196 protein-coding genes, 5 tRNA genes, 3 pseudogenes and 1 riboswitch (1 of these 205 cut by a window edge) are annotated in these 230,686 nt (G+C 51.8%); of the genes and pseudogenes, 74 read left to right on the top strand and 130 right to left on the bottom strand.

What is annotated here, in order from left to right:
- From eno to B5G10_RS03165, 37 genes are all read right to left on the bottom strand, one after another.
- Positions 1–426, bottom strand: the beginning of a protein-coding gene (eno, locus tag B5G10_RS03345) for a phosphopyruvate hydratase (RefSeq protein ID WP_087423336.1). Its footprint begins 858 nt before the window's first position; the window shows 426 of its 1,284 coding nt (coding positions 1–426); the start codon lies at positions 424–426; its stop codon lies off the left edge, out of view.
- Between the two features lie 258 nt (positions 427–684).
- A complete protein-coding gene (rplQ, locus tag B5G10_RS03340; protein ID WP_087423335.1) occupies positions 685–1,209 on the bottom strand; it encodes a 50S ribosomal protein L17 in 525 nt (174 codons plus the stop codon).
- Positions 1,210–1,213: 4 nt separating this feature from the next.
- Positions 1,214–2,206 (bottom strand): DNA-directed RNA polymerase subunit alpha, encoded by a 993-nt coding sequence (locus B5G10_RS03335; protein WP_087423334.1) that lies wholly within the window; start codon positions 2,204–2,206, stop codon positions 1,214–1,216.
- An 8-nt stretch (positions 2,207–2,214) separates the two neighbouring features.
- A complete protein-coding gene (gene rpsD, locus B5G10_RS03330) occupies positions 2,215–2,823 on the bottom strand; it encodes a 30S ribosomal protein S4 (protein WP_025278759.1) in 609 nt (202 codons plus the stop codon).
- Between the two features lie 120 nt (positions 2,824–2,943).
- Positions 2,944–3,333, bottom strand: coding sequence for a 30S ribosomal protein S11 (gene rpsK / locus B5G10_RS03325; RefSeq protein WP_025278758.1), 390 nt, complete (start codon positions 3,331–3,333; stop codon positions 2,944–2,946).
- A gap of 9 nt (positions 3,334–3,342) precedes the next feature.
- Positions 3,343–3,723 (bottom strand): 30S ribosomal protein S13, encoded by a 381-nt coding sequence (gene rpsM, locus B5G10_RS03320; RefSeq protein ID WP_087408032.1) that lies wholly within the window; start codon positions 3,721–3,723, stop codon positions 3,343–3,345.
- Between the two features lie 38 nt (positions 3,724–3,761).
- On the bottom strand, positions 3,762–3,878 hold the full coding sequence (gene ykgO / locus B5G10_RS03315) for a type B 50S ribosomal protein L36 (RefSeq protein ID WP_008862836.1): 117 nt from the start codon (positions 3,876–3,878) through the stop codon (positions 3,762–3,764).
- Between the two features lie 11 nt (positions 3,879–3,889).
- On the bottom strand, positions 3,890–4,108 hold the full coding sequence (gene infA / locus B5G10_RS03310; RefSeq protein WP_025278756.1) for a translation initiation factor IF-1: 219 nt from the start codon (positions 4,106–4,108) through the stop codon (positions 3,890–3,892).
- A gap of 9 nt (positions 4,109–4,117) precedes the next feature.
- Positions 4,118–4,900, bottom strand: a complete 783-nt coding sequence (map, locus tag B5G10_RS03305; protein WP_087423333.1) for a type I methionyl aminopeptidase — start codon at positions 4,898–4,900, stop codon at positions 4,118–4,120.
- A gap of 17 nt (positions 4,901–4,917) precedes the next feature.
- Positions 4,918–6,237, bottom strand: a complete 1,320-nt coding sequence (gene secY / locus B5G10_RS03300) for a preprotein translocase subunit SecY (RefSeq protein ID WP_087423332.1) — start codon at positions 6,235–6,237, stop codon at positions 4,918–4,920.
- A 4-nt stretch (positions 6,238–6,241) separates the two neighbouring features.
- A complete protein-coding gene (gene rplO, locus B5G10_RS03295) occupies positions 6,242–6,688 on the bottom strand; it encodes a 50S ribosomal protein L15 (RefSeq protein WP_087423331.1) in 447 nt (148 codons plus the stop codon).
- 31 nt (positions 6,689–6,719) lie between these two features.
- Complete coding sequence (rpmD, locus tag B5G10_RS03290; RefSeq protein WP_025278752.1) at positions 6,720–6,896, bottom strand: 50S ribosomal protein L30; 177 nt, start codon at positions 6,894–6,896, stop codon at positions 6,720–6,722.
- Between the two features lie 15 nt (positions 6,897–6,911).
- Positions 6,912–7,430 (bottom strand): 30S ribosomal protein S5, encoded by a 519-nt coding sequence (gene rpsE / locus B5G10_RS03285; RefSeq protein WP_087423330.1) that lies wholly within the window; start codon positions 7,428–7,430, stop codon positions 6,912–6,914.
- Between the two features lie 5 nt (positions 7,431–7,435).
- The gene (gene rplR / locus B5G10_RS03280) at positions 7,436–7,777 is read right to left on the bottom strand and encodes a 50S ribosomal protein L18 (protein WP_087408028.1); all 342 of its coding nucleotides are present in this window, start codon (positions 7,775–7,777) and stop codon (positions 7,436–7,438) included.
- Positions 7,778–7,796: 19 nt separating this feature from the next.
- Positions 7,797–8,351 (bottom strand): 50S ribosomal protein L6, encoded by a 555-nt coding sequence (rplF, locus tag B5G10_RS03275; protein WP_025278749.1) that lies wholly within the window; start codon positions 8,349–8,351, stop codon positions 7,797–7,799.
- Positions 8,352–8,370: 19 nt separating this feature from the next.
- A complete protein-coding gene (gene rpsH, locus B5G10_RS03270; RefSeq protein WP_087423329.1) occupies positions 8,371–8,766 on the bottom strand; it encodes a 30S ribosomal protein S8 in 396 nt (131 codons plus the stop codon).
- A gap of 58 nt (positions 8,767–8,824) precedes the next feature.
- On the bottom strand, positions 8,825–9,094 hold the full coding sequence (gene rpsN / locus B5G10_RS03265) for a 30S ribosomal protein S14 (protein ID WP_008862846.1): 270 nt from the start codon (positions 9,092–9,094) through the stop codon (positions 8,825–8,827).
- Positions 9,095–9,097: 3 nt separating this feature from the next.
- Positions 9,098–9,655 (bottom strand): 50S ribosomal protein L5, encoded by a 558-nt coding sequence (gene rplE, locus B5G10_RS03260; RefSeq protein WP_087423328.1) that lies wholly within the window; start codon positions 9,653–9,655, stop codon positions 9,098–9,100.
- A complete protein-coding gene (gene rplX / locus B5G10_RS03255) occupies positions 9,655–9,975 on the bottom strand; it encodes a 50S ribosomal protein L24 (protein WP_087423327.1) in 321 nt (106 codons plus the stop codon). The genes rplE and rplX overlap by 1 nt, the downstream gene beginning before the upstream one ends.
- 21 nt (positions 9,976–9,996) lie before the next feature.
- Positions 9,997–10,362, bottom strand: coding sequence for a 50S ribosomal protein L14 (rplN, locus tag B5G10_RS03250; protein ID WP_008862849.1), 366 nt, complete (start codon positions 10,360–10,362; stop codon positions 9,997–9,999).
- A gap of 2 nt (positions 10,363–10,364) precedes the next feature.
- Positions 10,365–10,622 carry a 30S ribosomal protein S17 gene (gene rpsQ / locus B5G10_RS03245; RefSeq protein WP_087423326.1) on the bottom strand — a complete coding sequence of 86 codons (258 nt, stop codon included), beginning with the start codon at positions 10,620–10,622 and terminating at the stop codon, positions 10,365–10,367.
- 17 nt (positions 10,623–10,639) lie between these two features.
- Positions 10,640–10,837, bottom strand: coding sequence for a 50S ribosomal protein L29 (rpmC, locus tag B5G10_RS03240; protein WP_087408025.1), 198 nt, complete (start codon positions 10,835–10,837; stop codon positions 10,640–10,642).
- A 3-nt stretch (positions 10,838–10,840) separates the two neighbouring features.
- On the bottom strand, positions 10,841–11,272 hold the full coding sequence (rplP, locus tag B5G10_RS03235; protein WP_087408024.1) for a 50S ribosomal protein L16: 432 nt from the start codon (positions 11,270–11,272) through the stop codon (positions 10,841–10,843).
- A 14-nt stretch (positions 11,273–11,286) separates the two neighbouring features.
- Positions 11,287–12,009, bottom strand: a complete 723-nt coding sequence (rpsC, locus tag B5G10_RS03230; protein ID WP_087423325.1) for a 30S ribosomal protein S3 — start codon at positions 12,007–12,009, stop codon at positions 11,287–11,289.
- 7 nt (positions 12,010–12,016) lie between these two features.
- Positions 12,017–12,427, bottom strand: a complete 411-nt coding sequence (gene rplV / locus B5G10_RS03225; protein WP_087423324.1) for a 50S ribosomal protein L22 — start codon at positions 12,425–12,427, stop codon at positions 12,017–12,019.
- 44 nt (positions 12,428–12,471) lie between these two features.
- Positions 12,472–12,741: a 30S ribosomal protein S19 gene (rpsS, locus tag B5G10_RS03220; RefSeq protein WP_025278741.1), complete on the bottom strand. Its 270-nt coding sequence runs from the start codon at positions 12,739–12,741 to the stop codon at positions 12,472–12,474.
- A 20-nt stretch (positions 12,742–12,761) separates the two neighbouring features.
- Complete coding sequence (gene rplB / locus B5G10_RS03215) at positions 12,762–13,586, bottom strand: 50S ribosomal protein L2 (RefSeq protein WP_087423323.1); 825 nt, start codon at positions 13,584–13,586, stop codon at positions 12,762–12,764.
- 7 nt (positions 13,587–13,593) lie between these two features.
- Positions 13,594–13,884: a 50S ribosomal protein L23 gene (rplW, locus tag B5G10_RS03210; RefSeq protein WP_087423322.1), complete on the bottom strand. Its 291-nt coding sequence runs from the start codon at positions 13,882–13,884 to the stop codon at positions 13,594–13,596.
- Positions 13,885–13,902: 18 nt separating this feature from the next.
- Entirely contained in the window at positions 13,903–14,523 is a 621-nt protein-coding gene (gene rplD / locus B5G10_RS03205; RefSeq protein WP_087423321.1) for a 50S ribosomal protein L4, read from the bottom strand.
- Entirely contained in the window at positions 14,523–15,137 is a 615-nt protein-coding gene (gene rplC / locus B5G10_RS03200) for a 50S ribosomal protein L3 (protein WP_025278737.1), read from the bottom strand. Before rplC ends, rplD begins: the two co-directional genes overlap by 1 nt.
- A gap of 21 nt (positions 15,138–15,158) precedes the next feature.
- Entirely contained in the window at positions 15,159–15,464 is a 306-nt protein-coding gene (rpsJ, locus tag B5G10_RS03195) for a 30S ribosomal protein S10 (RefSeq protein WP_008862860.1), read from the bottom strand.
- 20 nt (positions 15,465–15,484) lie between these two features.
- The gene (gene fusA, locus B5G10_RS03190; protein WP_087423320.1) at positions 15,485–17,605 is read right to left on the bottom strand and encodes an elongation factor G; all 2,121 of its coding nucleotides are present in this window, start codon (positions 17,603–17,605) and stop codon (positions 15,485–15,487) included.
- Positions 17,606–17,630: 25 nt separating this feature from the next.
- On the bottom strand, positions 17,631–18,107 hold the full coding sequence (gene rpsG / locus B5G10_RS03185; protein ID WP_025278735.1) for a 30S ribosomal protein S7: 477 nt from the start codon (positions 18,105–18,107) through the stop codon (positions 17,631–17,633).
- Positions 18,108–18,276: 169 nt separating this feature from the next.
- Positions 18,277–18,681 (bottom strand): 30S ribosomal protein S12, encoded by a 405-nt coding sequence (gene rpsL / locus B5G10_RS03180; RefSeq protein ID WP_008862863.1) that lies wholly within the window; start codon positions 18,679–18,681, stop codon positions 18,277–18,279.
- A 253-nt stretch (positions 18,682–18,934) separates the two neighbouring features.
- Positions 18,935–19,483, bottom strand: coding sequence for a dTDP-4-dehydrorhamnose 3,5-epimerase (gene rfbC / locus B5G10_RS03175; protein ID WP_087423319.1), 549 nt, complete (start codon positions 19,481–19,483; stop codon positions 18,935–18,937).
- A 120-nt stretch (positions 19,484–19,603) separates the two neighbouring features.
- The gene (locus B5G10_RS03170) at positions 19,604–21,292 is read right to left on the bottom strand and encodes an asparagine synthetase B (RefSeq protein ID WP_087423318.1); all 1,689 of its coding nucleotides are present in this window, start codon (positions 21,290–21,292) and stop codon (positions 19,604–19,606) included.
- Positions 21,293–21,320: 28 nt separating this feature from the next.
- Positions 21,321–21,566, bottom strand: coding sequence for an acyl carrier protein (locus B5G10_RS03165; protein ID WP_087423317.1), 246 nt, complete (start codon positions 21,564–21,566; stop codon positions 21,321–21,323).
- A 135-nt stretch (positions 21,567–21,701) separates the two neighbouring features.
- Here B5G10_RS03165 and B5G10_RS03160 point away from each other — a divergent pair, with 135 nt between their 5' ends.
- The 3 genes from B5G10_RS03160 to B5G10_RS12930 all read left to right on the top strand — a co-directional run bounded on the left by B5G10_RS03160 (position 21,702) and on the right by B5G10_RS12930 (position 25,740).
- The gene (locus B5G10_RS03160) at positions 21,702–22,895 is read left to right on the top strand and encodes a putative sugar nucleotidyl transferase (protein WP_087423316.1); all 1,194 of its coding nucleotides are present in this window, start codon (positions 21,702–21,704) and stop codon (positions 22,893–22,895) included.
- A gap of 101 nt (positions 22,896–22,996) precedes the next feature.
- A complete protein-coding gene (locus B5G10_RS03155) occupies positions 22,997–25,426 on the top strand; it encodes a M6 family metalloprotease domain-containing protein (protein WP_087423315.1) in 2,430 nt (809 codons plus the stop codon).
- The gene (locus B5G10_RS12930) at positions 25,348–25,740 is read left to right on the top strand and encodes a T9SS type A sorting domain-containing protein (protein ID WP_343285882.1); all 393 of its coding nucleotides are present in this window, start codon (positions 25,348–25,350) and stop codon (positions 25,738–25,740) included. The genes B5G10_RS03155 and B5G10_RS12930 overlap by 79 nt, the downstream gene beginning before the upstream one ends.
- A 139-nt stretch (positions 25,741–25,879) precedes the next feature.
- On the opposite strand, the gene B5G10_RS03145 is transcribed toward B5G10_RS12930, so the two are convergent.
- From B5G10_RS03145 to B5G10_RS03130, 4 genes are all read right to left on the bottom strand, one after another.
- Complete coding sequence (locus B5G10_RS03145; RefSeq protein WP_087423313.1) at positions 25,880–26,899, bottom strand: acyltransferase family protein; 1,020 nt, start codon at positions 26,897–26,899, stop codon at positions 25,880–25,882.
- Positions 26,900–26,908: 9 nt separating this feature from the next.
- On the bottom strand, positions 26,909–27,682 hold the full coding sequence (gene argB, locus B5G10_RS03140) for an acetylglutamate kinase (RefSeq protein WP_087423312.1): 774 nt from the start codon (positions 27,680–27,682) through the stop codon (positions 26,909–26,911).
- Between the two features lie 6 nt (positions 27,683–27,688).
- A protein-coding gene (prfB, locus tag B5G10_RS03135) for a peptide chain release factor 2 (RefSeq protein ID WP_143241040.1) occupies positions 27,689–28,811 on the bottom strand; the annotation gives its coding sequence in 2 pieces (ribosomal slippage) (positions 27,689–28,747 and positions 28,749–28,811; 1,122 coding nt in all).
- 87 nt (positions 28,812–28,898) lie between these two features.
- A complete protein-coding gene (locus B5G10_RS03130) occupies positions 28,899–30,707 on the bottom strand; it encodes a long-chain fatty acid--CoA ligase (protein WP_087423311.1) in 1,809 nt (602 codons plus the stop codon).
- A gap of 285 nt (positions 30,708–30,992) precedes the next feature.
- Here B5G10_RS03130 and B5G10_RS03125 point away from each other — a divergent pair, with 285 nt between their 5' ends.
- Positions 30,993–32,075, top strand: a complete 1,083-nt coding sequence (locus B5G10_RS03125; protein WP_087423310.1) for a M20 family metallo-hydrolase — start codon at positions 30,993–30,995, stop codon at positions 32,073–32,075.
- Here B5G10_RS03125 and B5G10_RS03120 read toward each other — a convergent pair.
- Positions 32,067–33,011 carry a glycosyltransferase family A protein gene (locus B5G10_RS03120; protein ID WP_087423309.1) on the bottom strand — a complete coding sequence of 315 codons (945 nt, stop codon included), beginning with the start codon at positions 33,009–33,011 and terminating at the stop codon, positions 32,067–32,069. The two genes, B5G10_RS03125 and B5G10_RS03120, sit on opposite strands and share 9 nt — an antisense overlap.
- Positions 33,012–33,303: 292 nt before the next feature.
- Between B5G10_RS03120 and B5G10_RS03115 the strand changes: the two genes are divergently transcribed.
- Together B5G10_RS03115 and B5G10_RS03110 are read left to right on the top strand one after the other, a co-directional pair.
- A complete protein-coding gene (locus tag B5G10_RS03115; RefSeq protein WP_087423308.1) occupies positions 33,304–34,569 on the top strand; it encodes a putative DNA modification/repair radical SAM protein in 1,266 nt (421 codons plus the stop codon).
- A gap of 12 nt (positions 34,570–34,581) precedes the next feature.
- On the top strand, positions 34,582–35,355 hold the full coding sequence (locus tag B5G10_RS03110; protein WP_255375255.1) for a TIGR03915 family putative DNA repair protein: 774 nt from the start codon (positions 34,582–34,584) through the stop codon (positions 35,353–35,355).
- A gap of 178 nt (positions 35,356–35,533) precedes the next feature.
- Here the strand turns inward: B5G10_RS03110 and B5G10_RS03105 are convergent, their stop codons facing one another.
- From B5G10_RS03105 to B5G10_RS03095, 3 genes and pseudogenes are all read right to left on the bottom strand, one after another.
- On the bottom strand, positions 35,534–36,904 hold the full coding sequence (locus B5G10_RS03105; RefSeq protein WP_087423307.1) for an efflux transporter outer membrane subunit: 1,371 nt from the start codon (positions 36,902–36,904) through the stop codon (positions 35,534–35,536).
- Positions 36,901–39,896, bottom strand: a pseudogene (locus B5G10_RS03100) (efflux RND transporter permease subunit). Before B5G10_RS03100 ends, B5G10_RS03105 begins: the two are co-directional and overlap by 4 nt.
- Positions 39,897–39,898: 2 nt before the next feature.
- A complete protein-coding gene (locus B5G10_RS03095; RefSeq protein WP_241147708.1) occupies positions 39,899–40,984 on the bottom strand; it encodes an efflux RND transporter periplasmic adaptor subunit in 1,086 nt (361 codons plus the stop codon).
- 250 nt (positions 40,985–41,234) lie between these two features.
- On the opposite strand from B5G10_RS03095, the gene B5G10_RS03090 reads away from it, so the two are divergent.
- The 3 genes from B5G10_RS03090 to B5G10_RS03080 all read left to right on the top strand — a co-directional run bounded on the left by B5G10_RS03090 (position 41,235) and on the right by B5G10_RS03080 (position 44,212).
- Positions 41,235–42,119, top strand: a complete 885-nt coding sequence (locus B5G10_RS03090; RefSeq protein ID WP_087423305.1) for a helix-turn-helix domain-containing protein — start codon at positions 41,235–41,237, stop codon at positions 42,117–42,119.
- Between the two features lie 65 nt (positions 42,120–42,184).
- Positions 42,185–43,180, top strand: coding sequence for a glycosyltransferase family 10 (locus B5G10_RS03085; RefSeq protein WP_087423304.1), 996 nt, complete (start codon positions 42,185–42,187; stop codon positions 43,178–43,180).
- Positions 43,181–43,189: 9 nt separating this feature from the next.
- Positions 43,190–44,212, top strand: coding sequence for a glycosyltransferase (locus B5G10_RS03080; protein WP_087423303.1), 1,023 nt, complete (start codon positions 43,190–43,192; stop codon positions 44,210–44,212).
- Positions 44,213–44,221: 9 nt separating this feature from the next.
- On the opposite strand, the gene B5G10_RS03075 is transcribed toward B5G10_RS03080, so the two are convergent.
- Genes B5G10_RS03075 through dut form a run of 7 tightly spaced genes read right to left on the bottom strand, consistent with a single transcriptional unit; the run spans position 44,222 to position 52,061 of the window.
- A complete protein-coding gene (locus B5G10_RS03075; protein ID WP_087423302.1) occupies positions 44,222–45,331 on the bottom strand; it encodes a hypothetical protein in 1,110 nt (369 codons plus the stop codon).
- A gap of 57 nt (positions 45,332–45,388) precedes the next feature.
- Positions 45,389–46,828: an oligosaccharide flippase family protein gene (locus B5G10_RS03070; RefSeq protein ID WP_087423301.1), complete on the bottom strand. Its 1,440-nt coding sequence runs from the start codon at positions 46,826–46,828 to the stop codon at positions 45,389–45,391.
- Positions 46,829–46,832: 4 nt separating this feature from the next.
- On the bottom strand, positions 46,833–47,765 hold the full coding sequence (locus tag B5G10_RS03065; protein ID WP_087423300.1) for a GNAT family N-acetyltransferase: 933 nt from the start codon (positions 47,763–47,765) through the stop codon (positions 46,833–46,835).
- 19 nt (positions 47,766–47,784) lie between these two features.
- Positions 47,785–49,029, bottom strand: coding sequence for a peptidoglycan DD-metalloendopeptidase family protein (locus B5G10_RS03060; RefSeq protein ID WP_087423299.1), 1,245 nt, complete (start codon positions 49,027–49,029; stop codon positions 47,785–47,787).
- Positions 49,026–49,856, bottom strand: a complete 831-nt coding sequence (locus tag B5G10_RS03055; RefSeq protein ID WP_087423298.1) for a DUF4292 domain-containing protein — start codon at positions 49,854–49,856, stop codon at positions 49,026–49,028. The genes B5G10_RS03060 and B5G10_RS03055 overlap by 4 nt, the downstream gene beginning before the upstream one ends.
- Positions 49,853–51,586, bottom strand: coding sequence for a tetratricopeptide repeat protein (locus B5G10_RS03050; protein ID WP_158098762.1), 1,734 nt, complete (start codon positions 51,584–51,586; stop codon positions 49,853–49,855). Before B5G10_RS03050 ends, B5G10_RS03055 begins: the two co-directional genes overlap by 4 nt.
- Before the next feature lie 34 nt (positions 51,587–51,620).
- Entirely contained in the window at positions 51,621–52,061 is a 441-nt protein-coding gene (gene dut, locus B5G10_RS03045; protein ID WP_087407997.1) for a dUTP diphosphatase, read from the bottom strand.
- Positions 52,062–52,288: 227 nt separating this feature from the next.
- On the opposite strand from dut, the gene dgt reads away from it, so the two are divergent.
- The 3 genes from dgt to B5G10_RS03030 all read left to right on the top strand — a co-directional run bounded on the left by dgt (position 52,289) and on the right by B5G10_RS03030 (position 57,432).
- Positions 52,289–53,620: a dGTP triphosphohydrolase gene (gene dgt / locus B5G10_RS03040; protein ID WP_087423342.1), complete on the top strand. Its 1,332-nt coding sequence runs from the start codon at positions 52,289–52,291 to the stop codon at positions 53,618–53,620.
- 14 nt (positions 53,621–53,634) lie between these two features.
- Complete coding sequence (locus B5G10_RS03035) at positions 53,635–54,870, top strand: TPM domain-containing protein (RefSeq protein ID WP_087423296.1); 1,236 nt, start codon at positions 53,635–53,637, stop codon at positions 54,868–54,870.
- A gap of 63 nt (positions 54,871–54,933) precedes the next feature.
- Complete coding sequence (locus tag B5G10_RS03030; protein ID WP_343285880.1) at positions 54,934–57,432, top strand: family 20 glycosylhydrolase; 2,499 nt, start codon at positions 54,934–54,936, stop codon at positions 57,430–57,432.
- Positions 57,433–57,548: 116 nt separating this feature from the next.
- Here the strand turns inward: B5G10_RS03030 and B5G10_RS03025 are convergent, their stop codons facing one another.
- The gene (locus B5G10_RS03025; RefSeq protein ID WP_087423294.1) at positions 57,549–58,553 is read right to left on the bottom strand and encodes an aspartate-semialdehyde dehydrogenase; all 1,005 of its coding nucleotides are present in this window, start codon (positions 58,551–58,553) and stop codon (positions 57,549–57,551) included.
- Positions 58,554–58,800: 247 nt separating this feature from the next.
- Between B5G10_RS03025 and B5G10_RS03020 the strand changes: the two genes are divergently transcribed.
- Positions 58,801–60,954 carry a cation:proton antiporter gene (locus B5G10_RS03020; RefSeq protein WP_087423293.1) on the top strand — a complete coding sequence of 718 codons (2,154 nt, stop codon included), beginning with the start codon at positions 58,801–58,803 and terminating at the stop codon, positions 60,952–60,954.
- A 194-nt stretch (positions 60,955–61,148) separates the two neighbouring features.
- On the opposite strand, the gene B5G10_RS03015 is transcribed toward B5G10_RS03020, so the two are convergent.
- Positions 61,149–61,421, bottom strand: coding sequence for an HU family DNA-binding protein (locus B5G10_RS03015; RefSeq protein WP_087423292.1), 273 nt, complete (start codon positions 61,419–61,421; stop codon positions 61,149–61,151).
- Positions 61,422–61,673: 252 nt separating this feature from the next.
- Between B5G10_RS03015 and B5G10_RS03010 the strand changes: the two genes are divergently transcribed.
- The 4 genes from B5G10_RS03010 to B5G10_RS02995 are packed head-to-tail and all read left to right on the top strand — an operon-like array spanning position 61,674 to position 66,458.
- Positions 61,674–62,375 (top strand): rhomboid family intramembrane serine protease, encoded by a 702-nt coding sequence (locus B5G10_RS03010; protein ID WP_087423291.1) that lies wholly within the window; start codon positions 61,674–61,676, stop codon positions 62,373–62,375.
- Entirely contained in the window at positions 62,356–63,261 is a 906-nt protein-coding gene (locus tag B5G10_RS03005; protein WP_087423290.1) for a rhomboid family intramembrane serine protease, read from the top strand. The genes B5G10_RS03010 and B5G10_RS03005 overlap by 20 nt, the downstream gene beginning before the upstream one ends.
- Before the next feature lie 7 nt (positions 63,262–63,268).
- Complete coding sequence (locus B5G10_RS03000; protein ID WP_087423289.1) at positions 63,269–64,348, top strand: endonuclease/exonuclease/phosphatase family protein; 1,080 nt, start codon at positions 63,269–63,271, stop codon at positions 64,346–64,348.
- A 19-nt stretch (positions 64,349–64,367) separates the two neighbouring features.
- The gene (locus B5G10_RS02995) at positions 64,368–66,458 is read left to right on the top strand and encodes a M3 family metallopeptidase (protein WP_087423288.1); all 2,091 of its coding nucleotides are present in this window, start codon (positions 64,368–64,370) and stop codon (positions 66,456–66,458) included.
- A gap of 197 nt (positions 66,459–66,655) precedes the next feature.
- Here B5G10_RS02995 and B5G10_RS02990 read toward each other — a convergent pair whose 3' ends face one another.
- The 12 genes and pseudogenes from B5G10_RS02990 to B5G10_RS02930 form a co-directional block, all read right to left on the bottom strand.
- Positions 66,656–68,248, bottom strand: coding sequence for a S41 family peptidase (locus B5G10_RS02990; protein ID WP_087423287.1), 1,593 nt, complete (start codon positions 68,246–68,248; stop codon positions 66,656–66,658).
- Between the two features lie 16 nt (positions 68,249–68,264).
- A complete protein-coding gene (gene coaD, locus B5G10_RS02985; RefSeq protein ID WP_087423286.1) occupies positions 68,265–68,738 on the bottom strand; it encodes a pantetheine-phosphate adenylyltransferase in 474 nt (157 codons plus the stop codon).
- A complete protein-coding gene (locus B5G10_RS02980) occupies positions 68,719–70,584 on the bottom strand; it encodes a DNA topoisomerase IV subunit B (RefSeq protein WP_087423285.1) in 1,866 nt (621 codons plus the stop codon). The genes coaD and B5G10_RS02980 overlap by 20 nt, the downstream gene beginning before the upstream one ends.
- A gap of 173 nt (positions 70,585–70,757) precedes the next feature.
- On the bottom strand, positions 70,758–72,899 hold the full coding sequence (gene rnr / locus B5G10_RS02975) for a ribonuclease R (RefSeq protein ID WP_087423284.1): 2,142 nt from the start codon (positions 72,897–72,899) through the stop codon (positions 70,758–70,760).
- A 256-nt stretch (positions 72,900–73,155) separates the two neighbouring features.
- A complete protein-coding gene (locus B5G10_RS02970) occupies positions 73,156–73,425 on the bottom strand; it encodes a hypothetical protein (RefSeq protein ID WP_087423283.1) in 270 nt (89 codons plus the stop codon).
- A gap of 140 nt (positions 73,426–73,565) precedes the next feature.
- The gene (gyrB, locus tag B5G10_RS02965) at positions 73,566–75,521 is read right to left on the bottom strand and encodes a DNA topoisomerase (ATP-hydrolyzing) subunit B (RefSeq protein WP_087423282.1); all 1,956 of its coding nucleotides are present in this window, start codon (positions 75,519–75,521) and stop codon (positions 73,566–73,568) included.
- A gap of 1,096 nt (positions 75,522–76,617) precedes the next feature.
- Positions 76,618–76,689: transfer RNA gene (locus tag B5G10_RS02955), tRNA-Glu, on the bottom strand.
- Between the two features lie 59 nt (positions 76,690–76,748).
- Positions 76,749–77,000 carry a 30S ribosomal protein S20 gene (gene rpsT, locus B5G10_RS02950; protein WP_008862907.1) on the bottom strand — a complete coding sequence of 84 codons (252 nt, stop codon included), beginning with the start codon at positions 76,998–77,000 and terminating at the stop codon, positions 76,749–76,751.
- 36 nt (positions 77,001–77,036) lie between these two features.
- Positions 77,037–77,108 (bottom strand) — tRNA-Glu (locus B5G10_RS02945).
- A gap of 229 nt (positions 77,109–77,337) precedes the next feature.
- Positions 77,338–77,751: pseudogene (locus B5G10_RS02940) on the bottom strand (aldo/keto reductase); the annotation flags it as partial.
- Positions 77,752–77,951: 200 nt separating this feature from the next.
- Positions 77,952–78,704 carry an SDR family oxidoreductase gene (locus B5G10_RS02935; protein WP_087423280.1) on the bottom strand — a complete coding sequence of 251 codons (753 nt, stop codon included), beginning with the start codon at positions 78,702–78,704 and terminating at the stop codon, positions 77,952–77,954.
- 87 nt (positions 78,705–78,791) lie between these two features.
- Positions 78,792–79,613 carry an AraC family transcriptional regulator gene (locus tag B5G10_RS02930; RefSeq protein WP_087423279.1) on the bottom strand — a complete coding sequence of 274 codons (822 nt, stop codon included), beginning with the start codon at positions 79,611–79,613 and terminating at the stop codon, positions 78,792–78,794.
- A gap of 166 nt (positions 79,614–79,779) precedes the next feature.
- On the opposite strand from B5G10_RS02930, the gene B5G10_RS02925 reads away from it, so the two are divergent.
- Positions 79,780–80,505, top strand: a complete 726-nt coding sequence (locus B5G10_RS02925; RefSeq protein ID WP_087423278.1) for a DNA repair protein RecO C-terminal domain-containing protein — start codon at positions 79,780–79,782, stop codon at positions 80,503–80,505.
- Positions 80,506–80,560: 55 nt separating this feature from the next.
- A tRNA-Arg gene (locus B5G10_RS02920) sits at positions 80,561–80,632 on the top strand.
- 184 nt (positions 80,633–80,816) lie between these two features.
- Here the strand turns inward: B5G10_RS02920 and secDF are convergent.
- A complete protein-coding gene (secDF, locus tag B5G10_RS02915; RefSeq protein ID WP_087423277.1) occupies positions 80,817–83,825 on the bottom strand; it encodes a protein translocase subunit SecDF in 3,009 nt (1,002 codons plus the stop codon).
- 151 nt (positions 83,826–83,976) lie between these two features.
- Between secDF and B5G10_RS12890 the strand changes: the two genes are divergently transcribed.
- The 3 genes from B5G10_RS12890 to B5G10_RS02905 all read left to right on the top strand — a co-directional run bounded on the left by B5G10_RS12890 (position 83,977) and on the right by B5G10_RS02905 (position 86,877).
- Positions 83,977–84,111: a hypothetical protein gene (locus tag B5G10_RS12890; RefSeq protein ID WP_255375254.1), complete on the top strand. Its 135-nt coding sequence runs from the start codon at positions 83,977–83,979 to the stop codon at positions 84,109–84,111.
- A 64-nt stretch (positions 84,112–84,175) separates the two neighbouring features.
- Positions 84,176–86,053 carry an Ig-like domain-containing domain gene (locus B5G10_RS02910; RefSeq protein ID WP_087423276.1) on the top strand — a complete coding sequence of 626 codons (1,878 nt, stop codon included), beginning with the start codon at positions 84,176–84,178 and terminating at the stop codon, positions 86,051–86,053.
- A 20-nt stretch (positions 86,054–86,073) separates the two neighbouring features.
- Positions 86,074–86,877 carry a DUF3108 domain-containing protein gene (locus B5G10_RS02905; protein WP_087423275.1) on the top strand — a complete coding sequence of 268 codons (804 nt, stop codon included), beginning with the start codon at positions 86,074–86,076 and terminating at the stop codon, positions 86,875–86,877.
- A gap of 20 nt (positions 86,878–86,897) precedes the next feature.
- On the opposite strand, the gene B5G10_RS02900 is transcribed toward B5G10_RS02905, so the two are convergent.
- The 7 genes from B5G10_RS02900 to B5G10_RS02870 form a co-directional block, all read right to left on the bottom strand.
- Entirely contained in the window at positions 86,898–87,803 is a 906-nt protein-coding gene (locus B5G10_RS02900) for a WYL domain-containing protein (protein ID WP_087423274.1), read from the bottom strand.
- Between the two features lie 98 nt (positions 87,804–87,901).
- Positions 87,902–89,122: an ROK family transcriptional regulator gene (locus tag B5G10_RS02895; protein ID WP_087423273.1), complete on the bottom strand. Its 1,221-nt coding sequence runs from the start codon at positions 89,120–89,122 to the stop codon at positions 87,902–87,904.
- A gap of 380 nt (positions 89,123–89,502) precedes the next feature.
- Positions 89,503–90,336 (bottom strand): endonuclease/exonuclease/phosphatase family protein, encoded by an 834-nt coding sequence (locus B5G10_RS02890; RefSeq protein ID WP_087423272.1) that lies wholly within the window; start codon positions 90,334–90,336, stop codon positions 89,503–89,505.
- A gap of 2 nt (positions 90,337–90,338) precedes the next feature.
- Positions 90,339–91,469, bottom strand: coding sequence for an SGNH/GDSL hydrolase family protein (locus tag B5G10_RS02885; RefSeq protein ID WP_087423271.1), 1,131 nt, complete (start codon positions 91,467–91,469; stop codon positions 90,339–90,341).
- 21 nt (positions 91,470–91,490) lie between these two features.
- Positions 91,491–92,828, bottom strand: a complete 1,338-nt coding sequence (locus tag B5G10_RS02880; RefSeq protein ID WP_158098761.1) for a RagB/SusD family nutrient uptake outer membrane protein — start codon at positions 92,826–92,828, stop codon at positions 91,491–91,493.
- Positions 92,829–92,839: 11 nt separating this feature from the next.
- Positions 92,840–95,821: a TonB-dependent receptor gene (locus B5G10_RS02875; RefSeq protein WP_158098760.1), complete on the bottom strand. Its 2,982-nt coding sequence runs from the start codon at positions 95,819–95,821 to the stop codon at positions 92,840–92,842.
- A gap of 114 nt (positions 95,822–95,935) precedes the next feature.
- On the bottom strand, positions 95,936–98,116 hold the full coding sequence (locus B5G10_RS02870) for a T9SS type A sorting domain-containing protein (protein WP_087423268.1): 2,181 nt from the start codon (positions 98,114–98,116) through the stop codon (positions 95,936–95,938).
- A gap of 389 nt (positions 98,117–98,505) precedes the next feature.
- On the opposite strand from B5G10_RS02870, the gene B5G10_RS02865 reads away from it, so the two are divergent.
- From B5G10_RS02865 to B5G10_RS02855, 3 genes are read left to right on the top strand one after another with little or no spacing between them, the layout of a single operon-like run.
- Complete coding sequence (locus tag B5G10_RS02865) at positions 98,506–99,753, top strand: MFS transporter (RefSeq protein ID WP_241147707.1); 1,248 nt, start codon at positions 98,506–98,508, stop codon at positions 99,751–99,753.
- Positions 99,750–100,460 (top strand): N-acetylmannosamine-6-phosphate 2-epimerase, encoded by a 711-nt coding sequence (locus B5G10_RS02860; protein ID WP_087423266.1) that lies wholly within the window; start codon positions 99,750–99,752, stop codon positions 100,458–100,460. Before B5G10_RS02865 ends, B5G10_RS02860 begins: the two co-directional genes overlap by 4 nt.
- A gap of 2 nt (positions 100,461–100,462) precedes the next feature.
- A complete protein-coding gene (locus B5G10_RS02855; protein WP_087423265.1) occupies positions 100,463–101,869 on the top strand; it encodes a phosphoglucomutase in 1,407 nt (468 codons plus the stop codon).
- A 118-nt stretch (positions 101,870–101,987) separates the two neighbouring features.
- Here the strand turns inward: B5G10_RS02855 and topA are convergent, their stop codons facing one another.
- From topA to B5G10_RS02810, 9 genes are all read right to left on the bottom strand, one after another.
- On the bottom strand, positions 101,988–104,318 hold the full coding sequence (topA, locus tag B5G10_RS02850) for a type I DNA topoisomerase (protein WP_087423264.1): 2,331 nt from the start codon (positions 104,316–104,318) through the stop codon (positions 101,988–101,990).
- 129 nt (positions 104,319–104,447) lie between these two features.
- On the bottom strand, positions 104,448–106,115 hold the full coding sequence (locus B5G10_RS02845) for a TonB-dependent receptor (RefSeq protein ID WP_143241039.1): 1,668 nt from the start codon (positions 106,113–106,115) through the stop codon (positions 104,448–104,450).
- Positions 106,116–106,137: 22 nt separating this feature from the next.
- The gene (locus B5G10_RS02840; RefSeq protein ID WP_087423262.1) at positions 106,138–109,152 is read right to left on the bottom strand and encodes a tetratricopeptide repeat protein; all 3,015 of its coding nucleotides are present in this window, start codon (positions 109,150–109,152) and stop codon (positions 106,138–106,140) included.
- Between the two features lie 2 nt (positions 109,153–109,154).
- Entirely contained in the window at positions 109,155–110,411 is a 1,257-nt protein-coding gene (locus tag B5G10_RS02835; protein WP_162612474.1) for a peptidase U32 family protein, read from the bottom strand.
- 12 nt (positions 110,412–110,423) lie between these two features.
- Positions 110,424–113,039, bottom strand: coding sequence for a DNA mismatch repair protein MutS (gene mutS / locus B5G10_RS02830; protein ID WP_087423260.1), 2,616 nt, complete (start codon positions 113,037–113,039; stop codon positions 110,424–110,426).
- 185 nt (positions 113,040–113,224) lie between these two features.
- On the bottom strand, positions 113,225–114,631 hold the full coding sequence (locus B5G10_RS02825; RefSeq protein ID WP_087423259.1) for a CotH kinase family protein: 1,407 nt from the start codon (positions 114,629–114,631) through the stop codon (positions 113,225–113,227).
- Between the two features lie 58 nt (positions 114,632–114,689).
- Positions 114,690–115,115, bottom strand: a complete 426-nt coding sequence (locus B5G10_RS02820; protein ID WP_143241038.1) for a hypothetical protein — start codon at positions 115,113–115,115, stop codon at positions 114,690–114,692.
- A gap of 319 nt (positions 115,116–115,434) precedes the next feature.
- The gene (locus B5G10_RS02815; RefSeq protein WP_087423257.1) at positions 115,435–116,976 is read right to left on the bottom strand and encodes a YifB family Mg chelatase-like AAA ATPase; all 1,542 of its coding nucleotides are present in this window, start codon (positions 116,974–116,976) and stop codon (positions 115,435–115,437) included.
- Positions 116,977–117,011: 35 nt separating this feature from the next.
- Positions 117,012–118,082, bottom strand: a complete 1,071-nt coding sequence (locus B5G10_RS02810; protein ID WP_087423256.1) for a DUF4369 domain-containing protein — start codon at positions 118,080–118,082, stop codon at positions 117,012–117,014.
- Positions 118,083–118,334: 252 nt separating this feature from the next.
- On the opposite strand from B5G10_RS02810, the gene B5G10_RS02800 reads away from it, so the two are divergent.
- Positions 118,335–119,165 carry a phospholipase A gene (locus B5G10_RS02800; protein ID WP_087423254.1) on the top strand — a complete coding sequence of 277 codons (831 nt, stop codon included), beginning with the start codon at positions 118,335–118,337 and terminating at the stop codon, positions 119,163–119,165.
- Positions 119,166–119,280: 115 nt separating this feature from the next.
- On the opposite strand, the gene metK is transcribed toward B5G10_RS02800, so the two are convergent.
- Entirely contained in the window at positions 119,281–120,603 is a 1,323-nt protein-coding gene (gene metK, locus B5G10_RS02795) for a methionine adenosyltransferase (RefSeq protein WP_087423253.1), read from the bottom strand.
- 287 nt (positions 120,604–120,890) lie between these two features.
- Positions 120,891–121,367, bottom strand: coding sequence for a 2-amino-4-hydroxy-6-hydroxymethyldihydropteridine diphosphokinase (gene folK / locus B5G10_RS02790; RefSeq protein WP_087423252.1), 477 nt, complete (start codon positions 121,365–121,367; stop codon positions 120,891–120,893).
- A gap of 429 nt (positions 121,368–121,796) precedes the next feature.
- On the opposite strand from folK, the gene B5G10_RS02785 reads away from it, so the two are divergent.
- Positions 121,797–123,674, top strand: a complete 1,878-nt coding sequence (locus B5G10_RS02785; protein ID WP_087423251.1) for an AAA family ATPase — start codon at positions 121,797–121,799, stop codon at positions 123,672–123,674.
- A gap of 98 nt (positions 123,675–123,772) precedes the next feature.
- Here the strand turns inward: B5G10_RS02785 and B5G10_RS02780 are convergent, their stop codons facing one another.
- The 3 genes from B5G10_RS02780 to B5G10_RS12535 form a co-directional block, all read right to left on the bottom strand.
- On the bottom strand, positions 123,773–125,269 hold the full coding sequence (locus B5G10_RS02780; RefSeq protein WP_087423250.1) for a family 10 glycosylhydrolase: 1,497 nt from the start codon (positions 125,267–125,269) through the stop codon (positions 123,773–123,775).
- Between the two features lie 108 nt (positions 125,270–125,377).
- Positions 125,378–126,382, bottom strand: a complete 1,005-nt coding sequence (locus tag B5G10_RS02775; protein WP_158098759.1) for an acyltransferase family protein — start codon at positions 126,380–126,382, stop codon at positions 125,378–125,380.
- Between the two features lie 333 nt (positions 126,383–126,715).
- Positions 126,716–127,108: a hypothetical protein gene (locus B5G10_RS12535; RefSeq protein WP_143241037.1), complete on the bottom strand. Its 393-nt coding sequence runs from the start codon at positions 127,106–127,108 to the stop codon at positions 126,716–126,718.
- 472 nt (positions 127,109–127,580) lie between these two features.
- Between B5G10_RS12535 and B5G10_RS02765 the strand changes: the two genes are divergently transcribed.
- The 5 genes from B5G10_RS02765 (at position 127,581) to cysS (ending at position 132,698) form a co-directional block, all read left to right on the top strand.
- Positions 127,581–127,859 carry a LysO family transporter gene (locus tag B5G10_RS02765; RefSeq protein WP_087423247.1) on the top strand — a complete coding sequence of 93 codons (279 nt, stop codon included), beginning with the start codon at positions 127,581–127,583 and terminating at the stop codon, positions 127,857–127,859.
- Complete coding sequence (locus B5G10_RS02760; protein WP_087423246.1) at positions 127,856–128,482, top strand: lysine exporter LysO family protein; 627 nt, start codon at positions 127,856–127,858, stop codon at positions 128,480–128,482. The genes B5G10_RS02765 and B5G10_RS02760 overlap by 4 nt, the downstream gene beginning before the upstream one ends.
- A gap of 185 nt (positions 128,483–128,667) precedes the next feature.
- Positions 128,668–130,461 (top strand): arginine--tRNA ligase, encoded by a 1,794-nt coding sequence (gene argS / locus B5G10_RS02755; protein ID WP_087423245.1) that lies wholly within the window; start codon positions 128,668–128,670, stop codon positions 130,459–130,461.
- A 27-nt stretch (positions 130,462–130,488) separates the two neighbouring features.
- On the top strand, positions 130,489–131,190 hold the full coding sequence (locus B5G10_RS02750) for a Bax inhibitor-1/YccA family protein (RefSeq protein WP_087423244.1): 702 nt from the start codon (positions 130,489–130,491) through the stop codon (positions 131,188–131,190).
- 35 nt (positions 131,191–131,225) lie between these two features.
- Entirely contained in the window at positions 131,226–132,698 is a 1,473-nt protein-coding gene (gene cysS / locus B5G10_RS02745; RefSeq protein WP_087423243.1) for a cysteine--tRNA ligase, read from the top strand.
- Between the two features lie 128 nt (positions 132,699–132,826).
- Here the strand turns inward: cysS and sulP are convergent, their stop codons facing one another.
- The 3 genes from sulP to upp all read right to left on the bottom strand — a co-directional run bounded on the left by sulP (position 132,827) and on the right by upp (position 136,704).
- Positions 132,827–134,512 carry a sulfate permease gene (gene sulP / locus B5G10_RS02740; protein ID WP_087423242.1) on the bottom strand — a complete coding sequence of 562 codons (1,686 nt, stop codon included), beginning with the start codon at positions 134,510–134,512 and terminating at the stop codon, positions 132,827–132,829.
- Between the two features lie 365 nt (positions 134,513–134,877).
- Positions 134,878–136,008 (bottom strand): N-acetyltransferase, encoded by a 1,131-nt coding sequence (locus tag B5G10_RS02735; RefSeq protein WP_087423241.1) that lies wholly within the window; start codon positions 136,006–136,008, stop codon positions 134,878–134,880.
- A gap of 45 nt (positions 136,009–136,053) precedes the next feature.
- Positions 136,054–136,704 carry a uracil phosphoribosyltransferase gene (gene upp, locus B5G10_RS02730; protein ID WP_087423240.1) on the bottom strand — a complete coding sequence of 217 codons (651 nt, stop codon included), beginning with the start codon at positions 136,702–136,704 and terminating at the stop codon, positions 136,054–136,056.
- 271 nt (positions 136,705–136,975) lie between these two features.
- Between upp and pckA the strand changes: the two genes are divergently transcribed.
- Positions 136,976–138,583 (top strand): phosphoenolpyruvate carboxykinase (ATP), encoded by a 1,608-nt coding sequence (gene pckA / locus B5G10_RS02725; protein ID WP_087423239.1) that lies wholly within the window; start codon positions 136,976–136,978, stop codon positions 138,581–138,583.
- A gap of 110 nt (positions 138,584–138,693) precedes the next feature.
- On the opposite strand, the gene B5G10_RS02720 is transcribed toward pckA, so the two are convergent.
- The gene (locus B5G10_RS02720; RefSeq protein ID WP_087423341.1) at positions 138,694–139,170 is read right to left on the bottom strand and encodes a DUF456 domain-containing protein; all 477 of its coding nucleotides are present in this window, start codon (positions 139,168–139,170) and stop codon (positions 138,694–138,696) included.
- A gap of 291 nt (positions 139,171–139,461) precedes the next feature.
- Between B5G10_RS02720 and B5G10_RS02715 the strand changes: the two genes are divergently transcribed.
- The 5 genes from B5G10_RS02715 to B5G10_RS02695 all read left to right on the top strand — a co-directional run bounded on the left by B5G10_RS02715 (position 139,462) and on the right by B5G10_RS02695 (position 143,118).
- Entirely contained in the window at positions 139,462–140,181 is a 720-nt protein-coding gene (locus tag B5G10_RS02715) for a tRNA threonylcarbamoyladenosine dehydratase (RefSeq protein ID WP_087423238.1), read from the top strand.
- Positions 140,178–140,882 (top strand): ABC transporter ATP-binding protein, encoded by a 705-nt coding sequence (locus tag B5G10_RS02710; protein ID WP_087423237.1) that lies wholly within the window; start codon positions 140,178–140,180, stop codon positions 140,880–140,882. The genes B5G10_RS02715 and B5G10_RS02710 overlap by 4 nt, the downstream gene beginning before the upstream one ends.
- A complete protein-coding gene (locus B5G10_RS02705; RefSeq protein ID WP_087423236.1) occupies positions 140,879–141,544 on the top strand; it encodes a NigD-like protein in 666 nt (221 codons plus the stop codon). The genes B5G10_RS02710 and B5G10_RS02705 overlap by 4 nt, the downstream gene beginning before the upstream one ends.
- A 2-nt stretch (positions 141,545–141,546) precedes the next feature.
- Positions 141,547–141,855 carry a DUF3467 domain-containing protein gene (locus tag B5G10_RS02700; RefSeq protein ID WP_087423235.1) on the top strand — a complete coding sequence of 103 codons (309 nt, stop codon included), beginning with the start codon at positions 141,547–141,549 and terminating at the stop codon, positions 141,853–141,855.
- 63 nt (positions 141,856–141,918) lie between these two features.
- Entirely contained in the window at positions 141,919–143,118 is a 1,200-nt protein-coding gene (locus B5G10_RS02695; RefSeq protein ID WP_087423234.1) for a DUF3843 family protein, read from the top strand.
- Positions 143,119–143,151: 33 nt separating this feature from the next.
- Here B5G10_RS02695 and nrdG read toward each other — a convergent pair whose 3' ends face one another.
- The 14 genes from nrdG to miaB all read right to left on the bottom strand — a co-directional run bounded on the left by nrdG (position 143,152) and on the right by miaB (position 160,752).
- A complete protein-coding gene (gene nrdG, locus B5G10_RS02690; protein WP_087423233.1) occupies positions 143,152–143,631 on the bottom strand; it encodes an anaerobic ribonucleoside-triphosphate reductase activating protein in 480 nt (159 codons plus the stop codon).
- Positions 143,632–146,013: an anaerobic ribonucleoside triphosphate reductase gene (locus B5G10_RS02685; protein ID WP_087423232.1), complete on the bottom strand. Its 2,382-nt coding sequence runs from the start codon at positions 146,011–146,013 to the stop codon at positions 143,632–143,634.
- Positions 146,014–146,066: 53 nt separating this feature from the next.
- A riboswitch (cobalamin riboswitch) is annotated at positions 146,067–146,275 on the bottom strand.
- Positions 146,276–146,564: 289 nt separating this feature from the next.
- Positions 146,565–147,794 carry a DUF4595 domain-containing protein gene (locus B5G10_RS02680; RefSeq protein WP_087423231.1) on the bottom strand — a complete coding sequence of 410 codons (1,230 nt, stop codon included), beginning with the start codon at positions 147,792–147,794 and terminating at the stop codon, positions 146,565–146,567.
- Positions 147,795–148,070: 276 nt separating this feature from the next.
- Positions 148,071–149,537 (bottom strand): hypothetical protein, encoded by a 1,467-nt coding sequence (locus B5G10_RS02675; RefSeq protein ID WP_143241036.1) that lies wholly within the window; start codon positions 149,535–149,537, stop codon positions 148,071–148,073.
- A gap of 17 nt (positions 149,538–149,554) precedes the next feature.
- Positions 149,555–151,288 carry a hypothetical protein gene (locus tag B5G10_RS02670; RefSeq protein WP_087423229.1) on the bottom strand — a complete coding sequence of 578 codons (1,734 nt, stop codon included), beginning with the start codon at positions 151,286–151,288 and terminating at the stop codon, positions 149,555–149,557.
- 21 nt (positions 151,289–151,309) lie between these two features.
- A complete protein-coding gene (locus B5G10_RS02665) occupies positions 151,310–153,154 on the bottom strand; it encodes a hypothetical protein (protein WP_143241035.1) in 1,845 nt (614 codons plus the stop codon).
- Between the two features lie 88 nt (positions 153,155–153,242).
- Positions 153,243–153,884 carry a hypothetical protein gene (locus B5G10_RS02660; protein ID WP_143241034.1) on the bottom strand — a complete coding sequence of 214 codons (642 nt, stop codon included), beginning with the start codon at positions 153,882–153,884 and terminating at the stop codon, positions 153,243–153,245.
- A 240-nt stretch (positions 153,885–154,124) separates the two neighbouring features.
- Positions 154,125–155,174: a tRNA preQ1(34) S-adenosylmethionine ribosyltransferase-isomerase QueA gene (queA, locus tag B5G10_RS02655; RefSeq protein WP_087423226.1), complete on the bottom strand. Its 1,050-nt coding sequence runs from the start codon at positions 155,172–155,174 to the stop codon at positions 154,125–154,127.
- Between the two features lie 2 nt (positions 155,175–155,176).
- The gene (truB, locus tag B5G10_RS02650; RefSeq protein ID WP_087423225.1) at positions 155,177–155,908 is read right to left on the bottom strand and encodes a tRNA pseudouridine(55) synthase TruB; all 732 of its coding nucleotides are present in this window, start codon (positions 155,906–155,908) and stop codon (positions 155,177–155,179) included.
- Positions 155,908–156,756 (bottom strand): undecaprenyl-diphosphate phosphatase, encoded by an 849-nt coding sequence (locus tag B5G10_RS02645; RefSeq protein WP_087423224.1) that lies wholly within the window; start codon positions 156,754–156,756, stop codon positions 155,908–155,910. The genes truB and B5G10_RS02645 overlap by 1 nt, the downstream gene beginning before the upstream one ends.
- A 27-nt stretch (positions 156,757–156,783) precedes the next feature.
- Positions 156,784–157,080 carry a DUF3098 domain-containing protein gene (locus B5G10_RS02640; protein ID WP_087423223.1) on the bottom strand — a complete coding sequence of 99 codons (297 nt, stop codon included), beginning with the start codon at positions 157,078–157,080 and terminating at the stop codon, positions 156,784–156,786.
- A 20-nt stretch (positions 157,081–157,100) separates the two neighbouring features.
- Positions 157,101–157,982: a permease-like cell division protein FtsX gene (locus B5G10_RS02635; RefSeq protein WP_087423222.1), complete on the bottom strand. Its 882-nt coding sequence runs from the start codon at positions 157,980–157,982 to the stop codon at positions 157,101–157,103.
- A 193-nt stretch (positions 157,983–158,175) separates the two neighbouring features.
- The gene (locus tag B5G10_RS02625; RefSeq protein ID WP_087423220.1) at positions 158,176–159,366 is read right to left on the bottom strand and encodes an MFS transporter; all 1,191 of its coding nucleotides are present in this window, start codon (positions 159,364–159,366) and stop codon (positions 158,176–158,178) included.
- A gap of 15 nt (positions 159,367–159,381) precedes the next feature.
- Complete coding sequence (miaB, locus tag B5G10_RS02620) at positions 159,382–160,752, bottom strand: tRNA (N6-isopentenyl adenosine(37)-C2)-methylthiotransferase MiaB (protein ID WP_087423219.1); 1,371 nt, start codon at positions 160,750–160,752, stop codon at positions 159,382–159,384.
- 259 nt (positions 160,753–161,011) lie between these two features.
- Here miaB and B5G10_RS02615 point away from each other — a divergent pair, with 259 nt between their 5' ends.
- Together B5G10_RS02615 and B5G10_RS02610 are read left to right on the top strand one after the other, a co-directional pair.
- Entirely contained in the window at positions 161,012–161,638 is a 627-nt protein-coding gene (locus B5G10_RS02615) for a hypothetical protein (protein WP_087423218.1), read from the top strand.
- Positions 161,639–161,696: 58 nt separating this feature from the next.
- On the top strand, positions 161,697–163,187 hold the full coding sequence (locus B5G10_RS02610) for an acetyl-CoA hydrolase/transferase family protein (protein ID WP_087423340.1): 1,491 nt from the start codon (positions 161,697–161,699) through the stop codon (positions 163,185–163,187).
- 189 nt (positions 163,188–163,376) lie between these two features.
- On the opposite strand, the gene B5G10_RS02605 is transcribed toward B5G10_RS02610, so the two are convergent.
- Complete coding sequence (locus B5G10_RS02605) at positions 163,377–165,359, bottom strand: glucosamine-6-phosphate deaminase (RefSeq protein ID WP_087423217.1); 1,983 nt, start codon at positions 165,357–165,359, stop codon at positions 163,377–163,379.
- Positions 165,360–165,546: 187 nt separating this feature from the next.
- Here B5G10_RS02605 and nagB point away from each other — a divergent pair, with 187 nt between their 5' ends.
- Positions 165,547–166,359, top strand: coding sequence for a glucosamine-6-phosphate deaminase (gene nagB, locus B5G10_RS02600; protein ID WP_087423216.1), 813 nt, complete (start codon positions 165,547–165,549; stop codon positions 166,357–166,359).
- 164 nt (positions 166,360–166,523) lie between these two features.
- On the opposite strand, the gene queG is transcribed toward nagB, so the two are convergent.
- The 3 genes from queG to B5G10_RS02585 all read right to left on the bottom strand — a co-directional run bounded on the left by queG (position 166,524) and on the right by B5G10_RS02585 (position 171,392).
- A complete protein-coding gene (gene queG / locus B5G10_RS02595; protein ID WP_087423215.1) occupies positions 166,524–167,468 on the bottom strand; it encodes a tRNA epoxyqueuosine(34) reductase QueG in 945 nt (314 codons plus the stop codon).
- Positions 167,443–168,051, bottom strand: coding sequence for a polysaccharide deacetylase family protein (locus tag B5G10_RS02590; RefSeq protein WP_087423214.1), 609 nt, complete (start codon positions 168,049–168,051; stop codon positions 167,443–167,445). The genes queG and B5G10_RS02590 overlap by 26 nt, the downstream gene beginning before the upstream one ends.
- Before the next feature lie 83 nt (positions 168,052–168,134).
- Positions 168,135–171,392 carry a DUF2723 domain-containing protein gene (locus tag B5G10_RS02585; protein ID WP_087423213.1) on the bottom strand — a complete coding sequence of 1,086 codons (3,258 nt, stop codon included), beginning with the start codon at positions 171,390–171,392 and terminating at the stop codon, positions 168,135–168,137.
- Positions 171,393–171,662: 270 nt separating this feature from the next.
- Here B5G10_RS02585 and B5G10_RS02580 point away from each other — a divergent pair, with 270 nt between their 5' ends.
- The 7 genes and pseudogenes from B5G10_RS02580 (at position 171,663) to B5G10_RS02555 (ending at position 176,348) form a co-directional block, all read left to right on the top strand.
- Positions 171,663–172,673, top strand: a complete 1,011-nt coding sequence (locus tag B5G10_RS02580; protein ID WP_087423212.1) for an NAD(P)-dependent oxidoreductase — start codon at positions 171,663–171,665, stop codon at positions 172,671–172,673.
- Positions 172,674–172,745: 72 nt separating this feature from the next.
- Complete coding sequence (locus B5G10_RS02575) at positions 172,746–173,333, top strand: TIGR00730 family Rossman fold protein (protein WP_087423211.1); 588 nt, start codon at positions 172,746–172,748, stop codon at positions 173,331–173,333.
- A 14-nt stretch (positions 173,334–173,347) separates the two neighbouring features.
- A complete protein-coding gene (locus B5G10_RS02570; protein WP_087423210.1) occupies positions 173,348–174,247 on the top strand; it encodes a DUF4271 domain-containing protein in 900 nt (299 codons plus the stop codon).
- Positions 174,244–174,993, top strand: a complete 750-nt coding sequence (locus B5G10_RS02565) for a uroporphyrinogen-III synthase (protein ID WP_087423209.1) — start codon at positions 174,244–174,246, stop codon at positions 174,991–174,993. Before B5G10_RS02570 ends, B5G10_RS02565 begins: the two co-directional genes overlap by 4 nt.
- 82 nt (positions 174,994–175,075) lie before the next feature.
- Complete coding sequence (locus B5G10_RS02560; protein ID WP_087423208.1) at positions 175,076–175,477, top strand: ribonuclease P protein component; 402 nt, start codon at positions 175,076–175,078, stop codon at positions 175,475–175,477.
- A gap of 4 nt (positions 175,478–175,481) precedes the next feature.
- Positions 175,482–175,700 (top strand): annotated as a pseudogene (gene yidD, locus B5G10_RS12925) (membrane protein insertion efficiency factor YidD); the annotation flags it as partial.
- A 12-nt stretch (positions 175,701–175,712) separates the two neighbouring features.
- On the top strand, positions 175,713–176,348 hold the full coding sequence (locus B5G10_RS02555) for a TatD family hydrolase (protein WP_343285881.1): 636 nt from the start codon (positions 175,713–175,715) through the stop codon (positions 176,346–176,348).
- Between the two features lie 23 nt (positions 176,349–176,371).
- On the opposite strand, the gene B5G10_RS02550 is transcribed toward B5G10_RS02555, so the two are convergent.
- Positions 176,372–176,911 carry a UpxY family transcription antiterminator gene (locus B5G10_RS02550; protein WP_087423206.1) on the bottom strand — a complete coding sequence of 180 codons (540 nt, stop codon included), beginning with the start codon at positions 176,909–176,911 and terminating at the stop codon, positions 176,372–176,374.
- A gap of 239 nt (positions 176,912–177,150) precedes the next feature.
- On the opposite strand from B5G10_RS02550, the gene tyrS reads away from it, so the two are divergent.
- Both tyrS and B5G10_RS02540 read left to right on the top strand, forming a co-directional pair.
- The gene (tyrS, locus tag B5G10_RS02545; protein WP_087423205.1) at positions 177,151–178,443 is read left to right on the top strand and encodes a tyrosine--tRNA ligase; all 1,293 of its coding nucleotides are present in this window, start codon (positions 177,151–177,153) and stop codon (positions 178,441–178,443) included.
- Positions 178,444–178,525: 82 nt separating this feature from the next.
- Positions 178,526–178,596, top strand: a tRNA-Gln gene (locus tag B5G10_RS02540).
- A 224-nt stretch (positions 178,597–178,820) separates the two neighbouring features.
- Here B5G10_RS02540 and B5G10_RS02535 read toward each other — a convergent pair.
- The gene (locus B5G10_RS02535) at positions 178,821–179,909 is read right to left on the bottom strand and encodes a TlpA disulfide reductase family protein (RefSeq protein ID WP_158098758.1); all 1,089 of its coding nucleotides are present in this window, start codon (positions 179,907–179,909) and stop codon (positions 178,821–178,823) included.
- Positions 179,910–180,206: 297 nt separating this feature from the next.
- Here B5G10_RS02535 and B5G10_RS02530 point away from each other — a divergent pair, with 297 nt between their 5' ends.
- The 5 genes from B5G10_RS02530 (at position 180,207) to B5G10_RS02510 (ending at position 188,481) form a co-directional block, all read left to right on the top strand.
- Positions 180,207–180,896 (top strand): succinate dehydrogenase/fumarate reductase cytochrome b subunit, encoded by a 690-nt coding sequence (locus B5G10_RS02530; RefSeq protein ID WP_087423203.1) that lies wholly within the window; start codon positions 180,207–180,209, stop codon positions 180,894–180,896.
- A gap of 37 nt (positions 180,897–180,933) precedes the next feature.
- Complete coding sequence (locus B5G10_RS02525) at positions 180,934–182,955, top strand: fumarate reductase/succinate dehydrogenase flavoprotein subunit (protein WP_087423202.1); 2,022 nt, start codon at positions 180,934–180,936, stop codon at positions 182,953–182,955.
- A gap of 43 nt (positions 182,956–182,998) precedes the next feature.
- Positions 182,999–183,754, top strand: a complete 756-nt coding sequence (locus tag B5G10_RS02520; RefSeq protein ID WP_087423201.1) for a succinate dehydrogenase/fumarate reductase iron-sulfur subunit — start codon at positions 182,999–183,001, stop codon at positions 183,752–183,754.
- Between the two features lie 296 nt (positions 183,755–184,050).
- Entirely contained in the window at positions 184,051–185,367 is a 1,317-nt protein-coding gene (locus B5G10_RS02515; RefSeq protein WP_087423200.1) for a hypothetical protein, read from the top strand.
- A gap of 165 nt (positions 185,368–185,532) precedes the next feature.
- Positions 185,533–188,481, top strand: coding sequence for a T9SS type A sorting domain-containing protein (locus B5G10_RS02510; protein ID WP_087423199.1), 2,949 nt, complete (start codon positions 185,533–185,535; stop codon positions 188,479–188,481).
- Between the two features lie 89 nt (positions 188,482–188,570).
- Here the strand turns inward: B5G10_RS02510 and B5G10_RS02505 are convergent, their stop codons facing one another.
- Positions 188,571–189,350 carry a radical SAM protein gene (locus tag B5G10_RS02505; protein ID WP_087423198.1) on the bottom strand — a complete coding sequence of 260 codons (780 nt, stop codon included), beginning with the start codon at positions 189,348–189,350 and terminating at the stop codon, positions 188,571–188,573.
- 437 nt (positions 189,351–189,787) lie between these two features.
- On the opposite strand from B5G10_RS02505, the gene B5G10_RS02500 reads away from it, so the two are divergent.
- The gene (locus tag B5G10_RS02500; RefSeq protein WP_087423197.1) at positions 189,788–190,390 is read left to right on the top strand and encodes a DUF4294 domain-containing protein; all 603 of its coding nucleotides are present in this window, start codon (positions 189,788–189,790) and stop codon (positions 190,388–190,390) included.
- On the opposite strand, the gene B5G10_RS02495 is transcribed toward B5G10_RS02500, so the two are convergent.
- Positions 190,385–190,915 (bottom strand): RNA methyltransferase, encoded by a 531-nt coding sequence (locus B5G10_RS02495; protein ID WP_087423196.1) that lies wholly within the window; start codon positions 190,913–190,915, stop codon positions 190,385–190,387. The two genes, B5G10_RS02500 and B5G10_RS02495, sit on opposite strands and share 6 nt — an antisense overlap.
- Before the next feature lie 499 nt (positions 190,916–191,414).
- Between B5G10_RS02495 and nadA the strand changes: the two genes are divergently transcribed.
- From nadA to B5G10_RS02465, 6 genes are all read left to right on the top strand, one after another.
- Positions 191,415–192,407 (top strand): quinolinate synthase NadA, encoded by a 993-nt coding sequence (gene nadA / locus B5G10_RS02490; RefSeq protein WP_087423195.1) that lies wholly within the window; start codon positions 191,415–191,417, stop codon positions 192,405–192,407.
- A gap of 43 nt (positions 192,408–192,450) precedes the next feature.
- A complete protein-coding gene (gene leuS / locus B5G10_RS02485) occupies positions 192,451–195,222 on the top strand; it encodes a leucine--tRNA ligase (protein WP_087423339.1) in 2,772 nt (923 codons plus the stop codon).
- Positions 195,223–195,332: 110 nt separating this feature from the next.
- Positions 195,333–196,202, top strand: coding sequence for a YitT family protein (locus tag B5G10_RS02480; RefSeq protein WP_087423194.1), 870 nt, complete (start codon positions 195,333–195,335; stop codon positions 196,200–196,202).
- A gap of 178 nt (positions 196,203–196,380) precedes the next feature.
- Complete coding sequence (locus B5G10_RS02475; protein ID WP_087423338.1) at positions 196,381–196,956, top strand: non-canonical purine NTP diphosphatase; 576 nt, start codon at positions 196,381–196,383, stop codon at positions 196,954–196,956.
- 10 nt (positions 196,957–196,966) lie between these two features.
- Positions 196,967–199,345, top strand: a complete 2,379-nt coding sequence (locus B5G10_RS02470; protein WP_087423193.1) for a two-component regulator propeller domain-containing protein — start codon at positions 196,967–196,969, stop codon at positions 199,343–199,345.
- 19 nt (positions 199,346–199,364) lie between these two features.
- Complete coding sequence (locus tag B5G10_RS02465; RefSeq protein WP_087423192.1) at positions 199,365–199,907, top strand: NUDIX domain-containing protein; 543 nt, start codon at positions 199,365–199,367, stop codon at positions 199,905–199,907.
- Here B5G10_RS02465 and B5G10_RS02460 read toward each other — a convergent pair.
- The 9 genes from B5G10_RS02460 to B5G10_RS02420 all read right to left on the bottom strand — a co-directional run bounded on the left by B5G10_RS02460 (position 199,904) and on the right by B5G10_RS02420 (position 208,914).
- A complete protein-coding gene (locus B5G10_RS02460; protein ID WP_087423191.1) occupies positions 199,904–200,374 on the bottom strand; it encodes a DedA family protein in 471 nt (156 codons plus the stop codon). The two genes, B5G10_RS02465 and B5G10_RS02460, sit on opposite strands and share 4 nt — an antisense overlap.
- Positions 200,353–201,327, bottom strand: coding sequence for a hypothetical protein (locus B5G10_RS02455; RefSeq protein WP_087423190.1), 975 nt, complete (start codon positions 201,325–201,327; stop codon positions 200,353–200,355). The genes B5G10_RS02460 and B5G10_RS02455 overlap by 22 nt, the downstream gene beginning before the upstream one ends.
- A gap of 4 nt (positions 201,328–201,331) precedes the next feature.
- Complete coding sequence (gene purD / locus B5G10_RS02450) at positions 201,332–202,600, bottom strand: phosphoribosylamine--glycine ligase (protein WP_087423189.1); 1,269 nt, start codon at positions 202,598–202,600, stop codon at positions 201,332–201,334.
- A gap of 18 nt (positions 202,601–202,618) precedes the next feature.
- The gene (locus B5G10_RS02445; RefSeq protein ID WP_087423188.1) at positions 202,619–204,139 is read right to left on the bottom strand and encodes a THUMP domain-containing protein; all 1,521 of its coding nucleotides are present in this window, start codon (positions 204,137–204,139) and stop codon (positions 202,619–202,621) included.
- Between the two features lie 23 nt (positions 204,140–204,162).
- Positions 204,163–205,065 (bottom strand): serine O-acetyltransferase EpsC, encoded by a 903-nt coding sequence (epsC, locus tag B5G10_RS02440; RefSeq protein ID WP_087423187.1) that lies wholly within the window; start codon positions 205,063–205,065, stop codon positions 204,163–204,165.
- 151 nt (positions 205,066–205,216) lie between these two features.
- Complete coding sequence (locus tag B5G10_RS02435; RefSeq protein ID WP_087423186.1) at positions 205,217–205,843, bottom strand: WbqC family protein; 627 nt, start codon at positions 205,841–205,843, stop codon at positions 205,217–205,219.
- The gene (lepB, locus tag B5G10_RS02430; RefSeq protein ID WP_087423185.1) at positions 205,840–206,733 is read right to left on the bottom strand and encodes a signal peptidase I; all 894 of its coding nucleotides are present in this window, start codon (positions 206,731–206,733) and stop codon (positions 205,840–205,842) included. The genes B5G10_RS02435 and lepB overlap by 4 nt, the downstream gene beginning before the upstream one ends.
- Before the next feature lie 3 nt (positions 206,734–206,736).
- Positions 206,737–208,185, bottom strand: coding sequence for a S26 family signal peptidase (locus B5G10_RS02425; RefSeq protein WP_087423184.1), 1,449 nt, complete (start codon positions 208,183–208,185; stop codon positions 206,737–206,739).
- Between the two features lie 9 nt (positions 208,186–208,194).
- The gene (locus B5G10_RS02420; protein WP_087423183.1) at positions 208,195–208,914 is read right to left on the bottom strand and encodes a dihydrodipicolinate reductase C-terminal domain-containing protein; all 720 of its coding nucleotides are present in this window, start codon (positions 208,912–208,914) and stop codon (positions 208,195–208,197) included.
- 213 nt (positions 208,915–209,127) lie between these two features.
- Between B5G10_RS02420 and B5G10_RS02415 the strand changes: the two genes are divergently transcribed.
- Positions 209,128–210,411 carry a DUF2851 family protein gene (locus B5G10_RS02415; protein WP_087423182.1) on the top strand — a complete coding sequence of 428 codons (1,284 nt, stop codon included), beginning with the start codon at positions 209,128–209,130 and terminating at the stop codon, positions 210,409–210,411.
- Between the two features lie 119 nt (positions 210,412–210,530).
- On the opposite strand, the gene rbr is transcribed toward B5G10_RS02415, so the two are convergent.
- The 3 genes from rbr to nadB all read right to left on the bottom strand — a co-directional run bounded on the left by rbr (position 210,531) and on the right by nadB (position 215,124).
- Positions 210,531–211,106: a rubrerythrin gene (gene rbr, locus B5G10_RS02410; RefSeq protein WP_087423181.1), complete on the bottom strand. Its 576-nt coding sequence runs from the start codon at positions 211,104–211,106 to the stop codon at positions 210,531–210,533.
- A 165-nt stretch (positions 211,107–211,271) separates the two neighbouring features.
- Positions 211,272–213,344, bottom strand: coding sequence for a prolyl oligopeptidase family serine peptidase (locus B5G10_RS02405; RefSeq protein ID WP_241147706.1), 2,073 nt, complete (start codon positions 213,342–213,344; stop codon positions 211,272–211,274).
- Between the two features lie 196 nt (positions 213,345–213,540).
- Complete coding sequence (nadB, locus tag B5G10_RS02400) at positions 213,541–215,124, bottom strand: L-aspartate oxidase (RefSeq protein ID WP_087423180.1); 1,584 nt, start codon at positions 215,122–215,124, stop codon at positions 213,541–213,543.
- Positions 215,125–215,442: 318 nt separating this feature from the next.
- On the opposite strand from nadB, the gene B5G10_RS02395 reads away from it, so the two are divergent.
- Complete coding sequence (locus B5G10_RS02395) at positions 215,443–216,651, top strand: glycosyltransferase family 1 protein (protein WP_087423179.1); 1,209 nt, start codon at positions 215,443–215,445, stop codon at positions 216,649–216,651.
- 30 nt (positions 216,652–216,681) lie between these two features.
- Here the strand turns inward: B5G10_RS02395 and B5G10_RS02390 are convergent, their stop codons facing one another.
- Positions 216,682–217,482: a DUF5672 family protein gene (locus B5G10_RS02390; protein WP_087423178.1), complete on the bottom strand. Its 801-nt coding sequence runs from the start codon at positions 217,480–217,482 to the stop codon at positions 216,682–216,684.
- Positions 217,479–218,612 (bottom strand): glycosyltransferase family 4 protein, encoded by a 1,134-nt coding sequence (locus B5G10_RS02385; protein ID WP_087423177.1) that lies wholly within the window; start codon positions 218,610–218,612, stop codon positions 217,479–217,481. The genes B5G10_RS02390 and B5G10_RS02385 overlap by 4 nt, the downstream gene beginning before the upstream one ends.
- A gap of 315 nt (positions 218,613–218,927) precedes the next feature.
- On the opposite strand from B5G10_RS02385, the gene B5G10_RS02380 reads away from it, so the two are divergent.
- The gene (locus B5G10_RS02380) at positions 218,928–219,812 is read left to right on the top strand and encodes a glycosyltransferase (protein ID WP_087423176.1); all 885 of its coding nucleotides are present in this window, start codon (positions 218,928–218,930) and stop codon (positions 219,810–219,812) included.
- A gap of 3 nt (positions 219,813–219,815) precedes the next feature.
- Here B5G10_RS02380 and B5G10_RS02375 read toward each other — a convergent pair whose 3' ends face one another.
- On the bottom strand, positions 219,816–220,529 hold the full coding sequence (locus B5G10_RS02375) for a DNA alkylation repair protein (protein ID WP_087423175.1): 714 nt from the start codon (positions 220,527–220,529) through the stop codon (positions 219,816–219,818).
- A 521-nt stretch (positions 220,530–221,050) separates the two neighbouring features.
- Between B5G10_RS02375 and B5G10_RS02370 the strand changes: the two genes are divergently transcribed.
- The 8 genes from B5G10_RS02370 to deoC all read left to right on the top strand — a co-directional run bounded on the left by B5G10_RS02370 (position 221,051) and on the right by deoC (position 229,104).
- Positions 221,051–222,283: a spore maturation protein gene (locus B5G10_RS02370; RefSeq protein WP_087423174.1), complete on the top strand. Its 1,233-nt coding sequence runs from the start codon at positions 221,051–221,053 to the stop codon at positions 222,281–222,283.
- 162 nt (positions 222,284–222,445) lie between these two features.
- The gene (ybeY, locus tag B5G10_RS02365; RefSeq protein ID WP_087423173.1) at positions 222,446–222,859 is read left to right on the top strand and encodes an rRNA maturation RNase YbeY; all 414 of its coding nucleotides are present in this window, start codon (positions 222,446–222,448) and stop codon (positions 222,857–222,859) included.
- Positions 222,860–222,934: 75 nt separating this feature from the next.
- Positions 222,935–224,809, top strand: a complete 1,875-nt coding sequence (gene mnmG, locus B5G10_RS02360; protein ID WP_087423172.1) for a tRNA uridine-5-carboxymethylaminomethyl(34) synthesis enzyme MnmG — start codon at positions 222,935–222,937, stop codon at positions 224,807–224,809.
- 71 nt (positions 224,810–224,880) lie between these two features.
- A complete protein-coding gene (locus tag B5G10_RS02355; protein WP_087423171.1) occupies positions 224,881–225,405 on the top strand; it encodes an adenine phosphoribosyltransferase in 525 nt (174 codons plus the stop codon).
- Between the two features lie 6 nt (positions 225,406–225,411).
- A complete protein-coding gene (uvrC, locus tag B5G10_RS02350) occupies positions 225,412–227,208 on the top strand; it encodes an excinuclease ABC subunit UvrC (RefSeq protein ID WP_087423170.1) in 1,797 nt (598 codons plus the stop codon).
- A gap of 225 nt (positions 227,209–227,433) precedes the next feature.
- Positions 227,434–227,886 carry a D-aminoacyl-tRNA deacylase gene (dtd, locus tag B5G10_RS02345; protein ID WP_087423169.1) on the top strand — a complete coding sequence of 151 codons (453 nt, stop codon included), beginning with the start codon at positions 227,434–227,436 and terminating at the stop codon, positions 227,884–227,886.
- A gap of 5 nt (positions 227,887–227,891) precedes the next feature.
- Positions 227,892–228,230, top strand: coding sequence for a nucleotide pyrophosphohydrolase (locus B5G10_RS02340; protein ID WP_087423168.1), 339 nt, complete (start codon positions 227,892–227,894; stop codon positions 228,228–228,230).
- On the top strand, positions 228,223–229,104 hold the full coding sequence (deoC, locus tag B5G10_RS02335) for a deoxyribose-phosphate aldolase (RefSeq protein WP_087423167.1): 882 nt from the start codon (positions 228,223–228,225) through the stop codon (positions 229,102–229,104). Before B5G10_RS02340 ends, deoC begins: the two co-directional genes overlap by 8 nt.
- A 92-nt stretch (positions 229,105–229,196) precedes the next feature.
- Here deoC and B5G10_RS02330 read toward each other — a convergent pair whose 3' ends face one another.
- Entirely contained in the window at positions 229,197–230,273 is a 1,077-nt protein-coding gene (locus B5G10_RS02330) for a mannose-1-phosphate guanylyltransferase (protein WP_087423166.1), read from the bottom strand.
- A gap of 144 nt (positions 230,274–230,417) precedes the next feature.
- Here B5G10_RS02330 and B5G10_RS02325 point away from each other — a divergent pair.
- A tRNA-Leu gene (locus B5G10_RS02325) sits at positions 230,418–230,501 on the top strand.
- The last annotated feature ends 185 nt before the right edge of the window (positions 230,502–230,686 follow it).

The raw sequence follows: 230,686 nt of genomic DNA, 5'->3' as shown, positions 1-230,686 counted from the left end.
CATGACATAGGTGTCGGCACCGCCTATGTAGCGATAGAGGGGTATGCCCAGTTGTGCCGCAGCGGCTTTGGCTACCGCCAGGGAGACGCCCAGGATGGCATTGGCTCCCAGTTTCGACTTCGTGGGGGTACCGTCGAGATCGATCAGTTGCCGGTCTATGCGGCTCTGCTCGAAGGGGTCGGCCCCAACAAGGGCCTTAGCAATGACTTCGTTGACATGGCGAACGGCCTTCTCGACCCCTTTCCCGCCGTAGCGCGACTTATCGCCATCGCGCAATTCGAGGGCTTCGTGCGCTCCGGTGGAGGCTCCCGAGGGAACGGCTGCGCGCCCCATGATACCCGAGTCGAGTACAACATCGACTTCGACCGTGGGATTTCCCCGTGAGTCGAGTATCTCGCGGGCTTGAATTTTTGCTATTTTCTCCATACTCATAAAAATTTAATGGGTGATTCATTCAAAACAGATTCTGCCGTATTTTTCCCTATCGGAGATTTGGCTTTAATTATTTTTAACCTGCTCTCGGACATATAGCTTACCTCCTCTTGAGCGGTCCATAGGCGACTCTCCTGCCTTGAAGGGTAATAGCCGTGAGTTGTATTCAAGAGGAGTGCAAACGGTATGGAAAAATAAAAAGCCCTCTGATTACTCAGAGAGCTTTTTACTATATAGCAATAAATCAATCTATTATTCTGCGGCTTTCTCTTCGGCAGCGGGAGCCTCGGGAGTTGCAGGAGCTTCAGCAGCGGGAGCCTCGGCGGCAGGAGCAGCAGCTTCGGCAACAGGAGCGGCGCTCTTTCTCGAACGACGGGTACGAGTTGCTTTCTTAGCGGCTTTTTCCTTCAGCATGTTCTCGTTGTAGTCAACGAGTTCGATGAAGCAGGTTGCTGCATTGTCGCCCAGACGGTTGCCCGTTTTCAAGATACGGGTGTATCCTCCGGGACGATCGGCGATTTTCACCGAAATCTCTTTGAACAATTCGGTAACGGCCTCTTTGCTCTGCAAATAGCGGAATACTACACGACGCGAAGCGGTAGTATCTTCTTTGGCGCGATTGATCAGGGGCTCAACATACATTCTCAGCGCTTTGGCTTTGGCCAACGTGGTGAAGATTCTCTTGTGCAGAATCAAAGATGTAGCCATATTGGACAACATAGCGTCGCGGTGAGCTTTGGTACGACCCAGGTGGTTGAATTTTTTATTATGTCTCATCGTTTTACTCTTTATCTAATTTATATTTCGAGATATCCATTCCAAACGAAAGGCCCAGGTTGGCCAAAAGCTCATCGAGCTCGGTGAGCGATTTCTTACCGAAGTTGCGGAACTTCAACAAATCGGTTTTGTTGAATACCACGAGTTCGCCAAGGGTCTCGACATCGGCCGATTTCAAGCAGTTGAGGGCGCGTACCGACAAGTCCATATCGACCAGTTTGGTTTTGAGCAACTGGCGCATGTGCAATACTTCTTCGTCGAACTCTTCGTTACCATCGGCATCGTTGGTCTCGAGCGTAATCTTCTCGTCGGAGAACAACATGAAGTGGTAAATCAAGATTTTGGCGGCCTCTTTCAACGCCTCTTTGGGGTGAATGGAACCATCGGTTGTAATCTCAAGAATCAGTTTTTCGTAGTCCGTTTTCTGTTCTACGCGGAAATTTTCAACAGAATATTTCACATTCCGAATCGGGGTATAAATCGAATCGATAGGAATTACATTCACATCGTCGGCGGGGTTGCGGTTCTCATCGGCGGGAACGTAGCCACGGCCTTTGTTGATGGTGATATCTATTTGAAAACTTGCGCTTGAATCCAAATGGCAAATAACCAAGTCGGGGTTCAACACTTCGAAACCGGTAAGCGATTTACCGATATCTCCTGCCTTGAACACTTCCGTACCCGAAACAGTAATGGTTACTTTTTCATTCTCGATTTCTTCAACGACTTGTTTGAAACGTACCTTCTTGAGGTTCAGAATCACGTTTGTCACGTCCTCGATAACACCGGGAATCGTAGAAAACTCATGCTTTACGCCATCGATACGAATCGACGTAATCGCAAAACCTTCGAGCGAGGAGAGGAGGATACGGCGCAGGGCGTTACCCACGGTAACACCGTAGCCGGGCTCCAACGGACGGAATTCGAATTTACCGAAAAAATTGTCCGCCTCCAGCATTAATACTTTATCGGGTTTTTGAAATGCTAATATCGCCATGGAATCAATTATTGTTTAGAATACAACTCAACGATCAACTGTTCTTTAATGTTTTCAGGGATATCGGCTCTTTCGGGCAAATGCAACAATTTACCGCTCTTCAAGCTCTCGTCCCACTCTAACCAAGGATATTTGCTGTGATTGAATCCAGCAAGTGCATCGGCTATTACCTCGAGCGATTTGGCTTTCTCACGAACGCCAACTACCTGGCCGGGTTTAACCGAATACGACGGGATATTCACCACCTTGCCATCGACAACGATGTGACGGTGCAGCACGAGCTGACGGGCTGCGGCACGCGTGGGAGCGATACCCAAACGGAATACGACATTGTCGAGACGGGCTTCGAGCAGTTGAAGGAGCACTTCACCTTTCACACCTTTGGTGCGCGAAGCTTTCTCAAACAGGTTTCTAAATTGTCTTTCCAATACACCGTAAGTGTATTTGGCTTTTTGCTTTTCACGAAGCTGAACGCCATACTCGGAAGTTTTTCTTCTCTTGTTGATGCCGTGTTGTCCCGGGGGATAGTTCTTCTTCGTAAGAACTTTATCGGGGCCAAAAATAGCTTCGCCAAATTTACGAGCGATTTTGGTTCTAGGTCCGGTATATCTTGCCATTTCTAAAGTTTTTTAATAATTAATATTGCGAACCGAGAAGAGTGCAGCCGCGATTGCAGAGAGGATTAATATGCAATCTTATTCACTGTTCGGGATTCTCTGTTTACAAATAAAGAAAATTTAAACTCTTCTTCTCTTAGGAGGACGACAACCATTGTGCGGCAGCGGAGTTACGTCGATAATCTCGGTTACCTCGATACCGGCACCATGAATAGTTCTCACAGCCGATTCACGGCCGTTTCCGGGGCCTTTTACATAGGCTTTAACTTTCCTCAAGCCCAGGTCATAAGCCACTTTTGCACAATCTTGTGCGGCCATTTGAGCGGCATAAGGAGTATTTTTCTTAGAGCCTCTGAAGCCCATTTTACCTGCCGACGACCACGAGATCACCTGACCCTCGCTGTTGGCAAGCGTTACAATGATGTTGTTGAACGAAGAATGGATATGGGCCTGGCCAACGGCATCAACCTTTACAATCCTCTTCTTTGCTGCGACTGTTTTTTTTGCCATACTTACTTATTATTTAGTAGCTTTTTTCTTATTTGCAACGGTTTTCTTTTTACCTTTACGTGTACGAGCGTTGTTCTTGGTGCTCTGGCCTCTCACAGGCAAACCGATACGGTGACGGATACCACGGTAGCAACCGATATCCATAAGACGTTTGATGTTCAGCTGTATTTCGGTACGAAGGTCACCCTCCACCTTATACTCGGTACTGATGATTTCACGTACTTTTGCCGACTGGTCGTCGGTCCAATCTTTCACTTTGATGTCTTTGTCAATGCCGGCTTTACTCAAAATGGAATTAGCCGCGCTACGACCGATACCATAGATATAGGTCAAGGCGATTTCTCCTCTTTTATTTTGCGGCAGGTCTACACCAACAATTCTTATTGCCATATATTAGAATCTTTTAATTTGCAAAATTAATAATAAAATTATCCTTGACGTTGTTTATACTTAGGATTTTTCTTGTTAATTACGTACAAACGGCCGTGTCTTCTCACGATCTTGCTATCGGGCGTACGTTTTTTCAATGATGCTCTTACTTTCATATTGTCGTTTTTTATTTATATCTAAAAGCAATTCTTCCTTTGGTCAAATCGTAGGGTGACATTTCGATGCGCACTTTATCGCCGGGAAGGATCTTGATGAAATGCATACGCATCTTTCCCGAAATATGGGCGGTTATCTCATGCCCGTTTTCCAACTCTACGCGGAACATGGCATTCGACAATGCCTCCACGATTACACCATCTTGTTCTATTGCAGCTTGCTTCGCCATAAATTATAGTTAAATTGATTTGTCTCCTAAAACTTGCTCTATGTACTCAAATGAGGAAAGTATATCGGCTTTCCCTCCCTTAATGGCAACCGTGTGCTCGAAGTGCGCAGACGGTTTACGATCTCTCGTGCGGGTGGTCCATCCGTCGCGCTCGATGACGATATTGCGTGCGCCCAGGTTGATCATGGGCTCGATGGCAATACACATCCCGTTTTTCAGCAGCGGACCCGTTCCCGGGCGGCCATAATTGGGGACATTGGGCTCTTCGTGAAGGTTCTTCCCTACGCCGTGTCCGCACAATTCCCGTACTACAGAATAACCACGAGCCTCGCAATAGGTTTGAATGGCATGGCCAATATCGCCTATGCGTTTCCCTTCGACAGCATGTTCAATGCCCAGATAGAGCGACTCTTTGGTGGTCTTGAGCAGCTGTTTCACTTCGGGAGCGACCTCTCCTACACAGAAGGTATAGGCCGAATCGCCATTGAAGCCGTTTTTCACTACACCGCAGTCGATCGATACGATATCGCCTTCGCGCAGGGCATAGCTGTTGGGAATGCCGTGTACAATCACCTCGTTGACCGAGATGCAAAGAGAGTTGGGATAGCCGGCATATCCCAGGAAACCGGGTTCGGCCCCGTGGTCCCGGATAAACTCTTCGGCTATCTTGTCGAGTTTGAGGGTGGTAATCCCCGGAGCTACCCACTTGGCCATTTCGCCCAGCGTCATGCCCACCAAGAGATTACTCTCCCGCATCAACTCTATCTCTTCGTCTGTTTTAAGATAAATCATTATCTATACTCCTTGTTTTAATAAGCCCCGCTACGACCTTTTATTCTGCCCGATTTCATCAGACCGTCGTAGTGACGCATCATTAAATGGCTTTCAATCTGTTGCAAAGTATCCAGTACTACACCTACCAAGATGAGCAGCGAGGTTCCGCCAAAGAACTGAGCGAACTCGGCGCTTACACCGCAAATCTGGGCAAAGGCCGGCAGGATGGCCACGATAGCCAGGAAAATAGATCCGGGCAAGGTGATTCTCGACATGATCGAGTCGAGATAGTCGGCCGTCTTCTTACCGGGTTTCACACCGGGGATAAAACCGTTGTTGCGTTTCATATCCTCGGCCATTTGCGTGGGTTGCACGGTGATTGCCGTATAGAAGTAGGTAAATACTATGATAAGGAATGCGAACACAAAGTTGTACCAGAATCCCGTCATCGACATGAACGATTGCCAGAACGAGCTTGCGTTGGTAACGCTGAACCCGGCAATGGTGATGGGGATAAACATGATGGCCTGTGCAAAGATGATAGGCATTACACCGGCCGTGTTTACCTTCAAGGGGATATACTGGCGAGCGCCGCCATACTGTTTGTTACCTACAATACGCTTGGCATATTGTACGGGGACTTTCCGGGTGCCTTGTACGAGCAGAATTGCTGCGGCGATAACGGCCAGCAGGAAGACAATCTCGATCAGGAACATCACCAAACCACCTTGTTTCGAAGCCAGACGGCTGGTAAACTCGGCGGCGAAAGCCAGCGGCAAACGAGCGATGATACCGACCAGGATGATAAACGAGATACCGTTACCGATACCTTTGTCGGTGATACGTTCGCCCAGCCACATGATAAACATACTGCCGGCAGCAAGCACGATTGTAGAAGAAACTATAAACAACCAACCGGAAGGAAATACTGGCCCCATTTGCACGCGCAGGTTCACCAGGTAGGCAGGACCTTGCATGAGCAGAATGATAACGGTCAAATAGCGGGTGTATTGGTTAAGTTTCGTACGACCGCTCTCGCCTTCGCGTTGCAGCTTCTGGAACGAGGGCATCACCATACCCAACAATTGTATCACAATCGAGGCGGTGATATAAGGCATGATTCCCAATGCAAAAATCGAGGCGTTGGAGAATGCACCTCCCGAAAACATATCGAGCAACTGCATCAGACCCTTGCTCGTCTGGTTGCGCAAGGCGTCCAGATTGGCAGGATCGATACCCGGAAGCACGACGTATGACCCCACGCGATATACCAGCACCAACAGAATGGTGGTGATGATACGCTTGCGGAGGTCTTCGATTTTCCAAATGTTTTTTATAGTTTCTATTGCTCTCATTGTATTAGAGTTTGACTACTGTTCCACCTGCGGCAACGATGGCAGCTTCGGCAGTTTTGGAGAATGCGTGAGCAGATACCTCCAATTTGGCCGTAAGAGCACCTTTACCAAGAATTTTCACTAACTGATTTGAAGAGATATACCCGGCAGCCACAAGTGTTTCAATGTCGATTTTCTCCAATTTCTGGCTATCGGCCAGAGCTTGCAAAGCCTCGAGGTTGATGCCTTTGTACTCTACACGGTTGATATTCTTGAAGCCAAATTTAGGAACACGGCGTTGGAGAGGCATCTGACCACCCTCGAAACCGATTTTGCGTTTGTAACCCGAACGCGACTTTGCTCCTTTATGACCTCTGGTAGAAGTTCCACCCAAACCCGAACCCGGTCCGCGACCGATTCTCTTTCTTGTTTTGGTTGACCCTTCGGCGGGTTTTAAATTACTCAAGTCCATATTTGTTACTTTTTTTAATCGATGGATAAAATTACTCAACTACTTTCACCAGGTGTTTTACCTTCTCTACCATGCCCAGGATTTGGGGGGTAGCGTCGTGTTCTACGACATGGTTGAGTTTTCTCAGGCCCAGTGCATCAAGTGTCTTCTTTTGTACAGCAGGGCAATTGATGCGGCTCTTTACTTGTTTGATTTTTATCTTTTCCATTGCTTGTCCTCCGTATTAACCTTTAAAGACTTTTTCTACAGAGATGCCTCTGTTTTTGGCGACGGTAGCCGCATCTCTCAGTTCGCACAAAGCAGCAATCGTGGCTTTCACCAGGTTGTGGGGGTTGGACGAACCTTTCGATTTGGCGAGCACGTCGGTGATACCTACGCTCTCGAGAACGGCACGCATGGCACCACCGGCCTTTACTCCGGTACCCGGAGAAGCAGGTTTGATATACACGAGGGCACCGCCGAATTTGGCCAACTGATCGTGGGGAATTGTGCCTTTAAGCACCGGTACTTTTACCAGGTTCTTCTTGGCGGCTTCCACGCCTTTGGCGATAGCGGTGGTTACTTCGCTCGCTTTTCCCAGGCCCCAGCCTACGATACCGGCTTCGTTGCCTACTACAACAATTGCCGAAAAGCTGAACGTACGACCACCTTTGGTTACTTTCGTTACACGGTTGATGGCAACCAGACGGTCTTTCAACTCGATGTCGTTTGTTGATTTTACTCTATTTATTTTTCCTGTCATGACGATTAAAATTTAAGGCCACCATTGCGGGCAGCATCAGCTAATTCTTTTACTCTCCCATGATACAGGTAACCGTTGCGGTCAAATACAACCGTGGTAATTCCGGCTTCCTGTGCTTTCTTGGCGATTGCTTCACCTACTTTGGCTGCCATCTCTTTTTTGGGAGCGGCTTCCATTCCTCTGGAGGAGGCGGCGGCAAGAGTTCTGCCGGTGAGGTCATCGACCAATTGCACATATATTTGCTTATTGCTTCTAAACACCGTCATACGGGGACGCTCGGCCGTACCGGAAACTTTGCCGCGTATGCGGGTTTTGATTTTGAGTCTTCTTTCTATCTTCGTTGTCATGATAATACCTGTTTAATGATTATTTGGCACCTGCCGATTTACCCGATTTTCTGCGGATTACCTCACCAACGAACTTGATACCTTTACCCTTGTAAGGCTCGGGCTTGCGCAGCGAACGGATTTTGGCGCATACCTGGCCAATCAGTTGCTTGTCGCACGATTCGAGAATAATCAACGGGTTTTTGTTTCTCTCCGATTTGGCTTCTACCTTGATTTCGGCAGGAAGTCTCAAGAAGATGGCGTGTGAGTAGCCGAGCGAAAGCTCGAGTACCTGGCCTTGGCTTTGGGCACGATAACCTACGCCCACCAGTTCCATCTCTTTCTTGTAACCCTCCGAAACACCTACCACCATGTTGTGGATCAAGGCACGGTAGAGACCGTGAAGGGCACGTGTCTGTTTCTCATCATTAGGCCGGGTCACATGAATTGCCCCGTCAACCATTTCAACTTTAATTTCGGGCGATACGGTCTGTGACAGCTCCCCTTTGGGTCCTTTTACCTTTACCTCATTTCCGGAGATAGTAACGGTAACTCCGGCGGGTACTACTATGGGCAATTTTCCTATTCTTGACATAATATATACCTCCTTTTAATTAGTAAATGTAACATAATACCTCACCGCCAATCTTCAGGTCGCTGGCCTCTTTGTTGGTCATCACGCCTTTCGAGGTGGAGAGAATTGCAATACCCAAACCATTCAATACACGCGGCATGTCTTTATAGCCGGTATAACGGCGCAAACCCGGGCTCGATATACGGATCAGCTTTTGGATTGCGCTCACTTTGTTTACGGGGTCGTACTTCAAGGCAATCTTGATGGTGCCTCGGGGACCGTCTTCTACAAACTTGTAATTGAGAATGTAGCCTTTTTCAAAAAGGATTTTCGTGATTTCTTTTTTCAATCTCGAGGAAGGCACTTCAACAACTCTGTGGTGAGCTTTGATGGCGTTTCTCAATCTTGTCAGATAATCTGCTATTGGATCTGTCATATAAAAATTTGTTTAAATTGATCCGGAGTCTCCGGACAATATTTAACACTAAAAATAATTACCAGCTTGCTTTCTTTACGCCCGGGATAAGTCCTGCCGAAGCCATTTCGCGGAACTGAATACGAGAAATCCCAAACTGACGGATGTATCCTTTGGGACGACCGGTGATTTTGCAACGGTTGTGTAAACGTACACGCGAGGCGTTTTTCGGCAACAGTTGAAGGGCTTCGTAATTGCCTTCTGCCTTGAGTTGTTTTTTCTTTTCGGCATATTTGGCAACCAGTTTGGCTCTCTTCACTTCACGAGCTTTCATCGATTCTTTTGCCATATCTTAGTCTTTTTTTGCGTTTTTAAAAGGTAAGCCAAATGCTTTGAGAAGAGCATACCCTTCCTCGTCGGTTTTGGCTGAGGTTACAAAGGTAATATTCATTCCCATAATTTTGGTAATACTATCGATATTTATTTCAGGGAAAATGATTTGTTCCTGAATTCCGAGGGTGTAGTTGCCTCGTCCATCGAGTTTGCTTTCGATACCTTTGAAGTCGCGGATACGGGGAAGAGATACGCGTACCAGACGCTCCAGGAACTCGTACATGCGCTCGTGACGGAGGGTTACCATTACACCGATGGGCATTTTCTTACGCAGCTTGAAATTCGAGATATCTTTGCGCGAGAGGGTTGCCACTGCTTTCTGACCGGTGATGGCCGTCAACTCGTTGATGGCGGTTTCGATGATTTTCTTGTCGGCCGTTGCTTCTCCAAGACCTTGGTTGATGACGATCTTTTTCAAAACGGGCACCTGCATGATCGACGAGTAGTTGAACTCTTTTTGCAGGGCGGGCACGATTTTTTCAAGATATTCTTTCTTCAGATTTGCGGTGTTGTTCATTACTTAATCTCCTCTCCTGATTTTTTGGAATAACGTATTGAAACGCCTGCTTCATTTTTCTTCCGGCCGATGCGGGTAGGTTTCCCGGTTTTCGGATCGAGAAGATTCAAGTTGGAAATATGAATAGGAGCTTCTTTCTTCACTATACCTCCCTGGGGGTTTTTGGCATTGGGTTTGGTACTCTTGGATACCATGTTGATACCTTCTACGAGGGCGCGTTGCTCTTTTACCAACACGCTCAGCACACGACCGGTCTTGCCTTTGTCTTCGCCGGCGTTTACATAGACTGTATCTCCCTTTTTGATATGTAACTTGCTCATTTAATCTTTCACTTTATTCGATTAAAGTACTTCGGGTGCCAACGACACGATTTTCATGTTTACGGCACGCAACTCTCTGGCTACCGGGCCGAAGATACGGCTACCGCGCAACTCACCCGCATTGTTCAACAATACACAGGCATTGTCGTCGAAGCGAATGTAGGAACCGTCCTGACGACGGATTTCTTTTTTCGTGCGCACGATAATGGCTTTCGATACGGCGCCTTTTTTCACATCGCTCGAGGGGATAGCGCTTTTGATCGCTACGACGATTACATCGCCTACCGATGCATAACGGCGACCGGTACCGCCCAACACGCGAATACAAAGAGCTTCCTTAGCTCCGCTGTTATCAGCTACTGTAAGTCTTGATTCTTGTTGTATCATAATTACTTAGCTCTTTCGATGATTTCTACTACTCTCCATCTCTTTGTTTTGCTCAAAGGACGAGTTTCCATCAGCCGCACGGTATCACCGATGTTGCATTCGTTCTTCTCGTCATGAGCATGGTATTTCTTCGTCTTGTTCACGAATTTACCATAGATCGGGTGTTTCTCTTTCCATTTCACGGTTACCGTGATGGTCTTCTCCATTTTGTTGCTGGAAACCACGCCGACTCTCTCTTTTCTTAAATTTCTACTTTCCATCTTAGATATGTGGCTGATTATTTTTTATTAAGTTCACGTTTGCGCAACTCGGTTTTCATGCGCGCAATCATCCTGCGTTCGTGAGTTATTTTAGCAGGACTGTCCAACGGCGAGATGCTGTGATTGATCTCCATTTGGTTGAGGGCAGCTACGGCTGCGTCCAATCTCTCTTGCAACTCTTTGGAGCCTAATTCTTTTACTTCTGCTTTTTTCATAACTTACACATTTTGACTGGCGTCGTAGTCACGACGTACAACGAACTTAGTAGTAATGGGAAGTTTCTGTGCTCCCAGGCGCAGGGCTTCCTTGGCGATCTCATAGGGTACACCTTCTACCTCGATAATAACACGACCCGGTGTGATGGGGAATACGAATCCTTCGGGATTACCTTTACCTTTACCCATACGTACATCGGCCGGTTTCTTAGTAATAGGTTTATCGGGAAATATACGGATCCAAATCTGACCCTGACGTTGCATATAACGTGTTACAGCAACACGAGCGGCCTCGATTTGACGACCTGTAATCCATTTCGTATCTAACGACTTAATGCCGAAAGAGCCGAAAGCCAGCTGGTTGCCTCGTTGGGCATTGCCCTTTTGGCGACCTTTTTGCTGTCTTCTGAATTTAGTTTTTTTCGGTTGTAACATAGTTCAATTTTCGTTTAGCGGTTAGTTTTGGGTTTTCTGAAGCCCTTTTTCGGTCCTCCGTTACCACGGCCTTCTTTGGCGTTGTTGGTGTAGGCAGGAGCCAGGTCTTTCTTTCCGTAGATTTCGCCACGGCAGATCCAAACCTTGATACCGATGATTCCTACTTTCGTAAGAGCTTCTACCAAGGCATAGTCAATATCGGCACGCAATGTATGCAGGGGGGTTCTGCCCTCTTTGTACATTTCGGAACGAGCCATTTCGGCGCCGTTCAAACGGCCCGATACTTGTACTTTGATACCTTCGGCACCCATGCGCATCGTCGAGGCGATGGCCATTTTTACGGCGCGACGGTAGGCGATTTTGCCTTCGATTTGGCGAGCGATGTTGCTGGCCACGATTTCGGCGTCAAGTTCGGGGCGTTTTACCTCGTAGATATTGATTTGTACGTCCTTGTCGGTAATTTTCTTCAACTCTTCCTTGAGCTTGTCAACCTCTTGACCGCCTTTACCGATGATCAGGCCCGGACGAGCCGTGCACACGGTAATGGTTATCAACTTCAACGTACGTTCTATAACTATGCGCGAAACGCTGGCTTTTGCAAGACGGGCATTCAAATACTTCCGGATCTTGCTGTCTTCCAACAACCTGTCACCATAGTTTTTACCGCCATACCAATTGGAATCCCAACCTCTGATGATTCCCAAACGGTTACTTATCGGATTTACTTTCTGTCCCATCCAGCAATTAGTTTTTGTTATCGTTTTTATTTATTGTATCAACAAACAGTGTTACGTGATTCGAGCGTTTACGAATACGGTAACCTCTTCCTTGCGGAGCCGGACGAAGACGTTTCAACATCGCAGCGCAATCTACATAGATTGTCGAGATGTACAATTCTCCGCTTTCGGCCTTGCGCTCGTTCTTTTGCTCCCAGTTGGCAATGGCCGAACGCAACAGTTTTTCCAGTCTTTGCGAAGCTTCTTTGTTCGAGAACTTCAATACGCCCAGGGCTTTGAATACTTCCATGCCTCTTACCATGTCTGCGGCCAAGCGCATCTTACGGGGTGAGGTGGGAACGTTGTTCAACTTGGCGAAATATTGAGTTTTCAGAGCTTCCTTCCTTCTATTGGCTGATTCTCTTTTTCTTGCACCCATTTTTCAATTCTTTAATTGTATTAAAACTCGCATTCCCTCAGGCCTTATTTTTTCTTGTTACCTGCATGGCCGCGGAATGTACGCGTAGGAGCAAACTCGCCGAGCTTGTGGCCTACCATGTTTTCGGTAACATATACGGGAATAAATTTATTACCATTGTGTACTGCAAAAGTATGCCCTACGAATTCAGGCGAAATCATAGATGCGCGCGACCAGGTTTTGATCACCGACTTCTTGCCAGATGCCTCCATCGCGGCTACTTTTTTGTCCAGCTTCACACTGATATATGGGCCTTTTTTTAATGAACGACTCATGTTGTTGTCAATTTATCAGATTACTTTTTCCTTCTTTCAATAATATACTTCGAAGAGTGTTTCTTCGGAGCTCTGGTCTTCAAACCTTTTGCATACAAGCCTTTTCTCGATCTGGGGTGTCCACCTGATGCACGTCCTTCACCACCACCCATCGGGTGATCTACAGGGTTCATCACAACACCACGGTTGCGAGGACGACGGCCCAACCAGCGCGAGCGTCCGGCTTTACCCGAGCGTTCGAGGGCGTGATCCGAGTTTCCTACGCTGCCGATCGTGGCTTTACAGGTTGCGAGGATTTTTCTGGTTTCTCCAGAAGGTAATTTGATAATTGCATAATCGCCTTCTCTCGAAGTCAACTGAGCAAACGTTCCGGCCGAGCGTACCAAGAAGGCGCCTTGACCCGGACGCAACTCGATGTTGTGAATAACAGTACCGATAGGTATGTTTTTCAGAGGCAATGCATTTCCTACCTCAGGAGCTGCATTTTCGCCAGACATCAAGGTTGCTCCAACTTCCAAGCCGTTGGGTGCAATAATGTAACGTTTTTCACCGTCTGCATAGAACAACAGAGCGATACGGGCCGAACGGTTCGGGTCGTATTCGATCGTCTTTACAGTAGCGGGTACACCGTCTTTGTTTCTCTTGAAGTCGATCAATCTGTATTTTCTCTTGTGACCGCCGCCAATGTAGCGCATCGTCAAATGCCCTTCATTGTTACGACCACCCGATTTTCTGACACCTCTTACAAGAGATTTTTCTGGCGCGCTAGCAGTGATTGTATCAAATGCACCAATAACTTTGTGTCTTTGCCCCGGTGTTGTGGGCTTTAATTTTCTTACTGCCATTGTTTAATTAGATATTGCTATAAAAATCAATAGTTTCTCCTTCTTTCAATGTAACCAAGGCTTTCTTATAAGCGGCCGTCATACCCGAGATGAGACCGGTCTTGGTGTAGCGGCTTTTGTTTTTGCCACGATAGTTCATCGTGTTTACCGATACGACCGTTACGTTGTACATCTCTTCTACGGCTTTCTTGATTTGCGCCTTATCGGCCTTCGGGTCCACGCGGAAACCATAGCGATTGTATTTCTCGCCCATGGCCGTCATTTTCTCTGTTACGATAGGTTTAATTATTATTCCCATATTTCAAGCCTCCTTACATCAAAAGTTATTGATAGCAGCTACCGTTCCCTCTGTCAAAACCAAGGCGTTGTTGTTCAACACTTTGTAGGTATTGAGTTCCGATACTGTTATCACATTTGTTCCCGTAAGATTACGGGCCGACAAATATACGTTTTTATTTTGTTCCGGTAAAACCAAAAGTGACTTTTTATCAGCAACTTGCAAATTTTTCAGCAAGTTTACGAATTCCTTGGTTTTGGGGGCCTCGAAAGAGAAGTCTTCTACGACCACGATGGCATTGTCCTGAGCCTTGTAAGTCAATGCCGATTTGCGGGCGAGTTCTTTCACTTTCTTGTTCAGTTTGAAACGGTAGTCGCGGGGTTTGGGACCGAATACACGGCCACCACCGATCATTACCGGCGAATTGATATCACCGCTACGAGCGCCGCCCGTTCCTTTTTGTCTTTTCAGTTTGCGGGTACTACCCGATACTTCGCTTCTTTCTTTGGATTTGTGAGTACCTTGACGCAAGTTTGCCAAGTATTGTTTCACATCGAGATATACGGCGTGGTCATTGGGCTCGATTCCAAATACAGAATCGGCTAAAACAACCTTCTTACCGGTGTCCTCACCTTTAATGTTATATACGCTCAGTTCCATTATTTCTCAATTATTACGATTGAACCTTTACTTCCGGGCACCGATCCTTTGATGAGCAAAAGATTGTGTTCGGGTATTACTTTTAACACTTGAAGGTTTTGCACGGTTACACGGCTGTTACCCATCTGGCCGGCCATACGTGTGCCCTTGAATACGCGGGCAGGATATGAACATGCACCGATAGAACCGGGGGCACGCAAGCGGTTGTGCTGACCGTGAGTGGTCTGGCCTACACCGCCGAAACCATGACGCTTAACTACACCTTGGAAACCTTTACCTTTTGATACGCCGATTACATCTACGTAATCCGCACCTTCAAACAAATCGACGGCGATGGTGTCGCCCAATTTGTATTCGGTATCGAATTTGAACTCGGCCAAGTGTCTCTTGGGCGTTACGCCTGCTTTCTTGAAATGTCCGGCTTCGGGCTTCGTGGTGTGTTTATCTTTCTTGTCGATAAAGCCTACCTGTACAGCCTCGTAACCATCTTTTTCAACGGTTTTGATTTGCGTAACCACACAAGGACCAACTTCGATAACAGTGCATGGTACGTTTTTACCCTCGGCACTGAAAACGGATGTCATTCCGATTTTTTTTCCTAATAATCCTGGCATTTCTACTTAATTTTTGTTGAATCACACTTTAATTTCTACATCTACGCCGCTGGGCAATTCCAATTTCATCAAGGCATCTACCGTCTTAGCCGTTGAGCTGTAAATGTCGATGAGACGCTTGAACGAAGACAACTCGAATTGCTCTCTCGATTTTTTGTTTACGAAAGTCGAGCGGTTTACCGTGAAGATACGTTTGTGAGTAGGCAGAGGAATAGGACCGCTCACTACTGCGCCCGTAGCTTTCACCGTCTTTACGATTTTCTCGGCCGACTTGTCAACCAAGTTGTGGTCGTAAGACTTCAATTTAATTCTGATTTTTTGGCTCATATTGATATTTGATGGTTTAATTACAATAAATCTACTCTACCGTTTACTTCGGTCAACACATTCTTGGCAATCGACGGGCTTACCTCGGCATAGTGCGAGAACGACATCGTCGAGGTGGCACGACCCGATGTGATGGTACGCAGGGCAGTTACATAACCGAACATTTCGGCCAGAGGTGCCGTTGCTTTCACAATGCGGGCGCCCGAGCGGCTCGACTCCATACCTTCGATTTGGCCACGACGTTTGTTCAAGTCGGAGATTACATCACCCATGCTCTCTTCGGGGGTTACTACCTCGATCTTCATGATGGGCTCCAGCAATACGGGACCTGCTTTCTCGCAAGCTTTCTTGAAGGCTTGGATGGCACAGAGTTCGAACGACAACTGGTCAGAGTCAACGGGGTGGAACGAACCATCGAGTACGGTAACCTTGAGGCTGTCAACCGGGAAGCCGGCCAATACACCGTTCTTCATTGCGGTAGTGAAACCTTTCTGGATCGAGGGGATAAACTCTTTAGGAATGTTACCACCTTTTACTTCATCGACGAATTCCAGACCGGCCTCTTCGCGGGTCGAGGGTTCTACACGCACGATGATATCGGCGAACTTACCACGACCACCCGTCTGTTTCTTGAATACCTCGCGGAGCTCAACCGGTTTGGTGATAGCCTCTTTGTAGGTAACTTGGGGACGACCTTGGTTACATTCTACCTTGAACTCACGTTTCAGACGGTCGATGATGATTTCCAGGTGGAGCTCACCCATACCGCTGATAACGGTTTGTCCGGTCTCTTCGTTAGTAGCTACGGTGAAGGTAGGATCCTCTTCGGCCAGTTTCTGCAGACCGATACCCAGCTTGTCGAGGTCTTTCTGAGTCTTGGGCTCTACGGCGATACCGATCACAGGTGCGGGGAAGTCCATAGCCTCGAGTACGATGGGAGCGTCTTCGGCACACAAGGTATCACCGGTGCGGATATCTTTGAATCCTACGCCAGCACCTATATCGCCACAGTCGATCGACTCTTTGGGATTTTGTTTGTTGGAGTGCATCTGGAACAGACGCGATACACGCTCTTTCTTACCCGAACGGGAGTTGAGCACGTAAGAACCGGCTACGATTTCGCCCGAATATACACGGAAGAAGCAGAGACGGCCTACATAGGGGTCGGTTGCAATCTTGAAGGCCAGGGCACACATGGGCTCTGAGAAGGAGGGGTGACGTACCACTTCTTTCTCGGGGTCGTTCATGTCGTGACCTACTACAGCCGGCGTATCAACGGGGCTGGGCAAGAATGCGCACACGGCATCGAGCAGCGGTTGTACACCTTTGTTCTTGAACGAAGAACCACAAATCATAGGAACGATTTGCATGGCCAGGGTACCTTTGCGGATGGCGCGAACGATCTCTTCTTCGGTAATCGTCGAGGGATCGGCGAAGTATTTTTCCATCAGCTCGTCGTCGCACTCGGCAATCTTCTCGAGCATTTTGTCTCTCCACTCGTCGCACTCGGCTTTCATATTGTCGGGGATCTCCTCCATGTTATAGTCGGCACCCATTGTTTCGTCGTGCCAGTAGATAGCTTTCATACGAATGAGGTCAACTACGCCTTTGAAGGTCTCCTCAGCACCGATAGGTACTTGGATGGGGCAAGGATTTGCGCCCAGCACGTCTTTCAACTGACGAACCACTTCAAAGAAGTTGGCACCCGAGCGGTCCATTTTGTTTACATAACCGATACGGGGTACATTGTATTTGTCGGCCTGGCGCCATACTGTTTCAGATTGGGGCTCAACACCACCTACTGCACAGAATGTAGCCACAGCACCATCGAGTACACGCAACGAGCGCTCTACCTCTACCGTAAAGTCAACGTGCCCCGGAGTATCGATCAGGTTGATTTTATATTTTTCGCCTTTGTAATTCCAGAAAGCGGTTGTAGCGGCCGACGTAATCGTGATACCGCGCTCTTGCTCCTGTTCCATCCAGTCCATGGTAGCGGCACCGTCGTGTACCTCGCCGATTTTGTGAGTCAACCCGGTGTAGTACAGAATACGTTCCGAAGTCGTTGTCTTACCGGCATCGATGTGTGCCATAATACCAATGTTTCTGGTATATTTCAAATGAGCGTCAGATTTTGCCATTTTCTTTATTCCTTATTTTATTCAATTAAAATCTAAAATGAGCGAATGCACGGTTGGCTTCGGCCATCTTGTGCATATCTTCTTTACGTTTGAATGCACCACCCTGCTCGTTGAAAGCATCGACAATCTCGGCAGCCAATTTGTCGGCCATCGTTTTGCCACCTCTCTTACGAGAATAGATAATAAGATTTTTCATTGAAATAGATTCCTTACGATCGGGGCGGATTTCCGTAGGTACTTGGAAAGTAGCACCACCCACACGGCGAGACTTAACCTCTACTTGAGGTGTAATATTTTCCAGGGCTTTCTTCCAGATCTCGAGGGCCGATTTCTCCTCGTTGGGCAATTTCGATTTCGCAATCTCCAGTGCACTGTAGAAAATAGAGTAGGCAATACTTTTCTTGCCATCATACATCAAGTGGTTTACAAATTTCGAAACCCTTACATCATTGAACACGGGATCGGGTAATACGACCCGTTTCTTTGGTTTTGCTTTTCTCATTTTTTACAATAAATTGTCGTTCTTGTTTTTGGTTGCTGTTCTTTACATCTTCAACGAAATCCGCCGATTTCATTTACTCAACCCAATCAGCCTATCCAATAAACGCGAACCAGTGTTTGACACTAATTCTTTTTAATTCTCTGTGCTGGCTTTTTATAAAAGGTGTCGATTATTTCTTACCTTTTGCGGCAGGTGCAGCTCCTGCTTTAGGTCTCTTGGCGCCATATTTCGAGCGACGTTGTGTGCGGCCACCTACACCGGCAGTATCCAACGTACCACGTACAATGTGATAACGTACACCAGGGAGGTCTTTCACACGACCGCCACGTACAAGCACGATCGAGTGCTCTTGCAGGTTGTGACCTTCACCGGGGATGTAAGAGTTCACCTCTTTTCCGTTGGTTAAACGTACACGAGCAACTTTACGCATGGCAGAGTTAGGTTTCTTAGGAGTCGTCGTGTAAACTCTCACGCATACACCACGTCTTTGGGGACATGAATCCAATGCGGGAGATTTACTCTTGTCTTCCAATACAACCCGTCCTTTTCTTACTAATTGTTGAATCGTAGGCATTTCTTAGAACTTTTTTTAATAAATCTTTTTACTTATAATTTTCCTTCTTATTCTCTCTGTCCAAGACACCAAAACCGGCCATTACTTTCACATAATCAGTCGATTATATAAAGGCATTGACCTTTTAAGGCATCAAAAGTGGTGCAAAGATAATTACTAAATCATTAAAAACCAAACGAATTGGAATTATTTTTCGCCTTTTTATCTTTATGTCACGGGCTTTTGACCATTGCGATTTATCTTCTCTCCCTTTTTACTCAAAGGTCTCGATTTCGTCGAAGCCGAGGCCTTTCATATCTTTGGGCGAAAGCAGCATCTCCTCGGGCTTTATCGGCCACTCGACACCTACCTGCGGATCGTTGTACATGAGCGTGGCCTCGTGTTGCGGGGCATACACGTTATCGACCTTGTAGCAGAACTGGGCGGTCTCGCTCAACACGGCAAAGCCATGGGCAAAACCGCGCGGCACGAAGAGCTGACGTTTGTTCTCGTCCGACAACTCTACTCCTATATACTGACCAAACGTGGGTGAGGAGCGACGCAAATCGACAATTACATCATACACACGGCCTTGGGTCACACGCACCAGCTTGGCTTGTGAGTACTCCCCCTTTTGGAAGTGAAGACCGCGCAACACGCCAAAACTCGACCGTGACTCGTTGTCTTGAATAAAATCGACCGGCCCTACATACTTATCGAACAACTCTTTTTTGTAGCTCTCCATAAAATAGCCCCGACTGTCGCCAAACACTTGCGGCTCAATAACAAAGGCTCCTTTTAACTTTTGCTCTATAAAATTCATCCTGTTTGTTTTTTGTGCCTGCAAAGGTAGTGAAAACCAAGGGAAAAAGTATTACAGAGTTCTACTTATTTTCATCGAGAATCGTTTATTCTCTGTCTCTTACCAACGGCTCAAACCCCATCAAGAGAGTGCTTTCAATTGCAGGCACAGGGAGAGTAGCTTCCACATCTTGGCCGGGTGGGTAAAGGGCTCTTCGTCGCCATGCCGCCAAGCCCGTTCCAAGCGGGTGTGATCGAACCATTCGGCCACTCGGCCATATCGCAGGTCGAGCACCACCTCATCGGCCCAATGTTTCAACTCGTCGGGCAACGACGGCTCTTCGGCCTCATCGTCCGGAGCCAATCTCACCCTTGCCGGCAGCACAGGGGCAACGACCTTTTGGTCAAACCACTGTTTACGGGCCTTGCCCGACGGAACCCCCTCGGCAAAGGCAAAGGCAATCTCTATCAAATTATGGTTCAAGAAGGCGTTGCGTATCTGCACCCCGTAATACATACTCATTTTATCGATACTCCGCAGCAGATGGGGAATACGCTCGTAGCACAAATCGCAGAACTTCAAGTGGGCGTTCTCCGACTCGAACAGACGCCGATACCGGGGCTTCTGTGCCAGTCGTCGAAAATCGGCCGACAGCACCTCCGAAGGAACCAACGACGAATAACTATCGCCCGGCAGCCAAGAGCCTCCCAGAAAATGAACCAGCCCCCACCCACCACTAATCACGGCCAGACCTCGCTTGCGCATGACCCGAAAGAAGGCCGAGTCGGCAACCATTCCCAGCCCATCAATAGGCTCTTCTTGCCAACGGGCCAGGTAATCGAGTTCCTTGAGCATCATCGTTGGGGTAATGGGAACCTGCTCAAGAGGCAAGGCCGTCTCTGAAAGTTGCTCGGCACCCCACAGCACACCGCTACGATGCAGTTTGCCGTGGTAGTGCATGTAGCTTTTCAAATAGCGGGGCGACTCCACTCCCTTCATCAGCGCGATATAGAGGGCCGACTCCAACCCGCCGTCGAGCGAGAGCCCCTTCGACATCTCGCCCATGAGACTATACCCCACACTACGGTGCAATTGGGCGACAAAGGCCTCGGCCATTGCCTCGGGCGACTCGCTTCGCCAGCCTTCGACCCGCTTCTCAAACTCATACCACCGCTTCTCGACCAGCGAATAACCATTGTAGCGCAACAGAAAACCGGCCGGCAACTGATGCACCCCCTCCCAAAATGTTTCGTAGGGGCTGCCATAGGTCGAATAGGCCAGATACCCGGCCCACCGCTCGGCCGACAGCAGCGGGCGGATGCCTGCGGCAAAGAGGGCGCGCACCTCTGAAGCAAAATAGAGATTACCCCGATGGGTCGCATAATAGAGCGGTTTGATGCCGAATCGGTCGCGGCACAACAGCAACTCTTCGGAGAATCGATTATAAATCACAATGGAAAAATAACCTTCGAAACGCTCGAAGCAACCATCGCCCCAACGGTCATAGGCCTTGGCAATTACCTCGCACATGCATCCGCAGGAAAACGTATAATAATTGGCAAGCCTGTCGCGCACCTCGCCATAGTTGAAAATCTCGCCATCGAGCATCACCACCAGCCCCGTATCCCGGTCTTCAAAAGGTTGACTCGAAACCCGAACAGGATCGATCGTACTCCTGCGATTGTGCATCAGCCCCACCCGGGCATCGACAAACGACGAGACCCACTCCACGGGAGTCTCCCTACCTCGATGATTCTGGGCCTCGGCCATGTGCCGCAATACCCGTTCCAGCTGTTCTACCTCACCTACGATTCCCGACAAACCGCTCATAATCTATCGCCTCCTCTCTCGCGTGCAATTAATGTTCACACTTCAAACCAGGAGCGCACACCCGTTGAAACAGTTCGCCCAGCGTTCCCGTGGCCGAAAAATCCTCGGGAGTCACCTCGACATGATACTCCTCCTCGAGCATCATCGCCAGCGATACCTCAAATAAAAAATTCCACTCTTTCAACCCCTTGTATCGAGTCTCCAAAGTCAGCGAATCCCGATTGGTCCGGTACAGCATACCGGCAACCAGTTGCACAAAACGATTTTTCTCCATATACTCTTTTTCCCCATAAACGACCACACCGCTTCATTTGTTCAATAGGCGCCATCGGGGGAATAGATACCCCCAGATTTTGATTTTCCATAAGATTTACATTACCTTTGGTCTATCAATCAATTATACACGATTATGAAAAATATCATTCTCTTCGACATCGACCAGCAGCATTTCGAATTGCTGCCCCTGGCGTTTACCCGGCCCATCGCCGACATACGCATAGGTATCCTCACCATACGCGAGAAGTGGGAGCGCCTGCTGCCCGGCACCTACTCCTACCTCACCCCCGAATATATGGCCGCGAAATACCCGGCAACTTTTGCCCCCGACAACCTGTTTATTGCCAGCCACCTCATCCCCAACGAGTCGCTGGTTCGACAAATCGACGCGCTCCAGCCCGGCGAGGCTCTCACCGATCAAGATACACTCATCGCCTTCCGCGGCAGCGAGGCCGACTTTCGCGAAGGTCGCTACACGACCAGCCTTGCCTGCGACCAGAGCCCCCGCTATGTTCATCATCTCTACGACATCTTCCTGCTCAACGGCGAATGTCTCGAAGCCGACTTCCGCCTCATCACCCACGGGCGCACCAGCCAACCCCTCAGCCCGTCAAACCGCGTTATCGGCGACCCCTGCTACCCCGACGGCACCCCCAAGATATTCCTCGAGCCCGGAGCCAAAGCCGAGTGCGCCATCTTCAACGTGACCAACGGGCCCATCTACCTGGGGGCCGACAGCGAGGTGATGGAAGGCAGCTGCATACGAGCCCCCTTTGCCGCCTGTGAACATGCGTATGTCAACATGGGTGCCAAGATTTATGGTGCCACCACTCTGGGCCCTTACTGCAAAGTGGGTGGCGAGCTGAACAACGTAGTGATGTTTGGCTTCTCCAACAAGGCACACGACGGATTCCTGGGCAATGCCGTCATTGGCGAATGGTGCAACCTGGGTGCCGGAGCCGTAGCCTCGAACCTCAAGAACGATTACAGCGAAATAAAACTGTGGAACTATCCCACCCGCCGATTCCTGCGCACACACCTGCAATTCTGCGGACTCATCATGGGCGACCACTCCAAGGCGGGCATCAACACCATGTTCAACACCGCCACGGTGATAGGCGTGGGTGTCAACATTCACGGTGCCGGATTCCCCCGCAATTTCGTCGCTTCGTTCAGCGAAGGCGGCACCGCCGGATTTACCGACGTGCAACTGCCCAAGTTCTATGCCATTGCCGAGAAGATGATGGCTCGCCGGGGCCGCTCTCTCACCGAGGCCGACAAAACCATATTCGAGGCCATCTACAACCTGGCTGAGCAATTAAAATAGTGCATAAAAAAACAGAATTGGACTAAATTACAAAAAAACAGCGCCCTACTTGTATAATCAATCGCAGGAAATAATATATTTGCAATAGAATCATCACACTCATGCAAAAAATTATTTCCTGTATTATCCTAGGGGTGCTGTTTTTTATATTTCCATTCAGCACAAAAGCCATACCGGCTTATCCTCACACAGTCAACTACACCCAACCCGACGGCACAATACTCTCCATCACACTCACGGGTGACGAACACAGCCACTACTACCAGACTCTCGACCGTATTCCGGTGAGGAAAGGCGACGACGGTTTCTTCAGATACCTCGATACCCCCGAGTCTTCACGCACGCGTACCTGTATAGCCCGTAACCCGCAGGATCGCACGCCCCGCGAAAAAGCCTTCACCGACAGTCTCCGTCTGCACAATTCGTTCAGCCAAGCTGCCCAACAGCGACGGGCCAAAAGCCGCACACCCCAGACCCGGGCTTTCGACTTTCCCAGTCGCGGCGAAGTGCAGGGCCTCATCATCCTGGCCCAATATGCCGACGTGAAATTCTCATCGGTAGGTACCCGCGAAGCCTTCGATGCCCAGATGAACCAAACGGGATATGCCGAATATGGAGCAACCGGCAGCGCTCGCGACTACTTCACCGCCCAGTCGAACGGGGTATTCTTCCCCCACTTCAATGTGGTAGGACCAGTCACCCTCTCGCACGAGATGAAATACTATGGCGAAAACGACTTCTACGGAGCCGACCTCAACCTGGCTACGATGATTGCCGAGGCCTGCAACGAAGCCCACGAAAAATGCGGAGTCAATTTTGCCGACTATGACCTCGACAACGACGGCACGGTGGACCTGGTTTACGTCATCTACGCCGGATATGCCGAGTCGAACGGAGCCGACGACAACACCATCTGGCCGGCCGCCGGTACCCTCGACGAGTTCGGCCAAACCCTCACCCTTGACGGCAAGAAAATATCGGCCTTCGCCTGCTCCTCGGAACTAAGTGGCAAGACGGGCGAGACATTAAGCGGTATCGGCACCTTCTGCCACGAATTCAGCCACTGTCTGGGGCTGCCCGACCTCTACAATACCGAGTATGGCGACACCTTCGGTATGGGCACCTGGAGTCTTATGGATATGGGCAGTTACAACAACAGCCGTACCCCCGTGGGCTACTCGGCCTTCGAGCGATACAGTTGCGGCTGGCTCGACCTGCAAGAGCTTCAGGAGCCGCAGGCCCACGTAACCCTTCCGCCGCTCAACGAGTCGAATCAGGCTTATGTCATTCGCTCGTCGCAAAACGAAAACGAATCTTTCACTCTCGAAAATCGCCAACAGACCGGCTGGGACCGCTACACCGCAGGTCACGGACTGATGATTGTACATATCGACTACGACCTTGACGCGTGGAACAACAACACCGTCAACAATACCGTGGGCCACGAGCGAGTACAGATTGTACCGGCCGACGGCAACTTCACCAGTGCCGAGGGCGACCTCTTCCCCGGTCCAACCTACAACACCTATTTTACCGACGACAGCGACCCGGCTCCCAAGTTGTACAGCGGCGGCCTGCTGGGCAAGCCTGTCATCGAGATAGGCGAATCGAACGATACCGTTCACTTTCACTTCATGATCGACCGCCTGTCCGCACCGACCCAACTGGAGGCGACCGACATCGAAGGCGACCACTTCACGGCCTCCTGGGAGGCGCTCGACCAGGCCGACTCCTACACCCTCACCCTGGCTGAACAGTTCCCCCTGAACACCCAGCTCGTAGGTGAATCATTCGCCCAGTTCAAGTCGGGTACCTACCTGGCTCCCGATACCACCGAAATTTCGCAGAGACTCGACGACTATACCCAGCAACCGGGCTGGACCGGCCAACTCATAGGTCAGTGTGGCGGCCGTTGCTGCCTCAAGGCCAACGGCTACATCGTCTCCCCTAAACTCGACTTTAGCGGCGACGGGACCTTCACCCTCGAGTTCGAAGCCCAAACCACCCGCAGTTTCTATGACGGACTGGTCATCACCCTCTGCTCGCGGGCCGATTTCACCGGGACCAAGGCCATCTTCTCGATGAAGAGCCCCACCCAGAAAGAGCGTATTGTACACACCTTCAACACGCCTCTCGACTCGGGTTATATCAAAATCGAGAGCCTCTCGAACCTGGCCCTGTCGAACCTTGTGCTCTACTCGGGTGAGCCTTCCGACGCACCAAGAGGAGTTCTTCCCGCGCATGGCGAGCCTGTGACCGTCACAGGTGTTACCGACAACCGCTACACCTTCACCGGGCTCGACCCGCAAAAGCACTACCTCTTCAGAGTACAGGCGCAGAATGACTACACCCGCTCCGATGAATCGGTAAAACTCAAGGTAGGCACTGCCTTGGCAATCGACGAACCCTCATCGGCCGATGACCGCTACATCGTCACCGACCAAAATATTCTATATATGTACGGCCAGCCCGGCGACCTCGTTACCGTAGTCGCACCCTCCGGGCAAATCCTCTTCACCCGACAACACTGACCGTCTCGACGCTCTATGCCGACCCGATAACCATCCAGGTTATTCAAGACCAGAATGTTTCGGGCATCACCGGTGCAACCATCCTCGAGGGTCTCTACGTAGCTAAAACGGCTGGTGAGCTGACCTTCTGCCACGCTCAAGACAGAGCCGGTAAACTGGCCATCTACAACATGCAGGGTGTGAATGTGGCTACCGTCGATCTCTCGACCAGCGGAACAACCACGCTCGACCTTGACCTGGAGAGCGGCATCTATATTGCCGTAGCCCAATATGCCGATGGTGGCTGCGAAAGGGCTAAATTCATCAAACAATAACCCTATCAAAAGCCTGGGAAAACGAGAGCTCGACAACGGGTTCTCCCCCCAGGCTTTTTCATATTCACACAGATTCAATTAAAATAAAGCAACAGGGACTATCTCAGAAATTCTATTTTGAGATAGCATTTTTCAATAATCATCTGTTAATCAGATTCTTAATATACTTTAAAAACCAAGCTAAAGCTATAGATAAAATTAAGTCTGAACAGAAAACGACAGCATCATACAGCAGGCCATTACCCCCTACTATATATTTCCCAATAGGGCGAGCGAACTCTAACAATGGAAGATGTATTGCGAATATATATAATGTATTACACCCTAAATAAGATAATACTCCAACTATATATTTTGCCAAGTTCTTAAAGAGTAAAGACTGCATAAATATAACAGATATACCCGCAATAGCTATAAATAATAAAATAAAATCATATAATACATCTATTGTTGGTTTCTGTAAATAAAATAAACTACAAAAAACAATAACACTCAGAAACAACAAACAAACTATATAACTCATATTCAATTCATATAATTGAAAGATATAGTTCTTTCTCTTATACAAAAAATATCCTAAGTGCATATAAATCATTTCTCCTAATCCACGACCCAAGAAAAAAGGTAATACAAATCCTCTACTCCCGACTTCCTTCATAGCAAGATATAATATCATAACTATGGTAAAAATAAGCCATTCTCGATGAACTATTTTTCTTATACCTACATAAATAACAGACATCCAGAATAGAGATAACAAAAACCAAAGCGGTGTATTTATTATTTCATTTTTATACGGGAATAAGCTTTTTATTAAAGATTGTAATTGATCTATTGAAAATCGATGTGTCAAGAATAATAATCCCCAATAAAATAAACAACTTAGGAATACAAAAAATATATACGGGATCAATAATTGATTGGCTTTTCTCTTCACAATATCTTTATAAGGTTTACTTATATTTAGAACACAACCAGATAAAAAGAAAAACAAAGGCATATGAAATGAATAAATTTCATCAAACCAAATCAAACTACAATGCCCCCATACTACTAATAATATACCAATCCCTTTTGCAATATCCAAATTTTGATCTCGAACAAACATTTGAGAGTTCATTACTTTTGAGGCTATTCCAACCTCAATATTTCCACTCATATCTCTATCCTATTTTATAACCCTTGTTCCCTCACCCTTCTGCCCGATGGCATCGGCCCGGGTGATGATTACCTCGCGCACGCCATGGCGAATGGCGTCGAAGGCATTTTCGAGCTTGGGTATCATACCGCCTTGAATCACCCCTTGAGTCCGAAGCTCCTCGAACCGAGGACGGGAAATCTCGGCAATCACGCTGCAATCGTCGTTCTCGTCGCGCAGCACGCCCCGCTTCTCGAAACAATAGACCAGCGACACATCATAACGCGAGGCCAAGGCCTTGGCCGTTTCGCCCGCCATCGTGTCGGCATTGGTATTGAGCATCGTGCCTTTGCCATCGTGCGTGAGGGGTGCTATCACGGGCACAACTCCCATCTCGATAAGGCCCGACAGGGCGGTGCCATCGACTCGACGCACATCGCCCACATAACCGTAGTCGATATCCTGCACCGGCCGTTTGTCCGACAGAAGTATATTCATGTCGGCGCCCGTCATACCCAAGGCATTTACCCCCAAGGCCTGCAGACCGGCTACGATATTCTTGTTCACCAGACCGCCATAGACCATGGTCACCACCTCGAGCATCGGCCGGTCGGTGATGCGACGACCACCCACCATGCGACTCTCTATGCCCAACCGCGACGCCATGGCCGTGGCCGACCGACCGCCCCCGTGCACCAGCACCTTGCGGCCGGGTATCGCGGCAAACGAAGCGAGCAGGCGGCTCAATGCCTCCTGCTCCTCCACAATCTTACCGCCCACTTTTATCAGTGTAAGTTTCTCCATCCCGGTTTATACGTTGCTTTCGTCACCGCCGAACTCCATCAAATAGGCTTTAATAAAGCCATCGATCTTACCATCCATCACGCCTTGTACGTCCGAAGTCTGGTAGTTGGTGCGGTGGTCTTTCACCCGGCGGTCGTCAAATACATAACTGCGTATCTGCGACCCCCACTCGATTTTCTTCTTGCCGGCCTCGATTTTGGCCTGCTCGGCCATACGATGCTGCAACTCCTTGTCGTACAAGATAGAACGCAACTGACGCATGGCATTCTCGCGGTTCTTGGGTTGGTCGCGAGTCTCGGTATTCTCGATCAGAATCTCCTCTTCCTCACCGGTATAGGGATCTTTGAACTGGTAGCGCAACCGCACACCCGACTCCACTTTGTTCACATTCTGTCCACCGGCGCCACTCGAGCGGAAGGTATCCCACGAGATGTTGGCCGGGTTGATGTTGATCTCGATCGTATCATCGACCAGCGGGGTAACAAATACCGAGGCAAACGATGTCATGCGCTTGCCCTGTGCGTTGTAGGGCGATACCCGTACCAGACGGTGTACACCGTTCTCGCTCTTGAGGTAACCATAGGCATAGTCGCCCTCAATCTGTATCGTTACCGACTTGATACCGGCCTCGTCGCCTTCGAGAATATTGGAGATGGCGGTCTTGTAGTTGTGCTGTTCGCACCAGCGCAAGTACATACGCATGAGCATCGAAGCCCAGTCTTGCGCCTCGGTACCCCCGGCACCCGAGTTGATTTTCAGCACGACTCCCAACTTATCTTCTTCGCGGCGCAGCATATTGCGCAACTCGAGATTCTCGATGAGCGTCATTGTGCGGTGATAGATTTCATCGACCTCCTCTTCGGTCACGATGCCCTCTTTCACGAAATCGAAGGCCAGTTTCAGCTCCTCGACCGCTTTCTCAATCTCGGTGTAGCTATCTATCCAAAAGTGTAGAGCCTTGACCTTTTTCATCTGCGCTTCGGCCTTCTTCTGGTCTTCCCAAAAGTCGGGCACATGGGTGCGCAACTCCTCTTCTTCTACCTCGATTTTCTTCGAATCGATGTCAAAGATACCTCCTCAACGCCAACTTGCGTTCTTCTGTCTCTTTTAATTGTTCTTGTGTAATCATATCTTTATCACTTGTTTCTGTTATACGAAAAAAGGGTGTACAAAATTATACACCCTTGTGCTATTTACCAAATTTCGGTTTTCGTTTTTAGGCATACATAGCCTCTATCTCGTCCTTGTAGAGCAGATTGATGACCGAGCGACGTATCTTGAGCGTGTTGGTCAGCTCGCCCTTTTCCATGCTGAAGGCACGAGGCAACAGCGTGAAGCGCTTGATTTGCTCAAAGCGGGCAAAGTTCTTTTGCAAGGCATCGATTCGCTCCGAGATGAGGGCGTGAATCTTTTGGTTCTTCACCAGCTCCTCGAGGTTGCGATACTGGATATGTTTTTGGGCGGCATACTCTTTCAACGCCTCGAAGGCGGGGATGATGATTGCCGTTACATACTTGCGCTGGTCGCCGATGACAGCCACCTGGTCGATGTATTTATCCTCGCCCAGGCGCGTTTCCAAGGCTTGGGGAGCGATATATTTCCCGTTCGACGTCTTGAACAGGTCTTTCAACCGTTCGGTCAAGGCCAAGGCCCCTTCGCCGTTTATCTTGCCGGCATCGCCCGTGCGGAACCAACCATCCTCGGTAAAGACGCGAGCCGTCTCCTCGGGCTTGCGATAATAGCCCTTCATCACGGTCTTACCCTTTACCAGTATCTCGTTATTCTCACCCAACTTCACCTGGATATCGGGCATGAGCGAACCCACAGTACCGAACTCGTAGCCGGTCCTATCGAAACAGCTTACCGTAGCAGTCGTCTCGGAGAGGCCGTACCCATAGACGATGTTGATGCCGCAAATGTGCAAGAACTCGTTAATCGTGTCGGAGAGCGGAGCTCCGGCCGTGGGGAAGATATTGCCATTCTCCACACCTACGGCCCGACGTATCTTCGAGAACACGAACTTGTCGTAGAATCGATATTGCCATTCGAGCCACAGGGGAACTCGCTTCCCTACCCGCAGACACTCTATGTTGCGGCGACGGCTTATCACACAGGCACGCTCGGCCAGGCGACGGGTCACACCCTTCGTTCTCGACAACTTGTCTTGTATGGCCGAATAGACCTTCTCCCAAAAACGGGGCACACTGCACATGATGGTGGGGCGCACCTCGCGAATGGTATTCTGTATATCTTTGGGATCCACGTTGATGGCAACACGCATGCCCACCGTCAAGCAATAATACGACCAGGCCCGTTCAAAGACATGGGTCAACGGCAGGAAACAGAGCGACACATCGCTGTCGGAGCAGGTCACCAGCCGTTGCAGGTGGATGCGCATGGCCTCGTCGTAATTGGAGTGGGCCAGCATCACCCCCTTGGGTTCACCGGTCGTACCCGAGGTATAAATGAGCGTAGCCAAATCGTCGGGGCTGCCAGCATTGCGGCGACGCTCCACCTCGGCAACCACCTCGGCACCAGCTTTACGACCCAGCTCCATAAGCTCCTCGAAATAGAGTGACGTATCGTCATCTTCAACCCGTTCGATGGCCGGGTCGAAAAGAATCAGTCGCTCCAATGTGGGGCACTCCCGCAAAGCAATAATGGCGTTGTCGTATTGTACCTGCCCGCCTACAAACAAGAAGCGAACCTCGGCCTCATTGATAATGTATTTGATTTGGTCGAGCGAGCTGGTGGGATAGAGCGGAACAACTACCGCGCGATTGTCAAACGCAGCAAAGTCCACAATAAACCCTTCGGGTTTGTTTTGAGTATATGTAGAGATGTTTTCCTGTTCGCGAATTCCCAAGAGAACCATAGCCTGAGCTATGTGTGATACCTGTTCAGCAAAGCGGGCCCAAGAGGTGGGGACCCATTGATTGGTTGTGTAGTCCTTGTGGCTGAACGCCTCACGGTTTCCATATTTGGCAGCCTGTTTACGGACCAACGCAGTGAGTTGATTTACCATAAATTCAGTTATAAATCTGCCGCAAAGTTACGCATTATATTGGCCCCAGGGCCATTTTAATAAGTTTTAAGCAGATTTACCGATTTCATTTTGTCAACTCGATATAGCAAAATCGGGGGTCTCCCTCTTTGTTTATCAACGTTTCGAGCCAATTACTCCCCTAAACTCAAACGGTTAATTATTGTTAACATTTTACTCTCATATTTCGACCTTTCCCTACAATTTCGGTATGAAGTGGCTGAAAAAGACAAAAATAAACTACTTTTGCATAAACCCGTAACAACCATGTACTCGAAAGACGAACTCTACTACATAGCTACCGACCTGTTGCGCCACCTCATCCACACTCCCTCGACAAGTCGTGAAGAGGAGCAGGCGGCCCAACTCGTGAGCGACGCGCTCGAAAAGGGAGGGTTCACCCCTCATCGCACCGCCAACAACGTGTGGGCCCTGGCCGAAGGGTATGATCCGGCAAAGCCTACCCTCCTGCTCAACTCGCACATCGACACGGTGAAACCCACCTCGAGCTGGACACGCGACCCCTTCGAGCCCATCGAAGAGGAGGGGCGCCTCTATGGCTTGGGCAGCAACGATGCCGGAGCAAGTGTCGTGTCGCTACTGGCGACTTTCATGCATCTGGCTTCGACCGAACAACCCTACAACCTCATATTCCTTGCCTCGGCCGAAGAAGAGGTGTCGGGAGCCAACGGCATAGCCCGAGTACTCGGCGAACTGCCGCCCATCGACTTTGCCGTCGTGGGCGAACCCACCGCCATGCAACCGGCCATCTGCGAAAAGGGGCTGCTCGTGCTCGACTGTACCACCCACGGACGGTCGGGACACGCCGCCCGCGAAGAGGGCATCAATGCGCTATACCTGGCCACCGAGGCTATCGAACAGTTGCGTCGGTTTGAGTTTCCCCTCGTCTCGGAATGGCTGGGACGGGTGAAGCTCACCGTCACCCAAATTCAGGCTGGCACCCAGCACAACGTCGTGCCCGACCGTTGCGACTTTGTCATCGACCTGCGCACCAACGATTGCTATACCAATGCCCAGGCGGTCGAGATTTTGCGCGAGCACTTCCCCCAGGTAACCATCACGCCCCGTTCGCTACGGCTCAACTCGTCGTCGATATCGCCACGACACCCCTTTGTGCGGCGATGTATCCTCACCGGCCGCGAGCCCTTCGGGTCGCCTACCCTCTCGGATCAGGCACACATGTCCTTCCCTTCGGTCAAGATAGGCCCGGGCGAATCGGCACGTTCGCACACGGCCGACGAGTATATCGTGCTCGACGAGATACGCGAAGCCATCGAGCTCTACATCTGTCTGCTCGACCAACTCGAATTCGAAAAAAAATCAGTGTAACAAACAGGTGGCCAGAATAGCCGACCCCCGGCCTCCCCACGACACATAACGATAGACCAGCGGCAAGAACCACCGCAGGGTGCGGTCGTCCCGAGTCTGGTCGAGGGTCAGGTGGTAAATCTCGGCTCCTCGCGGGCTCCGCTCGCGGTGGCACAAACCAGCCACCACCATCTGCTTATAAAGCAACAGCCTGTGCAGGCGCCTCTTGTTCGGGAAACTGCTGCGCTCCACATCGTCATGGGCATGAACAATGGCCCGCAAAATATCGTCGCTGTTGGGGGCGTAGCGATAACCGGTAATGCTGTCGGCATGCAGATAGACATTGACCAGTGGCGGACGCTCGATCCACACCACCCGATCGGTAGCCAGCAGCAACCGCAACCCCAGTTCCCAGTCCTCCCAACGCATATAATCTTCGTGCCAGCCGCCAACAGAACGCACCAGGGCCGTGCGGACCGCATAGCGAACCGTGCCCAGCGTACTGTGAAACAGATGGGGCTCGACCCGATTGGAAAAGACCGCCCTGGCCACATGAGGACGCCCCGACTCGGGCCACACCCGTATGGTGCAACCCACAATATCGGGCGACACCTCCCGATCAAACGCCTGCATATAGAGCGCCATGGCCTCGGGCACATAGGTGTCGTCGCTATCGAGAAAGGCGACAAACTCCTCCCGCACACACGACAGGCCCTTGTTGCGGGCTGCCGAGGGCCCTCGCTTCACCTCCTGGGCAACCGTCACCTCAAAATCGTCGCTTTCGTACCGGCTCTTCAGCTCCCGGCACAAAGCCAGCGAACCGTCGGTAGAACCGTTATCGACCAGGACGACATGCAAGGGGCGATAGGTTTGCGCGACAATCGAGGCAAACGTCCGCACCAACTCCTTCTCCCGATTATAGACGGGTACTACTATGGCTATGCTTGTCGGTTTCATCGTTTTCAAAAATAGCGAAAGGTGAGCGCAGAGCAAAGAGAAACTGCGTTTTCAACTTTGACCCCTGCCGAACTGCATCCTCTCTTCTACAAAGATAGAAAAAGATATTTTTCCCCATCTCAATTATAAATTCTTTTCTTAAAATTGTCGCCGATACGGCAAAAACGCCGTAACTTTATCCTCGGGTAGCATGGCAACAATCGGGCTCAGTCCAGAAGAAAGACTTCCGAGAGAGAATCTCATTAATACCGATGGGCCAGCCAGATACCTACAAAAGAACTTACACATCGCCATGACCGAAGAGACGCTAAAGAAACTGAAGATATTGACCGAATCGGCGAAATATGATGTATCCTGTTCGTCGAGCGGCACCGTGCGGTCCAACACCCAGAGCGGGTTGGGCAATACGGTGGGCGGTATAGGCATCTGCCACAGTTTTGCCGATGACGGACGATGCATCTCGTTGCTGAAAACGATGCTCACCAATTCGTGTATGTACGACTGTGCCTACTGTATCAACCGGCGGAGCAACGACATTCCGCGGGCTACCTTCTCGGTGAGAGAACTGGTCGAACTGACCATCGAGTTTTACCGGCGCAACTACATCGAGGGGCTCTTTCTCAGCTCGGGTGTGGTGCGTAACCCCGACTATACCATGGAGCGGCTGGTGCGTGTCGTGAAAGACCTGCGCACCATCCATCGGTTCAACGGATACATCCATCTGAAGAGTATCCCCGGAGCCAGCCGCGAACTGGTGAACGAGGCCGGGAAGTATGCCGACCGCATGAGTGTGAACATAGAGATACCCAACGAGAGCTCATTGAAACTGCTTGCTCCCGAAAAAGACTTCAAGAGCGTCTATCAACCCATGTCGTACATTCAGCAACAGACGCTCGCTGCGAAAGAGGAGCGCAAACACTTCAAACACGCCCCGCGTTTTGTCCCGGCCGGACAAAGCACACAGATGATCATAGGTGCCACCCCCGACCACGACCGCGATATCCTGCGGCTGTCGTCGACCCTCTATGCCCGCCCCACCATGCGACGGGTTTACTACTCGGGCTACATTCATGTAAACACCTACGACACACGGCTTCCCATGCTGAAACAACCGCCTTTGGTACGTGAGAACCGGCTTTACCAGGCCGACTGGCTCTTGCGCTTCTACCAGTTCAAGGTCGATGAAATCGTAAACGACGCTTACCCCGACCTCGATCTTGAAATCGACCCCAAACTCTCCTGGGCGCTGCGGCACCCCGAGGTATTCCCGGTCGATATCAACAAGGCTCCCTACGAGCTCATCCTCCGGGTTCCCGGCATCGGGGTGAAGTCGGCCACGCTCATTGTCAACTCCCGACGCTTTGCACGAGTAACCAGCTATCACCTGAAGAAGATGGGGGTGGTGATGAAGAAGGCCAAGTTTTTCATCACCTGCGGCGAACTGTCGTCGCCCACCGTCAACGAACTACGCCCCGAGAACGTGAGACGCCTGCTCACCCCGTCGAGCTCCAGGAAAAAAGACGACCGGCAGATGCAATTACCCTTTTCCAACGAATAACCCTATTGCCCTGTGTCATCGATTATCTTTCAATACGACCGCACGTTCGACGGCATGCTCACTGCCGTCTTCGACGCATATGCCCGCCGGTCGTTCCCGCAGATGATTCAAGGCCTTGACGAACCCCTCCCGCTGTTCTACGACGAGGTGCACACGGTAATCACCGACGAAGAGAAGTCGGGCCGGGTATGGAAGGCTCTCGAAAAGAAATTGTCGAAAGAGGCCCTCTCGTGCCTTACCGTGAGCTACCTGTCGGAACTCCCGGAGCTGGACCTGCACCTCTTCAAGTATATCTGCAAAAACATCGACAGCCCCGTGAGCCTCGAGCGCAACTTTTCCGACGACGATATTCTGTTTGTCACCAACACCTTCCGCAAAGTACTGTACGAGCGCCTGCGCATGATGCAGTTCATCCGCTTCCAGAAGGCGGCCGACGGCACCTACTTCGGCATCATGGAGCCGCAGTACAACGTATTGCCCCTGGCCATAGCCCATTTCAAGGACCGCTTTGCCGACCAGCCCTTCGTCATCTACGACAAGAAACGGCACTACGGCTATTACTACAACCAGAGCGAGGTGACCCAAGTAACCTTCGACGAAAGCCTCCCGCACTTCGTCACCGGCAAGCTGGACGAGTCGCTCATGGCCGACGACGAAAAACTGTTTCAAGAGCTGTGGCGCACCTACTTCAAGGCCGTCTGCATACAGGGCCGCATCAACCCCCGGAAGCAGCGGAAAGACATGCCCGTGCGCTACTGGAAATACCTTACCGAAAAGAACAAGTAACAATTGCCACCCCGGCCGGCGGCACAGTTGACAAGTCTGCACACAAGTGCAGCGACAAACGAGATGTTCACTCCCGTCGGCCGCTGCACCTCCTTTCATAAATCATCACATAAAACAAGTTCTATCAAAAGCAGGGAACCTGACTTGTCGGTTCCCGTCAACGCAAGGCTTGGCCCAATCAGTCGCTACCGCCTCCCAGGGCATTGTAAAGGGTGATAATCGACTGGCAATGGGTGAAACTGTCCGACACCATGTTCAGTCGGGCATTCAGCAACGACTGCTGCGCGGTGAGCAGTTCGAGATAGGTGGCATTGCCCGTCTTGTAAAGGGCGGTAGAGGTCTCGACCGTACGTTCCAATTCGCGGCACTGCTTTTGGTGAATCTCGAGATTGCGCTCGGCCGACTCGACGGCATAGAGTGCATCACTCACCTCCTGCCCGGCATCGAGCAGGGTCTGTTTGTAATTGAGCAAAGCAATCTGCTCCTCGTCTTTCGACACCCGCAGGTTCGATACCAGTTTTCCCCGATTGAAAATCGGTTGAGTCAACGAGGCCACGGCCGAGAGAATCCACCCGCCGGGATTGGTCACCACCTGCCCCAGCGAGTTGGTCCATCCCGCACTGCCCGAGAGGGTAAGATTGGGATAGAAGGCCGACCGCGCCTGGTTGGTCGTGTAGTAGGCACTGGCCAGGGTCATCTCGGCCTCACGCACATCGGGCCGTTTCGAGAGCAACCGCAACGGTACCCCCACGTTGAAGATTTCGGGGAACTGCTGCCCGGCAAGCCGCCCCCGCTCGATGGCCCGGGGCGTCACACCCAGCACGGTGCAGAGCGAATTCTCGGCCTCTCGTTGCTGACGCAACAGATCGTTATGGGTCGCCTCCAGCTCATACAGGTTGGCCCGAGCCTGGGTGACGGCATTCTCGGTCTCTTCGCCCACCTTCAGGAGCGACTCCATGATGCGCACCTGCTCCTGCCAAAGCGAGAGGGTCGATTGGCTCAACTCGACCTGTTCGTCGAGCATCAGCAACGAATAGTAGTTGTTGGCTATGGTGGCAATCACCTCCGACTGGATGGCCTGCCGATAGGCCTCCTGCTGCAACAAGGTGGAGCGGGAGCCCCGTGCGGCATTGAGCAGATTGCCAAAGAGATCGATCTCCCAACTGGCCTGAACCGGTATCTCATAGGTCTTCACCGCCTTGGCCCCATCGGTACTGCTTATCGAGCCCTGCGGCGACAGGGTGAGCGACGGCAGAAAGGCAAGACGGGCTGCCGTGAGCTGGGCCTTCGCCTCATCGACCCGCAACAGAGCCGTCTGCAAATCGGTGTTGTTGTCGAGCCCAAATCGAATGAGACGCTGCAACAAGGTATCCTGGAAAACCTCCTCCCAGGCGAGGTCGCCCCAAGTGAGCGAGTCGTTGGTCGTATATGACTCGGCACCCCTGAAGAGGCTATCGACCGGCAGCTCCTCGGGCCGTTCGTATTGTTTGTAGATGTGGCAACTGCTCAACAGCAGGGCACACATCGCTATACATATTATCTTTTTCATATCTTTCTATCCTCTTTACGTTTACCCATAACCCGCTCCTCGATATACTGGAAGGTGATGAAGAAGACGGGCGTTACAAACAGCAGGGCAATTGTGCCGATGAGCATACCCCCACGGTACCTACACCCAGCGACGTATTACCGTTGGCACCTACCCCCGATGCAAACATAAGCGGGAGCAACCCGAAGATCATCGTCAGGGCCGTCTGCAAATAGATGTTGTTCTCAATACCCCACAAGCGGGCAAACAGGAAGCTGCCCATCAAGCCAAACGGTACCGACAGAATCACAGCCAGGGGAATGAACAGACTCTCATAGAGCGCACAAAGTATGAGATAGATGAAGAGGATACAAACACCATAGATAATCACCGTGTCGTGCGAATCGGCCATCTGCTCCTCCTCGCGGGTCATCCCCGAGAACTCATAGCCGTAACCGGTGGGCAGGGTTTGCGCCGCTACCTCTTTCACGGCATTAATCACATCGCCCGAACTGTAACCGCTGGCCGGCATGCCCTGCACGTTGATCGACGAGAACATGTTGAACCGCGTGAGCGACTCGGCGCCATAGGTCTTGGTGAGTGTTACAAACTGGCTGATGGGTGCCATGCCGTCGGAGGTCTTCACAAAGATATTATCGAGCGACTGGATGCTCTTGCGGCTGTCCGACGGAGCCTGGATGATAACCCGGTACAACTTGGTGAAACGGTTGAAGTTCGAGGCATAGATGCTGCCGAAATAACCCGAGAGTACCGAGAGCACCTTGTCGGTGGTGATGCCGGCCCGCTGGCACTGGGCCTCATCGACATCGACGCGATACTGGGGGAAGTTGGCACTGAACGAAGTATAGGCCATCTCGATTTCGGGACGCTTGTTCAGCTCGACCAGGAAGTTGTTAGTCACCTGGCTCAAGGCATCGATACCCTTGCCCGAGCGGTCCTGCAGATAGAGCTCGAAACTGTTGCCCGTGCCATAACCCGAAATCATGGGCGGCGAGAAGACAAACAGTCGGGCATTCTTGATATGAGCCGTGCGCCGGTAAATCTCGGCCGAGATGGCATCGACACTGTTCTCCTCACCCGGGCGCTCGTCCCACGGTTTCAGTTTGATAATGAACATACCATGCGACGAACCACTACCCGTGCCCATACCGAAACCGGCCACGTTGTTGAAGTTGTCGATTTGCGGGATCTGTTTCAGTTCGGCCTCTACCTTGTCCATGATACTCGCCGTCTCGGCCAGAGTACTGCCGGCCGGGGTATCGAGGCTCACGAAGATAGAGCCGGTATCTTCCGAAGGCACCAGACTGGTCTTGGTCGTGGCCATGAAATAGAGCAACAGCCCCACCGAGGCGGCAAACATAGTCCACACCAGCCATTTGTGCCTGATGAAGAATTTGGCGCCCTCCTTATACTTGCGAACAAGACGCTTGAATATAGAGTCGAAGGCCAGCCTGAAGCGGGTCGAAAACTCAGGCTTCTTCCCATCGACCAGAATCTCGTTGGGCCGCAACAGCAGAGCACAGAGTGCCGGCGAGAGGGTGAGGGCGTTGATGGCCGAGATGCCCACGGCTACCGCCATCGTGATACCAAACTGGGTATAGAACACACCCGATGTGCCCCCCATGAACGACACCGGCACAAATACCGCCATAAACACCAGCGTAGAGGTGACAATGGCCGACGAGATGCCGCTCATCGCATCGATCGAGGCCTTATAGGGCGAGCGATACCCTTCGTCGAACCGCACCTGCACCGCCTCGACCACAATGATGGCATCATCGACAATCGTACCGATGGCCAGTACCAGAGCAAACAGGGTGAGCAGGTTGATGCTGAACCCCGCCAGATAGAGCACGGCAAAGGTACCGATGAGCGACACGAAGATACTGATGGTGGGGATGAGCGTCGAGCGTGGGTTCTGCAGGAAGACATAGACCACCAGCACCACCAGAATGATAGCCTCGAGCAGCGTCTTGATTACCTCGTTAATCGAGGCATCGAGGAAGTTTTTGGTACTCATCAGCTCCACGATCTCCATATCCTCGGGCAGCGTCTCTTGCAACTCGTCGAGATAGTTGTCGATGTTGGTAATAATCTCGTTGGCATTGGTGCCGGCCGTCTGGTTAATCATACAGGTCGAGCCCGGCGCCCCATTCACCCGGCCGGTATAGGAGTAGCTCTGCGAGCCCAGTTCGACGGTAGCGATATCTTTCAACCGCAACACCCGGCCGTCGTCGAAGGCCTTGATGACAATCTCTTCAAACTCCTGCTCCTTCTCGAGACGTCCGCGATACTTGAGCGTATATTGATAGACATTCTTCGAATCCTCACCGATAGCACCCGTCGAGGCCTCGATATTCTGGCTCGAGAGAGCCGCCTCCACATCGCTCGGCTCCAGTTCATACTGGGCCATCACGTCGGGCTTCAGCCAGATGCGCATGGCGTAGTCGCCACCCATCACATTCACCTCGCCTACGCCCGATATACGCTGAATCTGCGGCTTGATATTGATGCTCAGATAGTTGGTAAGGAAAGCCTCGTCGTATGTGCCGTTGGGACTGTAGAGACCGAAAATCTTCAGCATACTGCTCTGCCGCTTCATGGTGGTCACACCCACCTTGGTCACCTCGGCCGGCAACAGCGAGGTGGCGGTAGAGACCTTGTTCTGCACGTTCACGGCCGCCATATCGGGGTCGCTGCCCTGCTTGAAGTAAACTGTAATCTCGGCACTACCCGTGTTACTGGCTGTCGAGGTCATGTAGGTCATGTTCTCCACACCATTGATTGCCTCCTCGAGCGGCACGATGACACTCTTCTGCACCGCCTCAGCATTGGCTCCGCTATAAGTCGTGGATACCCGTATGGTAGGCGGCGCAATATCGGGGTATTGCTCCACCGACAGGGCATAAAGCCCGATCAATCCTGCTACGAGGATAACGACCGAGATCACCATCGACAAGATGGGCCGGTCTATGAAATACTGCAACTTCATGGTCAATCCTCCTCTTTAGCTGCCGATGCTGCCGCCGTGGGATCGACCACGGTACCCTCTTTCAACAGGCCCGCACCCTCCGACACGATTACATCGCCCGGTTGCAGTCCGCTCTCGACAATATACTCGCTACCATCGTTTATCTCAAACACCTCGATGGGGGTCGATACAGCTTTCCCATCGACCACCTTGTAGGCAAACACGCGATCTTGAATCTCATAGGTCCCTCCCTGCGGGATGACCAGACACTGCTTGCGGTCGTAGGGCACAATCACATTGGCCGACCCACCGCTCAACAACCGTTTGTCCTTGTTGTCAAAGACGGCCCGCAGGCTCACCGTGCCCGTGGTCTTGTCGATCATACCGCTGATGACATCGACCCTACCCTTCGTCCCGTAAATCGAACCGTCGTTCAACTCGAGCGAAACTTCGGGGAAAGAGGCGAGAGCCTTGTCGAGTGACCCATAGCGGGCCGTGAGCCCGAGCACCTGTTTCTCGGTGAGGGAGAAATAGACATACATCTGCGAGTTGTCCGATACCCGTATGAGCGGCTCGGTCATCGACGCACTCACCAGCGCCCCGATACGAAACGAGGTCATGCCGGCATACCCATCGACGGGACTCTTCACCTCGGTATAAGAGAGATTGTTCTGCGCATCGGTCAGCTCGGCCCGAGCCTGCTGCAAAGCCGCCTGCGCACTCTTGTACTCGTTTTGAGCCGTGTGCAGCTCAAAGTCCGAAATCACCCGGTCGGCAAAAAGCAACTCCTTTCCCTCGAGAGTCTGTTTGGCCGTGGCCTCGTTGGCCTCGGCCGTTGCCACGGCGGCGACAGCCTTCTGCAAAGCGGCCTTATAGGGCACCTGGTCGATGACAAAGAGTACCTCGCCCTTGCGCACATGGGCACCCTCCTCGACCAGTACCCGGGTGATTGTGCCCGATACCTGCGGGCGCACCTCTACATCCTGTTTACCTTCTATCACGGCCGAGTATTTGACCGACAACTGCCGATCCTCGGGCTTCAACGTCAAAAGCGGATAGGTATCCCCTCCACTCTGCTCCCCGGCCTTTTGTTGACATCCCGCCAACATTCCGGCAAAGCATAAACCCCATACAAAAAATCTTTTTACCTTCATTTTTAGTTAAATTTTTTATTTCCTGTCGTAAAAATAGGAGCCATTATTCATCTCCCGCTTAGACAATTGGCGCAAGGATTTGTCCAAATGGTACCACATTAGAATTTATTAGGAAATCGTATGTCTATTTGACGTATAGAATTGTATTTTAGAGACATTTTGCTCTATTTTTGCACCATTCAACATCACATAAATCAATCGCACCATGACACAGCAAGAGTTATCCTCCCTCTTCCCGGAGAGTTGCCGCATAGGGAACCTCATCCTACTCATTTCGCCCGAACAATTTTACAAACTGGAAGGTATCACCATCGCGGGAAGCCGCATGTTCATGATGGTGTGCAAAGGCAGCCTGAGCCTGACCGTCAACGACCGCCCCTACGAGGTGGCGTCCAACTCCTATTTCGACGTTATGGAGACGACCTCGGTTCGGGTCGAATCGGCCAGTCAAGATTTGCGAGGATGGTGCCTCTTCGTTTCGTTCGAGTTTGCCAGCGAATCGCTCAAGAATCTGCGCCCAGGCCCTCTGCACTACTCGCTCGAACATCCACACATACGCATCTGGCACTTCTCACCGAGCGAAATCGACCGACTCGAGCAACAACTTGTCCTCTTGAAAGAGACGATTGCCAACCCCTCGCACTACTACCGCCGCGAACTGACCAGAGTCTATTTCAAGAGTTTCAGCCTCGAGTTGGGAAACTGCATGCTCTCTCACCAGGAGAACCCCAATGACATGCCGCCCTATGTGAGCAAGCGCGACTTCATCACACTACAATTCATGACGCTTGTGTCGAAACATTTTGCCGAGGAGCACCAGATCGAGTTCTATGCCAACGCCCTCTGCATCTCGACCAAACACCTCACCCGGGTTGTCAAGGAGATGGTGGGGAAGACCCCACACGCCGTTATCTGCGACGAAATTATTCACCAGGCCATGGCTCTGCTCGAGGACGACCGCATTCCTATCGGCCAGATTGCCGAGAGGCTCCACTTTTCGGACCAGGGGGCCTTCTGCAAGTTTTTCAAGAAACAAAAACAGATTTCGCCCATGGCCTACCGCCGACAAAAAAAGACAAGCATTGACTGACCCGCCCCGACAATACTGCACACCAGGCTCATTTCGACTGACAGAGGTCGCATTTTTTCAAAAAAATGATTACTTTTGTTTCGGTCGCAACTATCTTTCGCCCCATGAAAAGACTCACCATACGATATACCGACTTTTGGGACTACTTCGAACCCGAAAACTTTCTCTTCACCGAGTTGCTGTCGCACCATTTCGACGTGACCATCTTGCCCGATGACAGTCCCGAAGCCTCCGACCTGCTCTTCTTTTCGGGGTTCGGCGAGCGACATCTCGACTATTTCGATTCGGTCAAAGTCTTCTATACCGGAGAAAATATCGTCCCCGACTTCAACCTTTGCGACTATGGCATCGGGTTTGCCTATCTCGACTTCGGTGAACGCTACCTGCGATTTCCCCTCTATCCCACCTACGACTGCTACCCACCCATGTTGCAAGGATCGTTTTTCGAGTCGCCCGCCGGAGGCCCACTCGAACGACGGCCATTTTGCAGTCTGGTCATCTCCAATTACCAGAAACGCGACCCGCTCCTCTTCCGGTTCGAGGAAGAGCTTGCCCAATACAAACCCATCGCCTATGGAGGGCAATATCGCAACAACGTGGGAGGGGCTGTCGAAGACAAAATCGACTTCATTGCCCGCTACAAATTCAACATCGCTTTCGAAAACTCCGAAGGCGAAGGCTATACCACCGAGAAAATCATGGAGGCTCTCTATGCCCGCACCGTGCCCATCTACTGGGGAAACCAACTGATTGGCAAAGAGGTAAACCCGGCAACCTTCATCAACGTGCACGACTTCGATACCCTCGACCGCTGCATCGACTATATCAAACGTGTCGATAGCGACGACCGCCTGTACCGCAGCTTCCTGGCCGAGAGTCCCCGGCTCGACGATCGCCTCATTCCCCGGCTCGACGAATACCTCTACCGCATAGCTTCAGCTCCCCGTCGATTCCGCCCAGACTACGGGCGTACACTCGACTACAACCGAATGGCTCAATGCAAAGCCCGCATGTTCCGGAACCGGCTTCTGCGCAAACTCTATACTCCCGGTAAACCCTAACACACATCCATGGAACCACGCATCTCGATTATCATTCCCATCTACAATGCCGAGAAGTTCTTGCCCGAATGTCTCGACAGCGTGCTGTGCCAGGACTTCCCGTCGTTTGAACTGCTCTTGATTGACGACGGATCGACCGATGCCTCGGGGGAAATTGCCGACCGATATGCGACCAAAGATTCACGCATCGCCGTGGTGCACCAGCCGAACGCCGGCGTTTCGGAAGCCCGTAACCGGGGTCTGGCGTTGGCCCGGGGTGAATACATCACCTTTATCGATGCCGACGACCGGGTGTCGCCGACCTACCTCTCCCACTTCCTCCTCTTCGAGAGCGACCTGGCCATCGCGGGCATATTGCTGCTTTACGACAACTCGGGAAAGGAAGAGTCCTATGGGTTCGACCGCACGCGCTCGGCCCGGAGCAAACCCGAGCAAGGAAATCTCTTTGCCGAAGCCGAAATGCACAACACCACCAAAGGCCCCTGCAACAAACTTTTCCGACGAGACATCATACAGGAGAACCTCTTGCACTTCGACCCCCGCTACTCCTACGGTGAAGACCACCTGTTCGTGCTGAACTATGTGAAACAGTGCCGCTCGATAGCGCTAATCGACCACATCGACTATTACTATATCCAGCGCGACACCGACTCGCTCACCCACCGACTGCTCCCCTACAAGGCGCTGTCGGCCTACGCTCGCGAGGCTTATGCCCTGCGACAGGAGCTCATCGGGTTATTTGGCATCGACAACCGGGAATACGAGCGCTGCATTTTGGAAGAACGGGCCCACCTCATCTACCAGTCGATCTATGCCCTGTACTCGGCCGAGGGGCACTTCCCCTCCCGAGAGCGCTGGGAATTTATCGAAGAGGTTTACCGGCAGGACTATGACATGGTTGTGACAGCTACCCGCCTGCCGCTCATCTTCAGGCTCATGAAGATTGCCCTGCGATGGAAAAAGAGACCGTTGACCGACGGCACCCTGCTGCTCCTCTCCCGGGGAAAGGAGTGGATAAAAAAACATATCTGATATAATCGCTTATCGACAACGGGCCCAGAAGTCGAGGAAACGTCGGGCCACCAACTCGTCGCGGTTGTGTTTCACCACAAACTCGCGGCTGCGGCGCGCCTGCTCGGGCAGACGCTCGGGGTGGAGCACAATCTCTTCGAGCTGTGCCTCCAGTTTCTCGTCATCGGGAATGGCATTGACAATAGGCCGATTCTCAGTCTCCCCGATGAAATCGTAATACTCCGGCTCGGCACCGCTCACCACCACCAAACCCTGGGCCATCGCCAGCAGGGCATTGGTAGCAGGGGTATAACTGTAAAGTTGGTCGAGCACCACGTGCGACGACCTCATCAATTGAATATACTCGCTATACAGACGATTCTCGACATAGACCAGTTCGCACGCCCGGGGATGTCGCTCGACCACCCGGCGGGCAGCCGCCAGCATACGGTCGGTTCCCTTCTCGATCATGCGGTCGCGATGCACACCCAGGAAGAGTTTCACCCGCGACGGCACCTCATCGCCGTGTGCCATCGACAGGGAGTCGGTATCGATAGGTATGCCGGCATAGGCCAACCGCGAAGGCTCGACCACCCGACGACACGACTCGTGATATTCATACAGGCAACTCACCACACCCTTCACATGCTCATACACATAGCGGGTGTAATCGGTAAGCACCGGAGCCTGCCAGCGCCGAAGCTCGTCGGGCTGGGCAAGGGCAAGCGGCGAAGGCTGGTCGCCTATTCTCCACTCGTTATACCGCAATGCTCCCGACAGGCAGAAGTCGATATAGTAGGTATCGGTACCCATGGCCGTGAGATAGACGGCGCCGTTTTTCTTGACCAGTCGATCAAAGAGCGGACGCAGCCGGCAGGGCTGCAAGGCGGTAAAGACGGGCGAATTGATCTGTACGATGTCATACCCCTCCAGCCGCGAGCGCAACAGGGTATTCAGTTTGGCCCACAACAGCAGTCCGCCCACCTTGTTCTTGAAAGGGCGTGACATATCGAGGTCGCGGGCCGTATTCATCCAGCGCGAGCCGTCGGAGGCCACCGTCACTTCGTGTCCCAACCGCCGCAACGCCAGCGACAGGGCCCGGTTGTAGTTGCTGTAATCGCCTACAAACAATATCTTCATGAATCTATCTCTCCTTATCTATCTTTCTCATCTATTTTCGCCCCTACTTTAGACCGCCTATGCCAATCGTCTCTTCAGTTGCAGACCGGCCAAAGCAACCACCACGGCTGTCGCTACCCAGGCTCCTGCCACATAGCCCCCGTGAAACAACAGCAACACGACTGCACCCCCCACCGTACCAAGGGTCAACAGTACAAACACCCGCCTCGGTATGACAAGCCCATACTTGACCCGACAGAGCAGATACAGCCCCACCGACGAGAAGAGGAAGCCCAGCAGATAGGCAACGCCCACGCCGGCCAGCCCCCACAACAGATATCCCACGATATTCAGCACAAAGGTGAGCGAGTCGGCCAGGACTTCGGTAATCAGGTAAAGACGGCCCACACCCTTGGCCAGCAGGACGAAACTCACACTCCACGAGAAGGCGCGCAGCAGCATCCCCAAAGCAGCCCACGAGATATACTCGCCTATTACCAGAAAGTCGGCCGTATATAATACATGTATAATCACCGTTTGCAAAACGATAAAGAGCGAGACCAACGGCGCCAGTACCAGCAACGAGGTCTCGATTTGCTGCGACACATGCTCCGAGAGCAATCGCCGGTCTTCGCACACGCCCGACAGTCGGGGATAATACTCCATCATCATGGCCGTGAAAACCAGCCCCACATACTTCATTACCAGCGTATAGCCCGACTGGTAATAACCCACCTCGTCGGTACCGCTGCGATAGTTCAGCCAGGCAACAAACAGATAGGAAAAGAGCGATGTCACAAAACCGCTCGTGGTCATGAAGATACCCAACGCGGCAATTCCCTTGCCCTGTTGAAAGATTTCACCCGCACTCATCGACACCTGCTTGCGCTTGATCTTCTCGCCAAACAACACATACACAAGCCAGATCGAGGACGAGTGCAACATCAGCGAGGGAACAATACCTTCGATTCGGAAAAAATAAAACAGCGGTATCGATACCAGCAGGGCCACCACCGACCCGATGACCGAGCAGCGGGCCATCGATTTGAGTCGGGCCGTTCCCTGCAAGATAGCCCGCTCTCCCTCCGACAAGGCATTGAAGAGCAGCGTGCACGACAGAAATACAAAGCCCCAGATGTGCTGCGAATCGCCAAAGGTGTAGCGACTCAACAGCGGAGCAAACGAGAGCATCAGCACGGCTCCGGCCAGCCCCGTGAACCACACCCACCGCCGCACCACGGTCACCACCCGGGCAAAGCGATCGGCATCGCCCGACTGGTATTCGCGCGAAATGCTGCGCACCGAACTACCCCCAAGCCCCAGTCCCGTCAAGGCCGATATCATGTCGATCGTGTTGCTGTACAACCCGATGATACCCACACCCCCGGCTCCCAGCCAGATGGCTATCAGCTTGGTTTTCACAATCGAGCAGAGAATGGAGAATACCTGTGTCCCCCCGAAAAGGCTGATAGCCTTCACGATGGTGCGGTAATTTTTTTTCTCCTCCCCGCCGTTCATATGCTCATAAGTTTATCTCGTAAATATTGTAGGCGACCGCCCGGCATCCGAAACCCTCTTTCTGGGTGATGAGTCCCTCGTTGAGATAGTGACCCATATCTTCGGTCGATTGTCCAAAATCGAACCACTTGCGATGGGCAAACACCTCGCCGATGATTTTGCCATACAGCAGATCGAGGGCTCCCAAGCTCTTTCCCTCGTGCGAAGCCGAGGTATATTGTGCATGGGCCACGACGCCCGTGTCGTAGATGACACTACCGGCCAGCACCTCGTCGCCGCGCATCGTCACAAAATGGCGTATGCGGTCGGGAAAACGGCCGTGCAACAATTCGATTTCGGCCAGCGAATGGACCGGTTTCACGTGGAACCGCTCCTGCAGATTGGCCTCGAGTATGGCCCAGAATGGCGCAAAGTCGGTCGTCTCGACCACCTGCAAGCCGGCCTGCTCGGCCTTCTTGATGCGGCTGCGGCGGTCGGCCCTGAAACGCAGCGCACCCTCTTGCTGAACGGCCGACGAAATGTTGCACCCCACCCACCGGGCATCGAGGCGGAAAAGGGCATAGCAATCGGCCTCCGAGGGGTAGCGGTGATAGATATGAGGCACACATTTATAGACCCACTTGACAAAACGCTCCTTGCGCAGGAAGTCGGCAATGAGCTGCATGATTTCGAGCACCTGCACCGTCGTGTTCCGGGTAGTCACAACAAGGCCCCCATAGGTGAGGCCGGCGTGCGAATAGAGCACATCGCCCTGCCGGTTGGCCGGCAGCAACGCCAGCAGTTTGTTGCCCTCGTAAACCAGAAGCGAATAGTCGCTAAAGCGGTCGGCATGATACTCCATGTACTCCCGCAAGAAGAGGAACGTGCCGTTTGACGACTCGTTCACGAAATCGTTCCAGTCGCGGTGATAAGCCGTCGTGTATCGATGTATCTCCATGCGCTTCCTCCTTTGTTTCTTAGAGATTGAGCCACAACTCGGGATTCAGTTTCGTGCGCTCCTTCCACAGTTGGAAGGTGAGGATGGTGCGATTGCCGTCTTGCGAATCGGAGTAAATCTTACCCAGACTCTGACCTGTCTTCACCTTCTCGCCCGCCCGCACATAGACCTCGCTCAAGTTGGCATAGATGGTGAGGTAGTTGCCGTGACGCACGATGATGGTGCTGTTGTAGCCCGGCGTCACGAAGATGCGCGAAACCACCCCGTTGAATACCGACCGTGCCTTGGTGCCCGGTGTGGTCTCTATGTCGATACCGCTGTTCTCGGTCTGCACATAGCGCAATTCGGGGTGTTGCTGACGGCCGAAGTGGGCCACAATCTTGTAACTGCCCGAGAGCGGGAAGGGCAGTTTTCCCTTATTCTTCTCGAAGCTACCCGACAAGGCCAACTCCTCTTTGGTCATCTTGTAACCCTTGCTTGAACGCTTGGCCGTCGAGCTTTGCCCGTCGGCCTTGTTGGCCCGTTCCGACGACTTGCGCTCCTCCTCGGCAATCAATTGCTCGAGTTTGCGGTCGAGGGCCTCGGCCTGTTTGCGCTTGCGGTCTATCTCGCGCTTGAGTTGTTTCTCCTGTTTCTTGAGTCCGGCAATCAGGTTGCGCTTGCTGCTCTCCTGCTTTTGCAGCACATCGGCCTCGGCGCTTCGCTCCTTGAGCACGGCATTCTTCTCGGCCATACTCTTTTCCAGTTCCTTCTGCAACTCCTCGAGCTGCTGTTTGCGCTCGGCTATCTCGGCAGCCTGACGCTTGCGCCAGGCCGAATACTCCTTCAGGTAACGGGCCCGCCGGTACGACTGGCTCAACGACGAGGCCGAGAAGATAAACATCAGTTCGTCATACTCCGACCGCCGGTGCCCCATGCGCTTCACGGCATTGGCATAGCTGAGCTTCTTGGCCGTGAGGTCCTTCTGCAACAGATAGATGGTATCTTTCACCGCCCGCTGCTTGCGATTGATTGCGGCAATCTCCTTATTGATTTTGGCAATAAGAGCCCGCTGCTGCTTTATCTCGGCCGTGATACTGTTCAACTCGTTGAGCGAACTCTTGGCACTGCGCAAAGTCTTGTCGAGCTTCTTGTTGGTTTCGTTCAGCTCTTTCAAGGTCTGCTCCCGATTGCGGCGCAGCTTCTCCATCTCGAGGGTTTGGGAGAAGAGAGCCGTCGAAGCTCCCAAACCGATTATACACAATATGACTAACCACCTTTTCATATCGACAACTCCTTTAACAATTGCGCTGCCGTAACGCGCGTATATCTTGACAAATCGGGTTTCTCCAGACTCAGGTTCCCGTTCCAGGCTACCGACGAGGCATCATAGTGCAGATTGAGCGAAAGCGGCATACTCAACCCCTTGAGCGACAACTGCATGCTCGTGGGGAAATTGTTGCTCGTGCCCTGCTTCACAAAGTCGGTATAGTGGCACACGACCGACTTGCTGCCATCGGCCGAACTCACCTTGGTCGAGAGCAACTTCGTGCCGTTCAGGTCGAACCGGTAACCAAACCGGGCATCCTGCCGCCGGGGCAACAACGACCAGCGCGACGACCCCGACTCGACTACTTCGAAATCGGCTATGCCATACTCGGCCGACGGGTTGTTCAAGAGAAAGATACGCCCCAGCAAGGCATCCTGCACCGTGGGCAGTGCAATGGTTTGGGAGAGCCGCTCGCCAATCGACGAGAGCGACTCGGCCATGTAGCGGCGCTGCATCTTATCAATCAAGAAGAGGCTGTCGCGCGTCATGTAGAGACGGGCCACCTCGATACCCAGGAATATGCGTACCGAGATTTGCAACGACTCGCCGCGCACCATGCGCACCTGGGTATTGGCACTCATCGAACCGCCCTTGCCCAAAGCTATATCGGCCGACCCCTTCGACGAGAAGGTCGTCCATTGGGGATACGATGCCACAAGATTTTCGAAATCATTCCGCACCTCCTGCGACACCGGCTGCGTGGTAGCCAGTTCCTTTCCCCCTTTACAACCGGCCAATATCGACAACAGCACGATACCGAGTGCTATATAGATCTGTTTCATTGCTCAATATATTTCTTTTGCTTGATTTTCTCTTTCAACACATCGGCCGACTCGCTCCCCAAATCGAGTGCCTTTTGCCAGTACTCTACCGCCTCATCGACCTCACCCAGCATATAGAGTATGTCGCCATAGTGCTCAAACAGTTCGGCACTGGGCTCGGGACTCTTGTCGATGGCATTCTTCATGTAGAGGCGCGCCAGCGAATAGTCGCCCTTCTTGAAGAAAATCCAGGCATAGGTATCGAGATAGGTAGCGTTGTCGGGCTCGGCCTTCACCGTCTGGGCACTCATGCGCTCGGCCTTGTCGAGGTCGCTCCCGTCGAGCGCCAGGAAGTAACTGTAATTGTTGAGTACCGGTATGTTCGAGGCGTTGTACGACAGCGCCAGGTCATACATTTCATAGGCTTTCTCGCGGTTGCCCGACGAGTGATAGACATCGCCCATCTGCCCATAGAAGAACGACTTCGTGCCGTTGTCGCCCTCATCAACATAAGTAAGCCCCGTCTCGAGCATCTCGAGGGCCTCGGCATAGCTCTTGGTTTGCGCACTGGCCACCGCCACATACATGTAGATATCCTTTTGGTCGGGCACATACTGTATGGCTCGCTTGCCCACCCGTATCACATCGGGGTACTTCTCCTGATAAAGATAGAGCCCTATCAGTTGCAGCCAGTTGTCGGGATTGGTGGGTTCCAGGTCGGTGGCAATGGCATACTGCTCCTCGGCCCGTGAGAACTCCTTGCGGCTCGACAGATACATGCCGTAAAGGCTGTGTACAGGCTCCTCCTGCGGATACTGTTCGAGCATCTCGACAAAGAGCGAATCGACCCGGTTCAGCTCCTTGTTCTTCTTCATGAGATCCACGATATAGGTTCTGAAGATATTCAATTTCGTATCTACATCGACATGACGGTTCAACAGGGCGTTGCGTATTTCGTTGTTGTAGGCGATGGAGTCGCCCTTCTTCTCGTAATAGCCGGCCTTCGAGAGATAGACATACCCGTTTTCGGGCTCCAGCGACAGGGCCCGGTCATACATCGACAAGGCCGCCGAGTCGCGCCCGGCCTCCAAATAGATATCGCCCAGCAGCCGCATGTAGTCGGTATTCTGTGGGAAGGTGTGCTGCAACTTCTCGGCTTCGGAAACCATGGCCTCCTTGTCGCCCATGTACCCGTAGAGCCTCAACTTCTCGATGGTGATGGGCTCCATCATACCCATCGACGATTCCAGACTGTCGTAGCAGGCAATGGCCGACTTCAAGTCGCCCTTGGCCGTATAGGCTTCGGCTAGGGCCGAGTTGATTTCGCCCTTGTCGGGGTTCTTCTTGAGCAGTCGCGACCATATCCTTATCGCCTCGTCGTGCTGCCCGCTCCGTTGCGAGAAGTTGGCATACACCACGTTGTACCAATAGTTGTCGGGATACTCCTCGGCCGCATAGCGCAAATCGTTACGCGCCTGATCATAGAGGCCCAGTTGCAGGTAATAGGGAGCCAGAAAGAAACGGGCGGCAGCACTGGTCGTATCTATTTCGGCAGCCCGACTCATGAGGTCGAAGGCGGCATCGTTGTGGCCAAGAGCCTTTTGCCGCTCGGCTTCCAAATAGAAATATTCAAACTTCTGGCGCTCGCCGGCCGAGAGCTCGTCGGCGACTGTACTCCTGTGCACGGCACATCCGCTCAAGGCGACACACCCTGCCAGGCACAACAGCCCTATGTATCGGTATTTTTTCATGCTTATCCCCATCATATTCGTTTCACGAGGCTTCTCATTTTACACCCGTATGACCAAATCCGCCGGCACCGCGCTCGGTCTCGTCGAGCGACTCGACCTCGTCCCACTCGACCCGACAATACTCCTTGACCACCATCTGGCAGATGCGTTCACCATCTTCAATGGTAAAAGGCTTGTCCGAAACGTTGAGTACGATAATGCCCACCTCGCCCCGATAGTCGGCATCGATGGTTCCCGGCGTGTTGGGTATGGTGATGCCATGCTTCAGGGCCAAACCGCTACGCGGCCGTATCTGTGCCTCATACCCCTCGGGCAGGGCAATATAGAGACCGGTGGGAATGAGTTTGCGCTCGAGAGGAGCCAGTGTTACCGGCTCCGACAGATTGGCGCGGATATCCATACCGGCCGAAAACAGCGTACTATAGGAGGGTAGCGCGTGATGCGACTTGTTGACTATCTTGACAGAAACCTTCATCGGGTTATAGTTTTTATAAAGACTACTTATTTTCACTCTTTTAATCTGCGAAAATAACGAAATCCTATCAAAAAAGCACCCTATTTTTTATATTTTAATGCGATACCCCGGCAAACGGTGCCGAGGTTTTTGTGGCTTGGCAATATTTTATCTCTCTTTTTTACTACATTTGCACAGATTGTTGACAAGAAATCATGAACATGCAAGCCAAGGATATCCCCACCCAGATGCACTGGGACCGACTCATTACCTCCAAGCGCTTCGGCATGGAGAAATACCACGACGACCGGCACCACACCCGCACCGATTTCCAGCGCGACTACGACCGGCTGGTCTTCTCGGCGCCTTTCCGCCGCCTGCAGAACAAGACGCAGGTATTCCCGCTGCCGGGCAGTATATTTGTGCATAACCGGCTCACCCACAGCCTCGAGGTATCGTGTGTAGGTCGTTCGCTGGGCAATAACGTGTCGTCCACGCTCTCCGAGAAATACCGCAACGAACCCTGGTGCCACAAGCTCTATCACCTGGGGGCCATCACCTCGGCGGCCTGTCTGGCTCACGACCTGGGCAATCCGCCCTTCGGTCACTCGGGCGAGCGTGCTATCGCCACCTACTTCTCCGAGGGGAACGGACAGGTGCTGAAGCAGGAGCTGAAAAACGAACACCACTGGCAAGACTTCACCCACTTCGAGGGAAACGCCAACGCCTTCCGCCTGCTCACCCACCAGTTTCACGGGCGACGTCCCGGCGGCTTTGCCCTCACCTACTCGACTCTCGCCTCGATTGTCAAGTATCCCTACTCGTCCATCCAATCGACCAAACGGGGCAAATCGGGATTCTTCACCTCCGAGAAGGAGGATTTCCTGCGCATCGCCAACGACCTGGGCATGCTCCCCGAAGGCGACAGCGGCGAGCGGTATCACCGTCACCCGCTGGTCTATCTGGTCGAAGCAGCCGACGATATCTGCTACCAGATCATGGACATCGAGGATGCCCACAAACTAAAGATTCTCACCACCGAAACGGTCAAAGGTCTCTTCCTCGACTTCTTCGACGAGAAGCGCCAACAGCATATTCTCGACGTACTCAAGGTGGTTACCGACCTCAACGAGCAAATCGTTTACCTGCGCTCCTGCGTCATCGGTACCCTCATCGACGAGTGCTCGGCCCTCTTCTGCCGCGAAGAGCAGGCCTTGCTCGAAGGGCGCTTTACCGGGGCTCTGGTCGATCACATCTCCGACCGCCCCTGCCAGGCCTATCGCAACTGCGCCGCCACCGCCCTGGAGAAGATCTACAAGTCGTCCGACGTACTCGACATCGAGTTGGCCGGTAACCGCATCATCTCGGTACTCCTCGACAAGTTTCTCAACGCCGTGCGTTTCCCCGACAAAGCCTACTCGCGGCTGCTGCTCAACAAGGTTCCCGAGCAATACGAGATGCATGCTCCCACGCTCTACGGGAAAGTACAGGCTGTCATCGACTACATATCGGGCATGACCGACGTCTATGCCCTCGACCTCTATCGCAAAATCAACGGCATGAGCCTTCCTTCGCTCTAAACACGAATATCCTCATGAAAAAAACCTGCACCCTGCTCCTGATTCTGCTCTGCATCCCCCTGCTGTGGGCTGCCGAATACACGGTCGATCAAGTGCCCAACGTACACCAGACCGACGGCCGACGCTTTGTGAGCAACCCCGACGGGATACTCTCGCCCGAAACCGTGAGCCGCATAGACTCAATGCTCCTCGGCCTGCAAGAGGCCAACACCTCGGAGGTCGCCGTCGTGGCCCTGCAATCGATCGGCAACAACGATATAGACCTCTTTGCCACCGACCTCTTCACCCGGTGGGGCATAGGCAAACAAAACGACAACGGCCTGCTCGTGCTGCTCGTGCTCGACCAGCGCCGCATCACCTTCCGCACCGGTTACGGCATAGAGGGACTCCTGCCCGATGCCATCTGCAAACGCATACAGACGCAATACATCCTGCCCCGCTTCAAAGAGGGAAATTACGACCAGGGTATGCTCGACGGCATAGCCACGATTACCCGCATAATCACTACCCCCGAAGCAATCGAGGAGCTCACCGCTCCACCGGTCAAGGGACTGGAAATCGACTGGGGCAAGATATTCAACGGCTACCTTACCATCTCGCTCGTCGTCTCGCACATCCTGCTCTTCGCCATGCTGTGGACAGTGGCCCGCTATGCCCGCAAAGGTCCCTATGAACAATACAAGCGGCTGACGGCCTTCCGCCCCTTCCTGCTTGTCGGCAGCTTTATCTTTCCCTTTTTCGTGTGGCTGCTCTACGGCGGGCTGAGCCGCCGGCTCAAACGACTGCGCAACAAACCCCGCAAGTGCGAATCGTGTGGCAGCCCCATGCGCAAACTGAACGAAGAGGAAGACAACCTCTACCTCACTCCGCAAGAAAATACCGAGGAGAGTCTCAACTCTGTCGATTACGACGTGTGGCTCTGCGACCACTGCGGCAACACCCTCATATACCCCTACGAAAACCAGTTCACCCAATATCAGCGATGCCCCTACTGCCACAGCCGGGCCTATAGCTTCGACGGCGATTACATCTTGCGCAGGGCCACCACCATGAGCACCGGATTGGGCGAAAAGCGCTACAGCTGTGCCCACTGCCACAAGATAGACCACAAAACATACACGATTCCCGTTATCGTGGCTGCCACCCTCATAGGAGGGTCGGGCCGTGGAGGTGGATTCGGCGGAGGTGGATTCAGTGGCGGGTTTGGCGGAGGTGCCACCGGAGGCGGAGGCGCCTCGTCGGGCTGGTAATGTTCTGCCGTCATCGCACACTCCTTTCGACAAACATCACTCACACAAACAGATACCATGAATATGAAGAAATCGCAACTCTTGCTCTTGGCCCCGGTCCTCGTCACACTGGCGGCCTGCCAGACGACAACCCCAAGCCCCGTGTCCTTGCGATGGGAGATGGGCAAGAATCAAGTCGAGGCCGGCTTCTACGGAAGCACGTTTACCCTGGTCAACACCTCGGACAAACCTCTCGAGACCGGGTGGGAAATCTACTATACCCAACTCGCACCCCGCCAGGTAAAGAACTACGCAAACTCACCGGTGACTATCGAGATGGTCAATCCCGGATACTACCGCATGACCCCCTCCGAATCGTGGCAACCGCTGGCCCCCGGCGACTCCATCGCCATACCCTATCTGAACCGGGGTATCCTCACCCAGACCCAATTCACCCCCAAGTCGCCCTTCTTCGTGCAAAACGACAACAAGCCGGTCGATATTCCCTTCGCCATCGCCCCCTTCACCCGCGAAGAGCAGTGGACCGTAGCCGGACTAATAACTCCTCCCTACCCCGACGGCGAGTATTGTTACACCCAGAACGAAGCACTTCAAACCGACTACACTCCACAGTCCTACGACATGCTGCCCTCGCTCAAAAAGGCGACACCCCGACCGGGAGTATCGGTCATCTCCGAGAATATTTCGCTCAGTGTCGAGGAGGGATTTGCCAGTGAAGCCCATCTGCTGATACAGGAACTGGAAAAGATAGGTTACCACGTCACCGACAACGGGCAGACCGTCATCGCCCTTTGCAGTTTCACCAAGAACTCGCCCGTCCAGAACGACGAGCACTACCGGCTGGATATCCGCGACAACTACATCACCATCAGCGGAGCGACTTCACACGCTATCTTCAACGGCACTCAAACGCTGCTTTCGCTGCTGAAACGCCAGCAGATTCCGGCCCGACTCGACAATGTGGCCATCGACGACTACCCCGACCTGCCCTACCGCGGCATGATGCTTGATGTAGCCCGCAACTTCACCCGCAAGGCCGACCTCTTCAAACTGATTGACCTGCTGGCCTCGTACAAAATCAACGTTTTCCACTTCCACTTCAGCGACGACGAAGCCTGGCGTCTCGAGATTCCCGGTCTCGAAGAGCTCACCTCGGTAGGTTCGCGCCGGGGATTCACCCGCGACGAGAGCCAATGCCTCTACCCCAACTACTACGGAGGCTGGAATCCCAACGACACCACCGCCACGGCCAACGGATACTACACCCGACAAGACTTTATCGAGCTTTTGCAATATGCCGCCCAGCGTCATATCACCGTCATCCCCGAGATTGAATCGCCGGGCCATGCCCGGGCTGCTCTCGTAGCCATGAAGGCTCGGTACAACAAATTGAAAGACAGCGATATGGAGAAGGCCTGCGAATACCTGCTCTCCGAGACAAACGATACTTCGAAATATGTTTCGGCCCAAGCCTATACCGACAATATCATGAACGTCTCGCTCCCCTCGGTCTATCGCTTCATGGAGAAGGTGAGCGACGAAATCATTGCCATGTACCGCGAGGCCGATGTGCCGCTGGAGGCCATTCACATCGGTGGCGACGAAGTGCCCCACGGATCGTGGGAAGGGTCGCCCAGCTGCCAACAGTTCATGAAAGAACAGGGCATGACCCACCCGCACCAACTGGCCGAATATTTCCTCGACAAGGTATCGGCCATGCTGGCCCAAAAGGGGGTCAAGGTATCGGGCTGGCAAGAGGTGGCTCTCAACCACTCGCCCGAGTTGAATGCCCGCCTGGCTCCCCGCTTCGACGGCGTCTATTGCTGGCACACCATAGGCCACGACAACGAGGTGCCCTACACGGCAGCCAATGCAGGGTATGGCGTAGTCCTCTGTAACGTAAACAACTTCTACCTCGACCTGGCCTACAATCCCCACAAAGACGAACCGGGCCTCACGTGGGGTGGCTACGTCGATCAATTTGCCTCGTTCAACATGCTCCCCTACAACATCTATGTTTCGAGCCCAACAACCCTGGACGGCCGCCCGAACGACCTCAAGAAAGCCTCACAGGGCAAGACGCAACTCACCGAGCAGGGACGCCCGCGCATCAAGGGCATACAGGCGCAACTCTTCTCCGAGACGCTCGGCAGTTTCGACATGGTGGAGTACTATACCTTCCCCAAGATCTTCGGTCTTGTTGAGCGCGGCTGGAATGCTTTCCCCGAGTGGTCGCCCACACCGGCCGACGACAAACAGGCCCTCTACGAAAAGGCCCGCACAATTTACAACACCAAAATCACAGCCATCGAGATGCCTCGTCTGGCTCGCGAAGGGGTCAACTTCCGCCTGCCTCAGCCCGGCATCCGCATCGTCGAGGGCAAGCTCTATGCCAACTCGCCCATTGCCCAAGCCGAGATACGCTATACCACCGACGGCAGCGAACCTACGGCCCAATCGGCTCTGTGGACAGCGACCATCGATTGCCAGACTCAAGTGGTCAAAGCCCGTCTCTTCTATCTGGGTAAGGAGAGCCTCACCACCGAATATCGCAACGACTGACCCTCGCCGAGTCCCCTAAAAAGACAGCCGCCTGGAATAGTCCAAGCGGCTGTCGGTCTTTTATAAACAATACAAATTTCAATACGGGCAAAGCCCTTTCTTGAAAACTACGGGGCCTATTTCTGATGAGCCAGCAGATACTCGGCAATCTGCACGGCGTTCAGGGCTGCACCCTTCTTAATCTGGTCGCTTACGGTCCAGAAGGTCAGCCCGTTGGGGTTGGAGATATCGCTGCGGATACGACCTACATACACCGGGTCGCACCCAGCCTTGAAGAGCGGCATGGGATATACGCGGTTCTCGGGATCGTCCTCGAGCACAACACCCTTGGCATGGGCAAACGCTTCGCGAGCCTCGGCTACCGATACGGGACGTTCGGTCTCGATCCAGATGGCCTCGGAGTGAGCCCGCATCACCGGTACCCGCACACAAGTGGCGCTCACGGCAATATCGGAGTGCATGATCTTGCGCGTCTCGTTGTACATCTTCATCTCCTCTTTGGTATAGAGGTTATCGGTAAAGACATCGACCTGGGGAATGAGATTGTAGGCCAGCTGGAAGAAGAACTTCTCGACCGTGGGTTTTTCGCCGGCAATAAGTTGCTCATACTGTTTCTTCAGCTCGGCCATGGCCGATGCACCGGCACCGCTGGCCGCCTGATAGGTAGCCACATGCACCCGCTTGATGTGCGAGACAGCCTCGATAGCATTCAGGGCCACCACCATCTGGATGGTGGTGCAGTTGGGGTTGGCAATAATGCCGCGGGGACGCACGAAGGCATCGTCGCCATTCACCTCGGGGACAACCAAAGGCACATCGTCGTCCATGCGGAAAGCACTCGAGTTGTCGATCATGATGGCTCCATAGCGGGTAATCGTCTCGGCAAACTCTTTCGAGGTGCCGGCACCGGCCGACGTAAAGGCAATGTCAACACCCTTGAAGTCGTCATTGTGCTTCAGTTCCTTGACTACAATCGGCTTACCCTTAAAGGTATAAGTACGTCCTGCACTGCGAGAGGAACCGAACAACAGCAATTCGTCGATCGGGAAATTCCGCTCATCCAAAACTCTTAGGAACTCTTGTCCGACAGCGCCACTGGCGCCCACAATAGCGACTTTCATCTTCTTTCTTTTGTAATTTATATTCCGAATTCTCGTTTATTCTTTTTCGCTGAAAAAGAGGTGCAAATATACAACTATTTAAGCAAAAACATAACAAAAAGAAATATTTATATTCTTTCCACTACAATTTAGTCATTTGCGACACATTTCACACAGAAGGGGCCGTATTGCTTGCAAGAGCGAACTTTTATTTGTATTTTTGTTGCATATTTACAGTTTCAGCATCTTAAAAAAAAATAGCAGGGTCATGGGCAGTATCACTTCACTACCGATTGAAAATCCGGTACTGATCTTTTTCATTGTACTGGTTATCATACTGCTTGCGCCCATACTCCTCAACCGCATACGGGTGCCTCACATCATCGGGCTCATCATCGCCGGTGTCGTCATCGGTCCCAACGGGCTCAACCTGCTCGCCCGCGACAGCAGTTTCGAGATATTCGGCAACGTGGGCATCCTCTACCTCATGTTTCTGGCCGGTCTCGAGATCGACATGAACGATTTCAAGAAGAGCAAAAAAGACGGCATCATCTTCGGGCTCTATACGTTCCTCATACCCATGATACTGGGTACAGCCATCAGCTACTACACCCTGCACCTCAACCTCATGACCTCGATACTGCTGGCCAGTATGTATGCCTCGCACACGCTCATAGCCTACCCCATCATCAGCCGGTATGGCATCTCACGCACACGAGCCGTGCCGGTAACCATTGCCGGTACCATCTTCACCGTGTTGGGTGCCCTCATCATTCTGGCGGTCATCTCGGGTATGGTACGGGGCGATCTCACCGAGTTCTTCTGGCTCAGACTAACGATTAACATTCTCATCTACAGCCTGGCCATCCTTTACATCTACCCACGACTCACCCGCTGGTTCTTCAAGAACTACAACGACAACGTCACCCAGTTCATCTTTATCCTGGCACTCGTGTTCCTGGCCTCCTACATGGCACAGGTCATCGGGCTGGAGGCCATCTTAGGAGCCTTCTTCGCCGGCATCGTGCTCAACCGATTCATTCCCAACGTATCGCCTTTGATGAACCGGCTCGAGTTTGTAGGTAATGCCCTGTTCATCCCCTACTTTCTCATCGGGGTGGGTATGCTCATCGACTTGCGGGTGATTGTGAAAGATACCGAAACGATTATCGTGGCGGCCAACATGTCGATTGTAGCCACCTTCTGCAAATGGCTTGCGGCCTGGCTCACCCAAAAGACTTGCCACATGACCAAGATAGACCGCAACCTCATCTTCGGACTGAGCAACGCCCAGGCTGCCGCCACGCTGGCTGCGGTTATCATCGGACACAACATAGGGCTTTTCAACGACGAGATTCTCAACGGAACCATCGTCATGATTCTGGTCACCTGCATCATCAGTACTCTGGTTACCGAGAAGGCGGCCCGCCAAATGGTCGTTGCCATGCAGGACAACGAACCCACTACCCCCAAATCGACGATACAGAGCGAACAGATTCTCATCCCCATTGCCAATCCCAGCACCATCGAGAACCTCATCAATCTGGCGCTGCTGCTCAAGTCGCCCCAAAAACGGTCGCCCCTCTACGCCCTGCACGTCACCGACGACAGCAAGACGAGCAACTACCGCTCGCAGTCGATTCTCGAGTTTGCCGGCAAGGTAGCCTCGTCGGCCGACACCAAGCTGATTCCCATCGCCCGGTACGACATGAACATCACCAGCGGCATCATCCACACCATGAAGGAGCGGAACATCACCGAGGTTGTGCTGGGTCTGCACCACAAGGCCAACATTGTCGATACCTTCTTCGGGGCCAAAATCGAGTCGCTGCTCAAGAACACCAACAAGATGATTCTCATCTCGAAGTGTGTCAACCCCATCAATACCGTCACACGCATCGTCATTGCCGTGCCCCGCAAGGCCGAATACGAAACGGGTTTTGCCCGATGGATCGACCGCGTGGCCAACATGGCCAAGCAGATAGGCTGCCGGGCCATCTTCTATGCCTACCCCGAAACCATCCCTTACTTGAAAGCCCGGTTGAAAGCCGGACGATACAACATTCGCAACGAGTTTGAAGTGCTCGAGAGTTGGGACGATTTCATGCTCCTGGCCAACGTCGTGCTCGACGACGACCTCTTTATCGTGGTGAGCGCACGCCCCACCTCGGTGTCGTTCAACTCCGATGCCGACAACATCCCCTCGTTCCTCTCGAAGTACTTTGCCAACAACAATCTCATCGTGCTCTACCCCGAACAGTTCGGCACCGCCGAGCCGGCTCCTGCCTCGTTTATGGAGCCCATGTCGCACGATATGCTCAGCCACTCCGAGATTCTGGGTATCGAGAAAATCTTCAGACAACTCATCGCCTACAAAAAACGGTGGACTCACCGCAACCGCAAAAAGAAAATCGACCTGTAATTTCGGAGAATAACAGTGCTCCACTCCTGTGAATATCCAGTGGATAGAACACCGAGTGCCAAGATAGACTGCCGGCCCCGTATTCCTACCCCTGCCGATGCCACATCGTCCCAATCCCGGCGACTCATTGTAGTACAAAAAAAGAGAGACTCCCGTGGGAGTCTCTCTTTTTATGCTACCATAAAATAATTTCTTTATTTTACTTTGTCGGCCAACTCAGCACCAGCTTTGAATTTAACCACTTTCTTGGCAGCGATAGTGATTTTTTGCTTAGTTGCGGGGTTGATACCGGTGCGAGCAGCTTTCTCTGCAACGCCAAAAGTTCCAAAACCAATAAGAGCCACTTTGTCCCCTTTTACGAGTGATTCCGAAACTGCATCTACAAAAGCGTCCAATGCCTTCTTAGCGTCAACTTTGCTCAAACCGGCTTTTTCGGCCATAGCATTGATAAGTTCAGTCTTGTTCATAACGTGTATAATTTAAAGTTAAGTAAATAATCTCCTTGAAGAGCAGCACGGCAAATGTAAAGATTAAAATGATATAGTGCAAACAATAAAGTAAAAAAATATAATAAAAGTCGCTATTTTATAATATCCTTACCCCACATTTGACTAAATCCTTAGAAAATCATTACTTTTGCTTGCAAAATCGGGGGATAATTTATGCTATGTCTTGGCATACAAGGCAATTATCCTCACCAAGGAAAAAGAAATTTATCTATGCAAAACAGATCTTTTTTTGGATCGATACCGCCCGTTACGCTCAATATCATTATCATCAATTTCATTGTGTGGCTGGCGGCATTGACTCTACCCAAAATCGCCGGCATCGACCTGAACTATCTGCTGGGACTGCACTACTTCGAGGCCAGCGATTTCAACGTTATCCAGCTGGTCACCTACATGTTCCTCCACGACACGCGCAGTATCGACCACATCTTCTTCAACATGTTCTCGGTATTCATGTTCGGCCGCACTCTCGAAATGGTGTGGGGAGGCAAACGGTTCCTCTTCTACTACCTCACTACTGGTATAGGAGCCGGACTCATACAGGAGGTAGCCTGGTACTTCGAGCTACAATCGGTTATCAACTCCTATGTACCCCAAATAGGCTGGGAACAGGTCTCGATAGGGCTCAACCAGTTCATCACGGTAGGAGCCTCAGGAGCCGCCTTCGGTATCCTGCTCGCCTTTGGCATGCTCTTCCCCAACGCACCGCTCTTCATTATATTTATCCCCATACCTATCAAGGCTAAATATTTTGTCATCTTCTATGGCCTCCTCGAGCTTTTCTTCGGCATCAGCAACTATCCGAGGGACGGTGTAGCCCACTTCGCTCACCTGGGAGGCATGCTGTTCGGATTCTTCCTCATTTGGTATTGGAAAAAGAAAGGAATAGGCGGTGGCGGCTTCTATAATTGACAACCTCAAACGGCAGTTTGGGCAAGGCTCAATATTGCTGAAACTCATCTACGTCAACGTAGGGGTGTTCCTCCTGCTGCGCATCACCGACGTGGTGCTCATGCTGTTCAACATCGACCTATCGGTCATACTCCCCTACATCGAGATGCCCTCCAATCCACACGAGTTTATCACCCACCCGTGGACCCTGCTCACCTACATGTTTGTGCACTACGACGTGTGGCACATCCTGTTCAACATGTTGTGGCTCTACTGGTTTGGCCAGATATTCCTCCTGGCCTTCGGCGAGAAACAGATGATGGGCCTATACCTGTGGGGCGGCGTTGCCGGCGGATTGCTCTACCTGCTCTCCTACAACGTCTTTCCCTACTTCGAAGGGAAGGCCGGACTCATGTGTGGCGCCTCGGCCTCGATAATCGCTATTGTCGTAGCCACAGCATTCCGCATGCCCAACTATAAAATAAACCTGCTCTTCCTGGGAGCCATCTCGTTGAAATACATTGCCATCGTCACCATCCTCATCGATCTGCTCAGTGTCACTTCGGCCAATGGTGGCGGACACATTGCTCACTTGGGCGGTGCTCTGCTGGGCTACTGGTTCATCGTGCGCTGGGAGAAGGGGAAAGACCTCACCGCTCCGCTCAACCGGCTTATCGATCGACTGGTCACCGCCTGCAAACCCCGTCCCCGCATACGGGTGAAACGGCCCTCGAAACGTACAAACTACCGAGCCTCGACACGTCCCGAGACCGATATGGAATACCGCGCCCGCAAAAAACGGGAGAGCGACGAAATAGATGCAATTCTCGACAAGATAAAACAATCGGGATACTCCTCCTTGACTGCCGAAGAGAAAAAACGGCTCTTCGAAGCCGGGAAAAAATGACCGGAACATGAAACATGTAGTCAAAATCATATTACTGTTTTTCAATGCGTTGTGGGGATTGTTCCTCATCATGGGGGCCTACTCGGCCTACTGCCCCACCCGTATTGGCATACTGCTCGAGTTGCTCTTCCCCCTCAACCTCTTTGTATGCGTCGCCTTTCTTTTTGTATGGCTCGCCTACAAACCCCGCTTCATATGGGTCCCGGCAGCAGCTCTCGTCCTGGCTTGGGGAGGCATAGCCCGCTACTGCCCCATACACAAGCCTCACAAGCCCGACAACAGCGAACCAGGTTTCACCCTCATGACCTACAACACCTATTTCATGCTCGACTATCAAGGGAGCGAAACACCACAAAACCGCACCCTCTCGTTCATCCTGACCCAGAATGCCGACGTGGTGTGCCTGCAAGAGAGCCCCGAGTTGAACGACCCCAACCCCGGACTGAAGATTACCCCCGAACAAATAGACAGTATCCACACCCGGTATCCCTATCGCATACCCACGAGCCACGGCATGAATTTCCTCTCGAAGTATCCGGCCCGCCTGCTCTTCGATACCGTCTATTCCGAATCGAGTGCCGTAGCGGCCTACCAGGTACAGATAGACAACCGCGAGGTTACCATCGTCAACCAGCACATGGAGTCGATAGGTCTCACACAAACCGACAAAGAGCTCTATCACGAAATAACCGCACACCCCAATACCGACTATATCGACGAGGTAAAGAAGCATCTGCTCTCCAAACTCATCAATGCAGCCCGGGCCCGAAACCAACAGGCCGACCTCACGGCCGAGAGAATAGACAGTATTGCCGGCAACGTGATCGTGTGCGGCGACTTCAACGACTCACCCCTCTCCTATGCCGTGCGCCGGTTCCGCCGCATGGGTTTCCGCAACGCCTACAACGAACTGGGGTTGGGTCCCGGCATCACCTATCACGCCAACCGATTCTGGTTCCGCATCGACCACATCCTCTACAAGGGAGACCTGGAGGCCCGCTGGCTCGAGCGGCTGCGTTACAAGAGTTCCGACCACTACCCGCTCCTCACCCGGTTTGTGTGGGAGCCCCCAGCCGAGAAACATTAACACAGTAATATTTATACACATGAAAAAACTTTTAGTCACATCGTTAACCGCTCTTATGATGATTTCATGCAGTCAAAAAGAGAACCCGCTTCTGGGCGAGTTTAACACACCGTTTGGCGTACCGCCTTTCGAGCAAATCAAGCCCGAGCACTACATGCCTGCCTTCGAAGAGGCCATCAAACAACACGATGCCGAAATCGAGGCCATTGTCAACAACCCCGAGGCTCCTACCTTCAAAAACACCATCGAGCCTCTTGAGTTCAGCGGCTTGCTGCTCACCCGGGTGAACCTCATCTTCAGCAGCCTCACCGAGGCCAACACCAACGACCAACTCCAGGCCATTGCCAAAGAGATTTCACCTCGCCTCACCGAGCACTACGACAACATCTCGCTCAACGACAAACTGTTCCAACGCATCAAGACCGTCTATGACAACCGAGCCAACGAAGGGCTCGATGCCGAGCAGATGAAGGTACTCGAGAATCACTATAAAGATTTCGTTCGGGCCGGTGCGCTGCTCTCCGAAGCCGACAAAGACACCCTGCGCGAAATCAACAAAGAGCTGGCCATGCTCTCTATCCAATATGGCGATAACGCTTTGGCCGAGTCGAATGCCTTCCAACTCGTCATTGACAACAAGGCCGACCTGGCCGGTCTGCCCGACGCCGTGGTTGCTGCCGCTGCCGACGAAGCCAGCGCCCGCAATATGGCTGGCAAATGGGTATTCACACTCGATGCCCCCAGTCGCATACCCTTCCTCCAGTATGCCGACAACCGTGCCCTGCGCGAGAAAGTCTATAAAGCCTATATCAACAAAGGCGACAACGACAACGAGCACGACAACAAAGCCATCGTGTCGAAAATCGTCAACCTCCGCCTCAAGAAAGCCAATCTGCTGGGATTCAAATCTTATGCCGACTTTGCCCTCGACGACCGCATGGCCAAGACCGACGAGAACGTGAACAACCTGCTCAACCGCGTGTGGGAATATGCCATCCCCCGGGCCAAAGAAGAGGTAGCCGACATGCAAAAGATTATCGACGCCGAAGGCGGCAACTTCAAGCTTGCCCCGTGGGACTGGTGGTACTATGCCGAGAAGGTGCGCAAGGCCAAATATGACCTCAACGAAGATGAACTGAAACCCTACTTCAGCCTCGACAACGTGCGCGAGGGGGCCTTCATGGTGGCCAACAAACTCTATGGCATCACCATCACCGAATTGAAAGATGTGCCCGTATATCACCCCGACGTGCGTGCCTTCGAAGTAAAGGATGCCGACGGCAAACATCTGGCCGTGTTCTACACCGACTACTTCCCCCGCCCCAGCAAACGGGCCGGTGCCTGGATGTACAACTTCCGCGAGGCCTATGTACAGGATGGCAACGAGGTGCGTCCCATCGTCTATAACGTAGCCAACTTTACCAAGCCCACCGGCGACACGCCCGCCCTGCTCACCATCGACGAGGTACAGACTCTCTTCCACGAGTTCGGTCATGCCCTGCACGGCATGCTCACCCGCTGCCACTATCCCTCGGTAAGCGGTACCAACGTAGCCCGCGATTTTGTCGAGCTCCCCTCGCAAATCAACGAACACTGGGCCACTCACCCCGAGGTACTCAAGCTCTATGCCAAGCATTACCAAACGGGCGAGGTAATTCCCGACTCTCTCATCGAAAAGATGCAAGCCGCTTCGAAATTCAACCAGGGCTTCATCACCACCGAGCTGATTGCCGCTTCGATTCTCGACATGCGCTGGCACGAGATTACCGAAGCCAAAGATTACGATGTACGCGAGTTTGAAAAACAGGTAGCTCAATCGATCGGACTCATCGACGAGATTACCTACCGCTACCGCAGCACCTACTTCTCGCACATCTTCACCAACGACTACTGCGCCGGATATTACAGCTACACTTGGGCCGAAGTGCTCGATGCCGACGCTTTCGATGCCTTCATCGAACACGGTATCTTCGACCCGGCTACGGCCAAGGCCTTCCGCGAGAATATCCTCGAGAAGGGCGGCAGTGAAGATCCTATGAAACTCTACCGTCAGTTCCGTGGTGCCGACCCCAACCCCGACGCGCTGCTTCGCAACCGTGGTTTGAAATAATCCCGGGGAGACTCTCTCCCCCCTCATTCATACAGCGAGGGCTGCCCAATAAATTGGGGCAGCCCTCGTCATATATACCTCATTTGTACTGTCCACAAAAAAAAATCAACCCCGCCATACAAGAGACGACAAAAGCCGGAGCAGAAGGGTCGATGACCCTATACTCCGGCTTCGTTATATGTCACTACCAACCGATTCTATTCCCGGGGTTGCAGCAACCGGTTATACTCCTCATCGTTGGCAATAATCGACAATGCTTTCGTAAACGACTTGTTCTCGGGATTCATGATCCTGAAGTAGGCTGCCGTGTCAAACATATCGCGGGCAATAAGCGCCTTGACCTGCAAAGCAATGAGGTTTCGCGATTTCTGGTATTGCTCTTCGTCATACTTCACCTTTTCGGCTTCGCCCATCTTCAGCAGGTCGGCAAGCATCTCGTCGGTCACGGTAAAGGCAGCGGCAAACTGCTCGATGGTCTTATACTGCGAGGTCAGCTCCTTGCGATGTTCGTCGAGGTAGTTGATAGGATACTGATTCAACACCCCTTTGGACAGCAAGTCGCGGTGGAAATCGGTATAGATTGTGGTGTCGAGCGGCACGAATACATCGGGCATGATACCTCCACCGCCATATACGATGCGCTTGCTTGTCAAAGTCTGATACTGCAACGAGTCGGGGAAGTGGATGCTGTCGGTATAGATGAGCTCGCCGTGGTTGAAACGGTCGAGCAATTCCCGTTCATAGGCTTCGTGCCCCTTGTCATAGGGTTTCTGTATGCTGCGGCCGGCAGGTGTATAGTAGCGGGCCACGGTCAGGCGTATCATCGATCCATCGGGGAAGGGTATGGGGCGCTGTACCAAACCTTTGCCAAAGGTGCGGCGACCTACGATTACACCACGGTCCCAGTCCTGCACGGCTCCCGAGAGAATCTCGCTGGCCGAGGCCGAACTTTCATCGACCAGCAACACGAGTTTCCCTTTCTGAAAAAGGCCCTGCTTGGTCGCATAGGCATCGTCACGAGGCGAACGGCGCCCTTCGGTATAGACAATCGACTGGCCATCGCCCAGAAATTCGTCGGCCATGGCAATGGCGCTCACCAAGTATCCGCCCCCGTTGCCCTGAAGATCGACAATCAGGTTTTTCATACCCTTTTTCTTCAGGGATTTAAGCGCGTCGGCAAACTCCTTGTCGGTAGTCGCGGCAAATCGGCTCACCCGTATATAGCCTGTCTCCTTATCGACCATGTACGAGGCATCGATGCTGTAAATGGGTATCTTGTCGCGCACGATTCTAAAGTCGATAGGCTCTTTCACCCCCTTGCGCAGCACACTCACCCGCACCACCGTACCGGCCTCGCCACGCAAGCGTTTCATGATATCGGTATTTTTCATCTTCACACCGGCAATCACCGTATCGTTTACCGTAATCATGCGGTCGCCAGCCAGGATGCCCACCTTCTCGGAGGGACCTCCAGCGATGGTCTGTATCACATACAACGTATCGCGGTTCATGTTGAACTGGATGCCGATGCCGCTGAAGTTCCCTTGCAACGGTTCATTCATCTCCTTGGTCTCCTCGGCAGTCGTATAGGTCGAGTGCGGGTCGAGATTCTCGAGCATACCCCGTATGGCATCCTCGACCAGTTTATTCTCATCGACCTCATCGACATAGAGATTGGTAATGGCAAAGTCGGCCAGGCTCAGTTTTCGCATGCCTTCGCTTTGGCCCTGAGCCCGCACAGCTCCCACAGCCGCAGCCAGCAGGAGCATCGTAAAAAATATCCGTTTCATCGTTTTGTCAAAAAAATTATACCAGTTTCAAACCCTTGGGGACAAATTCATCCACACTGTGACCAAACCGCAGAAGCTCCCGCACGATGGTCGAGCTGATGTGTGTCAACTCGGGTTCGGTAAATAAAATAATAGTCTCTACCCCCGACAGCTTGCGGTTCACGTCGGCAATGGTCTTTTCGTACTCAAAGTCGTTGACCGACCGGATGCCCCGCAGAATAAACCGCGCATTCCACTGCTTGGCCAGGTCGATGGTGAGGCTGTCGTAGGAGACAACCCGCACACGGGGATTGTCGCGAAAGAGATCGCGCAACATATCGAGTCGCTGTTCTACGGTGAAATAGGTACGTTTCGAGTCGTTGATACCGATGGCGATTACCACTTCGTCGAGCAACTCGAGACCTCGGTTCACAATCGACATATGGCCGATGGTAAACGGGTCGAAGGTGCCGGGGAAAACGGCGATTCGTTTAGACGAGATTGGTGTCATCTTCTATAACCAGATTTTGTATGATAAAATTCTGTCTTTCCATGGTGTTCTTGCCCATGTAGAACTCGAGCAGATCTTTCACCAGGTCTTCCTTGCGCAACGACACCCGGTCGAGACGCATGTCGGGCCCGATAAACTGTCTGAACTCGTCGGGCGAAATCTCACCCAAACCTTTGAAGCGCGTCACTTCGGGGTTGGCACCACACTTCTCGATGGCCGCGATGCGCTCCTCATCGGAGTAGCAATAGTAAGTCTCCTTCTTGTTCCGCACCCTGAAGAGCGGCGTTTGCAGAATATAGACGTGGCCCTTCTTGATCAGGTCGGGGAAGAACTGCAGGAGGAACGTAATCATCAGCAGACGGATGTGCATGCCATCGACATCGGCATCGGTAGCGATAATCACTTTGTTGTAGCGCAATCCTTCGATTCCGTCCTCGATGTTGAGAGCGGCCTGCAACAGGTTGAACTCTTCGTTCTCATAGACCACCTTCTGAGTGAGGCCGTAGGTATTCAACGGCTTGCCCCGCAGCGAAAAGACAGCCTGTGTCTCTACGTTGCGAATCTTGGTAATGGAGCCGCTGGCCGAGTCGCCCTCAGTAATGAAGATGCAACTCTCTTCCTGCCGGTCGCCCTTCGTGTCGTTATAGTGTATGCGGCAGTCGCGCAGTTTGCGGTTATTCAGGTTGGCCTTCTTGGCCCGTTCCCGAGCCAGTTTCGTCACCCCGGCAATAGCCTTGCGCTCTTTCTCCGAAGCCAATATCTTTTTCAGCATCACCTCGGCCACATCGCCATGCTTGTGCAGGTAGTTGTCCAACTCCTTCTTCATGAAGTCGCCGATAAACTTGGCAATCGTAGGCCCTTCGGGGCCCATATCCTTCGACCCCAGCTTCGTCTTGGTCTGCGACTCAAACACCGGCTCCTCGACCTTGATGCTGATGGCAGCTACCATACCGTTGCGAATATCGGTATATTCGAAGTTCTTGGCATAAAACTCCTTGATGGTACGCGAGGTTGCCTCTCTGAAAGCAGTCAAATGAGTACCGCCTTGCGTCGTGTGCTGCCCGTTGACAAACGAATAATACTCCTCGCCATACTGGTTACCATGGGTGATAACCACCTCGATATCGGTACCCGACAGGTGGATGATGGGATAGAGCGGCTCGGTGGTCATGTTTTCGTTGAGCAGATCGACCAAACCATTGCGAGAGTGGTACTTGCGGCCGTTCAACAAGATGGTAAGTCCCGTGTTCAGGAACACATAGTTCTTGAGCAGCGGCTCGATCAGTTCCTCGCGGTAGGCATACCCTCTGAAGATGGACTCGTCGGGGGCAAACTGTACCAGGGTACCGTTGGGCTCGTCGGTGGGGGTGAGCCCACTCTCCGACACCAGTTCGCCACAGGCATAGCTCACCGAGTTGCTCATGCCGTCGCGATACGACTCGATGAAGAAGCTCGACGACAACGCATTCACCGCCTTGATACCCACGCCGTTCAACCCCACCGACTTCTTGAAGGCCTTGGAGTCGTACTTACCGCCGGTATTCATCTTGGACGAAACGTCACGCACCTTGTCGAGCGGAATACCCCGCCCGTAGTCCCGCACCGATACCGCCTCGCTCGAAATCTCCACGACAATCTGTTTGCCGAAACCCATCATGTGTTCATCGAGGGCGTTGTCGAGGACCTCTTTCAGCAACACATAGATACCGTCGTCGGCATGCGAACCGTCGCCCAACTTCCCGATATACATACCGGGACGCCGACGGATGTGCTCTTTCCAATCGAGGGTTTTAATGGCATCGGAGCCATATTCAAAATCACTATTTCCAGTTATATTTTCTTCCATAAGATTCTCTTCGGCCGAATCTATATCGGCTTCCTTTACAAAGATAACGCTAAAAAAAGAGTAAAAAAAGAATAACTTCCTTTTTACGACCTTTTTAAGAAATAAAACGGAGCCCGACAGGGGTTCTGCACCCTGCCCGACTCCGTCGAATTTCTTTCGCAATACAATCGGGGCTATGCCTCGGCCAATGCAAAGTCGAGCTGCTTGCGCTCGAGATTGGCCCGGGCCACCTTGATGCGGATGGGATCGCCCAACCGATAGATACGGTGGGTACGGCGGCCCATGAGGCAATAGTTTTTCTCGTCGAACTCGTAGTAGTCGTCCTCGAGATCGCGTATGGGCACGAGGCCCTCGCACTTGTTCTCGTTGATTTCGACATACAAGCCCCACTCGGTGATGCCCGAGATGACGCCATCGTACTCCTGTCCCAACCGCTCGCTCATATACTCGACCTGCTTGTACTTGATCGAGGCACGCTCGGCATTGGCTGCCAGTTGCTCCATATCGGAGGCGTGTTCGCACTCCTCCTCCAGAGCCTGTGCGTTCACGCTGCGGCCGCCGGCCATATAACGCTCGAGCAGACGATGTACCATCAGGTCGGGATAGCGCCGTATGGGTGAGGTAAAGTGTGTATAATAGTCAAAGGCCAGTCCGTAGTGGCCAATGTTTACCGTCGTGTAGATGGCTTTGGCCATGGCTCGTATGGCAATGGTCTCGACCAGATTCTCTTCGGGGCGGCCCTGTACCTTGGCCAAGAGGCTGTTGATGCCTTTCGACAGGTCGCTCTTGCTTCCCTCGGTCTTGATTTTGTAACCAAACCGGGTGATGAAGGCGGCAAACGACGACATCTTGTCGGGGTCGGGCAAGTCGTGTACCCGATAAACAAAGGCTTTGGGTTTGCGCCCATCCTTGGGCTTGCCTATAAACTCGGCTACCGTGCGGTTGGCCAGCAACATGAACTCTTCGATGAGCTTGTTGGCCTCTTTCGATACTTTGAAATAGACCCCTATGGGCTTGCCGTTCTCGTCGATATCGAACTTGACTTCGTGCCGGTCGAAGTTGATGGAGCCATGCTCAAAGCGCCGCTTGCGCAACTTCTGAGCCAGGTCGTTGAGTGTGAGTATCTCGTCCTTGAAATCGCCCTCGCCGGTCTCGATAATCGCTTGAGCCTCTTCATAGGCATAGCGACGGTTCGACCGTATCACGGTGCGGGCAATGTGCGACTTCTGCACCTCGGCCTCGTCGTTCAGTTCAAAGATGCACGAGAAGGTAAGTTTCTCTTCATCGGGGCGCAGCGAGCAGACGTCGTTGCACAACCGCTCGGGCAGCATGGGCACAACCCGATCGACCAGATAGACCGACGTACCGCGATGCTCGGCCTCTTTGTCGATGATACTGCCGGGTTTCACATAGTAGCTCACATCGGCAATGTGCACGCCCACCTCCCAGTTGCCGTTCTTGAGACGTCGTATCGACAGGGCATCGTCGAAGTCCTTGGCATCCTTGGGGTCGATGGTAAAGGTGGTTACATCTCTGAAATCCTCGCGGGCGGCAATCTCCTGAGGCGAAATGGTATCGGGTATCTTGTTGGCCGCTTTCTCGACAGCCTCGGGGTAGTGATAGGGCAACCCGAACTCGGCCAGGATGGCATGAATCTCGGTGTTGTTCTCACCGGCCGGACCCAGAATGTCGATAACCTCGCCATAGGGATTGCGGGCGCGGTCGGGCCACTCGGTAATACGCACCACCGCCTTGTCGCCGGTCTTCCCCCCCTTGAGCGCATTTTTGGGGATGAATATATCGTTGGCCAGTATCTTGTTGTCGGTGAGCAGGAAGGCAAAATGTTTCTGCACCTCGAGCGTACCCACAAAAGTCTGGGGATTCTTCTCGATAATCTCGACCACCTCGCCCTCGGCATCGTGGCCCTTGCGCTTGGCATAGACCAGCACACGCACCCGGTCGCCATCCATGGCATGCATCGAGTTGCGCTCGGCAATGAAAATGGATTCTTCGTCGTCGGTAATCACATGGTTCTTGCCATTCGAGCGACGTTCAAACCGTCCTACCACTTCGGTACCCCGGCTGTTGGCTTTGTATTTGCCGGGCGAGACTTCGATAAGGAAATTCTGCTCCGCCATGCCTTCAAGCAACTGGAACACCATCTGTTTCTGGGGCGTGGTCTTGGCCCCAACCCCATGAGCGACCTGTTTGTAGTTAAAGGCTCGCTTCCTGTCTTGATTGAAGAAATCGACCATCAAGGCCAACATGTCTTCTTTCTTGATTCGCTTGGAATCTTTTTTCTTCGTTTGTTTCATGATCCAGGGGTTTAGTAGATACAGAAAGGCGAGTGCAAAGGAAAAAGGAAACGAAACTTCCCACTTTGACCATGCCGATCCGCATCCTGTCTTCTACTACAAAGATAAAGAAAAGTTCGGCATAAACAAATAAAAAAGCGCGCTCTTTCGGGCCTCCCGGCCGTTATAAGAGAATTTATCGACACGGTCTCACAACCCTCCACCGCCGGTTTGGCGCGAAGCAAGAATGCAGCAAATCGGGTTGACCCGACAACAATCAGAAGAGTACCAGCAGCCCGCAACCCATACCCAGATAGAGGAACAAGGTGATGAGCGACCAGGCAAAACGGGCCTTGACAAACGACTCGCCCGAAGCCTTGCAGCGACCGGGATAGCGCAATATGCCGGCTACGGGAAGTATAAAACATACGGCCGTGAGTATTTGCAACCACTCCTGGTGGAAATAGACTCCAACCAAAAACAGCACGAAGATGAAGAAGGCTATCAGTTCCATGTAGCCGAGACTGTTCAATGCTTTCCGTTCCATAACGATTCTCTTTGCTTGTGGTCCCGGCAGGTGCGATTGTCACGGCACCGCTCCTGCTTCCCGGACCTTCAATTTTCTATCTATATAAACAGAATCAGCCCGATAGAATACCGGGCTGACTTGTATCGTGATTTCTTCGATTAGGCATCGATATTGGCATAGGTGGCGTTGGCCTCGATAAACTCGCGACGAGGGCCTACATCCTCGCCCATCAGCATCGAGAAGATGCGGTCGGCCTCGGCGGCATTGTCGATAGTCACCTGTTTGAGGATACGGTTCTCGGGGTCCATCGTGGTCTCCCACAACTGGTGGGGGTTCATCTCACCCAAACCTTTGTAACGCTGTGTCTCCATCAACTGCTCGTTACCCTCGCAGTACTTCACGCAGAACTGGTCTTTCTGCTGGTCGGTCCAGCAATACTCTTCGGCTTTGCCCCGCTTGCTCTTGCACTTGTACAACGGCGGCGTGGCCAGATAGACGTAGCCTTGCTCCAGCAACGGGCGCATGCGGCGGAAGAAGAAGGTGAGCAACAGGGTGGCAATGTGGGCACCATCGACATCGGCATCGGTCATGATGATGATTTTGTGATAGCGCAACTTATCGATGTTGGCCTGCTTCGAATCCTCTTCGGTACCGATGGTTACGCCCAAAGCCTTGAACATGTTGCTGATTTCCTGACTTTCAAACACCTTATGGTCCATGGCCTTCTCGACATTCAAAATCTTACCCCGCAACGGCAGGATGGCCTGGAACATACGGTCGCGGCCTTGTTTGGCCGAACCACCGGCCGAGTCTCCCTCGACCAGGAATATCTCGCACTCCTCGGGATTACGCGACGAGCAGTCGGCCAGTTTACCGGGAAGTCCACCACCCGAAAGGGGCGACTTGCGCTGTACCAGCTCGCGGGCTTTGCGGGCGGCGTGCCGGGCTGTAGCGGCGATAATCACCTTCTCGACAATCGCCTTGGCTTGGGCAGGATGCTCTTCGAGGTAGTTGGCCAAAACTTCGCTCACGGCGGTATCGACAGCGCCTATCACCTCGCTGTTGCCCAGCTTGGTTTTGGTCTGTCCCTCGAACTGAGGCTCCATCACCTTCACCGAAATAACGGCGGTGAGGCCCTCGCGGAAGTCGTCGCTGCTAATCTCGACCTTCACTTTGTCGAGCATCTTGGAATCCTCGGCATACTTTTTCAGCGTGCGGGTCAAGCCACGACGGAAACCGGTGAGGTGTGTACCACCCTCGATGGTGTTGATATTGTTTACATAGGAATATACGTTTTCGTTGTAGGTCGTGTTGTAGGTCATGGCCACTTCGACGGGCACACCTTGACGTTCGGTCGAGATGTGTATCACGTCGTCGATCAGGTGCTCCTTGTTGGAATCGATGTAGCGCACAAACTCTTTCAATCCCTCTTTCGAGAAGAATACATCTTTGCGGAACTCGCCAGCCTCGTTTTTCACCCGACGGTCGGTAAGGGTAAGCGTGATACCGGCATTCAAGAAAGCCAGGTCGCGCAAGCGGTTGGCCAGAATATCGTAGTCATAAACCGTAGTCGTAAAGATCGAGGGGTCGGGATGGAAGATAATCGTGGTTCCCGTCTCGTTGGTCTCGCCTATCACCTCGACACCGTGCAGCGGTTTTCCACAGGCATATTCCTGCATATACACCTTGCCGTCGCGGCGAATCTCGGCACGCAGATAGGTCGAAAGGGCATTCACACACGAAACACCCACACCGTGCAAACCGCCCGATACTTTATAGGAACCTTTGTCAAATTTACCTCCGGCGTGCAACACCGTGAGCACTACCTCGAGGGCCGACTTGTGCTCTTTCTCATGCATATCTACCGGGATACCACGACCGTTATCGACAACCTTTATCGAATTGTCTTCGTTGATATATACCTCGATATGAGTAGCATAACCGGCCAAAGCTTCGTCGATTGAGTTATCGACTACCTCATACACCAAGTGGTGCAACCCCTTCACACTAATGTCGCCAATATACATGGCGGGACGTTTACGAACGGCTTCGAGCCCTTCGAGTACCTGAATACTATCGGCTGAATAAGTTTTGTTTTCTGTTCCTTCTGACATATTATCCGAATCTTTTTGTTTGTATTGGCGGCCTCTCCCTCCCGGTTTACAGACCCGGAGTTTCTGCGGGAAAAGCACTCAGAGACCGGCCTCAAAAGCCGTTTCTCCATGAACAAACAAAAATACGCAAAAAAGTTGGAACAGCGAAATATCGGGTCAAGAAATCACACCCATAACGGCTTGCTTTCGTCTCAAAAGCTACATTCTCTACTCTCCCCTCATTTTTCTCCAAACATGCCCAACAGATAAAGGCTCCCAACAGTCTTTCATAAAAAGTAAGAGAGCCAAAGAAACATGGGTTTCTTTGGCTCTCTTACTTTTTTCGTTTCAATATTACAAGTTATTCAACTCATTGTAAGTTTGGTTCACGGCATTCTGCAAATACAATTGTTTGCAAAATACTACCAAATGCATAATACCAAAAGTGATCCATCCCAACAGGAATATCGTAAGCAAATAGGTTGACATTTGCAGCCCTTCGGGTTTACCGTGTCTGGCCAAATAACCGTTACAACGGTTTATCCACATACACCACCACACGATTCCATAAATACCGAACGTAATAATTGTCAGTAACAGATAAACGATCAAGCCCGAGGTTTTCTTCCCGTCCTCTTTACATACGATGTTGGTCTCGCGTGCAAAGGCATAAATTAAATACCATTGATAAAATCCCAACGTAACGATCGACAATAATAATGTCAACCAAAATCCACGATTTGTTGTTAATCTTTCCATATTAGATTAATAAAAAAAAGAATTTAAATCCCGCTCTTTCGACTTCGCGAGTGTCTTGTCCCCTTTTAGACAGTTATGGCTCTGCATGTTTTGTGATTAATTATAATGCTAAGAATTCAATCAGTCCCTACTATAACAGATTTTTATTTATACAATGGCAACAGCAACAAGCACTATTACACTGTGCAAAAATAGATAATTTTTTATTAAAACAAAGAAAAAATGCCCCGCTATAAGTAAAAAAAATAAAACAACGTATCTCTCCAGCTATAAAGCCCTGTGCCTCAAAATTTAACGAAGCCTATCCCCATACACACAAAAAAAAGAGTGCGGCAGATACTTCTGTCGCACTCTCGAGTAGCCCATAGGAGAATCGAACTCCTCTTTCAAGAATGAAAATCTTGCGTCCTAGCCGATAGACGAATGGGCCATACCTATGACCGGCGGAAAGGTTTCTCCCTCCCTGCCGATACTTCAATCTCTACAAAATTACAATTTGTTGACGTGGAGAGCCAGTTTCGATTTCAGGTTAGCGGCTTTGTTTTTGTGAATTACATTCTTCTTAGCCAGCTTGTCCAACATCGAGCTCACTTTTACATACAAAGCGGCGGCCTCTTCTTTTACAGTAGTAGCGCGCAATTTACGAACGGCGTTACGAGCAGTTTTTGCGTAGTAACGGTTACGCAAATTTCTCACTTGTGTTTGTCTAATTCTTTTTTCCGACGATTTATGATTTGCCATCTCAATAGTCTCCTAATTATTTTATTTTTATATTCGTAGCCCATAGGAGAATCGAACTCCTCTTTCAAGAATGAAAATCTTGCGTCCTAGCCGATAGACGAATGGGCCCTTGATAAAAATGCGCCTTAGATATAAAAAGTAAGGCGCCCTTTCCAAATGCGAGTGCAAATATAGAGCGGTTTTTTGAATTGGCAAAATTTTTCCCTAAAAATCTTTTATTTACCTCGGTTTGAGCCCCTCTTAACCCTCCAGACTGCTCACCTCAATCACAAGGAAGCCGAAGTCGTTTTTATCAAAAACGAGTCCCCGCTCACTCGCAAGCACCCGTTTCCCGACATTAAAATCCTACCTGTCGCTGTTGCTCGGCATTGTAACGAGCGCCCACAACGGGTATGGCCGCTACGGCTGTCTCGAGGGCTTGCCAATCGGCAGCCGACACCTCAAATGCCAGGGTCCGCAAGTTCTCTTCCAGATGCGACATCTTTGTCGTACCAGGAATAGGAACTATCCACGGAGCTTTTTGCAGCAGCCATCCCAGTGCCACTTGGGCCGAGGTCATTCCCCAAGTGCGGCCAAACTCTTGCAATACATTCACTATGCGCGTATTGGACCTGATGGCACCAGGCTGAAAACGGGGTAACGTAGGTCGGTTGTCATTACTTGCATCAAACCGGGTATATTCATTGATACAACCGCCCAAGAAACCTCGGTTCAGAGGGCTGTATGGCACAAACCCAATGCCCAGCTCGCGACGAGCCAAAACAGAGGTGTGGCTGCATTCGGAAGAACTATTGGTCAACGAATTATCTCCCGACGACTCTCCAGGAAAGGCATGTACTACCCCCGATGGCAATGCCAGCGCCGCACCAACCGCCGCCATTTGTTTAAAAAAATGGCGGCGCCCCATATTCTCTTTTCGATTCTCGCTTTTCATACAACTGCCTCTCTCATTTAATGAATCGAAAATGCACCATCGACCAACAAAGCGTGACCATCGACAAAACTGGCATCGGCCGAGCAAAGCCACAGCACAGCGTGGGCAATCTCGTCGGGGCGACCCATGCGACCGGCCGGGATATCACGCACCAGTTCTTGCTCCAACGCCGGATTCCGCCGCAACAACTCGTCGGCCATGGGGGTTCTGATTACCCCCGGGCACACGGTATTGATGCGTATCCCCTGGGCGGCATAGTCAATAGCAGCCGTACGGGTGAGGCCTATCACCGCGTGCTTGCAGGCAATATAAGCAGCCTGGCCCGGGAAGCCCGTCACCCCGCCCTGCGACGAAGTGTTGACAATGGCACCACCTCCTTGCTTGAGCATCTGGCGTATTTCATAACGCATGCAGTTCCACACGCCCTTCAAATCGACTGCAACCGTGCGATCAAACTCCTCGTCGGTAATTTCGGCCATAGGACGTTGCGGGGTCTGTATGCCCGCATTATTATGTGCGGCGTCCAATCTCCCAAAGGTCGCTACAATCCAATCGATCATCGTCTCTACCGCCTTCGTATCAGAGACATCGCAACAGTAGGGCACTGCAGCATATCCCTCCTGTACCAGTTTGGCTGCTTGTGCCACAGGCTCATGAATATCGGCCATAACCACTGTTGCTCCTGCTTGAGCGAAAGCCTCGGCACAAGCCAACCCTATACCGGCAGCCGCCCCGGTAACCAGTGCTACTTTTCCTTGCATTGTTTCCATAACAAACTTGATTTGGTTTTATGCAAAGATAAAAATCGAGCCCTGTAACCAATTTGCTGCAGGACTCAATCTATTTTGCTCAAAAGCTCATTTCGACGATGGAGGAACACCATACACCTCTTTGTAGGCCCGGGAGAAATGGGCCAGATTTTTGAAGCCCACTTCATAGCAGACGTCGGTAATACGAAGATGTCCGCCACGCTTGATCATCTCATGGGCGGCCTCGAGTCGCCGCCTGATAATCCACTTCTGGGGAGTAAGGTCGCTCACCTTGGCAAAATCGCGCTTGAACGTGGCCAAACTGCGCCCTGTATAGCTGGCAATCTCGCCCAGCGAAAGGTCAAACATATAGTTTTCGTTCAGATAATCGAGGATATCGATTTTCCACGGCTCTACAAAATCGAACAACGTAGCATAAAGACTGCTATCGGTATGTAGCAACACATACACGCCCTCGATCATTTTCAATTTCAGGATCTCCTCGGAGGGTTTCTCCCCCGATTCGAAATAGGGAATTACCGACTCGAACAACGAGCGCACGTCGGCCCGGTCGCGCGGTAATACCCACAAGCCCACTTTTTCTCGGCGACTCTCATCGGGAATCTCCCTCGGGTCGAGCCGTTGCTGGTAAAACTCCCTGAGAAATGCCTTCGAAAATTTCAGGGTGATCGAGTGATAAGGCTCGTCACCTACAATGCGCTTTTGCAAACACATGCGGTTGTCGCGCCGCATAAAAGCACAATCACCGGCATGCAGCACGGTACGCCGGCCCCGCTCCTCGATCTCCAGCTCACCCGAGCACAAATAGATGAGCGTGTGATCCCGGTTTTCATGGGCACAACCCCGGTTATCGGTAAAATAACTCGCAATAAGCACATTCGAGCAATCAAAAACTTCCAACCGTTCCATACCTTACCTTTACATTACAATTACAAATATAAACTCTTATTCCAGAGACCCCTTTGCTGTGAGGCTCTTTTATCGTTTCACTTGTAAAACTGTTGTCAAAACCTGCTATTCGGGTCGTCTATTTTGCTCAAAAAAAGCTACTTTTGCAATAAACCAAAATGCACTTATGCTCGAGAAGACTTTAGGTATCGTTCTGCACATTATTCCCTATAACGACAAGGTAGCGGTGGCCCATCTCTACACCCGTGAACACGGGCGCATGGCCTTTCTCTCGCCTCAGGGAAACGGGCGGAAGGCTCGCATGTACCGCCCCCTGTTCATGCCCTTCTCGATACTGGAACTCGATATCGACTACCGCAACACCCGCGATATTCAAAAGATTGTCGAGGCCCGCACCGCACTCCCCCTGCAAAACATTTATACTGATCCCGTGAAAAATGCCGAGACGCTGTTCCTGGCCGAGATGCTGGGGCAGACCGTCAAGGAGCCCGAGCCCAACCCGCAGCTCTTTGCCTTCATCGCACAGGCTATCCAGGTGCTCAACCTCATCGACGAGGGGAAGGCCAATTTTCACCTCTGTTTCCTGCTGCAGCTGTGCGGCTTCCTCGGCTTCAGTCCCAACATGGAGAGTTACCACGCGGGCTACTTTTTCGACATGCTCAACGGCATATTCACCTCGTCGCGTCCCCTACATGCCTATGTGCTCGCCCCCCGTGAGGCCGAGATTTTTGCCCAGCTCACCCGCATGGACTTCAACAACCTGCGCTACTTCCGCTTCAACCGGGGCGAACGCAATGTCGTGCTCGAGCGCATACTCACCTACTACCGCCTGCACCAGCCCGGTATCGACGAGTTACGCTCGCCCGAAATATTGAAGGCCCTCTTCGACTAATCTCCTGCAAAGGGTTGACGAATACAATTTTTTATACTACTTTTGTCGGCTGAATGCCCTTGTAGTTCAATGGATAGAACGGAAGTTTCCTAAACTTTAAATCCGAGTTCGATTCTCGGCGGGGGTACAAAAAAGAGGCCGACCCAAAAGAGATTTTGGGCGGTCTCTTTATTTTTCTCTCTCCCACACACTCTCACTCACACGCATTCATTCTCTCACTGTGACCATCTGGCGTAATCCATATACAAAAAGAGAGAGGGTGACCCAAAAGTCAGGTCACCCTCTCTCTTTTACTTTTATCTGACAGCCTTTTACTTGGCAGCCTCCTTGGCGGCTTTCTTGGCCAAACCACGACGCTGTATTTCATAAGCGATGGGCGTAGCCACGAACAAGGTCGAGAACGTACCGATGATTACACCGAACAGCATGGCAAATGCAAAGCTACGAACCGACTCAGCACCCAACAAGAGGATACACAGCAGCACGATAATCGTACTTTGTCCCGTATTGATTGTACGAGGCAACGTACTGTTCAAGGCGCTATTAATCGACGTTACCAAATCGCGCTTGGGATAGAGCGTTTTTTCCTCGCGAATACGGTCGAAGATTACCACCGTATCGTTCACCGAGTAACCGATAACCGTCAATACCGCAGCGACAAAGTTCTGATCGATTTCCATCGAGAAGGGCAAAACTCCATAAAGCAGCGAGTACAAGCCCACTACCGAGAAAGTGGTAAAGGCTACCGAAACCAGCGTACCCGCACTGAACGCGATGTTGCGGAATCGGAGCAAGATATACAGAGCCATCGCAATCAACGAGAAAAAGACTGCCCAATAGGCTCCCACCTTAATATCGTCGGCAATAGTCGGGCCTACCTTCTGGCGGCTCTGAATCATATTCTCGGAAAACTCTTCGTAGGTAGTATCGCCCAGCAGGCTCTTCATTCCCTCGTAGAGTTTTGTTTCGATTTCACGGTCAACCTCCTCGCCGTTATCGGCAATACGGTAATTGGTCGAGATACGCACTTGATTGCTGCTCGTGATGGTGATTACCGACAACGAATGCCCTTCGAACGAAGGTTCAAGCATATTTTCGATTTCGAGCGGGCTTACCGGTTGTTCAAATCGAACCACGTAGTTACGGCCTCCCGAGAAATCGATACCTTGATTCATTCCACGAGTGAAGAACGAAACGACAAACACGGCTATTACGGCCAGAATGCAGATATAACCTATCTTGCGCAACCCTACGAAATTGATGTGGGTATCGGTGAGGAAATTACGCGAAATAGCCGTAGTGAAAGTCATATTATTGAATTTCCCGCGGTTCAGACCAGCCTCGAAAATGAGACGGGTGATAAAGATAGCCGTAAAGAACGAAGTAGCGATACCGATAATCAAGGTTGTGGCAAAGCCCAAGATGGGGCCCGTTCCATAAATCAGCAGAATCACACCCGTGATGATAGAGGTCAAGTTCGAGTCGAAGATTGCCGAGAATGCATTCTTGTAACCATCGGCAACCGCCGATTTCATATTCTTACCCGCACGCAATTCTTCTTTGGTACGCTCGAAAATCAGCACGTTGGCATCGACCGCCATAGCCAAAGACAACACGATACCGGCAATACCCGAAAGGGTGAGCACGGCTTGCAGCGAGGCAAGAATACCCACAGTGAAGAAAAGGTTGCATATCACACCGAAGCTGGCAATAAGGCCCGGCGTCCAGCCGTACATGATAATCAAATAGGCCATCAGCAGCACCAAAGCGACCAAGAACGAAATCAATCCGTTTTGAATAGCCTCCTGGCCCAGCGAAGGACCGATGATGTCTTCTTGTACAATCGTTACAGAAGCTGCCATCTTACCCGATTTGAGCACATTGGCCAAGTCTTTGGCCTCTTCGGGCGAGAATCCGCCCGTAATCTCCGAGCTACCACCCGTGATGGCACCATGTACATTGGGGAACGAATATACTTGATTGTCGAGCACGATAGCGATGGCGTTGCCAATGTTGTCGCGGGTCAGTTTTTCCCACGTCTTGGCGCCCTCGGCATTCATGGTCATGCTCACTACCGAGCCTTTAATCTTGTCGAAATCGTCGCGAGCATCGGTAATCACGTCGCCGCCCAGAGGAGCTTTTCCTCCTTTACCGGCTTTAAGGGCAACGAGTTCATACATGGTTTGTTCCTCGTCGATGGGTTTTACCGTCCAGCGCAGGATAAGATCACTGGGCATAATATCGCGTGCGATTTTGCTCGACATCATGCGGTTTACGGCAGCCGTATCGTTTTTATGCACAATACCGATTACGGGCGAGCCGACACGACATTGATTATAGTTCGTCAACGCAAGCAACGGATTCTGTTTGCGGAAACGCTCCATCATCTCGGCATCCGAAGCCGAACCCTCTTGTTGCAGTTTGTCTTTCAGCGACTGGGCCGTGCTATCGCCGGCAACGGCAGCCGCAGTGTCGGCAGCCGCAGTGTCGGCAGCAGGAGCGGGCTCGGTTGCAGGAGTAACAGCTACCGAGTCGGTCGTTTCGCTACCTTGAGCGGCATTAGCCACGGCAAGGGCGTTGTTTACGGCATCGAGTTTCGGAGCCAGTTGCTCGAGCTTGTAGGTTTCCCAGAACTCGAGGTTGGCGCTACCTTGCAACAGTTTTCTTACACGTTCGGGCTCTTTGATACCCGGCAATTCTATCGAGATAAGACCGTCTTTCTCCAACTTTTGGATATTGGGAGCAACCACACCGAAGCGGTCGATACGCGTGCGCAATACATTATACGAGTTGTCCACGGCACTGTTCAACTCTTCACGCAACACAGCGATTACCTCGTCATTGTTCGATTTGGGCGTGATTTTATCTTTTAACTGGAAGGTACTGAAGATTGCCGAGAGGCGCACATTGGGGTCGATCTTCTTGTACTCGTTGTAGAACGAAACAATAAAGTCGTTGTTACCGGCTTGTGAAGCCTGGGCGGCAGCGATAGCCGCATTGAAATTGGGGTCGGGATTATTATTCGACAGCGATTTAAGCACGTCGGCCACCGAGATTTGCAGCGTTACGTTCATACCGCCCTTCAGGTCGAGGCCCAAACCTATTTCCATTTCACGGCATTGCTGATACGTGTAGTACCACCAATACACCTTTTCCGTAGAGATAGAGTCGATATAATGTTTATACTTCGCCTCATCGCCGGCTGCATACTCTTTCGCCTTGTTGTTGTAAATGGCTGTTACAACCGAGAACGAAATGTAAAACAAGCAGATAAGTGTGAGCAAAACCGCAATGACTCTAATAAATCCTTTGTTTTGCATGTGATTAGTACTTTATTTTTTTTGTTTTAATTGAATTTCGTATTTTTATCAAGGTGCAAAGATATATTATTTTTTCACAGATGCCCAAAATTATTCGATTTATTTATGATTAGCGGCATTTTAGATGTAGGAGGCAAAAGACTTATCGAACGTGTTTTTTGTTATATCTTTGCATATCGACGCATCGACGGGCGGCTTTGCCGAGGTGGGGAGCATGCGACCTTGCAACTTCGTGGCGCTTACCCTATCTTTGCATCCCGTATCGAGCGGGCTCGTTGCCGATTGAACAGCCTACTGGTGTTGGCTTCTATCGCTTTTTGTATTATCTTTGATATTCAAAACCGTTGACCATGAATGTGAGACGTCCACTTTCTGCTACAACCGCCTACCGGCTTATGGCGGCCGGGGTACTGGCGCTGTCGATATACTCTTGTGCCAACATGTCGCGCCCGGGTGGTGGCCCGCGCGACGAGACTCCGCCGCTGTTTGTCAAGAGCAAGCCGGCACCGGGAGCCCTGAATGTATCGGAGCAACGAATCGAAATCGAATTCGACGAAATTATCCAGGTCGAAAGCCCCGGCGAGAAGGTAATCGTGTCGCCCCCTCAGAAAGACATGCCCGAGATTCGCGCCTCGGGCCGCAAGGTGACCGTACAGCTCAAAGACTCGCTGCTGCCCAACACGACCTATACCATCGACTTCTCCAACTCCATCGTCGATAACAACGAGAAGAACCCGCTATACAGTTTTGCCTACTCCTTCTCGACCGGCTCCAAAATCGACTCGCTGCAAGTATCGGGCATCCTGCTCAACGCCAGCGACCTGGAACCGGTAACCGGCATGCTGGTGGGGCTGCACAGCAACCTCGACGACTCGGCATTCCAGAAATTGCCGATGGAGCGTATCGCCAGTTCCGACGAACTGGGTCACTTCACCATCCGCAACGTCACCCCCGGCAAGTACCGGCTCTTTGCCCTCAAGGACCTCAATCGCGACTACAAGTTCGACAACCCCTCGGAAGAGATTGCCTTCTTCGACTCCATCGTCGTGCCCACGGCCGATGTCCAACTGCACGTCGATACGCTGTGGAAAGACAGCGTCACCATCGATACCATTATCGAGTACAACCACACTCACTTCTACCCCAACGACATCCTGCTCACCTCGTTCAACGAGGGATTCCAGTCGCAATATCTCGACAAGAGCGAGCGTACCGACCGCCGCAAGATAAGCATCTACTTCAAGGCTCCGGCCGACTCGCTGCCCCGCCTCAAGCCCCTCAACTTCGAGCGCGACGACTGGGCCATTCTCGAGCGGTCGCCCCACAACGACTCGCTGCAATACTGGATCAAAGACTCGACCATCTACAACATGGACACCCTGCTCTTTGCTGCCGAATATCTGCGCACCGACTCGCTCAGGCAACTGTCGCTCTACAACGATACCCTCAAGTTCATCATGAAACAATACAAGGGCTCCAAGAAAAAAGAGGAGAAGAAAAAGAAAGAAGAGGGCGACTCGATCGAGGTCCCCGAAATCCAGTTCCTGCAAATGAACGCCAAGACGAGCGGCAGCCTCGACCTATATAAGCCTCTGCGATACTCCTTTGCCGAACCGCTGCAAAGTTTCGACCGAAGCAAGATTCACCTCGAGCAGAAGCGCGATACCTTGTGGATTCCCATAGCCGACTCGCTCTTTACCTTCGAGCAAGACTCGATGTTCCTGCGCGACTACACCCTCTCCTACAAATGGACACCGGGCGAGTCGTATCGTGTGGTGATGGACTCTATTGCCTTTACCAACATCTACGGGCTATATACCAACACCTATACACAGGAATTCAAGGTCAGGGCGCTCGAAGAGTACTCCAATCTCTATTTTGCCATCACCGGGGTCACCGACTCGGCCATCGTCGAAATTCTCGACTCGGGCGACAAGCCGGTACGAGCGGCTCCCGTCATTGACGGCGGAGCCGAGTTCATGTATCTCAACCCGGGTACCTATTACGCCCGACTCTATATCGACAGCAACGGCAACGGCAAGTACGACACCGGCAACTATGCCGAAAAGCGACAGCCCGAGGAGGTTTCGTATTATCCCCGCGAGCTGGAGCTGAAGGCCAACTGGGATGTCGAGCAGGAGTGGGATATCTATGCTACCCCCGTCGATAAGCAAAAACCCGACAAGATCAAGAAGAACAAGCCACAGGAGAAAAAACGCAATTATTGACCCTCTTAAACCCACGGCCTATGCATTGCCCGATTCACATCCATCTCGGAACAAAAGTGCGCATCTGTGTACTCTCGCTCGTTCTGCTCACCGGGAGCTTTGCTCCGGCCTCGGTCGTTCACGCCCAAAACCCGCCGGGCATCCAGTCGGAATCGCTCTCCTACGACATCATCTATCAATTGGGATTCCTTTGGAAACGAGCTGCCACCGCCACCCTGCAACTCTCCATCCGCCCCAACAGCTACCACTCGGTACTCACGGCGCGCACCCTTCCCTTTGCCGACAACATATTCAAGGTGCGCGACACTCTCGTGGCCGACATGCACCGCAACCAGGCTCTCGCCCCCATCTACTATGCCAAACTCGCCGACGAGGACGGCACCTATCGCAAAGACGAGGTACACTACACCTACAACGGCACAGCGACTACGGGCAAAATACGACTCTATCGACCCAAACGAAACGCCATCGAAAACTATGTGCTCACCGAGCCCGGTATCGTCTATGACATGCTCAGCATCTTCTACGTCATCCGCGGGTTCGATTTCAGGCAGATGAAGATGAACCAACTCTACAAAACCAAAATCTTCTCGGGAAAAAGTCTCGAATACCTCAATATCGAATACCTGGGGCAAGAGATTCTCAAACAGAACAAAAAGGAGTATAATACCTTCAAAGTGCGGTTCCGATTCTACGACACCACGGGGAAAAAGACCAGCGACAACATATCGGCCTGGATCAGCACCGACTCGCGCCGCATCCCCCTGAAGGTCGAAGGCAAACTGGCCTTGGGCTCGATGAAAGCCGTCTATACCGGCAAATAGCAGGGGGATATGATTTACAATCATTTATCATTATAGCACGACAGGCTCTCGGCCAGCCGAGTCGCTATCGCCTCACGCAATGACTGTGGAGCCAACACCTCGGCCTGCCAGAATCCCAGCGCGTAGAGTTCCTGCTCGAGATCGGGCGTAATCTTCAACCGGTATCGGAAAATCGAATAACGGTCGCCCCGCTCACTCTCGACCTGACTCTCGTGCAGCGGCAGCGTGCGCAGGTAGTTGGCCTGCAACGCCGAAACCCGCAACACCACCACCTCGACCGGACGCTCGCCATAGGTAATGCCGAAACAATCCTTGAAATAGTCGGTCGGCTCAAACCCCTCGGGATAGACAAACGTGCGGTCGCTCAGCTCAAGCGAAGTCACCCGATCCAGGGCATAGGTCTTGATTTTATGCTCCTCCACACTCAACCCCACCACATACCACCGCTGCCTGAACAGCCTTACAAAGTAGGGAGCTACCAGCGAGTGCGATGCCGTGACTCGCCGAAACGAACGGTACGACAGTGACATCAATCGATTCTCTCTCATCGCTTCGAAGACGATGCGCAGGAACTTCTGCCCCGAAGGGATATTCTCCAGCACGATGCGCTCGCGCAACTCCTGACTCTCGTCGAGCAGACTGTTCACTGCCAGCGTGTTGAGAGCCCACACTCGGGCCCCACTCCCTTCGAGAGCCTCGGGATCCTCGATGTAATATTCATAGGTCGAAGAATCGCACTCGATATTCACATCGAACATCACCTGTATCGCCTGCCGGTAATTCATAAAGGTGCGCCGCGCCATGGGCCGCCCCCCGGAATACTCGCTGCGCATCCACAGCTCGTCGATTTCGCGCCGGGTGAGCCGACCGTATCGCTGCAACATGTCGATAAGCCACACATAGCGGTTGAAAAGTTCCTTTGCCATACCAAATGCTCATTTATTTAAAAACACGAAAACTCCAAGCTACCGTACAACCCTGTCATACAATAGCCCAAAGTTACGGAGAAAGCCCAATATTTCGGTTATTTATACCCGATTTGTGACAACTTGAGATAGTTGTTGCGCGCCAACATGCAGGCACCAATCACACCGGCCTTATCTTTCAGTTTCGAGAGGGTAATCACCGAATCCTTATTTGCCAGATTGAGTGAGTATTTATTAATGGCACTGATAATGGGCAAGCTTATATAATCGCCCGTCTGGGACAACTCTCCCCCAATGATAACCAGCCCCGGGTTGAAAATATTAATCAGCCCTGCAATATATTTACCCAACTTATTGCCAGCCTCCTCGATGATATCAATCGCCAGGATATCCTCCTTATTAACAGCATCGATAATGTCGCTCAACGTGACATCCTGTCCCTCCTTGATTGCCGCCGAGAGAATAGAGTTTTCACCATTGAGTACACGCTTCACAAAGATACGGTGTATTGCCGACCCCGAAGTCTCGGTCTCCAAACAACCTTTCTTTCCACAATGACACAACTCTTCATTGTCAAACACACTCATGTGTCCAAACTCACCAGCGAATCCCGATTCACCGTAATATAACTGTCCGTTCATCATGATGCTTATACCCAAGCCCCAACTAATGTTAACGAATATAATGTTCTTGGCATTGTTGGTATTATTGCTCATATACTCGCCGTAAAGCATGGCCCGGGTATTATTGTCGATAAAAACCCGATAGCCCAGCTTCTCATAAAAGAGATCGGTAAGCGGACGTTCGCCAAAGTAGAATTTACTGTAGCTGTACCCCGACTCAGCATTGACCCGGCCCGAGAGATTGACATTGATATTCAATATTTTATTGCGAATAGACTTGTGCTTGTTGATAAAGGTCTGTATGATTTCGCACAACGTATCGAACGAGTCTATCGTGTTATCGTTCTTGAAAGGAATATTAGTCTGGAGATCAATTATATCGCCTTTGAAGTTGACAATTCCTATATTCACCCCAAACTTTTTAATATCTACCCCCACGAAATAACCCGATTCTGGATTCAAGCCATATAGATTGGGGCGACGACCACCACTGCAAGTCTTCAACTTACCATAATCTATAATAAAGCCTTCGTCAATCATCTCCGAAATAATCTTTGCCACAGTTGGACCGCTCAGATTAAATTCCTTAGAAAGATCGGCGATAGTCGCATCTTTGTTATAAATATAAAAGTTGATAATACTCTTTTTTATAAGGAGTTTTTTGGTATCTACCCCGTATATCGAACTATTATCCATGCGTTTTACTCCTTTAACCATTTTATATAAAAGGCAAATATACTCACTAAGTTTATGAATATTCCTGTTTTCAAGAATTATAAATTAATAAATTTCATATAAATTATATTTTATGCCGTTTTGTGCATACGTTTTATCTGTAATATCACAAAAAGGTTCGTTATATCAGGTATTAAACAAGTTATTGGAATAGCCTCATCACAGACAATCCTCTATCACTCGACTTCCCTACCTTCATATCTTGATTGGGCACAATGCAATGTTAAAATTTTTATTTAACGTACACAACAAAAGAGAAGCTTATCTTCCAAAATCCTCGAAAAAAAATAGATACGGGGATGCCTCTCACGCCATCGAAAAGCACCCCAGTCTCTAACGTTTCACATTTTGAAGTTTACTAATAGTGGAAAATGGTCTGATATCTCATTATTCTTATCGTCATAAATAAATTCTGCCGAAACGGCATATTTGGCCAATTGCGGATTCAGCCACACATAATCGACCCTGCGCAAATGTTTGGGAAATGCCCGGGTAAAGGCATCGTGAAACATCAAAAATGCATCGACATATCCGGCCTCTTTCACCGTGTTGATAACCGAATAGTCGAGCTTCCCGTTGTTGAGAGCTTTATAACGGGGGTCTTTCTGCTCCCGACGTTTCAGCCGATCGACATAGCCATCCTGGTGCGTCAACGAGTCGGTCTCGCACAACGAATTGAAATCACCGGCAATGACAATCTTCTCGGTTTCAGGAATCAAGGCCGCATGTGCCAAAATGCGCTTTATCTCCTTCTGCCTCAGAAAAACGCTCCACGACGAGAGATGCACGACAAACAAGTTGATATCGTCAATTTTAGCATACATATACCCGTGCTCCATGTGGTCATCGACCTTGATAAGATCACGTATGGGATACTTCGATGTAATGGCAACCGGGTATCCGTTTTCCTTCGAAATGGCCGAATAATAGTGGCCATACCGGGCAGCCAGTTCTTTCAATGACTGTTCGGTAAACTTGTTCATCTCTTGGAAAGCTACAATATCGGGATCCACTGTCTTGACCCAATTGACATACTTATCCATGACCGCAGGATCGCTCTCAAAACCGTGCAATACATTATAGCACAAAATCTTGAAGTTACCCTGCTGTTGCTGTGCCATCAACGGCAACAGAGCCAGCAGCAAAACAACAATCAACAAACTTGCTCTTTTCATAATCACTTTTCGTTTAATATTTCTCGTATTATCTTTTCATAAGCTGTTGCAATGCGCATCATACCCAAGTCGTTGGGGTGAGTGCCATCGACTTTCCCATCGGGCGACTGGTCTATATCGTCGTGGGTGAGATGATAGATCTGCTTGACTCCCTGTTTCTTCAGTTTGGCAAAAGCCTTGTCCATCACCTTGTTTACCCTACTGTAATAATTGTAATACCGCCGCTGCGAGACCGCTCCCTCGAAACCACTGGTATAACCGTCGTGGTCGGTGAGCACAATGGGAGTATCGGGGTGCTTGGCCCGGATATCCTTTACAGCATCCATGATAAGAGCTCCGAGTTTTTCGTTGTCATACAACTTCGCGGAGGTCAAGTTGGCCAAACAATCCAACACATATACGGCAGCATCCAACTCACAAACGAGATTGATAACCTCGGGCTCCAGCCGACCGTTTCCTGAAAATCCCAAATTGATTACTGGCCGATTTAGATGCCGTTGTAATATCGAAGTCCATGTCATACCGGGACGGCTGGCACACCCGCCCTGTGTAATCGAGGTGCCGTAAACCACGATAGGTAGTTCATCACGGGGGACAAGGGGCATAAACATCTTGTCTTTATACACCCCTATCTCCAAAGAGAGAATACTATTGTATGGGGGTAAGAAAAGTTTATATTCCACCCCTTCATCGTAATAGCCGGGTGTGGGTTTCAACCCCGTATATTTATAGACTATTGTATCGCGAAATGTCGTAGCCGGCCGGCACCAATAATACTTGTCGCCCACCACGGCATACAAATCGACCCCACTGGCAGCAACCGCCGGCATGGTGGGCAACGTGAGACGCCCTGCAACTTTATAACGTACCTGGATATGAGGCGAATTGGTCTTGAAACGAATCGTCAGACCCGACGAAAACTTAGACCGCGCCCACACGGCAGGACGCACAACCGACTTAGCTCGCAAGGGCAACCGATCGTAAAAACTCTCATACTCGCCCTGCCAGCCCTGCCCTTCGATGGCATTGATGGCCGAGCCTTGCGGATTCCACCATTTAATCTCCTGCTGGGCGTTGGCCGCAAGACTCAAACAGGCAAATCCAAGAAAAAATGCAACTATCTTATAATTCATATTCAATGTGTTTTTAAGGTATTAAAGATATCCCGGGTTCTGCTTCAACCCCAGATTGACCTGACTCTGCGGAATAGGCAACAGGAACTGATATTCGCTCTTGGTATAAACCAGTCGTTCCAAAGCCTTGCCCAACCGAACCAAATCGTAAAAATACTGATTCTCTCCGTAAAATTCGATTTTCCTCTCATCGAGTATAGCATCGACATACTGACTGGGATTATCGAGAATTTTCTTATCCAGAGGGGGCAAGTTTCTCGCGGCACGCAACTCATTCAGTTTGGCCAGTCCCGACTCATCGGGAGCACACTCGGCAAAAATCAGATACATCTCGGTAAACCGCGATATCGTAAAGGGACATGTGCTCACTGCATTGTAGTTAAACTTGTTGACAGTCGTATATCCATCGGGGCTCAACCCTATACATACCGTATAACGAGCATCATCAGGGTCAACCGAGTCGATAAACGACTGGGTGGGCTTGAACTGATAGGAACCCGACGGAGTCATGGCATAAGTGTTGAAAATGTTTCGGTAAAAATAGGCTCCTGTATTGTTCGAGATACACATGATGAGCTCTTTGGCTCCCACACCTACGGCTGCAGCCCCTAAGCTGTTAGCCGATACCATCTGAAACCGCTGGTCTTCCAGGAATGTGCGGGCAATCGCTTTGGCTTTGTTATACTCTCGGTTATAAAGATAGACCCGAGCCAGCAGGGCCGAAGCCGCCTCGGTCGAAGCGTAGTAATAATAACGCGCTGCCGTAGGATCTTCGGGCGGAGCCTGATCCCAGGCACGGCACTGGTCGGCAGCTATGGCCAAATCGTCCTTAATACGCTGCCACACATCGGCAGCTGGCGAACGCGGCACTACATCTTCGGTCACCTGAGTCACAATAGGCACATCGCCAAACTGGGTCACCAGTTTCAGGTAGCAGTAGGCCCGCAGATAGTGGAGCGAACCTATCATCTGCACGTTACGCTCGTCGGTAAGGTCGGCCTTGGTGTTCAAGAAATTAATTACATAATTGGCCTGATGTATCACACTGTACAAGTAGTAGTAATAGTTCTCTACAAAACTATTGTCGGCCATGAAGTTATTATGTGCGATATTGGCATTGACCAAACTACCGTTGTTGGCATTATTCTCGATAGTCTCACCCAAGCAATCATTCAGGATAAGGCCTGCCGGTGTACAATCGGCCAACGTGTGATAGACACCCCGAACAAGGCTCTGGATATGTTCTGCCGTGAGCTCATCTTCCTGAAGCGTATCAACAGGGGTCTCATCCAGCAGGAAATTGCACGACGAGACAAGCAGAAAAACAGGAAGTGCGATTATAAATTTCAATTTTTTCATACTCATACTGGTTAGAAGTTTAGTGAAAGACCTACCAAATACATTCTAGGATTGGGCGTACCGAAGAAATCCTGACCCATCTCTCTAGGCGAAAGCGTGTAGCTCACCTCGGGATCCATTCCCGAATACTTGGTCCATGTCAGCAGGTTCTGCGCCGTAGCATATATGCGCAAATATTTCAGCTTCAAATGCTTCACCCAATCGACAGGCAGAGTATATCCCAACGTAATCTCTCTCAATTTCAAGAACGACCCGTCTTCGAGGTAACGATCCGATGCCATGTTGTTATACTCCGAGTTGAACAGGGCCCGGGGATAGGTGTTGCTCGTACCTGGGCCGGTCCACCGATTCTCGGCACTCTCTTTCAACATATTGGCATCCATCTGCCCCAAGCGGTCGGAATAACCACTGCGGAAGATATTCAAAATATCATTGCCATATTGGAACGAAAGCGAAACATTCAGGTCAAACCCATAAAACTTAAACGTATTGGTAAAACCTCCATACCAGTCGGGCATAGCTTTGCCCACAATCATGCGCACGGGATTCCCGTTCTCATCCAAGGCATACTTCATATCTCCGGCTCTGACCCCGCTCTTATAGAGATTTTCGGGGACCTCCTCGTCATACTGATAGATACCCTCCTGCTTGTACAGATAGAACGAACCTACGGGCTTGCCAATCTCCAGGATGTGGTAATTACCCACATAAACCGGTTTATTTCCCTCCATCAACTGTTTCACCTCGTTTTTAAGGGTAGTAAACGACAGGTTGGAGGTCCACTCAAAGTTGCGCGACTTCACATTCACGGTCTTCAGGGTCAATTCAAACCCCGAGTTCTGCATACGACCGATATTCACCAGTTTGGTCTTGTAGCCATAGGTGGCCGGCATGGGCTTGTTGAAGAGCAGACCATGAGTGTTTTTTATATAATAATCGAGCGATACATTCAACCGATCATTAAACAAGACGGCATCGGTACCGATGTTTATCTGCTCGGCTTTCTCCCAACTCAACTGATCGTTACCCGGACTCTCGAGCGTAATACCGGCCGAACCGTAATAGGGGGCCTCGGCACCCATATAACGCTGGGCCGTGTAATAGCCTACCCCCGATTGCTCGCCAGTCATACCCCAACTCAATCGGAATTTCCAATCGTTGATGGCATCGAATCCCTTCATAAAATTCTCTTTGCTGATGCGCCACGAAACCGAGGCCGAGGGGAATACACCCCACATTCCCCCTTTGGGAAACTTGGACGAACCGTCGGCTCGCACCGTAGCCGATAGCAGATACTTGTCGTCCCAACTCAAATCCAATCGTCCGAAATGGGAAATCAACGTGCTGGCATAGGCATAACCGTTAGCCCCAAACGAAGCGGCCGACCGAATGTAGGTAAACTCTTTCGTGGGGAAGTCCCATCCACTGGCCACCACATAGGAACGATTATAATGTTCATAAGACTGCCCGGCCATGGCGGTCAACCCCAGGCGTTCCTTAATGAGGGTCTTGTAGGTCAACGTATGCTGCAACACATACCGGATGGCTGTCGAGCGTGACTCCCGAGTGTAACCGTTGTATGAATCCATATTGGGGAAATCGGTCGTGCGGTTGTAAAAGTCGTTGTTCGTGTTGAAAATCAAGCTCAATTGCGGCTTGTATATCAAATCTTTCGTCAACTTCCAATTCAAATAGGTAGAGGCATTGGCCTGATATATCTTATAGTCTGAGGTCGATTCATTGACCATTGCCTGCACATTGTGATAGCGCAAATCAACACCACCTATCGCATATGAGCCATCCTCCTTGTAGGGGCGATCGAAAGGCCGTTGAGGGAACGACCGCAAAATATAACCATAATTCCCGTTTTCACTGGGTACCCGATTGTTAATCGAGTGAGCCAAACCGATAGTTACCCCAAAATTCACTTTGGACGAGATAATGTGGTCGATATTTGACCTGAAGTTGATACGTCTCAACCGATTGGTCTTGATGATACCCTCCTGATCGTAATACGACAGAGCCGTATAGAATTTCGTGTCGCGCGACCCCCCTCGCATCGATATCGAATAACGCTGGGTAACTGGCGTATCGTCTCTAAACGGAAGCCGTACCCAATCGTAGTCGCCGGGATAGTCGGGTCCCCGAGGGTCTTCCAGCAAAGGCTGGTACCCGGGATCGCCCGGCTGATAATTGTTGTCACGATTGTAATTGCTGTATGCCTCGTTCATAACCGTGAGATACAAATCGGTATCGGCCATCTCGGGCAAATTGTGTACCTGGCTGATGCCACTCGACATATTCACCGAGAAACTGGTACGACCCGTGCGTCCTTTCTTGGTGGTAATAAGAATGACACCATTGGTAGCCCGCGATCCATATATCGAAGCGGCTGCAGCATCTTTGAGTACATCGATCGACTCGATATCCGAAGGGTCTATCAGCGACAAAGGCGACTGGTAGGAGGCACCAAAAAGGTCAGTCAACTCCGAACCATCCTCGGTATCCATGGGGATGCCGTCGATTACATACAACGGGTCATTACCTCCGTTAATCGACCCCACACCTCTGATGCGCACGGCACCTCCGGCTCCGGGAGTTCCCGAGACCGACTGCACCTGCACACCGCTCAACTGCCCTTGCAACATCTGGTCGAATGAGGAATACGAAGCCGACAAGTCGTCTTTTATCTTCAGCGACGAGATGGCACCGGTCACATCCTTGCGCTGCTGGGTCGAATAACCAATAACGACCACCTCCTTCATCGACTGTTCCTTCTCTTCCAGAATGGCGTTTATCTCCTTTCTGTTCTTTACATAGTATTCCTTGGTCTCCATACCTATATACGAAAAGACCAGCGTATCTTGCGGAGCAGCCTTAATCCTGTACTTTCCGTTGACATCGGTAATCGTCTGAACCGACTTGTTCTTCACGACAACCGATACCCCGATAAGGGTCTCGCCCTTGGGATCGGTCACGGTTCCGGTAATCATTCTTCCCGGAGTTTGCGCCGGGAGACTCCCGGCGGCAAACAACCCAAAAAGAAAGAGAAATATAATTCGATATATTTTCATGATACTTTATCAGATTTGGGGGATAATCAATTACTATTGTTTCAGCAGTTGTATCACGGCAACTTTCTCTCGCGAATCCTGTTCGATGATTTGTACAATATATACCCCAACACTCAATTGCGGCGCCTCGATGCGGCTTTGACCGGCAGCACAAACCACCGAACCTACCAGTTCCCCATTGCTCGAGAAGAAGTTCATGATATAATCTTTGTCACTGTCGAGGCCGTTGATATTGATTTCGCTGTCGAACGGATTGGGGAAACATGCCACAGAGGCCTGCTGAGCCACCACAATACCCGTAGCCGTCTTGCTAATCTCGATTTGAGCGGTAGCCAACTCTTGGGTGACACAAGGCAAAGAGCTCTTCATGCGCACATATACCGTGTGCACCCCTTCGGTAAGCTGATAGCCGGCCAGACGCAATACATTGTTCGATGAATAGATGTCGAGCGGATAGACAAACTCGGGATCGTCGAGTGCAAACTGAAACAACGGGCTCTCGCCACCGGTTACCGTTTGTGCCTCGATGACAATGGCGTCCCACTCTTCCGATTCGGTAGTATTCGATACCAACACGACTTCGGGTGTGATACTCTCTTCGACCGTAAATACAATGCTATCGCTCATGCTGTTCAAGGTATAGACTACCGTGTGCTCACCCAAACCTGCAGTGAGGGCATTGAACGTATTGCCTTCGACACCGTTGCCCGACCAAACTCCACCTTCGGGAACTGCCGACAGCGAAATGGTCGATTCCAAACATACCTTCTGTGAGGTACTATTGATTTGCGGTTTGTCAATATAATCGACTACTACGGTAAAGGTATCGCCTGTGGTCAACTCTATTCCATCAGCGGTCATGGTCATATTCTCCTCATCATATTCAAGCGGAATAAATTCGCTTCCATTCTTAAGCAGACCTACTTTGGGAGTCTCGGCCAACAGATTGACCATCTCGGATGAGAAGGCAAATTGCAGACTGACGGTGTGAATACCCGACATGTTAATCTTCCAGGTCCGCGTCAGAACCTTGCAAGCGATTTCCTTACCTTCGTCGTTGATTACCCGAACAGATTCCGTCTCGTCCAAAGCATCGGAGGTAGCTCCCACAAATGCAAACTGACCATCTTCGGCAATGGCTTCGGGCTCGGCAAAAGAACTACCGTTCGAGATAGTCAATATACCCCCTTCCTTATCCAAAGAGTAACCTATGCGCCCGGTCGATTTGGATTGCATCAACCCCGAAGCATCGTCGCGCACGATACCGGCGATGTAATTGCTATACGGTGCATAATCGGTCGATTCGCCGGCCCACCAGGTCTCACCCGTACTGCTCATGTATGTATAGTTATAGCTGGGAGTTCCCGATACCTTTACAGGATTCGACGAACTCGACTTGATCAGTGTAATACCATATTTGGCTGCCAGATACGACTCTATCTTATATCTCTCCTCATCGGTTACCAAACGATCGAAGGCTATTACCTCAGCGATATCTCCTTCGAGCCATTTTCCTATCTTGGTTGTCCCGGCAACACTCACTCCCACATAGAAGATTCCCTCCTTGGAAGGGGTGGAGACAAAACGAGTCAACACACTGAACAGACCTCCATCCAGCGTCACCATATCGCCCTCGACATTCCCAAAAGCAGCAAAGCAAGAATGAAAACCTGTTGCTTTGTCAACAACCGTCGTCGAACGTGTGCCCCAATAAGAATTAACACCATCGGAAACCAACCAAGTAGGTGTCGAATTCGATCCTATTTTATAGGTCTGGAAAAAAGCCAGATCTTCCCGGTTACCATAATCGGTAACCCCTTTCTCCTGAATAGACAGAACCGTTGACTCCGAATTGTTCTCGGTAGTCAAGTTGGCCGAATAGACGGCAAATACCGATTGGTAGTTTTTATCTTCCAGACCCTTCAGCGCCACTTTTCCGTTGAAATAAACTGTCGGGTTACCATTGACTCCATTCTCTTTCAACACCAACGATTCCAAGCCTCCATCTTCTTTCTGGAAAAGCTCGATTCCCTGTTTCTCATCAGAAAAGTCCTCCCAATACGGACTCACCAACTTATTCTCGGCATCTACTGTTACACCTTTGTCGGCTCGCAGCCAAAGCACCGAACCCGATACACCGCCCGGTTTTATCTGAGCATTCGCAATAAAAATTGCTTCAATAAATAGTAATGATAGTAAAATGTTCTTTTTCATAATTGATTGTGTTAATGATTTGTTTTTATTGGGATTTGACTCTCTTTCTTGTATTCTCGTCTGCAAATAAAGCAATAAAATTTAAAACTACAAAGTATTTATATAAATATTTTTCTAATATATGTTCGATTCCAAATATATTTCAAATATGTTTCAAACCTATTTTAAGACTTTTACAATCAATACTTCTTAACACAGGCACATATTAACACACTATAAACCAATGTATTTATAATACATATCAAATTGCATTACACAAAAATTTCACCCCACAAAGAGTGGGGAAGCACCTTTTTATATATTTGAAAATATTTTTCATAATATATTGCTTATTATAAAAATAATTGCTTTATTTGCAAAAAAAACAGAGGAACTAAATCGAGACAACCGTGAAAAAGAATTACAAATGGATTATATTTCTTATTACCACACTGGGGTATAGTCTGTTCTATGTGTGCCGTTTAAGTATAAATGTAGTCAAGAAACCCATTGTCGATTCGGGCTACTTGACCGAGACCCAGTTGGGTATCATCGGTGGAGCACTTTTCTTTTCGTACGCGATAGGGAAATTTGTAAACGGGTTCTTGGCCGACCGTTTGAACATCCGTTTTTTAATGGCAGGAGGACTGCTGATGGCAGCGATCCTCAACATCACACTGGGGTTCCATGTACTGTTTGGTGTGTTTGTCATACTCTGGGGTATCAACGGGTGGGTACAGTCACTCGGCGGCCCCTGCAGTGCCATTGCCCTGAACCGTTGGTTTGGCGACAAGCAACGCGGTACGGTCTATGGGTTCTGGAGTGCCAGCCACAACATAGGCGAAGCTTTTACTTTTATATTTATTGCCTCGATAGTAAGTCTGGCCGGGTGGCAATATGGATTCATCAACGCCGGCATCCTCGGTATCGTGGGAGCAGTACTCATCTTTATTTTTCTAAAACCTTTCCCACAAAATGCGTCAAATGATATCAGACCTACCAGCCAAAAAGAGATTGGTAAAAACCAATTAGGCGTACTCAGGAACAGCTCCATTTGGTTACTGGCCCTGGCCAGTGCCTTTATGTACATCAGTCGTTATGCGGTAAACAGTTGGGGCGTTTACTACTTCGAAGTCGAGAAACACTACTCCATACTCGAGGCCAGTACGCTCATCTCCATCAGTTCGGTATGCGGAATTATCGGCACCGTATCGTCGGGGCTACTCTCCGACAAGCTGTTCAAGGGACAACGATATGCCCCAGCCTGCATAGCCAGCGCCCTAAACCTCATTGCCCTATGTCTTTTTCTATTCATCCCCAATGGCGGTAAAATCATAGATATTACGGCCATGGTACTCTTCGGAATATCCATTGGCATACTCATTTGCTACCTGGGTGGACTCATGGCCATAGACCTGGCCCCCAAAACTGCTGCGGGTGCTGCCGTAGGTGTAATAGGCGTTGCCAGCTATATGGCAGCCGGAATCCAGGATATCATGAGCGGATTTTTTATCGAGAGCCGCAAACAAATTATCAATGGAGTAGAGGTTATCGACTTCTCATTCATCCGTCTGTTCTGGATACTGTCGGCGCTGGCCTCGCTACTCCTGTTGATATTCATATATTACAAACATCATAAAAGAGCTTATTCAATATGACTGTGTTAGAAAAAATCAGAAATGGTCTCATTGTCTCTTGCCAAGCCGAAGAGGGCTCCCCGTTCAACACGCCCAAAGGTGTAGGAGACTTCGCTCGATGCGCCGAACTGGGCGGTGCCGTCGGCATTAGGAGTTGCGGCGTCGAAAAAAGCCTCTATATCATGCAAAACACATCGTTACCAGTTATCTGCCTTACCAAATCAACCTTCGACGATGGATTCGTGCGCATAACAGGATCGTTCGCCGAAGTAGAGGCATTGCTGAACATAAACGCCACATTTATTGCGGTCGATGGCACAAATCGGCTACGGGAAAAGATATATACAGGACCCGACTTTATTCACAAAATCAAACAGATGCACCCCGATATCCTGGTTATGGCCGATATCGCGACTCCGCAAGAAGCTGTGGCCTGTTACGAAGCGGGTGCCGATTGCGTATCGACAACCTTGTGTGGTTATACCTCCGACACAATTTCGGTCAACCACAAGCAACCCTCTTTCGGAGTACTGCAAGAATGCATACGGCTGTTACCTCATGGATTCCCCATTATGGCCGAAGGCCGGTTCAACAAGCCCGAATATGCCGCACAAGCTATCGAGGAGGGTGCTTGGGCCGTTATCGTAGGGACCTCGATTACCCGTCCACAAATAATTACCCAATGGTATGTCGATGCCATTAAACAAACCGTAGCACAAACTCATTAGTCATGAAAATATTCTTTGGAACCGATGGTTGGAGAGCTTTAGAAGGCTCACAGATCAATGAGAGTTCGGTTGCCACGATTGCCCAAGCTTTCGGTGATTATCTGCACCATAAAAAAGAGAATCCCGTTGTGGCTATCGGTTATGACAGCCGAAAGAATTCCGACACGTTTGCGAAAGTCTTTGCACGGGTTCTCACCGGTAACGGGATAAAGGTTCTTCTATCAGACCGCATTATACCCACGCCGGTCTTGTCTTTCACGGTACTGAACATGCACTGTGATGCCGGTGTGATGATTACCGCCTCGCATAATCCCAAGGAGTACAACGGTATCAAGTTCAAGTCGAACTACGGAGGCCCCTTCTCGACCGAAGAGACCAAGAAAGTGGAAGCTCTCTTGTATCACTCGCCGGTAGTGGCATCGCCCGACCTCATCGACAAACAGGATTTCACCGAAGCCTATATTCGTCATATCGAGCAGCTCATCGACTTCGACAAGATAAAGGCGACGCACCTACACCTGCTCATCGACAGCATGGGCGGCGCGGGTCAACGGCTCACCGAGCAGATACTCGCCCGACACAACATCCCGGCTACTACCATTTTTGCCGAACCAGCCACCGATTTTTATGGACGTTCGCCCGAACCCATTGAGAAAAACCTGCCCCCCCTTACTCAGGCATTAAAAGCCGGCAATTACGCGTTTGGCGTGGCTACCGACGGTGATGCCGACCGGGTGGGTGTATGCCTCGACACGGGTGAATGGCTCTCGGCGCAGCACACCATCTTGCTGCTGGTCGATTATCTGAAACGAGTAAAACAGACACCGGGTGGTATCGTAAAGACTTCGTCCGTATCGGATAAGATACGACTGCTGTTTGCCAACGATGCGACTCCCGTTTATGAAGTTCAAGTAGGATTCAAATATATCTGCGATATCATGATTCAGCACGAAATCGCCTTCGGAGGTGAAGAGAGCGGAGGGTTCGGCTACGGCATGCACATACCTGAGCGAGACGGTGTATTTTCGTCGTTACTCCTGCTGGAGATGCTGGCGGTCTCGGGATACTCCAAATTGTCGGAGTACTTCAAGATGCGTCAGAGCGACCTGGGCCTCGTGCACTACGATCGCATAGACCTGAAGTATGACCGTCCCGACAAAAACGACCTGTTGCCCCATCTGTCGCAACATACCCCCGGATCGATAGGTGAATGGCCTATCGTCGATGTGCAGCGATTCCTCAGCAGCCGCGGTATCGTCAACGGGCTCAAATTCCTGCTGGGGCCTTGTCGATGGCTTCTCATGCGTAGCTCCGAAACCGAAAACATCGTCCGTTTTTATGCCGAAGGTCAATCAGATGATGAGGTAAAAAGATTGCTTTCATGTGGCCGGGAAATACTCGGCATCTAAAACCCAAGTCTGCTCATATTCTTTAGACACAATGACCAGACCCGGGTAAACCCCACGAAAGAGGCAGCTCCCTAAATGCAGGGGCTGCCTCTTTTTTATCTCCTATCTCCACCGCTCTTTACTTGGTGGTTTTCTTGCGAATCGGTTTTTTCTTGGCGGGAGCCTTGTCGGCCTCTTCGATAATCTTCATGCAGTCGGCAAAAGAGAGTGAGGCAGGCTCGGTGCCTTTGGGCAGTTTGTAATTCTTTTTCTTGTAGGCGATGTAGGGCCCGAAACGGCCGTTGAGCACCTCGAGATCGGGGTCTTCGTCAAACTTCTTGATGAAGCGTTGCTTCTCTTCCTCGCGCTTGTGCTCGATAAGGGCTATCGCTTCGTCGAGGGTCACGCCTTGTGGGGTGTATTCCTTGGGCAGCGACACATACTTGCCGTCGTGGCGGATGTAGGGCCCGAAACGACCGATGCCTACGACTACCGTCTTGCCCTCGAAATCGCCCAGCGTACGGGGCAGGTCGAAGAGTTTCAAGGCTTCGTCAAGGGTTATGGTACTCATCGACTGGCCCTTGAGCAGCGAGGCAAACAGGGGTTTCTCTTCGTCGTCGGGGGTACCTATCTGCACGAGCGGCCCGAAACGACCTATCTTCACCGATACGGGACGCCCGCTCTTAGGGTCGGTTCCCAGCACACGCTCGCCTACCTTGTGCTCCAGACGCAGAGCCATCGCATTCTCTACAACGGGGTGGAAGAGTTTGTAGAAGTGATCGATCTCGTCGCTCCACTCGGTCTTGCCTTCGGCGATATCGTCGAACTGCTGCTCGACGTTGGCCGTGAAGTTGTAGTTGAGAATCTCGGGGAAGTACTGGGTGAGGAAGTCGTTGACCACAACGCCTATGTCGGTAGGCAACAGTTTGCCTTTGTCGGCACCGGTAATCTCGGTCTTCTCGACTGCGCGTATATTCCCGTCGCTGAGGGTGAGCAGGTGGTATTTGCGCTCGGTACCTTTGCGGTCACCCTTCTCGACATACTCGCGTTGCTGGATGGTCGAGATGGTGGGGGCATAGGTCGAAGGACGGCCTATACCCAGCTCCTCGAGTTTACGCACGAGGCTGGCCTCGGTATAGCGTGCGGGAGCCTGCGAGAAACGCTCGGTGGCCGTAGCGGTTGAGAGGGTGAGGGCCTCGCCCCTTGTCAAGGGGGGCAGCATCTTGTCGTCGCCATCGGCATCGCCCTCGTCGTCGGTCGATTCCATATATACTTTCAGGAAACCGTCGAATTTCAGTACCTCACCCACGGCTACGAAATATTCCTTCCGCCCCGATATGGTGATGGTGGCGGTGGTCTTCTCCAGTTCGGCATCGCTCATCTGCGAGGCGATGGTGCGCTTCCAGATCAACTCATACAACCGCTTTTCCTGGGCCGACGAGTTAATCTCGTGGTGACTGATGTAGGTGGGACGGATGGCTTCGTGAGCCTCTTGCGCCCCTTTGGTATGGGTGTGGTAGTTGCGGGTATGCAGGTATCTTTCGCCCAGGGTCTTGACGATTTCGTCCCTGGTGGTGTTGATGGCGAGCGACGAGAGGTTTACCGAGTCGGTACGCATGTAGGTGATGTGTCCGGCCTCGTAGAGTCGCTGGGCTACCATCATGGTCTGTGCCACCGAGAATCCCAGTTTGCGGGCCGCCTCCTGTTGCAGAGTCGAGGTGGTAAAGGGAGCTGCCGGTGATTTCTTGGCCGGCTTCACCGTCACGTCGCCAATGGTGAATGTGGCGCTCTTGCAGGCCTCGAGCAAGGCCATCGCTTCGGCTTCGGTTTTGAGCCGTTGGTTCAACTCGGCCTTCAACACTTCGCCGCCGGGCAAGAGGAACTCGCCCACCACACGATAGGCGGCCTCGGGATGAAACGAGGCTATCTCGCGCTCACGCTCCACAATCAGACGCACGGCCACCGACTGCACACGACCTGCCGAAAGCGCCGGCTTCACCTTTTTCCAAAGCACCGGCGAGAGTTCGAAACCTACAATGCGGTCGAGCACCCGACGTGCCTGCTGAGCATCGACCCGATTCATGTCGATATCCCGTGGATTGGCTATGGCATGGAGTATGGCGTCTTTTGTAATTTCATGAAATACAATACGTTTTGTCTTCTCGGGCTTTAGCTTCAACACCTCGAACAGGTGCCAGGCAATAGCCTCTCCCTCGCGGTCCTCATCGGAAGCCAGCCACACCATATCGGCTTTGGCCGCCTCGGTCTTGAGGGTCTCTACCAGCTTTTTCTTGTCGGCAGGGATTTCATAAATGGGTTTATAATGATGGGCTATATCGATGCTGAAGTCTTTCTTTTTCAGGTCCCTGATATGCCCGTAGCTTGAGAGGACTTCATAGTCCTTACCCAAGAATTTCTCTATCGTTTTAGCCTTTGCCGGAGACTCTACGATCACCAAATTTTTTACCATACGCGCAACTTTCGTTCAAATTTTGCGCAAAAATAGGAAATCGAATTGTAAAACAGAGCGTTTTTTACTTTTTTATTAAATAATGTATAACTGCAAGTGGTCTTATAAAGCGCTTGAGACAGCCCGATTTCAGAATTTGAAATCGACCCCGAACATGAAGTTGATACCCTGCCCCGGCATGCCGTAGGCGATATCGTACTTGCGATTTAACACATTGTCGGTGAGGCCATAAAGCGAGAACCACGGGGTGAAGGCATAGGAGGCTTTCACGTGTACGAGGTGCATGTCGGGGATAGAGCCCAACACCCCATATTTGCGCACGGCGGCAAACTCGTATCCGGCCTCGAGATAGAGACTCGACAACGGTTTGTAGCGCACATCGATTTCGCCCTGCCATTGCGGGCGGTCATACGACACAACCTGCTTGCCACGGCTGGTGGTCCAGCGGTAGTAATCGACCCGGGCCGAAGCTTCCCACAGAGTGCCGTAGCGATACGACATGTCCAGCCCGGCTTTGAAGGCATAGGCATCCATTCCCCAGAAGCGGGAAACACCCGTAAACTCGCCGTTCAAGGTCTGCTCGGGCAAGAGGAAGAGTACTCGCTTGCCTATCTCGTATCCGCCCGAAAGGCCCAACGAGAAGCCTCGCAAGGCGTTGACCCGCAACCCCAATTGGGCATCGAGCGGGATGTAGCTGTTATCGATCATGGCCGAGGGGTTGAAGTAGAGCGTATAGGCCGATACCCGATTCCAGGTATTCAGCTGTTTACCACCGGTGAGCCAGGTGTAGAATTGCAGGTTGGGCACGATGGTCCAGTCGAACCGTATGTCGGGAGCAAAGCGGAATATGGTGCCGTTGTTAAACGAGACATCGGCCTTGACACCGGCCGAGAGCGACACCCGGTCGTTGTGCCAGTTGTAACTGGGATTGAGCGACAGCATGGCATAGCCCGACACCGACGGCAGATGGCTGTAGCCCACATAGTCGAACACACCATCGATGGCAATATCGCTATGTTTGTCGATGGGGGCCATGAGGGAGAAGTCGGCCTCTACCACATTCTCGGCCGCCCCCTTGTCGCCCGACAGATAGCCCCGCTGGTAACCATAGCGATAATAGGCCAGCGAAGCCTTGTAGCGCATTTGTGCCTCGGGATTGTTGGAGGCAATATCGCTCTTGAGGAAGAAGCGGTTTATCTCCTGTCCGGGCGAAGCGATGCCCTGCACACCGGGATAGCGCAACCCGTAATAGTTGAACGAATCGTAGCGATAACCACCCCGGACACCCAGGTCGAGTTTTTCGAACGTGTGCCGATAGTCGGCCACCAACCGCTCTTCGAGTTGCCTCATCGTGCGCGAGGTTTCATAGCCGGGCAGCTTTTGGTTGTAATCGACCGAGCCGCAGGTCGAGCGATGTTGCCACCACACTTCCAGGCGATCTTTCTCGTTCTGCAAGATGCGGTAACCGGCATTGCCTACCATATTCCAGTAGTTTCCCAAGCCGAAGTCGAAATAGCCGCGCGAGCCATTTTCCCGTGCCGGGTCGCCAAATCCACCCGGTTGCAGTTGCACAGCCCGAGCCTCGAGCGAAGCGGGCACCGTCCAGTCGCTGTATTGTATCGACTGGCGGGTAACGACGGGAGCCTCGACCTCGGGCAGGGTATTGATTTTCGACGCATCACGCACAATGGGCGTAAAGTCTTTCTCTATGGTTACCTCCCGACGCAGGGAGTCGGCCTGCTGAGCCGACAGCATAAACGGGATTATCAATATCGTCAAAAAAGAAAAGCGTTTCATAAGTTCGTTGTATTGAATCGTTTTACTCTGTTTTACCCAACCGGGCCAGACGCTCGTCGATGCGGGTCATGATATCGTCGTCGCTCGCCGGATAGTTGTTGCGCAAGCTTTGCAGATATTGCCGGGCCTGGAAGGTCTCGCCCCGCTTCTCATAGATATCGGCCATGAGCAGGAAGCCGCGGGCCAGCCAATAGCTGTGGGGAGTGCCCTTGTCGATAAAGGCGTTCAAGGTCTTCTCGGCGTTGTTGAGGGCCTTGTTGTCAAACTGATACTGAGCCAACAGATAGGCACTTTGTGCGCCGTACAGCGAACGGGTGTCTTGCGAGAGCTCCGTCCAATCGGCGGCAGCCTTCTCGCCCTGCTGGGTGTGGACATAGGCATCGGCCCGGGCAAAGAGTACCTCTTGCCGCAAGTCGGGCGACAACTTGCTCTCGTCCAACAGACCTTCGGCCGAGGTCAGTACCAGGTCATACTGCTGCTTGTTGCGGGCAATGCGCAACATACCCAGCCAGGCCGCCTGCTTGTTCTCGCTGGTGGTAGCCTTCTTCTCGAGAGCCTTGAAGCCTTCGAGGGCCTCGTCGTAGCGATTGTTCACATAGAGTATCTCGCACTTGCGGGCCAGTGCCTCCTCGGCGAATTCGCCATCAGGAGCATGGGTTACCACATAGTCAAACGAAGTGAGGGCCTTGTCATACTCCTTGGCGGCAAACGCAGCCTGCCCCACGTAGAAGTTGGCCGGTATGCCGAAGGCTCCCGAGGGATAGTTGCGCAGGTATTTCTCGAGTGAGGCCACCCCTTTACCCGTCATGTAGGTGCGCTCGGCGGCCATGTAGGAGAGCGAGTCGAGTTCGGCCACCGGAGCCTGCTCGGCCAATCCCACACGATTGAGGTAAGCGGCATAGGCATCGACGGCATCCTTCTCGACATAGACCGATTTCAGGTCGGCCACGGCCACACGGGCCTCTTCGCTGGTGGGATAGCGCTCGATAACCTGCTGGTAGGCCGCAATCGAGGCGTCGGTCTGCCCGCTGTTGAAGTAGATCATACCCAGTTGCAGGCCGCCTTTGCGGGCCACTGCACTCTGCGGATAGCTGGCCATCAACTGGCGATAGCTGGCAATGGCTTCGTCGGTGCGATTGAGTATCGAGTAGGCTTGCCCCTTCTCGAACCAGGCATTGGCCAGGTAGCTCGAGCGGGGATATTGGGCAATGAGTTGATCGAGCAATTCGATTTTGCGCTCCTGGTTCTTTTGCAGCCCGGCCATAAAGGCTTTCTGGAAGAGGGCGTAGTCGCCGCTCGAGGCATCGGTCTGCTGGGCCCGGCCATAATACTGCTCGGCATCGGCATACCGGCGGGCGTAGTAATAGCAGTCGCCGGTGCGGGCATAGGCATCGGCCAACAGGCGTTTATCGGCGCCCGACTGGGCCGAGAGGTAACGCGAGAAGCCGTCGAGTGCCTGCGAAAAGTTATGTTGCTTGAACTGGCAATAGGCCCAGTCGTACCAAGCCAGGGCATACATCTCGCTCTTCTTGTCTTTGCAACTCGAGAGGTAGGTCGAGTAGTTGCGGGCAGCCGTTCCGTACTGTCCCTGGCGGTATTGGCACTCGGCCAGCCAGAACGAGGACTTGGCCCGTATGTCGGCATCGTAGTTACCCACGGCAATGGCCTGGGTGAAGAGTTGCCGGGCCTCATCGATGCGGGCGTTGGTAAAGGCCTCGGTTCCCAACTGGAACAGGATGCGCTGTTTGGCAGCCAATATCTTGCTGTCGGGACGCTGTATCTTCTCGATTGAGGCCAGGGCCGACCGGTAGTTGCGGGTCGTCATATAGACCTCGACCAGATAGTCGTTGATTTTATCGGCATAGCGCGAGTCGGGGAACTCGTTGAGGAAACGCTCGAATACCCCCACCGAGTTGTCGAACGGCGAGGCCGAATGATCATAGAGACAAAGGGCATAGTTGTAGAGCGCCGTCTCGCGCACCTGCGTGTCGTAGGTGCCCTGCGAGGCCATCTCGAAAGCCATGCGGGCATTGTTTTTGTCGCCTGCCCGCAGATAGGCCTGGCCGATGTAGAGGTAGGCATTCTGCGACAGAGCATCGTCGGGGCCGGTAACCCGGCTCAGATAGTCGATGGTGCGCACATCCTCGCCCCGACGGTAGGCGATGATACCCAAGGCATAGAGCGACGAACGCTCGGGGGTTCCGCAGCGCTGCAAATAGCGTTCGAGATAGGTCGTGGCCGACTGGTCGTCGCCCTCCTGGTAGGCACTCTCGCCCAGCAGACGGAGCAGCTCGGTATAGGCGTCGGCCTCGGCCATGGGGTGAGAGAGCAACTCTTTCCCCTCGCTCAATACCTGGGCAAACCATTTCTGCTTGAAATAGATTTGCAGCATGTGCAGCCGCGCCGAATAGCCGTATTGAGCATCGCCCTTGACCTTGGCAAAGTTGCTCAAAGCGGCTTGGTCGTCGCCTTCGTTCATCTGTATGTAGGCCAGGTAGAAGGTGGCTCCTACCCGGTATTTATCTTTCGCCACGAGAATCTGGAAAAGAGGTTTGGCCGCCCCGGCATCGCCGGTTTTCAACAGCGAGCAGGCGGTGTGATAGCCCCAACTATCCTCTTCGTCGCCGGTGAGCAGACTCACATCGACCGAACGGTAGGCTTCCAGAGCCCGGTCATACTCTTGCCGGTCGTAGTAATAGTCGGCCAAAGCCAACCGGGCCTGCAAGGTGTGCGACGACTCGGGATACTCGCGCAGAAAAGCCGTCAGGCGGCTCACCGTCTGCGACGAGTGGTTGCGGGCCTCGGCCAGGGCCAGATACCAGTCGGCCGTCTCGCGCAACTCACGCGGCAGATCGCCTGCACAAGCCTCTTGCATGAGATCGGCACAACCCACATAGTTCTGCTCCTCGAAAAGAGAGATGCCTCGCTCTATCAAAGCCCGGTAATCGTTATAAACCGGCACCCCCGGTTTGGAGGCCGAGAGCGACCCCGCACAGGCGATTCCCAGACATATCACAATTGCTCGTTTCCTGAACATAGTTATTTTGATTTAAGTTCCGAACTGTCAACCCATTTATACAATTTGTCCGACGGACGTATCTTCTCATCGACCCGCATCGAGAAACGATCGCCTTTCACAGCAGTCTCGACCGGTTTCAAATCGACCCGTATCTCTTCGACCTTGCGGAAGAGCGCCCCGGTCGTGGGCCCCGTGATGAGTACTTCGTCGCCCACGCTCAACGACCCGCTCTCGAGCAGGAACTCGGCTACGCCCAGGTTGGAGAAGTATTTCACCCCCTTGCCTACATAGACCTTGCGTTTGGTGGCTGCCGACCCATAATTGTGGGTCCACTCGCCCAACCGCTGACCCAGGTAGTAGCCGTTCCAGAAACCGCGATTGAAGACCGTAGCGAGCCGTTCGTCCCACCGGGCTATCTTCTCGTCGGTAAAATCGCCGGCCAGATAGGCATCGATGGCCTCGTTGTAGCACGAGACTACGGTGCGCACATATTCGGGACCCCGGGCCCTCCCCTCGATCTTGAATACCCGCACGCCGGCATCGATGAGTTTGTTGAGGAAATGGATGGTTTTCAAATCTTTCGGCGACATGATGTAGGCATTGTCTATCTCGAGTTCATCGCCCGTCTCCTTGTCTTTCACCTCGTAGGAGCGACGGCAAATCTGCATGCAGGCACCCCGATTGGCCGAGGCGTTCATCTCGTGCAGACTCAGGTAACACTTGCCCGAGACGGCCATGCAAAGAGCGCCGTGACAGAACATCTCGATGCGCACCGGCTCTCCGCCCGGGCCCACGATGTGGTCGCACTCGATGGCCTCGTGGATGTGGGTTACCTGCTCCAGATTCAACTCGCGGGCCAACACCACCACATCGGCAAAGCGGGCATAAAAGCGCAATGCCTCGGTGTTCGAGATATTCAACTGGGTCGATAGGTGCACCTCGACTCCTACCTCGCGAGCATAGGTCATGGCAGCTACGTCGCTGGCGATAACGGCCGTGAGTCCCGCCTCCTTGGCCGCATCGATGATACGATGCAGCAGAGCGATATCGTCGTCGTAGATGACGGTGTTGACGGTGAGGTAACTCTTGATATGGTGTTCGTTGCAGATGCGCACAATCTCGTGCAGGTCGTCGATGGTAAAGTTGTTGGACGAACGGGAACGCATGTTGAGCCCCTCGATACCGAAGTAGATCGAGTCGGCTCCTCCCTGTATGGCGGCGGCCAGCGAGTCGTAGGACCCCACGGGCGCCATAATTTCAAAATCGCTTCTCTTCATCATGAATCACTGTTATTTCCCGGTGATTATCTTTTTTATCTCATTCAGTTTGTTCAACGCCTCGACAGGGGTGAGGTTGTTGATATCGGTTCGCAGAATCTCGTCGCGCACCTGCGAGAGCACGGGGTCGTCGAGCTGGAAGAAACTCAGCTGCACACCACCGCGCGACGAGGCAATCTCGGCCGTAGGTTTGGCCAGGCCCGTCTGCCGGTTCTCCGACTCGAGCTGCTTCAATATCTGGTTGGCCCGTTTGACAATGCTCTGAGGCATACCCGCCAGCTTGGCCACATGGATACCGAAACTGTGTTCGCTGCCTCCCCGCACCAGCTTGCGCAGGAATATCACCTTGTTGTCAATCTCCTTGACCGACACGTTGTAGTTGACGATGCGCTTGTATGTGCGCTCCATCTCGTTGAGTTCGTGATAGTGGGTAGCAAAGAGGGTCTTGGCCCGTGCCCTGGGATGCTCGTGAATGTGCTCTACAATGGCCCAGGCAATGGAAATGCCGTCGTAGGTACTGGTGCCGCGCCCCAACTCGTCGAAGAGTACCAGACTGCGCTCCGACAGGTTGTTGAGGATATCGGCCGCCTCGGTCATCTCGACCATGAAGGTCGATTCGCCCAGCGAAATATTGTCCGAAGCTCCCACACGGGTGAATATCTTATCGACAACGCCGATGCGGGCCGCATCGGCCGGAACGAAACTACCGATTTGCGCCATGAGCACGATGAGCGCCGTCTGCCGCAACAGGGCCGACTTACCGGCCATGTTGGGACCCGTAATCATCATAATCTGCTGCTTGTCGTTGTCGAGCTCCACGCTGTTGCTGATGTAGCTCTCGCCGGGGGGCATCTGCTTCTCGATGACGGGGTGACGCCCCTCCTTGATATCGATGGTGAGCGAATCGTTGATTTCGGGTCGGATATAATGGTTTTCGACAGCCGCCTTCACAAACGACAACAGGCAGTCGAGTCGGGCAATCAAGGTCGAGTCGAGCTGGATGGCCGGAATATAATCGGCCAGGGCCAGAACGAGGTCGTTGAAGAGCTGGCTTTCGAGCGAGAGAATCTTCTCCTCGGCCCCGAGTATCTTCTCTTCATACTCCTTGAGTTCCTGAGTGATGTATCGTTCGGCATTTACCAAAGTCTGTTTGCGCACCCAGTCGGCCGGCACCTTGTCCTTGTGAGTGTTGCGCACCTCGATGTAGTAACCGAACACGTTGTTGTAACCCACCTTGAGGCTGGGGATACCCGTGCGGTCGCTCTCGCGCTGCTGCACATGCAGCAGGTAGTCTTTGCCCGAGGTGGAGATTTCGCGCAGGTCGTCGAGTTCGGCGTTGACCCCCTTGCTGATGATGCCTCCCCGGTTGGAGACGTTGGGGGCATCGGGCACAATCTCGCGTTCGATGCGGTCGCGTATGCTCGCGCAGCAGTTGAGTTGCTCGCCTATGCGCTGCAACACCGGCTCGTCGCTCTGCTCGCAAACGGCCTTGATGGGCTCTATCGCCTGCAAGGCTACCTTGAGCTGTACCACCTCGCGGGGCGAGATGCGCCCCACGGCCACCTTCGAGATGAGCCGTTCCATATCGCCTATCGTATCGAGCTGCGGGTCGATGACCTCGCGCACCTCGGGATGGCGGAAGAAGAACTCCACCCCGTTGAGCCTGTCTTCGATGGGCTTCACATCTTTCAAAGGGAAGATAATCCACCGCCTGAGCATACGGGCTCCCATGGGGGTGACGGTGCGGTCGATAACATCAAGCAGACTCTTGCCCCCTTCGTTCATAGGTGCTATCAGCTCGAGGCTGCGCACCGTAAATTTGTCGAGGCGCACATACCGCTCTTCCTCGATACGAGCCAGCGAAGTAATGTGCGAGATGTGTGTGTGCTGGGTGATGTCGAGGTAGTGGAGCAGCGACCCGGCCGCAATGATGGCACAAGGCATATTGTGCACACCGAATCCCTTGAGGTTTTTGGTCTCGAAATGGCGTAACAGCCGATCACGCGCGGCATCCTCGGTATAGACCCAGTCGTCGAGTTCGAAAGTGAAGAAACGGTTCCCGAAGTGCTCTTCGAAGAGTTTCCGTTTCGTACGCTCAAACAGCACCTCTTTGGGCGAGAAGTTGCCCAGCAGTTTATCTACATAGTCATAGTCGCCCTCGGCCGCCAGAAATTCGCCGGTCGATATATCGAGAAAGGCTACGCCCACCTTGTTGTTTTTCCCAAAGTGAACACCACCCAAAAAATTATTCTCCTTATGATCCAGTATCGTGTCGTTGATCGACACACCCGGAGTCACCAGCTCGGTAATGCCCCGCTTCACCAGCTTCTTGGCCAGTTTGGGGTCCTCCAGCTGTTCGCAGATAGCCACCCGCTTGCCGGCCCTCACCAACTTGGGCAGATAGGTGTCGAGAGCATGGTGCGGAAAACCGGCCAACTCGACATACTGCGCGGCGCCGTTTGCCCGGCGGGTAAGCGTAATACCCAGAATCTCAGATGCTACGATGGCATCTTCCGAAAAGGTCTCATAGAAATCCCCGACTCTGAAAAGCAGTATCGCATCGGGATGCTGGGCCTTCATCTCGATATACTGTTTCATCAGCGGAGTTTCAACAATTTCCTTGGCCACGATATATTTCTTTATCTTCTTGTTTACTACTGTTTAAGAGAAACAAAGATAAGGGTTTCGACCGAATTTGTGAAATTAAAAAAATGTAAACGCCTTTTATCGCTTCGTGAAAAGGATAAAAGGCGTTGCTCTATTCGAGACTCGGGGCGACCGGCTTACCCGGCCGTTTCCCCGGGTGTGCCCGATCAATAGCTGTACAACCCGTAGTTGGGGTCGTTCGAGATAAACTCTACACGGTCGAGTATCCACGTTTTCAGCTTCTCGACATTCTCTCTGAAGTTGAACGAACCTTCGGTAACTCCCGGCTCTACAGACCATATCAAGCCATTCTCCAGGGCCGACGGCTCAATCTCGTCGGCATACTGGTCCATATAGTCCAGAAGCTGCGGCAGCAGATTGGCCTTGAAGTTGTCGAACTTCTCTTTATAGAGAGCCTTGAACTCGGGCCGAGTAGCGATGCTCTTCAAGAACGGGCCACCATATTGCGGATAATCGAACGTGTCCAACATAGGCAGGGTGGTCACCTGGTTTTCTACACCGTCGTTATAGGTAAATCCCCAGTCAAAATCCCAGATGGGGCCGAAGTGATAGACATCCTCGGCATTGGCTTTGTAGAGATAGACACTCTTGGGCCACACCGGTTCGCGGTTGCCACACACGTTATAGACAAGCAGGTAGTTGACAAGCGACTCCATATCGAGACTGGTTGAGAGGTCTTCGCCTTCATACACCTTCCGTTCAAATTCGGTAAAGTCATCGCCCCAGGTACTCAACAACGACTCGGGAGTCACCCCCTTCAGCTCAGCTATCTCGCTCAGGTCGGGATCCTTTACCATCATGGGGAGGTTGTAATACATCGACCAGAATTTATAGGCCTCGTCGAAGTTGGTATCCATCTCAAACAAGATACCGCTCTCCTCGTCGATATCGACACTTGCCCCGGTGATACCTATCTTCTCGGTGATGAAGTAGGCCCCTTTGAAAATACCGTTGAAATAGACTCTTATCGGTTGGCAGTGATTGGTATAAGGCATCTCGAGCAATTGGCCCAGCTTCAGGGCAACGGCATTGCGCATGAGGGTACAATCGATGTAGTTGGCAATGAGAGCATAGCTCTTGGCTTTGGCCAGACCGCAAATAGCGATTTTCTTGTCGAACTTCAACCGATAGGGTTTCTTGACATAGTTCCAGGTGCTGTTACCTCTACCCTTGATCGAAACGGCCGTAGGCTCCAGGTCATCGACGACACCGTTGCCATCGATACTGATCATGGCACTGAGATACAACTCCTTGTCGTAGAGTTCGGTCAAATCGGGATAATCGGGAATGGTTATATATACGGTGGGCACATTCTTACCCACTTCGCACCGGTCGATGCTGGAGAGTGCCACAGGTAACCGCCCCTCCTGAGTGTTGACGATGAGGCTGTCGAGCGAATCATCGTCGGAGAGGTGGTGGGTCATATTGGTAATCTCCTCGGCCTTTATCGAGTGAAAGTTGACATCGTTGCGATAGATGTGAAGCCAGGGATCTGGTTGCTCACCATACGACAACAGCGGGAGCAACAGGAGAAGGAGGAATAATTTTTTCATGTGTATATATTGAACTACTTGTATGACAATTGTTTATTTAACTCTCTACCGGGAATCATCAGCCCCGCTTGTTGACCATGATTTTGCGTGATACATCGCGATAGTTCACGACATAGACCCCATGGGGCAACTGTGCCAACTCGAGGCGGTAGAGCCCGTCAACCCGACTCTCGGCGACCATGACTCCCTTCAAATCGTAAACCCGCACAACCGTACCTTCGGGCAAACCGGCAATCTGCAACTCGTCGGCCGTGACGATAAACGATTCGCCCGTCACCTCATCGACACTCGAAATGGCACGTTTCGTATAGCGGAACCCCGATATATCGGCCAGCGCAAAACTCTCGTTGGAGTCGGCACTCTCAAACACGAGGGCATTATCGACGAACTTCATCGTCAAATCGGGCGACAATACCACACTGGCTATCGTATTGTCCTTATACTCCACGTCGATTACCTTCTTCAAGGTCTCGGAGTACAGCATAAAATTCAGGCATAAGCATATGCCCAACAAGCATACTTTTTTCATCGTTAATATTATGATTGGATTTATGTTTTTGTCTATAAATTTAAGGATATCTCAATTGCATCGACTCCTATGCGGGAGCACCCATTTCATTATTTCGCGGCAAAATTAAACATTTTTCTTAAAACAAATTAATTTTTATACAATTTATCCATCTTGCTCATTCCGAGCCTTGGAACTCCCCTGCACCCGATTGATGTCGAGGGCTCATTTCACCCATACAGGAGAGTGATTCCCTGGACGCTCAAGATTTCTCTCCCCCCGAGAAGAGCACGCCTCAACGGTCGCCCCAGTTCTCGCGGTCGAGATTGCGATAGTTCACCGCCTCGTTGATGTGCTGCACCTGCACCGCCTCGCTCCCCTCCAGGTCGGCAATGGTGCGAGCTACTTTCAAAATGCGGTCATAGGCCCGGGCCGAGAGGTGGAAACGGGCCATGGCATCCTTCAGACGTTTCAGACCGGCGGCATCGGGCACGGCATAGCGGTTCAGCAGCCGGGTGGTCATCTGGGCATTGCAATAGATGCCGGGATACTCGGCAAAGCGAGCGGCCTGAATTTCACGAGCGGCCATGACTCGCCGACGTATTGCCTCGCTCGACTCGGCCGGGCGGGTGTCGGATATCTTCTCAAACGGCACGGGCACAATCTCGACCTGTATATCGATGCGGTCGAGCAGCGGGCCCGATATCTTTCCCAAATAGCGCTGAATGGCTCCCGGACTACAGATGCACTCCTTGTCGGGATGGTTGTAATAGCCACAGGGACAAGGATTCATCGAGGCAACCAGCATTACGCTGGCGGGATATTCGATAGAGTATTTGGCCCGGGCGATGGTGATTTTGCGATCTTCAAGCGGCTGTCGCATCACCTCGAGCACCTGTCGCGAGAACTCGGGCAACTCGTCGAGAAAGAGTACCCCGTTGTGTGCCAGCGATATTTCGCCCGGCTGGGGATAGGAACCTCCACCCACCAGCGCTACCGACGAGATGGTGTGATGGGGTGCCCTGAATGGCCGTTGCGACAACAACGAACTGCCCCGCTCCATACGGCCGGCTACGGAGTGAATCTTGGTTGTTTCGAGCGCCTCTTGCAGGGTGAGTGGCGGCAGTATCGACGGCAACCGTTTGGCCATCATCGATTTGCCGGCTCCCGGCGGCCCTATGAGTATGATGTTGTGCCCACCCGCAGCGGCCACCTCGAAGGCGCGCTTCACACTCTCCTGCCCCTTGACATCGCTGAAGTCGAGGTCGAAGTGGTTGCACTCCTTGAAAAACTCGGCCCGGGTATCGATTACGGTAGGCTCCAGCTCGAGCTCCCCGTTGAAAAAGCGTATCACCTCGGTGATATTCTCCACGCCATACACATCCAGATTATTGACCACGGCAGCCTCCCGCACGTTGGCTTTGGGGATAATCAGCCCCTTGAAGCCCTCTTCTCTCGCCTTGATGGCGATAGGCAGAGCTCCTTTGATGGGAAGTACCGACCCGTCGAGCGAAAGTTCGCCCATGAGCATATAGTCGTTGAGTCGATCGACCCCTATCTTGCCGTCGCTGGCGAGAATACCAACGGCCAGAGGCAAGTCGTAGGCGGCCCCCTCCTTGCGGATATCGGCGGGCGACATATTCACGATAACCTGTCGTCGTGGAAATTTATAGCCGTTGTGTTCTACGGCCGAGACAATGCGTTCGTGGCTCTCTTTGACCGCCGCATCGGGCAGCCCCACCATGAAAAAACGAATCCCCTGCGAGCAGTTCACCTCGATGGTGACGACCAGGGCGTCGATGCCCTGCACGGCTGCTCCAAACACTTTCACCAACATAGTAATAGATTAAGATTTCGTGTCACACAAATCGGCTATGGTTTGACCAAGCGGTCGATATAGACCCGCATCGAGTCGGGCGGAAGCCCGCGCGCCACCACACGACCGGCCGAATCGGCCACCATCAGGTAGGGCAGGCGATGTATCTGCAGCCACTTCACCCCGGGATAGAGGTAGCCCCCTTTGGCCCAAAGGCGGGTCCAACGTGTGGTATCGGCCACCACAGCCTTGTGCCACCTGGCGCTGTCGCGGTCGAGCGATATGTCGATAACCTGCAGGGTCGAATCGTCCCGAGCGGTCATCTGATTCAAAAAGTTCTCATACTGGCGGCTCCCGGCTGTCTCGGCCGCCCAGAAACAGAGCAGCGTAGCCCGAGCCTTCTGGGCATCGATCACCAGGTTGGTATCGGCCAGCGTCACCAGCGAGAGATAGGGCAGCACCGAGTCTTTCTTCAACTCGGCCTTGAACTCCCGATAGCTGACCAACGGAGCCCCTGCGCCACCGGCAAGTACCCCTTCGTCGAGCAACCCGATGAGCGAGTCGCAAGAAGCCTCATCGGCCTCGCCCAACAGATAGTCATTCAACAGAATGGCACTCACGGGCGAATCGTGATGCTTGCCCACATAGGTGGCTACCACCCCTTGAAGCTCCCGGCACAACTGCTCGTAGCGACGGGTGCGCGAACCCGATGCCGAGGCATTGCGTTCGGCCATCCAGGTCTGCAACAGCTCTTTATTCTCCTGGTTGAACTTAAACAACTCCTTGTTCAGCGCACTGCCCTTCACCTTGAGACCAAACGGGTCTTGCCCGTCGCCCGACAGTTCGATGCGGTCGCCGTTCTGCACGTAGAGCTGTATGAACGGAGTCTTGTCGAAATAGTAGAATTGGATAGGTATGAGCTCGGGCGAGGAGTTCTTGAACGAGATATATCCGTTCTGCGGATTGAGAGTATCGACCACAATGCCACTCTCGAGCTGATAAACGGCATAGAGGGGACGACCGCCCAGATTGTTGAGGGTGCCTTCGACCGAAAACTCGTTGCTATTGCCGCCACAACCACTCAACAGCAGCACGCATACACACAGAATCGCGCCTATCTTACTCATGCAAAACCTTTTTTCTTTTCTTGCAAATGTACTCTATTTGCTGGAGAAGCCAAACTTTATCGCTCTAAAACCCATAAACGGCACCGAACTTTCTGAAAAAAAAGAACAAAATGACCGCCCTTTTTATCTACACGACACACTCAAATTGACCTACTTTTGCGGGTATAAAACGGGGGCCTGTAAAATTTACGGGATTACTTGTTTTTTGCCTCCGACTTTCAATATATTTGCAAAACATCTGATACCTTGTCTATGAAACGACTTGCCATCCTCCTCCCCCTGCTCCTTCTGGCTGTCGCTGCCGGCGCACAGATACGCAGCAATGTACCCAAATACAACCCCGACAGCGTGCGCGCAGAGCTTGACAAACGCCCCTACTTCTCTCTTTTCAAAGACAACTACTTCATTGGCGGTACCACCCTGGGAGCGAAACCTACCGGGCAGAACTCCGATGTAAAATTCCAGTTGAGCATCAGCCAGCGACTCACCAAGAGCAAGCTGCCCTTCGATACCTATCTGTTCATCACCTATACCCAAAAGGCTTTCTGGAACGTATTCCAGCAGTCTCTGCCCATGTACGACCTCAACTTCAACCCGGGTATAGGTCTCACCCACCCGGTTATCTATCACGACCGGTTCATCGGGCAAATCACCCTACTTGTCGAACATGAATCGAACGGGAAGGACAGTATCTGGTCACGCAGCTGGAACAAGGTATCGTTCATGGGGGCCCTGGCGGTCGATCACAACATAGAGCTCCAGTTCAAGACTTGGATTCCCATTATCGACAGCGGCAACAACCGCGACATACTCAAGTATTGCGGCATCTTCCAACTGGCAGGCAGCTACTTGAGCGACAACCGACGATTCGGCGCCTCGGTCATCCTTACCAAACGCAGCGGCTGGAACTTCAATTTCAACACGGTTATCGAGTTGAGCGCCCGCCTCTTCAAGAACGAGAACCAATACCTGTTTCTGCAATACTACAACGGCTATGGCGAGGGGCTGCTCGACTACAACAAATTCCACTCCCGACTACGCATCGGGTTTGTCATCAAGCCACAAAACTTCAGCAACTTTTGACAGCCTGCGCCTCTGTCAAGAAGCGGCAAGGCCTACGGCGAGAAACGAGCGAAGGGTGCACTCGCTCAAAAATCGCGGGTACACCCTTCGTTTGATTTCTTAAATCGAGACTTTTTTAGTCGAGGCCGAAAGCCTTCTTCACCGTATCGACATAGTCGAGTTTCTCCCAGGTAAAGAGCTCCACCTCGCGCACCACCGGCTCGGTGTTGTAATGCGACGTGAAGGTCTTGACCACCGTTTGCGGTTTGCGACCCATGTGACCATAGGCTGCCGTCTCCTCATAGATGGGGTTGCGCAACTTCAAACGCTCCTCGATAGCCCGGGGACGCATGTCGAATATCTCGCCCACGCGACGGGCAATCTCGGCATCACTCATGGCCACATGCGACTTGCCGTAGGTATTTACATAGATGCTTACCGGCTCGGCCACACCGATGGCATAGGATACCTGTACCAGAATCTCATCCGAAACACCGGCAGCCACCAGGTTCTTGGCAATGTGACGGGCGGCATAGGCAGCCGACCGATCGACCTTCGAGGGGTCTTTGCCCGAGAAGGCTCCACCTCCGTGGCCTCCCTTGCCCCCATAGGTATCGACAATAATCTTGCGGCCCGTCAAACCCGTATCGCCGTGAGGCCCGCCAATGACAAACTTGCCCGTGGGGTTGACCAGCAACACCAGTTGGTCGTCGAAGAGGGCACGCACCCGCTCGGGTAACTGGGCAATGACACGGGGCAGAAGCACCGTTTTCACATCGTTATAAATCGTCTGCAACATCTCACGGTCGGCAGCATCCTGAGCCTCTTTCGAGCCATCGACCGGAGTCACGAACTCGTCGTGCTGGGTCGATATGACAATCGTGTGCACACGCACCGGCTCGTTCTTCTCGTTATACTCGATGGTCACCTGCGACTTCGAGTCGGGGCGCAGATACGACGTCACCCGCCCCTTGCGCAGATAGGTCATGGCCGAGGCTTCGCGCCGGATAGCCGCCAACTCGATGAGCAACAGGTGCGACAGGTCGAGTGAGAGCGGCATGTAGTTGTCGGTCTCGTTGCAGGCATAGCCAAACATCATACCCTGGTCGCCGGCCCCCTGCTCCATGGCATCGGCACGCTCCACGCCCCGGTTGATATCGGCCGACTGTTCGTGAATGGCCGAGAAGATGCCGCACGAATCGGCATCGAACTTGTAGGAACTCTTATTGTATCCAATGCGGTGAATGACCCGACGGGTCACCTCCATTAAATCGACATAGGCATTCGACTTAACCTCGCCCGCCAAAACGACCTGCCCGGTCGTCACAAGGGTTTCGCAAGCAACTTTCGAGTTGGGGTCATAGGCCAGAAACTCGTCAAGCAAAGCGTCCGAAATCTGATCGGCCACTTTATCGGGGTGTCCTTCCGACACCGATTCCGAGGTAAACAAATAGTTCATTTCTCTCTTGAATAAATAGTAAATATCTCTTTTTCAAGGAAGAAAGACTGCAAAACCCACAAAAGTAAAATGATTTTGATAAAGCCGGACGGGCCTCGGCGAGACCCCGTAACGCAGTTTTAGCATTTTTTTTCGTGGTTGCAAGCAGCCAAATCCTTCCACAGTTTTTGCATTTGCGCGGCAAAGATAATACACACCTTGGGCAATACCAAATTTTTGCCGATGATTTCGCACACATCATCCCGCCGGCATGACAGGGGCAGACCAGACACATGCCGCCCCTTCGGCTATCGAGTTCTCAAGCCGGCCAATATGTCGGTGGCCGTCTTGCCCAGCACGGGGTGCAGCCACTGCGGGGCTATCTCGGCAAGAGGTTCCATCACGAAGGTGCGCTTGTGCATGTAGGGGTGAGGCAGTACCAGGGCATAGGTGTCGAGCACCTGGCCGTCATAGTCGAGCAGGTCGATGTCGATAAGCCGGTCGGCGTAGCTGCCATCGCTCTTGCGGTGATCCTTGCTACCCAACTCCCGTTCGATGGACTGCACGGTCAGGAGCACCTCCTCGGGCGAGAGGTCGGTATCGACCGCCATAGCCGCGTTGCAAAAGGTGTGTACCGACTGATATCCCCAGGGCTCGGTTTTGTAGAACGACGACACGGCTACGACCGGGCCCACCCGATTGCCTATGCGGTCGATGGCTTTTTTGATGATTTGCTCTTTATTTCCCAGATTTGAGCCCAAGCCCAGATATACTCGTTTCCCCATGGTTTTATGCTTTTTTGCGCTACTAAGATAGCAAAAAGGGGCTTTTTTGCAAAAATCTTTTCTCTAAATTTTCGCGAAAAAAGAGCAGAAATATTGGCGGTCTTTGACGAATAGTTTATCTTTGTCGCCGAGCGGCTGTTGTTTGCGACAGTCGTTTTTTGTCCTTTGATCATATGCAACAAATGATTGTCAAAGAGAAGTATGCAACAAGTCTGTACAGCCTGTTTGCTCCATAGCGGGGCGAGCAGCGTGTAACTGTATCTGCCTGTCGGGAGGGCCGGACTGTTGCGTTCTTTGACGTAATCGGAAAAGTTACGTTCGTTTCGTCCTGGGAAACGAGCGTGGTTCAGTTGTCGTTTTCGCGTGAGGCGAAGAGGGCAGCACACAATCTCTTTTTCTCATTTTTTCACCTTCAAATCATTTGTTGTTATGAATAATCTCACGTTACGAATCATGCGTTCGCTGGACGAATCGTGCAGCGGACCCGAATATGCCTGCAACCTGCTGGTGGCCGAAATTGCCTCGGATGCTCCCATAGCCGACACTCGAGAGTGGTCGATACGAGTCTATTCGGAGTGTTATCAACTTTTGGGCTGCGGCGTGTGGCAAAAGCCCAACGGTCGCAAACCGCCCCGAAAAATAAGGCTCAACCTTTACTCCGACAGCTATTGGGACGAACCTCTCTGCCACCTGTTTCTCTATTGCAACGGACAGCCCCGATGGTATGCCTCGTTTCCCCTCACGGCCAATTATGAACGGTGGACAGGGGTCGAACTCGAAGCGGCGACCGACCACCCCGAGCAACTCTTCTTCGTCAACCACTTGAGTTACCAAGGTTGGTGGTGCCGCCTGAAACAGGAGCGGGTCTCACCGGCCATCATCGGAAACTTGATCGAGCAACTGTACCATCGGGCCACGACGCCCAACCCGATGCCTCATTGGGTCGTGTCGGGCACCGAGAGTCGGGCTGCAACCTTTGCTACCGATATCCTGGCAGCCAGTCTCACCGACAATACCCCGAAGGCTTGTTGCCGGTTCTCGCTCAACGACCTGCTCACGGGTCGCGTGGGCTGGTCGCGGTTAAAAGAGAGTTTCGAAGGGAAAAAGGCGGTAGTAATACAGGTGGAACGAATTGGCGACGACGACTCGGCCGAGAATATGCTCGACCTGCTGGCCGACTGGCTCAGGAGTCCGAGAGCGCTACCCTGTATCTTCTACGGGACCGAGCGAAATATCGACCTCCTGCTGCAATACATTCCGGCCTTGGGCGACCTGTTTGACGACCGCTCAAAGATCGAACTACCGAACGATCCCGAAGTCCCTATGTGCAACGATGACAACGAGCCAGTTGCATCATACCCCTTCGCGACCGACCGTCACAGCACCCCACTCCCGAACAAGGGGAGTGTCGATACCCCCTGCGTGGCTATCGAAAAACTGGAGAAACTGATAGGGCTCTCCCGCCTGAAGAGCGACATGCGGGATGCCTGGCTGATGGCTCGCTTCGCCCGGGAGCGTCGGCAACTCGGGCTGGCCACAGAGAGTGACGACCGCTACCACATGATCTTCTATGGCAATCCGGGCACGGGCAAAACAACGGTGGCCCGACTGGTAGGTGAGATCTATCACCATCTGGGGCTGCTCTCGAACGGACACACGGTAGAGACCTGTCGCTCGCAACTGGTAGGCGAGTTTATCGGCCAAACCGAGCAGCGTACCCAGGCGATACTGGAGCAGGCCCGGGGTGGCGTGTTGTTTATCGACGAGGCCTACACGCTCGTGAGCCACAACCGCGAGTCGAACGACTTTGGCAAAGAGGTAATCCACGCCTTGCTCCCGGTGCTGTCGGAACCTCACCCCGATATGATTATCGTCCTGGCGGGGTATGAGGAGAAGATGCAAACCCTGCTTCGGTCGAATCCGGGGTTGAAGGAGCGTTTTCCCCTGCAATTCCACTTCGAGGATTACTCGGCCGACGAGTTGCACGCAATTGCCTGCCAACTTCTTCATGAGCGTGAATTTGTACTCACCCGTGAGGCCGACCAACGGCTGACCCGAATCATCGGTCGAACGGTCGCCCACCCCGATACCGGCTTCGGAAACGGGCGTTGGGTGCACAACCTGGTCGAGCAGGGTATCGTCAAAAACATGGCGCGCCGCATCATGACCATGAACAGCCACGACTGCACCGACCGGGCTCTGCTCAGCACGATTGTAGCCGCCGATATCGACCGGGCCGAAGAGTGGCTCTCGAGCTCTTCCGGCCCCCGCACAATCCTGCCCATGCCCATCGGGTTCAGGGCCTGAAGCTGCACGCTGTCTCCCCCAAAAAAAGAGGCTGCCCCGTAAACAGGGGCAGCCTCCTGGACGACAGACCGTCGTAATGGCGAATCGGACGGAACCGATTACAGTTTCACCTTCTTGCTCTTCCCGTCGCTCTCGTTGTGCATGCGATCCACAGCCGTGACCACATAGACATACTCGCGTGTGCCCCGCACATAGGGGAGCCGATAGCGGGTGTCGCGGGTAACCGTGACCAGATGAGAGGTATCGTAGAGATTGATCTTCTCGCTGGGTGTAAACCGATAGACACAGAAATAGATCTGTTTCTGCATCTCGTCTTTGGTATCTTTCCGTTTCCACTGCAACTCGTAGCCGTCGGGGGTCCAACGGGCCTTCAGGCCTTTCACCTCGTCGGGGGCCTCGCTGTCGATAAAGGTATAGGCGGGAATAAGGGCCGGCACGGCATGATAATAGTTGCGCAAGTCGTCGGCAATGCCTTTGTAGTTCTCGAGCAACGAGTAGCCGGGCCAGAAACAGTTACCACCCACATGGTCGAGGTAGCGGCTCAGCTGCATCTTGTGGTTCAATTGCGTGTAGATGGGATTCACATCGGTAGCATTCATGGTGCGCACCACATCCTGCCCAATGTAGAGGTGACGGCCGTTGGCATGGTTGTTCCACCAGTAGATGAGCGTCTCGACACAAGCCGCCTTGTGGCCTATCTCCCAATAAAGTTGCGGCAGCATATAGTCCACCCAACCGTTGCGAGTCCACAGCAACACGTCGGCATAAAGCTGATCGTAGTTTTGCAGGCCGTTGGTAGCGCTGCCGTCGGGGTCACTCTTCTGGTTCCGGTAAATCCCGAAGGGACTGATGCCGAAACGTACCCACGGCTTGCGGGTCTTGATAATCCCACTCAACTCCTTGATGAGCAAGTTGACATTCTCACGACGCCAGTCGCCCCGCTCCAGGCCGTTGCCGTAACGGGCATAGCTGTTGTCGTCGGGGAATTCGCTGCCCGCAATGGGATAGGGATAGAAGTAGTCGTCCATGTGGATGGCATCGACATCGTAGCGAGTCACGATATCATCGACCACCTTACCGATAAATTCGCGGCACTCGGGCAATCCCGGGTCGAAATAGAGTTGCTTGCCATACTGGACAAACCACTCGGGGTGTTTATAATAGATGTGCGAAGGCGCCAGCGGTTCACTCGAGACCGTCCCCACCCGATAGGGATTGAGCCAGGCATGCAACTCCATGTTGCGGACATGGCACTGTTCGATAAGATATTGCAGAGGGTCCCACAGGGGGTTGGGCGCTTCGCCCTGCTTCCCGGTGAGGTATTTGCTCCAAGGCTCCAGTTGCGACGGATAGAAAGCATCGGCCGTGGGACGCACCTGGAAAATCACCGCGTTGATACCTATGTGCTGAAGGCTGTCCAACATCTGGTTGAAATAGCGCTGCATCGAGTCCCGATCCATCTCCCGATAACGGCTCTGCCCTACCGTATGAATCCAGGCCCCACGAAACTCCCGCTTCGGGTGCTCGTCGGCCCGAACCAGACTGCTACCCAGGCAGGCAAGCAGCAGGAGCGATAAATAAATTTTAAGTTTCATTGTCTTGAATTTTGTTTCTGTGTCAAAGATAGTGCAAGCCGAGAGCAAAACCAAATTTATTTGGGCTTTGCCGAGGCGTAGCTTAATTCAGAATATGGAGAAACAGACTTAAAGCTTCAGCCACCGCTGCACGGTGAGGCGATATACTACGATACGCACCTTGTCGGCCAAAACCGAGACTACAAACACCCCTATCAAAAACGCGAGTGTATAAAGGAACGACAGCGAATAATGTGCCTCGATGTAGTCACAGGCCGCCTTATAATAGGGATTGACTGTGCTGTCCATGTGAATCAGATAGACAGCAAACGCCGAAGCCGCAACAGAGTTGATCCAAGCAATGGAGCCCAAATTCAACTGCTTGAAAAAGAGAAACAGCGCCACCGACTCGAGAATAATCAACGGATTGATTAAGCTGTGAGGACTCTTCGAGATACCCGCCTTCAGCCCTGCAACAGCTATCCCCACCATCACGAAGCCGGTAACCAGATAAACGGCCAAATGAAACCATGCCGGCCGAGCAAATACACCCTCTTGGTTTTCACGCAGATAAGCGCCTATAAAATAGAGACCCATGAGACTGATTACGCTCATGCCCCGATTGAAATCGACCGCCTGTCCCACATAACCCCACACGGTACCGAAAAGGTAAAAAGCCAGGATAAAAAGGCCCAATTCCCGCCGGGTAGATTTCTCGATAAAGCTATTCAATACCGGAGCTATCACATACAGGCCTATATAAGCCTCGATAAACCAGCGGGTTGAACCGTTGTAGAAAGCGCGCAAGAGTCCACCCAACTCGAACGAACCCGTTATCGCAGCCATCGCCAACGGACAGACAATAACCCAAAAGAAAATCTGGAACAGCAAATTGGCAAATGACTTCAACCGCCAACGAATACCAAAATAGCCCGAGATGAGAATAAAACAGTTGACGCATACGAAACAAATGCTGCGCAACTCGAGTGTAAATAGCGTCCCGAGCGTATCGTGAACCAGGGTCTCGCCAGTCGGGACCGGCCGGGATGGAATATAATGAATCATCAAAACGAGGAACATCGAGACAATTCTCAACAACTCGATATTCGAACTGCGTCCCTGCGTGCGAGACATTCCTCTATCCTCTATTGCTCGAGCTCCGGCCTCCATAGCTATTCAATCCTGTGACTCCTTGTTTGTAAATCTTGTTTCAAAAACAAAGATAGCGCAAGCCGAGAGCAAAACCAAATTTATTTGAATTTTGTCGAGGCGAAGTCCATCTTCAATCCCTTATCTCCAAGAACACAGAGATGCAGACTCAAGAAAAGAATCGATACGATTTTACACCTTTTACAAATTTATTGTCCGGCTTTTTGAAAAAATAAGACTCACCACACTTGACACACAGCCACTTCGTACTATATTTGCACTGTAATCTCATTAAATACATTATATCCTATGAAGAAATTACTTATCCTGGCATGCATTGCCGCCGCTTCGATAATCGCTTTGCCGGCTGTTGCCCAAAATACCAAGAGCGAAAAGGCTAAAACAGAATGTTGCAAAAAAGAGTGTGCTAAAAAAGAGTGTAAATGTACCGACTGCAAGTGCAAAGATTGTAAAGGTACTTGTGGGAAACAGGCTTCCTGCAAAGGCAATTGCAAAAGCAACTGCCAATCGGCTACTCCTTGCTGCAAGGAGAAAGCCAACTGCAACGCTACTACCAAGTGCGGACAAAAAGCTCCTTGCAAAGCCAACTGCAACAAGGGCCAAACTCCCTGTTGTAAAAAAGGCAACACAAGCAAGTAAAATCGATTGATCGAAAAAAAGAAATGGAATAAGGGCTGAGTCGAGTACCATCGACACGGCTCTTTTCTTTTTGTACCCCCTGCTGTATCCAATCCATCCCCCCGCTGAGCTACCGGGCAAACATAGCAACCCGGCACAATCACCGCAAAAGGGCGTGAAAAAGCCCTGTTTTTCTCTTAAATTATATTAAGTCCACCATTCCCCTGTTGCCTCTTTCCAAAAGATAAGTACCTTTGCGTCGAATTTTTATACGTTTATTTGTATGACAGTATCATTGAACAGACATCGCTACACGATTGCACAGGGTATCGCACGGCATACCTCGCCCACGGTGTATGTTCACTGGTTCAGTGGATTCATTTGAACCGTTACCCTTCTACACAACGGGAGGGCTGCATTTCCGCACACCTCCCCCCGGGCCCTACTGCCCGCTTAATCAAACCATTCAGTTTTACATCATCGCAACAGAGCCCCTCTGGCCCCGACAGCCGGTGGTACACTGTTGCACAAAGATTGCACAACCATGTTACGTATTCTCGTTTTACTCATCATAGGAATAGGTGTAGGTGTACTCCTGCGGGGGCGCTCCTGCATCAAGGCGACGAAATGGAGCATCCAGGCCACCGTCTGTCTTTTATTGTTTGTCTTTGGCGTCTCGATAGGCTCCAATCGCGACCTCATCGACAATCTCTACAATTTTGGCTGGCAAGCCATGGTCATAGCCTGCCTGGGCGTAGCCGGAAGCATTGTAGCCGCTTGGGTGGCCCAACGGCTATTTCTGAAGAAAGGAGGTAAGTTATGAAAGAGAATCTGTTCATTCTGCTTTGCTTCATTGCCGGTATCGGGCTGGGCCTCTCGCAACAAGCTCCCGACTGGCTGCTGGGACACGATCTGCCCATGATTATACTCTCGCTCCTCATCCTGCAAGTGGGGATAAGTCTCGGCGGCGGCACCGACCTGCGCCACATCATCCACTCGCTCAACCCCCGCATGTCGTTGCTTCCCCTCTTTACCATTGCAGGTACGTTGCTCTTCTCGGCCATAGGGGTATTGCTGCTGCACGGGCGCAACCTCAGCGACTGCCTGCTCGTGGGTAGCGGTTTTGGATACTACTCGCTGTCGTCGGTACTGATTGCCGACCTCAAAAGCGCAACCCTCGGCGTGCAGGGTGCTACCGAACTGGCTACCGTAGCGCTGCTTGCCAATGTCATACGCGAGATGATCGCCCTCTTCGGCACTCCTACTTTGGCCCGTTGGGGAGGACGACTGGTACCCATATCGGTGGCTGGTATCAACTCGATGGATGTGTGCCTGCCCATGATTGTGCGCAACACCTCGCGAGGCGAAGAGCTCATTCCCATAGCAATCCTGCATGGCATAGTGCTCGAGGTGAGTGTACCTATCCTCATCAACGCTTTCTGCTGATACAAACTGCACCCCTCCCGCTGGGTCTCCAAGCTATACACCCATTCGTCCCGACGGGGACGAATGGGTTTGTTGTGAAAAAGAGGCAATTTGGCATAATCAAACGTCGAAAACTTCGTTTTCCGTTTGCCTCTGCGCTCACCTTTCACTATCTTTGTACCCCATATATTAATTATAGTAAGCACATGAAAATAGAACAAATCATATCCGATGCCGCCACCAAGGCTGTAAAGGCCTTGTATGGAATCGACGCGGCCCCGGGGACTACCACTCCCCAAAAGACCAAAAAAGAGTTTGAAGGTAACCTCACCCTCGTGGTGTTCCCCTTCCTGAAAGCCTCGCACAAGGCTCCCGAAGCTACGGCTCAGGAGATTGGCGAGTATCTGAAGGAGCACGAACCGGCCGTTGCCTCGTTCAACGTGATCAAGGGCTTCCTCAACCTGGTCATCGCCCCGGCGTTCTGGAGCAATATGCTTCACCACATCGACGAGGAGGAGCACTTCGGCATCCGCCAGGCTACCCCCGATGCACCGCTCATCATGGTCGAGTACTCCTCGCCCAACACCAACAAGCCGCTGCACTTGGGTCACGTGCGCAACAACCTGCTGGGCTACAGCCTCTCGGAAATTTTGAAAGCCAACGGCAACCGGGTAGTGAAGACCAACATCGTGAACGACCGCGGTATCCACATCTGCAAGTCGATGCTGGCCTGGGAGAAGTGGGGCAACGGCATCACCCCCGAGAAGGCCGGCAAGAAGGGTGACCACCTCATCGGCGACTTCTACGTGCTCTTCGACAAGCACTACAAACAGGAGGTGAAGGAGCTGGAGGCCAAAGGCATGACTGCCGAAGAGGCCGAAGCCGCATCGCCCCTCATGCAGGAGGCCCGCGAAATGCTGCGCAAGTGGGAGGCAGGCGACCCCGAGGTGCGCAAGGTGTGGGAGATGATGAACAACTGGGTATATGCCGGATTCGACGAGACGTACCGTCGCCTGGGTGTCGATTTCGACAAGATATATTACGAGTCGCAGACCTACCTCGAAGGGAAGGCAAAGGTTCTCGAAGGGCTCGAAAAAGGAATCATGTTCCGCAAGGAAGACGGCTCGGTATGGGCCGACCTCACCAACGAAGGGCTCGACCAGAAACTGCTGCTGCGCAAAGACGGGACCTCGGTCTATATGACCCAGGATATCGGTACAGCCCAACAGCGGTTCAGAGACTACCCCATCGACAAGATGATTTATGTCGTGGGGAATGAACAAAACTACCACTTCCAGGTTCTCTCCATACTGCTCGACCGACTCGGGTTCAAGTGGGGCAAAGACCTGGTGCACTTCTCCTACGGTATGGTAGAGCTGCCCGAGGGCAAGATGAAGTCGCGCGAAGGTACGGTGGTCGATGCCGACGACCTCATGGACGAGATGATTGCCACGGCCCGCGAGACTTCGGCCGAACTGGGCAAACTCGACGGTTGCACCGCCGAAGAGGCCGAAGAGATTTCGCGCATCGTGGGTCTGGGAGCCTTGAAATACTTTATCCTGAAGGTCGATCCCCGCAAGAACATGACCTTCAATCCCAAAGAGTCGATCGACTTCAACGGCAACACGGGTCCCTTCATCCAATATACCCACGCCCGCATCTGCTCGGTAATGCGCAAGGCCGCCGAGGCCGGTATCGACTATCGTCACGAAGATACCAGCCACGTAGAGCCTACCGAAAAAGAGATTTCGCTCATTCAACATCTGGCCGATTTCCCCTCGGTAGTGGCCGAGGCCGGGCGCATCTACAGCCCCTCGCTCATTGCCAACTATGTATATGACTTGGTCAAAGAGTATAACCAGTTCTATCACGACTACTCGATTCTGCGCGAAGAGAACGCTCAGGTTCGGGCTTTCCGACTGATGCTCTCGGCCAATGTAGCCAAAGTCATCAAAACCGGTATGGGTCTGCTCGGTATCGAGGTACCCGACCGCATGTAACAACAATAACCCATAAATAGAACAGATATGGAAAACTTGTATGATTCTTCGTATAAATCGACCGCCAACTCATCGGTATTGTCGATTGTCATGCGCAAAGTTTATGTGCGCATGTTTCTGGCCCTTGTGGTGACCGCCTTCACGGCTCTTTATGTAGCCTCGTCGCCCTCCCTGCTGATGACCATCATGGGCAGCCGGGCCATCTTCTTCGGCCTGATCATTGCCGAGCTGGCCATCGTATTCGTCGTGTCGGGGATGCTCCACAAGCTCAGCTCGACCACGGCCGTGCTGCTCTTCTACCTCTATGCCATACTCAACGGCGTAGTGTTCTCGTCTATCTTCGTCGTCTATTCGCTGGGCTCCATCGCCTATACCTTCTTCATCACGGCCGGTGTATTCGGTGCCATGAGCGTGTATGGACTGGTGACCAAAAACGATATGACCAAGTTTGGCAGCTACTGCATGATGGCCCTCTTCGGACTCATCATCGCCACGGTAGTCAACATCTTCGTAGCCAGCAGCACCCTCGACTGGATTATCAGTTTCGTGGGTGTAGCCCTCTTCATCGGCCTCACCGCCTGGGATACACAGAAGATTAAGAATGCCGCCTATGTGGTAGAACCCTCGCAGATGGGCAAACTGGCCACCATCGGTGCCCTGTCGCTCTATCTCGACTTTATCAACCTGTTCCTCTACCTGCTCCGCTTCTTTGGCCGCGGCAACGATTAAGGAACCTCTGAATCAGGTATCTAAATACACGCAATATGACACAACCCCTTTTCATCTACAATACACTCGACCGCAAGAAGGAGGAGTTCAAACCGCTGAACCCGCCTTATGTGGGCATGTATGTGTGCGGCCCCACCGTCTATGGCGATGCTCACCTGGGGCACGCCCGCCCGGCTATCACATTCGATGTGCTGTTCCGCTATCTCAAACATCTGGGATATAAGGTGCGCTATGTGCGCAACATCACCGACGTGGGACACCTCGAAAACGATGCCGACGAAGGCGAAGACAAGATTGCCAAGAAGGCCCGCCTCGAATCGCTTGAACCGATGGAGGTGGTACAATATTACCTCAACCGCTACCACAAGGCGATGGAGGCTCTCAACGTGCTGCCCCCCAGCATCGAGCCGCACGCCTCGGGACACATCATCGAACAGATCGAGTATATCAAGAAGATTCTCGATGCCGGCTATGCCTATGTGAGCAACGGCTCGGTTTACTTCGACGTGGTGAAATACAACAAAGACCACCACTACGGCAAACTGTCGGGCCGCAACATCGACGACCTGCTCAACACCACCCGCGAGCTCGACGGGCAGAGCGAGAAGCACAACAGCTTCGACTTCGCCCTGTGGAAAAAGGCAGCCCCCGAGCACATCATGCGCTGGCCTTCGCCCTGGAGCGACGGATTCCCCGGCTGGCACCTCGAGTGCTCGACCATGAGCACCAAGTATCTAGGCGAGGAGTTCGACATTCACGGTGGCGGCATGGACCTGCTCTTCCCCCACCACGAGTGCGAGATTGCCCAGTCGGTAGCCGCTCAGGGACACGAGACCGTGCACTACTGGATGCACAACAACATGATTACGATTAACGGCCAGAAGATGGGCAAGTCGCTGGGCAACTTCATCACCCTCGACGAGTTCTTCTCCGGCAACCACAAGTTGCTGCAACAGGCCTACTCGCCCATGACCATCCGGTTCTTCATCCTGCAAGCCCACTACCGCAGCACCGTCGATTTCAGCAACGAGGCGCTGCAAGCTTCGGAAAAGGCCCTGCAACGCATGCTCGAGGGTTGGAACAACCTGGCCAAGATTACTCCGTCGGACAGCTCTACGGTCGATGTCAAGGCTATTCGCGAACACTGCTACGAGGCCATGAACGACGACCTGAGTACGCCCATCGTCATCTCGCACCTCTTCGAGGCCGTGAAGATAATCAACACGGCTCTGGCCGGCGAGGCTAAACTGACGGCCGACGATATCGCTCACCTGAAGGAGACCTTCTCGACCTTCCTGTTCGACATCATGGGCATCCGCGAGGAGGCCAAGGCTTCGGACGAAGGGAACGAGGCTTACCACAAGGCTGTCGATTTGCTGCTCGATGTTCGCAAAGAGGCCAAGGCCCGCAAGGACTGGAGCACCTCGGACTACATCCGCGACAAGTTGACCGAAATCGGTTTCGAAATCAAAGATACCAAAGAGGGTGTAGAGTGGAAACTGAAATAACTCCTCTCGACCCAATATAAAAGGAGGCCCGGGACCATAATCCCGGGCCTCCTTTTTTGTATATGCACTGTCATATCCATGCCTTGTGCGAGGCCACCGCAGAAGCAATAGCCCCCGTCGCGGCAAGATTATCGCTTCATTTCGGCCACAAACTCGTTGGCCTTGGCCACCGCTTTGGTAATGTGATCGCAGATGTGGTCGTCGCCGATGAGCTTGTCGATATTGGCCTTCTTGAGGGTCTCGTGTACCCGGGGATTAACCCCCGAGAGGATGACGTGAATCTTCTCCTTCTGCGACGAAGTAATCAATATCTCAAGGTTGTGAATGGCGGTAGAGTCGATAAAGGGAACCTTGCGCATGCGGATAATGCGCACCAGCGGACGGTCGGCCATGCTACGCATGAGTTCGTCAAATTTGGTAGCGATGCCAAAGAAGAAGGGCCCCTCGATTTCGTACACCTCTACCCCCTTGGCCACCTTCAACACCTCGTGCTGATTCGACTCGGTGCCGTGAGCAATATCGAGTTCGTCGTGGAATACCGAGATACGGGTCGTCTCGGTCATACGACGCAAGAAGAGTACCACGGCCAGCAACAGACCTATCTCGATGGCAATCGTGAGGTTGAAGATAACGGTGAGCAGGAAGGTGATGATGAGCACCGATACGTCGGACTTGGGATTCTTCAACAACGAACGCACCGTGCGCCAGCCGCTCATGTTATAGGCAACCACAATCAGTACACCGGCCAGACACGACATGGGAACGAGCTGGATGAGCGGCATGAGGAAAAGGAATATCAGCAACAACACCACGGCGTGTATCATGCCGGCTACGGGAGTGCGACCCCCGTTGTTAATGTTGGTCATGGTGCGGGCAATGGCGCCGGTCACGGGGATTCCACCGAAGAAAGGTACCACGATGTTGGCAGCTCCCTGGGCTATCAACTCGGTGTTCGAGTTGGTTTTGTCGCCGGTCACACCATCAGCTACGGTAGCCGAAAGCAACGACTCGATGGCTCCCAGCACGGCGATGGTGAAGGCCGGGGAGAGGAGCTGGTTTATGGTATCCATATTGATATTGAGCGATTGCGGCTCGGGCACCTCGTTGCTGATATTGAACCGGTCGCCAATCGTCTCGATACCCTCGATACCCCAGATATGACGGAGCACATAGACCAGCACCGTCATGAGAATAATGGCCATGAGCGAGCCCGGTATCTTGTTGGATATGCGCGGCGTATAGGCAATGATGAGAATACTGAGCACCCCGATGCCCAACGACCAGAAGTTGGTAGAGTCGATATGCTGGAAGTAGGCAATCCACTTCGATATGAAATCGGCAGGCACACTCTCCATCGTGAGTCCCAGCAGATCTTTTATCTGCGTGGCAAAGATGGTAAGGGCGATACCGCTGGTAAATCCTACCACAATGGGATAGGGAATGAACTTGATGATGGTCCCCAGTCTGAAACAGCCCATGAGCACCAGAATCAACCCCGCCATGAAGGTGGCGATGGCCAGCCCCTCGAGACCATAGGTCTGAATGATGCCATAGACAATGACAATAAAAGCTCCGGTGGGGCCGCCTATCTGCACGCTGTTACCCCCCAGAAACGAAACGATAAAGCCACCGATGATGGCCGTGATAAGACCCTTCTCGGGCGATACCCCCGAGGCGATACCAAAAGCAATGGCCAGTGGCAGCGCCACGATGCCCACGATGATACCGGCCATGAGGTCTTTGAGGAATCTCTCTTTGGAATAGTTTGCCAACGAAGCCACAAACTTCGGGTGAAAATCCAATCTGCTTTTCATCTTTTTCTTTTTACCTGATAATACCTATTTACCTATCTCCCCACAGGGAGTCTCGCTCCTCACATTTGTAACCATGCCGATGGACAATGGCTATGAAGAGCAGCCGACTTCACCGTCGGCCAGAAAAAACAGCGGCAAAATTAACTCTTTTTTATGGTTCGGAAGATACGTTTGCTGAAAAAATTTAAATACACGCCCCGATGGAGCCCGGCCGATAGCTCCGGTCTTTATTCAAAAGCCCCCTCTACAGAAAGCAATTGTCCTCTTTGCCACAAGAAACCTTGTGGCAAAGGGGACAACCCAAACGCTATCTCACGGCAAAGCTATCGCCGAAGCCTCTGGCTCCCGGCTCTCTTTACCAACGACTAAATCTTCTTGGTGTAGGCCCGACGGCGCTTGTGCTGGTGACGCTCAAAGTATTGCCACTGCGACTGCACCTTCTCATTCTCCTCGAGCTCGGGGTTACTCTCGGCATACTTATAGCCGTTGCGGATGAAGACGGGGATAAGATCCGAGAAGAGGAGAGCATTGACCCCCTTGCTCTGATAGTCGGGACGCACGGCCACCAACAGCAGATCGACGCCGTCGTTTTTCCCTTTGAGCGCTTTGAGCAGATGGATGAAACCGAAGGGGAAGAGGCGGCCACGCGATTTCTGCAACGCCTTCGACATGGAGGGGATGGCAATACCCACGGCAATGAGATCATCGTGCTCATCGACAATGAGGGTCACATTCTCGAGACGCAACAAGGGGATGTACATATTGACATAGTAGTCGATTTGACGCTGCGAGAGAGCCGAATAGCCATACAGATTGGCGTAGGCATCGTTGATGAGATCGAAAATCTTCTGACCGTAATTTCCCTTATGAACCTCCGAAGCCTTCTTGAACTTGAGGATGCGCAGGTTGTACTTGCGTTGCACGATATCGCTGATGCGCTGATGCTTCTCGGGCACACACTCGGGCACCTTGATTTTGTACTCAACCCAATCGACGGCCTTTTCATAACCCAACCCTTCGATGTGATCGACATAGTAGGGATAGTTATAAATCGAAGCCATGGTGCTGAGCTGGTCGTAACCCTCGACAAGCAATCCCTCGGGATCCATATCGGTAAAACCCAGGGGACCATGCATCTGGTTCATCCCTTTGGATCGGGCCCATTTCTCTACGGCATCGAAGAGCGCTTTGCTCACCTCGCGGTCGTCGATAAAATCGACAAAACCAAATCGGGCCGCCTTCTCGCCTGTCTTTTCGTTGACTTTGCGGTTGATGATACCGGCAATGCGACCCACAGGTTTGCCGTCGCGATAGGCCATGTAATAAACCGACTCGCAAAAGTCGAAAGCCGGGTTGCTTTTTGCACTGAGGGTACCCACCTCGTCCAGGACCAACGAAGGCACATAGTACTCGTTGTCTTTGTACAGGTCGATCGAGAATTTCGCAAATTTCTTCAGGGCACGATTCCCGGCAATTTCCTTAATTGTGATTGACATGATGTTTATAATTTCAGCAAAATATTCCTCACTATCTATCCCCTGCTACTCTTTAATACCATAGGCAAGGTCACCGGCATCGCCAAGGCCGGGCACGATATAGGAGTGGTCGTCGAGCTCGTCGTCGATAGCTCCTACCCACAGCGTTGTATCGTCGGGGAAGTGCTGTTTCACATAATCGATAGCCTGCCGGCTTGCAATGACCGACGCAATGTGTACACTCTTGGGGTTGCCCTTGGTGAGCAACGCCTTGTACGAGAGCTCCATGGAACCACCCGTGGCGAGCATGGGGTCAGTAATAACCAAGACCTTTCCGTCGAGACGGGGTGAGGCGATATACTCGATGAAGATATCGAAATTGAGTTTATCCTTATACTTGCGATAAGCCGAAACAAACGCATTTTCGGCATCGTCGAGGCAACTGAGGAATCCCTGGTGAAACGGGAGGCCTGCCCGCAGAATCGTAGCCAGCACAACCGTATCGTCGGGAAGGTTGACCCGGGCGGTACCCAACGGAGTAGTTACCTCTTTTTCGGAGTAGTGGAGGCGATGACTTATCTCATAAGCCATGATTTCGCCTATACGCTCAAGATTTCGACGAAACCGAATTCGGTCGTTTTGAACATTTACATCCCGCAATTCGGCCATGAAACGGTTTACTACCGAGTTTTTCTCGGCAAAATTGATAACTTCCATATTTTTCTATTTTTTTGCCGAAGAACAAAAGTACGTATAAATTTTGTTTTAGAAAATTATAAATTGTTTTTTCTCCTTTTTAACCTAAAAAAAGCGCCGTTTTGCAATGCCGGCATAGCGATTGAGGGTATATTTGTAATAAATACAAACAATTAGCGAAAATTTTCTTTAATTAAATCGCTACTTGTAGAATTTGTTGTTAATTTTGCAGTCGGTTTTCATGGACTAAGAAAATAGAGTAATATTTTATAAACCATTAAATTCAAGAACAATGGCAACATTAGATTTAAGCAAGTATGGTATTAAAGATGTAAAAGAGATTTTACACAATCCTTCTTACGAAGTACTGTTTGAGGAAGAGACCAAAGCAGGCTTGGAAGGCTACGAAAAAGGTCAGGTAACTGAGCTTGGTGCTGTGAATGTAATGACGGGTATCTATACCGGTCGTTCTCCCAAAGATAAATTCTTTGTTATGAATGAGGCCAGCAAGGACACTCTGTGGTGGACTAGCGACGAATATAAAAACGACAACAAACCTTGCTCCGAAGCTGCTTGGGCCGATTTGAAAGCCAAAGCCGTAAAAGAACTCTCGGGCAAGAGACTGTTCGTGATGGATACTTTCTGCGGTGCCAACCCTGCTACCCGCCTGAAAGTACGTTTCATCATGGAGGTTGCTTGGCAAGCTCACTTCGTAAAGAACATGTTTATCCGTCCTACCGAAGAGGAACTGGCCAACTATGGCGAACCCGATTTCGTATCGTTCAACGCCGCCAAAGCCAAAGTTGACAACTACAAAGAACTGGGCTTGAACTCCGAAACCGCTACGGTATTCAACCTGAAGACCAACGAGCAAGTAATCTTGAACACCTGGTACGGTGGTGAGATGAAAAAAGGTATCTTCTCGATCATGAACTACCTGAACCCCTTGAGAGGCATGGCTTCGATGCACTGCTCGGCCAACACCGACAAAGAGGGCAAGAGCACCGCTATCTTCTTCGGTCTCTCCGGTACAGGTAAAACTACTCTTTCGACCGACCCGAAACGTCTGCTCATCGGTGATGACGAACACGGATGGGACAACGACGGTGTATTCAACTACGAAGGTGGTTGCTATGCCAAGGTTATCAACCTCGATAAAGACAGCGAGCCCGATATCTACAACGCCATCAAACGCGACGCCCTCCTCGAGAACGTTACGGTTGACGCCAACGGCAAAATCGACTTCGCCGATAAGAGCGTAACGGAGAACACCCGTGTATCGTATCCTATCTACCACATCAACAACATCGTTAAACCCGTATCGAAAGGCCCGCACGCCAAACAGGTTATCTTCCTGTCGGCCGATGCATTCGGTGTATTGCCCCCCGTTTCTATCCTGAACGCCGAGCAAACGAAATACTACTTCCTCTCGGGCTTCACCGCCAAATTGGCCGGTACCGAGCGTGGTATCACCGAGCCTACTCCTACCTTCTCGGCTTGCTTCGGTGCAGCCTTCCTGTCGTTGCATCCTACCAAATATGCCGAAGAGCTGGTTAAGAAGATGGAAATGGTTGGTGCCAAGGCTTACCTGGTAAATACCGGTTGGAACGGAACTGGCAAACGTATCTCGATTCGCGATACTCGTGGTATCATCGACGCCATCCTCGACGGTTCTATCGACAAGGCTCCGACGAAAGTTATCCCCTACTTCGACTTCGTTGTTCCTACCGAACTGCCGGGTGTTGACAAGAACATCCTCGATCCTCGCGACACGTATGCCAATCCTGCCGATTGGGATGCCAAAGCCAAAGACCTGGCTGGCCGCTTCATCAAGAACTTCGCTAAGTTCGAAGGAAACGCCGCTGGTAAGGCTCTGGTTGCCGCTGGCCCGAAACTCTAATCGAAAATCGATTGACCAAATAAAAACCGAGGCTGCCCCGCACAGGAGCAGCCTCGGTTGCTTTTTAAAGAAACAATGTCACACACGACACACATGCCCCGTAGCGCCACTCACACGAGAGCCGCCACAAAAGCATAGATAAAATAGCCGCAAAGCGACACCTTGATAATCACCCCCAGCAAAAATCCCAGGAAGGCACCCAAACCGGCCTTGAGAGCTTCGTGCGTGAGTTTGCCTGCCAACAGTTCGCCCACGATGGCCCCCACGAGAGGACCCAGAATAATTCCCCACGGGGGAAAAAGAAACATGCCCAGTACCATGCCGGCAATACAACCGCGATTCCCCCACTTGCTGCCGCCTCCATACTTGGTACCGATGAGAGGCGTAAAGTAGTCGAGCACCTGCACCACGATGACCAGTATGGCCCACACGACAAGTTGCGTAACGGTAAACTGCACCCGGTCGGTTATGTGGAGCAACAGCATACCCACATAGGCGAGCGGCGGCCCGGGCAATGCGGGCAGAAAACAGCCGGCCAACCCCACGAGCAGACACACGGCTCCCAGAATAATCCAAACGATATCCATATCGGTTCTCTTTTTTTTGTAATAGTGGTTATTGATTCCCCTTGTCGCCTGGCGGATGTCCCCCCTGCCAATCCCGGGGCTTACCGGTACAAAGATAGCATAATTGACGAACGAAACAAATTCGACGGCCATCACTGCGATATCGGGCAGAAACGATACACACCACACATATACCGAGATGTTGCGGCAAAAAGAGCCCGATTATCGACTCATTTTACAGCCGGGATTTCCTATTTTCTACAAAAAAAAGTATCTTCGTAAATCAATTATACACTTCAAACCGCGGAAGCAATGGAAGATTGGCTCTCACGAACCCGCCAGCTGATAGGCGACGACGCCTTGGAGCGGCTGCACCACGCACACGTAATGGTGGTGGGTGTGGGCGGCGTGGGCGCCTATGCCGCCGAAATGATTGCGCGCGCCGGGGTAGGCCGCATGACCATCATCGACGGCGACACGGTGGCCGAGAGCAACCTCAACCGTCAGCTCGTGGCCTTGCACAGCACACTGGGCCGACCCAAGACCGAGGTGCTGGCAGCCCGATTGCTCGACATCAACCCCGAGCTGAAGCTCAACGCCGAATTCCGGTATCTCGAGGCCGACGATATCGCCCCCTTGCTCGAACGCGAACCCATCGACTTCGTGGTCGATGCCATCGACACCCTGGCCCCCAAGATAGCCCTCATCACCTACTGCCTGCGGCACAAGGTGAAGATTGTTTCGTCGATGGGAGCAGGAGGTCGCAAAGACCCCTCGGCCATACGCCTGGCCGATATTGCCGACACCTACCACTGCGGTCTGGCCCGAGCCGTGCGGCTGCGGCTGCGCAAAGCAGGCATCTCGAAAGGATTGAAAACGGTATTTTCGACCGAGCAGGCCGACCCTCATGCCGTGGTCGCAGTCGAAGGCGAACGCAATAAAAAATCGACCGTAGGCACCATCTCGTACCTGCCGGCCCTGTTTGGGTGCCACCTGGCCAGCTATGTCATTGGAAAACTCACTGAGACATGATAGAGATTAAAAACATACACAAGAGTTATGGCTCCCTGGAGGTGCTCAAAGGTATCGACGCCACCATCGAGCAGGGCGAGATTGTCGCCATCGTGGGTGCAAGCGGCGCCGGTAAAACCACCCTGCTGCAAATCGTGGGCACCCTCGACAAGCCCGACAGCGGCGAGATACGCTACGACGGCAAACGGGTGGACAACCTGCCCGACCGTGAGATGGCCCGCTTCAGAAACGGCCACATCGGGTTTGTTTTTCAGTTTCACCAACTGTTACCCGAATTCTCGGCTCTCGAAAACGTGATGATTCCCGCCCTCATCGGAGGGCGCAGCAGCTCGGAGGCCGAACGGGAAGCCAAACGGATACTCGATTTTCTGAATCTGGGCGACCGCCTCGGCCACAAACCGGCCCAACTCTCGGGCGGCGAAAAGCAACGGGTAGCCGTGGCCCGGGCTCTCATCAACCGTCCGTCGGTGATTTTGGCTGACGAGCCGTCGGGCAGCCTCGACTCGAAAAACAAAATCGAACTGCACAAACTCTTTTTCGACCTGCGCGACGAGTTCAAACAGACGTTTGTCATCGTCACCCACGACGAAACACTGGCCCAGATGACCGACCGTATCCTGTTCATGAAAGACGGCTCAATCGTCGATCCGGCCGAGAAGGACGAAGAGGAATCCCCCGCAACCGAGGAGGACAAGGTATGAAACGGCTTGCGATATTCCACGGGTGGTTCTGGGTGGTGCCGTTGCTTCTGGCAACGACAGCCTGCGAGAAAGAGGAGGATATCTACGGGGTCTTTTACCTCGATATCGTCACCTGTCACCATCACGACGGGAATACCTACTTTACCCACCAGGCTACCGATTCGGCCCCGATGGATACCCTCTACCCCACCGAAACCCCAAACGAGTCGCTCACGGCCGAAGGGGTGCGCGTGCTGCTGCAATACAAGCCCCTCGAATCGTTGGGCGAGAATCGTGAACGGATAGAGATACAGGCGCTCTCGGCCATCCACTTCGACACGCTGCGACTGGTCTCGCACGAGCAATTGGCCCAATTGCCCAACGATACCCTCTACCTGCAAAGCATCTGGAAAACGGGCGATTTTCTCAACCTGCGATACCGCATCGACTATCACAGCCGCCCCCACGGCATCAGACTCGTGGCCGACGAATCGACACTCGAGAGCGATACCCTCAAGGTGGAGTTGCGCCACAGCCGCAACGACGACCCCGAGGGGCACTGGACCAACCTCTACTCGTCGTTCAACATCGAGGCCTACCGCAGCCGGCCCTACACCACGTTGCAGGTATATGTCAATCAAGTCAACTTCGATTATAAATATTATTACTTCAAATTACATTGATTATGGAAGAGAAAAAAGAGATTCAAATAGAGCTGTCGGCCGCCGTAGCCGAAGGCACCTACTCCAACCTGGCTATCATTTCGCACGCTCCGTCGGAGTTTGTCATCGACTTCATCCGGGTCACCCCGGGTGCCCCCAAAGCGCCGGTGAAATCGCGCATCATCCTCACGGCCGAACATGCCAAACGACTGCTGTTTGCCCTTCAGGACAACATCCGCAAATATGAGGCCCAGTTCGGTCCCATCCAGATGAACGACCCGCAACGCGGCGGCGGTATGCCTCCCTTCATGGCTCCCGGTGGCGAGGCTTAACCATATCCCGGGGTGTGGTCGCATGGCCCCGCCCCTACATAATTCTTATTAAAAACTGGCAACATGAACATCACCCTGCAACAGTGGCTGGCCCGGCAGCCCTACACCCAAACGACCGACAGCGACCGCTATTACACGCGACTGGCCAACCAATTATATGACGAAATAAAACGCTCGCCTATGAAAGCACAGTGGAACGACGAATCCCTGAAATCGATCTGCTGCGACCTGGTGGGCTACTTTGCCGATATCTTGTCGGGGACGGGCTTGTGGGCATCGCTGCTTGCCCAGCACCGGGCCTTCTATGGCCGCACGCTTCCTTTCTTCGACACGGCCAACTACTACGAGGGTGAGGTGAACCGGGAAGATGTGCGGGTACTGTTGTGGTATCTGTCGGCCGCCTACGGCAACGAACACGAGGTGCTGTCACCGCTCGACGACAACCTCATCGCTACGGCCGATCTTATCTACAACTTACTGGAAGGTGAATACGAGACCGCTCCCGATTCGCCGCTGCTGCAAGAGTTCTGTTTGCCCGAACTCAACGAAACGACCGACCCCGAAGCGCGCTACCGATTTGCCGAGTGGCTCTTTTGGGAATCCTATCTGCTGGGCCCGTCGAACCGCTCGCTGGCCCGCCAACTGCTGCACGAGGTCCACAGCAAGTCTCACAGCGACAAAGAGAAGTTGAGCCGACTCGAGAAACTGCGTCGGGAGTCGCTCTATACCCTGCCGGCCGGGCCGCTGGCCCTCTTTGCCCACGAATGGGTGTCGCTGTTGTGGCAACACACCCTGCCCGAAGAGCCCGAGGAGAAAAAAGAGCTGCACCCCTATTACCAGCAGTTTACCCAATCGACCGGAGGCGCACCCGTGAAGTACCTGGGCTCGTATGCCGAACTCGACCGTTTCCTCACCGAGGGGATGCAATGGGGCGAGACCGAGGGCGGGCATCTCTCGCACCTGGCTCACAAAAAGAACTTCGTACTCTATGTGACTCCCTATAAGGGAATGTTGATAGCCTCGGATATTGCCCAGTTCATCGCCGACCCGGCCAACCCCTACTACAACGCCGAGGAGGCTCGAAAGGGGGCCATATCGCTGCTCACCGTTCCCGGCCGATGTCCTATCGACCTGCTGCTCTACCTCTGCTCTCACAGCCTGCTGCCCGATGCCTGCTTTGCCGACGGCGACCCGCATCTCGTGGCCGACAACTGGGATTTCATTGCCCGTTGCCTCCTGCAAGACTACTACCGGGCTGTGTAAGATTGTAATATTGGCATCACCACTCCCTTCCCCTTACCGCATCTGCGACAGATGCAGGATGCGCTGGTTGCGACTTCCCCGAAAGGAGAGCGTGGGGTCGAACTGCGCCTGCACAAAGGGACCATCGACCAGCGTATCGATATAGTCGAGGCAGGGGCGACGCGCCTCATCGGCCAACAAAGCCTCATAGGTGTAGCCGGTATAGCACCAGATATTCTGTTGAGTTTCGGCCTTGAGCCGTTGCAACAGAGCCAGCAGGGCCGGCGGATTGTAAAAGGGGTCTCCCCCCGAGAGGGTGATGCCGTCGAGCAAGGGGTTGCCCTGTATCTCGGCCACCATGCGGTCGAGCAGAGCTCCGGTGAGCGGCTCACCCGCCGCCGGATTCCAGCTGCCGGGATTGTGACACCCCGGGCAGCGGTGCGTACACCCGGCCAGATAGATGGCATAACGAATCCCGAAACCATCGGAGATGGTCTCTGGATATACCTGGATAAGATGTAGCGGCTCCTCCATCTACCTGTGCTTTACACGGTCGCGTTCCTCGGCCTGCTTGGCCGAATTCCACGACTCGAGACTGCCGGTAAGGTAACCGGTAATGCGACGCATACGCGATATGTCCTCGCTCTTGCACACGGGGCACTGCGTATAGATGACCCCCCGATACCCGCACGCGCGGCAGGTATCGACCGGGTGGTTTATCGAACCGTAACCGATGCCCTCGTCGTGCATCACCTTCACGATTTTCAGAATAACCGATATATTCTTCTTGGCTTCACCGTCGAGCTCGACATAGGTGATATGGCCGCCCCGGGTAATGGCGTGGAAGGGGGCCTCCTTCTTGATCTTCTCGACGATGGTTACCGGCTCCTTCACATCGATATGGAACGAGTTGACGTAGTATTCGCGGTCGGTTACCCCCGGGATAACCCCGTAGCGCTTGCGATCCAGACGGGTGAAGCGCCCCGAAAGCCCCTCGGCCGGCGTGGCCAGTACCGAGTAGTTGAGGTGATAGCGGGTCTTGTACTCCTCGACCACGTTGTTCATCACCACCACGGCATCGTAGAGCGTTTGCCAGGCCTCGTGGCTGTGGGCGTGCCCCTCGCCATAGATGGCGCACATGGCATTGTGTCCGCCAATGAAGCCGATGCCCAGCGTACCACTGTCGATCACATCGCCCACCTCTTCGTCGGGGCGCAAGCGGCCTCCACCCTTCCACACATCGTTGCCCATCATGAAGGGGAACTGACGGGCGAGCGCCTTGCGCTGATACTCATACCGCTCGTGCAGTTGCTCGGCTATCATTGCGGCAGTGGTGCGCACCTTCTCGAGGAAGAGGATACGAGCCTCGCGACGAATGGCATGCTTGTCGCCATCGGGGTGCAACTCCTCGGCTTCGCGCCGGGCTTCGATAGCCAGGCGGGTCATATTCATCGAGGTAAAAGAGAGATTGCCCCGCCCCCACGAACTCTTTGCGCCGTGCAGATTCTCGAATACCCGAGTGCGACATCCCATCGTGGCCACCTCGTAGCGGAAACGGTCGGGGTCGTCGGCCCGCCAGAGTTCATTTTGGTTATAGGGCGCATCGAGAAAGAGGAAATTGGGGAAGAGCGAGGTCGATGTGGTGCGACACGCCTCGAGCAAGAGGTCGAAGTTGGGCGCCTTGAAGGCGATGCGTCCGGCCATCGCCCCTTCGAAGTCGGCCATTGCTACGGCATAATCCTCATCGCTGTACGAAACGCCCTCTTTCACCTTGAAAATCTGAATGGGAAAGACCGGCACTTCGCCGTGGCCCAACCCCTCGGTAGTGGCCGAGAGCAGCTCGCGTATGACCATACGCCCCTCGGGCGAGGTATCGGTGCCATAGTTTATCGAACTGAACACGACCTGGTTGCCGCCCCGCGAGTGCATCGTGTTGAGGTTATGCACCAACCCCTCCATGGCCTGATGCGTATCCCTGCGGGTTGTTTCGTAGCTTTGTGTCCAGGCGGTGCGAAACTCGTCGGGCGACAGCTCCACGCCCAACGTCTGCAACCGGGCCGCCAGCGCAGCCTGTTGGTCCTCGGAACCGGTAATCGAGGTCACCGTCTCGACTATCGGCTCCTTGAGCGACGGGTGGTCGCTGGCACCCCGCAACCGCAGAATAAAGTCGATGGCCATCTCGAGGTGTTTGCGGAAACTCTTCAACACACCAGGAGCCATAAAGTGATCGAAGGCCGGTATCGACTGCCCGCCGTGCTGCTCGTTCTGGTTGGTCTGGAACACGATGGTAGCCAGTGTGGCATAGCTCTGTATCGACTGGGGCGTGCGCACGGTGCCGTTTTTGGTGTAAAACCCGCGGTTGAAGATATCCTCCAGGTCGTACTGCACACAGGTTGTGGTCTTGGTGGGATAATAGTCGAGGTCGTGAATGTGAATGTCGCCCTCGCGATGAGCGCGCCCATAGCGTACCCCCACCAAGTACTTGTAGGCATAATCCTTGGTCACCTCCGAGGCAAAGGTCATCATCTGCCCGGCCGGCGTGTGCGACGACATGTTGGCATTGCTCAGGTTCACGTCGTTCTTCTCGACGGCCACAATGCCGTCCATCACCTGCTTCATCGAGGTGCGCTTCTCGCGCTCCTTGGTGCGCCACTCGCGATAGATGATAAACCGCTTGGCCACCGAGGGGTTGCGCTTCATCAACTGGCGCTCGACCAGGTCTTGAATCTCTTCGACCGAAATTTCGTTCTTGTCGATGGCTGCCGTCACCTCGGCCGCAATCTGCTTCACCGAGGCCTCATCGTCGTTGATGCCGTCGGCCCGATAAGCCTTGGCAATGGCCCGCTCGATCTTCTCAATCGAGAAACACTCCCGGGCACCATCGCGCTTGGCGATGGTAATACCTGCATAATCCATGCTGATAAGTTGTTAAGAAATTGGATACTGCGAGCGTCTCCTCGAACGCTCATTTGCTTCTCTCTCACTCCGGCAGGTCTTCTGGCTCTTCCCTGCCCGATGGCGCCTTCCCGACTCTACAGAAACAGATTCTCGTCAGTGGCTCGTGTCAACGGACTTTCACAGGAATTACAGCAGCGGGACTGCTCGGGATTTTCACCCGATTCCCTTTTTATCGGTGCTGTCCAACGGACAATACCGAACCGGAATGTGGGTGTAAAGGTACACAAATTTTGACCAACAAAACAACAATCGACAAAAGAAAAGTTCTCTCTTTGGGAATACTTTTTAAAATCAAATTCTAAAAAAGTTTCCCCAATAGATACACGAACCGACTCGTCCTGAAGATTTCAGCAAAGTACAATATCGATTATATTTATCTATAAACCAGACAATATAAAAAACATCCTGCCCTGCATTCCCCCGACCGGATGAACGGAAGATGCAAGGCAGGATATTCCTAAAAATTATTTCAACGACAGACTTCGATAAAATAAATTACCATCTATTCATTATTTCCAATCCAAAAGATTATTTCGCATACTCAATTTTACACGTGTAATCGATATATACTCTTTCGTGGAGGTGTAGTCGGTCGTCACACGCGAAATCTCAACGGGCATACCCGTTGCGTCGTCGAGGATATAATTATACTTGCTAAGCCGAGGTGTTGGACCGGCCCCCGACTCGGAGATTGTCGAGACCATGTGGGTTGCCCGTTTCCCTACGAGCCCGGCGAGTGCAAAGAATTTGTTGGGATCGCCAACCGAGTAGTCCCACCCTTCGGAGGTCAATACACACAACCAGTTCAGGTCGATATTGGCTCTGTTGAGCACATCGCCATAGGTAGCTCTATCGATTAGATTATTCTCGGCCCCCCACAGTCCCTGCACGGGATTTCCATTCTCCCAGGTAATGTGCGACACTCCCGGCTCCGACGTGCTCGACTCACATCCGATCAAATAGCCCTCGGTATCGTATGCCAACTGGTAGTTATATTTGCCCGTAATCCATTCGCCGTTTTTCTCATACGTATAGAAGTATTCACCCGATGCAACCCGACCGGCTTCGTCGAGCGTTGCCTTACCCTTGTCGCCATGCGGATCTTCAACCCCGTTTTCGGTCAATACGACGGTATAAGAGACCCCACCTTCGCCATAGGTAAGAGTCATCGAGCGGACTTCGTTAACACCATTCGAAACGATTTGAGAAAGCCGCCCCATCTCGTCGTAGAAGAAATCAAAGGCCGACGTCTCCTCGGGCACCACCGTCGTGCCGTCGTAATAGAAGTAGGCCGTCTCCAGGCGAGATACCCGAGGCTCATCGACAGCCGGGTTTTGAGGCTCTTCGCCACTCTCGGTCACAGCCTTCTGCTCGACGATAATCTCGATGCGGGTCGCACCGCACTCAATGGTCACGACCGCTTTACGGTCTTGCCCCGTGGTATTGACATCAAGCAGGATAGTAATCGTGTAACTGCCGGCCTTGTCGCCATGGTCGGGCGAAACCTTCACCCAGTCGGCCGCAGCCCGGGTCTCGGCTACCGTAGCCTTCCAAGGCCCGGTTGTGGTAAAGGTGATTCCCTGTGAGGGAGAGGCGGTCGTCTGGTCGGCATAGACCGTGTAGCTACTGGACACCCCATCGGCCAACTGGATGGCCTTGTCGGCCACAGCATCCTTCTCTTTCGAACAGCCCATCAAGAGAAGGGCCATCAAAGTAAATACATAAAAATTTTTCATCATAAGATTTTTCTTACATCCCGACTCTCGTGATGCGGTTAATGAATACAGAAAATGCAGAGTCGTCCACCCTTGCGGAGCACTTCCGATTGACAATCACCATCTGCCATAGCCACAAAGATAGAGATTGTTTTGGGTCGCACAACATATAAACCGACAAATGCATCTTATTGAATAAAAAACCTCGTTGAGGCTTTTCTCAGAGGCTCAACGAGGCTTTTTCTCTTGTCTCACGGGCGATAATCCCACACAGGATTATCCCGTTTTACACGCACAAATCTATATGTAAATGACTGTGCATTTCGTATTCTTATAGGAGGGCATGGCCTCGCCGATAGGAGCGCCTATATAGGTAGGATCGCAAATGACATACTTCGTACCATTGACCATCAGATAGTCGCCCTGGATATCGGTGCTGAATTGAACGGCCGTAGCCAGATGGCCCGGGTAATACAACAATACGACAGACCTTCCCAAGAGTTCACGCACCAGGATAGAATACAGAATGGCCCGATCTTCGCAATCGCTATAGGGGTAATAAATTGTCTCGTCGCCAAAGAGCGGACGCTCATAACCAAACTGCTCATCGTCGGTCTTGTATTCAAAGGCGGTTTGAACGAAATTGATAAGGATATTGGCGGCCTCTTCTTCCGACTTCCCGGCAATGGCGCTCTTCAAAACCGGATAGAGCCTGTCTTTCACCTCATCGCTCAAAGAAGAACGGGAGTAGGCATCCCAGTTGCTGCTGAGCGGGTAGTCGTTGTAAAAATCGATCAAGTTCTTATTGGTTCTCAAACGAACGGTTACCGAGGGATATTTCCTCGAGGTCAACACCCGATCGGGGGTCACCTCGAGAGCCAACTGAGGAGCATGCTTCATCGAGATAGAGAATATCTGCTCCTTGGGGAATGCCTGGTCATATACATACAGATTCTCTTTGACAGAGGTATTCAGGACATAAAACTTCGTCCCCCCCAGATAGACATAGCGATACTGATAAATCGTATAATCCGACGGGACAAGCAGAACCAACCGGGTACCGGCTCGGGCAATGCGCACCTTATACCCCGACTGGGTGAGTATATACATCTGCATCAGTGCAGCCTCACTCGACCAGGCCGACCCGAAGTAGCTCTCGGTGAGCCGTTGCAGCAGTATCACATAGGCCCAATCGCACAGATTCAGTTCGTCTCTCAAGCGCAAGCAATCGATTATCAAGTTGTTGTATGAATTCTGCGAGAGCATTGTCCAGGCCTCAGAGACCGATTGCTCGTCGATTTGCGACAGGGTAAACTTCTGCTCGGGCGACAGACTTACCGTGCACTTCGTATGGTAGAAGTCGAAGTCAAAGGTCGAAACCACCGGGGCAGGAGGCGGAACGATAGGCTCGACCGGTTGCGGAGCCGGAGTCCTGTCGGGGAGAGGTATCACTTCGTCGTAAGGAATCTCTTCGGGGCGACGCTTTTTGTCGGGGTCGGTCTTCACCGGCGGATCTACCGGCTCGGGGCGATCGGGTACCGGCTCGGGACTATTCAAGTCGGCCTTGGGCCACGGTTCCTGCATGAAACGGGCATACTCGGCATTGGCCTGATCTCTGAAACTGGCATACTCCTTTCGCACCTGGTCGGAGAACTGGCTATACTCCTCGAGGGCCTGTTTCTTAAACTCCTCATAGGGATCCTGTGCATTACCCTTGGCAGGGAGTAATGCACAAAGAGCTATGATAATACACAATCTTCTATTCATATTCTTTCTGTCATCGATTAATAACCCGAACTAATCAACCACGACAGGCTAATTGACAATTTGTTTTGTATGGTTTTATAACCACTGCCCAACGAAGAGTAGGATTTGTGATCGTTCAAGCCCTTGGCATACTGGGCATTGATTTGAATAGAACCGATTCTGAATCCTACACCTACCTCGGCGGCCATATTGAAACGCTTGGGATACCCCGCTTCGCCATAGCAATCGGTATATTCTTCTACCGAGTCGTCTTTCTTTCCAAAAGCTCCATAAATGCTATAATTAAACCCGACTCCACCATGGAACGACAGGGCCACGGTACTCGAGAAGGGTAGTCTGTAATACAGGTGTACGGGCACATAGGCGCAATGCTCCAGAAATTCGTCGTAGGCGTAACCATCGTCGTTGAACGACATATACAACTCATAGAACGCACCCGTGTAGAGGCCCAATCCAAAAGAGAAACAGGGTTGGAAATGAAGTCCTACCTGCATACCATGAAGCGAGGTACCCTCTCCATCGGACCAAAAACCATTTTCTTTAAGTTTCATACCATTGCCGGTAGTCACCAGCTGCTTGGAGACATATCCCATTGAGAAACCTACCGGACGCACATCGTACTCGCGCTGCCAGGGCCATACTATCGAATTCTTGGCCTTGATAGGGAACTCATAAATCGATTTGCTTTTCTCCGAAATCTTCTCGGTGCGCTCTTTATAGTTTCCGCCATACGACATTCTGAAACGATAGCGCCCATAAGGCAGATTCAACCGGAATGACGAGCCTGAGCTTTGTAGCTGATGATTATGATAGGCACCATCCAAACGGTTGACCGTCAAATAGGCATTCACCCGCTCGCCCTGATACGAGGCATACAGCTCAACGGTTTTCTTTTTCACAATCTGGAACTGGTACTCCCGACTCACATTATCATCGACATACCACGAAACGGTATCGCCTATACCCCCCTTAAGGGCTACCAACGTGTAGGAAAGGCCCTCATACAGGGGGACGTTGCTTTGCGGCAATCGGCCATACAGTTTCCCATTGATATACAACTGGGCATCGTCCTGCTCGCAAGTGAAGTTGAAAAAATGCTTTTTGCGCATATTAAAATCGAAGTGCGAACGCGAACCATCGACATGGATAACCGTGTCTAACTGGGTTGCTCCCGATATGAGAAACAACCTGTGCTCACCATAAGTGGTATTTTTTTTCTCACACGGGGTAACCTGAGGCAACCGCTGGTCGTCGAAGATGACAATGGATCCCGGGGGATCGGTGGCAAACGAGAGGTTTATCGACTTTTCGTTTTCCAGCATAAACTCATACATCTTGGTCTGCTCCAGTTTAAGGGGCCCAACCTTGACCGAACCATACTCGGGATGGTAGATGGTTATTCCCACATGGTCGCCGGCCGTGACATACAACCAGTATGAATCGGGGTGCTTGTCGCGTGTGGGAAACTCCTCGCCGGCCTTGTTACACCCGGCCGTAAACGAGATTTGGAACCGGCGGCTCTCGTCGGGCAACATATTCCTAAACTTGATTACCAACAGTGCCGCAGGGTCTCCATTGTCGTCGGTAGGCCACTGGTCTTTCAAGTATTCATAGGAGAGGTCGCCTCCTCCCATATCGCCATCATAGGCTTGATAGCTCAACATCCGAAACGAATCGGATATGTATCGCAATTGGGCCGATGCATGGATGGCCAAGATAGCCACCAATGCAGTAGTTATCAGTTTCTTCATATGTTTCATTTATACATAGGGTCAGATTCCACCCAACCTGAATCGATTTAAAAACCTGTCCAACGAAGCGTCTTCGTTCTTTTCGGGAATCCAGGCTCTCACCCGTATAGTGGGATACTCGCCTCGCATATCCAGATGCAGCAGGAGGTAGCCCGAGTCGGCATAATTATCGGAGAAATAGCTCTGCTTGATCTGTATCCCGTAAGCTTCACCGTTGATAATGCCATTGGTATTTATTTTCTTGATGATGTTATCTTCAAAAATCAGATGTACAAACTCTTTGGAAGCGAAGCTCTTTTTCAGTTTGGCAATATATTCGCCCTTGGTGTAATGATTATAGCGAACGGTCTTGATACTTTGTTCCTCGGGCAGATTAAGCCCCCCTTCCAGGAAGGTCCCTTTTCCTATCGTCTGACACACGACACCGGTAATAATAATGGCCTTGCTGGAAAAAATACTCTGGATGAAATCCAACCGTTTCAACGCGTAGGCCGTTTGATAGTCTTCCAGGAAAGACATGATCGAGTATCTCGAGGCTTCGCTCCACTTGGCCGCGGCCTTGAAGATATCGTCTTCGGCCCGTTGGGTCAACCCGAAAGCTACCGAAGCTATTTTCTTGTTTCGGTCAAATCTGAATCGTATCTCTTCGACAAACGTGTTTCCCCGCCCTCTGAACTTGAATTTCATCGGGAGCGACTTGCCTATGACATAAGGGCCTCCACTTTTCCAAAACGAATATTGAGGATCTCCCACAATCGAGGCCTTGCCCAGGTCCAGCATCTGCTTAAAGAGGTTGAAACCATCGGGGGTAAAGCAGTCCTGCACGGGGGCAATATCGCCTGCACGCACGGCTGCCTCGACCCGCTCCATGACAGCTCGATACTCTACATCGTCGCTTATCGGTTCCAGCTGCAATCGCTCGACCTTATTCTGCACAATGGGGGGTGCTATCGAAGCACTCGCTACCGATACCGCCTCTTCGAGTTTCTGTTGTGTACTCTTTTTATTATCGGCCACAATCACCCCCCGGCGATTCTTCACCGGCAAGGCTACTGCGGCATTGGGGAAACTTTGGGGCTTGATCAGTTCAAGCACGGCCCGCAACTCGGCATCGAAATTCTTGGCCTGGTTCTCAAATTTATAGTCATAGCGGATGCGCAACTCCTTGTCGGGCAGTCTGTCGAAATTGACAATGGCTACCCCATCATGTACCCGGCAGGGACCTACATATCGCTCGCCATTGTTGTAGTAGAACTCCAGGTCGGAAACCGGCTCGCCCAAATATGAGAAGCGCAGCTTCACTTCATACTTGTCGATGGGGTTACCCGTCTCCACACACTCTTCAACCTCGGCATCAAGGGTATTGAAGATGTTGTTGATCTTGGTATCCAACCACAACTTGAGATTGGTCTTTTTCCCGTCGATATCGCTATACACGGTTTTGGGATGGGCAATAAGCAGCATGAGGGCCCAGTTGTAGTAGCGCAAAGCCACATTAATCTGCAACTGTCTCTCGCCCTCCATCCCCGAGGCGACAAAGTCCGAAATCTTCTTTTCCCGCTCTTGAAAGATATTTTTCAAGTCGGTCACTTTTACATAACGAAGCACCGTCACCACGCCCGGCTCACTCTCGTCTATAATCTGCCCTACGTTGGGGAGGGTACCAAACGAGAAGGAGCGTACCTGGCTATTTACTTTGCTCTGGTAATCGAGCCCGTTACTGGTATCGTGTTGCGACAACTCCTCTTCATAGACGCTTCCCAGCGATACCGATATCTGGCTGACAAGCATCTCCAAAGCGGCCTTGTCGGCCTCTTCGAGAGTCGAAGCACTTGCTTTACCACATTTATATGCCGAATTATTCAAATAGCTATTCATTTTCTCTGCCACACTCTGTGCCCCCAAAGAGGCCGGGAGAAGGCAGAGAAAAATCAATATCGAGATATACTTCATCTTACTCTTTTGCGCTATTGTCTTTGAATCCTTCGTTGATAAACTTAGACATATCATCGGCAATCTCCTGTGCGATTTGTGCTTCGGCAGCCGCATTCTTCAGTGCTCTGATGCGAGTTTTCGAAGCCTTATCCTCGTCCAGCAAGAAATAGACTCTCACATCGTAGAGACCATCTTTGCGCTCCCGATAAAGCGAGAATGACTTTTGCAGTTCGCCGTCAAACTCTTTCATCACCATACTCTCATAAGCAGCTACAAAATTATCGGCCTGCTCGATCGAGATGGCTTGCGACTGGTCGTTGATGCGGGCTTTGATCACACTCTTGTTCATATCGGCATATTGGGTTCTGATGTCCGAACGAGCCATACGCCCCCCCAGGATGAGCGATTTTACGGCTACGGCCGTTGCATCGTAAGAGGTTGCTGTCCCCCCGAAGTCCTCGGTTTTAAGCAAATGGTTCTTGATAGCCAGTCTCAGGGGAGTTGCACTACTGTTTTTCCAACCCTCTTTCTCGAGTCTCTTGGCTTCTGTTTTACCAGCCTTTTCGGCCTGTTTAATCTGAGATTTGGTTTGTGCATTGAGCATAACGGGGCAGAATACAATCGATGCCACCAGCAGCATAGCGGATAAAATCTTTTTCATCGTTCTTATATTAAAGGTTAAACTATTTACAGAAATTCAGTCCCTTCACTTAGAAATACAGTCCCACAGCAATTATTCAGCACTGTTTGGCAAAGATATAAAAATATACATAAAAAAATATATTTTTACTACAAATATTACTTTTATCTGCCTTTTCTTAAAAATTTTTCTACCCGCAAAAAAAAGGGAGCAGCGTGAATACGCTGCTCCCTTTGCCATATGAGATGTATCTGTCTTTTTTTACAAAATGAGCATGGCATCGCCATAGGCTCCGAAACGGTATCCCTCTTTGAGGGCTGCATCGTAGGCCGAAAGCACAATTTCGTATCCGCCGAATGCGGCCACCATCATCAGCATGGTCGATAGCGGCATGTGGAAATTGGTCACCAGGCTGGTGGCTACGGTAAAGTCGTAGGGCGGGAAAATGAACTTGTTGGTCCACCCGTCGTAAGTCTTCATGTGCCCACCGGTGCTGACGGCGCTCTCGATACCCCGCATGACCGAGGTACCCACGGCACACACCTTGTGCCCACCATCCTTGGCGTGGTTGACGAGCTCTACCAACTCGGGGGTAACAATCAGTTGCTCGGAGTCCATCTTGTGCTTGGTGAGGTCTTCGACATCGATTTCACGGAAGTTGCCCAACCCCGAGTGAAGGGTTAAGAAGCCGTAATCGATACCTTTGATCTCCATCCGTTTCAGCAGTTCGCGGCTGAAGTGAAGCCCGGCAGCTGGAGTGACCACAGCACCTTCGTGACGGGCAAATATGTTTTGATAGCGCTCGGTGTCAAGCTCTTCGACAGGGCGTGTGATATAGGCCGGCAGCGGCATCTCGCCCAGTTTATAGAGAGCCTCTTTGAACTCGTCGTGCGAGCCGTCGTAGAGGAATCGCAGGGTGCGGCCACGCGAGGTAGTGTTGTCGATCACCTCGGCTACCATCGAGTCGTCGTCACCGAAATAGAGTTTGTTACCGATACGAATCTTACGGGCCGGCTCAACCAGAACGTCCCACAAGCGGTTCTCCTCGTTGAGTTCGCGCAAGAGGAAGACCTCGATTTTGGCACCGGTCTTTTCCTTATTACCATAAAGGCGGGCCGGAAAGACTTTGGTATCGTTGAATACAAACACGTCTTTCTCGTCGAAATAGTCGATAATTTCTTTGAAGATGCGGTGCTCGATCTTTCCCGTTTTCCGGTCGATTACCATCAACCGGGACTCGTCCCGGTTTTTTGCCGGGTACTGAGCGATTTGCGCTTCGGGCAATTTAAATTTGAATTGGGACAGTTTCATATCTATTTGTTATTACTTTCTTCTTTTGTTTCTTGCTCGTTTATGGTCAGGGGAGCTTCGTCGATCATTCGAGCCACCTCATCGACCGAGAGGCAATCGGCCAGTGTCACACTGCCCACCCGTGTACGCCTAAGCCCTATCAAGTGGGCTCCGCTACCAAGGGCAACGCCAATATCGCGGGCGAGCGCCCTGATGTAGGTACCCTTGCTGCATACGACCCGTATCTGAATGATGGGCAGTTCGCAGGAGAGCAGTTCGATTTCGTCGATCACCAGCTCCTTGGGCTTGAGCTCTACCTCCTGCCCTTTGCGAGCCATGTCGTAGGCCCGGCGACCGTCTATCTTACAGGCCGAATAGGAGGGCGGTATCTGCATAATGGAACCGACAAAACGCGGTAAAGTTCGTTCCACCACCTCGCGGGTAATATGCTCGTGGGGATAGAGGGCATCGACCTCGGTCTCCAAGTCGAAGGAGGGGGTAGTTGCTCCCAACCGCAGGGTAGCGATATACTCTTTGGTGTGATATTGGAACTCCTCGATGCGCTTCGTGGCCCGACCGGTGCATACAATCATCACCCCGGTGGCCAGGGGATCGAGTGTACCGGCATGGCCTACTTTCAGCTTCTTCTGCTTGAGCCGACGCAGGATGCGTAACCGGATGCGCTTGACCACATCGAACGAAGTCCAATGCAACGGTTTGTCGATATATATAATTTCGCCTTCGTTAAAATCCATTACACAATCGTTAAGTTATGCCCCATCAACAACATGACGAGAATCACACCACCCACTATTATACGATACCACCCAAAGGCCTTGAATCCATAGCGGGTAACAAAACTTATGAAAAATTTGATTGCCAGCAAGGCTACTACAAAGGCAACTGCGTTGCCCAATAACAGAGTGCCCATGTTGTTCATAATCAAATCGGTTCCTCCAGGTTCGGAAAATAGTTTCAATATTTTATATGCCATTGCCGCAAACATGGTGGGAACTGCTAGGAAGAACGAAAATTCGGCTGCCGCCTTACGCGAAAGTTTCTGTGCCATACCTCCCACAATCGTCGCCATCGAACGGGATACACCCGGTATCATGGCTATACATTGAAACAATCCTATATAAAATGCACGTTTCTCGGTGAGCTCGGTTTTGTCGTTACCCTTGTTGAATATTTGGTCGCAGAAGAGCATGAAGATACCGCCAATAACCAGCATGACGGCAACGACTACCACATTTTCGAGCAGGGTGTCAATCCAGTCACCCAAAGCCAAACCGAATACGGCTGCAGGAATGAATGCCACCAACAGCTTCCAATAGAAATCATAGGTGTGCAGGAAACGCCGCAATGCCGAGGGATTACCCGGGAGCGGAGTACGATTGAGCCGGAAAAACCGTTTCCAATAGAGACATACCACCGACAAAATAGCACCAAACTGTATAATTACCGTAAAGGCCTTTACGAAGGGTGTACTTTCTACACCGAGAATACTTTGTGTAATAATCATGTGCCCCGTAGAGGAAACAGGTAGAAACTCGGTCAATCCCTCTACTATGGCAATAATAATCGTTTCTAAAAAATCCACTTTCTTGAAAAATTAAACAGGGTAATATCAAGCTGCCTTGTTGTCGCTTTGCTGTCTCTTTTTGGAGTTGTGCATGATCGCATAGACCATAAATACAAAACCCACAAAGGCAATGCCGGGGGCCAGGACAATGCGACGGAAACTGAAGATGTCGGGGTTATAGGCCTCGGGGGTGGTACCGTTTCCCAGCATCAGCAGGAAACCGATGACGATAACCACAAAAGATATGGCAATGAGTATGAGATTGGTTTTCCCCAGCGCAAAGGAGGTTTTTTGTCCCTCTTCGGGGAGCGCCGATACACTTTTCTTTTCTTGAGATTTCATAGGGTTACAATTTTTTTTAATCAGACATAATACAGGTCGTCTCTATCCATGCGGATGTAGCGATTTACGGCCCAATAGGCCGACACGGCCGACAGCACGATACCCAGCACCAGGATGGTGAGAAATACCAGCAGCATCATGGGCAACGACAACAGCGTGGTGAAACTCTCCATCTCAGACATGAGGTAATAGACACATCCCGAGAGGAGCAACATAGCAATGACCGAGGCCACAATGCCATTGATAATATTTGAGACGATAAATGGCCGTCGGATAAACGCCGGCGTAGCCCCTACCAACTTCATCGTGTGGATGAGGAACCGCTTGGAGTAGGCTCCCAACCGAATGGTATTGCTGATGAGGGCAAAGGAGATAATCATGAGCACGATGGCCAAGGCCAACAGAATGAGACCGATGCGGCTCATGTTGTCGTTGACCGACTGAATGAGGTCTTTCTGATACAGAATATCGTTCACGATTACCTGGTCGCGCAACTTGGTTTCGATAATCGAGAGACTGTCGGTATTGGCATACTCGGCCTTGAGTTTCACCTCGATCGACGATTGCATGGGGTTGACGCCCAATACATCTTCGGGGTTTTCGCCCAACTCGATCATCACCTCTTTCAAGGCATCCTCTTTCGAGATATACTGGGCAGCCTTCACATAATCGGCCCGCTCGAGCATACGCTGTAACTGATGTACCTGTTGCTCACCGGCCGACTCGTTAAGAACGATCGAAAAGCCTATATTCTCCTTGACATGCCGGGAGAGGTTATTGGCCAAAAAGCCCATCAAAACCATAATTCCCAAGATGAAAAGGACCAGTGAAACACTTAATGTCGAAGTCATTCGAGCATTCAGAAAAGAAATCCGTTTGCTGAAAGAAGTCTTATTGTTCATATCTCTCTTTTTTACCAAACCAAGCCTTTTGTTTCGTGAGGTTTCTACGCCTCTGTTCGATACGTATTTCGACGTTCTTACCCCTTTCTTTCGACAATGCTAAAAACAAAAGGATATAGCTAGCCCAAATTTTATGCAAATTAAAGTACGGATAACAGAAATCGCTCCTTTTATTCACATATTTTAATGTTTTCTATCGCAACTTATATTTTTCGAAATGGGCCGCTGTTTTGAACTTGAAGAGCAGATAACCGATAGCACATAATACACAAGAGGTTATATAGGCTGTAGCATAGTTGGTTATCTCGGCAATCTGTCCGCCAATGAGCACCCCCAACCCCACACCCAAATCCCAGGCCGTAAGGTAGGTCGAGTTGGCCGTTCCCCGCTGGTTGTTGGGCGCAAGGTTGATAAACATGGTCTGGTAGGCGGGGCAGATGCATCCGTAGCCCAACCCCAGCACTACGGCGGCGCCATAGTAGCCCCACTCGTTGCGCACACTCACGAAAATGAGATAACCGAGCAGCGACAACAGCATGCCCACGAAGATGTTGCGGGTGACGTATCCCCGATTGAGCCATTGTCCCGAGGCGAGTCGCGACAAGATGAGCCCCACGGCAAGCAGGATGAAGAAGAAGCCGGCCCCCGACTCTATGCCCAACTCCTCCTTGCCATAAACGGCCAGATAGGTCGAGAGAACTCCATAGCTGAACGAGTAGAAGATGAGGGTGACCGCCTCGGGTATCCCCTTCAACAACAGGAACCGGTCGAGCGAGACAGGCGGTTTCTCGGGCACCGGGTCGCGACGATAGGGCATCTTGATGGTCGAGACACATAACAGACCTATTGCAGCCGAAGCCATTGAGAGGAGAAAGATATAGTCGAAGTTGGCATAGGCATCGTGTATGTAGAGCGAGAGGGTGGGCCCAATGGCCATGGCCAGGTTGTTGCTCACCCCGTAGTAGCCTATCCCCTCGCCTCGCCGGGAGGAGGGCATCACATCGATGGCCACCGTGCTGTTCGAGACGGTGAGCAGGCCAAACGCAATACCGTGTCCTGCCCGAATAATGGCAAACAGGAGCAGAGTGCCCGCCAACAGATAGCCGCCAAAAAAGAGCAGGAATACAAAATAGCAAATGAGCAGCAACCGCTTGCGGGGAAAGGTATCGACCATATACCCGGCAAAGGGACGTATCATGAGGGCGGTGATGGTATAGGACGAGAGGATGAAACCGGCCGTGGAACGGCTGGCAGCAAAGGCCTCGCTCAAATACATGGGCAACACCGGCAACAACAGATAAAAGGCAAAAAAGAGCAGAAAGTTCCCGGCCACCACGACACAGAAACTGGGGGTCCACAGCTTGTCTTTAGCCACTTTTTCCATGGGTCTCTCGCGATTTTAGTCCAACGCTTCGCCCAGTAGGGTGGCCGACGAGGCGTCGGTAACCCTTACCTGCACAAACTGACCGATGCGGTGGTTGCCCTTGTCGAAAACGACCACCTTGTTTTGTGAGGTGCGTCCGAAGAGTTGCTCGCGCGAACGCTTCGAGAAACCCTCGACCAGGACCTCAAACTCGTGTCCGATATCGCGGCGGTTGCTCTCGAGCGAAAGCTCGTTCTGCAAGTCGATCATGCGTTGCAGACGGGCAATCTTCACCTCCTCGGGCACATCGTCGGGCAGGTGCTTCGAGGCGTAGGTACCGGGGCGCTCGGAGTATTTAAAGAGGAACGACGAGTCGAAACCCACCTCGCGCATGAGCGAGAGAGTCTCTTCAAAATCCTCCTCGGTCTCGGAGTGGAACCCGCTGAACATGTCGGTCGTGATACCACAACCGGGCAGGATACGGCGGATGGCGGCAATGCGGTCGAGATACCACTCGCGGGTATATTTGCGGTTCATCAGTTTCAAAATGCGGTTGCTCCCCGACTGTACCGGCAGGTGTATGTGGCGGCACAGATTGGGCCAGGCAGCCATCACATGCAGGGTCTCGTCGCTCATATCCTTGGGGTGCGAGGTGGTGAAACGCACCCGCATCTCACCGGCAGCCTGGGCTACCATCGCCAAAAGAGCGGGGAAATCGACCACCGTACCGTCGGCCCGTTCGTAACGATAGGAGTTGACATTCTGCCCCAGCAGAGTCACCTCTTTAAACCCTTTGGCCTTGAGGTCGGCCAACTCGCCCAGAATACTCTCGGGTTCGCGGCTGCGTTCACGTCCGCGGGTATAGGGCACAATACAATAGGAACAGAAGTTGTTGCACCCCCGCATGATGGAGATAAACCCCGAGATGCGGTTCAACCCGATGCGCGAGGGAATAACCTGACGATAGGTCTCGGTAGTCGATAGCTCGACATTCACCGCCTTCTCGCCTCGCTCGGCAGCCCCCACGAGGTTGGGCAGGTCGAGGTAAGAGTCGGGGCCAGCCACTAGATCGACACCGTTTTCGGTCACAAGCCGTTCGCGCACCCGCTCGGCCATACAACCCAACACCCCCACAACCAGGGGTTTGTGATGCTTGCGCAACGACTGGAAGTAGGCCAGGCGCGAAAGTACCTTCTGCTCGGCATTGTCGCGAATCGAGCAGGTATTGACAAAAATGGCATCGGCCTCTTCGATGCTATCGCAAAGGGTATAACCGGCCATCTGCATAATCGACGCAACCACCTCGCTGTCGGCCACATTCATCTGGCAACCATAGGTTTCGATAAACAATTTTTTCTCGGCCACCGGCTGTTCGGTCAAAGGCTCATTGTTTGTTATATTTTTCATTCTGTACGATTTTTTCTACATTTAATTTTAATTTATCAACAAAATCAACAAAAAAGTGATATTTTCTTTTTCAAAATTTGTTTTTTAAAAAATAATTATTTTCTTTGCAAACACATTACATGAAATTTTTTCATAGTTAAGGTTTAGGTTAAATCGGCTAAGAGTTGTTGAGAAACAGCTCTTAGTTATTTATAGAGCCCCAAAATTTGGAAGATTCTCAATAATACTCTATATTTGAGGACAAAAATACAAAAAAGAGATGGATTTTTCAGAGATAATCGTCGCCATAATCATCGGGCTGGTCATTCTCGCCATCAATACCCTGGGCTCTAAGAAGCAACAAAGCTCTCAAAATCAACCCAGAAGACAGCCCGGTCAAAGCCCGTTTCCCGAAGAGTCCACTTCTAAAGAAGATGACGAGGAGGAATGGGGCGCCCCTCGCACTAAAACCTTAGACGAAATTTTTCAAGAATTGCGCCGTGCCCGCGAAGAGGAGGAACAAAGGAAGATGGCCCGCGAGGAGGACGATTACATACCTCGCTCTCCCCAAAGAAGAGTTGCTTCTCACCCCCAACCGCAGCCGGTACAGGCACGCACCCCATCCAGGCCACAACCCTTGGAGCGACGACAGCCTCAAACAGAGTGGCGGCCCAAGCCTTACCCGACAGAAAAAACTGTCGAGGAGAAAGTCCAGGCTCAGCCACCGACTCAGGTTTCGACACCAGCCGAAGAAGGAGAATCGGTTTTTGCCCACACGGCACAACCACAACTCTCGGCACTGCTGTCACAAACCAACGAGCCCAACGACGTGGCCGCCATAGATGTGAGCGATATAGACTGGCGCAAGGCGATAATCGCGTCGGAAATACTGAATCGAAAGTATTGATACAGAAGAACACCTTAACCTTGAAATATCTCAAAAAACAACAAAATTTATCTTGGATATGGCATTTAATATTCTTACCGCCGAAGAAGCGGCTCAATTCATTCACCACAACGATAATGTGGGATTTAGCGGTTTTACCGCAGCAGGTACCCCCAAAGTAGTCCCTGTCGCTCTCGCCCAACGGGCCGAAGCCGAACATGCTGCCGGTCGCCCCTTTCAGATAGGGGTCTATACGGGAGCTTCGACCAGCGACTATGTCGATGGTGCCCTCACCCGTGCCAAAGCAATCAAAAGCCGCACCCCTTATCAATCGCACAAAGATACCCGTGCGGCTGTCAATAATAACGAAATTGCCTACTTCGACATGCACTTGTCGCACCTGTCGCAAAGCCTTCGCTACGGATTCCTGGGCAAGGTGAACGTGGCTATTATCGAAGCTACCGAGGTGACTCCCAACGGTGAGATTCTGCTGGGCAACGGTGTAGGTGCCACTCCTACCTTCTGCGCCCTGGCCGACAAAATCATTATCGAGCTGAACCATCACGACCCCAAAGAGCTGCGGGGCATGCACGATATCTATCAGCCTCTCGACCCGCCCTATCGTCGCGAAATTCCCATTTACAAACCGAGCGACCGCATAGGCGACCCTATCGTGAAAGTAGATCCCAAGAAAATCGTGGGTATCGTCGAGAGCGACAAGCTCGACGGTGTGAAACCCTTCACCCCGGTCGATGAAACGACGCTGAAAATCGGAAACAACGTGTGCGACTTCCTCGTGAGTCAATTGAAAGCCGGCCTCATCCCGCCCCAATTCCTGCCATTGCAATCGGGTGTAGGCAACATTGCCAACGCCGTGCTGGGTTGCCTGGGCTCTAACCCCGATATCCCGGCCTTCGAAATGTACACCGAGGTGATTCAAGACGCCGTTATCGACCTGATGAAAGAGGGCAAATGCAAATTTGCCAGCTGCTGTTCCATGACGATAAGCGACAGTAAGCAAGAGGAGGTATTCAATAACATCAAGTTCTTCCACGACAAAGTCATCATGCGTCCCGGCGAAATATCGAACAACCCCGAGATTGTGCGCCGACTGGGCCTCATCACCATGAACACGGCTCTCGAGGCCGATATCTTCGGCAACGTGAATTCGACTCACGTGACGGGTACCAAGATGATGAACGGTATTGGCGGTTCGGCCGACTTTACCCGCAACGCCTACCTTTCGATATTTACCTGCCCCTCGGTAGCCAAGGGCGGCAAGATAAGCGCTATCGTGCCCATGGTTTCGCACCTCGACCACAGCGAACACTCGGTACAGGTAATCATCACCGAGCAGGGTGTGGCCGATCTGCGCGGCAAATCGCCCATCCAACGAGCCCACACCATCATCGAGAACTGTGTTCACCCCATGTACAAAGAGCTGCTGTGGGACTACCTGAAACTGGGCAAGGGCCACACGCCTCATAACCTGAAGGCCGCCTTCGGGTTCCACAACGAGTTCCTGAAGTCGGGCGATATGGCTCTCACCAACTGGGCCGATTATGTATAACAAATAATCAAACTTCATCGATATGCAGTACCCCCGGGCCGCCAAGCAAGCCCGGGGGTACTTTTTTCAAGCCCTGCGTGCGGGCGGAAACGAGGCTGAAGCCGTCGTATTTCCTCCAGCGAAAAGGACATAAAAAGAACGGGAGGCGGTTTTACACCGCCTCCCGTATCATATATACCTGTGAGAGGATTATCGAATGGGATGATACTCAACAAAGGCTTCGATAGCCTCGTAGGAAGCCAAACCCAGGCTGGCATAGAGGTCGGCCGTAGCTTTGTTACGATCCTCGGCACGTTGCCAGAAGAGACGTTCGTCGTCGCCCAGGAAGGGAGCGCTCTCCATCTGCGACTGGTGTTTGAGAATCGAGTTACGTTTCTGACGCAGCTCTTCGGGGCTGAGGGGCACGGCCATTTCGATGTGGTCGATTTCCCATTCGGCCCAGGCGCCACGATACATCCAGATGCGGCAATCTTTCATCCACTCTTCGTCCTTGATCTCGTCGATGGCGGCGAGCACGGCATCGAGGCAAACCTTGTGAGTTCCGTGCGGGTCGGCCAAGTCGCCGGCTACGAAAATCTGGTGCGGTTTCACCGATTCGATAAGGTCTTTCACGATTTGGATATCGGTTTCGGTGAGGTCGCCTTTCTTGATGGTTCCCGTTTCATAGAAGGGGAGGTTGAGGAAGTGAACGTTCTCGGGTTTGATGCCGATATAGTTGCAGGCGGTGCGAGCCTCGCCCCGACGAATCATCGTCTTGATGAAGCGGATATCGGGAGTATCGGACTCACCGTCTTTCTTCTGCTCGATGAATTTGTGAATCTCGCTGCTCTCCTTCAAGAGTTCGGGAGTATCGAATTTGAATTTCTTGGCAATATTGTCGATGAGCATGATGTAACGCATCATATCCTCGTCGCCTACGGCGATATTGCCCGAGGTCTCATAGGCTACATGCACATCGTGTTTCTGCACGGCGAGACGTTTGAGGGTACCACCCATGGAGATAACATCGTCGTCGGGGTGCGGGCTGAAGACGATAACCCGTTTCGGATAGGGTTTAGCACGCTCGGGACGGAAGGTATCGTCGGCATTGGGTTTACCGCCGGGCCAGCCGGTGATGGTATGTTGCAGCGAATTGAAGATGCGGATGTTCACGTTGTAGGCCGAACCGAAGAGGGCAACCAGCTCGCTCAAGCCGTTGTCGTTGTAGTCCTTGTCGGTCAACTTCAAGATGGGTTTACCGGTTACCTTGCACAACCAAACGATGGCACGACGAATGAGTTTCTCGTCCCACTCGCAAGAGGTAACGAGCCAGGGGCGGCTGATACGGGTCAAGGCTTCGGCAGCCGAGAGGTCGAGCACCACTTTGGCACGACGGTGGGTCTGCAGGAAGGTCGAGGGGATAAGGTCGGTAATCTCGCCCTCGATGGTGCGTTTCACAATGTTGGCACGATTCTCACCCCAAGCCACGCAGATAATGCGACGGGCGGCCATGAGGTTCGAGATACCCAGCGTGATGGCGCTGCGAGGTACATTCTCACTGGAGTTGAATTGCGACGAGGCCACGTGACGGGCGTCGCTACCGAGCAACATGAGACGGCACGACGAGTTGAGCTGCGAGCCCGGTTCGTTGAAGGCGAGGTTGCCTACGGCACCGATTTCGCACAGAGCCAGGTCGATGCCTCCACAGGCTTCGATCTCCTCCTCGTATTTCTTGCAATATACATAGAGATCCTCTTTCGAGATCATCTTGCTGGGTGTGTGGATATTCTCGGGATCGATGTTTACCTTGTCGAGCAGCAACTCTTTCAAGAGACTCATGGTGCCGGGAGCACCTTCGGCCAAGGGATAGTATTCGCCAATGTTGAATACGATTACATTCGAGAAGCTCACTTCACCGGCCTGATACATGCGCACCAATTCGGCATAGACCGAGTGGGTGGCTGCACCCGAACCCAAAGCAAGCACGCAATGGCGGTGTTCGGCCTTGCATTTCTGAATCAACTCGGCAATGTCGTGAGCGACATAAACCGAACCCTCATCAGAACCTTCAAAGATTTTGGTATAGATCTTTTCTTCCCGCGTGAGAGCCGCGAGTTCCAACTCACCATCAGGAGCGTAATACCGTTTGGGTATTCGGTCCAGTTTAATTTGAGAACTTAGATTTGTTTTCATCGCGATAGTATTTTTGAGTTACAAACTTAATGATTCCTTTACATTTTTTCTACACAAAAAAAGTAAAAAATGATGGAAGGATATTCGATTTTTAGAAAAATACACAAAAAATTCCCCCGTTGGTCGATACTTGCCAAAAAATGATTACTTTTGGGGAAAGCTAAAATCTATAAAAATCTATAAAATCATGAGACTGATTATCGAACCAACCTATGATGCTGTTTCGCGTTGGGCCGCTAACTATGTGGCATCGTGCATCAATAAATTCAAACCCACCGAGGAGAAACCTTTCGTGCTGGGTCTTCCCACCGGTTCGTCTCCCCTGGGCATGTACAAACACCTCATCGAGTTGAACAAGAAAGGGGTGGTTTCGTTCCGCAACGTGGTGACCTTCAACATGGACGAATATTGCAATCTGCCCGAGGATCACGAGCAAAGCTACCACACTTTCATGTGGAGCAACTTCTTCTCGCACATCGATATCCGTCCCGAGAATGTGAACATACTCAACGGCAATGCGGCCAATCCCGAAGAGGAGTGCGCTCGCTACGAGGCTAAGATTGCTTCCTACGGAGGCATCGAGCTCTTCCTCGGTGGTGTAGGTCCCGACGGTCACATCGCCTTCAACGAACCGGGTTCGTCGCTCACTTCGCGCACCCGTGTAAAAACGTTGACTCAAGACACCATCATCGCCAACTCGCGTTTCTTCGGCGGCGATACCAACCTCGTGCCCAAGACGGCTCTCACGGTAGGTGTAGGCACGGTAATGGCTGCCCGCAACGTGCTCATCATCGTCAACGGCCACAACAAGGCTCGCGCACTGCAACAGGGCGTAGAGGGCGGCGTTTCGCAAATGTGGACTATCACGGCCCTGCAAATGCACCCCAAGAGCATTATCGTTTGCGACGATGCAGCTACGGCCGAACTGAAAGTGGGCACTTACAAATATTTCCTGGACATCGAGCACAACAACCTCGACCCCGACAGCCTGCTGAAATAATCACAGCGAATATCTTTTTACCCGATTATAAGCGAGGGTTCCACACCGGTTGGAGCCCTCGTTTTTTTCGAAGTGAAGGGAAGGATATAGATTTCAAAAAGAGAGGTTACAGAGAGCTGTATCGCTGCGAAGGGATGCACTTGCTATCGCTTTGCAGCGGTTCGTCAAAAATTTTGGTTCTTTTTCCACGCAGCAAAGTTGCGCATGAGTCCCGCATACTTGGCACGGCGAACGGCCGAGTGGCGAAAGATGCGATTGAATTCGTCGGGAGTAAGGGTTTCGAAACGGGCAGCGTCGAGGGCGAGAAATTCGTCTCTCGGGGCAAACTCGGGATGCGTCGAAGGGGAGGCCGCCCGATTCCACGGACAGCACTGCTGGCAAGTATCACAGCCATAGACCCGGTTGCCCATCTGTGTCGCTACGTCCGGGGGTATTTCGCCGCGGTTCTCGATGGTCTGGCACGAGATACACCGCCGGGCATCGACTTGTCCCGAAGTATCGAGAGCTCCCGTGGGACAATGGTCGCGACAGCGAGTGCAATCGCCACAACGCGCAGCAAGGGGCTCGTCGGGGGGTAAGGCAAGCGCCGTAAGCAATTCGCCCAAAAAGAAATAGGAGCCTTTACCCGGAATAATCAACTGGGCATTTTTCCCCACAAATCCCAAGCCGGCCCGCACGGCCCAATAACGCTCACGCACGGGAGCCGTGTCGCAACACACCCGACCCTCGTCACCCGAGAGGGGGGCGACAAAAGCGGCCAACTGCCGCAATTTTTCACGCATTACCTCGTGATAGTCACGTCCATAGGCATAGTAGGCAAACTGTGGATTCTCCTGCGGCTGAAACCGAGCCGGGTAATAATTGAGAGCCACACAGATGAGGGTGCGGGCTCCCGGATAGAGCAGAGCCGGATTGTCGCGCAAGTCGAGGTAATTGCCCAGATAGTCCATCTGGGCCTGCTTGCCGTCGTCGAGCCATTGCCGATAGGCTTCACGCGCACGAGAGTCCACCTCGTCCACCCGTGCGAAGCCACAAGCATCGAAACCCAACCGAAGGGCTTCGCATCGAATTTGCTCCCGGAGGTCAAAGCGTTCGGAAGAGGAATCCATTTTCTCGCAACCAGTTTATGGTTCTCGGCAAGGCATAATGCAGATTGCGCTCGGCCTTGATCGAGTCGTGAAACACAATGATGGAGCCGTTGCGGGCATAGCGTTTCACATTGCCAAACACCTGCTCGCCCGACAGCTTATTGCTGTAATCGCGGGTCACGACATCCCACATGATGATGCTGAAATCTTTCTTCAACAACTTGGCCTGCCCGGGGAGCATGTGACCATGGGGTGGTCTGAAAAGCTGGCTCTGGATGAGGTCGTGGGCATTGAGCACGTTGCGCACATATTTTTCGGGCGGGGTGGACATACCCTGCACATGGTTCATCGTGTGGTTCCCCACCTGGTGTCCCCGCCGTCTCAACTCCTGAAAGAGGTTGGGATTGCGAGCCACATTCTCTCCCACACAGAAGAAGGTAGCCTTCACCGAATAATAGTCGAGCACATCGAGTACCCACGGAGTAACCTGTGGAATAGGCCCGTCGTCGAAGGTGAGATAGACGGTCTTCTTGTCGCCCGGGATACGCCAAATGGTCTCGGGGAACAGCATGCGGTAGAAAAACGGGGGTTGCTCTATAAACATAAACAGGGTGTATGAGATAAAAGCCGGGAGAGAATCGAAGAACTGTTTTTCCCGACCCTCTCCCGCAAAAGATTATATACTATTTATTCTTGAATGGCAAAACGCGACGCAATCTTATTTTGCAAATCGGTCAAACCATAAACCGCGCTCAACTCATTGATCGTGTGAACCATATATACATGCTTCTCATAATCGTTGCGAATGGAGCGAAGCTGTCCCGGCGTGAGATCCTTGTACCAGTTGAGATAGCTGGCCGAGGTTTCGAAGATTTCGCTCAACAGAGCCTCGCCTTTCTCCCGTTCGCCCAACTCGAGATAAGACTGGCCAAACGATATCGAGGTGAGGTCGTGAGTTACCTGCCAGCCCGGAATCTTCTCCATAATGAGGTTCAGAGCCGTCAGGGCCTTCTCGTTCTTGCCCTCTTTGATGAGTTGCTCTACCAGGTCGGCAAACATCATGCGGATGGTGTTGCACATGCGGCGCACATTCTCATCGAGATAGAGCGGATGCTCTTTCGTAGCCTGGTCGATGCCACCCCAGCGGAAACGGTTGACCATGTTGTCGTACATCTTGTCGGTATTGATGTTGTTGCCCACCCCTTTCAAGGGAACAACCTGGTAGGCCAGACCGGTGCGCGAGAAGTAGTCCTCGAGCCCCAGGTAGTAGCTGCTACCCACGGTTACGGCAAAATATACGGGGCGTTTCCAACCCTGCTCGGCATTGGTATTGACGATGTCGAGCGAGGCGATTTCGCTCATGGTGAATCCCCGTTTGTTGGTAAAGTTGGGCACAATGCGCGAAACGATGCTGTCTTTCAACCCGGGAGCTACCGTACCCGAAGCAATCGCAGCATTGGCATCGACCGGGATATAGAGCTGGTTGGTGGGCAAGTGGTTGAGAGCACCGTATCCCGGCACATCCTTGGTCCATGCCTCATCGCTATAAAGATAGTTCAACGCATCGCGCACCGTAATCGAGTCGGCCAGACGGTTGATCACATAGTTGTAGGAGCGCACGTCGTAGGCATATTTCGACTCGTCGGCCGAAATGGGCAGCGGAGCCGACTCGTAGGCGGGACGTTTCATCTGGTCGATGTACCAGTCGGTCTGCAAGTAAGAGAGGTTGCACACCCGCACGTCGGTACGATAGCCCTCGACCTCTTGAGCATACCACAAGGGGAAGGTATCGTTGTCGCCGTTGGTAAAGAGGATGGCGTTTTCATCGACACTCGACAGGTAGTTCATACCGAAGTCGCGGCAAACGTAACGGCCCGAACGGTCGTGATCGTCCCACGTTTGACTTACCATCTGCAAGGGCACACACAAGCACAGGAGCGATGCCACAACGGCAGTCACCGTTGACTTGGATTGCTCGTCGGTCGTCTTGGCCAGGTAGTTGAGGCCTCGCCAGATAGCGGCCACACCCAAGCCAATCCAAATGGCAAAGGCATAGAACGAACCGGCATAAGCATAGTCTCGCTCACGCGGCTGGTAAGGAGTTTGGTTAAGGTAGATAACAATGGCGATACCCGTCATGAAGAAGAGGGAGAAGGTGACCAAGAAACTCTCGATACCCTTCTTGCCCGAGAAGCCCTGGAAGAAGAAACCGATAAGACCCAGCAGCAGCGGCAACATGTAGAAGACGTTGTGACCGGCGTTGTTCTTGAGGTCGTCGGGCAGATTGGTCTGGTCGCCGGCAATGTACTTGTCGATGAAGTTGAAGCCGCTTATCCAGTTACCGCTCTGCACATCGCCATGACCCTGGATATCGTTCTGCCGGCCGGCAAAGTTCCACATGAAATAACGCCAGTACATGTGCTTGAACTGGTAGTTGATGAAGAAGGCGAGGTTTTCGACCAAGGTGGGTTTCACCACAGTCTTGGTACCGTCGGGGGTGCTCACCTGCACGGGATGACCTTTGAAATTGGTCCACTCCTTGTAGGCCGATATGTGCTCGGCCTTGTCGCTGTACATACGGGGGAAGAGCATGCACAACTCGGGTTCGTACTTGTAGTGCTCGTCGTGCCCGGTAACGATATAGCGGTCGGGTTCGTCGGGCGACGATTTCAGTTTCTTTTTCCAAATAGGTTTCCCCTGAGTCGATACCGCCGTACCGTTGGCATCGCGCAGCACCTCGGCATTGAAGGTCTGCCCATAGAAGAGCGGACGGTCGCCATACTGCTCACGGTTGAGGTAACCGCTCAGGCTGAAGATATCCTCGGGTGAGTTCTGATCCATGGGGGTATTGGCCGTCGAACGTATCATGATGAGTGCGTAGGACGAATAACCGATGAAGATGACAAACAACGAAAGCAGAATCGTGTTCATGGTCACCACCGAAGGGTGCTTGCGCATAAAGAAGAGGTAGTAGGCCAACGCCAGCGAAAGGATAATGCCAATCACATAGCCATCGCCAATGAAGGGGATGCCTACCAGCACGATGCTGATAAAGAACGAAACCTTCATCAGCTTCTCGCTGCGCTGTGCATAAGTCTCATAGATGGCCCAGGCGATAACACCTACAATCAGGAAGAAGTAGAAGATTACACCACTGTTGAACGGAAGGTGGAATACGTTGACAAAGAGCAACTCGGCCCAACTAGCTACCTCGACGAAACCGGGAACCAGTCCGTAGAGCAACAGCACGATGAGTACAAACGAGAGCAACAGGGCAACGATAGAGCCCTTCAGGTTGGTATTCTTGAACTTGCGATAGTAATATACCAGCACGATGGCGGGGATACACAACAGGTTGAGCAGGTGCACCGCAATCGACACGCCTATGATGTAGGCGATGAGTATGATGTAGCGGTTGGAATGGGGCTCGTCGGCCACACTCTCCCACTTGAGGATGAGCCAGAACACCAGGGCCGTACAGAACGAAGAGTAGGCATAAACCTCACCCTCTACGGCCGAGAACCAGAAGGTATCGGACCACGCATAGGCCAATGCTCCTACCACACCGCAACCCAGGATGGTAATCATCTGACCCATCGACATGGTATCGACGGTCTCGCCCTCGCGCAGCACTATCTTCTGTGCCAGGCGGGTGATGGTCCAGAAAAGCAGCAGGATGGTGGCGGCACTCAACAATCCCGACATGAGGTTGACCATATAGGCAACCTCCGAAGGAGAAGAGGCAAAATTGGCAAAGAAGCGCGCCGTCAACATGAAGATGGGGTTTCCCGGCGGGTGACCCACTTCCAGTTTATATCCCGAAGCTATAAACTCACCGCAGTCCCAAAAACTGGCGGTCGATTCCAAGGTGAGGATATAGGTAACCGCCGCGATGACGAAGACTACCCACCCCAACACATTGTTCAGTAATTTGTACCGTTTCATTCTGTTTATTTTGTCTTTTATTTTCAGGAGCCAAACCGATAGAGCTTTACACAAAAACAACCCCGGGAAAAGCCTGTACCGCTTTACCGAGGAGTCTGTATCGCCTATCTGTTTTTCATATACCCGGCAAAGATAATGAAAGATTGTTAATCTCCTCTCATTGTAAACTTTTTATAATAAATTATCGCCTATATTTCACAAAATAGCAGCTGCGTGGCTCCTACTTACCCGGTTTCTTATTACTTTTACCCGCCAAACGAATTTGCTTTTATGAGTACCCGAATATTGATTACCGGCGCCGGCGGTTTCATCGGCGGTTTCATTGTCGAGGAGGCCCTCTCGCGTGGATACGAAACCTGGGCCGGGGTGCGCAAAACCACCTCGCGCGAACACCTCAAAGACCCGTCCATACAATTCATCGACTTCAACTATGGAAATCCACAAGTGCTGGCCGACCAACTGCTGCAACACAAAAAGGAATATGGCCGCTGGGACTATATCATCCATAACCTGGGGGTGACCAAGTGCAAGAACCCCGACGACTTCGACCGCATCAACTACGGGTTTGTCAAGAATTTCACTGAGGCTCTCGTCGCCACCGACATGGTGCCCAAGCAGTTTATCCTCATGAGCAGCCTGGGAGCCTGGGGACTGGGCGACGAGAAGAACTTCACCCCCATACGCCCCACCGATATCCCCCACCCCAATACCCGCTACGGACAGAGCAAGCTGAAGGCCGAACGGCACCTGCAGTCGCTCGACGGATTTCCCTATGTGGTAATGCGCCCCACTGGAGTGTATGGCCCTTATGAGAAAGACTACTACCTCATGATGAAAAGCATCAAATATGGATTCGACTTCATCGTGGGATTCAAGCCCCAACTCATCACCTTCATCTATGTAAAGGACCTGGTACAGGCCATTTTCAAGGCTATTGACCGGGGTGTGACTCGCCGGGGCTACTTCCTCTCCGAAGGGCAGGCCTACACTTCGTCGCAATTCCGCCGGTATGTGGCCGCGGCGCTGGGCAAGCGTTGGGTGATACCGGTGAAGATACCCATTGCCGGACTCTGGCTCGTGTCGGTCATTGCCGAAAAGTGTGCCGCCCTCCTGGGCAAGACCAGTACCCTCAACCGCGACAAGTTCCGCATCATGAAACAACGCAACTGGATATGCGACATCTCCGATGCCCGCAACGAGTTGGGGTTCGAGCCCCAATACAGCCTCGAGCGGGGCGTGAACGAGTGTGTAAAGTGGTACCGCCAGCACCATTGGCTGTAAGGTAGCCCCCCGCAAACGAGCCGTCTTTCAAAAAAAAGCGTTACCTTTGCAGCACGATTCAAGCAGGTGACAATGAAAAAGATAAAATCGGTATGCGTCTATTGCGCATCCAGTTCCAAAATAAACCCCGACTATTTCGAGGCTGCCCGCCAAATCGGTGAGCTGCTCGCTCAAAAAGGCATGCGATGTGTATGCGGTGCCGGAAACCAGGGGCTCATGGGCACGCTGGCCGACAGTGTGCTGGCCCACGGAGGCGAAGTGATGGGGGTGATTCCCCGCTTCATGATCGACGAAGGATGGTGTCACCCGGGTCTGACCCAGACGGTTGTAACCGCCAACATGCACGAGCGCAAGGAGCGCATGGCCCAGGAGGCCGATGCGGTCATTGCCCTGCCCGGCGGCTGCGGCACCTTCGAAGAGCTCTTCGAAATTATCACCTGGAAGCAGCTGGGACTCTTCCTCAACCCCATCGTGATACTCAATATCGACGGATACTACGATCCCCTCATCGAGATGTTGAACAAAGCCATCGACGAGAACTTCATGCGCCGGGAGCATGCCCGCATGTGGCAGGTCGCCTACACGCCGCAAGAGGCCATCGAGGCCATCGTGACCACTCCTGCGTGGGATCCCAGCATCCGCAAAATAGCCGCTATCTAATCCCGTTATAGCCTATGACCGTTTCTGCTGCACCCGATACCCACCTTGTCGCCGACACCCTCCAGGCGGTCGATACCACCGGCACCCCGTCGCCAGTGGTTGTCCCCCAGGTGTTCGTGCCACAATATATCCAAGGGTTTGAGCGCAGCACCCCCCTGCAAGAGAGCGATCCGCTCAAAGACCTGCAAGAGACAATCATTGCCATTCCCGAGGGATTCGACGCCAAACCGATGCCCGACACTCCTACCAACAACTCGTTGCTGGTGAGTATCGTGGTCGTGGTTTTCCTGCTGTTTGCCTTTACCTTTAAAAAAGGGACCAAGTTCCTGGGCGAAATATTCAGGAGCGTACTCAACGTGAAAGAGCGCCAAAGCCTCTTCGACGACTCTACCGTGCGAGAGACCCAGTTGCGAGCGGTACTGCTGGGCATGACCTTCGTGTCGGAGGGATTCTGCCTGTTTGAACTCCTGTTGCAGCACATCCCCACCCTGTCGGTTCCCATCGGCACAGGAGTCTGCTGCGGCAGCCTGGTGGCTTTTGGGTACTATTTTCTGCAAAAATGGCTCTACCGAGGTCTCGGACTCATCTTTACCGATGCAGCCCACACCCGCAAATGGGTCGAGAGCTTTATCTCGATCAACGCCATCATCAGTATCCCCATGGCCGTACCCGTGCTGGCGATGATATTCGTCCCGCAGTGGAAACCCGTCATGTTGGCCGTTGCGGCCGCTATCTATGTGATTTCCCGTATCTTATTTATTTATAAAGGGTTTAAGATTTTTTACCGCAATATATTAGATTTATTCTATTTTATTGTGTACTTTTGTGCCCTCGAAATCGCACCCCTATTTTGGGTATATAAATCAAGCATATTGATATATAATTTTGTCGAACTAAAAATACAGCAGCTTTGAAAATTAAGAAAATTCTTGTTTCTCAGCCTAAGCCGAGTTCCGAAAAATCGCCTTACTACGATATCGCCGAGCGATATGGCGTCAATATCGTATTTCGTCCCTTTATCAAGGTAGAGGGCCTGACCTCCAAAGAGTTCAGACAACAGAAGATTTCCATACCGGAATATACCGCTGTCATTTTCACGGCTCGTACCGCCATCGACCACTTCTTCCGCCTGTGCGAAGAGTTGCGCGTCAATATCCCCGAGACGATGAAATATTTCTGTACGACCGAGGCTATCGCCCTCTATTTGCAGAAGTATATCGTCTATCGCAAACGCAAGATATTCTTCGGCAACTCGGGCAAACTGGACGACCTGGTTCCCTCGTTGCTGAAACACGCCGGGGAGAAATTCCTCTTCCCCGTGTCGGATGTGCACAAAGAGCAGACCACTGTTCTGGAGAAACACAAAATCAACTACACACGGGCCATCATGTACCGCACCGTGAGCAACGATTTTGAAGAGGGTGAACCGTTTGACTACGATATGCTCGTGTTTTTCAGCCCGTCGGGTATCAAGTCGCTCCTCAAGAACTTCCCCGAGTTTGAGCAGGGCGATATCAAGATAGGAACCTTTGGTCCCACAACGGCCCAGACCGTACGCGATGCCGGCCTGCGACTCGATGTCGAAGCTCCCTCGCCCGGAGCCCCGTCGATGACCGCCGCTCTCGATCTTTTCCTGAAAGAACAAAGCAAAAAGAAATAACCTCTTTTTCGACAAGAACCAAACCTCATAATCGTCTTTCACCGAAAGGAGGCGCTTATGAGGTTTTATTTTCAAACACACAATGAACAATCACTGCCTGCCCAAAAGCGAAAAACTATGTAGCCGAACAGCCATCAACCGACTGTTTGCCGAGGGCAGCGCCTTCATTGTCTATCCGCTGCGCATCGTCTATCGCATCGACGAGAACTCGACGGCCGCACCCCAGTTTTTTATCAACATCCCCAAACGGAATTTCAAACGGGCGGTTAAGCGGGTATATCTGCGCCGACGCATCCGCGAGGCCTACCGCCTGCACAAAGAGATTCTGGCCGAACCGCTGGCCCGCCGCAACCAGTCGATACACCTGGCATTCCTCTATCTCGACAAGAACCTCACCGACTTCAAGTCGATCGAGAAAAATATGATCGAGGCTCTGGAACGACTGGTACAACGAACCGAACCTCAACAAACCACCGAATCGTGAGGCCATGAAAAAGTTTCTATCGGCCTTGCTGATTGGCCCCATCCGTTTCTATCGGGCCTGCATTTCGCCCATGCTGCCGCCCTCGTGCCGGTATGTACCCACCTGCTCGCAGTATGCCATCGAGGCCATACAGATACACGGCCCATTCAAAGGGTTCTGGCTCGCCACCCGGCGTCTCTTGAGCTGTCATCCCTGGGGAGGTAGCGGCTACGACCCGGTTCCACCCAAATTTCCCATAGACATACACACCCACCACAACCGCTATGGGGCCATCATCAGCACCACCCCCGACGAGTTCCATCCCCAACCGGGCAAATACTACTCGGTAGGACTGCACCCCTGGAGTCTCTCGGAGGCCTCGAAGGAGTCGATTACCCAACTCGAAGCTGCTGTATCACACGAACAAGTGGTAGCCGTGGGCGAGACGGGGCTCGACAAAATCAAAAGCGGGGTCAACTACGAAGAGCAGCTCATCTACTTCGAGAAACAGATACGACTCTCGGAGCAGTGGCACAAACCGCTTGTCATCCATGCCGTAAAATCCTACGACGACATCATCCGCATACACAAGGCCAAGCACCCCGCACAACCGTGGATCATCCACGGCTTCAGAGGGAAACCCGAGACCGCGGCACAACTCCTTCGCGAGGGGCTGTACCTCTCGTTTGGCGAATATTACAATCATGAAACCCTGAAATCGATTCCCCTCGACCGCCTCTTCCTCGAGACCGACGAGGGCCAGATGACTATCGACAAGCTCTATCGAAAAGCAGCACACATACGCAACCTCTCGCCCCACCGCCTGCACAAGGCAATAGCGGCAAACGTGGCCCGCATATTCCCGTTGCAGTCATCGGCACACCAATCCTGACCTTTTTTTGCCACACCGGCATCTCAAGAGACCCGCTCGATGAGCGAGGGATGCACAAAAGCCGTAGCTACAGCCATCACCCCCTCGATCGAGACCACCACCCGGCGGTCGCCCTTGATGCGAAGGAACACCCCTTCGACCCCGGCAAAGACCCCGCCGGTAATGCGCACCCGATCGCCTTCGCGCAAAGAGAGCACGTTGGAGTCCAAATAGACCACCTGCTCGTCATAAGCTCCGGCCACGGCAATGAAACTATGCATCTGTCTGTCGGGCACAATCAGAGGCTCGTGCTTCTCGCGATTCATAATATAACGAAGGGGTATCTTGAGCGAAATCTCCTTTTTGACCTCATCCATCTTCTCGCGGTTCAACCGCACAAAAACCAGGTTGTGAATAACCGGCACGAGTTTACGCACCCGGCGCTCACCCTTGGCAACCAGTTTATACTGCATGGGTATAAACGACTCTATCCCACACTGGTCGAGATACCCCTTCAATGCCATCTCCCGGCTGTATGTCACCCGAATAGCAAACCATTTGAGATCGGTCTCATTATTCCCCATAACATTACTGAAAAATCGGTTTGCACAAAAATAATTTAAATAAGCGAGATTATCGATAAAATCAAGAGGCTGTTCTTATTTTTTGTTATTTCGGCCTTAAAATTGTTTGTTTCGATAAAGAGTCGTAATTTTGCAGCTACCGCAGAAACAGGGACTGGACAGCCCCGCTCAGCAGCAGCTCACCTACCCTCATCGCTGCGGGAAAACAACAACCAAACATTTAAATAAGTTTTCATTCGATGAATTTTGTAGAAGAACTAAAATGGCGCGGAATGGTACACACCATGATGCCTGGTACAGAAGAGCTCCTTGAAAAAGAAATGGTTACTGCCTATTTGGGATTCGACCCCACGGCCGATTCGCTCCACATAGGCCACTTGTGCGGCGTGATGATGCTGCGCCATTTCCAACGCTGCGGCCACAAACCCCTGGCGCTGGTAGGAGGTGCTACCGGTATGATTGGCGACCCCTCGGGCAAATCGCAAGAGCGCAACCTGCTCGACGAGGAGACCCTGCGTCACAACCAGGAATGTATCAAGAAGCAGTTGAGCAAGTTCCTCGATTTTGAATCGGACGCTCCCAACCATGCCGAACTGGTAAACAACTACGATTGGATGAAGGACTTCACGTTCCTCGACTTCGCCCGCACGGTGGGCAAGCACATCACCGTCAACTATATGATGGCCAAAGATTCGGTTCAGAAACGACTCAATGGCGAGGCTCGCGACGGACTCTCCTTCACCGAGTTCACCTACCAGTTGTTGCAAGGATACGACTTCCTGCACCTCTACGAAACCAAGAACTGCAAACTGCAATTGGGTGGTTCGGACCAATGGGGCAACATCACCACCGGTGCCGAACTCATACGCCGCACCAACGGCGGCGAGGTATTCGCCCTCACCTGCCCGCTGGTAACCAAAGCCGACGGTACGAAATTCGGCAAGACCGAGTCGGGCAACGTATGGCTCGATGCCCGCTACACCTCGCCCTACAAGTTCTACCAGTTCTGGCTCAACGTGAGCGACGAGGACGCCAAACGCTACATCAAGATATTCACCTCGATTTCCCGCGAAGAGATCGAAGCCCTCATCGCCGAGCACGACCAGGCTCCTCACCTGCGCGTGCTGCAAAAACGCCTGGCCCGCGAGGTAACCGTCATGGTACACTCGCAAGCCGACTACGACGCTGCCGTCGAGGCCTCGAACATCCTCTTTGGTAACTCCACTTCGGAACAGTTGCACAAGCTCGACGAAGATACCCTGCTTGCTGTCTTCGAGGGAGTTCCCCAGTTCGAAGTATCGCGCGACGCCATCGTGGGCGGAGTACCGGCTATCGAGCTGACTACCGAGATGGCTGCCGTATTCCCCTCGAAGGGCGAAATGCGGAAACTCACCCAAGGCGGCGGCGTATCGATAAACAAAGAGAAACTCACCGCTCCCGATACAAAAATCGACGGCAGCTACCTGTTGAACGACAAATACATCATCGTGCAACGGGGTAAAAAGAATTATTACCTGCTTATCGCAAAATAATTCGTCTAAAATTTGGCAAAGCCATAAAAACGAATTATCTTTGCCTCGCTTTTGAGGATTGAGACCTCAAAGCAAATAAGTTTGGCTTATGGTGTAATGGCAGCACAACAGGTTTTGGTTCTGTTTGTCTAGGTTCGAATCCTGGTAAGCCAACACAAGAACGAGCAACGGTACTTCCGCTGCTCGTTTTTGTTTCTATCTATCCCAACCTCTCGCCCAGAGAACAAACGGCTCGAAAGAGAAGAATGGAACAACCCCTCCTCCATGAAGTATCGCCGGCCAGCCCCACCGGCAATATCTCCCTGCAACAAAACAACAGCGCCTCTCCCACCCTGGCAGGGTAAGAGAGGCGCCGCAATACACGATATTGATATTTTTTACTTCTTCACGGTCTTCATCACCTCGGCCACCTTTTCCTTCATCGCTTCGTCGCGCAAGTCACGAGCAACGATGGTTCCGTCGGGGGCAAACAAGATGATATGAGGAATACCCCTGATACTGTAAAGATCGGTAGGTATCTGCTGTGCATTGATGATTTGCGGCCAAACGATACCCAGCTCTTCGATAGCCTTTTGAGTATCCTCGACTTTGTCCCACACGGCTACACCCAGCACGTCGAGACCTTGGTCGTGGTATTTGTCATACAGTTCCTTGATATTGGGAATCTCGGCACGGCAAGGAGTACACCACGAAGCCCAGAAATCGACCAGCACATAGCGACCTTTACCCACATAGTCCGAAAGCGAAGCCTTCGTACCGTCGGGTTGCTCGATGGTAAAGTCGGTAAACATCTGACCCTCGGAAGTCTTCTTCCACATCTCAAACTCATGAACCATGCCCTTTACAAGCGGATTGGCCTTGAGCGAATCACCCATCAAGTTGTAAAGCGAATCGAATTGAGCAGGTGTTACCCCCCAATTATACATCACCCATGCACCCATGACGTTGTTTTTGTTGCGATCGAAATAAGAAGAGTAGAGTTTGTCTATGGCAGGATTGATAAACGAAGTCTCTACTTTGCTCCACTCTTCGGCAGCCTCTTCGTTCGATAAACCTTTTGCCACAATCTCTTGTTGTTTAGCCATGATGACTTGTCTCAACGAATCCATGTCGTTCATATAGGAATACAACTCGTCGTTCAAGGGGGTACCCGACAGCTTGTCGGTTCGTCCCAGTTCGACTACGATATTACCATTCTCGACAATCAATCCCAGATGATAGGGCATCGCCTGCAACACACCCACAAAAGCCGTATCGGCTTTACCCTTGAATTTGAACTTGTTGTTGGTTATAACCACACTGTCGATGACATTACGCGAGGCTATATCGGTGAGATAAATCGTATTGCCGTTGAGCGTCGAGTCAACTACGGTTCCGTCGATTGTATAAGACGTAGGATTGGAGTTGCAAGATGCAACCATTACGGCAGCCGCAGCCACCAGCAGAAAAAGAGTTCTATTTTTCATATATAAATAATATAATTGATAGCGGGGCAAAGATAATGAAAGGAGTGTGTCGGGACAAATAAAAACGAGGTTTTCAAGACAACCTCGCCCAATCCCTTTCCCCGCTTGAGAACTATATATGAAGAAAAACGACTGTTTCTTGCTCTTTACCATATTGAAAGACCGAAGCAAAGGGTTTATCCATTAAAGAAATATTTCCTTATTAGCTTGGATATTCCGCATACTTCAGTTACTTTTGCATGGTGCAAAGTTGCATAATTTTTATTTACAACAAATAATAACTTAAATTCAAATCCTATGTGGTTAAGTAACTCGTCCATAGGACGAAAAGTAGTCATGAGTGTAACAGGACTCTTTCTCGTTCTATTTTTAACGTTTCACATGTGTATGAACTTAGTGGCGTTAATCAAACCTGCCGGCTACAATGCTGTCTGCGCATTCTTGGGAGCTAACTGGTATGCTCTCGTAGGCACAGTCATTCTGGCCGCCGGAGCCGTTATTCACATCATCTACGCCTTCTGGCTGACCTTCCAGAACCGGAAAGCTCGCGGAAACGACCGCTACCTGGTCAACACACGTCCGAAAACCGTAGAGTGGGCTTCGCAAAACATGCTTGTTCTGGGTATCATCGTAGTATTGGGCCTGGCTTTGCACCTCTTCAACTTCTGGTACAAGATGCAGCTCAACGAGATTATCAATCACCTGCCCGGAGTAGATCCTCAAGACGGTATCGCTCTCATTCGCGAAACCTTCAGCTGCCCCGTTTATGTAGTTATTTACCTCATTTGGTTTGTGGCTTTGTGGTTCCACCTCACTCACGGATTCTGGAGCGCCATCCAAACCCTGGGTATCAACAACCACATCTGGTTCAACCGTTGGAAATGCATCTCCAACATTTTTGCAACCATCATCTGCCTGGGCTTTATGGCCGTTGCCATCTCGTTCTATGTGATGAGTCTGACCGGCAGTGGAGCTTGCACCCTTTAATAATCCAACCTATTCATTTCACAGAAAAACAATTGTTATGGCTACAATAGATTCTAAAATACCCGAAGGCCCCTTGGCTGAAAAGTGGACCAATTACAAAGCTCACCAAAAATTGGTGAACCCGGCCAACAAACGTCGTCTCGACATCATCGTCGTAGGTACGGGTCTGGCCGGTGGCTCGGCTGCTGCTACGCTGGGCGAACTGGGATTCAACGTGTTGAACTTCTGTATTCAAGACTCTCCCCGCCGTGCTCACTCTATCGCCGCTCAAGGTGGTATCAATGCCGCCAAGAACTATCAGAACGACGGCGACTCGGTATATCGCCTCTTCTACGATACAATCAAAGGTGGTGACTACCGCGCCCGCGAAGCCAACGTATATCGTCTGGCCGAAGTGTCGAACAACATCATCGACCAATGCGTGGCTCAAGGTGTACCTTTCGCCCGTGAATACGGAGGTCAGTTGGCCAACCGCTCTTTCGGTGGTGCCCAGGTATCGCGTACCTTCTACGCCAAAGGTCAAACGGGACAACAGCTGTTGCTGGGTGCCTATGCCGCCCTCAACCGCCAGGTGAAAAAAGGTACCGTAAAACAATACACCCGCTACGAAATGCTCGACCTCGTTGTCATCGACGGCCGTGCCCGCGGTATCATTGCCCGCAACCTGGTAACCGGCGAAATCGAGCGGTTTGCCGCTCACGCCGTAGTTATCGCTACCGGTGGATATGGTAACGTATATTTCCTCTCGACCAACGCCATGGCATCGAATGGCTCGGTAGCCGTTCAGTGCTACCACAAGGGTGCCTACTTTGCCAACCCCGCTTACGCTCAGATTCACCCCACTTGTATCCCCGTTCACGGTGAATTCCAATCGAAACTGACGCTGATGTCGGAGTCGCTGCGTAACGATGGCCGCATCTGGGTTCCCAAAAAGAAAGAAGATGCTGCCGCTATCCGCGCCGGCAAACTGAAACCGACCGACATCAAGGAAGAAGACCGCGACTACTACCTGGAGCGTCGTTACCCGGCATTCGGTAACCTGGTACCCCGCGACGTGGCTTCGCGTGCCGCCAAAGAGCGTTGCGACGCCGGCTATGGTGTAAGCCCCTCGGGATATGCCGTTTACCTCGACTTCAAAGAGAGTATCGAGCGTCTGGGTAAACAAGCTATCCAAGGTCTTGACCACCACGTAATCGAAAAACTGGGTGGCGAAGAGGCTGCTATCCAAATCAAGGGTAAAGAGGCTGTAGCCAGCCGTTACGGCAACCTGTTCCAGATGTACGAGAAAATCGTCGATCAAAACCCGTATGAAACGCCTATGATGATCTATCCCGCATCACACTACACGATGGGTGGTATCTGGGTTGACTACGAGTTGATGACCTCGATTCCCGGTCTGTTCGCCATCGGCGAAGCCAACTTCTCGGACCACGGTGCCAACCGTCTGGGAGCATCGGCCCTGATGCAAGGTTTGGCCGACGGTTACTTCGTATTGCCCTACACGATTCAAAACTACCTGTCGGATCAGATCCAGGTTCCCCGATTCTCGACCGACCTGCCCGAATTTGTAGAGGCCGAAAAGGCTGTCAAGGCACGTATCGCCCGACTGATGAACATCAAGGGTAAACGTTCGGTTGACTCGATTCACAAAGAGCTGGGCCACATCATGGTCGAGTATGTGGGTATGGGTCGTAACAAAGCCGGACTCGAAACCGCACTCAAGAAAATCGACGAGGTGAAGAAGGAATTCTACTCCAACGTACGTATCCCGGGCGAAGCCAATACGCTGAACGTAGAGCTCGAAAAGGCCCTGCGCGTAGAAGACTTCCTCGAAATAGGCAAGTTGATGGCTCTCGACGCTCTCAACCGCGAAGAGTCTTGTGGTGGCCACTTCCGTGAAGAGTATCAAACCGAAGACGGAGAGGCTAAACGTGACGACGAACACTTTATGTATGTAAGCTGCTGGAAATACCAAGGCGAAGATAAAAAGCCCGAATTATTGAAGGAAGAACTGAAATACGAGGCTATCAAGGTTCAACAACGTAACTACAAGAAATAATTTGTCTAATCGCCGTTTAATTCCGGTATAACACGATAAAGTTATGGAAAAAACAATCAATATAACACTGAAGATTTGGCGCCAAAAAGGTCCCAAAGAAAAAGGTAGATTTGAGGAATACAAACTCAACAACGTATCTACCGACAGCTCTTTCCTCGAAATGCTCGACCTGCTCAACGAGCAACTCATCAACGAGGGTAAAGAGCCCGTAGTTTTCGACCACGACTGCCGCGAAGGTATCTGCGGCATGTGCTCGCTCTATATCAACGGACACCCCCACGGGCCCGACACCAGCGTAACGACCTGCCAGTTGCACATGCGTAAGTTCAACGATGGCGACGTAATCACGGTAGAGCCCTGGCGTTCGGCCGGATTCCCCGTAATCCGCGACCTGATGGTCGATCGTCGTGCCTTCGACAAAATCCAACAAGCCGGTGGTTATATCTCGATCAACACGGGTGGTGCTCAAGACGCCAACGCAATTCCCATCTCCAAAGAGGCTGCCGACGAGGCTATGGACTCGGCTACCTGTATTGGTTGCGGTGCCTGCGTAGCTGCTTGTAAAAACGGTTCGGCCATGCTGTTCGTATCGGCCAAGGTAAGCCAGTATGCCCTGCTGCCGCAAGGTCGCGTAGAGGCTGCTGCCCGTGCCCGTGCCATGGTAGCCAAGATGGATGAACTGGGATTCGGTAACTGCACCAACACCGGTGCCTGCGCTGCCGAGTGCCCCAAAAACATCTCGCTCACCAACATCGCCCGCTTGAACCGCGAGTTTATCTGCGCCAAACTGAAAGACTAACAAGGACTTTCGATACATAAAAGACACCCTCGGGAGAGACCTTCCCGAGGGTGTCTTTTTATTACTTGATTCTCTTTTGACTACGCTCTACTCTCCCCCATCTCTGTACAAGACAGGTCGAGATTGAGTATAGTCAAATCTGAAAAATTCATTTTCACTTGCCTCTACACGCACCTTTTACTATCTTTGAAGGGCTTATTTGTGTGTTTTGTCTAATGAGGCGAGGTTTTCTATTCATTTTATCTCTGTTATTCTTGTCGGTTTCGTGCAGCCGATACCACTCCGAGCGAGCCGAAATGCTCTATCGACAAGGTGTGAAGATGGAGGAGCAACATATTCCCGACTCGGCCTTAATCCTGTATCACCAGGCTCTGAAACAACTGTCAGGAACCCAAAATCAAGAATTAAAAGGAAAAATCTACAACCACTTGGGCGATCTACTTCTCGACTACAATATCTACGAAACAGCCCAGGAGAGTTACTCGCAGGCTATACAGGCATCACAGAGCCTGGCCGACAAAAGCAATCTGTCACAGGCCTACCGGGGTATGGGCAAATATTACTACCTCTACAAAGACCGCGACAGTGCACTGTACTACTTCGAAAAACCGCTCGGTTTTTTCGACCAGATAGCAAATCGGGAGGAACGCTCATCGGTCTATAACAACTTGACCACGGCCTACAAGCAGAGAAACAATATCGAAAAAGCTCTGGAATACAATGCAAAAGCCTTGTCGCTCACCCGCAGTGAAGTGAAACGCCTGCGCAACTATGCCGTGCGCGGACAGCTCTTTGCCTTGCAACAGCAATACGACTCGGCCCTGTTTTACCTCGAACAAGCCAGCCAAAGCAAAGACAAATCAATAAGGGCTTCGGCCTACTTCAAACTGGCCGATCTACCCGAAGAGGCCGGTATAAACGACTCTCTCCGATTCTTCTACCTGCACGAAGGGTATCGCCTCTCCGACTCGATTGAAAACAGTGCCGTCTCGCATCAGATTGACCGTCAGGAACACATACGCATCACTACCGATTTGAAACAGCAGAGTCACACACGTTTGATAGTTTCGATAGCGGTGTGTATAGCGGCCGTGTTGCTGCTTTCGATAGCCACCTTCACCTTCTACCGCCGCCACCTGAAACGCCGCAACGAAAAGCTCTTTGCCCATAAATGGGAAAAACAGGAGGCTCGGGCCCAGGAAAACGAAAACCGAGAGTTGCAGATAATCGACATCATCCGTAAAGCCGGAGAGCAATGCAGCCGCGATTTCAAGGCAACCAACACCTATGCCGAGTGGCACAAGAGAATAACCTCGGGCAAAGAGTCGCTCAGCTATGACGAACAAAAGAGTTTTCAAACGGTTGTATTAAAAATGTTCGATCCCTATCTGCAACAACTTTCCAACGTAGTGCCGCTCACCGGGAACGATGCTTTTCTGTGCGCGCTCATTCAACTGGGATTCTCTACCCGGGAGTGTGCGGCCTGTCGTGGAATCAGCAGCGAAACAATTCGTTCGCAACGAACCCGCATCAGGAAAAAAATACCCCAAAACTTTTCAGATCAGGGATTGGGTATGGTCATTTTGGGCGAAGAAAATCTTTCGAAACGTTAAATTGCAACGTTTCAATCTTTAACCTGTTGATTATCAATATTTATTTATTCATAAATAGCAACGCTCACCATATTGTTATTTTCTTATTTTTTTCTCATTTTTGTGTTATACAATTTCATTTCGACAGAAACAGCCAACATTGAAGACTAAAACAAAACAAATCGTATGAAAAAATTTACAACTTTCCTCTTCTCTTTATGCCTCTTGTTGAGTGCATCACAGGCATGGGGCGAAATAAAAATCACTACCTCGCTTGAATTGGGCAGTGAATTTACATTCTATCCTACACCCGTAGCCACAGACGGTCAAGTAATCGTCGATTGGGGCGACGGTATTCAAAAAGAATATACCGTGGACGGTATGTGGACACGCAGCGTAAGCGGCAATCAAGTAGGCGACACGATACGCGTGCTCTCGCCCATGCGTTCGTTCGACTGTTCCGAAGCCCACGTAACCTCCATCTCGATCGTCAACGAGCCCGAGCTCACTACCCTCGATTGCTACCGCAATGAAATAGCACGCACCGACCTTGACATTTCGGGAGCCTTGAACCTCGAAACGCTCAACTGCTACAACAACCCTCAGTTGATGTTTCTCAACCTCTCGGAACACAAGAAACTGAGAAACCTCAACTGCCGGTACGACAAAACCGATACATCCGATCCCGACGAACGGGGAGCCATTACCACCATTATACTCCCCAGCGAAGGCAGTGCCTTGGAATCGATTACGGCTTACAACAACGATTTGAGCGCTATCGACCTGTCGGGTTGCCCCAATGTCTATTACATCAATCTGGAGGGCAACTCGCTGATGGAAATCGACGTGACCAAACTGACTGAACTGCAACAACTCGATGTACGTTACAACTACATCCAATCGCTCGACCTCACTAAAAACGAAAAGCTCGAGAAACTCTACTGCAACGACAACTACTTGACCGAGCTGAACGTATTTATCAACACAGAGCTGATGGATCTCGTTTGCAGCAACAACCAGATAAAGAGCCTCGACCTCTCGGCCAACAGCAACATTACCAACCTCTCGTGCGACGGCAATCAGCTGACCAAACTGAACGTATCGAACATGCCCCGGTTGAAATCGCTCAAATGCAGCAACAACAAACTCACCGAGATAGACTTGAGTCAGAATAGCTATCTGCAGAAATTCTGGGGACAGAACAACCTTTTCACCTTCCTTGACTTCTACTATAACCAAGGTATCAACACCATCGATATCCGCGACAATGCAGGCATGACGCCTTGCAGCCTCAACTACATGTACCAGACTCTCTCGGGTCTGGAAGAGACAAGTCCCTACCCCAACCTGCTGCTCGAAGGCAGCAATGCCGAGACCAGCGAAACCTCTATCGCTACCGAGCTGAAATGGACCGTCGATGTAACGGGCGACGGCAGTGCTGCCTGTGGCACAGTGACGGCTACTATCGTACCCTCCGAAATGGGTACCATCACCCTCTCGCAACCCGACCTGGTTTCGCACGAACTGCACGCTGTCGAAAACAACACGCTCGAATCGGGTGTACCTACCTATATCACCGCTTCGCCGGCCGAAGGTTATCAACTGCGCTACTACGAAATCAACGGACAACGCATCAACGGCAACATATTTGCCGCTACCAGCGATGTAACGGTTTCGGCCGTATTCATTCCCATTGCCGCCAACAACTACATATCTGTAGGAGTAGAAAACAACACGCCGCTCTCGTTTGGTATCAGCGGTATCGATCCCGAGACCGAAGTGGAAGTCGATTGGGGTAACGGCGAAATCGAAACCATGACCATCGACAACGAGTCAATTGTACGCCTCGAAGGAAACTCCAAAGGCACAACCGTGCGCATCACCGGTCTCATCGACTACTTCGACTGCTCCGAAAACGACCTGCTGTCGCTCGATGTAACCCACAACGCCACACTGGCTACCCTCGACTGCTACTGGACCAATATCACGGCCCTCGACCTCTCGAAGAACCCCGAATTGGGTAAACTCGACTGCTCTTACAACGAAATAGGTACCCTCGACCTGTCGAACAATACGAAGCTTTTCTCGCTCACCTGCTACAACTGCGACCTCACTTCGCTCGACCTGTCGAAGAACACCCTGCTCGAAGAGGCTGTCATAAAGAACAACTCGCTCTCGACCGTAACCCTGGCCAACAACACCAAACTGATGTTACTCGACTTGCAGAACAACTCGCAACTGGGTTCGATCAACGTGAGCATGCTCACCGAGCTGCAAGAGTTGCAGTGCAGCAACAGCGGGTTGACCTCGCTCGATGTGACCCACAACACGAAACTGGTGCGGCTCACCTGCTCGAACAACCAGCTCACCACCCTCGACCTCTCGGCCAATACCGAGCTCGAGCGTCTCTTCTGCGACGGTAACCAACTCGACCCCATCGACCTGTCGAACAACACGAAGCTGAACTATATCGAGTGCTCGGGCAACGGTATGACGGCTTGCGAACTCAACGACCTCTACTATCACCTGCCCGTTTGTGCCACAACGCCTACCAATGTAAACCTCTTCATTGCCGGTATCAACAATGAGAATGAAGCCGGGACCAGCGAAACCTCCATCGCTACGAAAAAGGGGTGGAAAGTATCTATCGACGGCGACGGTAGCGGATGCAACGAGGCTTACATCACTATCGAACCCTCGGAAAACGGTACACTGGAACTGCGCAATGCCGATAACCAGGTGGTAAACTCGGGCGACAAGGTGACCAAAAACACTACCGTAACCGTCACTCCCCTGCCCGAAAGCGGCTATGGATTGAAAAATCTCTGGGTAAACGGCGTGAGTGTAACCAACGGCTCGTTTGTCGTGAAGATGGCTTCGGTGGTAACCGCCGAGTTTGCCGACGCATCGGGTATCGACGAAACCGAAACCAACGGCATAAAAGTATGGAGCCTGCCCGGCACTATCAAGATTGTAGCCGACGATGCCATGGCTCAAATCTATTCGACAAGCGGTAGCCTCGTGTGGGAAGGCCGTGTAATCAATGAAAAAGACCTGAACCTTAACCAAGGCATATACATAGTAAAAGTTCATAACGCAAACTCGACGCAAAGTAAAAAGGTAGTCGTGAAGTAAAAACGACCGCCCTATTACAGCACAAGAAAACCCGGTGCAAGTCATTTGCACCGGGTTTTCTTGTATCTTGGCTATATCGTATGTAAATGTCAGGCCGAAACCGAAACCTTGAGGCCCAGCTCACGCACCCGGGAGGCAATCTGCTCCAACTCTTCGCGAGAGACCTTTTCGAGCGATTCCTCGGGCGTTTTGCGATCAATGGTATAAATCATCACCGAGCGAGGCGAAATGTATTGCAGAGCCTCTAACCAGGGTGCAAGTTCCTCCTCGACGGTATTGTCGATGCGATTCCCGTTGTGCCTGCCGCGCAGAAACATGGTCTGCACGATTACATTACCCGAAAAACGCTTCAAATCGCACACCACCCGGTTCACGTCGAAATGGCTGTCGTTGGGGTTGTCGATCAGCGCCACCGTCTCGGGACGCAGCGAATCGAGCTTGAGTATATTGTTATCGACCCGGTTCAGAGCCCTGAATACCGATTCGGTGTGAATACGGGTCGCATTGGAAAGCACGCTTATCTTGGCCTCGGGATAATAGTGGTCGCGCAAATAGAGCGTCGTATCTATGATCTGCTCGAATTGGGGGTGCAACGTAGGTTCGCCATTACCGGCAAAGGTAATCACATCGAGTTTCTCACCGGCACCGTGCATGGCTTGTAAACGCGTTTTCAACGCCTCTTCCACCTGGTCGGCCGAAGGTAATCCGCTCTTACCAGCTCCCTGTGCGTTGTATCCGCACTCGCAATAGACACAGTCAAACGAGCACAATTTACCATCGGTAGGCAGCAGATTCACACCCAACGAGATGCCCAAGCGGCGGCTGTGTACCGGCCCGTAAATGATTTCATGAAATAATACCGTTTGCATAACAAAGTTCCTTTTATCTGCAAAAGTAAAATTTATCTCCTATTCAACCATGAGTTTTCAGTAAAATATATGTTGCTCTTTTGTCTCTATTCACAGTCTGTTTATATCTATTAATATATTGTATATCAATTATTTATAATATAATTTAACATAGCTATCGACAAGATTTCAACTTACGGCACAAAGAGAGGTAGTTAACCCGGCTCAAAAGTCCATACCAACAGTTTATCCACGAGATTTCAACACTTCAAACACTATCAATTCCATACTTATCAACAATTCATAAATAATTAATTATCAAACTATTCACTTTAAATAAACAGGTTTATACACAAGTTATTTACACTTTGTTCACATACACTATAAACAGATGTGAATAATATAATTATTGCAAAAAAATAGTTATTAAAAAATCGAATGGTTTACATTTGTACCCGATGAAAAGAGGATGGTACATATTGTTTCTTTTTCTCTTTCTGGTAGTTCCGTCTCTTCGAGCACAGGTATTCCAGGAGGAACATCCGGCTTATAAACATTTCTATCGGGTAATCATCGATAACGATACGGTACGCATGATAGGCTTGCGCACCTTCTATGTATTTCCCCCCGAGAAATTCAAAAACAAGAAGGAGGAAAAATTTTACTGGAAAACCGTGCGCGACGTGAAAAAGACTCTACCCTATGCCAAATTGATTTACGCCATCTTCATAGAAACCTATGAATATATGGAGACTCTCCCCGACGATAAGGCTCGCGAAGAACATATGAAACGCATGGAAAAAGAGGTGTTCAAACAATACAAACCCGTGTTGAAAAAGTTTACCTTATCACAAGGTAAGATGCTTATCAAGCTGATTAACAGGGAATGTAACCAATCGTCCTATGAGTTGATAAAGGCTTTTTTGGGTAGTTTCAGAGCCAACTTCTGGCAATTCTTCGGTAAGATGTTTGGTGCCTCGCTCAAGACCGATTGGCAACCCGAGGGGAGAGACAAGACAATCGAGCGTATCTGTATCCTGGTAGAACAGGGCTCGTTATAGTCCCAGTTGCTTGAAAAAGTCCCAAATCACCAAACCGGCGGTTACCGATACATTCAATGAATGTTTGGTCCCGAATTGAGGTATTTCGATACTGCCCGTACACTTATCTACCACCGACTGCTGCACACCCTTTACCTCGTTGCCCAACACAACGGCATAGTGTTTACTCTTGTCCAACTCGATGTCGGTGAGGCTTATACTCCCCTCTACCTGCTCGATGGCATAGACCTCATAACCGTCGGCCAACAACTTATCAACAACAGTACAGGTATCTTGCTCATAAATCCAATCGACACTATCCTCGGCACCCAGTGCCGTCTTGTGTATATCGGTATGAGGCGGCGTAGCCGTGATGCCGCAAAGATATATGCAGGCTACCTTGAAAGCGTCGGCCGTGCGAAATACCGATCCAATGTTATTGAGACTGCGCACATTATCGAGAATCACCACCAAAGGTATCTTTTCGAGGTGTTTAAACTCTTCCTGCGAAACTCGCTTCAAGTCGAGAATACTCTTTTTCTTCATAAAACTACCCTATTTGCAAGCGCATACAAAGATAATATATCTACTCGATAACTACAATCCACACTACCCTGCTCTACCCGTCAACAACGTCGTGAATAAGTGTGTCGATAAGTGTGGATAATGCGTTATAAAAAGGAGGTATAAAAAGTGATTCAAAATTTTGAAATCACAAAACTATGGTTATACAGCACGTCATCACGAAAATACAAATAATAAACCAACAAGTTTTTAGTTGACATATCCACCTCAAAATATCTATTTATCAATCATACAAATAGAATAAAGTTATTAACTTTGCAATTTGTAAACAAGGCGTTGATAAGGAGGTTAAAGAGCTCATTATAAAAATATAATGTCATTGACAACATCAGGATAACAGACTACAAGAGGTTGATAAGATAAAAAGCAACTCTTTTAACAAGAAGTTATCCTTGCTATCAACAGCCTATTATCATCAACAATAAAGATTTTAAATTAAAAAATAAAAAGGAATATATATATGTTCGATGTAGATATCTCCAAAGGTTATGTGGATATGCCTGTTCCCGAAGGTGTAGATCTGGTAGCCGAAATCGAAAGGATGAAACGAGAGAAGAATGCTGTTGTATTGGCCCACTATTACCAGTCGGGCGATATACAGGATATTGCCGACTATGTAGGCGACTCGTTGGCCCTGGCCCAATGGGCTGCCAAAACCGATGCTTCGATTCTGGTGCTTTGCGGAGTACACTTCATGGGCGAGACGGCCAAGATTATCTGTCCCGACAAAAAGGTACTCATCCCCGATGTGAATGCCGGATGTTCCCTGGCCGACAGCTGTCCCGCCGACCGTTTTGCCGAGTTTGTGAAACAACATCCCGGTTACAAGGTGATATCGTATGTAAACACTTCGGCAGCCGTAAAGGCACACACCGATGTAGTGGTGACCTCGTCGAACGCCAAACAGATTGTAGAGAGTTTCCCGGCCGATGAAAAGATTATTTTCGGTCCCGACAAGAATTTGGGTAACTATATCAACAGCGTAACGGGTCGTCACATGTTGTTGTGGGACGGTGCCTGCCATGTACACTCGCAGTTCTCGCTCGAGAAGATTGTAGCCTTGAAAAAGCAGTACCCCGATGCCTTGTTGCTGGCTCATCCCGAGTGCAAACGCGAGATATTGATTATTGCCGACAAGGTGGGTTCGACGGCAGCTTTGCTGCGCTTTGCTACCCAATCGTCGTGCAAGCGGTTTATTGTAGCCACCGAGTCGGGTATCTTGCATGAGATGAAAAAAAGCAATCCCGACAAGGAGTTTATTCCTGCTCCTCCCGACGACGCAAGTAGTTGCGGTTGCAGCGAGTGTAACTTCATGCGATTGAATACGATGAAAAAGTTGTACAATACCCTCAAGTATGAGCTACCCGAAATCGTAGTCGATGAAGCCATAGCCCGGGAGGCTATCAAACCCATACGACGCATGCTCGACATATCGGCTTCGTTGGGAATTTAAGAGAAAAGAGTAATACAAAATTTTACCTATCATATTGTTCATCATGGAATATAATTTCAAAGAAATAGAGAAAAAGTGGCAGAAGTACTGGAAAGAGAACCACATTTACCAAGTCACAGAAAATAAGGACAAACCCAAATACTATGTATTGGATATGTTCCCCTACCCTTCGGGTGCCGGTTTGCACGTAGGTCACCCGCTGGGATATATTGCATCTGACATCTATTCTCGCTACAAGCGTTTGAAAGGTTTCAATGTGCTCCATCCCATGGGATACGATGCCTATGGACTTCCGGCCGAACAGTATGCCATACAGACGGGACAACACCCGGCCATCACGACCGAGAAGAATATAAACCGTTACCGCGAACAGTTGGACAAGATAGGTTTCTGCTACGACTGGAGCCGCGAGATAAGCACTTGTGATCCCAAGTATTACAAGTGGACCCAGTGGGCCTTTATCCAGATGTTCAACAGCTACTACGACAACGACAGGCAACAAGCCCGTTCGATAGAAGAACTGGTAAAACATTTCGAGACAAAAGGTACCGAAGGGCTGAATGTGGCTTGCAGCGAAGAGCTCTCTTTTACGGCCGACGAATGGAAGGCCAAAACCGAAAAAGAGCAGCAGGAGACGTTGATGAATTATCGCATCGCTTATCTGGGCGACACGATGGTGAACTGGTGTCCCAAACTGGGTACCGTGCTGGCTAACGACGAGGTGAGCGAGGGAGTATCGATACGAGGCGGATATCCCGTGGAACAGAAGGTGATGCGCCAATGGTGCCTGCGGGTATCGGCTTATGCCCAACAGTTGCTCGATGGTCTCGATAAAATCGATTGGACCGATTCGCTCAAGGAGACGCAGAAGAACTGGATAGGACGTTCGGAGGGAGCCGAGATGCAATTCAAGGTGGTCGGTTCGGATGTCGAATTTACTATATTCACTACTCGTGCCGATACGGTCTTCGGGGTAACTTTTATGGTACTGGCTCCCGAAAGCGAATATGTGAAAAAGGTAGTGACTCCCGAACAGAAAGAGGCTGTCTATAAATACCTCGAGAGTATCAAACACCGCACCGAGCGCGAGCGTCTCATGGACCGTAGCGTAACGGGTGTCTTTACCGGAGCCTATGCCATCAATCCATTGAACAACAAACACATTCCCATCTATGTAAGTGACTATGTACTGGCCGGTTACGGTACGGGAGCCATCATGGCCGTTCCTGCACACGACAGTCGCGACTATGCCTTTGCCAAACATTTCGACCTGCCTATCATTCCGTTGATCGAGGGTTGTGATGTATCGGAAGAGAGTTTCGATGCCAAGGAGGGCAAGATGATCAATTCGTGTGGCAACGGTCTTGATCTGAACGGCATGGAGGTGAAAGACGCCATTGCCGCTACCAAGAAATTTATCAAGGAGAAGGGCATTGGTAGGGTGAAGGTGAACTATCGTTTGCGCGATGCCATCTTCAGTCGTCAGCGTTATTGGGGTGAACCCTTCCCGGTCTATTACAAAGAGGGTATGCCCTATATGCTCGATGAAAGCAAATTGCCTTTGAAACTCCCCGAGGTGGACAAATTCCTGCCTACCGAGAGCGGTGAACCCCCGTTGGGACGTGCCAAAAACTGGGAGACCGAAGACCACTATCCGCTGGAGTTGTGTACGATGCCTGGTTTTGCCGGTTCGTCGGCCTACTATCTGCGTTACATGGATCCTCACAACGACAAGGCGTTGGTATCGAAAGAGAACAACGAGTACTGGCGCAATGTCGATCTCTACATAGGAGGTACCGAACACGCTACGGGGCACCTTATTTACAGTCGTTTCTGGAACAAGTTCCTGTTCGACAAAGGGGTAGTTTGTGAGGACGAGCCTTTCAAGAAACTGATCAACCAGGGTATGATACAGGGACGCTCCAACTTTGTGTATCGTATCAAAGATACCAACACGTTTGTATCGCTCAACAAGAAGAAAGACTACGATACCACACCCATCCACGTCGATGTAAATATCGTGAGCAACGACGTGCTCGATATCGAGGCCTTCAAGAAATGGCGTCCCGAGTTTGCCACGGCCGAATTTGTTTTGGAAGACGACGGTAGATATATATGCGGCTGGGCCGTGGAGAAGATGTCGAAGTCGATGTTTAACGTGGTAAATCCCGACGATATCGTTGAGAAATATGGTGCCGATACGTTGCGTCTGTATGAAATGTTCCTGGGTCCCATCGAGCAGAGCAAACCGTGGGATACCAACGGTATAGACGGTGTGCACCGTTTCTTGAAAAAACTTTGGAATCTCTTCTACCAGGGCGACAAGCTGGCCGTTCAGGATGTTGAGCCTACGAAAGAGGAGTTGAAGTCGGTACACAAACTCATCAAGAAGATATCGTGGGACGTAGAGAACTTCTCGTACAATACCTCGATAAGTGCCTTCATGATTTGTGTAAACGAGTTGACCGCCCTCAAATCGCGCAACAAACAGATGCTCGAGAAGATTGTCGTGCTGTTGGCACCCTTTGCTCCGCACATCAGCGAAGAGCTGTGGCACGAGTTGGGTCACGAACAGACGGTGTGCGACGCCCAATGGCCCGAGTGGAACGAGGATTATCTGAAAGAGGATGTGGTAACGTATGCCATTTCGTTCAACGGTAAGACCCGTTTCAGTCTCGAAATCAAGGCAGGTACTTCGCGTGAAGAGATCGAGCAGTTGGTACTCAACCATGAGTCGTCGGCCCGATGGCTCGAGGGAAAGACACCCAAAAAGATTATCGTGGTACCCAACAAGATTGTGAATGTAGTTATTTGAAAAAAATCATATCCATGTTCGTGAACCGAGTAGCGGACATGGATATTTTTAATCATAACCCCGAAATAATAAGGAAGAGTAAATAGTTTAGAAACAGAAAAAAGAGTAATATGCGATTGCCTTTTAACAGTATATTGTATGTCGTAAAAGACTATATGGTCATCATATTCGGTTTGTTGTTGTATGCGTTGGGGTGGGTAGGATTCTTGTTGCCCAACGAGATAACGACCGGCGGTGTGACCGGTATAGCGGCCTTAATCTATTATGGAACGAAGATACCGGTATCGGCATCTTATTTTACTATCAACGTAGTGTTGTTGTTGGCTGCCATCAAGATACTGGGGCTTAAGTTCTTTGTGCGTACCATTTTCAGTGTATTTATGTGTTCGTTCTTCCTGGGTATATTGCCCGAGTTCATACCCGGTTCCCTGGTAGAAGAGCAGCCCTTCATGTCGGCCATCATCGGTGGTATCATGTGTGGTGTGGGTGTGGGATTGGTATTTGTATCGAACGGTAGTACGGGAGGTACCGATATCATTGCCGCCATCGTCAACAAGTACAAAAACATATCGTTTGCCAAGATGATGATGTATATCGACTTCTTGATTATTGCCAGCTCGTATGTACTGTTTCACAGCATAGAGAAGATGATCTTCGGTTATGTGGTGATGGGTGTGATGAGCTATACGATGGATATGGTCATCAATGGTAAGCGTCAGTCGGTACAGATCTTGATTTTGTCCGACAAGTATGAAGAGATAGCTACGCATGTCAACCAGGACATACACCGGGGAGTAACCGTAATCGAGGGTATGGGATGGTATTCCAAACAACCCAAGAAGGTGCTGATGATTCTGGCCAAGCGTAACGAATCGGTAAAGATATTCCGCCTTATTAAATCGATAGACCCCAAAGCCTTCATATCGCAATCGAATGTTGTGGGAGTCTATGGTGAGGGTTTTGACAAGATAAAGACTTGATTTAAGGATGGTTTTTGAAAAAGGTCGAAATCGACAAACTATGATTTTTATCACAGATAAGTATCTAAAATAAAAAGGGATATTTATCGTTATACATAAATAGGGGAGGGCAGTTGAATTTTTGTTTGCATGGAAATTTGGCTGCACTCTTGTTTTTACAAAAAAATGGATGAATGCTATGAAACTGGTTTTTGCCACGAATAATAAGCATAAGTTGGAGGAGATATCGGCTATTGTAGGTGACAAGATAGAGATACTCAGTTTGAACGATATCGATTGTCACGACGAGATACCCGAGACGGCCGATACCTTTGAGGGTAATGCCTTGCAAAAGGCCCGTTACATCAAAGAGAAGTATGGTTACGATTGTTTTGCCGACGATACGGGGTTGTGTGTTGTGGCTCTGAACGGCGCCCCCGGCGTCTATTCGGCCCGATATGCGGACGAGCCGGCCAACTCGGAGCGGAATATCGACAAGTTGCTCTCCAATCTGGATAGACGATTAGACCGTAGAGCCAGTTTCATCACCTGCATCGCCTTGATCCTTGACGGTAAGGAGCATATTTTCTATGGCGAGATAGAGGGCAGAATCACAGACGAACGTCGGGGAGAGTCGGGCTTTGGATACGATTCGGTATTCATCCCCGAGGGATACGACGAGACCTTTGCCCAAATGGGAGAGGAGCAGAAAAACAGGATAAGTCATCGGGCTCGGGCCGTGAAAAAGTTGTCGGAGTTTTTAAACACATTATAATCGATTTCATATGTCAAAGAGAATATCGGCTTTAATAGCCATTGTCGCACTGTCGCTCACGTTCTTGACGCGAGCACAACTGGCTGTGGGCGATTGGCAAATCTACTCATCATTGGGCGATCCCGTAAAAGTGATAGATACCCAGGACCGGGTCTATTACATATCGGGTATTTCGCTCTTTTGCTTCGATAAGGAGACCGAAGAGATAGAGGCCTACAACAAAAACAACAAGCTCAACGATATAGAGGTGTCGGGCATCTATTACAACTACGACAAGAATTATCTGGTGGTAGTGTATGCCAACTCGAATGTGGATCTTCTCTATGACAACGGGAAAGTGTATAACATACCCGATATCAAGAATGCGATTATGACTACCTCGAAGACCATCAACGATGTAAAATTCTATGACAACCGCATCTATATGGCTACCGACTTTGGCATCGTTGTGCTCAACGATGAAAAGTATGAGGTGAGCGAGTCGTATAACTATGGAAAGAAAATCACGAAAGTGGGTGCCTGCAACAAGTATTGGTTCCTGGTAACGGGAGAATCGATTTACTACATAGAAAAGGACGCCGTTAAATACAACCTGTCGAACTGGACCGTACTCGATACGGTCGATGGCGTCATATATGAGTTGTTGCCATTCAACGATAAGTATCTGTTTTACAGTAAGGGAGGCATACTTCATTTCTATGATCTGCAACAGAGTGGATTGCCTTTGTTGGGCACATTGAACCTGGGTGTGATACATGTCGATAAATACTACGATAGCTTTGTTTTGAGAGGCTTTGTGTATGTGGCTTTCTGTAAACCCGATATTGTGGACGGGAAGATACAGTATAACAATATTTTCAATTTCCAGAATACATCGGAATATCTGGTGAATGTGGAGACCTCGTCGTATGAAAAAGATCAGTCGATATGGGCCTTGGGAGAATCGGGGTTGTGCCATTTCAAGATGGAAAAAGGAGCTGTAACGATGCTCAAGGAGCCGTTCATGCCCAATGTGTTGAATGTGTCGGACCCCTGGAATCTGCTTATCCATGACAACAAGTTGTATGTCAGCAATACGGGACCTCGCCGGGGTATCGAGGATGAGTATGTGAAGACCCGCATAAGTGTGCTGGACCAGAACAGCTGGACTATTCTCGATTTAGGCGAAGTGCCTTTGGTCAATTACCATCATTCGGCTATACTGTATTCGAGCTACAATATGGCTTTTGACCCCAACGATCCCAATACTTTTTTCATAGGTACTTGGTTTGAAGGGATGTATAAGTTTACCGATAACAAGTGTGTAGGTCATTACACCACCGAAAATTCTCCGTTTACAAAGTATCTGGATTGGGTAATCAGTGTGCCCTCCATCGCTTTTGACGGAGAAGGTAATCTGTGGGTCACCCATTTGGGTGATGTGGGTGTGAGCATGTTGCCCAAATCGAAATTGTCGAAGAGTACCGACGAGCTTACCGTAGCCGACTGGTATCAGTTCAAGTATCCCGATATCGCCAATAACAAGTATGCCAAGATACTCATACCCAAGCACTCCAAATACAAGTGGGTGGTTTATGGCAATTGGCCCGGCCATATCTTTGCCTTCGATGACAAGGGAACCTACAACACGACGGCCGACGATAGAACCAAGAAAATGGTTTCGTTTACCGATCAGGACAACAGTACTTTTACGCCCAATTACTACAATTGTATCGCCGAGGATAACAACGGCCAGTTGTGGATAGGAACTTCGTCGGGGCCCATTGTGGTAACCAATCCCAACAACGTGTTCAACGACAACTTCCGCTGTACACGAATAAAGATTGCCCGAAACGACGGTACCAACAATGCCGACTATCTGTTGCAGAATATCAACATTACCGACATCTTTGTCGATGGTGCCAATCGCAAGTGGATAGGTACGCAGGAGTCGGGATTGTATGTGGTGAGTGCCGACGGGTCGGAGGTGCTGCAACACTTCACGGCCGAAAACAGTAAATTGCCTTCGGACTATGTGACCGAGGTAGTGGTCGATCCGGTAACGGGTGTGGCTTATGTAGGCACCACCAGCGGTTTGGCTGCCTATCGGTCTGATGCCGTTCAGGCATCTGAAGACTACAGCAGCGTGTATGCTTTTCCCAATCCGGTACGCCCCGACTACGAAGGGTGGATATCGGTCACGGGATTGATGGACAACAGCCTGGTGAAGATTACCGACACGGCCGGGAACCTCTTTTTCGAGGGTTATTCCAACGGTGGTCAAATTTCGTGGGACGGTCGCGACCGCAATGGTAATCGGGTAAAGACCGGTGTCTATCTGGTATTCGCTTCGTCGAGTGCCACGGGGAAGCAATCGGGAGTAGTCACCAAGATATTGGTGGTCAATTAAACGAGAGGGGGTAGGAGTCATGCATCCGCTGCATCTGTTTGAATATTGTCCGCGATGCGGGTCGCACCGTTTTGTTGAGAACGATGCTTCGTCGAAGCGTTGTGAAGATTGTGGCTTTGTCTATTATCTCAATCCCAAGGCTTCGGTAGCCGCCTTTGTCATGGACCGGCAGTCGCGGTTGCTGGTTTGTCGCCGGGCTTTTGAGCCGTCGAAAGGTATGCTCGATCTGCCCGGAGGGTTTACCGAGTGTGGCGAGACGGCCGAGGAGGCTGTCGTGCGGGAGCTCTCGGAAGAGATTGGTTGGAAACCCAGCCGGATGCAGTATTTATATTCCTATCCCAACGTGTATCGCTATTCGGGATTCGACGTGCACACGATGGATCTCTTTTTCCTTTGCCGAAGCGATGAGGCATTTGATCATCTGGCGGCACACGACGACGTGGAGTCGTGTTTCTGGCTGTCGCGCGATGAGATTCGCCCCGAAGAGTTTGCCTTTCAGTCCATACGCAGGGCTGTTACACGCCTGCTTCAAGACGACAGTTATTGGCAACTTGCAGATTAGAAAAGGTTGGGAAACCACTCTTTCAAGTAGTTGACACCGATAACTACCAGATAGTAACGCGAGAATTTTCCGGCCATCATCGAGAGTAGTGTCCCTATGGGGTTGGCTCGCAGCAGACCCAGGGCCACGATTATGATGTCGCCGATAACGGGTATGAAGACAAAGAACCCGAAGAGAGAACCTTTCCCTTTGAGAAAGTGCTGCATCTTGGACAGTTTCTCCTCTGATATTTTCAAGTAGGTGTGAATCCATTCTGATTTACCCAGATAACCTATGTAGTAGCAGGTGACCCCACCCAGCCAGTTGCCCAGTGTAGCCGATATCACACAGCCCCAAGGGTCGTATCCGGCCATCAGCAGCAGACCCAAAACCACTTCGGAGCTGAAAGGAAGAATACTGCCGGCCAGAAAGGCGGCGGTGAAGAGTCCCAGATACCCCCATTCGCTTAAGCTGGCAATAAATTCCATATGAACAGTGCGATGTAAAGGACGAGTATGAGGTAAAACGAAATCACTACCGGTTTGCGCCCGCCGTTGTTGGTAAAGAAGAAGGCCGCCTGCATGGCTACCGCCGCATTGAGCAGGGGCAGGTAATAGAGATAATTGTGGTAATCGAGCAGGAGCAGGATGGCTGCATAGATCGACAGCAGGTTTATGAAGCCGTTATAGGCCCGTATTTGGCGTTTCTCGTTGAAAGTGGTATAGAGCATTGTCGTACCCGAGAAAAGGCCCAGGAGAGCCGTTAAAACGATAATCCAGAATTGAGGATTTTCGTAGGGCAGTGTCTGGGGCAGGACCAGGCTGAAACGGGGCAACAACATTTTGAGTTGCTCCAAGGGAATGAGGTCGATTCCCACGGCTATCCAGAAGGGGGTGATGAACCCGATGAGGGCTCCCAAAAGCGACTTTACCGACAGGTATCTTATCTGGAAGAAACCTATGAGAAACAGGGGTACGAAGTAGGCGAACCGGGTGCAGAAGAGGGTGCACAGAGCCAGAGCTCCGAAAATGAGGAAAGCCGGTTGGGCCTTTTCCAATTGATAGGATTGAAAAAAGATCATGAACAGCAACAGCATCACCACGGCCGTGATATTGCCGTTACCCAATAGCGTGAGTGACGGGGTGGCGAGCTCGAAGAGCAGGAAGAAGATAAACGGCAGCAGGGTGTGTTTCTGGATGAGGGAGAAGCGGTTGTTGATGCGCAACAACAGTATTCCGCCCAGGAGTATGAGCAGACTGTTGACGAGCTGGTTGAGCAGGGTAGGGGGCAGCCACCCTCCGGCTTCGGGCAGGAGTAGTCCCCCCTGAGGATCGATGGGTGCGGCAATGCCTGCCCGACCGGCAAAATAGACACCGGCCAGGTAGAGAATAATCCACCAGACCGATGTAGTTTTACCGCTTATGAACAGTTTCAGATTCATCGTTTCAGAGATCGGCACCGATATCGGAACGGAAATATTTACCCTCAAACGAAACTGTCTTTGCACTCTTGAACGAGTTGGCCAGGGCCTCTTCCTTGGTAGCACCATAGGAGCTGAGGGCAATGACGCGTCCGCCGTTGGTTACGATTTTACCATCTTTGAAAGCCGTGCCGGCATGGAAGGGGATACTGTCGGTAACCCGGTCGAGACCGGTGATTTCCTTGCCCTTCTCGTAGTGTCCGGGATAGCCGCCCGATACCAGCATGACGGTAACGGCGCAGCGGGGATCCTCGACAAGTTCCTTTTTACGCAGGTTGCCTTGAGCTACCCCTTCGAGCAGTTCGACCAGATCGGACTGGATGCGCAGCATCACCACCTCGGTTTCGGGGTCGCCCATGCGCACGTTGTACTCGATTACCATGGGTTCGCCGCCCACGTTGATGAGTCCCAGGAAGATGAATCCCTTGTAGGTGATCTTCTCCTCCTTTAATCCCTCGATGGTGGGTTTTACGATGCGCTCTTCGACCTTCTTCATGAAGGCAGCGTCGGCAAAGGGTACGGGCGAAACGGCACCCATGCCGCCCGTGTTGAGGCCGGTGTCGCCTTCGCCTATGCGTTTATAGTCTTTGGCTACGGGCAGTATGCGGTAGTCGTTGCCGTCGGTGAGTACGAATACCGAGCACTCGATACCCGAGAGGAACTCTTCGATAACGACCGTCTTGCTGGCATTGCCAAACATGCCGTCGAGCATCTGTTTCAACTCCTCCTTGGCCTCTTGCAGGTTGTCGATGATGAGCACGCCTTTGCCGGCTGCCAGGCCGTCGGCCTTGAGCACATAGGGGGCTTTGAGGCTGTCGAGGAAGGCGTATGCGGCGTCGAGGTTCTCGCGGGTGAAGCTCTGGTAACGAGCCGTGGGAATGTGGTGACGCATCATGAAGCCCTTGGCAAACTCTTTGCTGCCCTCGAGGCGGGCACCCTCTTGCGAGGGACCTATGACGGGGATATGTTTCAGTTCGTCGTGCGAGACGAAGTAGTCGTATATGCCTTTTACCAGGGGGTCTTCGGGACCAACGACCACCATGTCGATGTGATTTTCGACAGCAAACCGGCCGAGCGAATCGAAGTCGGTTGCCGCAATATCCACGTTGGTTCCTATGGCGGCAGTCCCGGCATTACCGGGAGCGATGAAGAGGTGATCGGTTTTGGGGCTTTGTTTCAGTTTCCAGGCCAGGGCACATTCGCGTCCTCCCGAGCCTAACAGCAATATATTCATGATAGTCGTTTTTAGGTATTAATCTTGTTTATCGGTCTCTGGTTCTTGAGGTTTGTTAGCCTCGTCGTTGGGTTTGATCGAGGGTTGCTTGAAGGTGACGAACTTCTGGAAGGCTTCGTCGCCGTGCAGCCGTTTGGGTTTTTCGCCTTCGGCATTGAATCGGTCGCGGTGCTCAAAGGGACGTCCCTTGGGTTTGAAGCCCGGGCGGAAAGCAGGACGTTCGCCCTGTTCGTTTCGGTCTCTGCGTTCGTTCCAGTCTTTGCGTTCGGGACGTTCGTCACGACGGTTGCCGAAGCTTTTGCGCCGGTTGTAGGGCGAGCTTTCATGCGAGTCGTGGTGGCGTCGGGGCGAGTCGTAGCGTTGTTTGTCGAGATTGCGTCCTTCGCCTTTGAACTCCTTGTAGCGTCCGTCGAAGATTTCGTATTTGCGATATTCACACTCGAGCGCTCCGTTCATGAGGTCGATTTTCACCGAGGGTTTCAACCCTATCCGGTCGAAGCACTCCTTGTGGTAGCTGATGATCCAGGCGTCGTATCCCTTGAACACATGTTTCAACCGGTTGCCTATCGACTCGTAGAGGCCCAGCAGGTCGCTCGACGAGATGCGCTCGCCGTAGGGCGGGTTGGTGATGAGTATTCCCTCGGGCGAGGGAGCGGTTTCGTATCGCTGGATAGGCATGATTTTGAGATCGATGTATTTGGCTACACCGGCACTCTTGATATTCTGGGTGGCGATGTCGATGGCCCGGGGCGAAATGTCACTGCCGTATATGCGGTGGGTGAATTCACGCTCGTGGCTGTCGTCGTTGTAGAGGGTTTCGAAGAGCTCTTCGTCGAAATCTTTCCACCGCTCGAAGGCGAAGTTCTTGCGGAAGATACCGGGATAGGTGTTGGTGGCGATGAGGGCGGCTTCGATGAGTATGGTACCCGAGCCGCACATGGGGTCGATGAGGTCTTTCTCGCCGTGCCAGCCGGTCTTGAGTATCATGCCGGCGGCGAGTACCTCGTTGATGGGAGCTTCGGTTTGTCCCACCCGGTAGCCGCGTTTGTGGAGCGACTCGCCCGAGCTGTCGAGCGAGAGGGTGCAGCTCATGTGCGAGATGTGCAGGTTGAGCACGACTTCGGCTCCGTTGAGGCGCACCGACGGACGTTTGCCGCTCTTCTCCATGAAGTAGTCGGCGATGGCATCTTTGGCCCGGTAGGTGACAAATTTGGAGTGTTTGAAGCTGTCGGAGTAGGTGACCGAGTCGATCGAAAAGGTGGTCTCGGGTGTGAGCAGGGTCTCCCAGGGGAAGGCCTTCATCTTTTCATAGACTTCGTCGGGGTCCGAGGCTTCGAACTTATAGATAGGTTTGAGTATTCTCAGAGCGGTTCGGCAGGCCAGGTTGGCTTTGTAGAGCAAGGTTTTGTCTCCCGTGAAAGAGACCATCCGGCGACCCATTTTTACGTTTTCGCCACCCAGTTGTTTTATCTCTTCGGCCAGGACATCTTCGAGGCCCTGGAAGGTTTTGGCTACGATTTCAAATTTTTCGGTGTTCACGACGCGTGTGTATTGTAGGTTTTTTACTGTTTTGCTTTGGCTTGTACAAGGCGTTCGCCGGGGGCTACATTCTCGGTTACCCAGATGTTACCGCCTATGACGGCCCCCTTGCCGATGGTAATGCGCCCCAGTATGGTAGCGTTGGAGTAGATGATTACATCGTCTTCGATGATGGGGTGGCGGGCGATTCCCTTGATGGGGTTGTTGTTCTCGTCGAGGGGGAAGCTGCGGGCACCCAGCGTGACACCCTGGTAGAGTTTCACCCGGTTGCCTATGATCGAGGTGGCTCCAATGACTACGCCGGTGCCGTGGTCGATGGCAAAGTATTCGCCTATGGTGGCGGCGGGGTGTATGTCGATACCTGTCTCGGAGTGGGCCATCTCGGTGATGATGCGGGGAATGAGGGGCACGCCCAGCGAGAGCAGTTTGTGGGCGATGCGATAGTTGCAGATGGCCCGTATGGCGGGATAGCACAAGATAACCTCGGCTTTGCTCTGTGCAGCGGGGTCGCCGTTGTACATGGCGGTGACGTCGGTCGAGAGTATGCGCCGCATTTCGGGCAGATAGGATATGAAATCGACCGCCTTCTGTTCGGCCAGCTCTTCGATGATTTTGGGATCGGTATGTACGAGCGGGTCGTTGGATGCAAACAGAAGCCCGGCCGTGATTTGCTGCACGAGCAGGTCAAACAGTTTCTCGGTGTTGATACCGGTGTGGTAGAGCAGGTTCTTGTCGCTCACGTCGGGAGAGCCGTAGAACCCGGGGAAGATGAGCGAGCGACAGAGGGCGATGAGCTCTTGCAGTTGTTTTCCCGAAGGGAGCATCTCTCCCTTGCAACTCTGGTGGTGCAACTCTTCGAGCGAAAGGAAATCGGATAGTTTCTTGACCGTCTCTTTCAGATTTTCGGCATATTTGTAGCTGCTCATGTGAATGTTAACTATTTGATGGAGCCAAGATAGTGCTGCTTTTCTGTCACGATTGCACAAGAGGTGTGGTAGGGCGGATGGGCAGCCTATTTTGTATTTAGGGGCAAAGATAAGAAATATAGCCGATAATGAACTCTTTAAGGAGTAATTCTTATGATTCTTTGAGGATAAGTATCGACTCGGGGCCCATGTTCATCAGGAGGTCGAGTATGCTCAGGTCGGGCAGGAATCCGTATTTGGGGGCAAATACCTGATAGTAGGGCTTGAGGTGCATCGAGGGTATGGTTTCGGCGATATTCCGTTTGGGGTGGATGGCTTCGCGCAGGTCGGTTTCGCCGGGAGCGGGTTGGGCATACCGGGTGGTATATTCCACGTGCGGGGCGATGCCGATGAGATCGCAGAGGATCTGCCGAATCGCTTCGTTGAAGTCGAGCAGAAAGGTGTATCGCTTCTCGAAGAAGGGTCGTATATCGTCCTGGTAGTACTCGAAGAAGGGCGACGAGCCATAGGCCGAGGCAATGGCGTTCCAGTGCAGGTGGCGCCACTCCCCGTGGTCGGAGATGCGTATGTCGCGGGTGGGGCACTTGAGGGTATCGGGCTTGACCACAGGCACCGAGAGCGACAGGATTCCGTTGGCACCGGCAATGTGGCAGCGGTTGCGGTAGGTCTGTTTGGTGTAGTTGCACCACTGCTCGACGACTACGCGGTCGTAGGCGAGCATCGCCATGTAGTAGGATACCGGAGCGAAGTAGGCAGTAGAGAGATAGACTGTGGTCATAGCGGTTTCTTGAAAAAACGGTCGGTGCGGAACGATTGCCAGAATGGTTTTTGCGGGTCTCTCGAGTAGCCTATCCACAGCCCTCTACCGATAAGCAGGGAGTGGGGCAGGGGGCCGAAGGTGCGAGAGTCGGCCAGGCCGGCCCGGTTGTCGCCGATGACCCAGTAGTAGTCTTGCGAGAGCCGGCAGCGGGTCACTTCGCGGTTGTTCTCATAGATTTTCCCGTTGCGGCAGGTGACAGGCAGGTTCTCGTATTGGGTGAGGAGTCGGGCCAGCCACTCGGCGTTCTGGGGGGTGACCTGTATCGATTTTCCCCGGGAGGGGAGTTCTATCTCGTAGCTGTCGCGATTGAGGAATACCGGGTAGAGCAGCGAGTCGGGTGCCAATTCGTGGCGCACCTTCTCGTAGGCGTAGCGCGAGAGGAAGAGCAGCCGGTTGTCGCCCACTTTTCCTTGCTCGACAAAGGTTGCTCCGTCGTGTCGCAGGATGCGGTTGACGGTGTTTTTCATCGAGTCGGGCGAGAGGTAGGCCTCGAGAATGAGGGGTGGCTGTGCCACGGCCCGTCGGTTGATATACAGTCGGTTGCCGGTGCTGCGGATGGTGTCGCCGGGTAGCCCGATGCAGCGGGCCATGGCCACCTCGGTAACGGACGATTGGGTTTGGTAAAGCGAGGGCAAGGCAAAGACCAGCAGGTCGCGATGGGCCGGGGTGCGGTTGCCCCAGCGGAACGACCACTTATCGACCCACAGGCGGTCGCCCGGCAAGAGGCTGTTCTCCATCTGTCCGGGGGCTACGCAGTAGGGTTCGGCCACGAAAAAGCGAATGGACCACACCACCGCGATAATGACGATTACCGTGATGAGAATCGTGCGTATGGTCTCTCTTTTCATCGTTTAGTTGACGAGGCTATCGACCGACCGGAACATGCGGTTGAAGCGGATTTTTCCGCTGAACAGACCTTTGTCCTTGTCGAGCGAGAGGAATACAAACATAGGTTTGCCCACGATGTGGTCTTCGGGTACAAAGCCCCAGTAGCGGCTGTCGGCCGACTTGTCGCGGTTGTCGCCCAGCATCATGTAGTAGTCCATCTTGAAGGTGTAGGAGTCGGTCTCCTGGCCGTTGATATAGATTTTTCCATCCTTCACTTGCAGGGTGTTGTGCTCATAAGCAACAATGGGCCGCTCGTAGATGGGCAGGTTTTCGAGGGTGAGTTTGAGGGTGGCACCCTTCTTGGGAATCCACACGGGGCCGTAGTCCGAGCGGGTCCAGGTGTTCGAGGCTACCAGCGGGTAGGTCTGTCCGCCCAGGAATCCGGGCTCTTCAACTATCTGCTCGATCGACGAGTCTTTCTTCATCTCCTCGATCATGGCCTGCGTCAGGGGGAGTTCATAGACGGGGTTCATGCTGCCGTCGGGGTTGGGGGTGATGCCCCAACTGGTGAGGTTCATGCGGGCGTTGACACTCGATATGTCGAGGGGTACACGGTCATCGACACTGATACCCCACTTCTCGAAGTCTCTGTTTTCGAGGTAACGACCGTTGGTCTTTACCAGGTAGTTGAGCTGCATGTGTTTGGGGCGGGGCTGCTTCACACCGTCGATATAGATATCGTTTTTGACAATGCTGAAGGTATCGCCGGGCAGACCCACACAACGTTTCACATAGTTCTCGCGACGATCTACGGGGCGGTAAATGATGTCGCCATAGAGCGCCTTGTTGCGATTGACGGCTTCGCGCCCGTCGTAGAAGCAGAGGGTGTAATAGTCGGGGTTGGGTTGCTTGGTAGCCACGGTATCGCCGGCCGGGAAGTTAAACACCACGATGTCGTTGCGCTCGACCTTGCCGAAACCCTTGAGCCGGTGGTAGGCCCACTGCGGCCACTCGATATACGATTTCGTATTGAGTATGGGCAGGGTGTGCTGGGCCAGAGGGAAGTGCAGCGGAGTGTTGGGCACGCGGGGACCGTAGCTCATCTTGCTCACCAGCAGATAGTCGCCTACCAGCATCGACTTCTCGAGCGACGAGGAGGGTATCTGGTAGTTCTGGAAGATGAAGATGAAGATGAAATAGACCAATACCAGGGCATAGACAATGGCATCGACCCACTCCATGACGGTGCGCACGGTGCGGTTTTTGCTCGTCTTCCACCAGCCCCAGGGGATGTACTGGGTGAGGTAGATGTCGATGAGGAGCAGGAGCCCGAACAGCACATAGTAGTTGTTGAGCCAGATGGTCCAGCCGATATAGATGAGGGCTACGATCGAGAATCGTATCCAGCGGGTCTTTTTGACCTTTTTAAGCCGTTCGGCAAGGCTATATTTCGAAGGCGCTTTTTGATCCATGACAGGGGGTTATTTGAGGAACGAGAAGAGATCTTGCATGGTGAGAAAACCTTTCTTGCCTACGGTAAACTCGGCGGCGATGACGGCTCCCAGGGCAAACCCTTTGCGGCTCTTGGCCTCGTGGGTGATGCGAATCGAATCGACCGGGCTGTCGTAGGTGATGGAGTGGGTACCGGGCACCTCGCCTTCGCGACGGGCTACGATGGGAATGGCATCGGCCGGGGCGGGCAGATTTTCGGTCCACGAATTTTTCGAGTCGAGTTGAGAGATGATATCCTCGGCCAGCGTGATGGCAGTGCCGCTGGGGTGGTCGAGTTTGTGTATGTGGTGAATCTCTTCGAGGCTCACCGAGTATTGGGGGAAGTGGTTCATGATGCTTGCCAGGTATTTGTTGACGGCAAAGAAGATGTTCACACCCAGGCTGAAGTTGGAGGCGTAGAAGAAAGTCTGTCCATGCTCGCAGGCCTCTTTTACCTCGGGCAGATGCTCGAGCCAGCCCGTGGTCCCCGACACGACGGGTATGCCGGCGGCAAAGGCCCGGCGGTAGTTGCCCACAGCCACACTGGGTGCCGTGAATTCAATGGCCACATCGGCGCTCTTGAATTGAGGCGAGTCAAAATCTTCCTGGTTGTCTTTGTCGATGTGACATACAATTTCATGACCGCGGGACAGGGCTATCTCTTCGATGGCGTGTCCCATTTTTCCGTATCCGATAAGTGCTATTTTCATATCAAACTTCTGTTACAAAACATCTCGGTTTGTACCGATTTATTCAACAAGGTTGGTTTAATTTGCATATATGCAGAGACAAAGATAATAAAAGATAGAGAATGGTGAGCGCAAAGGCAGATAAAAACAAAGTTTTAGGTTTTTATTCGTGTCGAACTATCACCTTCTCGAAAGGAATAGAGAGAGTGAAAAACACACGATAGAAAAGTCTGTATGGAGAAACTCATGCAATATGTGTGGCAGCACCGGCTGTTCGATGCGTCGCACCTGACTACGGTCGATGGGCGCAAGGTGCGGGTTATTGACGTGGGTCGGTTGAATACCGATTCGGGTCCCGATTTTTTCAACGCCAAAATCGGGGTCGATGGCTGTGTGTGGGCCGGTAATGTGGAGATTCACCGGCGTGCCTCGGACTGGCGACGACACAACCATCACCTCGACCCGGCCTACGACTCGGTGGTATTGCATGTGGTCGAGGTGGCCGACACCCCGGTCTATCGCACCAACGGCGAGGAGATTCCTACACTGGTTCTTGCCTGTTCGCCCACGTTTCGGGCCGATTACGAGTCGCTGGTTGCCCACTCGCCCCACCAGTCGTGTGCCCGTTTCATAGGCGATTTCGACCCGGTTTTGCTGGCCGACTGGATTTCGTCGCTGGCCGTGGAGCGGCTACAGGCCAAAGCTCAGCGGTTGCACGACTGGCTGTCGCTCTATCGGGGTAGTTGGGAGGAGGTGTGCTATGTGGTGGTAGCCCGCAGCTTGGGTTTCGGTATCAACGGCGACGCTTTCGAGCGGTTGGCCCGCAGTCTGCCGTTGCGTTTCATGCAGAAACATGCCGACTCGCTGTCGCAGGTCGAGGCTTTCCTCTTCGGACAGGCCGGGCTGCTGGTCGAGGGGGTATGTGCGGGCGACGACTATTATGCCCGGTTGACGAGCGAGTATGCCTTCTTGCGAAACAAATTCGGGCTCACGCCCATCAATCTCGACAGCTGGAAATTCTTCAGACTGCGACCGGCCAATTTCCCTCACCGGCGCATCGCCATGCTGGCACAATACATACACCGGGGTTTCAACCTCTTTTCGCGCATTTGCGAGGCGGGTAACGACGAGGAGCTTCGGGTTATTTTCAAGGTCGAGCTTTCGGGCTACTGGACCACGCATTATCTTTTTGGACACACTTCGCCCGAGTCGCATGCGGTGTTGGGCGAGGGGGCTGTCGATATCGTGCTCATCAATGCCGTGGCACCCTTGCTCTATGCCTGTGGCGTTTCTACCGGTAACGAGGCGATGACCGACCGGGCGCTGAGTCTGCTCGAGTCGTTGCGTCCCGAGAATAACTCGATTGTGCGTCGCTTTGCCGCCATGGGTATAGGGGTGACCAATGCTCTCGAGAGCCAGGCGGTGATACAACTCAACAACGAGTATTGTCAGGCTCACAAGTGTCTCTATTGCCGCATCGGGCACAAGTTGCTTTCACGCTCGGCTTTGAGACGATAGCCTTCTGTTCGTGGAGAACCTTTCCTCCCCCCAAAAAAAGTACCCGTGACGGGCGAAGGGGAGATCGCGAGCCACGGGTAGGGTCGTATGAAAAGATAGGTAGTTTTGTTTCGGTGCAGTTAATAGTTCTCTCGGGCGGGTTCGAAGAAGGCGCGCGGTTCGAGACAGGCCGGGCATCGGGCCGGGGCCACGGTACCTTCGTAGATGTAGCCACAGTTGCGGCATTGCCAGCGGATAGGAGTATTGCGTTTGAAGAGGGTGTCGTCGTTGAGCCGCTCGAGCAATTTGCGGTAACGCCATTCGTGGAAGTTCTCGACCTGTGCAATCATCTTGAAGGCAGTAGCCACATCCTTGAAACCTTCGTCGGTAGCCACCTGCTCGAAGTCGTTGTAGAGGTCGCTCCATTCGAGGCGTTCGCCCTCAGCTGCTTCGAGCAGATTTTCGGCCGTGGTACCTATGCGTCCGGCCGGGTATTCGGCAGTAATCGAGACCATGCCCCCCTGCAGAAACTTGAAGAAACGGGTGGCGTGGGCCAACTCCTGTTCGGCCGTTTCGGCAAAGACGGCGCTTATCTGTTCATATCCCTCTTCTTTGGCCTTGCGGGCAAAGAGTGTATATCGGTTGCGGGCCTGCGACTCGCCGGCAAAGGCTTTGAGCAGGTTTTGTTCGGTTAGGGTTCCTTGAATCGATTTCATAGTGGCAATTTGTTTTTGTACAGTAAGAACAAACGGCCCGTGAAAAGGTTCAGAAAAAACGAATGGAAAAGATTTTTTCTCTTAAAAGGGGTAGGGGTGATAAAACGAAAACGGGTTCGGCACAGTTGCCGAACCCGTTTCGTCATTAGGTTAGTATCTGTTTTTTTATTTCTCTTTCATCTGCTCTACGGTAACATAAGGCGTATTGGTGTTCTGGAAGAGGAAAGCGTAGCAATCGGTGGCCTCGTCGATGCGTTTCGACACCGGCTTGCCGGCTCCGTGTCCGGCTTTCGAGTCGATGCGGATGAGAATGGGGGCATCGCCGGCCTGGGCATATTGCATCTGAGCCGCAAACTTGAACGAGTGGGCCGGTACTACCCGGTCGTCGTGGTCGGCGGTGGTGATAAGTGTGGCGGGGTATTTCTCGCCCTTTTTGATGTTGTGCAGCGGCGAGTATTTATAGAGGTATTCAAACTGCTCGGGGTTGTCGCTCGAACCATACTCTACAACCCATCCCCAACCAATGGTGAATTTGTGGTAGCGGAGCATGTCCATCACCCCTACACTGGGCAGGCACACGGCAAAGAGGTCGGGGCGCTGTACCTCGCAGGCACCCACAAGCAGACCGCCGTTCGAGCCACCGGCAATGGCCAGCTTTTTCGACGAGGTATATCGGTTATCGATGAGGTATTTGGCTGCCGAAATGAAGTCGTCGAATACGTTCTGTTTGTTCTCGAGCATGCCGGCCTTGTGCCACTTCTCGCCATACTCGAGGCCTCCGCGCAGTGTGACAAATACATATATGCCGCCCTGCTCCATAAACATGATCGACGAGGGGCTGAACGACGGGGTGAGGTTTATCTGGAAACCGCCGTATCCATAGAGGTAACAGGGGTTGTTACCGTTGAGTTTCAGCCCTTTCTTGTACGAGACAAACATGGGCACGCGTGTGCCGTCCTTGCTGGTGAAGAATATCTGCTCGGTGGTGAAATCGTCGGGGTTGAAGGCAACCTCGGGGCGCAGATAGAGTGTCGATTTTCCGCTCTCGATGTCGAACGAATAGCTGGTTGCCGGGGACGTGAAGGTGGTAATCGAGTAGTAGAGCTGGGTATCCTCCTTCTCGCCGTTGAACCCGTCGATCGTGCCGATGCCCGGCAGGGTAACCTCGCGAATGAGCGAGCCGTCCATGCGGTATTGGTAAACCTTGTTTTGGGCATCTTCGAGATAGACGGCCATCAGGCAACCGCCGGCTGCGCTTACCCGTTCGAGCAGAGTCTCTTTCTCGGCAATCACCACCTCGCGTTTCGAGGGGTCGTTGAGGTCGATTTTGATGAGGTTATAGTTCTCGGCCCCCTCGTTGGACATGACATAGAGCTGGTCGTTCTCGCACTCGACGATGCTGTAGTCGTGGGTGAATCCCTGGAGCAGCACGTTGAACGAGGAGTCGGTGTTTCGCTTGTAGAGTATCTCACTGCCCGACGTTCCCTCCGACGACGATATGAAAGTCCAGCGGCTGTCGTCGCTCTCCCAGGCCGAGAAGTAGCGCAACGGGTGTTTCGGGTCGGTATAGACGAGGCGGTCGGCACTTTGGGGGGTGCCTACTTGGTGATAATAGACTTTTTGATATTCGTTCTTGGAGGTAAACACGCCATCTTTGGGCTCGTCGTATCGGCTGTAATAGAATCCTTTGCCGTCGGCACTCCAGGTAGCTCCCGAGAATTTGGCCCACTTGATGCAGTCGTCGAGCTGGCGTTTGCTTTCGGTCTCCATGACGTGTATCTCAACCCAGTCCGAACCCGAAGCCGCGGTGGCGAAAGCGAAATATTTGCCGTCTTTCGAGAATGAGGTGGAGGCCAGGGCTACGGTTCCGTCGTCGGACAGTTGGTTGGGGTCAAGGAACACTTCGGCTTCTGCCCCCTGGCTTGCCCGGCGATAGATGACGGCCTGGTTTTGCAGTCCGTCGTTGCGCGAGAAGTAGAGCCAATCGCCCTTTTTCGTGGGGGCACTCTCTTGGGGATAGTTCCACAACTCGGTCAGTCGGTCTTTGATGGCTTGGCGGAAGGGAATCTTCGACAGGTAGTCGAAGGTCACTTCGTTTTCGGCCTTCACCCAAGCGGCCGTTGCCTCAGAACTGTCGTTTTCGAGCCAACGGTAGGGGTCGGGCACTTCGGTCCCGAAGTAGTTGTCGGTCTCGTTGCCGCGTTCGGCTTCGGGATAAGGCAGGTGTTCTATTTTCATAACTTGTTTGCAACTGGAAAATGTGGTCATCGCTATGGCCGTTAGGGCGACCGGGATGAGTCGATTTTTCATCATCATCTGTTTTTTTAGAATTTGTTACCTGTTTAGTTGATAAACCCCTCAAAAAGTCGGCGTATCGGGCTCTTGAGGGGTCTATGTATTTTCTATCTCGAACAGCGGCCGAACCGCTGCGGGATTACTTGTGAGGCGTGGTATCGGGGTGCGGATAGTCGATGGTGTAATGCAACCCTCGGCTCTCCTTGCGGTCCATGGCCTGGCGCATGACCAAATAACCGGTATTGATCATGTTGCGCAACTCGCAAATCTCTTTCGAGGCTTTGCTGCGCTTGAAGAGGCTTTCGGTCTCTTCGTAGAGAATATCGAGGCGGTCCCAGGCTCGTTTGAGGCGCAGGTTGGAGCGGACGATACCCACGTAGGTACTCATGATTTGTCCTACCTCTTTGACGCTTTGGGTGATGAGCACCATCTCCTCGGGCGACTGGGTTCCCTCGTCGTTCCACTCGGGGACGTTCTCCTGGTAGGAGTAGTTGTCGATGACCTTGAGGCTGTGTTTGGCAGCGGCATCGGCATAGACCACGGCTTCGATAAGCGAGTTTGAGGCCAGGCGGTTACCACCATGCAGACCCGTGCAGGCACATTCGCCCACGGCATAGAGGCGGTTGATCGACGAGCGGGCGTCGAGATCGACCTTGATTCCGCCACACAGATAGTGGGCTGCGGGGGCTACGGGTATGTAGTCGCGGGTAATGTCGATGCCCAGGCTCAGACACTTCTCATAGATGTTGGGGAAGTGTTTCTTGGTCTCTTCGGGGTCTTTGTGGGTGACGTCGAGATAGACGTGGTCGTCGCCCCGGTTTTTCATCTCGTTGTCGATGGCGCGGGCCACGATGTCGCGGGGAGCCAGCGACAGACGGGGGTCGTACTTCTGCATGAACTCTTTGCCGTCGAGGGTGCGCAACACGGCGCCGTATCCGCGCATGGCCTCGGTAATGAGGAACGAGGGGCGGTCGCCGGGGTGGTAGAGGGCTGTGGGGTGGAACTGGATGAACTCCATGTCCTTGACGGTGCCCTTGGCCCGATAGACCATGGCGATGCCGTCGCCGGTAGCCACGAGCGGGTTGGTGGTGGTCTGGTAGATGGCACCCACGCCGCCGGTAGCCATGAGGGTTACCTTGGAGAGGAATGTATCTACCTTGCCGGTATTGAGGTCGAGCACATAGGCACCGTAGCACTCAATATCGGGGGTCTGCCGGGTAACGGTTACCCCCAGGTGGTGCTGGGTGATGATTTCGATGGCAAAATGTTTTTCGAAGATGGTGATGTTGGGGTGTTGTTTGACGGCCTTGATGAGGCTGTCTTGAATCTCGGCCCCGGTATTGTCTTTGTGGTGGAGGATACGAAACTCGGAGTGGCCACCCTCGCGGTGCAGGTCGAACTCTCCTTTTTCGTTTTTGTCGAACTCGACGCCCCATTTGATAAGTTCCTTGATTTGTGAGGGAGCCTCGCGCACTACCTTCTCGACAGCGGCGCGGTCGCTGAGCCAGTCGCCGGCAATCATGGTGTCTTCGATATGATTTTCGAAGTTATCGACCAGGGTGTTGGTGACCGAGGCCACGCCACCTTGGGCGAAATAGGTATTGGCCTCTTCCAGTTCGGTCTTGCAAATGAGGGCTACTTTTCCTTTGTGTGCCACTTTGAGGGCAAAACTCATTCCGGCGATACCGGAACCGATGATTAAAAAGTCGAATTTTCGTATCATCTCTCTTTCTTTTTGTGGAGGGAATACGGGATTGTTCTGCATTTTTCTTTGCACAAAGATAGAAATAATTGCAACAAAATGTACCTTTGCGCCCAGATTCTGTGTAGAATAGCCGCCCGGGTAGAAAAAAGGGTCGGGTAGGGCGAAAAAAATGAATCTGAAATAGGGGAAAAACGTTTTGATAACGTTTTATAAATGAGAATTTTATTTCTTCCTCTTTGGGAAAATAATGAGAAGGAGAAAAATTTTTCAAACGCATGCAGCAAAATAGGTGTGTAATACATCTATTCTTATGTAAACCAAATTGAGAGTTAAGGAATGATTATAGGATTCGATGCAAAAAGGGCTAACGCCAATTTTACCGGTTTGGGCAATTACAGCCGATTCATGGTAGATACGATGGCTACATATGGCAACGAACACAAGTACCGTATGTATATACCCAAGAAATGCAAGAATGCCTTATACGATTCGCTGTTGAAGCACAAAAACGTAGCTTCGATATTGCCCCGTTCCTTTTTCATGAAAAGTTGCAAGGCGCTGTGGCGCACTTTCTTCATCAAGCGCGGCCTGTTGCAAGACGGTGTGCAGCTGTACCACGGCTTGAGCAATGAGTTGCCCGTAGGGCTTCACCGCACGGGCATACGCAGTGTGGTGACCATTCACGACCTCATTTTCTTGCGGTATCCCCAGTATTATCACCGGTTGGACCGCATGATTTATAATTACAAGTTCAGATATGCCTGTCGCAAGGCCGACCGCATAGTGGCGGTGAGCGAGTGCACCAAGCGCGATATCGTGAAGTTCTATGGTATCTCGCCCGATAAAATCGATGTGGTTTATCAGGGGTGCGACCCCGTTTTTGCCCAGCCGGTATCGGATGCCGAGAAGTCGCGTGTGCTTGCGGCTTATGGCTTGCCCGAACACTTTATCTTGAGTGTAGGTACCATCGAGGAGCGTAAAAACCTGTTGCTGGCCGTGAAGGCTGTCGAGCAATTGGGCGATGTGCATTTGGTGGCCGTGGGCAAGAGTACTGCGTATGCCGATAAGGTAAAGGACTATGTCGAGTCTCATGGGCTGAGCGATCGGGTACATATCATCCACAATTTGAAGTTTGGAGACCTGCCGGTGTTGTATCATCTGGCTACGGCCTTTGTCTATCCGTCGCGTTTCGAGGGATTCGGTATTCCCATCGTCGAGGCTCTCTCGGCCGGAGTACCGGTTATCGCCGCTACGGGTTCGTGCCTCGAAGAGGCAGGCGGGCCTCACTCGATATATGTGGGACCCGACGATGTGGAGGGTATGGTTGCTGCCATGAAGCGGGTGCTGAGTGACGAGAATCTGCGCCGTGAGATGATAGCACAGGGCAAGGTCTATGTCGAGCGGTTCGACCCGAAACGGCTGGCCGACGAGATGAATACCGTGTATCTGAAATGTTTCGACGACAACGCTTCGGGCGAAGACCGTTTCGTGCAGACCTCGTCGAACATACGGAAAAAAATATCGCGATACCTTCCCTTCTTGTAGAAAGAGGAGTGGAGGTTGGGTGCGGCAGCCTTAATTGCCGTGTCTGAGTGTTTGTATATGTTGTTCCCAAAAGGACAACATATTTTTTTTGCTCCATCCGTGGCACCCGAAGGGAAGCCGGTGGCCGTTGAGTTCGTAGCAGGCGGCCGGATTCTTGTCGAACGAGAATTGGAGTGCCTCTTGCCAGTGGGGAATCTTCAGCCGTTCTTCGTGCCGGTTGACCTCGAGGCTCCAAAAGATGTCTTCGTTGTAGAAATCGATGCCGGGATGGCTCAGGTAACGGGCTATCTGGGGTTCCATATCACGGGCCGTGCGGGCAAAGGTGTCGATGTGTCGCAACGACAGGCCGCCGTTGCCCACCCGATAGTAGAGCTGGCTGTAGTCCGAGGCTCCCGAGATGTGGCAGTAGATGCGTTTCAGGCGATTGAAGATGCGGTAGTAGAGTCGGCCATATTTGGGTTTGGGTATCCAGGGGGCTCCTATGTAGTCGTAGCCTCGGGCACACCAGGCGTCGAGTTGGTCGTCGAAGACCCAGGCATCGGGTTGATAGATGAGCATGTAGTCCCACGACTCGAAGGTCTCGTAGAACCGGGGCGACATCATAAGCCGGTTGTAGGCGGCAATGCCCAGGAAACAGCTGTCGGGGAAATCGACAATGAGATTGGGTCGATAGGTTTCGGCCAAGGGTGATGGGTCGAGCGACTGGGGTTTCACGAAGCAGATTTCGTGCGAAGCAAGGACTTTGAAGCATTGGCGTAACGATGCCTGCTCGTAGTCGGTCAGCCGGGTCGTATAGATGGGGATAATGACAATTACTCGCTTCTTGTTCATGATTGGGGCGGATTGGTTATCGAGATGAACTCCTCGGCAAAAGCCTGTCCGGGGAACAGGTGCTCGACCGATTTCAATGCGTTTTTCCTTAGTTCGTCGAGATTGGCCTGTTGCAACTCGATAATTTTCCAGGTCAAGTCATTTACATCGTCGCGAGAGTAGAGGTAACCGTTGTACCCTTCTCGAATGACCTCTTTCCCGAAAGGTTTATCGGGGGCAATGACCGGGAGCCCGCACTTGAGCTCCTCGATGATGGTGCGGCTACTGCACTCAAATCGTGAACACACTATGGCCGCGTCGGCCTGAATCAGATAATCGTTGGGGTGGATGGTGTGCTCGACAATCGATACATTGTGGTCGAGTTTATAATTGTTGATTTTCTCTTTGAGTTCCTGGGCATATCGGCTTTCATTGTCGCCGATGAGTAACAGGTGGGTTTCGGGATACTCCTCGACCACTTTGCGCAAGGCTTCGATGGCAATATGTTGTCCTTTGTTGGGCTCGAAATTCCCCAGCATGCCCAGTGTGAATGGCTGGTCGGCTCGGGGAAGACGAGGAGGAACAGCCTCGATAGGCTGGTATATGACGGCAATCTTTTCGGGCGACAGGTATCGCTTGGCGTAGTAGTTGGCAACAAAGTCGGATGTGACGATGATCTTTTGCGAAAGTGCATTTACCCGGGTGAGGCTATGAGCCTTTCCAAAGAGATAGACGAGGTTGCGAGCCAGTTCGGGTATCTCGTGGACCAGCCAGTCGTGGGGTACCTTTTCGGCTTGTGAAGCAAGAGCCCCGATAGGAGTAGCCAGCGTATTGGTAAAGGTTATCTGTGGTTTTACCCGGCGTATGTACCGGCGGGTCTTGTATATGGCTATGTGCTTGCGCAGATTGAAGAGCAGACGCTTGTGCCATCCGTTTTTAGAGGGGCGCACCAGCCACCAGGGTTGGCGTATGAAGGTATATCCGGCCAGGTAGGGCTGTGCTGTCTCCCACAACTCTCCCCGTCCGGGAAAGACAACGTAAATCTCCCACGAATCGCCGCGGGCCTGTTTGATTCCCTTGATTAAATCCAGCAGATATTGTTCTGCGTCACCGGTGGTTTGTTTTCCATGTGAAAAGAGGAGGATCTTCATCGGGGTTGTCGTTTTTATCAAGGTTAAAGTTATGTCACGGGGATATGGCTTGTCTTGTTGTATTGTCGTCGATTATCGACGTGCGAGGCTGCTGACAACCCCACATCCCGATAGTTTTTCTGTTGAGTTATTACTGTGCTGTTTCTGGTCACAAAGATAGCGATAAATCTTTAAATGCCTGTGTTTCGTGAAGGTGAATGAGCAAAATGAACAAAAATTGTACTGTTGGGAGGTATTTTTCCACTCCCTTTTTAATGGGTATCGACCGATATATATTACCTTTGTCCCCAGAACCCAGATTGCTAAGGCTTTTTTATGATTTCCATCATAGTTTGTTCCATCAATCCTGCCAAAGTTGAAGCGTTTCGAGCCAATGTGCTCGAGACAATAGGTCTCCCCTGCGAGTTTATCTTTTATGACAATCGGGAGACAGGCTACAGCATTACTCATGTGTATAATCTTTGTGCCGAGAAGGCCAAGGGCGAATACCTCTGTTTTGCCCATGAGGATATCTGTTTCAGAACTTCCAACTGGGGTGAGCGCGTTGTGTCGCTGTTGCAGAAACCTACTACGGGAGTTGTGGGTTTTGCCGGTTCGACGGCCAAGTTGGCTACCTATTCGGGATGGGGCTCGATGAAACAATACACGCGCTACAACTATGTGCAGCGCTTTAGAGATGGCTCCATAAAATATTTTATTGCCAACCCCGACAAGGTATCGGCTTCGCCGGTAATCGTGCTCGATGGTATGTGCCTGTTTATGCGTCGGGAGGTGTGGGCCGAGATTCGGTTCGACGAGAAGACTTTCCAGGGCTTCCATCTGTATGACCTCGATATCTCGATGGCCGTAGGACAGAAGTATGTCAACTATGTGATAAATGATGTGCTGCTGGAGCACTTCTCCGAGGGCTCTTACAACAAGGCCTGGTTTGACGACACGGTGAAGTTTCACAAGAAATGGGCCGATCGCCTGCCTTTTTATCTGAAGAAACCCAATCCGGTGGTGGCCTATTTCAGGGAGATAAGGATGTCGTTTCTCTTTATCAGGATGTTGATGAAGAAGCGTGTGGGCAGTTGGGACTTTATCGAGTTCTGCTGTCACGAACACTTCAAGCGCTACTATTGGCACATCAGTTCGCTCAAACTGTTGCAACGACTCTACAAGTACAAGCGGCAATGGCGTCGCGAGGGGTTGTTGTAATCTCTACTCTTTATCCTGTTTTTGCATGTAGTGTTTCCGCTCCTCGGGGGTGAATCGCTCGATGGCATAGCGTAGCATGGTGCGTGGCATCAGTCGGTACCGAGTGTCGAGAAACTGGCACAGGCGGGCTTTGTCTTTTTTCCCCACCTCGCGCAGCATCCAGCCGGTAGCTTTGCGTATGAGATCGTGCTCGTGGTTGAGCAGAAGGTCGGCCAGGGCAAGTGTGTCGTCTATCTTTCCCCGGCGAATCCATTGCCAGGTAGCCACGATGGCGATGCGTTGCTCCCACAAGAGGGGGCTTTGTGCCAGGCGATAGAGTGGGGCATGGTCGCGATGCTCGAGGTATCCGCCCACGATTTGTGTCGCCGAAAGATCGACTAGGTCCCAGTTGTTGATATAAGCGGTATTGGCCAGATAGGTGTTGTATAGGATAGCCCGTTGGTTCTCGTCGCCTCGCTTGAACAGTTCGACCATACACAACAGAGCGGCCAAGCGAAACTCGTGTATGGGGCTGTGCAGAAGTTGGACGATTTCGGCAAGGGGGGTGTCGAGGTATTGCTTGGCAATAGTCCGCAGAGTGGGAACGGGTACCCCGATGAAAATATCGTTTTCGCCATACTCTCCCTTCCCGGTTTTGAAGAAACTCGATAGGATTTTCTTTTTCTCGGGGTTGGCTGCTGCCTGTATCGATTTTTCTATCTCTTGTGCGGTGTGCATGATCTGTCGATTTTTTACAAAAGTAATAAATGTTTTCAGGTTTCCGATTTTCGTCAGATGGTTGCCTGTGATAATTGTTGTTAATAACAATGTTTTTGATTGTTAAAATTACGGTCTTTGGCTGGAAAATTTCTGCATAACGGGTCGATTGGCGGAAAATATTCGATTCTCAAGAGTCTAAATTTTTAATAAATTATTGATAAACAAAGTAATAATGCTGTTTTTGATTGTGCGGAGAAATGTGTGAAATAGAGTGGTTGATGTTGGGGAATTGGATTTCTCTTTTTTAAGGGGTGGATGTTGCACCAGAATGGTTGTTTTTCGAGAAAACGAAGGAGGCTGGGTTGTGTCGAATTTGAAAATTGTATTTTTATTTGCCTCTGCACTCGCCATTCACTATTTTTGTAGAAGATAGGATACGGTTCGGCATAGCCAAACTTGAAAAACAAGTTTTTCCGTTTGTCTCTACACTCACCTTTCACTATTTTTGTCACATGAAATAAAAACTTCAAAACGGTCCTATGGTTCTTAATTACATCTGGATTGCATTTTTTGTCATCGCCTTTGTGGTGGCGGTGGTACAGACCGTGGTGTATGGTAACACGGCCATCTGGACCGATATTATGAACGCATCGTTCTCCTCGGCTCGTAACGCGTTTGACATTTCACTGGGGTTGACCGGTGTTCTCACCCTTTGGCTTGGCCTGATGAAAATAGGTGAGCGGGGTGGTATGGTGGCCGTTTTGTCGCGATTGATCAGTCCGCTCTTTACCCGCCTGTTTCCGGGTGTGCCCAAAGGACATCCTGCACTGGGTTCGATGTTTATGAACGTCTCGGCCAATATGCTGGGTCTTGACAATGCGGCAACTCCGTTGGGGTTGAAGGCAATGAAAGAGTTGCAGGAGCTGAATCCTAAAAAAGACACGGCAACCGATGCGATGCTCATGTTTCTGGTGCTGAACGCGTCGGGACTCACCTTGATACCTATTGGGGTGATGACCTATCGGGCTCAGATGGGGGCAGCCAATCCGTCGGATGTGTTCCTGCCCATCCTCATTGCAACCTTTATGGCAACCTTTGTGGGGCTTCTGGCGTTGTGTATCAAGCAGCGTATCAATATTTTCGATCGGGTGATTTTGCTGTGGGGGTTGGGCCTCACGGCATTTGTTGGCGGGGTGTTTTACTACTTTTCGTCGTTGCCCGAAGAGAAGATTTCGACCTATTCGGCTTTTGCCGCCAACAGTATATTGTTTACGATTATCCTGGCCTTTATCATCTCGGGGCTTGTGAAACGCATCAACGTGTATGATGCCTTTATCGAGGGAGCCAAAGAGGGCTTCAAGACCGCTGTGATGATTATTCCCTACCTGGTTGCCATCCTGGTGGCTATCGGTATATTCAGGGCATCGGGGGCCATGGACTATATTGTCGATGGATTCGCGGCATTTTTCGGTTGGCTGGGTATCGATACCGAGTTTGTGGGGGCCCTGCCTACGGCGTTGATGAAATCGTTGAGTGGTAGCGGTTCGCGCGGAATGATGGTCGATGCCATGTCGTCCTACGGGGTGGATTCGTTTGTGGGTCGGGTAGCTTGTACGGTACAAGGATCGACCGATACCACATTTTACATACTGGCTGTCTATTTTGGTAGCGTAGGGGTGTGCAAGACCCGTTATGCTGTAGGTTATGCCCTGTTGGCCGACGTGATAGGCGCCATATCGGCTATTACGGTCTCTTATTTCTTCTTCAAATAGAATGTGGATGACACGACGTCCCGGCAGCGTATGTCGTGAGGGCGTCGATATAGAGCGGCATAGGATAAGTGCCCGAGCGTAATGAGGGTGTAAATAAACTTGTTTCTGCCCTTGGTTTGCACTATCTTTGCAGGGATATAAGAATATAAAAAGAACGAAGTTATGGCTGTGAGTTATTTTGCCGAAGATGTCAAGATGCCGGCGATAAAGAAGAGAGAGACGACCGACTGGATACGTCGGGTCGCTTCGGGATACGGGAAAAAATGCGGCGATATAGCCTATATTTTTTGCTCCGATGAGAAAATCCTCGAGGTGAACCAAACCTATTTGCAGCATGACTATTATACCGATGTAATAACCTTCGACTATACCGAGGGTGACAAGATAAGCGGCGATATATTTATCAGCGTGGACACGGTTCGTTCCAATGCCGAGCAGTTCGGGACCGATTATGACGAGGAGCTCCATCGCATCATCATACATGGTATTCTGCACTTGTGCGGAATCAACGACAAAGGTCCGGGTGAGCGCGAGATAATGACCCGTCATGAAAACGAGGCTCTGAAACTGAGATAATCGAGAGAATATGTGCGGCCGGAGTGGGGGAGGAGTGTTCCTTCTCCCGGTTGTGGCCGAGGAGAAATAAATACAATGGACTTTAATTATGATGTAATCGTAGTGGGTGCAGGTCACGCCGGTTGTGAAGCGGCGTGCGCTTCGGCCAACTTGGGGTCGAAGACTCTGCTTATCACTATGGATATGAACAAGATAGCCCAAATGAGTTGCAACCCTGCTGTGGGTGGGATTGCCAAGGGACAGATTGTTCGTGAAATCGATGCTTTGGGCGGTTTCATGGGTATTGTTACCGATGAGACGGCTATCCAGTTCAGGATGTTGAACCGCTCGAAAGGGCCTGCCATGTGGAGTCCCCGATCGCAGAGCGACCGAGCTAAATTTATTACGACCTGGCGTTCTATTCTCGAGAATACCGATAACCTTTATATGTGGCAAGATTCTGTAAATCAGATTCTTGTAAAAGATGGGAGGGTTGCTGGCGTAGTGACGGCCATGAATGTGACTTTCACCGCCAAGTGTGTGATACTCACGACGGGCACCTTCATGAACGGATTGATGCACATCGGTCGCACCAAGTTGCGGGGCGGGCGAATTTCGGAGCCGGCATCATACGGTATCACCGAACAATTGGTCGAACTGGGCTTTACGGCCGGCCGAATGAAAACGGGTACTCCGGTGCGAATCGACGGCCGTAGTATCCACTTCGACGAGGCTATCGAACAGCGAGGTGAGAACGACTTTCACAAGTTCTCGTTTCTCGATTTCAAGCCCCGACCGTTGAAACAGCGCAGCTGCTGGACCATCTATACCAACGAGCAGGTACACGATATTCTTCGGGTCGGGTTGCCCGATTCGCCTCTTTATAACGGGCAGATACAGAGTATCGGACCCCGTTATTGCCCCAGTATCGAGACCAAAATCGTTACTTTTCCCGATAAAACGGAGCACCAGCTCTTCCTCGAACCCGAGGGGGAGACGACTCAGGAGTATTACCTCAATGGTTTCTCATCGTCCCTGCCGCTCGATGTACAGGTGCGGGCTTTGCAGGCAATCCCGGCGTTGCGCGATGTGCGCATATATCGCCCCGGATATGCCATCGAATATGACTATTTCGACCCCACACAGTTGAATCATAACCTCGAGACCAAGCAGATTGCCAACCTCTTTTTTGCCGGGCAGATAAACGGGACAACGGGGTATGAAGAGGCCGGAGGGCAGGGTATCATTGCCGGAATCAATGCCCACATCAACTGTCATGGAGGGGAACCCTTCACGTTGGGTCGCGACGAGGCCTACATAGGTGTGCTTATCGACGACTTGGTAACCAAAGGGGTTGATGAGCCCTATCGTATGTTCACCTCGCGGGCCGAATATCGCATCCTGTTGCGGCAGGACGATGCCGATGTGCGGTTGACCGAGCGCTCCTATCGTTTGGGTTTGGCCAAGCAAGATCGTTACGATTTGTTGAAAGAGAAACGGGATAGGGTGGCCCATCTGATACATTTTGCCGAGCACTACTCGATAAAACCGGCTTATATTAATGCCGGTCTGGAGGCTTTGGGCACGACGCCTCTTAAACAAGGAGTGCGGTTGATCGACCTGGTATTGCGCCCGCAGCTCGATTTGTCACAACTTTCACAGCTGGTCCCTGCCTTGAAACGCGAGATGGATACCATAAAAAATCGTCACGACGAGATTGTGGAGGCTGCCGAAATCAAGATGAAATACCAGGGATATATAGATCGTGAGAAGATGATTGCCGAGAAGATTGCCCGACTGGAGCATATTCGCATACGGGGTAAATTCAAGTATAGCGAGATACATGCTCTATCGACCGAGGCGCGCCAGAAACTGGAACGAATCGATCCCGAAACCATTGCGCAGGCTTCACGTATCCCGGGTATCTCTCCGAGCGATATAAACATTCTGTTGCTGCTTTCGGGCCGCTAATGTTTCACGTGAAACAAAATGCGAGAAAGCCTTTGTATAAAAGGGAAAACAAATAAAAAACAAGAATAAAAATGAGTGTAGAGATTATTAAAAGCAAGATTCGCGATGTAGTCGATTTTCCGCAAAAGGGAATTGTGTTTAGAGACCTGACTACTGTTTTCAAAGAGCCCGACTGTTTGCAGGAGCTGGCCGATATGCTCACCCGCATGTATGCCGAGAAGGGGATAACCAAGGTGGTAGGCATCGAGTCTCGTGGATTTATTATGGGCCCCATTGTGGCTACCCGTATTGGGGCAGGCTTTGTGCCGATGCGTAAACCGGGAAAGTTGCCCGCCGAAACGTGGCAGGAGAGTTATACCAAAGAGTATGGTGTCGATGTGATCGAGATTCACAAAGATGCGCTTTGTGAAAACGATGTGGTTCTGCTGCACGACGATTTGCTGGCTACCGGTGGAACGATGCTTGCGGCATATAAGTTGGTAAAACGGTTTAACCCGAAAAAAGTATATGTTAACTTCCTGGTTGAACTGGAATTTTTGAAGGGACGTGAGGCTTTCCCTGAAGATGTCGAGGTAGAGGCTCTCATCAAATATTGATACGGATTGATCGAGAAAAACGAAAATATAAAGAATAAACTGGCCCTTTTACCCGATACACCCGGGGTGTATCAATACTTCGATAAAACGGGCAAGATTATTTATGTGGGTAAGGCGAAAAACCTGAAGCGGAGGGTATCGTCTTATTTCAACAAGGTGCACGATTCGGCCAAGACGAATATGCTGGTGAAGAATATTTATGACCTGCAATATATCGTCGTCAAGACCGAGGAGGATGCTCTGCATCTCGAGAACAGTCTCATCAAGGAGTACAAGCCCCGCTATAACGTCTTGCTCAAGGACGATAAGACCTACCCGTGGATTTGCTTGCGAAACGAGCATTTCCCACGGGTTTTTCTTACCCGCCGGATCAATAAGGATGGCTCGAAATATTATGGCCCTTATGCCAATGTGCATCTGGCCAAGACCGTGCTTGAGCTGATACGCGAGTTGTATCCCATACGCACCTGCAACTATGCCCTTACCCCCGAAAACATCGCCAAAAAACGATTTCGGGTATGTCTGCAATATCACATCAAAAATTGCAAAGGATGCTGCGAGGGGAAGATTTCGGAAGAGGAGTATAATGGATATATCGAGCAGGTGCGTCAGATTCTCAACGGTGATATCCATCAGCTGAGTAAACATCTGCTGGAAGAGATGCAAACCTTGTCGGCCGAACTTCGTTTTGAAGAGGCACAAGTTGTCAAGGAAAAGTATGATTTAATCGAGAAATATAAGGCTAAATCGGTCATTGTAAATCCGGCCGTGCACGAGATCGACGTTTTCTCTTACGACGAGGACGATGGGGTTGCCTTTGTCAACTACATGCATGTGCGGGGTGGGTCGATTGTGCAGAGTATTACTATCGAGTATAAGAAAAAACTCGATGAATCGGCGCCCGAAATTCTTTCGTTGGGTATTGCCGAGTTGCGGTCGCGCTTCGGCAGTAAGGCTCGCGAGGCGCTTGTGCCTTTCCTGCCCGAGTCGAGTTTTGACGATGTCGAGTTTGTGGTTCCGCAGCGAGGCGATAAGAAAAAGTTGCTGGCCGTCTCGGAGCAGAATGTGAAGCAGTATAAAATCGACCGGTTGAAGCAAAGCGAAAAACTTAATCCCGAGCAACGGGTCATGCGGGTACTCTCGCGCATACAGCAAGATTTCAGGCTGCCCGAGTTGCCGTGGCATATGGAGTGTTTCGATAACTCCAATATTCAAGGCACCAACCCGGTGGCTTCGTGTGTGGTCTTCAAGAAGGGTAAACCCTCGAAAAAGGATTATCGCCATTTTGATATCAAGACCGTGGTGGGGCCCGACGATTTTGCTTCGATGCGCGAGATTATCTATCGTCGTTACCGACGTTTGCTCGACGAGGGGGAGGAGTTGCCCCAGTTGATTATTGTCGATGGTGGCAAGGGGCAGTTGAGTGCCGCCTTGGAGTCGCTCGAGACGTTGGGGTTGCGTGGCAAGGTGCCCATTGTGGGTATTGCCAAGCGGTTGGAGGAGATTTATTTCCCGGGCGATTCTCTGCCGCTCTATATCGACAAGAATTCAGAATCGCTGCGAGTTATCCAGCATATGCGCGACGAGGCTCACCGGTTTGGTATCACTTTCCATCGCAACAAGCGTAGCAAGAGTCAGGTAAAATCGGCCCTCGATTCCATCGCCGGGATAGGCCCCAAAACCCGTGAGCAGTTGCTGACTCACTTCAAGAGCGTGAAGCGTATCAAGGAGGCTTCGGAGGCCGATTTGGCTTCGGTTGTGGGGGCTGCCAAGGCGCGAATTCTCAAAGAGTATCTGGATTAGTTTTATATATTTGATATACAGTGTATTATAATTCTTTTTCCGCTCGCCTGTTCCCGGTGAGTGGATCGATTGTGAGGGGGGGCTGAGGTGTGTTGTTGAAATAAAATTTGTTTCTGCCGTCGTTTGTATTATCTTTGTACCTTACCGATTGTTGCCCAATCTACATTATTCCCGGGAATATCGATTGGGGCGGTTTCTGTTCAAAAGAAAGAATAGTTTGATTTCATGAGAGTAGTTGTTCAACGAGTAAAGCGGGCTTCGGTTACGATTGGTGGGGAGCTGCACTCTTCCATTGGTCGGGGGCTCTTGATTTTACTGGGAGTAGAAGAGAGTGATGAACTCTCGGAGCTCGAATGGCTGGTGAAGAAGTGCGCCAACCTGCGTATATTTGACGATGAAAACGGGGTGATGAACCGTTCGTTGCTCGATGTGGGCGGCGAGGCAATGGTCGTGAGTCAGTTCACTTTGTTGGCCTCGACCAAGAAGGGGAATCGCCCGTCGTACATACGTGCGGCAGGTCACGAGGTGGCTGTGCCCATGTATGAGGCCTTCTGCCGGCGTTTCTCGGAGGAGATAGGGCAACAGGTCGCCACGGGTGTTTTCGGGGCCGATATGCAGGTAGAATTGGTAAATGACGGCCCGGTAACGATATGGATGGATACAAAAAACAAGGAGTGAGTGCGATGACGATAAAAGAGGCACAAGAGCAGGTTGATGCCTGGATAAAGAGTGTGGGGGTACGATATTTCAGCGAACTGACCAATATGGCCATCCTCACCGAAGAGGTGGGCGAGGTGGCCCGCATTATGGCTCGCCGCTATGGCGACCAGTCGTTCAAGGCCGGAGAAGAGTCGCAGAGCGATCTGTCGGACGAGTTGTGCGATGTCTTTTGGGTGTTGCTGTGTCTGGCCAATCAGACCGGCGTTGACCTGACTGCCGCCTTTGAAAAGAATATCGAAAAGAAGACTAAACGAGATAAAACAAGACATATCAATAATCCTAAATTGACCAACAATGGATAAATACGAAGAAATGTTGAGTCGGTATAATACCGATTTGGACGATGCTCAGGTTGCGGCTGCCGTAGAGAAAATCGTTCGGGACAATCTGGCCGCAAACAGTACACCCGATGTGTACAAGTTTTTGTTCCACTGCATCGACTTGACCTCGTTGCATACCGAGGACAATACCGAGTCGATTACGCGCATGACCAAGCGAGTAAACGATTTTGAAGAGGAGCACCCCGAGATGGACAATGTGGCTGCCATTTGCGTGTATCCCAACTTTGCCGGGACCGTTCGTGCCAATCTCGACGTGACGGCCGTGAATATTGCGGCTGTGTCGGGTGGTTTTCCCTCGTCGCAGACCTTTACTGAGGTGAAGGTGGCCGAGACGGCTTTGGCCGTGGCCGATGGCGCCGACGAAATCGATATTGTCATCAACGTGGGCAACTTCCTGGCCGGTAACTATGAGGAGATGTGCCAGGAAATCGAGGAGCTGAAGCATGCCTGCAAAGAGTCGCATTTGAAGGTGATTCTCGAGTCGGGTGCTTTGAAGACGGCTTCCAACATCAAGAAAGCCTCGTTGCTGTCGATCTACTCGGGTGCCGATTTCATTAAGACTTCGACCGGTAAAACCGAGCCAGCGGCTACACTCGAGGCAGCCTATGTGATGTGCCAGGCCATCAAGGAGTATTATGAGCAGACGGGTACCATGATCGGGTTCAAACCGGCCGGAGGCATCTCTACGACGGTCGATGCCGTGAAGTATTACTGTGTGGTAAAAGAGGTGTTGGGCGAGAAATGGCTCAACAACGAGCATTTCAGAATCGGTGCTAGCCGCTTGGCCAACAATCTGCTTACCGATATCTGGGGCACTCCTACCAAGTTCTTCTAATCGCTGCGATTGAGCTATTTACGACAAAAGGCCGGGAAACAGTTCCCGGCCTTTTGCGTGATATATCGGCTGTATGGTTGTTTCAGCATCGATTAAATGTAGGTATCGTCATAGGCCATCTTGGCATCGGTAACGAACTGTTTGATCTTCTGCTCCTCGCTTTTGGGGCAGATGAGCAGCACATTATCGGCCTCGGCGATGATGTAGTCTTTGAGCCCCTCGACCACCACCAGTTTGTCGCCTTTCACGGCGATTACATTGTTGGCCGTGTTGTAGAGCAGCGTTTTGCAGCCCTGTGCCACGTTGCCGTCTTTGTTCTTGGGCGAATGGTCATAGAGGGCGCTCCACGAACCCAGGTCGCTCCAGCCGAAGTCGGCACAGAGAACGAACACGTTCGATGCCTTCTCCATGACACCAAAGTCGATCGATATGTTGGGGCAGGCGGCGAAGTTTTCGTCGATAAACTGTTTCTCGGCCGGAGTATTGAACACGTCGTTGTGCTCTTCGAACCGGTTGGAGATATCGGGCAAGAAGCGTTGGAAAGCCTTGATAATGGTCTGTACGTTCCAGATGAAGATACCCGAGTTCCAGAAGAACTCACCGCTCTCGACAAACATCTTGGCAAACTCGAGGTTGGGTTTCTCGGTAAACGTTTTTACCGTCTTGATATCGCCTTCGGCATCTTCGCCTATCTGTATGTAGCCATAACCCGTTTCGGGGCGGTTGGGTTTGATACCCAGGGTGAGAAGAGCCGGATACTTGGCTACGAATTCGAGTCCCTGGTTGATGCAGCGGGCAAACTCCTCCTCCTTGAGAATGAGGTGGTCGGAGGGAGCCACTACAATATTGGCGTTAGGATTGATGGCCCGGATGTGATAAGCAGCCCAGGCGATGCAGGGGGCCGTGTTGCGGCGAGCCGGTTCCAGCAGAATATTCTCGGCGGGCAGCTCGGGGAGTTGTTCTTTGATCACATCGACATAAATTTCGTTCGTGACGATGAAGATGTGGTCTTGGGGGATTATCTTGACGAAGCGGTCGTAGCTCATCTGGAGCAATGAGCGTCCAATCCCGAAGAAATCGAGAAATTGTTTCGGTCTGCTATTTCGGCTGAACGGCCAAAAACGGCTTCCTACGCCGCCTCCCATAATTACACAATATCTATTTTCCATAATTGTGTCGGTTTTTTATGTTAATTCTTCCGCTAATGTAATCTATTTTTTATTAGAAAGATAGACTGGGGAACTTTTTTTGAAAAAAAACAGAGATTATTTGGCACATTCAAAATCTATCCTTACCTTTGCCACGTCTTTTCTGCCCAGATGGCGGAATCGGTAGACGCGCTGGTCTCAAACACCAGTGGATTAACCTCCATGCCGGTTCGATCCCGGCTCTGGGTACTTCAAACCCTTGATAATCAGTTGATTATCAAGGGTTTTTTCTTTTTATCGGGCGTACTAAAAGTGGGCCTAGTCGACAAAATTCAGGATGAAACCTCAGTAAAGCATTGATTTTAATATCTTTGTGAAGATTATTATAAATATGGCACAAAAAATGCTTTTTCTGTGGGTCTTCACATGTGGTC

The sequence above is a fragment of the Barnesiella sp. An55 genome (assembly GCF_002161555.1).
Classification (GTDB): Bacteria; Bacteroidota; Bacteroidia; order Bacteroidales; family Barnesiellaceae; genus Barnesiella; species Barnesiella merdipullorum.
This window is presented reverse-complemented; position numbering and strand designations above follow the sequence as displayed.

Bases quoted from the DNA above. Each gene is read 5' to 3' on its own strand.
- rplQ (WP_087423335.1), bottom strand. From the start codon at position 1,209: ATGAGACATAATAAAAAATTCAACCACCTGGGTCGTACCAAAGCTCAC.
- B5G10_RS03335 (WP_087423334.1), bottom strand. From the start codon at position 2,206: ATGGCGATATTAGCATTTCAAAAACCCGATAAAGTATTAATGCTGGAG.
- rpsD (WP_025278759.1), bottom strand. From the start codon at position 2,823: ATGGCAAGATATACCGGACCTAGAACCAAAATCGCTCGTAAATTTGGC.
- rpsK (WP_025278758.1), bottom strand. From the start codon at position 3,333: ATGGCAAAAAAAACAGTCGCAGCAAAGAAGAGGATTGTAAAGGTTGAT.
- rpsM (WP_087408032.1), bottom strand. From the start codon at position 3,723: ATGGCAATAAGAATTGTTGGTGTAGACCTGCCGCAAAATAAAAGAGGA.
- ykgO (WP_008862836.1), bottom strand. From the start codon at position 3,878: ATGAAAGTAAGAGCATCATTGAAAAAACGTACGCCCGATAGCAAGATC.
- infA (WP_025278756.1), bottom strand. From the start codon at position 4,108: ATGGCGAAGCAAGCTGCAATAGAACAAGATGGTGTAATCGTGGAGGCA.
- map (WP_087423333.1), bottom strand. From the start codon at position 4,900: ATGATTTATCTTAAAACAGACGAAGAGATAGAGTTGATGCGGGAGAGT.
- secY (WP_087423332.1), bottom strand. From the start codon at position 6,237: ATGAGAGCAATAGAAACTATAAAAAACATTTGGAAAATCGAAGACCTC.
- rplO (WP_087423331.1), bottom strand. From the start codon at position 6,688: ATGGACTTGAGTAATTTAAAACCCGCCGAAGGGTCAACCAAAACAAGA.
- rpmD (WP_025278752.1), bottom strand. From the start codon at position 6,896: ATGGAAAAGATAAAAATCAAACAAGTAAAGAGCCGCATCAATTGCCCT.
- rpsE (WP_087423330.1), bottom strand. From the start codon at position 7,430: ATGACAGGAAAAATAAATAGAGTAAAATCAACAAACGACATCGAGTTG.
- rplR (WP_087408028.1), bottom strand. From the start codon at position 7,777: ATGACAACGAAGATAGAAAGAAGACTCAAAATCAAAACCCGCATACGC.
- rplF (WP_025278749.1), bottom strand. From the start codon at position 8,351: ATGTCAAGAATAGGAAAATTGCCCATAGTAGTACCCGCCGGAGTTACC.
- rpsH (WP_087423329.1), bottom strand. From the start codon at position 8,766: ATGACAGATCCAATAGCAGATTATCTGACAAGATTGAGAAACGCCATC.
- rpsN (WP_008862846.1), bottom strand. From the start codon at position 9,094: ATGGCAAAAGAATCGATGAAAGCTCGTGAAGTGAAGAGAGCCAAACTG.
- rplE (WP_087423328.1), bottom strand. From the start codon at position 9,655: ATGAACAACACCGCAAATCTGAAGAAAGAATATCTTGAAAAAATCGTG.
- rplX (WP_087423327.1), bottom strand. From the start codon at position 9,975: ATGAGCAAGTTACATATCAAAAAGGGAGATACAGTCTATGTAAACGCC.
- rplN (WP_008862849.1), bottom strand. From the start codon at position 10,362: ATGATACAACAAGAATCAAGACTTACAGTAGCTGATAACAGCGGAGCT.
- rpsQ (WP_087423326.1), bottom strand. From the start codon at position 10,622: ATGGAAAGTAGAAATTTAAGAAAAGAGAGAGTCGGCGTGGTTTCCAGC.
- rpmC (WP_087408025.1), bottom strand. From the start codon at position 10,837: ATGAAAAAAGCAGAAGTAAAAGAATTAGGCTCCAAAGAGTTGCAAGAG.
- rplP (WP_087408024.1), bottom strand. From the start codon at position 11,272: ATGTTACAACCGAAAAAAACTAAATTCAGAAGACAGCAAAAAGGTCGC.
- rpsC (WP_087423325.1), bottom strand. From the start codon at position 12,009: ATGGGACAGAAAGTAAATCCGATAAGTAACCGTTTGGGAATCATCAGA.
- rplV (WP_087423324.1), bottom strand. From the start codon at position 12,427: ATGGGTGCAAGAAAAAGAGAATCAGCCAATAGAAGGAAGGAAGCTCTG.
- rpsS (WP_025278741.1), bottom strand. From the start codon at position 12,741: ATGAGTCGTTCATTAAAAAAAGGCCCATATATCAGTGTGAAGCTGGAC.
- rplB (WP_087423323.1), bottom strand. From the start codon at position 13,586: ATGGCAGTAAGAAAATTAAAGCCCACAACACCGGGGCAAAGACACAAA.
- rplW (WP_087423322.1), bottom strand. From the start codon at position 13,884: ATGGGAATAATAATTAAACCTATCGTAACAGAGAAAATGACGGCCATG.
- rplD (WP_087423321.1), bottom strand. From the start codon at position 14,523: ATGGAACTGAGCGTATATAACATTAAAGGTGAGGACACCGGTAAGAAG.
- rplC (WP_025278737.1), bottom strand. From the start codon at position 15,137: ATGCCAGGATTATTAGGAAAAAAAATCGGAATGACATCCGTTTTCAGT.
- rpsJ (WP_008862860.1), bottom strand. From the start codon at position 15,464: ATGAGCCAAAAAATCAGAATTAAATTGAAGTCTTACGACCACAACTTG.
- fusA (WP_087423320.1), bottom strand. From the start codon at position 17,605: ATGGCAAAATCTGACGCTCATTTGAAATATACCAGAAACATTGGTATT.
- rpsG (WP_025278735.1), bottom strand. From the start codon at position 18,107: ATGAGAAAAGCAAAACCAAAGAAACGGGTCGTATTACCCGATCCCGTG.
- rpsL (WP_008862863.1), bottom strand. From the start codon at position 18,681: ATGCCTACGATTCAACAATTAGTAAGAAAAGGACGGGTTGTATTGGAA.
- rfbC (WP_087423319.1), bottom strand. From the start codon at position 19,483: ATGAATTTTATAGAGCAAAAGTTAAAAGGAGCCTTTGTTATTGAGCCG.
- B5G10_RS03170 (WP_087423318.1), bottom strand. From the start codon at position 21,292: ATGAGCGGTTTGTCGGGAATCGTAGGTGAGGTAGAACAGCTGGAACGG.
- B5G10_RS03165 (WP_087423317.1), bottom strand. From the start codon at position 21,566: ATGGAGAAAAATCGTTTTGTGCAACTGGTTGCCGGTATGCTGTACCGG.
- B5G10_RS03160 (WP_087423316.1), top strand. From the start codon at position 21,702: ATGAAAAATATCATTCTCTTCGACATCGACCAGCAGCATTTCGAATTG.
- B5G10_RS03155 (WP_087423315.1), top strand. From the start codon at position 22,997: ATGCAAAAAATTATTTCCTGTATTATCCTAGGGGTGCTGTTTTTTATA.
- B5G10_RS03145 (WP_087423313.1), bottom strand. From the start codon at position 26,899: ATGAGTGGAAATATTGAGGTTGGAATAGCCTCAAAAGTAATGAACTCT.
- argB (WP_087423312.1), bottom strand. From the start codon at position 27,682: ATGGAGAAACTTACACTGATAAAAGTGGGCGGTAAGATTGTGGAGGAG.
- B5G10_RS03130 (WP_087423311.1), bottom strand. From the start codon at position 30,707: ATGGTAAATCAACTCACTGCGTTGGTCCGTAAACAGGCTGCCAAATAT.
- B5G10_RS03125 (WP_087423310.1), top strand. From the start codon at position 30,993: ATGTACTCGAAAGACGAACTCTACTACATAGCTACCGACCTGTTGCGC.
- B5G10_RS03120 (WP_087423309.1), bottom strand. From the start codon at position 33,011: ATGAAACCGACAAGCATAGCCATAGTAGTACCCGTCTATAATCGGGAG.
- B5G10_RS03115 (WP_087423308.1), top strand. From the start codon at position 33,304: ATGACCGAAGAGACGCTAAAGAAACTGAAGATATTGACCGAATCGGCG.
- B5G10_RS03105 (WP_087423307.1), bottom strand. From the start codon at position 36,904: ATGAAAAAGATAATATGTATAGCGATGTGTGCCCTGCTGTTGAGCAGT.
- B5G10_RS03095 (WP_241147708.1), bottom strand. From the start codon at position 40,984: ATGTTGGCGGGATGTCAACAAAAGGCCGGGGAGCAGAGTGGAGGGGAT.
- B5G10_RS03090 (WP_087423305.1), top strand. From the start codon at position 41,235: ATGACACAGCAAGAGTTATCCTCCCTCTTCCCGGAGAGTTGCCGCATA.
- B5G10_RS03085 (WP_087423304.1), top strand. From the start codon at position 42,185: ATGATTACTTTTGTTTCGGTCGCAACTATCTTTCGCCCCATGAAAAGA.
- B5G10_RS03080 (WP_087423303.1), top strand. From the start codon at position 43,190: ATGGAACCACGCATCTCGATTATCATTCCCATCTACAATGCCGAGAAG.
- B5G10_RS03075 (WP_087423302.1), bottom strand. From the start codon at position 45,331: ATGAAGATATTGTTTGTAGGCGATTACAGCAACTACAACCGGGCCCTG.
- B5G10_RS03070 (WP_087423301.1), bottom strand. From the start codon at position 46,828: ATGAACGGCGGGGAGGAGAAAAAAAATTACCGCACCATCGTGAAGGCT.
- B5G10_RS03065 (WP_087423300.1), bottom strand. From the start codon at position 47,765: ATGGAGATACATCGATACACGACGGCTTATCACCGCGACTGGAACGAT.
- B5G10_RS03060 (WP_087423299.1), bottom strand. From the start codon at position 49,029: ATGAAAAGGTGGTTAGTCATATTGTGTATAATCGGTTTGGGAGCTTCG.
- B5G10_RS03055 (WP_087423298.1), bottom strand. From the start codon at position 49,856: ATGAAACAGATCTATATAGCACTCGGTATCGTGCTGTTGTCGATATTG.
- B5G10_RS03050 (WP_158098762.1), bottom strand. From the start codon at position 51,586: ATGAAAAAATACCGATACATAGGGCTGTTGTGCCTGGCAGGGTGTGTC.
- dut (WP_087407997.1), bottom strand. From the start codon at position 52,061: ATGAAGGTTTCTGTCAAGATAGTCAACAAGTCGCATCACGCGCTACCC.
- dgt (WP_087423342.1), top strand. From the start codon at position 52,289: ATGCACTGGGACCGACTCATTACCTCCAAGCGCTTCGGCATGGAGAAA.
- B5G10_RS03035 (WP_087423296.1), top strand. From the start codon at position 53,635: ATGAAAAAAACCTGCACCCTGCTCCTGATTCTGCTCTGCATCCCCCTG.
- B5G10_RS03030 (WP_343285880.1), top strand. From the start codon at position 54,934: ATGAAGAAATCGCAACTCTTGCTCTTGGCCCCGGTCCTCGTCACACTG.
- B5G10_RS03025 (WP_087423294.1), bottom strand. From the start codon at position 58,553: ATGAAAGTCGCTATTGTGGGCGCCAGTGGCGCTGTCGGACAAGAGTTC.
- B5G10_RS03020 (WP_087423293.1), top strand. From the start codon at position 58,801: ATGGGCAGTATCACTTCACTACCGATTGAAAATCCGGTACTGATCTTT.
- B5G10_RS03015 (WP_087423292.1), bottom strand. From the start codon at position 61,421: ATGAACAAGACTGAACTTATCAATGCTATGGCCGAAAAAGCCGGTTTG.
- B5G10_RS03010 (WP_087423291.1), top strand. From the start codon at position 61,674: ATGCAAAACAGATCTTTTTTTGGATCGATACCGCCCGTTACGCTCAAT.
- B5G10_RS03000 (WP_087423289.1), top strand. From the start codon at position 63,269: ATGAAACATGTAGTCAAAATCATATTACTGTTTTTCAATGCGTTGTGG.
- B5G10_RS02995 (WP_087423288.1), top strand. From the start codon at position 64,368: ATGAAAAAACTTTTAGTCACATCGTTAACCGCTCTTATGATGATTTCA.
- B5G10_RS02990 (WP_087423287.1), bottom strand. From the start codon at position 68,248: ATGAAACGGATATTTTTTACGATGCTCCTGCTGGCTGCGGCTGTGGGA.
- coaD (WP_087423286.1), bottom strand. From the start codon at position 68,738: ATGACACCAATCTCGTCTAAACGAATCGCCGTTTTCCCCGGCACCTTC.
- B5G10_RS02980 (WP_087423285.1), bottom strand. From the start codon at position 70,584: ATGGAAGAAAATATAACTGGAAATAGTGATTTTGAATATGGCTCCGAT.
- rnr (WP_087423284.1), bottom strand. From the start codon at position 72,899: ATGAAACAAACGAAGAAAAAAGATTCCAAGCGAATCAAGAAAGAAGAC.
- B5G10_RS02970 (WP_087423283.1), bottom strand. From the start codon at position 73,425: ATGGAACGGAAAGCATTGAACAGTCTCGGCTACATGGAACTGATAGCC.
- gyrB (WP_087423282.1), bottom strand. From the start codon at position 75,521: ATGTCAGAAGGAACAGAAAACAAAACTTATTCAGCCGATAGTATTCAG.
- rpsT (WP_008862907.1), bottom strand. From the start codon at position 77,000: ATGGCAAATCATAAATCGTCGGAAAAAAGAATTAGACAAACACAAGTG.
- B5G10_RS02935 (WP_087423280.1), bottom strand. From the start codon at position 78,704: ATGGAAACAATGCAAGGAAAAGTAGCACTGGTTACCGGGGCGGCTGCC.
- B5G10_RS02930 (WP_087423279.1), bottom strand. From the start codon at position 79,613: ATGGAACGGTTGGAAGTTTTTGATTGCTCGAATGTGCTTATTGCGAGT.
- B5G10_RS02925 (WP_087423278.1), top strand. From the start codon at position 79,780: ATGCTCGAGAAGACTTTAGGTATCGTTCTGCACATTATTCCCTATAAC.
- secDF (WP_087423277.1), bottom strand. From the start codon at position 83,825: ATGCAAAACAAAGGATTTATTAGAGTCATTGCGGTTTTGCTCACACTT.
- B5G10_RS02910 (WP_087423276.1), top strand. From the start codon at position 84,176: ATGAATGTGAGACGTCCACTTTCTGCTACAACCGCCTACCGGCTTATG.
- B5G10_RS02905 (WP_087423275.1), top strand. From the start codon at position 86,074: ATGCATTGCCCGATTCACATCCATCTCGGAACAAAAGTGCGCATCTGT.
- B5G10_RS02900 (WP_087423274.1), bottom strand. From the start codon at position 87,803: ATGGCAAAGGAACTTTTCAACCGCTATGTGTGGCTTATCGACATGTTG.
- B5G10_RS02895 (WP_087423273.1), bottom strand. From the start codon at position 89,122: ATGGATAATAGTTCGATATACGGGGTAGATACCAAAAAACTCCTTATA.
- B5G10_RS02890 (WP_087423272.1), bottom strand. From the start codon at position 90,336: ATGAAAAGAGCAAGTTTGTTGATTGTTGTTTTGCTGCTGGCTCTGTTG.
- B5G10_RS02885 (WP_087423271.1), bottom strand. From the start codon at position 91,469: ATGAATTATAAGATAGTTGCATTTTTTCTTGGATTTGCCTGTTTGAGT.
- B5G10_RS02880 (WP_158098761.1), bottom strand. From the start codon at position 92,828: ATGAAAAAATTGAAATTTATAATCGCACTTCCTGTTTTTCTGCTTGTC.
- B5G10_RS02875 (WP_158098760.1), bottom strand. From the start codon at position 95,821: ATGATTACCGGAACCGTGACCGATCCCAAGGGCGAGACCCTTATCGGG.
- B5G10_RS02870 (WP_087423268.1), bottom strand. From the start codon at position 98,116: ATGAAAAAGAACATTTTACTATCATTACTATTTATTGAAGCAATTTTT.
- B5G10_RS02860 (WP_087423266.1), top strand. From the start codon at position 99,750: ATGACTGTGTTAGAAAAAATCAGAAATGGTCTCATTGTCTCTTGCCAA.
- B5G10_RS02855 (WP_087423265.1), top strand. From the start codon at position 100,463: ATGAAAATATTCTTTGGAACCGATGGTTGGAGAGCTTTAGAAGGCTCA.
- topA (WP_087423264.1), bottom strand. From the start codon at position 104,318: ATGGTAAAAAATTTGGTGATCGTAGAGTCTCCGGCAAAGGCTAAAACG.
- B5G10_RS02845 (WP_143241039.1), bottom strand. From the start codon at position 106,115: ATGAAACGCTTTTCTTTTTTGACGATATTGATAATCCCGTTTATGCTG.
- B5G10_RS02840 (WP_087423262.1), bottom strand. From the start codon at position 109,152: ATGTTCAGGAAACGAGCAATTGTGATATGTCTGGGAATCGCCTGTGCG.
- B5G10_RS02835 (WP_162612474.1), bottom strand. From the start codon at position 110,411: ATGAAGAGAAGCGATTTTGAAATTATGGCGCCCGTGGGGTCCTACGAC.
- B5G10_RS02825 (WP_087423259.1), bottom strand. From the start codon at position 114,631: ATGAAAAAATTATTCCTCCTTCTCCTGTTGCTCCCGCTGTTGTCGTAT.
- B5G10_RS02820 (WP_143241038.1), bottom strand. From the start codon at position 115,115: ATGCTGTACTCCGAGACCTTGAAGAAGGTAATCGACGTGGAGTATAAG.
- B5G10_RS02815 (WP_087423257.1), bottom strand. From the start codon at position 116,976: ATGTTGGTGAAAGTGTTTGGAGCAGCCGTGCAGGGCATCGACGCCCTG.
- B5G10_RS02810 (WP_087423256.1), bottom strand. From the start codon at position 118,082: ATGAGTAAGATAGGCGCGATTCTGTGTGTATGCGTGCTGCTGTTGAGT.
- B5G10_RS02800 (WP_087423254.1), top strand. From the start codon at position 118,335: ATGAAACGACTTGCCATCCTCCTCCCCCTGCTCCTTCTGGCTGTCGCT.
- metK (WP_087423253.1), bottom strand. From the start codon at position 120,603: ATGAACTATTTGTTTACCTCGGAATCGGTGTCGGAAGGACACCCCGAT.
- folK (WP_087423252.1), bottom strand. From the start codon at position 121,367: ATGGGGAAACGAGTATATCTGGGCTTGGGCTCAAATCTGGGAAATAAA.
- B5G10_RS02785 (WP_087423251.1), top strand. From the start codon at position 121,797: ATGAATAATCTCACGTTACGAATCATGCGTTCGCTGGACGAATCGTGC.
- B5G10_RS02780 (WP_087423250.1), bottom strand. From the start codon at position 125,269: ATGAAACTTAAAATTTATTTATCGCTCCTGCTGCTTGCCTGCCTGGGT.
- B5G10_RS02775 (WP_158098759.1), bottom strand. From the start codon at position 126,382: ATGTCTCGCACGCAGGGACGCAGTTCGAATATCGAGTTGTTGAGAATT.
- B5G10_RS12535 (WP_143241037.1), bottom strand. From the start codon at position 127,108: ATGGTACTCGACTCAGCCCTTATTCCATTTCTTTTTTTCGATCAATCG.
- B5G10_RS02765 (WP_087423247.1), top strand. From the start codon at position 127,581: ATGTTACGTATTCTCGTTTTACTCATCATAGGAATAGGTGTAGGTGTA.
- B5G10_RS02760 (WP_087423246.1), top strand. From the start codon at position 127,856: ATGAAAGAGAATCTGTTCATTCTGCTTTGCTTCATTGCCGGTATCGGG.
- argS (WP_087423245.1), top strand. From the start codon at position 128,668: ATGAAAATAGAACAAATCATATCCGATGCCGCCACCAAGGCTGTAAAG.
- B5G10_RS02750 (WP_087423244.1), top strand. From the start codon at position 130,489: ATGGAAAACTTGTATGATTCTTCGTATAAATCGACCGCCAACTCATCG.
- cysS (WP_087423243.1), top strand. From the start codon at position 131,226: ATGACACAACCCCTTTTCATCTACAATACACTCGACCGCAAGAAGGAG.
- sulP (WP_087423242.1), bottom strand. From the start codon at position 134,512: ATGAAAAGCAGATTGGATTTTCACCCGAAGTTTGTGGCTTCGTTGGCA.
- B5G10_RS02735 (WP_087423241.1), bottom strand. From the start codon at position 136,008: ATGTCAATCACAATTAAGGAAATTGCCGGGAATCGTGCCCTGAAGAAA.
- upp (WP_087423240.1), bottom strand. From the start codon at position 136,704: ATGGAAGTTATCAATTTTGCCGAGAAAAACTCGGTAGTAAACCGTTTC.
- pckA (WP_087423239.1), top strand. From the start codon at position 136,976: ATGGCAACATTAGATTTAAGCAAGTATGGTATTAAAGATGTAAAAGAG.
- B5G10_RS02720 (WP_087423341.1), bottom strand. From the start codon at position 139,170: ATGGATATCGTTTGGATTATTCTGGGAGCCGTGTGTCTGCTCGTGGGG.
- B5G10_RS02715 (WP_087423238.1), top strand. From the start codon at position 139,462: ATGGAAGATTGGCTCTCACGAACCCGCCAGCTGATAGGCGACGACGCC.
- B5G10_RS02710 (WP_087423237.1), top strand. From the start codon at position 140,178: ATGATAGAGATTAAAAACATACACAAGAGTTATGGCTCCCTGGAGGTG.
- B5G10_RS02705 (WP_087423236.1), top strand. From the start codon at position 140,879: ATGAAACGGCTTGCGATATTCCACGGGTGGTTCTGGGTGGTGCCGTTG.
- B5G10_RS02700 (WP_087423235.1), top strand. From the start codon at position 141,547: ATGGAAGAGAAAAAAGAGATTCAAATAGAGCTGTCGGCCGCCGTAGCC.
- B5G10_RS02695 (WP_087423234.1), top strand. From the start codon at position 141,919: ATGAACATCACCCTGCAACAGTGGCTGGCCCGGCAGCCCTACACCCAA.
- nrdG (WP_087423233.1), bottom strand. From the start codon at position 143,631: ATGGAGGAGCCGCTACATCTTATCCAGGTATATCCAGAGACCATCTCC.
- B5G10_RS02685 (WP_087423232.1), bottom strand. From the start codon at position 146,013: ATGGATTATGCAGGTATTACCATCGCCAAGCGCGATGGTGCCCGGGAG.
- B5G10_RS02680 (WP_087423231.1), bottom strand. From the start codon at position 147,794: ATGATGAAAAATTTTTATGTATTTACTTTGATGGCCCTTCTCTTGATG.
- B5G10_RS02675 (WP_143241036.1), bottom strand. From the start codon at position 149,537: ATGAATAGAAGATTGTGTATTATCATAGCTCTTTGTGCATTACTCCCT.
- B5G10_RS02670 (WP_087423229.1), bottom strand. From the start codon at position 151,288: ATGAAGAAACTGATAACTACTGCATTGGTGGCTATCTTGGCCATCCAT.
- B5G10_RS02660 (WP_143241034.1), bottom strand. From the start codon at position 153,884: ATGAAAAAGATTTTATCCGCTATGCTGCTGGTGGCATCGATTGTATTC.
- queA (WP_087423226.1), bottom strand. From the start codon at position 155,174: ATGAAACTGTCCCAATTCAAATTTAAATTGCCCGAAGCGCAAATCGCT.
- truB (WP_087423225.1), bottom strand. From the start codon at position 155,908: ATGGATTTTAACGAAGGCGAAATTATATATATCGACAAACCGTTGCAT.
- B5G10_RS02640 (WP_087423223.1), bottom strand. From the start codon at position 157,080: ATGAAATCTCAAGAAAAGAAAAGTGTATCGGCGCTCCCCGAAGAGGGA.
- B5G10_RS02635 (WP_087423222.1), bottom strand. From the start codon at position 157,982: ATGAACAATAAGACTTCTTTCAGCAAACGGATTTCTTTTCTGAATGCT.
- B5G10_RS02625 (WP_087423220.1), bottom strand. From the start codon at position 159,366: ATGGAAAAAGTGGCTAAAGACAAGCTGTGGACCCCCAGTTTCTGTGTC.
- miaB (WP_087423219.1), bottom strand. From the start codon at position 160,752: ATGAAAAATATAACAAACAATGAGCCTTTGACCGAACAGCCGGTGGCC.
- B5G10_RS02615 (WP_087423218.1), top strand. From the start codon at position 161,012: ATGGATTTTTCAGAGATAATCGTCGCCATAATCATCGGGCTGGTCATT.
- B5G10_RS02610 (WP_087423340.1), top strand. From the start codon at position 161,697: ATGGCATTTAATATTCTTACCGCCGAAGAAGCGGCTCAATTCATTCAC.
- B5G10_RS02605 (WP_087423217.1), bottom strand. From the start codon at position 165,359: ATGAAAACAAATCTAAGTTCTCAAATTAAACTGGACCGAATACCCAAA.
- nagB (WP_087423216.1), top strand. From the start codon at position 165,547: ATGAGACTGATTATCGAACCAACCTATGATGCTGTTTCGCGTTGGGCC.
- queG (WP_087423215.1), bottom strand. From the start codon at position 167,468: ATGGATTCCTCTTCCGAACGCTTTGACCTCCGGGAGCAAATTCGATGC.
- B5G10_RS02590 (WP_087423214.1), bottom strand. From the start codon at position 168,051: ATGTTTATAGAGCAACCCCCGTTTTTCTACCGCATGCTGTTCCCCGAG.
- B5G10_RS02585 (WP_087423213.1), bottom strand. From the start codon at position 171,392: ATGAAACGGTACAAATTACTGAACAATGTGTTGGGGTGGGTAGTCTTC.
- B5G10_RS02580 (WP_087423212.1), top strand. From the start codon at position 171,663: ATGAGTACCCGAATATTGATTACCGGCGCCGGCGGTTTCATCGGCGGT.
- B5G10_RS02575 (WP_087423211.1), top strand. From the start codon at position 172,746: ATGAAAAAGATAAAATCGGTATGCGTCTATTGCGCATCCAGTTCCAAA.
- B5G10_RS02570 (WP_087423210.1), top strand. From the start codon at position 173,348: ATGACCGTTTCTGCTGCACCCGATACCCACCTTGTCGCCGACACCCTC.
- B5G10_RS02560 (WP_087423208.1), top strand. From the start codon at position 175,076: ATGAACAATCACTGCCTGCCCAAAAGCGAAAAACTATGTAGCCGAACA.
- B5G10_RS02550 (WP_087423206.1), bottom strand. From the start codon at position 176,911: ATGGGGAATAATGAGACCGATCTCAAATGGTTTGCTATTCGGGTGACA.
- tyrS (WP_087423205.1), top strand. From the start codon at position 177,151: ATGAATTTTGTAGAAGAACTAAAATGGCGCGGAATGGTACACACCATG.
- B5G10_RS02535 (WP_158098758.1), bottom strand. From the start codon at position 179,909: ATGAAAAATAGAACTCTTTTTCTGCTGGTGGCTGCGGCTGCCGTAATG.
- B5G10_RS02530 (WP_087423203.1), top strand. From the start codon at position 180,207: ATGTGGTTAAGTAACTCGTCCATAGGACGAAAAGTAGTCATGAGTGTA.
- B5G10_RS02525 (WP_087423202.1), top strand. From the start codon at position 180,934: ATGGCTACAATAGATTCTAAAATACCCGAAGGCCCCTTGGCTGAAAAG.
- B5G10_RS02520 (WP_087423201.1), top strand. From the start codon at position 182,999: ATGGAAAAAACAATCAATATAACACTGAAGATTTGGCGCCAAAAAGGT.
- B5G10_RS02515 (WP_087423200.1), top strand. From the start codon at position 184,051: ATGCTCTATCGACAAGGTGTGAAGATGGAGGAGCAACATATTCCCGAC.
- B5G10_RS02510 (WP_087423199.1), top strand. From the start codon at position 185,533: ATGAAAAAATTTACAACTTTCCTCTTCTCTTTATGCCTCTTGTTGAGT.
- B5G10_RS02505 (WP_087423198.1), bottom strand. From the start codon at position 189,350: ATGCAAACGGTATTATTTCATGAAATCATTTACGGGCCGGTACACAGC.
- B5G10_RS02500 (WP_087423197.1), top strand. From the start codon at position 189,788: ATGAAAAGAGGATGGTACATATTGTTTCTTTTTCTCTTTCTGGTAGTT.
- B5G10_RS02495 (WP_087423196.1), bottom strand. From the start codon at position 190,915: ATGAAGAAAAAGAGTATTCTCGACTTGAAGCGAGTTTCGCAGGAAGAG.
- nadA (WP_087423195.1), top strand. From the start codon at position 191,415: ATGTTCGATGTAGATATCTCCAAAGGTTATGTGGATATGCCTGTTCCC.
- leuS (WP_087423339.1), top strand. From the start codon at position 192,451: ATGGAATATAATTTCAAAGAAATAGAGAAAAAGTGGCAGAAGTACTGG.
- B5G10_RS02480 (WP_087423194.1), top strand. From the start codon at position 195,333: ATGCGATTGCCTTTTAACAGTATATTGTATGTCGTAAAAGACTATATG.
- B5G10_RS02475 (WP_087423338.1), top strand. From the start codon at position 196,381: ATGAAACTGGTTTTTGCCACGAATAATAAGCATAAGTTGGAGGAGATA.
- B5G10_RS02470 (WP_087423193.1), top strand. From the start codon at position 196,967: ATGTCAAAGAGAATATCGGCTTTAATAGCCATTGTCGCACTGTCGCTC.
- B5G10_RS02465 (WP_087423192.1), top strand. From the start codon at position 199,365: ATGCATCCGCTGCATCTGTTTGAATATTGTCCGCGATGCGGGTCGCAC.
- B5G10_RS02460 (WP_087423191.1), bottom strand. From the start codon at position 200,374: ATGGAATTTATTGCCAGCTTAAGCGAATGGGGGTATCTGGGACTCTTC.
- B5G10_RS02455 (WP_087423190.1), bottom strand. From the start codon at position 201,327: ATGAATCTGAAACTGTTCATAAGCGGTAAAACTACATCGGTCTGGTGG.
- purD (WP_087423189.1), bottom strand. From the start codon at position 202,600: ATGAATATATTGCTGTTAGGCTCGGGAGGACGCGAATGTGCCCTGGCC.
- epsC (WP_087423187.1), bottom strand. From the start codon at position 205,065: ATGAGCAGCTACAAATATGCCGAAAATCTGAAAGAGACGGTCAAGAAA.
- B5G10_RS02435 (WP_087423186.1), bottom strand. From the start codon at position 205,843: ATGACCACAGTCTATCTCTCTACTGCCTACTTCGCTCCGGTATCCTAC.
- lepB (WP_087423185.1), bottom strand. From the start codon at position 206,733: ATGAAAAGAGAGACCATACGCACGATTCTCATCACGGTAATCGTCATT.
- B5G10_RS02425 (WP_087423184.1), bottom strand. From the start codon at position 208,185: ATGGATCAAAAAGCGCCTTCGAAATATAGCCTTGCCGAACGGCTTAAA.
- B5G10_RS02420 (WP_087423183.1), bottom strand. From the start codon at position 208,914: ATGAAAATAGCACTTATCGGATACGGAAAAATGGGACACGCCATCGAA.
- B5G10_RS02415 (WP_087423182.1), top strand. From the start codon at position 209,128: ATGGAGAAACTCATGCAATATGTGTGGCAGCACCGGCTGTTCGATGCG.
- rbr (WP_087423181.1), bottom strand. From the start codon at position 211,106: ATGAAATCGATTCAAGGAACCCTAACCGAACAAAACCTGCTCAAAGCC.
- B5G10_RS02405 (WP_241147706.1), bottom strand. From the start codon at position 213,344: ATGAAAATAGAACACCTGCCTTATCCCGAAGCCGAACGCGGCAACGAG.
- nadB (WP_087423180.1), bottom strand. From the start codon at position 215,124: ATGATACGAAAATTCGACTTTTTAATCATCGGTTCCGGTATCGCCGGA.
- B5G10_RS02395 (WP_087423179.1), top strand. From the start codon at position 215,443: ATGATTATAGGATTCGATGCAAAAAGGGCTAACGCCAATTTTACCGGT.
- B5G10_RS02390 (WP_087423178.1), bottom strand. From the start codon at position 217,482: ATGAACAAGAAGCGAGTAATTGTCATTATCCCCATCTATACGACCCGG.
- B5G10_RS02385 (WP_087423177.1), bottom strand. From the start codon at position 218,612: ATGAAGATCCTCCTCTTTTCACATGGAAAACAAACCACCGGTGACGCA.
- B5G10_RS02380 (WP_087423176.1), top strand. From the start codon at position 218,928: ATGATTTCCATCATAGTTTGTTCCATCAATCCTGCCAAAGTTGAAGCG.
- B5G10_RS02375 (WP_087423175.1), bottom strand. From the start codon at position 220,529: ATGCACACCGCACAAGAGATAGAAAAATCGATACAGGCAGCAGCCAAC.
- B5G10_RS02370 (WP_087423174.1), top strand. From the start codon at position 221,051: ATGGTTCTTAATTACATCTGGATTGCATTTTTTGTCATCGCCTTTGTG.
- ybeY (WP_087423173.1), top strand. From the start codon at position 222,446: ATGGCTGTGAGTTATTTTGCCGAAGATGTCAAGATGCCGGCGATAAAG.
- mnmG (WP_087423172.1), top strand. From the start codon at position 222,935: ATGGACTTTAATTATGATGTAATCGTAGTGGGTGCAGGTCACGCCGGT.
- B5G10_RS02355 (WP_087423171.1), top strand. From the start codon at position 224,881: ATGAGTGTAGAGATTATTAAAAGCAAGATTCGCGATGTAGTCGATTTT.
- dtd (WP_087423169.1), top strand. From the start codon at position 227,434: ATGAGAGTAGTTGTTCAACGAGTAAAGCGGGCTTCGGTTACGATTGGT.
- B5G10_RS02340 (WP_087423168.1), top strand. From the start codon at position 227,892: ATGACGATAAAAGAGGCACAAGAGCAGGTTGATGCCTGGATAAAGAGT.
- deoC (WP_087423167.1), top strand. From the start codon at position 228,223: ATGGATAAATACGAAGAAATGTTGAGTCGGTATAATACCGATTTGGAC.
- B5G10_RS02330 (WP_087423166.1), bottom strand. From the start codon at position 230,273: ATGGAAAATAGATATTGTGTAATTATGGGAGGCGGCGTAGGAAGCCGT.